At 67.2% G+C, this 217619-nt stretch carries 235 protein-coding genes, 1 tRNA gene and 2 pseudogenes (2 of these 238 only partly in view); 102 read left to right on the top strand and 136 right to left on the bottom strand.

The window, feature by feature from the left end; all coding sequences use genetic code 11:
* Window positions 1-196, top strand: the 3' portion of a protein-coding gene (locus tag ACSQ9A_RS02870; protein ID WP_093105053.1) for a hypothetical protein. It extends 26 nt beyond the left edge of the window; 196 of the gene's 222 nt are visible here — the last part of the coding sequence; the start codon falls outside the window, past its left edge; it ends in the stop codon at window positions 194-196.
* 121 nt (window positions 197-317) lie between these two features.
* On the opposite strand, the gene ACSQ9A_RS02865 is transcribed toward ACSQ9A_RS02870, so the two are convergent.
* Window positions 318-1079, bottom strand: coding sequence for a GntR family transcriptional regulator (locus tag ACSQ9A_RS02865; protein ID WP_436302617.1), 762 nt, complete (start codon window positions 1077-1079; stop codon window positions 318-320).
* A gap of 170 nt (window positions 1080-1249) precedes the next feature.
* On the opposite strand from ACSQ9A_RS02865, the gene ACSQ9A_RS02860 reads away from it, so the two are divergent.
* Genes ACSQ9A_RS02860 through ACSQ9A_RS02840 form a run of 5 tightly spaced genes read left to right on the top strand, consistent with a single transcriptional unit; the run spans window position 1250 to window position 8005 of the window.
* Entirely contained in the window at window positions 1250-2728 is a 1479-nt protein-coding gene (locus ACSQ9A_RS02860) for a mannitol dehydrogenase family protein (RefSeq protein WP_436302616.1), read from the top strand.
* A gap of 49 nt (window positions 2729-2777) precedes the next feature.
* Window positions 2778-3797 (top strand): TRAP transporter substrate-binding protein, encoded by a 1020-nt coding sequence (locus tag ACSQ9A_RS02855; RefSeq protein WP_436302615.1) that lies wholly within the window; start codon window positions 2778-2780, stop codon window positions 3795-3797.
* Window positions 3798-3834: 37 nt separating this feature from the next.
* Entirely contained in the window at window positions 3835-5694 is a 1860-nt protein-coding gene (locus ACSQ9A_RS02850; RefSeq protein ID WP_436302614.1) for a TRAP transporter large permease, read from the top strand.
* A gap of 27 nt (window positions 5695-5721) precedes the next feature.
* A complete protein-coding gene (manD, locus tag ACSQ9A_RS02845; protein ID WP_093105041.1) occupies window positions 5722-6930 on the top strand; it encodes a D-mannonate dehydratase ManD in 1209 nt (402 codons plus the stop codon).
* Window positions 6931-6970: 40 nt separating this feature from the next.
* The gene (locus ACSQ9A_RS02840; RefSeq protein ID WP_436302613.1) at window positions 6971-8005 is read left to right on the top strand and encodes a Zn-dependent oxidoreductase; all 1035 of its coding nucleotides are present in this window, start codon (window positions 6971-6973) and stop codon (window positions 8003-8005) included.
* A 40-nt stretch (window positions 8006-8045) separates the two neighbouring features.
* On the opposite strand, the gene ACSQ9A_RS02835 is transcribed toward ACSQ9A_RS02840, so the two are convergent.
* From ACSQ9A_RS02835 to ACSQ9A_RS02815, 5 genes are all read right to left on the bottom strand, one after another.
* Entirely contained in the window at window positions 8046-8219 is a 174-nt protein-coding gene (locus tag ACSQ9A_RS02835) for a hypothetical protein (RefSeq protein ID WP_436302612.1), read from the bottom strand.
* Window positions 8220-8559: 340 nt separating this feature from the next.
* Window positions 8560-8991, bottom strand: a complete 432-nt coding sequence (locus ACSQ9A_RS02830; RefSeq protein WP_436302611.1) for a class I SAM-dependent methyltransferase — start codon at window positions 8989-8991, stop codon at window positions 8560-8562.
* A gap of 5 nt (window positions 8992-8996) precedes the next feature.
* Window positions 8997-9194: a hypothetical protein gene (locus tag ACSQ9A_RS02825; RefSeq protein ID WP_436302610.1), complete on the bottom strand. Its 198-nt coding sequence runs from the start codon at window positions 9192-9194 to the stop codon at window positions 8997-8999.
* Window positions 9191-9400 carry a hypothetical protein gene (locus ACSQ9A_RS02820; protein WP_436302608.1) on the bottom strand — a complete coding sequence of 70 codons (210 nt, stop codon included), beginning with the start codon at window positions 9398-9400 and terminating at the stop codon, window positions 9191-9193. The genes ACSQ9A_RS02825 and ACSQ9A_RS02820 overlap by 4 nt, the downstream gene beginning before the upstream one ends.
* A gap of 84 nt (window positions 9401-9484) precedes the next feature.
* Window positions 9485-10648 (bottom strand): citrate/2-methylcitrate synthase, encoded by a 1164-nt coding sequence (locus ACSQ9A_RS02815; RefSeq protein WP_436302607.1) that lies wholly within the window; start codon window positions 10646-10648, stop codon window positions 9485-9487.
* A 138-nt stretch (window positions 10649-10786) separates the two neighbouring features.
* On the opposite strand from ACSQ9A_RS02815, the gene ACSQ9A_RS02810 reads away from it, so the two are divergent.
* The 8 genes from ACSQ9A_RS02810 (at window position 10787) to ACSQ9A_RS02775 (ending at window position 17959) form a co-directional block, all read left to right on the top strand.
* Entirely contained in the window at window positions 10787-11740 is a 954-nt protein-coding gene (locus ACSQ9A_RS02810; RefSeq protein ID WP_436302606.1) for a 2-hydroxyacid dehydrogenase, read from the top strand.
* A gap of 49 nt (window positions 11741-11789) precedes the next feature.
* Window positions 11790-12764: a Bug family tripartite tricarboxylate transporter substrate binding protein gene (locus ACSQ9A_RS02805; RefSeq protein WP_436302605.1), complete on the top strand. Its 975-nt coding sequence runs from the start codon at window positions 11790-11792 to the stop codon at window positions 12762-12764.
* A gap of 32 nt (window positions 12765-12796) precedes the next feature.
* Window positions 12797-13396 carry a TetR/AcrR family transcriptional regulator gene (locus ACSQ9A_RS02800; protein WP_436302604.1) on the top strand — a complete coding sequence of 200 codons (600 nt, stop codon included), beginning with the start codon at window positions 12797-12799 and terminating at the stop codon, window positions 13394-13396.
* Window positions 13397-13434: 38 nt separating this feature from the next.
* A complete protein-coding gene (locus ACSQ9A_RS02795) occupies window positions 13435-13950 on the top strand; it encodes a DUF2147 domain-containing protein (protein WP_436302603.1) in 516 nt (171 codons plus the stop codon).
* Between the two features lie 9 nt (window positions 13951-13959).
* Entirely contained in the window at window positions 13960-14961 is a 1002-nt protein-coding gene (locus tag ACSQ9A_RS02790; protein ID WP_436302602.1) for an NADP-dependent oxidoreductase, read from the top strand.
* Window positions 14962-15085: 124 nt separating this feature from the next.
* Window positions 15086-15790 (top strand): SDR family oxidoreductase, encoded by a 705-nt coding sequence (locus ACSQ9A_RS02785; RefSeq protein ID WP_436302601.1) that lies wholly within the window; start codon window positions 15086-15088, stop codon window positions 15788-15790.
* A 70-nt stretch (window positions 15791-15860) separates the two neighbouring features.
* Window positions 15861-16955, top strand: coding sequence for an alkene reductase (locus ACSQ9A_RS02780; protein WP_436302600.1), 1095 nt, complete (start codon window positions 15861-15863; stop codon window positions 16953-16955).
* A 152-nt stretch (window positions 16956-17107) separates the two neighbouring features.
* Window positions 17108-17959, top strand: a complete 852-nt coding sequence (locus tag ACSQ9A_RS02775) for an alpha/beta fold hydrolase (RefSeq protein ID WP_436306246.1) — start codon at window positions 17108-17110, stop codon at window positions 17957-17959.
* Between the two features lie 56 nt (window positions 17960-18015).
* Here the strand turns inward: ACSQ9A_RS02775 and ACSQ9A_RS02770 are convergent, their stop codons facing one another.
* Window positions 18016-18303: a hypothetical protein gene (locus ACSQ9A_RS02770; RefSeq protein WP_436302599.1), complete on the bottom strand. Its 288-nt coding sequence runs from the start codon at window positions 18301-18303 to the stop codon at window positions 18016-18018.
* Between the two features lie 192 nt (window positions 18304-18495).
* Window positions 18496-18852, bottom strand: coding sequence for a hypothetical protein (locus ACSQ9A_RS02765; RefSeq protein WP_436302598.1), 357 nt, complete (start codon window positions 18850-18852; stop codon window positions 18496-18498).
* Window positions 18853-19234: 382 nt separating this feature from the next.
* Between ACSQ9A_RS02765 and ACSQ9A_RS02760 the strand changes: the two genes are divergently transcribed.
* Window positions 19235-19456: a hypothetical protein gene (locus tag ACSQ9A_RS02760; protein ID WP_436302597.1), complete on the top strand. Its 222-nt coding sequence runs from the start codon at window positions 19235-19237 to the stop codon at window positions 19454-19456.
* Between the two features lie 220 nt (window positions 19457-19676).
* Here the strand turns inward: ACSQ9A_RS02760 and ACSQ9A_RS02755 are convergent, their stop codons facing one another.
* From ACSQ9A_RS02755 to ACSQ9A_RS02735, 5 genes are all read right to left on the bottom strand, one after another.
* Window positions 19677-20729: a serine hydrolase gene (locus ACSQ9A_RS02755; RefSeq protein WP_436302596.1), complete on the bottom strand. Its 1053-nt coding sequence runs from the start codon at window positions 20727-20729 to the stop codon at window positions 19677-19679.
* Between the two features lie 93 nt (window positions 20730-20822).
* Window positions 20823-21980: a hypothetical protein gene (locus ACSQ9A_RS02750; protein ID WP_436306245.1), complete on the bottom strand. Its 1158-nt coding sequence runs from the start codon at window positions 21978-21980 to the stop codon at window positions 20823-20825.
* 198 nt (window positions 21981-22178) lie between these two features.
* A complete protein-coding gene (locus tag ACSQ9A_RS02745) occupies window positions 22179-22985 on the bottom strand; it encodes a creatininase family protein (protein ID WP_436302595.1) in 807 nt (268 codons plus the stop codon).
* A 281-nt stretch (window positions 22986-23266) separates the two neighbouring features.
* Window positions 23267-23908, bottom strand: a complete 642-nt coding sequence (locus ACSQ9A_RS02740; protein ID WP_436302594.1) for a hypothetical protein — start codon at window positions 23906-23908, stop codon at window positions 23267-23269.
* 483 nt (window positions 23909-24391) lie between these two features.
* The gene (locus ACSQ9A_RS02735; protein WP_436302593.1) at window positions 24392-24562 is read right to left on the bottom strand and encodes a hypothetical protein; all 171 of its coding nucleotides are present in this window, start codon (window positions 24560-24562) and stop codon (window positions 24392-24394) included.
* A gap of 151 nt (window positions 24563-24713) precedes the next feature.
* Here ACSQ9A_RS02735 and ACSQ9A_RS02730 point away from each other — a divergent pair, with 151 nt between their 5' ends.
* The 6 genes from ACSQ9A_RS02730 (at window position 24714) to ACSQ9A_RS02705 (ending at window position 30551) form a co-directional block, all read left to right on the top strand.
* Window positions 24714-25160 (top strand): universal stress protein, encoded by a 447-nt coding sequence (locus ACSQ9A_RS02730; protein WP_436302592.1) that lies wholly within the window; start codon window positions 24714-24716, stop codon window positions 25158-25160.
* Window positions 25161-25780: 620 nt separating this feature from the next.
* Window positions 25781-27019, top strand: coding sequence for an amino acid ABC transporter substrate-binding protein (locus tag ACSQ9A_RS02725; RefSeq protein ID WP_436302591.1), 1239 nt, complete (start codon window positions 25781-25783; stop codon window positions 27017-27019).
* 58 nt (window positions 27020-27077) lie between these two features.
* Complete coding sequence (locus ACSQ9A_RS02720; RefSeq protein ID WP_436302590.1) at window positions 27078-27977, top strand: branched-chain amino acid ABC transporter permease; 900 nt, start codon at window positions 27078-27080, stop codon at window positions 27975-27977.
* Window positions 27974-28954: a branched-chain amino acid ABC transporter permease gene (locus ACSQ9A_RS02715; protein ID WP_436302589.1), complete on the top strand. Its 981-nt coding sequence runs from the start codon at window positions 27974-27976 to the stop codon at window positions 28952-28954. The genes ACSQ9A_RS02720 and ACSQ9A_RS02715 overlap by 4 nt, the downstream gene beginning before the upstream one ends.
* Complete coding sequence (locus ACSQ9A_RS02710) at window positions 28951-29694, top strand: ABC transporter ATP-binding protein (protein ID WP_436302588.1); 744 nt, start codon at window positions 28951-28953, stop codon at window positions 29692-29694. Before ACSQ9A_RS02715 ends, ACSQ9A_RS02710 begins: the two co-directional genes overlap by 4 nt.
* Window positions 29694-30551, top strand: a complete 858-nt coding sequence (locus tag ACSQ9A_RS02705) for an ABC transporter ATP-binding protein (RefSeq protein ID WP_436302587.1) — start codon at window positions 29694-29696, stop codon at window positions 30549-30551. The genes ACSQ9A_RS02710 and ACSQ9A_RS02705 overlap by 1 nt, the downstream gene beginning before the upstream one ends.
* 22 nt (window positions 30552-30573) lie before the next feature.
* On the opposite strand, the pseudogene ACSQ9A_RS02700 reads toward ACSQ9A_RS02705, so the two are convergent.
* Both ACSQ9A_RS02700 and ACSQ9A_RS02695 read right to left on the bottom strand, forming a co-directional pair.
* Window positions 30574-30705: pseudogene (locus ACSQ9A_RS02700) on the bottom strand (hypothetical protein); the annotation flags it as partial.
* A 54-nt stretch (window positions 30706-30759) separates the two neighbouring features.
* Window positions 30760-31380, bottom strand: coding sequence for a helix-turn-helix domain-containing protein (locus ACSQ9A_RS02695; protein WP_436306244.1), 621 nt, complete (start codon window positions 31378-31380; stop codon window positions 30760-30762).
* A gap of 253 nt (window positions 31381-31633) precedes the next feature.
* Here ACSQ9A_RS02695 and ACSQ9A_RS02690 point away from each other — a divergent pair, with 253 nt between their 5' ends.
* Window positions 31634-32020 (top strand): helix-turn-helix domain-containing protein, encoded by a 387-nt coding sequence (locus ACSQ9A_RS02690; RefSeq protein WP_436302586.1) that lies wholly within the window; start codon window positions 31634-31636, stop codon window positions 32018-32020.
* A gap of 224 nt (window positions 32021-32244) precedes the next feature.
* Here the strand turns inward: ACSQ9A_RS02690 and ACSQ9A_RS02685 are convergent.
* Window positions 32245-32319, bottom strand: a tRNA-Arg gene (locus ACSQ9A_RS02685).
* A gap of 42 nt (window positions 32320-32361) precedes the next feature.
* A complete protein-coding gene (locus ACSQ9A_RS02680; protein ID WP_436302585.1) occupies window positions 32362-33018 on the bottom strand; it encodes a TetR family transcriptional regulator in 657 nt (218 codons plus the stop codon).
* A 146-nt stretch (window positions 33019-33164) separates the two neighbouring features.
* On the opposite strand from ACSQ9A_RS02680, the gene ACSQ9A_RS02675 reads away from it, so the two are divergent.
* The 4 genes from ACSQ9A_RS02675 (at window position 33165) to ACSQ9A_RS02660 (ending at window position 39742) form a co-directional block, all read left to right on the top strand.
* On the top strand, window positions 33165-34439 hold the full coding sequence (locus ACSQ9A_RS02675) for an efflux RND transporter periplasmic adaptor subunit (RefSeq protein WP_436302584.1): 1275 nt from the start codon (window positions 33165-33167) through the stop codon (window positions 34437-34439).
* Window positions 34440-34456: 17 nt separating this feature from the next.
* The gene (locus ACSQ9A_RS02670; protein ID WP_436302583.1) at window positions 34457-37621 is read left to right on the top strand and encodes an efflux RND transporter permease subunit; all 3165 of its coding nucleotides are present in this window, start codon (window positions 34457-34459) and stop codon (window positions 37619-37621) included.
* Complete coding sequence (locus ACSQ9A_RS02665; protein WP_436302581.1) at window positions 37614-39032, top strand: efflux transporter outer membrane subunit; 1419 nt, start codon at window positions 37614-37616, stop codon at window positions 39030-39032. Before ACSQ9A_RS02670 ends, ACSQ9A_RS02665 begins: the two co-directional genes overlap by 8 nt.
* A 92-nt stretch (window positions 39033-39124) precedes the next feature.
* Entirely contained in the window at window positions 39125-39742 is a 618-nt protein-coding gene (locus tag ACSQ9A_RS02660) for a c-type cytochrome (RefSeq protein WP_436295063.1), read from the top strand.
* A 66-nt stretch (window positions 39743-39808) separates the two neighbouring features.
* Here the strand turns inward: ACSQ9A_RS02660 and ACSQ9A_RS02655 are convergent, their stop codons facing one another.
* The 3 genes from ACSQ9A_RS02655 to ACSQ9A_RS02645 are packed head-to-tail and all read right to left on the bottom strand — an operon-like array spanning window position 39809 to window position 41820.
* Window positions 39809-40351 (bottom strand): DUF2946 family protein, encoded by a 543-nt coding sequence (locus ACSQ9A_RS02655; RefSeq protein WP_093104966.1) that lies wholly within the window; start codon window positions 40349-40351, stop codon window positions 39809-39811.
* A 40-nt stretch (window positions 40352-40391) separates the two neighbouring features.
* Window positions 40392-41366, bottom strand: coding sequence for a YheT family hydrolase (locus ACSQ9A_RS02650; RefSeq protein WP_093104963.1), 975 nt, complete (start codon window positions 41364-41366; stop codon window positions 40392-40394).
* Between the two features lies 1 nt (window position 41367).
* Window positions 41368-41820: a YybH family protein gene (locus ACSQ9A_RS02645; RefSeq protein ID WP_093104961.1), complete on the bottom strand. Its 453-nt coding sequence runs from the start codon at window positions 41818-41820 to the stop codon at window positions 41368-41370.
* A 244-nt stretch (window positions 41821-42064) separates the two neighbouring features.
* Between ACSQ9A_RS02645 and rutA the strand changes: the two genes are divergently transcribed.
* The 6 genes from rutA to rutF are packed head-to-tail and all read left to right on the top strand — an operon-like array spanning window position 42065 to window position 46297.
* Window positions 42065-43177 carry a pyrimidine utilization protein A gene (rutA, locus tag ACSQ9A_RS02640; RefSeq protein WP_436295061.1) on the top strand — a complete coding sequence of 371 codons (1113 nt, stop codon included), beginning with the start codon at window positions 42065-42067 and terminating at the stop codon, window positions 43175-43177.
* 17 nt (window positions 43178-43194) lie between these two features.
* The gene (rutB, locus tag ACSQ9A_RS02635) at window positions 43195-43974 is read left to right on the top strand and encodes a pyrimidine utilization protein B (protein ID WP_436302580.1); all 780 of its coding nucleotides are present in this window, start codon (window positions 43195-43197) and stop codon (window positions 43972-43974) included.
* 29 nt (window positions 43975-44003) lie between these two features.
* Entirely contained in the window at window positions 44004-44396 is a 393-nt protein-coding gene (rutC, locus tag ACSQ9A_RS02630; RefSeq protein WP_436302579.1) for a pyrimidine utilization protein C, read from the top strand.
* Between the two features lie 2 nt (window positions 44397-44398).
* Entirely contained in the window at window positions 44399-45199 is an 801-nt protein-coding gene (rutD, locus tag ACSQ9A_RS02625) for a pyrimidine utilization protein D (protein ID WP_436302578.1), read from the top strand.
* Entirely contained in the window at window positions 45196-45786 is a 591-nt protein-coding gene (locus ACSQ9A_RS02620; RefSeq protein ID WP_436302577.1) for a malonic semialdehyde reductase, read from the top strand. The genes rutD and ACSQ9A_RS02620 overlap by 4 nt, the downstream gene beginning before the upstream one ends.
* 16 nt (window positions 45787-45802) lie before the next feature.
* Window positions 45803-46297: an NADH-dependent FMN reductase RutF gene (gene rutF, locus ACSQ9A_RS02615; protein ID WP_093104945.1), complete on the top strand. Its 495-nt coding sequence runs from the start codon at window positions 45803-45805 to the stop codon at window positions 46295-46297.
* A gap of 13 nt (window positions 46298-46310) precedes the next feature.
* Here rutF and rutR read toward each other — a convergent pair whose 3' ends face one another.
* Window positions 46311-47036 (bottom strand): HTH-type transcriptional regulator RutR, encoded by a 726-nt coding sequence (gene rutR, locus ACSQ9A_RS02610; RefSeq protein WP_436302576.1) that lies wholly within the window; start codon window positions 47034-47036, stop codon window positions 46311-46313.
* Window positions 47037-47272: 236 nt separating this feature from the next.
* Between rutR and ACSQ9A_RS02605 the strand changes: the two genes are divergently transcribed.
* From ACSQ9A_RS02605 to ACSQ9A_RS02550, 12 genes are read left to right on the top strand one after another with little or no spacing between them, the layout of a single operon-like run.
* Window positions 47273-48274 carry an isopenicillin N synthase family dioxygenase gene (locus ACSQ9A_RS02605; RefSeq protein ID WP_436302575.1) on the top strand — a complete coding sequence of 334 codons (1002 nt, stop codon included), beginning with the start codon at window positions 47273-47275 and terminating at the stop codon, window positions 48272-48274.
* A gap of 2 nt (window positions 48275-48276) precedes the next feature.
* Window positions 48277-48684 (top strand): VOC family protein, encoded by a 408-nt coding sequence (locus ACSQ9A_RS02600; RefSeq protein WP_436302574.1) that lies wholly within the window; start codon window positions 48277-48279, stop codon window positions 48682-48684.
* On the top strand, window positions 48674-49765 hold the full coding sequence (locus ACSQ9A_RS02595) for a BMP family ABC transporter substrate-binding protein (protein WP_093104933.1): 1092 nt from the start codon (window positions 48674-48676) through the stop codon (window positions 49763-49765). Before ACSQ9A_RS02600 ends, ACSQ9A_RS02595 begins: the two co-directional genes overlap by 11 nt.
* A complete protein-coding gene (locus ACSQ9A_RS02590) occupies window positions 49762-51282 on the top strand; it encodes an ABC transporter ATP-binding protein (protein ID WP_436302573.1) in 1521 nt (506 codons plus the stop codon). The genes ACSQ9A_RS02595 and ACSQ9A_RS02590 overlap by 4 nt, the downstream gene beginning before the upstream one ends.
* A complete protein-coding gene (locus tag ACSQ9A_RS02585; RefSeq protein WP_436302572.1) occupies window positions 51275-52417 on the top strand; it encodes an ABC transporter permease in 1143 nt (380 codons plus the stop codon). The genes ACSQ9A_RS02590 and ACSQ9A_RS02585 overlap by 8 nt, the downstream gene beginning before the upstream one ends.
* Window positions 52417-53343, top strand: a complete 927-nt coding sequence (locus ACSQ9A_RS02580; protein ID WP_436302571.1) for an ABC transporter permease — start codon at window positions 52417-52419, stop codon at window positions 53341-53343. The genes ACSQ9A_RS02585 and ACSQ9A_RS02580 overlap by 1 nt, the downstream gene beginning before the upstream one ends.
* Entirely contained in the window at window positions 53340-54035 is a 696-nt protein-coding gene (locus tag ACSQ9A_RS02575; protein ID WP_436302570.1) for a cysteine hydrolase family protein, read from the top strand. The genes ACSQ9A_RS02580 and ACSQ9A_RS02575 overlap by 4 nt, the downstream gene beginning before the upstream one ends.
* Window positions 54032-55018, top strand: coding sequence for an isopenicillin N synthase family dioxygenase (locus tag ACSQ9A_RS02570; protein WP_436302569.1), 987 nt, complete (start codon window positions 54032-54034; stop codon window positions 55016-55018). Before ACSQ9A_RS02575 ends, ACSQ9A_RS02570 begins: the two co-directional genes overlap by 4 nt.
* A gap of 29 nt (window positions 55019-55047) precedes the next feature.
* The gene (locus ACSQ9A_RS02565; RefSeq protein ID WP_436302568.1) at window positions 55048-56094 is read left to right on the top strand and encodes an ABC transporter substrate-binding protein; all 1047 of its coding nucleotides are present in this window, start codon (window positions 55048-55050) and stop codon (window positions 56092-56094) included.
* Window positions 56091-57230 (top strand): ABC transporter ATP-binding protein, encoded by a 1140-nt coding sequence (locus tag ACSQ9A_RS02560; RefSeq protein ID WP_436302567.1) that lies wholly within the window; start codon window positions 56091-56093, stop codon window positions 57228-57230. Before ACSQ9A_RS02565 ends, ACSQ9A_RS02560 begins: the two co-directional genes overlap by 4 nt.
* Window positions 57227-58126 (top strand): ABC transporter permease, encoded by a 900-nt coding sequence (locus tag ACSQ9A_RS02555; protein ID WP_436295050.1) that lies wholly within the window; start codon window positions 57227-57229, stop codon window positions 58124-58126. Before ACSQ9A_RS02560 ends, ACSQ9A_RS02555 begins: the two co-directional genes overlap by 4 nt.
* Window positions 58123-58938 (top strand): ABC transporter permease, encoded by an 816-nt coding sequence (locus tag ACSQ9A_RS02550; protein ID WP_436302566.1) that lies wholly within the window; start codon window positions 58123-58125, stop codon window positions 58936-58938. Before ACSQ9A_RS02555 ends, ACSQ9A_RS02550 begins: the two co-directional genes overlap by 4 nt.
* Here ACSQ9A_RS02550 and ACSQ9A_RS02545 read toward each other — a convergent pair.
* Entirely contained in the window at window positions 58935-59687 is a 753-nt protein-coding gene (locus ACSQ9A_RS02545; RefSeq protein ID WP_436302565.1) for a hypothetical protein, read from the bottom strand. The two genes, ACSQ9A_RS02550 and ACSQ9A_RS02545, sit on opposite strands and share 4 nt — an antisense overlap.
* Window positions 59688-59732: 45 nt before the next feature.
* On the opposite strand from ACSQ9A_RS02545, the gene ACSQ9A_RS02540 reads away from it, so the two are divergent.
* From ACSQ9A_RS02540 to ACSQ9A_RS02530, 3 genes are read left to right on the top strand one after another with little or no spacing between them, the layout of a single operon-like run.
* Window positions 59733-60329 (top strand): LemA family protein, encoded by a 597-nt coding sequence (locus tag ACSQ9A_RS02540; protein ID WP_244503816.1) that lies wholly within the window; start codon window positions 59733-59735, stop codon window positions 60327-60329.
* A gap of 8 nt (window positions 60330-60337) precedes the next feature.
* Window positions 60338-61267 carry a TPM domain-containing protein gene (locus ACSQ9A_RS02535; RefSeq protein ID WP_436302564.1) on the top strand — a complete coding sequence of 310 codons (930 nt, stop codon included), beginning with the start codon at window positions 60338-60340 and terminating at the stop codon, window positions 61265-61267.
* Between the two features lie 2 nt (window positions 61268-61269).
* Window positions 61270-61797, top strand: a complete 528-nt coding sequence (locus ACSQ9A_RS02530; protein ID WP_436302563.1) for a TPM domain-containing protein — start codon at window positions 61270-61272, stop codon at window positions 61795-61797.
* Window positions 61798-61800: 3 nt separating this feature from the next.
* Here ACSQ9A_RS02530 and ACSQ9A_RS02525 read toward each other — a convergent pair whose 3' ends face one another.
* From ACSQ9A_RS02525 to ACSQ9A_RS02510, 4 genes are all read right to left on the bottom strand, one after another.
* Window positions 61801-62379: a cyclic nucleotide-binding domain-containing protein gene (locus ACSQ9A_RS02525; RefSeq protein ID WP_436302562.1), complete on the bottom strand. Its 579-nt coding sequence runs from the start codon at window positions 62377-62379 to the stop codon at window positions 61801-61803.
* A 112-nt stretch (window positions 62380-62491) separates the two neighbouring features.
* Window positions 62492-64138 carry an ATP-dependent DNA ligase gene (locus ACSQ9A_RS02520; protein WP_436302561.1) on the bottom strand — a complete coding sequence of 549 codons (1647 nt, stop codon included), beginning with the start codon at window positions 64136-64138 and terminating at the stop codon, window positions 62492-62494.
* A complete protein-coding gene (locus ACSQ9A_RS02515) occupies window positions 64135-65202 on the bottom strand; it encodes a ligase-associated DNA damage response exonuclease (RefSeq protein ID WP_436302560.1) in 1068 nt (355 codons plus the stop codon). Before ACSQ9A_RS02515 ends, ACSQ9A_RS02520 begins: the two co-directional genes overlap by 4 nt.
* Before the next feature lie 70 nt (window positions 65203-65272).
* Window positions 65273-65797, bottom strand: a complete 525-nt coding sequence (locus ACSQ9A_RS02510; protein ID WP_436302559.1) for a DUF3617 domain-containing protein — start codon at window positions 65795-65797, stop codon at window positions 65273-65275.
* A 200-nt stretch (window positions 65798-65997) separates the two neighbouring features.
* On the opposite strand from ACSQ9A_RS02510, the gene ACSQ9A_RS02505 reads away from it, so the two are divergent.
* The gene (locus ACSQ9A_RS02505) at window positions 65998-66216 is read left to right on the top strand and encodes a DUF3606 domain-containing protein (protein WP_093104892.1); all 219 of its coding nucleotides are present in this window, start codon (window positions 65998-66000) and stop codon (window positions 66214-66216) included.
* Window positions 66217-66225: 9 nt separating this feature from the next.
* On the opposite strand, the gene ACSQ9A_RS02500 is transcribed toward ACSQ9A_RS02505, so the two are convergent.
* The 17 genes from ACSQ9A_RS02500 to ACSQ9A_RS02420 all read right to left on the bottom strand — a co-directional run bounded on the left by ACSQ9A_RS02500 (window position 66226) and on the right by ACSQ9A_RS02420 (window position 82847).
* Window positions 66226-68304 (bottom strand): NAD(+) synthase, encoded by a 2079-nt coding sequence (locus ACSQ9A_RS02500; RefSeq protein WP_436302558.1) that lies wholly within the window; start codon window positions 68302-68304, stop codon window positions 66226-66228.
* 97 nt (window positions 68305-68401) lie between these two features.
* Complete coding sequence (locus ACSQ9A_RS02495) at window positions 68402-68821, bottom strand: hypothetical protein (protein ID WP_436302557.1); 420 nt, start codon at window positions 68819-68821, stop codon at window positions 68402-68404.
* Window positions 68818-69417, bottom strand: a complete 600-nt coding sequence (locus tag ACSQ9A_RS02490; RefSeq protein ID WP_436302556.1) for a hypothetical protein — start codon at window positions 69415-69417, stop codon at window positions 68818-68820. The genes ACSQ9A_RS02495 and ACSQ9A_RS02490 overlap by 4 nt, the downstream gene beginning before the upstream one ends.
* 175 nt (window positions 69418-69592) lie before the next feature.
* Window positions 69593-70756, bottom strand: a complete 1164-nt coding sequence (locus ACSQ9A_RS02485) for a Gfo/Idh/MocA family protein (protein WP_436302555.1) — start codon at window positions 70754-70756, stop codon at window positions 69593-69595.
* Between the two features lie 5 nt (window positions 70757-70761).
* On the bottom strand, window positions 70762-71724 hold the full coding sequence (locus ACSQ9A_RS02480; RefSeq protein ID WP_436302554.1) for a substrate-binding domain-containing protein: 963 nt from the start codon (window positions 71722-71724) through the stop codon (window positions 70762-70764).
* A gap of 46 nt (window positions 71725-71770) precedes the next feature.
* Window positions 71771-72805: an ABC transporter permease gene (locus ACSQ9A_RS02475; protein WP_093104879.1), complete on the bottom strand. Its 1035-nt coding sequence runs from the start codon at window positions 72803-72805 to the stop codon at window positions 71771-71773.
* Window positions 72774-74291, bottom strand: a complete 1518-nt coding sequence (locus ACSQ9A_RS02470) for a sugar ABC transporter ATP-binding protein (protein WP_436295038.1) — start codon at window positions 74289-74291, stop codon at window positions 72774-72776. The genes ACSQ9A_RS02475 and ACSQ9A_RS02470 overlap by 32 nt, the downstream gene beginning before the upstream one ends.
* Window positions 74288-75457: an ROK family protein gene (locus ACSQ9A_RS02465; protein WP_436306243.1), complete on the bottom strand. Its 1170-nt coding sequence runs from the start codon at window positions 75455-75457 to the stop codon at window positions 74288-74290. The genes ACSQ9A_RS02470 and ACSQ9A_RS02465 overlap by 4 nt, the downstream gene beginning before the upstream one ends.
* A 207-nt stretch (window positions 75458-75664) precedes the next feature.
* The gene (locus ACSQ9A_RS02460; protein ID WP_093104875.1) at window positions 75665-76084 is read right to left on the bottom strand and encodes a F0F1 ATP synthase subunit epsilon; all 420 of its coding nucleotides are present in this window, start codon (window positions 76082-76084) and stop codon (window positions 75665-75667) included.
* 18 nt (window positions 76085-76102) lie between these two features.
* On the bottom strand, window positions 76103-77518 hold the full coding sequence (gene atpD, locus ACSQ9A_RS02455; RefSeq protein WP_093105441.1) for a F0F1 ATP synthase subunit beta: 1416 nt from the start codon (window positions 77516-77518) through the stop codon (window positions 76103-76105).
* 52 nt (window positions 77519-77570) lie between these two features.
* Window positions 77571-78446: a F0F1 ATP synthase subunit gamma gene (gene atpG / locus ACSQ9A_RS02450; RefSeq protein WP_093104873.1), complete on the bottom strand. Its 876-nt coding sequence runs from the start codon at window positions 78444-78446 to the stop codon at window positions 77571-77573.
* A 21-nt stretch (window positions 78447-78467) separates the two neighbouring features.
* The gene (gene atpA, locus ACSQ9A_RS02445) at window positions 78468-80021 is read right to left on the bottom strand and encodes a F0F1 ATP synthase subunit alpha (protein WP_214696543.1); all 1554 of its coding nucleotides are present in this window, start codon (window positions 80019-80021) and stop codon (window positions 78468-78470) included.
* Window positions 80022-80058: 37 nt separating this feature from the next.
* Window positions 80059-80589, bottom strand: coding sequence for a F0F1 ATP synthase subunit delta (locus ACSQ9A_RS02440; protein ID WP_436302553.1), 531 nt, complete (start codon window positions 80587-80589; stop codon window positions 80059-80061).
* Between the two features lie 8 nt (window positions 80590-80597).
* Window positions 80598-81068 (bottom strand): F0F1 ATP synthase subunit B, encoded by a 471-nt coding sequence (locus ACSQ9A_RS02435; protein ID WP_093104866.1) that lies wholly within the window; start codon window positions 81066-81068, stop codon window positions 80598-80600.
* A gap of 80 nt (window positions 81069-81148) precedes the next feature.
* On the bottom strand, window positions 81149-81412 hold the full coding sequence (atpE, locus tag ACSQ9A_RS02430; RefSeq protein ID WP_019657641.1) for a F0F1 ATP synthase subunit C: 264 nt from the start codon (window positions 81410-81412) through the stop codon (window positions 81149-81151).
* A 61-nt stretch (window positions 81413-81473) separates the two neighbouring features.
* A complete protein-coding gene (atpB, locus tag ACSQ9A_RS02425; RefSeq protein ID WP_436302552.1) occupies window positions 81474-82343 on the bottom strand; it encodes a F0F1 ATP synthase subunit A in 870 nt (289 codons plus the stop codon).
* A 3-nt stretch (window positions 82344-82346) separates the two neighbouring features.
* Window positions 82347-82847: an ATP synthase subunit I gene (locus ACSQ9A_RS02420; RefSeq protein WP_436302551.1), complete on the bottom strand. Its 501-nt coding sequence runs from the start codon at window positions 82845-82847 to the stop codon at window positions 82347-82349.
* 171 nt (window positions 82848-83018) lie between these two features.
* Between ACSQ9A_RS02420 and ACSQ9A_RS02415 the strand changes: the two genes are divergently transcribed.
* The 14 genes from ACSQ9A_RS02415 (at window position 83019) to ACSQ9A_RS02350 (ending at window position 98723) form a co-directional block, all read left to right on the top strand.
* Entirely contained in the window at window positions 83019-83924 is a 906-nt protein-coding gene (locus ACSQ9A_RS02415; protein WP_436302550.1) for an aminotransferase class IV, read from the top strand.
* Window positions 83921-84217, top strand: coding sequence for a YbeD family protein (locus ACSQ9A_RS02410; RefSeq protein ID WP_093104854.1), 297 nt, complete (start codon window positions 83921-83923; stop codon window positions 84215-84217). The genes ACSQ9A_RS02415 and ACSQ9A_RS02410 overlap by 4 nt, the downstream gene beginning before the upstream one ends.
* Window positions 84214-84894: a lipoyl(octanoyl) transferase LipB gene (gene lipB, locus ACSQ9A_RS02405; RefSeq protein ID WP_436306242.1), complete on the top strand. Its 681-nt coding sequence runs from the start codon at window positions 84214-84216 to the stop codon at window positions 84892-84894. The genes ACSQ9A_RS02410 and lipB overlap by 4 nt, the downstream gene beginning before the upstream one ends.
* Window positions 84895-84913: 19 nt before the next feature.
* Window positions 84914-85897, top strand: a complete 984-nt coding sequence (gene lipA / locus ACSQ9A_RS02400; RefSeq protein ID WP_436302549.1) for a lipoyl synthase — start codon at window positions 84914-84916, stop codon at window positions 85895-85897.
* Between the two features lie 343 nt (window positions 85898-86240).
* Window positions 86241-86723 carry a type IV pilin protein gene (locus ACSQ9A_RS02395; RefSeq protein WP_436302548.1) on the top strand — a complete coding sequence of 161 codons (483 nt, stop codon included), beginning with the start codon at window positions 86241-86243 and terminating at the stop codon, window positions 86721-86723.
* Window positions 86714-87196 (top strand): GspH/FimT family pseudopilin, encoded by a 483-nt coding sequence (locus ACSQ9A_RS02390; RefSeq protein ID WP_436302547.1) that lies wholly within the window; start codon window positions 86714-86716, stop codon window positions 87194-87196. Before ACSQ9A_RS02395 ends, ACSQ9A_RS02390 begins: the two co-directional genes overlap by 10 nt.
* 33 nt (window positions 87197-87229) lie before the next feature.
* Window positions 87230-87805 carry a type IV pilus modification protein PilV gene (pilV, locus tag ACSQ9A_RS02385; protein ID WP_436302546.1) on the top strand — a complete coding sequence of 192 codons (576 nt, stop codon included), beginning with the start codon at window positions 87230-87232 and terminating at the stop codon, window positions 87803-87805.
* Entirely contained in the window at window positions 87802-88872 is a 1071-nt protein-coding gene (locus ACSQ9A_RS02380; protein ID WP_436302545.1) for a PilW family protein, read from the top strand. Before pilV ends, ACSQ9A_RS02380 begins: the two co-directional genes overlap by 4 nt.
* Complete coding sequence (locus tag ACSQ9A_RS02375; protein ID WP_436302544.1) at window positions 88869-89420, top strand: pilus assembly PilX family protein; 552 nt, start codon at window positions 88869-88871, stop codon at window positions 89418-89420. Before ACSQ9A_RS02380 ends, ACSQ9A_RS02375 begins: the two co-directional genes overlap by 4 nt.
* 19 nt (window positions 89421-89439) lie before the next feature.
* Window positions 89440-92748 (top strand): pilus assembly protein, encoded by a 3309-nt coding sequence (locus ACSQ9A_RS02370; protein ID WP_436302543.1) that lies wholly within the window; start codon window positions 89440-89442, stop codon window positions 92746-92748.
* Between the two features lie 123 nt (window positions 92749-92871).
* The gene (locus tag ACSQ9A_RS02365; protein ID WP_436306241.1) at window positions 92872-94395 is read left to right on the top strand and encodes a class I adenylate-forming enzyme family protein; all 1524 of its coding nucleotides are present in this window, start codon (window positions 92872-92874) and stop codon (window positions 94393-94395) included.
* Window positions 94373-95494 carry an SLC13 family permease gene (locus ACSQ9A_RS02360; RefSeq protein ID WP_436302542.1) on the top strand — a complete coding sequence of 374 codons (1122 nt, stop codon included), beginning with the start codon at window positions 94373-94375 and terminating at the stop codon, window positions 95492-95494. Before ACSQ9A_RS02365 ends, ACSQ9A_RS02360 begins: the two co-directional genes overlap by 23 nt.
* A gap of 325 nt (window positions 95495-95819) precedes the next feature.
* Complete coding sequence (locus ACSQ9A_RS02355) at window positions 95820-97556, top strand: IS1634 family transposase (protein ID WP_436302541.1); 1737 nt, start codon at window positions 95820-95822, stop codon at window positions 97554-97556.
* A gap of 48 nt (window positions 97557-97604) precedes the next feature.
* A complete protein-coding gene (locus ACSQ9A_RS02350; RefSeq protein ID WP_436306240.1) occupies window positions 97605-98723 on the top strand; it encodes an IS110 family transposase in 1119 nt (372 codons plus the stop codon).
* A gap of 320 nt (window positions 98724-99043) precedes the next feature.
* Here the strand turns inward: ACSQ9A_RS02350 and ACSQ9A_RS02345 are convergent, their stop codons facing one another.
* The 3 genes from ACSQ9A_RS02345 to ACSQ9A_RS02335 are packed head-to-tail and all read right to left on the bottom strand — an operon-like array spanning window position 99044 to window position 102863.
* The gene (locus tag ACSQ9A_RS02345) at window positions 99044-100459 is read right to left on the bottom strand and encodes a class II fumarate hydratase (RefSeq protein ID WP_436302540.1); all 1416 of its coding nucleotides are present in this window, start codon (window positions 100457-100459) and stop codon (window positions 99044-99046) included.
* 5 nt (window positions 100460-100464) lie between these two features.
* Window positions 100465-101442, bottom strand: coding sequence for a tripartite tricarboxylate transporter substrate binding protein BugD (locus tag ACSQ9A_RS02340; protein ID WP_436302539.1), 978 nt, complete (start codon window positions 101440-101442; stop codon window positions 100465-100467).
* 44 nt (window positions 101443-101486) lie between these two features.
* Window positions 101487-102863 carry a class-II fumarase/aspartase family protein gene (locus ACSQ9A_RS02335; protein WP_436302538.1) on the bottom strand — a complete coding sequence of 459 codons (1377 nt, stop codon included), beginning with the start codon at window positions 102861-102863 and terminating at the stop codon, window positions 101487-101489.
* A 94-nt stretch (window positions 102864-102957) separates the two neighbouring features.
* Here ACSQ9A_RS02335 and ACSQ9A_RS02330 point away from each other — a divergent pair, with 94 nt between their 5' ends.
* From ACSQ9A_RS02330 to ACSQ9A_RS02320, 3 genes are all read left to right on the top strand, one after another.
* Window positions 102958-103689, top strand: a complete 732-nt coding sequence (locus tag ACSQ9A_RS02330) for a GntR family transcriptional regulator (protein ID WP_436302537.1) — start codon at window positions 102958-102960, stop codon at window positions 103687-103689.
* Between the two features lie 26 nt (window positions 103690-103715).
* The gene (locus tag ACSQ9A_RS02325; RefSeq protein WP_436302536.1) at window positions 103716-104414 is read left to right on the top strand and encodes an AraC family transcriptional regulator; all 699 of its coding nucleotides are present in this window, start codon (window positions 103716-103718) and stop codon (window positions 104412-104414) included.
* 65 nt (window positions 104415-104479) lie between these two features.
* On the top strand, window positions 104480-105325 hold the full coding sequence (locus ACSQ9A_RS02320) for a DMT family transporter (RefSeq protein WP_436302535.1): 846 nt from the start codon (window positions 104480-104482) through the stop codon (window positions 105323-105325).
* An 88-nt stretch (window positions 105326-105413) separates the two neighbouring features.
* On the opposite strand, the gene ACSQ9A_RS02315 is transcribed toward ACSQ9A_RS02320, so the two are convergent.
* The 7 genes from ACSQ9A_RS02315 to ACSQ9A_RS02285 form a co-directional block, all read right to left on the bottom strand.
* Window positions 105414-106457 (bottom strand): NADP-dependent oxidoreductase, encoded by a 1044-nt coding sequence (locus tag ACSQ9A_RS02315; protein WP_436302534.1) that lies wholly within the window; start codon window positions 106455-106457, stop codon window positions 105414-105416.
* Between the two features lie 88 nt (window positions 106458-106545).
* Window positions 106546-108000 (bottom strand): aldehyde dehydrogenase, encoded by a 1455-nt coding sequence (locus ACSQ9A_RS02310; RefSeq protein WP_436302533.1) that lies wholly within the window; start codon window positions 107998-108000, stop codon window positions 106546-106548.
* A gap of 28 nt (window positions 108001-108028) precedes the next feature.
* On the bottom strand, window positions 108029-108748 hold the full coding sequence (locus ACSQ9A_RS02305; RefSeq protein WP_436306239.1) for an ABC transporter ATP-binding protein: 720 nt from the start codon (window positions 108746-108748) through the stop codon (window positions 108029-108031).
* A gap of 68 nt (window positions 108749-108816) precedes the next feature.
* Window positions 108817-109569, bottom strand: a complete 753-nt coding sequence (locus tag ACSQ9A_RS02300; RefSeq protein WP_436302532.1) for an ABC transporter ATP-binding protein — start codon at window positions 109567-109569, stop codon at window positions 108817-108819.
* On the bottom strand, window positions 109562-110476 hold the full coding sequence (locus ACSQ9A_RS02295) for a branched-chain amino acid ABC transporter permease (protein ID WP_436302531.1): 915 nt from the start codon (window positions 110474-110476) through the stop codon (window positions 109562-109564). The genes ACSQ9A_RS02300 and ACSQ9A_RS02295 overlap by 8 nt, the downstream gene beginning before the upstream one ends.
* Window positions 110473-111348, bottom strand: a complete 876-nt coding sequence (locus ACSQ9A_RS02290) for a branched-chain amino acid ABC transporter permease (protein ID WP_436302530.1) — start codon at window positions 111346-111348, stop codon at window positions 110473-110475. The genes ACSQ9A_RS02295 and ACSQ9A_RS02290 overlap by 4 nt, the downstream gene beginning before the upstream one ends.
* A gap of 1 nt (window position 111349) precedes the next feature.
* Window positions 111350-112540 carry an amino acid ABC transporter substrate-binding protein gene (locus tag ACSQ9A_RS02285; RefSeq protein WP_436302529.1) on the bottom strand — a complete coding sequence of 397 codons (1191 nt, stop codon included), beginning with the start codon at window positions 112538-112540 and terminating at the stop codon, window positions 111350-111352.
* A 165-nt stretch (window positions 112541-112705) separates the two neighbouring features.
* Here ACSQ9A_RS02285 and ACSQ9A_RS02280 point away from each other — a divergent pair, with 165 nt between their 5' ends.
* A complete protein-coding gene (locus tag ACSQ9A_RS02280) occupies window positions 112706-113662 on the top strand; it encodes a helix-turn-helix domain-containing protein (RefSeq protein ID WP_436302528.1) in 957 nt (318 codons plus the stop codon).
* Here the strand turns inward: ACSQ9A_RS02280 and ACSQ9A_RS02275 are convergent.
* The 10 genes from ACSQ9A_RS02275 to ACSQ9A_RS02230 form a co-directional block, all read right to left on the bottom strand.
* Entirely contained in the window at window positions 113637-114932 is a 1296-nt protein-coding gene (locus ACSQ9A_RS02275) for a HAMP domain-containing sensor histidine kinase (RefSeq protein ID WP_244503815.1), read from the bottom strand. The two genes, ACSQ9A_RS02280 and ACSQ9A_RS02275, sit on opposite strands and share 26 nt — an antisense overlap.
* Window positions 114929-115615, bottom strand: a complete 687-nt coding sequence (locus tag ACSQ9A_RS02270; RefSeq protein ID WP_093105423.1) for a response regulator transcription factor — start codon at window positions 115613-115615, stop codon at window positions 114929-114931. Before ACSQ9A_RS02270 ends, ACSQ9A_RS02275 begins: the two co-directional genes overlap by 4 nt.
* A 67-nt stretch (window positions 115616-115682) precedes the next feature.
* Window positions 115683-116153 carry a DUF4260 domain-containing protein gene (locus ACSQ9A_RS02265; RefSeq protein ID WP_436302527.1) on the bottom strand — a complete coding sequence of 157 codons (471 nt, stop codon included), beginning with the start codon at window positions 116151-116153 and terminating at the stop codon, window positions 115683-115685.
* On the bottom strand, window positions 116146-116607 hold the full coding sequence (locus ACSQ9A_RS02260; RefSeq protein ID WP_093104796.1) for a Spy/CpxP family protein refolding chaperone: 462 nt from the start codon (window positions 116605-116607) through the stop codon (window positions 116146-116148). The genes ACSQ9A_RS02265 and ACSQ9A_RS02260 overlap by 8 nt, the downstream gene beginning before the upstream one ends.
* A 102-nt stretch (window positions 116608-116709) precedes the next feature.
* Window positions 116710-118518 (bottom strand): phosphoenolpyruvate--protein phosphotransferase, encoded by a 1809-nt coding sequence (gene ptsP, locus ACSQ9A_RS02255; RefSeq protein ID WP_436302526.1) that lies wholly within the window; start codon window positions 118516-118518, stop codon window positions 116710-116712.
* The gene (locus ACSQ9A_RS02250; protein WP_436302525.1) at window positions 118515-118784 is read right to left on the bottom strand and encodes an HPr family phosphocarrier protein; all 270 of its coding nucleotides are present in this window, start codon (window positions 118782-118784) and stop codon (window positions 118515-118517) included. The genes ptsP and ACSQ9A_RS02250 overlap by 4 nt, the downstream gene beginning before the upstream one ends.
* A complete protein-coding gene (locus ACSQ9A_RS02245) occupies window positions 118753-119208 on the bottom strand; it encodes a PTS sugar transporter subunit IIA (RefSeq protein ID WP_093104787.1) in 456 nt (151 codons plus the stop codon). The genes ACSQ9A_RS02250 and ACSQ9A_RS02245 overlap by 32 nt, the downstream gene beginning before the upstream one ends.
* Window positions 119205-120464, bottom strand: coding sequence for an MFS transporter (locus ACSQ9A_RS02240; RefSeq protein ID WP_244503814.1), 1260 nt, complete (start codon window positions 120462-120464; stop codon window positions 119205-119207). The genes ACSQ9A_RS02245 and ACSQ9A_RS02240 overlap by 4 nt, the downstream gene beginning before the upstream one ends.
* Window positions 120461-120991 carry a hypothetical protein gene (locus ACSQ9A_RS02235; RefSeq protein ID WP_436295018.1) on the bottom strand — a complete coding sequence of 177 codons (531 nt, stop codon included), beginning with the start codon at window positions 120989-120991 and terminating at the stop codon, window positions 120461-120463. The genes ACSQ9A_RS02240 and ACSQ9A_RS02235 overlap by 4 nt, the downstream gene beginning before the upstream one ends.
* On the bottom strand, window positions 120991-121695 hold the full coding sequence (locus ACSQ9A_RS02230; RefSeq protein WP_436302524.1) for a DUF4197 domain-containing protein: 705 nt from the start codon (window positions 121693-121695) through the stop codon (window positions 120991-120993). The genes ACSQ9A_RS02235 and ACSQ9A_RS02230 overlap by 1 nt, the downstream gene beginning before the upstream one ends.
* A 13-nt stretch (window positions 121696-121708) precedes the next feature.
* Between ACSQ9A_RS02230 and ACSQ9A_RS02225 the strand changes: the two genes are divergently transcribed.
* The gene (locus ACSQ9A_RS02225) at window positions 121709-122206 is read left to right on the top strand and encodes a TlpA disulfide reductase family protein (protein ID WP_093104779.1); all 498 of its coding nucleotides are present in this window, start codon (window positions 121709-121711) and stop codon (window positions 122204-122206) included.
* A 9-nt stretch (window positions 122207-122215) separates the two neighbouring features.
* Here the strand turns inward: ACSQ9A_RS02225 and ACSQ9A_RS02220 are convergent, their stop codons facing one another.
* Complete coding sequence (locus tag ACSQ9A_RS02220) at window positions 122216-122656, bottom strand: c-type cytochrome (RefSeq protein WP_436302522.1); 441 nt, start codon at window positions 122654-122656, stop codon at window positions 122216-122218.
* Window positions 122657-122808: 152 nt separating this feature from the next.
* Here ACSQ9A_RS02220 and ACSQ9A_RS02215 point away from each other — a divergent pair, with 152 nt between their 5' ends.
* The gene (locus ACSQ9A_RS02215; protein ID WP_436302521.1) at window positions 122809-123522 is read left to right on the top strand and encodes a cytochrome b/b6 domain-containing protein; all 714 of its coding nucleotides are present in this window, start codon (window positions 122809-122811) and stop codon (window positions 123520-123522) included.
* Entirely contained in the window at window positions 123519-124100 is a 582-nt protein-coding gene (locus ACSQ9A_RS02210; protein WP_093104771.1) for a GNAT family N-acetyltransferase, read from the top strand. The genes ACSQ9A_RS02215 and ACSQ9A_RS02210 overlap by 4 nt, the downstream gene beginning before the upstream one ends.
* Window positions 124101-124112: 12 nt before the next feature.
* On the opposite strand, the gene ACSQ9A_RS02205 is transcribed toward ACSQ9A_RS02210, so the two are convergent.
* The 23 genes from ACSQ9A_RS02205 to ACSQ9A_RS02095 form a co-directional block, all read right to left on the bottom strand.
* Complete coding sequence (locus ACSQ9A_RS02205; protein WP_093104760.1) at window positions 124113-124619, bottom strand: peroxiredoxin; 507 nt, start codon at window positions 124617-124619, stop codon at window positions 124113-124115.
* A 72-nt stretch (window positions 124620-124691) separates the two neighbouring features.
* Entirely contained in the window at window positions 124692-124961 is a 270-nt protein-coding gene (gene rpsQ / locus ACSQ9A_RS02200; RefSeq protein ID WP_093104757.1) for a 30S ribosomal protein S17, read from the bottom strand.
* A 9-nt stretch (window positions 124962-124970) separates the two neighbouring features.
* Entirely contained in the window at window positions 124971-125228 is a 258-nt protein-coding gene (gene rpmC / locus ACSQ9A_RS02195; RefSeq protein ID WP_436295015.1) for a 50S ribosomal protein L29, read from the bottom strand.
* Window positions 125229-125243: 15 nt separating this feature from the next.
* Window positions 125244-125660, bottom strand: coding sequence for a 50S ribosomal protein L16 (gene rplP / locus ACSQ9A_RS02190; protein ID WP_028250943.1), 417 nt, complete (start codon window positions 125658-125660; stop codon window positions 125244-125246).
* Between the two features lie 28 nt (window positions 125661-125688).
* Window positions 125689-126615 carry a 30S ribosomal protein S3 gene (gene rpsC, locus ACSQ9A_RS02185; RefSeq protein WP_093104748.1) on the bottom strand — a complete coding sequence of 309 codons (927 nt, stop codon included), beginning with the start codon at window positions 126613-126615 and terminating at the stop codon, window positions 125689-125691.
* Between the two features lie 15 nt (window positions 126616-126630).
* Complete coding sequence (gene rplV / locus ACSQ9A_RS02180; protein WP_019657678.1) at window positions 126631-126963, bottom strand: 50S ribosomal protein L22; 333 nt, start codon at window positions 126961-126963, stop codon at window positions 126631-126633.
* 9 nt (window positions 126964-126972) lie between these two features.
* A complete protein-coding gene (gene rpsS / locus ACSQ9A_RS02175; RefSeq protein WP_007838132.1) occupies window positions 126973-127251 on the bottom strand; it encodes a 30S ribosomal protein S19 in 279 nt (92 codons plus the stop codon).
* An 11-nt stretch (window positions 127252-127262) separates the two neighbouring features.
* The gene (gene rplB / locus ACSQ9A_RS02170; protein ID WP_093104747.1) at window positions 127263-128087 is read right to left on the bottom strand and encodes a 50S ribosomal protein L2; all 825 of its coding nucleotides are present in this window, start codon (window positions 128085-128087) and stop codon (window positions 127263-127265) included.
* A gap of 2 nt (window positions 128088-128089) precedes the next feature.
* Window positions 128090-128416: a 50S ribosomal protein L23 gene (gene rplW / locus ACSQ9A_RS02165; RefSeq protein WP_170855568.1), complete on the bottom strand. Its 327-nt coding sequence runs from the start codon at window positions 128414-128416 to the stop codon at window positions 128090-128092.
* 5 nt (window positions 128417-128421) lie between these two features.
* Window positions 128422-129042, bottom strand: coding sequence for a 50S ribosomal protein L4 (gene rplD / locus ACSQ9A_RS02160; RefSeq protein ID WP_093104745.1), 621 nt, complete (start codon window positions 129040-129042; stop codon window positions 128422-128424).
* Window positions 129043-129723 carry a 50S ribosomal protein L3 gene (gene rplC / locus ACSQ9A_RS02155; RefSeq protein ID WP_126838203.1) on the bottom strand — a complete coding sequence of 227 codons (681 nt, stop codon included), beginning with the start codon at window positions 129721-129723 and terminating at the stop codon, window positions 129043-129045.
* A 182-nt stretch (window positions 129724-129905) separates the two neighbouring features.
* Window positions 129906-130415 carry a hypothetical protein gene (locus tag ACSQ9A_RS02150; protein ID WP_436302520.1) on the bottom strand — a complete coding sequence of 170 codons (510 nt, stop codon included), beginning with the start codon at window positions 130413-130415 and terminating at the stop codon, window positions 129906-129908.
* A gap of 11 nt (window positions 130416-130426) precedes the next feature.
* The gene (locus tag ACSQ9A_RS02145) at window positions 130427-132019 is read right to left on the bottom strand and encodes a carboxypeptidase-like regulatory domain-containing protein (RefSeq protein ID WP_436302519.1); all 1593 of its coding nucleotides are present in this window, start codon (window positions 132017-132019) and stop codon (window positions 130427-130429) included.
* Between the two features lie 127 nt (window positions 132020-132146).
* Window positions 132147-132461, bottom strand: coding sequence for a 30S ribosomal protein S10 (gene rpsJ, locus ACSQ9A_RS02140; protein ID WP_028250951.1), 315 nt, complete (start codon window positions 132459-132461; stop codon window positions 132147-132149).
* A 23-nt stretch (window positions 132462-132484) separates the two neighbouring features.
* A complete protein-coding gene (tuf, locus tag ACSQ9A_RS02135) occupies window positions 132485-133678 on the bottom strand; it encodes an elongation factor Tu (RefSeq protein ID WP_436296069.1) in 1194 nt (397 codons plus the stop codon).
* Between the two features lie 107 nt (window positions 133679-133785).
* Window positions 133786-135885, bottom strand: coding sequence for an elongation factor G (fusA, locus tag ACSQ9A_RS02130; RefSeq protein ID WP_436302518.1), 2100 nt, complete (start codon window positions 135883-135885; stop codon window positions 133786-133788).
* Window positions 135886-135969: 84 nt separating this feature from the next.
* Window positions 135970-136443 carry a 30S ribosomal protein S7 gene (gene rpsG, locus ACSQ9A_RS02125; RefSeq protein ID WP_093104188.1) on the bottom strand — a complete coding sequence of 158 codons (474 nt, stop codon included), beginning with the start codon at window positions 136441-136443 and terminating at the stop codon, window positions 135970-135972.
* A 144-nt stretch (window positions 136444-136587) separates the two neighbouring features.
* On the bottom strand, window positions 136588-136965 hold the full coding sequence (gene rpsL, locus ACSQ9A_RS02120; RefSeq protein WP_028249584.1) for a 30S ribosomal protein S12: 378 nt from the start codon (window positions 136963-136965) through the stop codon (window positions 136588-136590).
* A 160-nt stretch (window positions 136966-137125) separates the two neighbouring features.
* Entirely contained in the window at window positions 137126-138295 is a 1170-nt protein-coding gene (locus ACSQ9A_RS02115) for a D-alanyl-D-alanine carboxypeptidase family protein (protein ID WP_436302517.1), read from the bottom strand.
* Between the two features lie 22 nt (window positions 138296-138317).
* On the bottom strand, window positions 138318-138950 hold the full coding sequence (locus ACSQ9A_RS02110; protein ID WP_093104192.1) for an alpha/beta hydrolase: 633 nt from the start codon (window positions 138948-138950) through the stop codon (window positions 138318-138320).
* Complete coding sequence (locus ACSQ9A_RS02105; protein ID WP_436302516.1) at window positions 138950-139303, bottom strand: (2Fe-2S) ferredoxin domain-containing protein; 354 nt, start codon at window positions 139301-139303, stop codon at window positions 138950-138952. The genes ACSQ9A_RS02110 and ACSQ9A_RS02105 overlap by 1 nt, the downstream gene beginning before the upstream one ends.
* Before the next feature lie 51 nt (window positions 139304-139354).
* The gene (locus ACSQ9A_RS02100) at window positions 139355-140467 is read right to left on the bottom strand and encodes a VanZ family protein (RefSeq protein WP_093104195.1); all 1113 of its coding nucleotides are present in this window, start codon (window positions 140465-140467) and stop codon (window positions 139355-139357) included.
* A 5-nt stretch (window positions 140468-140472) separates the two neighbouring features.
* Window positions 140473-140901, bottom strand: a complete 429-nt coding sequence (locus ACSQ9A_RS02095) for a CopD family protein (RefSeq protein ID WP_093104196.1) — start codon at window positions 140899-140901, stop codon at window positions 140473-140475.
* Between the two features lie 321 nt (window positions 140902-141222).
* On the opposite strand from ACSQ9A_RS02095, the gene hemB reads away from it, so the two are divergent.
* Both hemB and ACSQ9A_RS02085 read left to right on the top strand, forming a co-directional pair.
* A complete protein-coding gene (hemB, locus tag ACSQ9A_RS02090) occupies window positions 141223-142227 on the top strand; it encodes a porphobilinogen synthase (protein ID WP_436302515.1) in 1005 nt (334 codons plus the stop codon).
* 17 nt (window positions 142228-142244) lie between these two features.
* On the top strand, window positions 142245-143381 hold the full coding sequence (locus ACSQ9A_RS02085; RefSeq protein ID WP_436302514.1) for a magnesium transporter CorA family protein: 1137 nt from the start codon (window positions 142245-142247) through the stop codon (window positions 143379-143381).
* A gap of 56 nt (window positions 143382-143437) precedes the next feature.
* Here ACSQ9A_RS02085 and ACSQ9A_RS02080 read toward each other — a convergent pair whose 3' ends face one another.
* Window positions 143438-143806, bottom strand: a complete 369-nt coding sequence (locus ACSQ9A_RS02080) for a DUF4148 domain-containing protein (protein WP_093104201.1) — start codon at window positions 143804-143806, stop codon at window positions 143438-143440.
* A 200-nt stretch (window positions 143807-144006) separates the two neighbouring features.
* Window positions 144007-144360 carry an alpha/beta hydrolase gene (locus ACSQ9A_RS02075; protein WP_436302513.1) on the bottom strand — a complete coding sequence of 118 codons (354 nt, stop codon included), beginning with the start codon at window positions 144358-144360 and terminating at the stop codon, window positions 144007-144009.
* A 107-nt stretch (window positions 144361-144467) separates the two neighbouring features.
* Here ACSQ9A_RS02075 and ACSQ9A_RS02070 point away from each other — a divergent pair, with 107 nt between their 5' ends.
* Window positions 144468-145427 carry a LysR family transcriptional regulator gene (locus ACSQ9A_RS02070; RefSeq protein WP_436302512.1) on the top strand — a complete coding sequence of 320 codons (960 nt, stop codon included), beginning with the start codon at window positions 144468-144470 and terminating at the stop codon, window positions 145425-145427.
* Between the two features lie 9 nt (window positions 145428-145436).
* On the opposite strand, the gene ACSQ9A_RS02065 is transcribed toward ACSQ9A_RS02070, so the two are convergent.
* The 3 genes from ACSQ9A_RS02065 to ACSQ9A_RS02055 are packed head-to-tail and all read right to left on the bottom strand — an operon-like array spanning window position 145437 to window position 147641.
* Window positions 145437-146306 carry an amidohydrolase family protein gene (locus ACSQ9A_RS02065; RefSeq protein ID WP_436306238.1) on the bottom strand — a complete coding sequence of 290 codons (870 nt, stop codon included), beginning with the start codon at window positions 146304-146306 and terminating at the stop codon, window positions 145437-145439.
* Window positions 146307-146334: 28 nt separating this feature from the next.
* The gene (locus tag ACSQ9A_RS02060; protein ID WP_436302511.1) at window positions 146335-147018 is read right to left on the bottom strand and encodes a dienelactone hydrolase family protein; all 684 of its coding nucleotides are present in this window, start codon (window positions 147016-147018) and stop codon (window positions 146335-146337) included.
* A 2-nt stretch (window positions 147019-147020) separates the two neighbouring features.
* Window positions 147021-147641, bottom strand: coding sequence for a 2-hydroxychromene-2-carboxylate isomerase (locus ACSQ9A_RS02055; protein WP_093104209.1), 621 nt, complete (start codon window positions 147639-147641; stop codon window positions 147021-147023).
* 71 nt (window positions 147642-147712) lie between these two features.
* On the opposite strand from ACSQ9A_RS02055, the gene ACSQ9A_RS02050 reads away from it, so the two are divergent.
* Both ACSQ9A_RS02050 and ACSQ9A_RS02045 read left to right on the top strand, forming a co-directional pair.
* Entirely contained in the window at window positions 147713-148459 is a 747-nt protein-coding gene (locus ACSQ9A_RS02050) for an SDR family oxidoreductase (RefSeq protein ID WP_093104211.1), read from the top strand.
* Window positions 148459-149115, top strand: a complete 657-nt coding sequence (locus ACSQ9A_RS02045; protein ID WP_093104212.1) for a MarC family protein — start codon at window positions 148459-148461, stop codon at window positions 149113-149115. The genes ACSQ9A_RS02050 and ACSQ9A_RS02045 overlap by 1 nt, the downstream gene beginning before the upstream one ends.
* Here the strand turns inward: ACSQ9A_RS02045 and ACSQ9A_RS02040 are convergent.
* The 5 genes from ACSQ9A_RS02040 to ACSQ9A_RS02020 are packed head-to-tail and all read right to left on the bottom strand — an operon-like array spanning window position 149112 to window position 153346.
* Window positions 149112-149576, bottom strand: coding sequence for a metallophosphoesterase family protein (locus ACSQ9A_RS02040; protein ID WP_436302510.1), 465 nt, complete (start codon window positions 149574-149576; stop codon window positions 149112-149114). The genes ACSQ9A_RS02045 and ACSQ9A_RS02040 overlap by 4 nt on opposite strands.
* Before the next feature lie 15 nt (window positions 149577-149591).
* Entirely contained in the window at window positions 149592-150272 is a 681-nt protein-coding gene (locus ACSQ9A_RS02035; RefSeq protein ID WP_436302509.1) for an ABC-type transport auxiliary lipoprotein family protein, read from the bottom strand.
* A gap of 11 nt (window positions 150273-150283) precedes the next feature.
* Window positions 150284-151270 (bottom strand): MlaD family protein, encoded by a 987-nt coding sequence (locus tag ACSQ9A_RS02030; protein WP_436292399.1) that lies wholly within the window; start codon window positions 151268-151270, stop codon window positions 150284-150286.
* A gap of 5 nt (window positions 151271-151275) precedes the next feature.
* Window positions 151276-152121, bottom strand: coding sequence for an ABC transporter ATP-binding protein (locus ACSQ9A_RS02025; RefSeq protein WP_436302508.1), 846 nt, complete (start codon window positions 152119-152121; stop codon window positions 151276-151278).
* Between the two features lie 55 nt (window positions 152122-152176).
* Complete coding sequence (locus ACSQ9A_RS02020; protein WP_093104217.1) at window positions 152177-153346, bottom strand: MlaE family ABC transporter permease; 1170 nt, start codon at window positions 153344-153346, stop codon at window positions 152177-152179.
* 197 nt (window positions 153347-153543) lie between these two features.
* On the opposite strand from ACSQ9A_RS02020, the gene ACSQ9A_RS02015 reads away from it, so the two are divergent.
* Window positions 153544-155169: a GMC family oxidoreductase gene (locus ACSQ9A_RS02015; protein WP_436302507.1), complete on the top strand. Its 1626-nt coding sequence runs from the start codon at window positions 153544-153546 to the stop codon at window positions 155167-155169.
* Window positions 155170-155298: 129 nt separating this feature from the next.
* Here the strand turns inward: ACSQ9A_RS02015 and ACSQ9A_RS02010 are convergent, their stop codons facing one another.
* The 7 genes from ACSQ9A_RS02010 to ACSQ9A_RS01980 are packed head-to-tail and all read right to left on the bottom strand — an operon-like array spanning window position 155299 to window position 161959.
* Entirely contained in the window at window positions 155299-156366 is a 1068-nt protein-coding gene (locus ACSQ9A_RS02010; RefSeq protein ID WP_436302506.1) for an ABC transporter substrate-binding protein, read from the bottom strand.
* Window positions 156367-156400: 34 nt separating this feature from the next.
* Window positions 156401-157543, bottom strand: a complete 1143-nt coding sequence (locus ACSQ9A_RS02005) for an NAD(P)/FAD-dependent oxidoreductase (RefSeq protein WP_436302505.1) — start codon at window positions 157541-157543, stop codon at window positions 156401-156403.
* Window positions 157540-158937: an FAD-dependent oxidoreductase gene (locus ACSQ9A_RS02000; protein ID WP_436302504.1), complete on the bottom strand. Its 1398-nt coding sequence runs from the start codon at window positions 158935-158937 to the stop codon at window positions 157540-157542. The genes ACSQ9A_RS02005 and ACSQ9A_RS02000 overlap by 4 nt, the downstream gene beginning before the upstream one ends.
* Entirely contained in the window at window positions 158934-159236 is a 303-nt protein-coding gene (locus ACSQ9A_RS01995) for a (2Fe-2S)-binding protein (protein WP_093104224.1), read from the bottom strand. Before ACSQ9A_RS01995 ends, ACSQ9A_RS02000 begins: the two co-directional genes overlap by 4 nt.
* On the bottom strand, window positions 159233-160027 hold the full coding sequence (locus ACSQ9A_RS01990) for an ABC transporter permease (protein WP_093104226.1): 795 nt from the start codon (window positions 160025-160027) through the stop codon (window positions 159233-159235). Before ACSQ9A_RS01990 ends, ACSQ9A_RS01995 begins: the two co-directional genes overlap by 4 nt.
* A 4-nt stretch (window positions 160028-160031) precedes the next feature.
* Complete coding sequence (locus ACSQ9A_RS01985; RefSeq protein WP_093104227.1) at window positions 160032-160880, bottom strand: ABC transporter permease; 849 nt, start codon at window positions 160878-160880, stop codon at window positions 160032-160034.
* Complete coding sequence (locus ACSQ9A_RS01980; protein WP_436302503.1) at window positions 160877-161959, bottom strand: ABC transporter ATP-binding protein; 1083 nt, start codon at window positions 161957-161959, stop codon at window positions 160877-160879. Before ACSQ9A_RS01980 ends, ACSQ9A_RS01985 begins: the two co-directional genes overlap by 4 nt.
* 191 nt (window positions 161960-162150) lie before the next feature.
* Between ACSQ9A_RS01980 and ACSQ9A_RS01975 the strand changes: the two genes are divergently transcribed.
* Window positions 162151-162999, top strand: coding sequence for an IclR family transcriptional regulator (locus ACSQ9A_RS01975; RefSeq protein WP_436302502.1), 849 nt, complete (start codon window positions 162151-162153; stop codon window positions 162997-162999).
* A 135-nt stretch (window positions 163000-163134) separates the two neighbouring features.
* Window positions 163135-164673 (top strand): L-piperidine-6-carboxylate dehydrogenase, encoded by a 1539-nt coding sequence (gene amaB, locus ACSQ9A_RS01970; protein WP_436302501.1) that lies wholly within the window; start codon window positions 163135-163137, stop codon window positions 164671-164673.
* 250 nt (window positions 164674-164923) lie between these two features.
* On the opposite strand, the gene ACSQ9A_RS01965 is transcribed toward amaB, so the two are convergent.
* The 5 genes from ACSQ9A_RS01965 to ACSQ9A_RS01945 form a co-directional block, all read right to left on the bottom strand.
* Window positions 164924-166075, bottom strand: coding sequence for an ABC transporter substrate-binding protein (locus ACSQ9A_RS01965; RefSeq protein WP_436302500.1), 1152 nt, complete (start codon window positions 166073-166075; stop codon window positions 164924-164926).
* 123 nt (window positions 166076-166198) lie between these two features.
* Complete coding sequence (gene mrdA / locus ACSQ9A_RS01960) at window positions 166199-168172, bottom strand: penicillin-binding protein 2 (protein WP_436302499.1); 1974 nt, start codon at window positions 168170-168172, stop codon at window positions 166199-166201.
* Window positions 168173-168228: 56 nt separating this feature from the next.
* Window positions 168229-168750 (bottom strand): rod shape-determining protein MreD, encoded by a 522-nt coding sequence (mreD, locus tag ACSQ9A_RS01955; RefSeq protein ID WP_093104235.1) that lies wholly within the window; start codon window positions 168748-168750, stop codon window positions 168229-168231.
* The gene (gene mreC / locus ACSQ9A_RS01950; RefSeq protein ID WP_436302498.1) at window positions 168747-169709 is read right to left on the bottom strand and encodes a rod shape-determining protein MreC; all 963 of its coding nucleotides are present in this window, start codon (window positions 169707-169709) and stop codon (window positions 168747-168749) included. Before mreC ends, mreD begins: the two co-directional genes overlap by 4 nt.
* Before the next feature lie 74 nt (window positions 169710-169783).
* Window positions 169784-170827 carry a rod shape-determining protein gene (locus ACSQ9A_RS01945; protein WP_028249609.1) on the bottom strand — a complete coding sequence of 348 codons (1044 nt, stop codon included), beginning with the start codon at window positions 170825-170827 and terminating at the stop codon, window positions 169784-169786.
* Window positions 170828-171031: 204 nt separating this feature from the next.
* Here ACSQ9A_RS01945 and gatC point away from each other — a divergent pair, with 204 nt between their 5' ends.
* From gatC to gatB, 3 genes are read left to right on the top strand one after another with little or no spacing between them, the layout of a single operon-like run.
* Window positions 171032-171331, top strand: coding sequence for an Asp-tRNA(Asn)/Glu-tRNA(Gln) amidotransferase subunit GatC (gatC, locus tag ACSQ9A_RS01940; RefSeq protein WP_093104238.1), 300 nt, complete (start codon window positions 171032-171034; stop codon window positions 171329-171331).
* Window positions 171328-172818 (top strand): Asp-tRNA(Asn)/Glu-tRNA(Gln) amidotransferase subunit GatA, encoded by a 1491-nt coding sequence (gene gatA, locus ACSQ9A_RS01935; RefSeq protein ID WP_436302497.1) that lies wholly within the window; start codon window positions 171328-171330, stop codon window positions 172816-172818. Before gatC ends, gatA begins: the two co-directional genes overlap by 4 nt.
* Before the next feature lies 1 nt (window position 172819).
* Window positions 172820-174298: an Asp-tRNA(Asn)/Glu-tRNA(Gln) amidotransferase subunit GatB gene (gene gatB, locus ACSQ9A_RS01930; RefSeq protein WP_436302496.1), complete on the top strand. Its 1479-nt coding sequence runs from the start codon at window positions 172820-172822 to the stop codon at window positions 174296-174298.
* Window positions 174299-174345: 47 nt separating this feature from the next.
* On the opposite strand, the gene ACSQ9A_RS01925 is transcribed toward gatB, so the two are convergent.
* The 4 genes and pseudogenes from ACSQ9A_RS01925 to pyrE all read right to left on the bottom strand — a co-directional run bounded on the left by ACSQ9A_RS01925 (window position 174346) and on the right by pyrE (window position 176579).
* A complete protein-coding gene (locus ACSQ9A_RS01925; protein ID WP_093104243.1) occupies window positions 174346-174546 on the bottom strand; it encodes a hypothetical protein in 201 nt (66 codons plus the stop codon).
* A 190-nt stretch (window positions 174547-174736) separates the two neighbouring features.
* Window positions 174737-175138 (bottom strand): annotated as a pseudogene (locus tag ACSQ9A_RS01920) (shikimate kinase); the annotation flags it as partial.
* Window positions 175139-175200: 62 nt separating this feature from the next.
* Window positions 175201-175863, bottom strand: a complete 663-nt coding sequence (locus ACSQ9A_RS01915) for a DUF4124 domain-containing protein (protein ID WP_436292385.1) — start codon at window positions 175861-175863, stop codon at window positions 175201-175203.
* A gap of 23 nt (window positions 175864-175886) precedes the next feature.
* Window positions 175887-176579, bottom strand: a complete 693-nt coding sequence (pyrE, locus tag ACSQ9A_RS01910; protein WP_093104248.1) for an orotate phosphoribosyltransferase — start codon at window positions 176577-176579, stop codon at window positions 175887-175889.
* A gap of 13 nt (window positions 176580-176592) precedes the next feature.
* Between pyrE and ACSQ9A_RS01905 the strand changes: the two genes are divergently transcribed.
* The gene (locus ACSQ9A_RS01905) at window positions 176593-177396 is read left to right on the top strand and encodes an exodeoxyribonuclease III (RefSeq protein ID WP_436302495.1); all 804 of its coding nucleotides are present in this window, start codon (window positions 176593-176595) and stop codon (window positions 177394-177396) included.
* Between the two features lie 113 nt (window positions 177397-177509).
* Here the strand turns inward: ACSQ9A_RS01905 and ACSQ9A_RS01900 are convergent, their stop codons facing one another.
* The 15 genes from ACSQ9A_RS01900 to atzF form a co-directional block, all read right to left on the bottom strand.
* Window positions 177510-178244 carry a GntR family transcriptional regulator gene (locus ACSQ9A_RS01900; RefSeq protein ID WP_093104251.1) on the bottom strand — a complete coding sequence of 245 codons (735 nt, stop codon included), beginning with the start codon at window positions 178242-178244 and terminating at the stop codon, window positions 177510-177512.
* A 9-nt stretch (window positions 178245-178253) separates the two neighbouring features.
* On the bottom strand, window positions 178254-178919 hold the full coding sequence (locus ACSQ9A_RS01895) for a cysteine hydrolase family protein (RefSeq protein ID WP_436302494.1): 666 nt from the start codon (window positions 178917-178919) through the stop codon (window positions 178254-178256).
* A 345-nt stretch (window positions 178920-179264) separates the two neighbouring features.
* Window positions 179265-180863 (bottom strand): ABC transporter ATP-binding protein, encoded by a 1599-nt coding sequence (locus ACSQ9A_RS01890; protein ID WP_436302493.1) that lies wholly within the window; start codon window positions 180861-180863, stop codon window positions 179265-179267.
* 8 nt (window positions 180864-180871) lie between these two features.
* On the bottom strand, window positions 180872-181570 hold the full coding sequence (biuH, locus tag ACSQ9A_RS01885) for a biuret amidohydrolase (protein ID WP_436302492.1): 699 nt from the start codon (window positions 181568-181570) through the stop codon (window positions 180872-180874).
* The gene (locus ACSQ9A_RS01880) at window positions 181567-182571 is read right to left on the bottom strand and encodes a formamidase (RefSeq protein WP_093104257.1); all 1005 of its coding nucleotides are present in this window, start codon (window positions 182569-182571) and stop codon (window positions 181567-181569) included. Before ACSQ9A_RS01880 ends, biuH begins: the two co-directional genes overlap by 4 nt.
* A gap of 15 nt (window positions 182572-182586) precedes the next feature.
* On the bottom strand, window positions 182587-183507 hold the full coding sequence (locus ACSQ9A_RS01875) for an ABC transporter permease (protein WP_436302491.1): 921 nt from the start codon (window positions 183505-183507) through the stop codon (window positions 182587-182589).
* Window positions 183504-184583, bottom strand: coding sequence for an ABC transporter permease (locus tag ACSQ9A_RS01870; protein ID WP_436306237.1), 1080 nt, complete (start codon window positions 184581-184583; stop codon window positions 183504-183506). Before ACSQ9A_RS01870 ends, ACSQ9A_RS01875 begins: the two co-directional genes overlap by 4 nt.
* Window positions 184584-184697: 114 nt before the next feature.
* Window positions 184698-185813, bottom strand: coding sequence for a BMP family ABC transporter substrate-binding protein (locus ACSQ9A_RS01865; protein ID WP_436302490.1), 1116 nt, complete (start codon window positions 185811-185813; stop codon window positions 184698-184700).
* Between the two features lie 39 nt (window positions 185814-185852).
* Complete coding sequence (gene hpxZ / locus ACSQ9A_RS01860; RefSeq protein ID WP_436306236.1) at window positions 185853-186233, bottom strand: oxalurate catabolism protein HpxZ; 381 nt, start codon at window positions 186231-186233, stop codon at window positions 185853-185855.
* Window positions 186234-186244: 11 nt separating this feature from the next.
* Window positions 186245-187672: an AtzE family amidohydrolase gene (locus tag ACSQ9A_RS01855; RefSeq protein WP_436302489.1), complete on the bottom strand. Its 1428-nt coding sequence runs from the start codon at window positions 187670-187672 to the stop codon at window positions 186245-186247.
* Window positions 187669-187875, bottom strand: coding sequence for an AtzG-like protein (locus ACSQ9A_RS01850; protein ID WP_436292376.1), 207 nt, complete (start codon window positions 187873-187875; stop codon window positions 187669-187671). Before ACSQ9A_RS01850 ends, ACSQ9A_RS01855 begins: the two co-directional genes overlap by 4 nt.
* Window positions 187872-188705 carry an ABC transporter ATP-binding protein gene (locus ACSQ9A_RS01845; protein ID WP_436302488.1) on the bottom strand — a complete coding sequence of 278 codons (834 nt, stop codon included), beginning with the start codon at window positions 188703-188705 and terminating at the stop codon, window positions 187872-187874. Before ACSQ9A_RS01845 ends, ACSQ9A_RS01850 begins: the two co-directional genes overlap by 4 nt.
* Window positions 188702-189538 carry an ABC transporter permease gene (locus tag ACSQ9A_RS01840; protein ID WP_436302486.1) on the bottom strand — a complete coding sequence of 279 codons (837 nt, stop codon included), beginning with the start codon at window positions 189536-189538 and terminating at the stop codon, window positions 188702-188704. Before ACSQ9A_RS01840 ends, ACSQ9A_RS01845 begins: the two co-directional genes overlap by 4 nt.
* Before the next feature lie 2 nt (window positions 189539-189540).
* On the bottom strand, window positions 189541-190542 hold the full coding sequence (locus tag ACSQ9A_RS01835) for an ABC transporter substrate-binding protein (protein WP_436302485.1): 1002 nt from the start codon (window positions 190540-190542) through the stop codon (window positions 189541-189543).
* A complete protein-coding gene (gene atzF / locus ACSQ9A_RS01830) occupies window positions 190539-192272 on the bottom strand; it encodes an allophanate hydrolase (RefSeq protein ID WP_436302484.1) in 1734 nt (577 codons plus the stop codon). Before atzF ends, ACSQ9A_RS01835 begins: the two co-directional genes overlap by 4 nt.
* A 212-nt stretch (window positions 192273-192484) precedes the next feature.
* On the opposite strand from atzF, the gene ACSQ9A_RS01825 reads away from it, so the two are divergent.
* On the top strand, window positions 192485-193621 hold the full coding sequence (locus ACSQ9A_RS01825) for an IS110 family transposase (protein ID WP_436302483.1): 1137 nt from the start codon (window positions 192485-192487) through the stop codon (window positions 193619-193621).
* 331 nt (window positions 193622-193952) lie between these two features.
* Here the strand turns inward: ACSQ9A_RS01825 and ACSQ9A_RS01820 are convergent, their stop codons facing one another.
* From ACSQ9A_RS01820 to ACSQ9A_RS01810, 3 genes are all read right to left on the bottom strand, one after another.
* A complete protein-coding gene (locus tag ACSQ9A_RS01820) occupies window positions 193953-194324 on the bottom strand; it encodes an Atu4866 domain-containing protein (protein WP_436302482.1) in 372 nt (123 codons plus the stop codon).
* A gap of 14 nt (window positions 194325-194338) precedes the next feature.
* A complete protein-coding gene (locus tag ACSQ9A_RS01815; protein WP_436292373.1) occupies window positions 194339-194929 on the bottom strand; it encodes an SDR family oxidoreductase in 591 nt (196 codons plus the stop codon).
* Between the two features lie 107 nt (window positions 194930-195036).
* Window positions 195037-195480, bottom strand: a complete 444-nt coding sequence (locus ACSQ9A_RS01810; RefSeq protein WP_436302481.1) for a nuclear transport factor 2 family protein — start codon at window positions 195478-195480, stop codon at window positions 195037-195039.
* Window positions 195481-195591: 111 nt separating this feature from the next.
* Here ACSQ9A_RS01810 and ACSQ9A_RS01805 point away from each other — a divergent pair, with 111 nt between their 5' ends.
* Complete coding sequence (locus ACSQ9A_RS01805) at window positions 195592-196575, top strand: NAD-dependent epimerase/dehydratase family protein (RefSeq protein WP_436302480.1); 984 nt, start codon at window positions 195592-195594, stop codon at window positions 196573-196575.
* A 12-nt stretch (window positions 196576-196587) separates the two neighbouring features.
* Here ACSQ9A_RS01805 and ACSQ9A_RS01800 read toward each other — a convergent pair whose 3' ends face one another.
* Window positions 196588-197421 (bottom strand): M48 family metallopeptidase, encoded by an 834-nt coding sequence (locus ACSQ9A_RS01800; RefSeq protein WP_436302479.1) that lies wholly within the window; start codon window positions 197419-197421, stop codon window positions 196588-196590.
* Between the two features lie 36 nt (window positions 197422-197457).
* On the opposite strand from ACSQ9A_RS01800, the gene ACSQ9A_RS01795 reads away from it, so the two are divergent.
* The 9 genes from ACSQ9A_RS01795 (at window position 197458) to ACSQ9A_RS01755 (ending at window position 206650) form a co-directional block, all read left to right on the top strand.
* A complete protein-coding gene (locus tag ACSQ9A_RS01795) occupies window positions 197458-198789 on the top strand; it encodes an AmpG family muropeptide MFS transporter (RefSeq protein ID WP_436302478.1) in 1332 nt (443 codons plus the stop codon).
* 24 nt (window positions 198790-198813) lie between these two features.
* Complete coding sequence (locus ACSQ9A_RS01790; protein WP_436292369.1) at window positions 198814-199086, top strand: FitA-like ribbon-helix-helix domain-containing protein; 273 nt, start codon at window positions 198814-198816, stop codon at window positions 199084-199086.
* 46 nt (window positions 199087-199132) lie between these two features.
* Complete coding sequence (locus ACSQ9A_RS01785) at window positions 199133-199534, top strand: type II toxin-antitoxin system VapC family toxin (RefSeq protein WP_436302477.1); 402 nt, start codon at window positions 199133-199135, stop codon at window positions 199532-199534.
* An 82-nt stretch (window positions 199535-199616) separates the two neighbouring features.
* A complete protein-coding gene (locus tag ACSQ9A_RS01780; RefSeq protein ID WP_436302476.1) occupies window positions 199617-200810 on the top strand; it encodes a beta-ketoacyl-[acyl-carrier-protein] synthase family protein in 1194 nt (397 codons plus the stop codon).
* Window positions 200807-201610: a beta-ketoacyl synthase chain length factor gene (locus tag ACSQ9A_RS01775; protein ID WP_093104281.1), complete on the top strand. Its 804-nt coding sequence runs from the start codon at window positions 200807-200809 to the stop codon at window positions 201608-201610. Before ACSQ9A_RS01780 ends, ACSQ9A_RS01775 begins: the two co-directional genes overlap by 4 nt.
* Window positions 201611-201620: 10 nt before the next feature.
* Window positions 201621-203249 (top strand): NAD(P)/FAD-dependent oxidoreductase, encoded by a 1629-nt coding sequence (locus tag ACSQ9A_RS01770; RefSeq protein WP_436302475.1) that lies wholly within the window; start codon window positions 201621-201623, stop codon window positions 203247-203249.
* Between the two features lie 81 nt (window positions 203250-203330).
* Window positions 203331-204044 (top strand): response regulator, encoded by a 714-nt coding sequence (locus ACSQ9A_RS01765; protein ID WP_436302473.1) that lies wholly within the window; start codon window positions 203331-203333, stop codon window positions 204042-204044.
* Window positions 204045-204055: 11 nt separating this feature from the next.
* Entirely contained in the window at window positions 204056-205240 is a 1185-nt protein-coding gene (locus ACSQ9A_RS01760; protein WP_436292365.1) for an ATP-binding protein, read from the top strand.
* 150 nt (window positions 205241-205390) lie between these two features.
* Window positions 205391-206650 (top strand): O-antigen ligase family protein, encoded by a 1260-nt coding sequence (locus ACSQ9A_RS01755; RefSeq protein ID WP_436302472.1) that lies wholly within the window; start codon window positions 205391-205393, stop codon window positions 206648-206650.
* Here ACSQ9A_RS01755 and ACSQ9A_RS01750 read toward each other — a convergent pair.
* A complete protein-coding gene (locus ACSQ9A_RS01750; RefSeq protein WP_093104289.1) occupies window positions 206616-206822 on the bottom strand; it encodes a zinc-finger domain-containing protein in 207 nt (68 codons plus the stop codon). The genes ACSQ9A_RS01755 and ACSQ9A_RS01750 overlap by 35 nt on opposite strands.
* 5 nt (window positions 206823-206827) lie before the next feature.
* Window positions 206828-207763: a branched-chain amino acid transaminase gene (locus ACSQ9A_RS01745; protein ID WP_093104290.1), complete on the bottom strand. Its 936-nt coding sequence runs from the start codon at window positions 207761-207763 to the stop codon at window positions 206828-206830.
* 124 nt (window positions 207764-207887) lie between these two features.
* Here ACSQ9A_RS01745 and ACSQ9A_RS01740 point away from each other — a divergent pair, with 124 nt between their 5' ends.
* Entirely contained in the window at window positions 207888-208868 is a 981-nt protein-coding gene (locus ACSQ9A_RS01740; RefSeq protein ID WP_436302471.1) for a recombination-associated protein RdgC, read from the top strand.
* Between the two features lie 16 nt (window positions 208869-208884).
* On the opposite strand, the gene ACSQ9A_RS01735 is transcribed toward ACSQ9A_RS01740, so the two are convergent.
* Entirely contained in the window at window positions 208885-209355 is a 471-nt protein-coding gene (locus tag ACSQ9A_RS01735; RefSeq protein ID WP_436302470.1) for a glycerate kinase, read from the bottom strand.
* Window positions 209356-209378: 23 nt separating this feature from the next.
* On the bottom strand, window positions 209379-210770 hold the full coding sequence (gene radA / locus ACSQ9A_RS01730; RefSeq protein ID WP_436292361.1) for a DNA repair protein RadA: 1392 nt from the start codon (window positions 210768-210770) through the stop codon (window positions 209379-209381).
* A 106-nt stretch (window positions 210771-210876) separates the two neighbouring features.
* Here radA and hpaR point away from each other — a divergent pair, with 106 nt between their 5' ends.
* The 9 genes in view from hpaR to ACSQ9A_RS01685 are tightly spaced (at most 37 nt apart) and all read left to right on the top strand, a layout consistent with a single transcriptional unit that may run on beyond the window.
* Entirely contained in the window at window positions 210877-211308 is a 432-nt protein-coding gene (gene hpaR / locus ACSQ9A_RS01725) for a homoprotocatechuate degradation operon regulator HpaR (RefSeq protein ID WP_093104296.1), read from the top strand.
* On the top strand, window positions 211305-211928 hold the full coding sequence (locus tag ACSQ9A_RS01720; RefSeq protein ID WP_436302469.1) for a fumarylacetoacetate hydrolase family protein: 624 nt from the start codon (window positions 211305-211307) through the stop codon (window positions 211926-211928). The genes hpaR and ACSQ9A_RS01720 overlap by 4 nt, the downstream gene beginning before the upstream one ends.
* The gene (locus tag ACSQ9A_RS01715; RefSeq protein ID WP_436302468.1) at window positions 211925-212677 is read left to right on the top strand and encodes a fumarylacetoacetate hydrolase family protein; all 753 of its coding nucleotides are present in this window, start codon (window positions 211925-211927) and stop codon (window positions 212675-212677) included. The genes ACSQ9A_RS01720 and ACSQ9A_RS01715 overlap by 4 nt, the downstream gene beginning before the upstream one ends.
* A 37-nt stretch (window positions 212678-212714) precedes the next feature.
* On the top strand, window positions 212715-213692 hold the full coding sequence (locus ACSQ9A_RS01710; protein ID WP_436302467.1) for a Bug family tripartite tricarboxylate transporter substrate binding protein: 978 nt from the start codon (window positions 212715-212717) through the stop codon (window positions 213690-213692).
* 7 nt (window positions 213693-213699) lie between these two features.
* Window positions 213700-215157 (top strand): 5-carboxymethyl-2-hydroxymuconate semialdehyde dehydrogenase, encoded by a 1458-nt coding sequence (gene hpaE / locus ACSQ9A_RS01705; protein WP_436302466.1) that lies wholly within the window; start codon window positions 213700-213702, stop codon window positions 215155-215157.
* Window positions 215158-215159: 2 nt separating this feature from the next.
* The gene (gene hpaD / locus ACSQ9A_RS01700; RefSeq protein ID WP_170855536.1) at window positions 215160-216035 is read left to right on the top strand and encodes a 3,4-dihydroxyphenylacetate 2,3-dioxygenase; all 876 of its coding nucleotides are present in this window, start codon (window positions 215160-215162) and stop codon (window positions 216033-216035) included.
* A gap of 11 nt (window positions 216036-216046) precedes the next feature.
* Entirely contained in the window at window positions 216047-216451 is a 405-nt protein-coding gene (locus ACSQ9A_RS01695) for a 5-carboxymethyl-2-hydroxymuconate Delta-isomerase (RefSeq protein WP_436302465.1), read from the top strand.
* A 9-nt stretch (window positions 216452-216460) separates the two neighbouring features.
* Entirely contained in the window at window positions 216461-217264 is an 804-nt protein-coding gene (gene hpaH / locus ACSQ9A_RS01690) for a 2-oxo-hept-4-ene-1,7-dioate hydratase (RefSeq protein WP_436302464.1), read from the top strand.
* A 9-nt stretch (window positions 217265-217273) separates the two neighbouring features.
* A protein-coding gene (locus ACSQ9A_RS01685; RefSeq protein WP_436302463.1) for an aldolase/citrate lyase family protein crosses the window boundary here: on the top strand, window positions 217274-217619 show its 5' portion. The gene runs 464 nt beyond the window's last position; the window shows 346 of its 810 coding nt (coding positions 1-346); its start codon is at window positions 217274-217276; the stop codon falls past the right edge of the window.

Below are 217619 nucleotides of genomic sequence, written 5' to 3'. Positions count from 1 at the left end.
GCAGCGCGCAATGGGAAACACCGCGTTTTCCTTGGTCAACCAGATTTGGGGCCGTGCCGCCGCCGCGGTGCAGGATTTGGCGCGGCGCCGTGCCAGCGCCTTGGCCGACGAGCGCTTCCTGGAGCGCGCCACACACGATCCGCGCCTGCTCGCAGAACTGCAGGCAGCGATTGCGCGCCACCAATCCAGCTCCTGAAGGTCGGCCGCCGCAGCATCCAGTCGCCGAGGCTGAGGTTGCGGCGGAGCAGGTCCGTGGCGCACGAACCCAGGGAAGACTATCCACCTTTGCTGGACGCTGAGGTCAAGCCAAGGATCGGTCAGTCGGCGAAGTAGCTCGCGGGCGCATGTTCGCGCAGCGCCGTGAGGTGTGCGGTGATGTGATTGATGTGGGCGGCGACGCTCGCGCCCAGACCGGCCACGTCGCGCGACGCCATCTGCGCCAGCATCTGCTCGTGTTCCTTCAACGCGCGCTCGGCATGGCCGGCCACGTGGCCCAGCAGCAGCCAACGCACGCGGTCGAACTGGCGCTTGATAGGTTCCAGCATGGCCCAGACGTGTTCGCGACCTGCAAACTCGAACAGGCGCCGATGCATCAACTCGTCCAGCTCGGAAAAGCGATCGATCTCGCCGCTCGCGACAGCGTCGCGCTGGCGCGCGACGATCTGGCCGAATTCGTTGAGTTGCGCCGGTGTGATGGTCTGGGCGAGTTGCACATGGCTCGCGCATTCCAGCGTGCTGCGCACGAAGCGGCCTTCCTCGAGCAGCGACATGCGCACGGGTGCCACGATCGTGCCGACCTGACGGTAGATCAGCACCATCTGTTCATCAGCCAGTTGCGCCAGCGCTTCACGCACCGGCGTGCGGCTCACATCGATCAGCTTGGAGATCGTCGCTTCCGAGAGCGCCGTGCGCGGGGGCAAGACGCCGCGCACGATGGCTTCTTGCAGCTGGCTGTGCACCTGCGCGGTATAGGAGCGCGCGGGGTCGAGCTTGAAACCGGCCAGCGCCGCAACCAAAGGGTCTTCGACATGCTGCGCATTGGCATGGTGGGGGTTGCTGGCAAGGACTCGGGCGGTCATCGGATGGGTGCTTCTCTGGTGGGATGAGTCACTTTACACCATGGTAGTGCACGCCATGATCGCGACCCTATCCGGGTTTCTACCGGTACTTCACGCCCGGATTGATTCGTAGACTCCTCGCATCGTGCCATGCCACCATGGTACTGTGGTGAATGATCGGAGACGCCGAAGTGCCCTTGTCAGCAGATCAGAACTCGCGGCTCTCGCAGCGCGGCCTGCGCGATCTCGGCGACGGCATCGCGCGCCCGCACTACGACCGCGGAGACTTGGCGCGGGGCATCGTGCATCTCGGACTGGGCGCGTTTCACCGTGCCCATCAGGCGCTCTACACCGAGGCGGTCGTCGCGCGGGGCGACCTTCGCTGGGGCATCGTCGGGGTGAGCCTGCGCGACCCGCGCGTTTCCGAGGCGCTGGCAGCGCAAGACCACCTGTATTCGGTGACCGAGCGCCACGGCGACGATGCACGCACAAGGGTTGTCGGTGCGTTATGCGACGCCCTGTACGCACCCAGGCAACTTGAGCAGGTCATCGCGGCCATCTCCAGTCCGGCGACGGCCATCGTGACCAGCACCGTCACTGAAAAGGGCTACAGCCAGAACCCGGCCAGCGCCGACCTCGACATCGACGATGTCCTTGTGCGCCACGACATCGCGAATCCGCAGACGCCGCGAACGACGCTGGGCGTGTTGGCCGCAGGCATCCGCCGCCGCCCTGCCGGCGCCCCGTTGACGCTGGTGTGCTGCGACAACATGGCCAGCAATGGCGACACCTTGCGCAAGCTGCTGGTGCAGTACGCGGACCTGTTCGATGCGAAGCTTGCACGCCGCATCGAAGCCGAGATCGGCTGCCCCAACAGCATGGTCGACCGCATCGTGCCGGCGGCGACGCCCGTCTCGCTCGAATGGGCCGCCGCTCGGCTCGGCCTTCGTGACGAGGCGGCCATCGTCTGCGAGCCGTTCACCCAGTGGGTGATCGAAGACCGCTTCGCCGGCATTCGACCGGCCTGGGAGGACGCTGGCGCCCTGCTCACCAGTGACGTGCGTCCCTATCAGGCGATGAAGCTGCGCCTGCTCAATGGCACGCACTCTGCGCTCGCCTACGCCGGCCAGATGGGCGGACTGGAGACCGTGTCCGACGCCATGGCGCATCCTCTGGTCGGCGGCTTCGCGCGTCGGCTGATGCTGGAGGATCTGCGCGCGAGCGTGGCGGCCCCATCGGGTTATGACGTGCTGGCCTATTGCCACGAATTGCTCAGGCGTTTTGAGAATCCGGCGCTGGCCCACCGCACGCAGCAGATCGCCATGGACGGGACCCAGAAGATACCGGTGCGCTGGCTGCCAGCCTTGCGCGAGAGCCTGGCGGCGGATGTGGAGCGCCCGCAACTCGAGCGCGCATTGGCGATCTGGCTGCACTACCTGGCCGCCGGGCACAGCGACAACGGCGCAGCACTGGTCATCAGCGACCCGGGCGCCGAAGCGCTCGCTGCGCGCCTGCGGCGGGCCGCCAACGACACCGACGCGGCGAACGCCGCGTTGGCGCACAGCGCCGTCTTCGGCACGGGGCCTTGGCCGCCGGTCTTTGCCGGCCGTCTGGCGCGGCACCTGTCCACGCTGCGCCAAGGCGGCATGACGGCGTTGCTGTCCACCTGAATCGCGCATCCTGCACCACTGACCCAGAAGACCTAACGGAGACCTTGTCATGACCTTCGCGCCCACTCGCCGCCAGTTCGCCACCGCCGTCGCCGTCACCGGCGTGGCCGCCACGCTCCCAGCCCGCTTCGCTTTTGCGCAAAGCGAGATCAAGCTCAAGTACGGCACCGCCTTCCCGGCCGACCATCCCGGCACCTTGCGCATCAAGGAAGCGGCCGAAGCGATACGCAAGGACACCGGCGGCCGGGTCGACTTGCAGGTCTACCCGACCAGTCAGCTCGGCAGCGAGCCGGACATGATTTCGCAGACGCGCGCCGGCGCGATCGACATCATGTCCACCGCCGGCACCAATCTGCAGACGCTGGTGGCAACCGCTGGCATCAACGGCGTGGCCTTCGCGTTCAAGGACTATGACGCGGTGTGGGCCGCGATGGACGGCGATCTGGGCGCCCATGTCCGATCCGCGCTGGCCAAGGCGAACCTGCATGCCTACGAAAAGTGCCTCGACAACGGCTACCGCAATATCACGTCGGCCAGCAAGCCCATCGTCTCGCCGGCCGACCTGAAAGGTTTCAAGATCCGCGTGCCGGGCATCCCGCTGTGGATCTCGATGTTCAAGGCCATGGGCGCATCGCCGACCGCGATTCCGTTCGGCGAGCTCTACTCGTCGCTGCAGACCAAGGTGGTCGACGGGCAGGAGAATCCGCTCGCGCTGATCCAGAGTGCCAAGCTCTACGAAGTTCAGAAGTACTGTTCGCTGACGGCTCATACCTGGGACGGCCACTTCATCTTCGGCAACGCGAAGAAGCTGCAGGCCTTGCCGAAGGAGGTTCAGGAGTCGCTGTCGAAGAATCTCAACGCTGCCGCCCTCAAGCAGCGCGAGGACATCGCGAGGCTGAACGCCGACGCGCAGGCCCAACTGACCAAGCTGGGCGTGACCTTCAACAAACCCGATCCGGGACCGTTCCGCGACATGCTCAAGACCGCGGGCTTCTATACCGAGTGGAAGGGCAAGTACGGCGACGAGGCCTGGGCCAAGCTCGAGAAGTATTCGGGCAAGCTCGTCTGACTCCCGCGCGGCCAACCATCCCGATCAGGAGCGCCCCATGCAGTCCACTGTCGATCCGCTCGCTATTGCCACGCCTGCCACTTCGCGCTGGTTCGACCGGTTGCTGGCTTGGGTGACCGAGATTCCCGCTGCCGCCATCGTGGTGGCCGAAGTTCTGATCCTGGGTGGCGGCGCCTTCGCGCGCTACGCGTTGCATGACCCGATCACCTGGACCGACGAACTCGCCAGCATCCTGTTCCTGTGGCTGGCGGTGCTCGGGTCGTGCATTGCATTGCGGCGCACCGCCCACATGCACCTGACGACCTTCATCAAGGATCTGCCGCCCGCAAGGCGCGCCTGGCTCGATGCGCTCGGCATGTGCCTGGTGGTCGCGTTCCTGGTCATGTTGGTCGGTCCGGCCTGGGAGCATTGGCACGGAGAGATCGAGGTCTCGACGCCGGTGCTCGGGATCAGCGAGGGATGGCGCGCAGGGGCTGTGTTCGCAGGCACGGCGCTGATGCTGGTGACCGCCGTGACGCGGCTCTTCGAGCAGGCGAGCTGGAAGCAGATTGCGCTCACCGGTGGTGCTGTGGCGCTGGGCGGCGCGGCGCTGTGGCTGCTGTCGCCGACGCTGGCCGGTTTGGGAAACATCAACCTGGTGATCTTCTTTCTGGTCATGCTCGTCGGCGCGATCGTGATCGGCGTTCCCATCGCCTTCGCGTTCGGCCTGGCGACGATGTCGTACCTGGCGTTCTCCACCAGCACGCCGATGTCGATCATGCCCAACCGCATGCAGGAAGGCATGTCTCACCTGATCCTTCTGGCCGTGCCGCTCTTCGTCTTCCTGGGCTCGCTGATCGAGATGACCGGCCTGGCCCGCGCGATGATCAATTTCCTCGTGAGCCTGATCGGCCACGTACGCGGCGGCCTGCAGTACGTGCTGCTGGGCGCGATGTACATCGTGTCCGGTATCTCGGGTGCCAAGGCGGCCGACATGGCTGCGGTTGCCCCGGCGCTGTTCCCCGAGATGAAGAAACGCGGCAGCAAGGATGGCGACCTGATCGGCTTGCTGTCGGCCTCGGGCGCCATGTCGGAAACCATCCCGCCGAGCATCGTGCTCATCACGGTCGGCTCGGTGACCGGCGTGTCGATCACCTCACTGTTCATTGGCGGCCTGATGCCGGCCGTCGTCGGTCTGGTGCTGATGGCATGCGTCGTCTGGTGGCAGACGCGCCGCGAAGACATGTCGGGCGTCACCAAGGCGACACGCCAGCAGGTCGGCACACTGCTGCTGGTGGCGCTGCCGGCGCTCGCGCTGCCTGTGATCATCCGCACCGCGGTGGTCGAGGGCGTGGCCACCGCGACCGAGGTGTCGACGATCGGCATCTTCTACACCGTGCTCGCGGGCATCTGCATCTACCGTCAGTTCGACTGGCGCCGAATCTACCCCATGCTGCTCGACACGGCGTGCCTGTCGGGGGCGATCCTGCTGATCGTCGGTTGCGCCACCGCCATGGCGTGGGCGCTGACGCAGTCGGGCTTTGCGCAGGAGCTGGTCAAGATCATGACCGCGGTGCCGGGCGGCAAGGTGGGCTTCCTGCTGGTGTCCGCTCTGGCGTTCGTGGTGCTGGGCAGCCTGCTCGAGGGCATCCCCGCGATCGTGCTGTTCGGGCCGCTGCTGTTCCCCATCGCCAAGCTCGTCGGCGTCAACGAGGTGCACTACGCGATGGTCGTGATCTTCGCGATGGGCCTCGGCCTCTTCGCGCCACCGTTCGGGGTCGGCTTCTATGCGGCCTGTGCGATCGGCCGGGTGCCGCCGGACGTCGCGATGCCGCGTGTCTGGCCCCACATGGCGGCGCTGTTCCTCGCGCTCCTGCTGCTGGTGTTCGTGCCCTGGTTCTCGGTCGGATTCCTCTGAGCATCGTCGTACTTCCTGGAGACTGAATTGAAGATCGAACGCATCCAGACGATCGTTACCTGCCCCGGCCGCAATTTCGTGACGGTGAAGATCGTCACGGACGAGGGCATTCACGGCCTGGGCGACGCAACGCTCAATGGCCGCGAGTTGGCCGTCAAGTCCTACCTGGACGAACACGTGTTTCCCTGCCTGATCGGGCGCGACCCCCGCAACATCGAGGACATCTGGCAGTACCTCTACCGCGGCGCCTACTGGCGGCGCGGGCCGGTCACGATGACGGCGATCGCCGCCATCGACATGGCGCTGTGGGACATCAAGGGCAAGCTCGCGGGCATGCCGGTGTACCAGCTGCTCGGCGGCAAGAGCCGGCACGGCCTGATGGTGTACGGCCACGCCAATGGCCGCGACCACGCCGAAGCGATCGAGGCGGTGCACAAGCACGCGCAAGAGGGCTTCAAGGCGATCCGCGTGCAGTCCGGTGTGCCGGGTCTGGCGAAGACCTATGGCGTTGGCAAGACCAAGGGCTTCTACGAGCCGGCCGAAAAAGGCCTGCCGCCGGAAGAGCCGTGGGACACCTCGCTCTACCTGCGTCACACGCCCGAGCTGTTTCGCAAGGTGCGCGAGGCGGTGGGCTTCGAGACGCATCTGCTGCATGACGCCCACCATCGCCTGACGCCGATCGAGGCCGGCCGGCTCGGCAAGGAACTCGAGCCCTATGGCCTGTTCTGGATCGAGGACGCAACGCCGGCCGAGAACCAGGAGGCCTTCCGCCTGATCCGCCAGCACACCACCACCCCGCTGGCCGTGGGCGAGGTCTTCAACTCGATCTGGGACTGCAAGAACCTGATCAGCGAGCAGCTGATCGACTACATCCGCTCGACCATCACCCATGCCGGTGGCATCACGCATGTGCGCCGCATCGCGGACTATGCGGCGATGTATCAGGTGCGCACCGGGTTTCACGGTGCGACCGACCTGTCGCCGGTGTGCATGGCGGCAGCCGTCAACTTCGGCCTGTGGGTTCCCAATTTCGGCATCCAGGAGTTGATGCCGCACACGGCGCTCACCGACGAAGTCTTTCCGCACAACTATCGCTTCGAGGATGGCTACCTGGTGATGGACGAAGTGCCCGGACTGGGCGTCGACATCGACGAGGCGCTGGCGGCCAGGTATCCCTACGAGCGCGCTTATCTGCCCGTGGCGCGGCTCGCCGATGGCTCGATGTGGAACTGGTGACCACGCCCCACGGCATCTCAAACCAACAGGAAATCTCATCATGCTGAGCGTCGTCGTCGATCAACCCAACAGCATGGCCGTGCGCGAGCGGCCCATGCCCGAGCCCCAGGCCGGCGAGGTGCGCGTGCGCGTGCGCTACGCGGGCATCTGCGGCTCTGACCTGCACATCTTTCACGGCCACAACCCGTTCGTCTCCTACCCGCGCGTCATCGGCCACGAGTTCGTCGGTCGCATCGAATCGGTGGGCGCCGGCGTCAGCGCCGCGCGCATCGGCGAGACGGTGGTCGTGGACCCGGTCATCAGTTGTGGGGAGTGCCATGCCTGCCTGATCGGGCGGCAGAACGTTTGCAGCCGCCTGCAGGTGATCGGCGTGCATCGCGACGGCGGCTTCAGCCAGTACGCCTGCGTGCCGGAGAAGAATGCCTACGTGGTGCCCAAGGGCTTGGCCGATGCCAGCGCATCGGTGATCGAGCCCTTTGCCGTGGCCGCGAACGTCACCCAACGTACTGGCGTCTTTCCCAGCGATGTCGCGCTGATCTACGGTGCCGGGCCGATCGGCCTCAACCTGATGCAGGTGCTCAAGCGCGTCTACGGCATTCGCGCGCTCATCACAGATCACTTCGACGAGCGGCTCGCCTTGGCGCTCGACTGCGGCGCGGCGGAGGACGAGATCATCAATACCGCGCGTGAATCGCTGCCGGAGGCACTGTCCAAACGCGGTGTCGTTGGCGGACCGACCCTCATCTACGATGCTGTATGCCATCCGACGATTGTCGAAGAGGCGGTGCGCATTGCGGCGCCTGCGGGCCGAATCGGTGTGCTGGGCTTCTCCGCCACGCCTTCTGCCATTCCGCAGCAGGAACTGACAAAGAAGGAGCTCTCGCTTTACGCCTCGCGCCTGAACTGCGCGATGTTCCCGACCGTGATCGACTGGATCCAGCGTGGGCTGGTCGACCCCGGACGCATCATCAGTCACAAGGTGGACTTCCGTGACGTGGCCGGAGCGTTCGACATTGCCGAGCGCAATCCACGCTACAGCTGCAAGGTGCTGCTGGACTTTGGCGAGAACGCGTGATCGCCCGCAGGTACTCGGCCTCGACTGACAAAGACATCCCTCAGCTCGCAGCGCGAGCGGCCCAGTCGAGCAGTTGCTGCAGTTCGGCCAATGTTTCTCGTAGCTTGCCAAGCGCCTTGAGCGCCGCCGCGAACTCGCCTACTTCGACGCCTTGGTCGCTCAGGAGCTGAAGCACGAAGCGCTCGAAGGCGTCCGCTACTTCTCCTTCGAGCAATTGGTGGTCTTCGAGGATCACATTGCCGAGCAGCAGGAGCTCGGGCGAGCGCGCGTAGGCCGACGATGCGATCGTTCGAAGTCAGCCCTCAGGGCGGCGATAGTGGCCGCAGTTCGTCGCCTGGGGTCTTGGCGTGGCACAGTATTCACGACGACGCAGCTTCCTGGATGTCGTTCTCGTTGGGTACGCTCGACACGCCATTTACCCCATTGAAGCAGCAGCATATTCACCTGGCGTCCAAGGCTCCTTGGCACGAAGCTGATGATGTGTTGTCACGGAGAAAATGACCGAGGTCGGCCCATCCCCGGACGCTCGGGAGTGGCTTCTTTCAAGCGGTCTATCAGCGGTTGATCAGTTCAAACGACAGTTTTCTCCGCAGCCGGTACCACTTCTCGTCGGGCCTCAGGACCACTTCCAGCAGGATCGGCAAACTGAAATGCGAAGGCTCCACGTCGGTGATCTCCCAGGCGGGAAACGCGGCTTCGACGTCGCTGCGGTAGGCGCCACGAATCAAGGGCCGAATCCGTCTTGGCCACACGAACAGCAGCACCGTTGCGTCAGGTGCGGAGACGGCTGTGACTTCCTGCCCCATCGCGATCTGCTCTTCCGGTTGAAGGCCATGGAATGCTCCCGTATCGAGGATCAACCGGAAACCGTCACCGATGCCTGCGCGGCCCAGCGCAGTCACGTCACCCCGGACGAGCTTCATCTCCACGCTTGCGCTGCGCACTCGATCATGTGCACGACGCAATGCTTTCTCGACGAGATCCACGCCAGTCACCTGCCAGCCACGCTTCGCGAGCTCGATGCCCAGATGCCGCTCCCGGTGCCGAGATCGAGCGCACGTCCGTAAGGCGGCTGGCGGCCCAGCTCTTCGCGATCGAACATCTGCGCCGCCTTTGCGACGAATGGCGGATCGGCGGCGGCATCCTCCCACGGATGGAAGCCGATGGCGTAAGCCAGCCGGTAGTTCATGAGGCGCCGCCCCGTTGCAGGTTCGACATCACGACCTTGATCGTCTCCTGCAGGACGTCGGTCGGGCTGAATTCCACGATCTCGGTCTCCGTGTAATGCACCGGAATATGACCCGAAGGAACGTAGTACGCGTCCCCGGCCTCGAAGGTTTCCTTGTGGTGGGGAAAGACGAAGCTCACCTTGCCTTTGAGCACGACGACAGTCATGCAACACGCCGGCACCATTCGGTGGATCCGATACACGCTCGAAGGGCCCTGGTCGCCGGCAGAAGCTCGAACGGCAGAGGCCGCCTAAGTTCGGGCGCCCTGCGGCATGTTGGGTATCGGGCCCACATAGCGCCCGCGTGGGCGGATGACTTGCGCCACGCCCAGTTGTTCCAAGCTGTGCGCCAGCAACCCGACACTGCGCGCCGTTGCAAACAGGCCAAATGCCGCATCGGCGGGCAGTCGATGGTGCGCAACCAGGGCGGCCAGGGCCACGTCGATGTTGGGCTGCAAACCGGTCAGGTTCGTCACCTTCTGGATGAAGCGCGCGATCACCTCCGGGGGCTCGAACAACGCCAGCAAGGCGGCTGCGCGCGGATCGCCATCGGGATAGAGGTGGTGACCAAATCCTGCCAAGGGCAAACCGGTCGACAGGTAGTGGGCCACCACCTGGTCCTCTCCAAGTCGTTCCACTTCGCTGAACAGCGCCTGGACGCGGCCTGAGGCATCACCATGCAACGGGCCCGACAGCGTGGTCAATCCGGCCAGAAGGCATGCCGGCAACGAGGCGCCTGTCGAAGCCGCAATGCGCGCGACAAAGGCTGAACTTGTCAACTCATGGTCGACCAGCAACACCATGACAGTTCGCAGCAAATCAGCCACCTGGGTCGATTGTTTCCACCCTTGCGCAAAGCGCAGGTGCAGCGGCTGGCGCCCCGGCTGGGCACCGAATGCATTGGCCAACTGACCCACCAAACTCTGGCCCTCGTTGTGCAGCACCCGTGTCAGACGTCCACGGGTGGAATGCCCGGCGGCTGCCAGACCGGCCAAGGCAGTGAAAGCAGCGACTCGGCCAGGCTTGCCCGAGCGCATCAGCGCAGCGGACGAAAAGTCGGCGGGTTGCTCGGCGCCCCACAACAGTTGAGCCACGTCTTCCAGGGTGGCCGACCGGGCCAGGCTCACGGCATCCTGGCCGCGGTAATACGGGCGCCCGCGAAAGAACGCGCACAGGGCCGTCGGGATGCTGGGCTCCGAGCCGAACAGCGTGTTGGCGGCCAGGGTCTCGTGTTTGCGGCCGGCCTGTTTGCGCTTGGCCAAGCTTGCTACGTCCTCGGCGCGGTACAGGCTACGGCGCGTATCGGCCGGATCGGGCATGACTTCGAGCTTACCGCGGCTCACGTAGGCGTAAACCGTCTGGGGTCGCACCCCGAGGAGGTGGCACACCTCGTCCATCGAAATCCAGGAAACCATGGTCGGGTGCGAGAAAGTTTATATGTTGATTTTATACATCAATATTGACTTAGCAATCAATCATTAACAACATGCTCCCATCCTGAAGAAGTCGTCTTGGACACATGGGACACGTCTGTCCCCGTTGAACGAATTCACATGAAACCCCAGGTCCTCCAACTCAATCCGATCCTGATCCCCGCGATCAACGACAAGCTCGCATCGCTCTACACGGTTCACAAATACTTCGAGGCAACCGGCCGCGAGGCCTGGCTGCGTGAACATGGCGCATCCGTCGACGCCGTGATCACCGGCGGGCACACCGGCATTTCGCGACCGATGCTGGAGCAGTTGCCTGGCCTCAAGGTCGTGGCCGTCAACGGAGTCGGCACCGACGCTGTGGATCTGGCGTACTGCCGAGGCCGTGGCCTGCCCGTCACCGCAACCCTGGGCGCGCTGACCGAAGACGTGGCCGATCTGGCCATCGGGTTGCTGATCGCTGTTTGCCGAAACCTGTGTGCCGGCGACCGCTTCGTGCGCGGCGGCCAGTGGGAACTTAGCCCCCAACCCAGCGCCATCCCTCTCGCGCGCCGGTTCAGCGGCATGCGCGTTGGAATCGTCGGAATGGGAAGGGTGGGCCGCGCCGTCGCGGCTCGGGCGGCGGCCTTCGGCTGCCCGATCAGCTATACCGATCTGCACCCCATGGACGACATCCCCCACCGGTTTGTGCCGTACCTGGTGGACCTCGCGCGTGACTCCGACGCGCTGGTACTGTGCGCGGCGGCGGACACGGCCGAAGGCATCGTCAACGCGGCCGTGCTCGAAGCGCTCGGCCCAAGCGGCTTCCTGGTCAACGTCGCCCGTGGCCGCCTAGTCAATGAGGCTGACCTGACAGAGGCGCTGGCCGCCGGTCGCATTGCTGGTGCGGGCTTGGACGTGTTCGTCGACGAACCCCGCGTTCCCCTGACGCTGCGCCAGTCCGACAGCGTGACCCTCCAGGCCCACCGCGCCAGTGCCACCTGGGAGACCCGAACCGCCATGGGCGAGATGGTGCTTGACAGCCTCGCTCAGGCCCTGGCAGGCGAACGCCCGACGATGAGCCTGACCACCTGAGCCCGCCGGCGCTTCATGACGATTTACCCACCCACAAGAGGAGACTCCTATGCAACTCACAGCCCTGTTCAAGATCCTTGCCGCCTCGGCGTCCCTGGCCGTGGTGCCGACCTTGGCATCGGCCCAGGCCTACCCGACCCGCGCTATCAAGATCATCGTGCCCGCCCCGCCGGGCGGCGCTATCGACACCATTGCGCGCGTCGTCGGAGACAAGCTCGCGGTGTCGATGGGTCAGCCGGTGGTCGTCGACAACAGGCCTGGCGCATCTAACAACCTCGGCACGGATGTCCTCGCCAAAGCAGCGCCCGATGGCTACACGATCGGCATCGTGGGCGGCAGCCACAACATCAACAAGTTCCTGTTCAAGAACCTGGGCTGGGATCCGGAGAAAAGCTTCGAGCCCATCGTCTACACCCACGAGGTTCCGCTGGTGTTCGCGATCTACCCGCAGATTCCCGCCAAAACACTGCCCGAGTTCGTGGCCTGGATGAAGGCCAATCCGGACCAGTCCAAGGTCGCCACCTCGGGCCGCGGCAGTGCTCAGGAAATGGCGGCAGAGATGTTCCGCATGGCGAGCGGCGCGCAGATGCTGCTGGTCCCTTACAAGGGATCTGCCGCTGCCCACCCGGATCTGCTGGCCGGGCGCACTGCGCTCTACATCGACACGATCAGTGCCATCCAGTCGCAGGTGAAGGCCGGCAACGTACGCGCCATTGCGGTGTCGACCCGCAAGCGAACAACGTCTCTGCCGGACGTGCCGACCGCGGACGAACAGGGGCTCAAGGGCTACGACGCCAACACGAATGGCGGGTTCCTGGCGCCTGCCGGCACGCCCAAGGCGATTGTCACCAAGCTCAATGCCGAGATCAACGCGGCGCTGAAGCTGCCTGACGTGCGGGCCAAGCTGGAGGCCGCGGGCATCGAGATCCAGGGCGGGACGCCGCAGGAGTACGCCGCGCTGATCAAGTCCGACCTTGCAAAGTGGGGCAAGGTCGTCAAGGAGGCGGGCATCCCGTCGGAGTGAGTCCGAGGGCTACGTGCTTTGCGAAAGCATGTATGATGTGCATCATGCGAAATGCAAAGCACAACGTCAGAACGGCAGCCAAGGAAGCTTCACACGAGCGCATCGTGTGCGCAGCTGCACGGGCGATCCGTCGTAGCGGCTACGACGGCACCGGGGTCGCCGACATCATGAAGGAGGCCGGCCTGACCCATGGCGCTTTCTACGCCCATTTCGAGTCGCGCGAGGCCATGCTGGCGGAAGCAGCGAATCGGGCGTGCGCCGAGTCAGCCGCCGTAGCGGCGGACGTTGTCGCCAGCGTGCCCCCCGAGCAGGCTTTGGCATCCATGCTTCGCACCTATCTCTCGCGGGAGCACCTGGAGCAGGTTGAAATGGGATGTCCTCTGGCCGCGCTGGGCTCGGAGACGCCGCGCCAGGCATCCGAAGTACGCCGAGTGACCACCCGGCACATCAAGGAAATGATCGATCTTGTCGCCCGTCAGTCGCCTAACTGGGGGCAGCCCGGTGCTCACGAACGAGCACTCGTGACCGTCGCCACCATGGTGGGCACATTGCTGTTGGCTCGTGCAGTCGACGAGCCCGCACTATCGGCCAGCCTGTGCGAGGCCGCACTGAAGCACCTGCCCCCCGTCTAAATCCACCGAGAAACGACGCTTTTCGTTCGACCACAAATATGATGAGCATCATGCGACATAAATATAAATCCTCTGGCAACCCTCGCTCTCTTGCCCTCCCGCTCCTGCCCGCGCTCGCGTTCAAAGCCTTCACCGCGGCCGCAGCCCTCACGATGCCGCCAGTCTGGGCAAACGAGGCGTCGCCCATTGGCCTGTGGAAGAACGTCGACGACGTCAGCGGCAAGCCGAGGGCACTGGTCCGAATCACGGAATCGAATGGAGCCCTGCTGGGCAAGATCGAGAAAGTGTTCCCGGCTCCGAATGAAGACCTGAATCCGAGGTGCGACAAGTGCGAAGGCGCAAACAAGAACGCACCAGTCATCGGGCTGGTGATTCTGAATGGCCTGACGAAGGACGGCGACGAATATGTCGGCGGCCAGATTCTCGATCCGGACAACGGCAAGGTCTATCGCAGCAATGTGCGCCTGATCGACAGCGGCAAGAAGCTCAGCGTGCGCGGCTACATCGGTGTGCCAATGCTGGGCCGTTCGCAAACCTGGTTGCGCCAGGAATAAGGAAGAACCGTGAAGGCATTTGTTCTCGAGCGATATGGAAAGAAGCGCGCGTTGCGGTTGGCAGACATGCCGGATCCGGAGCTGCGCGATGACGAGGTCCTGGTCCAGGTCCACGCCGCTGGCGTGAACCTGCTGGATTCCAAGATCAGGGATGGTGAGTTCAAGCTCATCCTGCCCTATCGCCTGCCCCTCGTCCTGGGCCACGACGTAGCTGGGGTGGTCGTCAAGGTCGGCCCGCGCGTGCGGCAGTTCAAGCTGGGCGATGAGGTCTATGCGCGGGCGGATGATTTTCGGATCGGCACGTTCGCTGAACTCGTGCCGGTCAAGGAGGCTTCCCTCGCACTCAAGCCCCAGGGCCTCACGATGGAAGAAGCCGCTTCCATCCCCTTGGTGGCCCTGACGGTCTGGCAGGCACTGATCGAGAAGGCCGATCTGAAGAGGGGCCAGAAGGTCTTCATTCAGGCGGGCTCCGGCGGCGTAGGCACTTTTGCCATCCAGTTGGCCAAGCATCTGGGCGCAACCGTTGCCACGACGACGAGCACGACCAATGTCGCGCTCGTGAAGAGTCTGGGCGCAGACGTCGTCATCGACTACAAGACGCAGGACTTTGAGGATGTCTTGCGCGACTACGACGTGGTCCTGAACAGCCAGGACGGCAAGACGCTCGAAAAATCCCTTCGCGTGCTCAAGCGCGGCGGAAAGCTCATCACCATCTCCGGACCGCCTGATCCCAATTTCGGCAAGGAAATCGGGGCACCGGGGTTCGTGAAACTGGTCATGCGGCTGCTGAGCTCTGGAATCAGACGAAAGGCAAAGAGCCGCGGGGTCAGCTTCTCGTTCCTCTTCATGAAGGCGAACGGAAGCCAACTGCGCGAGATCACCCGTCTCTTCGATGCTGGCGTCATCCGCCCCGTGATGGACCGGGTGTTCCCGTTCGCATCAACCAATGAAGCCCTGGCCTACGTCGAAGCCGGCCGCGCAAAGGGCAAGGTCGTCGTCAAGGTGAGATAGAGGCAAGTCCCGCCAAGGGAAATGCCGTCGCCAAGTTCAAGTGCGTTTTGTTCATTTCGGTGTTGCTGGAAGACCTGAAAGCCGGCAGCTGAATCTGTTTGTCCCCCCCTCTTTGGAGATTCCCATGAAGATTGAGAATGCAGTTGCCCTCGTCACAGGTGCCAATCGCGGCATCGGCCTGGCGTTCGCGCGCGAACTGCTCGCCCGCGGCGCCCGCAAGGTCTATGTGGGCGCACGCGACCCCGCGGCCGTCACCCAATCCGGTGTTCAGGCCCTGCGACTCGACGTCACCAAGTCGGAAGACGTGTCGTCCGCCGCAGCGCTGGCGTCGGATGTCACGCTGGTGATCAACAACGCCGGCATTGCCCAGCCGGGAGGCTTTCTCGCAGCCGATAGCGAAGACGCCGCACGGCGCATCTTCGAGACCAATTTCTTCGCCGTGTTGCGCATGAGCAAGGCCTTCGCGCCGATTCTCAAGGCCAACGGCGGCGGCGCGTTGCTCAACGTCCTGTCGGTCGCCTCGTGGGTGAACGGCGGCGAGTTGGCAGCCTATTCGGCGAGCAAGTCCGCAGCCTGGTCGCTCACCAATGCCCTGCGCAACGAGCTATCGACACAGAAGACTCAAGTGCTGGCACTGCACATGGCCTACGTCGATACCGATCTCACGCGCGGGTTCGATGTCCCGAAGTCCAGCCCTGAGGAGATCGTCAAGCGTGCGCTCGACGGACTCGAGTCGGGCTTCGACGAGGTGCTGGCCGATGAGCTCACGCTGCAGGTCAAGCGCGGGATGACGGCGCCGAGGCCCAGCTACCTCCCGCAGGCGTCCTGAACCCGAAACCTGACTGGATCACCAGCCAACAACAAGGGCTCGAGCGCCCCGCATTCAACCAAGGATCACAATGCTCTTCGAACCTCTCGTCGCACCTTCAATTCAATTCGCCAACCGCGCCGTCATGGCACCAATGACGCGCAGTCGCGCCGTCGATGCGAACACACCCAACGCACTGATCGCCGAGTACTACGGCCAGCGTGCAACGGCCGGCCTGATCATCACCGAGGGTACCTCGCCGTCGCCCAACGGCCTGGGCTACGCACGCATCCCGGGGCTCTTCAATGATGCGCAGGTGCGCGGATGGAAGGCAGTCACAGATGTGGTCCATGCCAAGGGAGGCAAGATCTTCGTGCAACTCATGCACACCGGTCGCGTGACCCATGCGGCCAACCTGCCCGCAGGCGCGGAGGTGGTCGCGCCGATGGCCAATGTCTGCCCCGGCGAGATGTACACCGACTCACAGGGCATGCAGCCGCACAGCGCCCCTCGGGCGATGACCGCGACCGACATCGCCCACGCCGTGGAGGAGTACGCCAAGTCGGCGCAGCTCGCCATCGAAGCGGGATTCGACGGCGTTGAGTTGCATGCCGCGAACGGCTATCTGATCGAGCAGTTCCTGAACGCCAATGTGAACCAGCGCACCGACGCCTACGGCGGCAGCATCAATGGCCGCAATCGCTTTGCGCTCGAGGTCGCCCGCGCCACGGCAGCCGCCATCGGCGCCGATCGCGTCGGGATCCGGCTGTCGCCTTACGGCGTGTTCAACAGCACGGGAGCCTACCCCGACGTCGAGGCTCAGTACTTGGCGCTCACCCAGGAGCTCTCGCAGCTGGGCATGCTGTACGTCCACCTGCTCGATCACTCGGCGATGGGCGCGCCGCCGATGCCTGCCGAGTTGAAGTTTCGGCTTCGCGCTGCGTTCCAGGGCTTGTTCATCCTTGCCGGCGGCTTCGATCGTGCCGGTGCAGAAAGTGCGCTCAAGACAGGCCAAGCAGATCTCATCGCCTTCGCCCGCCCGTTCCTCGCCAATCCCGACCTGATGGAGCGCATGCGGACCGAAGCGGCGCTGAATGCCGTGGACATGGCGACCTTCTACACCCCAGGCCCAAGGGGCTACACCGACTACCCGACCCTTGCGCAGCAATCCAGTGTGCCGGCATGAGCTGACCGACTGTTTCCAACACTGGAGATCATGCAATGCGTCGTTTACCCAAAGCAGGCGTCCTGGCTATCGCCCTGGCTGCACCATTTATTTCACCGGCGGCAGGGGCAAGCGATGGTCCGCCCGACGGCGCGAAGACCAGTCCACCGCCAATGGACCAGGCGGTGAGCATCCACTGGACAAACGTTCCAACGAAATCCATCTCCGCAGGCGGAGTCAATTTCGCATACCGCGAGTTGGGAAAGCAAAATGGCGGAACGCCGGTGGTGTTTCTCATCCATCTGGCCGCCGTGCTGGACAACTGGGACCCCCGGATCATGGACGGTATTGCGGCGAAGCATCACGTGATCGCCTTCGACAACCGCGGCGTCGGGGCATCCAGCGGCTCGCCGTCCAGTTCGATGGAGCAGATGGCCGACGATGCCATCACCTTCATCAAAGCGAAGGGGTTCGAGCAGGTTGACCTCTTCGGCCTCTCGATGGGTGGAATGATCGCCCAGGAAATCGTGCTGAAGGAGCCGCAACTCGTCCGCAAGATAATTCTCGCGGGCACAGGTCCCGCTGGTGGCGAGGGCATCAGCACCGTAGCCAGAGTCGCGAACTACGACCTTCTCCGGGGTTTCTTCACCGGCCAAGATCCGAAGCAATTCCTGTTCTTCACTCGCACGCCCAATGGCATCGAGGCTGGCAAGGCGTTTCTGCAGCGTTTGAAGGAACGTTCGGAGAACCGTGACAAGGAGATCTCCATCACCGCGTACGTGGCGCAGTTGCGGGCGCTGAGCGCTTGGGGCCAGAAAGAACCTGCCGATCTTTCAGTGGTCAAGCATCCCGTGCTCATCGTCAACGGTGACGATGACCGGATGGTCCCCACGTCGAACTCGCGCGACCTGGCGCGGCGGCTTCCGAACAGCACCCTGATCATCTACCCCGATGCCGGGCATGGCGGAGTATTCCAGTTCCATGCCGTCTTTGTGCCCAAGGCGCTCGAATTCCTTGCTCGATAGAGATCTGAGGACAGCTGTTATTCAGGGGCCTGGTCGCCGCAGACAACATTGATGCCTTAGGCTCCCACAAAGGTGAGCCGCACCTCGTGCGCCAGCCCATCGCGAACGATGTTTCGGGCATCGTCGTCTGCGAATTCGAAGAGTGCATCGGGGATATCGTCCTCCTCGAGCGCGAAGAGGATCTCGATGGCCCCTTGCTGGGCTTCGGAGAAGGTGCCGACCTGGGTCAAGCGGTTGAACTTCGCAGCCGTCTCCTGCGGCGCCAGCTGGCGCAACTCGAGCAACTCGAGCACGAGCTCGATCTGCGACGGGGTGAGGGGCTTGGGGGCAGCGGAAGACTTCATGGCGTTCGATCCTTTTCGGTGGGGCTCGGGACTGTTCCCTTGCTGAGAATCAGTCTCTTCGTCGATCCTTAAGCGTCGCTGAAAAGTGCTCGCTTCCCGGCTCGGCAGCGATCAAGAGCACGCAGCGTTTGACTCAGGCCCAAATGTGGGGCGCGTACAGAGGTACTGACGTCCTCTCCGGGCGCACCCGGATCAATCGTCCCAATCCCGACGGTGGTGATGGCGATGGCGCCAACGCTCGCCCGGCCCGTCATAGACCTGCGCCGGCGGCCCGTAGTACACCGGTGCCGGGCGGTAATAAGCTGGCGGCGGCGGCCGGTAGTACACGGGAGGAGCCGGCTGATAGTAGGTTGGTGCAGGACGCGAATAGACAGGTGCCGGCTCGTAGTACACGGGGCCAGGCTCGGCAACGCCGATCGCCACGCCCGGAGCACTGATGCCGACGGACCAGTTCACCTGGGCATTCGCTGACGCGGCGGCGAAAAGTGCACCAACTGCCACAGCACCGGCCGCGGACCACTTGAAGAAGGCTGAACGATTGAGGTTCACAGAGACTCCTGAAGGGGCGAAAACTGCCCCCTGCAGTACACAACGCGCGCCCCGGGAGCGAAGTCACGTCTGCTCTGTGAAGATGGTTGCCGAACGTGACCGATCCGCGCTTGTGCCTTCGCTGCGAGATCCTGTCGCTTGCCGCCAGCGGTGGCGGCCTACGATAGGGGATGCTCGGATTGATCGCATCGATCATCCTGTGTGTCGGTACTTCGATTTCCGGCCCCTATCAGATACCTGCAGAAGTACCGACAAAGTACCGACATGAGATGCTACGCGGCGAGATGGTGTGAGGCAAAAAAAAACCCGCCACGCCAGGGAGCGTGCGGGTTTTTGATGCTTAGTGGGACGCTGTGAAACAGGTGTCGGTGGGAGGAACACGATGACTTCTTTCGTCGACCAGCGTCCGCAGCGCGCAATGGGGAACACCGCGTTTTCCTTGATCAGCCAGATTTTGGGCCGTGCCGCCGCTGCGGTGCGTAGTTTGGCGCAGCGCCGTGCCAACGCCTTGGCCGACGAGCGCTTCCTGGAGCGCGCCACGCACGATCCGCGCCTGCTCGCAGAACTGCAGGCAGCGATTGCGCGCCATCAATCCAGCTCCTGAAGGTCGGCCGCCGCAGCATCCAGTCGCCGAGGCTGTGCGGAAACGGGGCGAGCCGAATCACGCCAAGATTCCACCAAGGGCGCAGGTTCAGACCCGGGCGCCGGCGGTCGACATTAGGCCGACTCCGGCGCGACTCCACCCGCTGCGCGCGCATCATCCTCGCCGGCATCGAGACCATCCACACGATCCGCAAAGGCCGGCTTGCGACCCGAAGGGCGCGTTACGCCCGCGGCCAGGCAGTTCTACGCACTCGCCCTCTCATTTGCTCCCGGCTTTGCCGCTTCCTTCCCTTGGCCTCCTCCGCATACTGCGACGGAGCAGCCATTGGCACTGCCTGGCCGCCGGATTCGACGATTGGCGTAGTGGCTTCTGGCGTGCTTCCTGCGGCAGGCCATGGCGGGGGCCCAGGTGTGACGACGCGCGGGCGCTGGGCCGCCAACCGCACGCGCGCTCCTGCCGAACGCGCCACCGGGGCAGGCGTTGCGTCGACGAACCGACGGCGGATGGTGATTGCATCGCGGGCGCGCTGCGAGGGCATCGCTGCACCCAGCAAGACGACGGTCACCGTCCGTCCACCGGCTTCGGCACGCATGGCCAAGCAGCGACCTGCATCGTTGGTAAAGCCCGTCTTCGACAAGAGCACATGCCACCCCGGTGCGCCGACGAGCCGGTTAGTGTTGCGCACGGTCCAGCGCCGACCGCCGACCAGCACGGTATGGCTGCGCTGGCTCGTGATATGCGAGATTGCGGGATAACGCGCGGCTGCGCGCAGCACCTTGACCATGTCCTGCGCGCTCGACACGTTGTTCGGCGACAACCCCGTCGGCTCCTCGATCAACGTGCTGGTCAGGCCGAGTGAGTGAATCTTCCGCCGCGTGGCCGCAGCGAACGCCGCCAACCCTCCGGGATAGTGGCGAACCAGTGCCGAGGTCGCGCGGTTGTCAGAGGCGAGGAGCGCCAGTTCGAGCAAGTTGCCACGCGGCACCACGGATCCGACCGGGATACCCCCGCGGCTGTGCCTGAAGCGGTCCGTGTCCGTCGCCTCGATCCGCAGACTCTCGTGCGGGTCCTGCTGCGCATCGAGCACCACCATCGCCGTGATCAGCTTCGTCAGCGACGCAATCGGCGCGGCGCTCGAGGCGTCCTTGCTCAGCAGCACCTCGCCGCTGGCGTCGTCTACGACCATGACATGCGCCGAGGCAAAATCGGTGCCTGCCCGCCCGGCGGAACAGACCAACAGCAGGCTCCAGGCGAGGGCGTAACGCAGGAGCATGATCGGGTACTCCTCGGCCGGAATAAGGCCGATGTCCTATTAACGCGAGGGTGGCGAATTGGACTACAACGGCGGCGTGGCAGCCATCGCCGATCAGCGCAAATTCCCAGTATGTCCCAGCGAGTATCTGCCAGGCTGCGGCCACACCGTCAGCCCGTGCGGTTCGCGACCGACCTTAATCTTGTCGACGCTGCCCGTCGTGGTGTCAAAGCGGTACACCACATCGTCGTACCGGCCGGAGAGCCACAGGTGTTTTCCGTCGGCGCTGACGTTGCCCATGTCAGGGCTGCCGCCTCCCGGCACGGGCCAGGTCTTGGTGACGGTACGGGTCGCGAAATCAATGACCGAGACGCTGCCCTTGCCGCCCGGCGTGCCGTGGATCTTGTTGGTGCCACGGTTGGCCACGTACAGGCTTGTGCCGTCGCGGCTGGGGTACAGGCCATGCGCGCCGATACCGGTGGCTATGAAGCCGATCTGCTTGAACGATTCGCCATCGACCACATGGACACCGTCGTCCATCATGTCGGCCACGAAAAAAACCTTGCCGTCCGGCGATACCCGTATGTCTTGCGGCATGCCATGGGTAGTACGGATTTCGCCACCAACCTGGCCCGGGTCGGGTATCTTGGCGGGCTTCTTGCCGGGTGTCGCGATCCGCGCGAGGACATCCGGCCGATCGAAGTATTTGCTCAGCTTGAGGGTGCCCACGATGCTGCGATTCACTAGGTCGATCTTGGTGACCGCCCCGTCAAACTCGCAGGTGAACAGCGCGAACCTGCCGTCGATCGAGAAGTCGGCGTGATTGATGCCGTCGCACTTCGGCGTGGCAATCGAATACTGCAACTTCATGCTGCGTGGGTCACGAAAGTCCAGACGCTTGTACGCCTCGGCCACCACGATGGCCGATTGACCGTCTGGAGACCAGTACATGTTGTACGGGTCTTCCACCGGGATCGGTTGACCCGGTTTGCCGGTATTGGGATCGATCGGCGTCAGGCTGCCATCGCGCCGACCTTCTGCATTGTTGGCTACCCACAGCGTGCGCAAATTCCACGCAGGCACCACGTGCTGCGGGTTGACGCCCACCTTGAACGTATCGACCACTTTCAGCGTGGCCGGATCGATCACCGACACGGTATTAGACGTGTGGTTGGGCACATACACCCGCTCCAGGGCCCCAGCGACCGCCGGGCTCATGCGGTTGGCACCCGTCTCGCTGTAAAGATTGTTCCGGTCGGGTACAGCCGGCATGCCCGGCACCGTCGCCACGGGGCTCTTCTGCGTGGAAGCGCCGGATGGCGGCGCGTTCGCCGGGGTCGCGACGGCCTGGTTTGTGACCCACCAAGCGGCCGCCGACACGGCGACCATCCCGGAAACGACGACAACGGGATTCTTGCGCATGCTCAAGCCCTCCACCGGTTCACACATCATGGAATGAAAGTGGCGCGCTCAACGCGAAGCACCCCGCGCGGTGCGAATGGCGGCCACCGTTTTCGCCACAATCAAATCGACGCCCAACTGACCCAGCGCCGCGCTGGAGGCGCGCGGATCGCCAGCGACGCCATTGGCCGCGCCTTCGAGCGGGTCACGTGCCATTTGATCTGGCCTGACCAACGTGGCGTCGATGGCCATCATGAGCGAAGTATCGGCCGTGCCCGCATGCATGCCGATCTGCGCATCGCTCAATCCTTTGGCTTTGAGTGCCTGCACGTAGTCGGTTTGCGTGATCCGGTAGTAGTCCCCGATGAAGTGGGCACGGGCAGGCGTCGCTGCCCAATCGTGATTCAGGCGCGTCGCCACCGCCTTGAGCTGGGCCTGATAGCCGCCGTGATCACCGATCAGCACCATGTCGACGAAGCCATGCTGCTTGAAGCTGCGCGCGGCGCCATCCAGTACGCTCTTGAAGGCGTCTTCCGGCACCGAAATCGTGCCGGCAAAGCGCATGTGTCCAGCAGGCGGGGATATGCTGCCTTCGGGCACATAGGTCAGCACCGGCGCGACCAAGGTATGACCCAACGATGTGGCAATCCTGCCTGCCAGCACCTTGACCCGCACATTGTGCTTGCCCAGCGCCATGTGTGGTCCGCTCTGCTCGGTGCCGCCGACCGGAATGATGATCGTGGTCGTGCCGGCGTGGATGGCATCGCGGATCTCGGTCGAGGTCATCTCCTCGAGATAGACGCTGCTGGAGGCGGACCACGCAGCGGGGCTGAAAACGGCCACCCAAAGAGTGAGCAAGGCAAACAACGTACGCATCAATAGTTGGTGTCTAGTGGTTGATGAAGGGATCTCCACTCCCACTGTGGCACAAGAGAAGCCTTGTGCTTGCTCGACCGCAACAGGGAAAGTGTGGATAGCTTCCGCGCGAAAAGGCTCATTGTGAAGCGGCGATAAACTCTGCGAACGCTGCCTGAGTGCTCGCGTTCCGCGAAAGCCAAAAGTGATTCGCGCCGGCAATCTCCAGGTACCTCCCCTTTGGCCAAGCCTCTGCAAGGCGTGGACCGCACCTCAAGATCGATCCCTTTCGTCGCTGACGATCAGGACTGGCGCTTTCCAGCCCTCAAGGCTGAGGTGTGGGAGCATTCAACGCGTCGACATAGTGGCCGCAGCCCACCTACGACCAGCGCGGGCAACGTAGGCTTCCTCGGTGGGAAGGGTGCAGTCAGAGCCGGCTCATCGGGCATCAGGCCGACCCAGCGCTGAAGCGCAAGCTTCGCGGCGTTCTGCTGCCGGACTTCGGCCGACTCATCCTCCGAACTGCCTCGGGCGCCGGTGAGGGAAAGCACCTCCTGGCTGCTGCCGGTCGCGGAGGAAAGCCGGGCGCGGGCGGCTTCAAGTTCCTCATCGTCGTGGTGCTCCATGAGGGTGGTGAGCTTGAGCGCCTCGCCGGCATAGAAGGCATCGAGGTACGCGAGCGCGGTCTGCAGGCGGGTGTCGGCGAGAGCGGCCTGCGTCTGCAACCGCTTTCCGTTCGATCGCCGCTTCCGCAGCGGCCTGGCGCGCAGCGCGTTTTGCCGGCGACGCCACTCCTGGCTGATGCCGATGCGCTTCATCGTCATCGCGTCACGGCTGGTACTGAAGCGGTCCGCGCCGGTGACGGGCAGGTTGTCGACGCCGACACGCAGCGCTGGATCCGGCAGCTCGCCGGCCGCCCGGGAGGCCTCGGTGGCACTTGGCACGCCGGCTCGCCGTCCAGCGCCCCTCTGAGCGCTGGACGGCGAGCCGTTGGGCCGACACTCGAGGGACAGGGGCGCGGCGTCTACCAGGTAGGGCAGCAGCCCAAGCATCGCTCCTTTCAGCACCATTCCTGGATGAGGCGTCTGCTCATTTTGTTCCTTGAGCGCCTAGTACCATTTGTTGCCTCTTGCTCAGAGGCCACGGCATCTCATCAACCATTCGCTTCGTTGCCCACAGAAATTCCGTACTGCAACAGCCACCAACTCCACTTTGCGACGGCATGCAACGGTGGCGTGAGATCGCTCGCCTCGGTGATTGGCCGACCGCGGACCATCTCATGTGGGACGTGACGAGGTGCGTCTGCCGTGGGCTTACAGCTTCAGTTGCGTCCGTCCCGGACCACACAGTTCGAGATCTTGCCGGAGGGCTCAGCGGCGCCACTCTCAAAAAAAGAACTTCGCGGCGCGCCTTGAGCGCCCGGAACCTCAGCCGGTCGGCGGCAACGAGTGCCCGTTGCAGTGCTGGCCCTGCCAACCTCCTTGCCGACATTCGACCGTGTAGACAGTCCACTCCCCCTGCAACGTGACGGTGTCGCTCGCCCACGCCATCGCCGCGAGCGCGGCCAGAGTTGCAATCACAAAGAGCCATGTGCGCATCCCTGCATCATTAGGCTTGGCTCGCTGCGAAGCACCGTCGGTACCACGGCACTGGCACTTCTGCGTCGATCCTTTAGGGCCTTTTCCCAGACTCCTCCTTTTCCTGCCCGGGTCGATCGGGAGTAGTCTCTGCTACCCAAGGAGAAGCACCATGTTCAGACGCATTCTTGTCGCTACCGATGGTTCTGCGCTGTCCGAACAAGCCGTCGCCAAGGCGATCGACCTGAGCTTGCTGACCGGGGCTGAACTGTTGGCTGTCACTGTGGCGCACCTCGAACCGTCCAGCCACTTCGATGGCTCCACCGTGCTGGACCAGCGGGAGAGCGGGGAGGCGCGTCATCGAGCGGTGGTTGCTGCACAGAAGTTGGTCGATGCGGTCCAAGGCGCCGCGCACGCCAAGGGGGTTCGCAGTGCAGAGGCTGTCGTCATGAGGTCGAACATGGTGGCCGAGTCCATTGTCGAGCTCGCCAAAAGCCGCGAATGCGATCTGATTGTGATGGCTTCGCATGGGCGTCGGGGTCTCGCGCGGTTGCTGATGGGTAGCGAGACGCTGCACGTCCTGACCCACTCGCACACGCCCGTCCTGGTGCTGCGCTAAGGGCCTGAACAGATCCCGAGTCTTTGGCGCGTGGATCAGGTGCTGGGTGCTGAGGGGACCCACCCCGAGCGCCAACTGGTCGGTGTGGGTCGGGACGCGTTCGGCGGAGGCGATGGTCATGTGGTCCTTCGAGTGGGCCAGGAAGCCGAAGTCTGCGCGACCCACTCACACAACCGAACGCCCTCTTCTGTTCTTTGCCCATGAGGGCAGCGCGCTCAACCGACAGTGCCCACTCTGCGAGCGCAGCCAGCACCACGACGACCACGGGCGAGACCTTGGCGTAGAGCAACAGGCCGAACGCCGCCAGTGCCAAGCCGAAATCGGCTTTGGAGCTAATGGCGCTGGTCCAGACCGGGTCGTAGAGCGCCGAGCCGAGGATGCCGACCACACCCGTCGACTGGATGTCATCGCGGCGCGTCGGTTCCGCTCCGACAGCTCGCGCCGCCGCAGCCCCTTCGATTGCACCGGTCAGGACTCTATCGAACCACTACCCCCTTGGGTATATCGAAGAGCTATATTGAGCGAGCCGTCCCCGCGGGCGCCAAGATCAACTCCTGATAGAGGAGCGGGGGTCGTCGCGCGCCGACACTCCATCGGGATGGATGCAGAAGGAGAGAATCATGCTGAAAACGTCCACCATGACACTCCTGCCGACCGCGGGCGCCTGCGCCCTGCTATTGATGACATCAGCGAAGGGCGCCGATAACGTCGAAGTCGATTCCATCGTTCTCGGAGCGGCGGTGTCGCTCACCGGCAAGTACTCCGTCAACGGCAAGAACACGAAGGACGGCTACGATCTTGCGGTCAAGCGCGCCAACGAAAAGGGCGGCGTCAAGATCGGCGGCAAGAGCTACAAATTCAAGATCGTCTACTACGACGATGAATCCACGCCGGCGCGCGGGGCGCAGCTCGCCGAACGCCTGATTGCCCAGGACGGAGTGAAGTTCGTGCTCGGCGCCTACAGCTCGGGATTGACCAAGGCGATCGCGCCGGTGACCGAGAAGTACAAAGTTCCTCACGTTGAAGGCAATGGCGCAGCGCGCGAATTGTTCACCCAAGGGTATCGCTACCTCTTCGCCGTCCTCTCTACCTCGGACTACTACTTGCGCGATGCAGTGAATCTGGCGGCCGAAGTCGCCAAGCAGAACGGTCGCGACCCGAAGACGCTCAAGGTCGCGATGGCTTTTGAGAACGATCCGTTCAGCCTGGACGTACGCGATGGCGTCGTGGAGGACGCCACGCGTCACGGCATGAAGATCGTCATTGACGACAAGCTGCCGCCCGAACTGAACGACATGGCGGCGACGCTCACCAAGGTCAGGGCCGTCAAACCCGATCTGCTCATCGTGTCCGGCCACGAGAAGGGCGCGACCCTCGTGGTGCGACAGACGGCGGAGATGAAGGTGGACGTCCCGATGATCGCCACGACGCACTGCGACTCGGCCCAGGTTGCGGAAACGCTGGGTAAGCTCGCCGAGTCGGTCTTGTGCGCTTCGCAGTGGGACCGCAGTTTGAACTATCGGGATCGGTGGTTCGGTAGTGCCGAGCAGTATGCGCAGCTGTTCAAGAAGGAGTTCGGCTACGAAGCGCCCTACCAGGCGGCCGAGTCGACGGCGTCGGTATTGGTCTTTGTGGACGCCTTCGAACGCGCCCAGTCCTTCGATCCCGAGAAAGTGCGCAATGCCATCGCCAGCACCGACATCATGACCTTTTACGGGCCGATCAAGTTCGACCCGAGCGGGAAGAACACCGCCAAGCCCATGGTGCTCTACCAGGTGCAGAACGGACACTACAGGGTGGTAGCCCCGACCCAATGGGCCGAGGCCAAGCTGGTCTGGCCGCGAAAGGTCGCGCCGTAGCGACGTCGTCCCGTTCCTCAGTCCGGGCGGCCCGGGACTGGGAGGGGTGCATGGCGAGATGAACAACCTCCAGTTGCTGTTCGACGCGCCCGTGCTGTCGGTGCAGTTGCTGCTCGACGGCATTTTGATCGGAGCGATCTATGTGCTTCCGGCCTACGGCATGGCGCTCGTCTGGGGCGTGATGAACCTGATCAATATCGCCCAGGGTGAGTTGGTCATGCTCGGGGGTTACACCGCGTTCTTCCTCTATGCCGCCGGCATCCACCCATTGTTCGGCATTCCGCTGGCCGCGCTGCTGATGTTCCTTTTCGGCTGGGTGCTGTACCGCAGCGTCATCTTCCGCATCGTGGACAAGGATCTGTTCATTTCCATCCTCGCCACCTTTGGCCTGAGCATTCTGTTGCAGCAACTCGCCAATGGCCTGTTCGGCGCGAATGTGCGCACGGCCGAGTCCGGTTTCGGAACCTTGTTTCTGTTCGGCGGGCGGGTCACGGTCGCCGAGATCAAGCTCGTCTCATTCGTGGCGGCCCTGGTGGTCGGCGCTGCGCTGATGTGGTTTCTCAAGCGTTCGCGCATGGGACGGGCGATCCGGGCCACGGCTCAGAACGCGCGCGCCGCGCGCATCATGGGAGTTGATACGGACGCGGTGTACGCCTGGACCTTCGGCATCAACGCGGCGATCTGCGGGGCGGCCGGGGCCCTGGTTGCCATGACCTGGGTCGTGCATCCGTACCTGGGCCTGCCGTACACGGTGCGCTCGTTCATGATCGTGATCCTCGCCGGACTCGGCAATGTGATTGCCGTGTTCGTCGCAGCGCTCGGGCTCGGCGCGGCCGAAAATTTCGCCGGATTCATCCTCGGCGCGGAATACCAGGCGGCATTTGTGTATGGGCTCCTGGTCGTTATTCTCGTGTGGCGGCGATTCTCACTCGGTCGCAAGCGGAAAGTCCTGCGATGAACTCGGCGTTCACGCGCCCGTCCCTCTACGCCGGCGTCGCGATCTTGGCGCTGCTGGCGCCGATCCTTGTGCCCGACTACCGCACGCAGCTGGCGTTCCTGTGGGTGATGATCGTGTTCGCGCTTACCTGGGACCTGCAAGGCGGTCAGATGGGCTACAACTCCTTCGGCAACATCCTGTTCTTCGGAATCGGCACATACGCCTGTGCCGTGGTGCAGCGGGACTCGGGTCTCGGTTATTTCCCGGCGCTGTTCCTTGGCTTGGGTGTGGGCGCCCTGCTCGCAGTCGTCGCTGCCGCGCTGCTCGGGTCCGGCATGCTGGGCTTGCGCGGACACTACTTCGCCATCGGCACGCTCGGTCTTGGCATTGCCGCGGGCGAACTTGCCAGCGGCTGGGAGTTCATCGGCGCCGGCGCGGGCATGGTCCCGCCGTTGTTCCCCGGCGCGATCGGCGGGCGCGAGAGCTTTTTCTACTACCTTTGCTTCGCACTTGTGGCCATCACCTTTGCGTTCCTGCGCTGGTTGTATGCCGGACGCTTTGGTCTTGCGCTCAACGCCATCCGCGACGATGAAGACAAGGCCGAAGCGATGGGCCTGCGCACGACGCGGTACAAGACCACGGCGTGGTGCATCTCGGCGTTGTTTCTGGCACTTTCCGGCGGTGCCGTGGGCAACATGATCGGCTTCATCGATTCGCGCGAGGTCGCGTTTGCTGGCGCGACCTTCGGTGTGTGGATGGTGTTGATGGCGATCCTGGGCGGCAAGGGAACGCTTTGGGGTCCCGTGATCGGTGCGGTGATCTTCCACCTGACCAAGGAGGTGTTCTGGACCTACCTGCTCGGCTGGCAGCGCGTGGCGCTCGGCTTGTTGATCGTGATCATCGTTGTGTTCTTCCCGCGCGGGATTCTCGGGTGGGTGCACGAGCGCTGGCCGGAGCTGTTCGGCCACCGGGTCGAAGGATCGGAGGTCAATCAGTGACGGCGATCCTCAGCATCCAGGGCGTGCGCAAGACATTCGGCGGCGTGGTCGCCAACAACGGGATCAGTCTCGACGTGCCCGAGGGCAAGATCGTCGGCTTGATCGGCCCCAATGGCTCCGGCAAAACCACGCTGTTCAATTCGATCGTCGGCTATCACCCCATCGACGCCGGCTCGATCCGCTTTCAGGCGCGCGAGATCTCGAGTTTGCGCGTGCTTGAGATCGCCCGTCTCGGTCTGTTGCGCACATTTCAGCAAACGCGCATCTACGGCAGGATGACCTGCATGCAAAACATGATCATCAGCGTGCCGCAGGCCGGCGATCGATGGCGCTCGATGTTTCGCCGCGTTTCGCCCGCCGAGACCGGCAAGGCCGAGGATCTCCTCAAGTTCGTCGGCCTGTACGCCAAACGCCAGCTTCAGGCGGGTGAACTTTCCTTCGGGCAGCAGAAGCTGCTCGAGTTCGCCATGGCGCTCATGAACGAACCCAGGATGCTGCTGCTCGATGAGCCTACGGCCGGCATCAATCCGACACTGATCAACGGCCTGATCAGCCGGCTGCAGCGAGTGAACCGCGAGTTCGGGATCACGCTGTTCGTCATCGAACACAACATGCGGGTGATCATGCGGCTGGCTGAATACATCTACTGCCTCGCGCATGGCGAGCTGCTCGCGGAGGGGGAGCCCGACGCCATCCAGAATGATCCGCGTGTGATCAATGCCTATCTGGGGGCGCGCTGATGGCGAATGAGAAACACCGGCGGCGCGACGACGCCGATCTGGACGAAGACCTGCTCTCGGTCGATGACGTCGCGCGCGAGGCCGCGCTCCTGATCAGCGAGGGGCCTTCGCGCGAGCGCATCGCCGAGCTTGCCGGCGGCAGGCCACAGCTGTCCATCGAGAGCCTCCGTGCAGGCTACGGCAAGATGGAGATTCTCCACGGCGTGAACCTGCAGGTGGCCGCCGGTCAGTCGCTGTGCATGATCGGCCCCAACGGTGCCGGCAAATCCACGGTGCTGCATTCCATCTACGGCTTCACCCGTATCATCGGAGGCAGCATCCGTGTCAACGGCGAGGACATCACGCGCTTGTCGCCGAACCAAAAGCTCGAGCATTCCGGAATCGCCTACGTCCTGCAGGACAACTCGGTGTTCCCCGACATGACGGTGGAGGAAAACCTCCTGATGGGGGGCTACCTGCTGGAGCAGCCTGACCAGGCCAGGAACGCCGCCGAGCGTGTGTTCGCAAGGTATCAAAGCCTGGCCCATCGCCGTCACCAGCCGGCGCGCGTGCTATCAGGCGGAGAGCGGCGCCTGCTCGAAATCTCGCGTGCGCTGGTGATGAATCCGCGCATCTTGTTGGTGGACGAGCCTTCGATCGGACTCGAGCCACGCTTCATCGATATGGTGTTTGAAATCCTGTCCGACCTGCAACGCGACGGCAAAACCATCATCATGGTCGAGCAGAACGCGAAGAAGGGTCTCCAATTCGCCGACATCGGCTACGCGCTGGTTTCGGGGGCGGTCGCAATAGCGGGCACGGGCACCGAACTGCTTGAAAATCCGGACGTTGGACGGCTGTTTCTCGGCGTGCGATGAGATCGGGAAACGTCTTGGGCTTGCCGTCGATGCGGTAGTCCAAACGCCAATACTTGCCGGCCGCCTTCGCCCGAAGGTACATGCCCCCGCCATCGGCGTAGCGTTCGAAGTCGGGGGTCAACGGAGTCGCCGGCTGCGCCCGCCGTGTGCGGATACGGGTCGCTTGCGCCCACGCGCGTGGGGGTTCCTCGCCCTTGTCCAGTTCCTCTCACTCCCGCATCGTGTACACGATGACCAGGTAGCTGACCGGGACCTCCTGGACTTGCTCGATGCCATGCAACGCGCTCGCTTCGAACAGAAGGGAGTCTCCGGGGTTCAAGTCCATCGCCTTGGTGCCATACCGGTAACGCACCCTGCCTGAAGTCAGGTGGAGGAACTTCATTCCCGGGTGCTGGAAGTCGACATAGGGCTTGGCATCAGGCAACAGCCGGACAAGATAGGGCTCCACGAACAGATTGCCCGACAGCAGGTGCCCCAGCAGCTCATACCGGTAGTTCTCCACCGCGCCGATGCGATCCACAACGATGCCATGGCCGGCGCGCACCAGCGACAGATCCGACCTGCTGCGCTGATCTGAGAAGAAGCGCGACAGCGAGACATCCAGGCCCTCGGCGATTCGGCTGAGCGTCTCCACCGAAGGGGACACCAACCCGCGCTCGACGCGCGAGAGCAGCGAACTCGAGACTCCGCACTGCGCGGCAAGCTCGCCGCCCGTTTTGCCTGCCGCAATGCGAAGCGCCTTGATCTGCTCTCCAAGTCGCGATAGCGGTTCGCTTTTCGCGGGTGCGAACCGAGCACGCGGACGCAACAGACTGGCAGGAAGCCTCAGCTTTTCGGCCGTCGGGAAGGGTGACGCCTGTGCTCTAACCATAAGCGCGACCTTCTGGAACTCGGTACTGCTCGAGCTCAGCAGTGTCACCCGGCGCTGGAGCAATCACGTGTGCTCGTTCGGGCGCCTTCCCACGCTCGCCGAGGGTGCGAGATGACGGAGCCGCAAACGGCCCCAGTGAACGCGAGGTACCAATCGCCCGCATACAGCATCAATTTCTATGCAGTGTATATGCCGTCGATTCTAACTCGTCATGTCGACATTGTTGAGCCCCATGCCAACGGCTCCATTGAGAAACGACAAGTCGCCCCGACCACGCGTAGAGCCGATTTCGGTGGCACTTGGCAAGAAGATCAAGCAGCTGAGAATTGAGGCGAACCGGTCGCAAGGCGAACTGGCCTTTGATTGCGAACTCGACCGAACCTACATCTCCTTGATTGAGCGAGGACTCGCAAACCCCTCGCTCTGGACATTAGGAACGTTGGCCTACGCCCTGAAGACGACTGTTTCAAACCTGATGGAGGGCAACCAATACGTCGTCAAGCCGTCGCTAGGCGCAACAGACCGAAAGAGACGGGTTAATCAGGCATCGCATGAAACGAGTCGGCCCGCTGGTACTAGACGGTCGCAACTCCGCTGAAAATGTCGGGCAGTCGCTCTCGCGGGGGGCACGTCCGAACCGCTTTTTCTTAGCAAGATCAGATAGGTATCGGCTTTTTGCGAATCGACGGATACCAACAAAAATGATGGTATTTATCTGCGATGTGATGGTACGTGGTGCGACGGCGCGAGGCAAAGAAAAACCCGCAATGCTAGGAAGCATGCGGGTTCTGAGCTGTTTTGAGACTGTACGAAACGATGTTCTGGTCCCGCCGCCAGGAATCGAACCTGGATCTCAGCCTTCGGAGGGCCGAATTCTATCCGTTGAAATACAGCGAGATGGGGCTCCGGCCAGCGACCGGAGCCGGTCATTATCGCCCATCAGGCGGCGGCCTTGCAGGCTGCGTCGACAACCATCGACGGGCGCTCGAACCCCAGGCCAGCCAGGTAGACGCGGAAGATGTGGCGGCCGGCCGGCACGAGATCGAAGGCCTCGGGCTCCAGCAGCCAGTCCTGGATCAGCCCGCTGATCACTGCATGCAGGCCGTAGGCCGCGGTCTTGACCGGAATCGGCAGCTGAATGTCCGCCTGGCGCGCCGCGTGCTGCAGCGCATTGCCGAAATCGACCACGCATTCGTTGCGCGCGCTGCGATGGCGCTGCAGCACCGCGTCCATGTCGCTGGTGTATTCGACCTTGAGCGTGGCGACCTCGAACACGCGCCGCACCTGCGGATTGCTGACCATCAGGCTCAGGGCCTGGACCATCACCCGCTCGATCGCCGCCAGCGGATCCTCGCCTGTCGTGCTCGCCTCACGCGTCGCCGCCTCCAGCGGCAGCGTGACGCGTTCCATCATCGCGTTGAAGAGATCCGCCTTGTCCTTGAAGTGCCAGTAGATCGCGCCACGCGTGGCGCCGGCCTGCTGCGCGATCTGCTGCAGCGAGGTCTGCGAAACGCCTTGGCTTTGAAACAGCACTTCGGCAGCATCGAGCAGCCGGTGCCGTGTCGCCTGCGCCTCTTCCTTGGTACGTCGGACCACTATGCCCCCTTATGGATATGAGGTTAATGACTATACATGCATGAATGTATGTAAACTAGAGGGCCTCCCGATGGCCTGACTCGCCGTGATGCTTTAGGCACCCGCGCCGCGACGTACCGTCCCCCTTCTTTGCTCAAAGGAATCGCATGCCTGTACTGCATGTCTCGCGTCATTCGTTGTTTTCGCCGCGCGGCGCGGCCGTCACGGCCGCGGTCGCTGCGGTGCTTGCGCTCGCGGCCTGCGGCAAGAGCGGAGCACCGGCCGCCGCCGCCCAGGGTGGCGGCGGCGCACCGCCGCCGCCCGAAGTCGGCGTGGTGGTCGCCACGCCGACCGATGTCGGACTGGTGACCGAGCTGCCCGGCCGGCTCGAAGCTTCGCGCGTGGCTGAAGTGCGCGCCCGTGCCGCCGGCATCCTGCAGCAGCGGCAGTTCCGCGAAGGCAGCGACGTGAAGGCGGGCCAGCCGCTGTTCCGCATCGACCCCGCGCCCTACGCCGCTGCCGCGCAGAGCGCCGAGGCGAGCCTGGCGCGCGCCGAAGCCAATGCGGTGCAGGCCAAGGCACTGGCCGAGCGCTACAAGCCGCTGGTGGAAGCCAACGCGGTCAGCAAGCAGGAATATCTCAATGCCGTGGCCGCGGCCAAGACCGCCGAAGCGGATGTTGCGGTGGGCCGCGCCTCGGTGCAGACCGCCAAGATCAATCTCGGCTACGCGAGCGTGACGGCGCCGATTTCCGGCCGCATCGGCCGCGCGCTGGTGACCGAAGGCGCACTGGTGGGCCAGGGCGATGCGACCGCGCTGGCCGTGGTCCAGCAGATCGACCCGATGTACGTGAACTTCACCCAATCGGCCAGCGACGTGCTCAGACTGCGCCGCGCGATGGAGGCCGGCCAGTTCAAACGCGCCAGCGGCGCCGACGCGGCCAGCGTGCGCATCCTGCTGGAAGACGGCAGCGAGTACGCGCTGCCGGGCAAGCTGCTGTTCTCTGACCTGACGGTCGATTCCACCACCGGCCAGGTCACGCTGCGCGCCGAAGTCCCGAATCCGAAGGGCGAGCTGCTGCCCGGCCTTTACGTGCGCGTGAAGGTGGAGCAGGCCCAGGTCAGCAACGCGATCACCGTGCCGCAGCAAGCGGTCACGCGCACCCAGCAGGGCGACACGCTGACGGTGGTCGATGCCGAGGGCAAGATGCACAAGCGCACGGTGAAGATCAGCGCGGCCCAGAACAACCAGTGGATCGTGCTCGATGGCCTGAAGGCCGGCGAGCAGGTCATGGTCGACGGCTTCCAGAAGCTGATGATGATGCCGCCCGGCGCGCCGGTGAAGGCAGTGCCCTGGAAGGCGCCGACGCCGGCTTCCGCCGGCTCTGCGAACGCTGCTCCTGCTGCCGCGGCAGCCGCTTCGGCTCCCGCCGCGAAGCAGTAAGTAAGGAGCGTCCCCGCATGGCCAAGTTCTTCATCGACCGCCCGATCTTCGCGTGGGTGATCGCGCTGTTCGTCATCGTGGTGGGCGCCGTGTCCATCACGCAGCTGCCGATCGCGCAGTACCCGCCGGTGGCACCGCCGGCCATCGTCGTCAACGTCGCCTATCCCGGCGCCTCGGCCCAGACGCTGGAGGACAGCGTGCTCTCGGTCATCGAGCGCGAGATGAACGGCTCGCCGGGCCTCATCTACATGGAATCGGTGGCGCAGGCGGACGGCACCGGCACCATCACCATCACCTTCGAGACTGGCACCAACGCCGATCTCGCCCAGGTGGACGTGCAGAACCGGCTGTCGCGCGCCACGCCGCGGCTGCCGGCGGCCGTGACGCAGCAGGGCGTGCGCGTCGACAAGTCGCGCAACAACTTCCTGCTGTTCACGATGCTGTCCTCCGACAACCCGGCGATCGACACCACGGCGCTGGGCGACTACGCATCGCGCAACGTGGTGCCCGAGCTGCAGCGCGTGGCCGGGGTAGGCCAGGCCCAGCTCTTCGGCACCGAGCGCGCGATGCGCATCTGGATCGACCCGGCCAGGCTGCAGGGCTACAACCTGTCGGCGGCCGAGGTCAACGCGGCGATCCGCGCGCAGAACGCGCAGGTGTCCTCCGGCACCATCGGCGACTTGCCCAACGTGGCGGGCCAGGCGATCGCGGCCACCGTGGTGGTCAACGGCCAGCTCACCACGACCTCGCAGTTCGGCGACATCGTGCTGCGCGCCAACACCGACGGCTCCGCCGTCCGGCTCAAGGACGTGGCGCGCATCGAGCTCGGCGGCCAGGGCTATGCCACCTCAGCACGCCTCAACGGCGAGCAGGCGGTGGGCATCGGCGTGCAGCTCGCTCCCGGCGGCAACGCGCTGCAGTCGGCCAAGGCGATCCGCGCCAAGATGACCGAGCTCGCGCGCTACTTCCCGCAGGGCGTGAAGTGGACCATCCCCTACGACAGCTCTCGCTTCGTTAACATCTCCATCACCGAGGTGGTGAAGACGCTGTTCGAGGCGGTGGCGCTGGTGTTCCTGGTGATGTTCCTGTTCCTGCAGAACTGGCGCTACACGCTCATCCCGACAGTGGTGGTGCCGATCGCGCTGCTGGGCACCTTCGGCATCCTGCTGGCGCTGGGCTTCTCGATCAACGTGCTGACCATGTTCGGCATGGTGCTGGTGATCGGCATCGTGGTGGACGACGCGATCGTGGTGGTGGAGAACGTCGAGCGCATCATGAGCGAGGAAGGCCTCTCGCCGCTGGAAGCCACGCGCAAGGCGATGCGCCAGATCTCCGGCGCCATCATCGGCGTGACGGTGGTGCTGATCTCGGTGTTCGTGCCGCTGGCCTTCTTCGCCGGCTCCACCGGCAACATCTATCGCCAGTTCTCGGCGGTGATGGTGGCCTCGATCGGCTTCTCGGCCTTCATGGCGCTGTCGCTCACGCCGGCCCTGTGCGCCACGCTGCTGAAGCCGGTGGAGGCCGGCCACCACCACGAGAAGCGCGGCTTCTTCGGCTGGTTCAACCGCAGCTTCGCCCGCACCGCCAAGGGCTATGAGAGCCTGGTGGCGCGCATACTCAAGCGCGCGGCGCGCTACCTGGTGATCTACGTGGCCATCATCGGCGCGGTGGTGCTGGTGTACCGGCAGCTGCCCACCTCCTTCCTGCCGCAGGAAGACCAGGGCTACATCATCGTCAACGTGCAGCTGCCGCCGGGTGCGACGAAGGAGCGCATGCTGTCGGTGATGCAGGATGTCGAGAAGTACATCCTGAAGCAGCCCGAGGTGGAGAGCATGGTCGGGGTGCTGGGCTTCAGCTTCTCGGGCCAGGGCCAGAACGCCGGCCTCGCCTTCGTGACCCTGAAGGACTGGGAGCAACGGCACGACCCGAGCCATTCGGCCGAGGCGGTGGCCGGCCGCGCCTTCGGAGCGCTGTCGGGCATCCGCGATGCCTTCATCTACCCGCTGTCGCCGCCGCCCATCCCCGAGCTCGGCAACGCCAGCGGCTTCAGCTTCCGCCTGCAGGACCGTGGCGGCGCGGGCCACGAGGCGCTGGTCAACGCGCGCAACCAGCTGCTCGGCATGGCCGGCAAGAGCCCGATCCTGACGCAGGTGCGCCCGGACGGCCTGGAAGACGCGCCGCAACTGCAGATCGACATCGACCGCGACAAGGCGAACGCGCTGGGCGTGAGCTTCGACGCCATCAACAGCACGATGTCGACGGCGCTGGGCTCGACCTACGTGAACGACTTCCCGAACCAGGGGCGCCTGCAGCGGGTGGTGGTGCAGGCCGACGCGCCGGCGCGCATGCAACCTGACGACCTGCTCAGGCTCAACGCCAGCAACACCAAGGGCGAGCCGGTGCCGCTGTCGGCCTTCGCGAGCACGCGCTGGATCACCGGCGCGCAGCAGACGGTGCGCTACAACGGCTACCCCGCGGTCCGCATCTCGGGCTCGGCGGCGCCGGGCTACAGCTCGGGCGCCGCGATGGCCGAGATCGAAAAGCTCGCCGCGCAGCTGCCGCCGGGCTTCGGCTACGAATGGACCGGCCAGTCGCGCGAAGAGAAGCTCGCCGGCGCGCAGGCGATCATCCTCTACGCCTTCTCGATCCTGGCCGTGTTCCTGTGCCTTGCCGCGCTCTACGAGAGCTGGACGATTCCGCTGTCCGTGATCATGGTGGTGCCGCTGGGCGTGCTGGGCGTGCTGCTCGCGACCTTGCTGCGCGCCTATTCGAACGACGTGTACTTCCAGGTCGGCCTGATCACCATCATCGGCCTGTCGGCGAAGAACGCGATTCTGATCATCGAGTTCGCCAAGGACCTGCAGGCGCAGGGCAAGGGCGTGGTCGAGTCGGCGCTGGCCGCCGCCCATCTGCGGTTCCGCCCGATCATCATGACCTCGCTGGCCTTCGGCCTCGGCGTGCTGCCGCTGGTGCTGGCCACGGGCGCAGGCTCGGCGAGCCAGCGCGCGATCGGCACCGGCGTGATCGGCGGCATGGTGACCGGCACCGCGCTCGCGGTGATTTTCGTGCCGGTGTTCTTCGTGGTCGTGCGCAGCCTGTTCAAGGGCAGCGAGCGCCAGCACGAGGTCGACAAGCGCCACGCGCAAGCCGCGGGCATCGAGGAAGCCCCAGCCCATGACTAAAAAGAAATTCGTCTCCACCGCGCTGGCCGGCGCCGCAGCCATGGTGCTGGCCGGCTGCTCGCTCATCCCGGCGTACGAGCGCCCTGCCGCGCCCGTGCCGGCTGTCTACCCGGGCGCGCAGCCCGCCAGCAGCGCGCAATCGCCCGCCTCCACGCTCGCCTGGCAGGACTTCTTCACCGACCCGCGCCTCGCCAAGCTGATCGAGACCGCGCTGGCCAACAACCGCGACCTGCGCGTGTCCGTGCTCAACATCGAGCAGGCGCGCGCGCAGTTCCAGATCCAGCGCGCGGCCCAGTTTCCCGCGCTCGATCTCACGGCCAGCGGCTCGCGTTCGAGCCCGAACGCGCTCCAGGCGATAGGCGTGGGCGGCAGCGTGGCATCGAGCTATTCGGTCAACCTCGGCATCACCGCCTGGGAACTCGACTTCTTCGGCCGCGTCGCCAGCCTCAAGGAGCAGGCGCTGGCGCAGTACCTCGCCACCGAGGAATCGCGCAAGGCGGCGCAGATCAGCCTGATCGGTGCGGTCGCCAGCGGCTGGCTCACGCTGATCGCGGATGACCAGCTGCTCGAGCTCACGCGCCAGACCCTGGTAACGCGCGAGGAGTCGCAGAAGCTCACGCGCATGCGCTTCGACAGCGGCGTGGTCTCGGAGATCGACCTCCGCTTGGCCGACACGCTGGCCGAGTCCGCGCGTGCGTCCTACGCCGAGCAGCAGCGCCTGCGCATGCAGGACGAGAACGCACTGGCCCTGCTGCTCGGCGCGCCGGTGCCGGCTGCGGCCACCGAAGGCGGCCGCGGTCTCGATGCGATCGCGCCGATGCCGGACCTGCCGGCCGGCCTGCCCTCCGACCTGCTGGGCGAGCGGCCCGACATCCGTGCCGCCGAACAGCAGCTGATCGCGGCCAATGCCAACATCGGCGCGGCGCGCGCGGCCTTCTTCCCGCGCGTCACGCTGACCTCGTCGATCGGCACCGCGAGCAGCGAGTTCTCGGGCCTCTTCGACAAGGGCTCCAAGGCGTGGTCCTTCGCACCGCAGATCACGTTGCCGATCTTCGATGCGGGCCGCAACCAGGCCGGGCTGGATTCGGCACGGGCCGGGCGCGAGATCGCGGTGGCGCAGTACGAGAAGTCGATCCAGACGGCCTTCCGCGAGGTCGCCGATGCGCTCGCCGGCCGCGCCACGCTCGGCGAGCAGCTGCGGGCCCTGCGCGCGCAATCGAACGCCGAGGAGGTCCGCTTCAAGCTCTCCGATTTGCGCTACCGCAACGGCATCGCAAGCGCACTCGACCTGCTCGATTCGCAGCGCTCGCTCTACAGCGTGCAGCAGGCGGCGGTGCAGACCCGGCTGCTGCAGTTGCAGAGCCAGGTTGCGCTCTACAAGACACTGGGCGGCGGCTGGGCTACACGATGAGAGGGTCAGAGAGGCGCCCCCGGGGCGCCTCTCTATAATCGCCGGTTGATTTCGAAAACGCCCCCGAAGAGCCCCCGATATTGAGGACGCCAATGAGCGACGACCCGCACTACCAGGCCACAGAAGACGCCCACACCGGCCCGATCAAGAACCCGAAACAGCTGCTCCTCGCGGTCTTCTTCTCGTTCATCGCTCCCATCCTGATCATCGCGGGCCTCGTCTCCTACGTGGTCTCCGGCACCCATCCCTCGGGCGATGCGCAAGGCGACAACATGTCGCTCTACGGCGTGTCGAAGGAAGCGCGCGATCGCGAGATCGCCGAACGCCTCAAGAAGGTCGGCTCGATCGAGATCCGCGATGCCAACCGGCCGCTCGCCGCCGGCGAAGCCGTGTTCAAGGCGCAATGCGTGGCCTGCCACGGCGCGCCCGGCATCCCCACTGCTCCGCACCTCAACGATGCCGCGGCCTGGGGCCCGCGCATCGGCCAGGGCTACGCCACGCTGCTCGAGCATGCGCTCAAGGGCAAGGGCGCCATGCCCCCGCAGGGCGGCGGCGACTTCGAGGATGTCGAGATCGGCCGTGCGGTGGCCTACCTGGCCAATTCGGGCGGCGCCAAGTTCCCGGTGCCGGACCGTCCCGCGGCAGCGGCACCCGAGGGCGCGGCGTCCAATGCCGCGGCCGCACCGGCGGCTGCAACAGCGGCCAAGTAAGAAAGTCCATCTCCTCGAACAAAGAGCCCGCATGCGGGCTCTTTTTCATTGGCGCGCGAGATGGATTCAGCGCGCCGGCTGCTTGACCGGCTGGCCCGCGGCCGGGCTCATGACATGGCCGAAGCGCGCAGGCAGTTCCGCGGCGCGCACGTTCTCCGGCGCCCAGCGCCCCGCTTCGACCGCCTCGGCCGCCACGCCCACGTCCTGCGTATGGACCAGCCCGAGGCCGAGCGGCGCCACCAGGTAGAGCTTGCCCTCCTCGTCGAGCAGGCAGGCCGAGGGCTCTACGCCCAAGCCGCTGTGCGAACGGACCGAGAAGTCCTCGGCCACGCGCCAGATCCACGGCGCGGCTTCGAGCTCGACGTACACGCGCTGCGGGCCGTTCTGGAAGAACCACTGGCCGCGCTCGTCGTGTTCATAGTTGCGCTGGATGAAATCGATCAGCTTGTCGTGCTTGAGCAGCGAGCCCTTGGCCACCGGAAAAGGCCCCATGGCCTGCGTGCGGTCGTCGCGCATGTACCAGTTGCCGCGCGCGTCCAGGCCGAGCCAGCCGTAGCAGTGCGGCACGTTGGGCCACTTGGCGAGCGCCTGTTTGACGATGTCGTCCATGGCGCTCATTCTGGCGCGGATCGGGCCGCGCGGCTGTAGTTCAAGCGCTCAAATGCTGTGCAAGCCAGCCGCCGACGCGCTCCGGCATGCCGCGCACATGGCCGGGCGGCGCGCCCAGCGGAAAACCCACATGGCCGCCATGGGCCGGCTGCCACAACGTGACGTGGCGGCCGACCTCGTCCTGGCGCGGCAGGCTGGCCGCCGGCACGAAGGGGTCGTTGGTGGCATTCACCGCCAGCGCGGGAATGCGGATCGCGTGCAGATGCGGCTTGGCCGAGCCCCGCGTCCAGTAGTCGTCGGTGTCGCGAAAGCCGTGCAGCGGCGCGGTGAACACGTTGTCGAAGGCGTAGAGATCCTGGGCCTCGAGGAGCTTGTCGCGGTCGAACAGGCCCGGATGCTGGGCCAGCTTGGCCAGCGCCTTGGGCTTCATGGTCGACAGGAACATGCGCGTGTAGACCAGCCGGTTGAAGCCGCGGCCGATCGCCATGCCGCCGGCGGCCAGATCGAGCGGCGCCGAGATCGAGGCCACGGCGCTGACCAGCTTCGAGGCCTCGTCACCCGCCTCTTCGGTCCAGCGCAAGAGCGCATTGCCGCCAAGCGAGACACCTGCCGCCAGCATCGGCCCGCCATGCTGCGCGTGCAAGCGCCCGAGGATCCAGCCGATCTCCTCATAGTCGCCCGAGTGGTAGGCGCGCGGCGCGAGATTGAGTTCGCCGCTGCAGCCGCGGAAATGCGGCACCGCATAGTCCCATCCGCGGACCATCGCAAAGGCCGCGAAAGCCTCGGCGTAGTGGCTCTTCGACGAGCCCTCGAGGCCGTGGAACAGGATCAGCAGCGGCTTCGGCCCGGAACCGGCCGCATCGAGAAAATCCACGTCGATGAAGTCGCCGTCCGGCGTGCCCCAGCGCTCGCGCCGATAGGCCGGCAAAGGGGCCTCCACGCGCCGTGCATAGAGCGCGGGCCAGATGGTTTGGAGGTTGCCGCCCGGCAGCCAGAGGGGTGCGACGTATTGCATGTCAGTGAAGCGTCTGGGGGGCAGCGTCGTCCTCGTCTTCGGGCGCGTGCACGCTGCCCGGGCTTGCATGGTGCGCCACCATGCGCCAGCCCTGGGCGGTCTTGTGATAGACGTTGGTGGCCAGCACGAAGGCATGGCGCGGCCCCTCGGCGGTAAGCACCTCGATGCGCTCCAGCACGTTGTGCACCGCGCTCGCGAGCGATTCGACCCGGCGCACGCGTGCCGGCGTGGCGTGGATCGCGCCGTTGGCGAACATGTGCTCGAAGGCGGCGCGGATCGCCTCGGTGCCCACCAGCCGCGGGCCGCCGGGATGGACGCAGAACACCTCGTCCTCGTCGGCCCAGCAGACCATCAATGCATCGATATCGCCGCGCTGCAGCGCTTCGTAGAAGGCGGCCTCGACGTCGTCGGCGGTGCCGCCGACGGCAGCGGCGCGGAGTTTGGTCTTGGGCATGGCAGAGGAAACAGGCAACTGACGGTGATTGTGCGGGGTCCTTGCACCAAGGCCGGCCACGACCGCACAGACCAAACGCTCCATTTTGGACCATTTGGTCCAACTTCTACCGACGGAAACCTGCAAGTGGTTGATTTTAAAAGACTTAGCCAAATGGCACGGCCTATGCATAAGACCGTCGGCGCGCGTCCTTCGGCGTTGCGCCCACAGCCCATCCCTCACCTTCGGTCCAGGAGCGCAACGCATGAACGTCGGCATCTTCATCCCCATCGGCAACAACGGCTGGCTGATCTCGGAGAACGCTCCGCAGTACAAGCCGAGCTTCGAACTCAACAAGCAGATCACGCAGAAGGCCGAGCACTACGGCGTGGACTTCGCGCTCTCGATGATCAAGCTGCGCGGCTTCGGTGGCAAGACCGAGTTTTGGGATCACAACCTAGAAAGCTTCACGCTGATGGCCGGGCTGGCCGCCGTCACCTCGAAGATCAAGCTCTTCGCCACGGCGGCCTCGCTGGTCATGCCGCCGGCCATCGTGGCGCGCATGACCTCCACCATCGACTCGATCTCCAACGGCCGCTTCGGGCTCAACCTCATCACCGGCTGGCAGAAGCCCGAGTACTCGCAGATGGGCATGTGGCCCGGCGACGAATTCTTCGCGACCCGCTACCGGTACCTGTCGGAATACGTGCAGGTGCTGCGCGAGCTGTGGACCACCGGGCAGTCCGACTTCAAGGGCGAGCACTTCAAGATGGACGACTGCCGCGTGAGCCCGAAGCCGCAGGCCGACATGAAGGTGATCTGCGCCGGCCAGAGCGACGCCGGCATGGACTTCTCCGCGAAGTACGCCGACTACAACTTCTGCTTCGGCAAGGGCGTCAACACGCCCAAGGCCTTTGCGCCGGCGGCCGAGAAGCTCATCGAGGCGACGAAGAAGACCGGCCGCCACGTGACCTCCTACGTGCTCTTCATGGTGATCGCCGATGCCACCGACGAAGCCGCGCGCGCCAAGTGGGAGCATTACAAGGCCGGCGCCGACCAGGAAGCGCTGGCCTGGCTCACGCAGCAGAGCGCGGCCGACACCAAGTCGGGCGCCGACACCAACGTGCGCCAGATGGCCGACCCGACCTCGGCGGTCAATATCAACATGGGCACCCTCGTCGGCTCCTATGCGACGGTGGCGCGCCTGCTCGACGAAGTCGCCGAGGTGCCCGGCACCGAAGGCGTGCTGCTGACCTTCGACGACTTCGTGCTCGGCGTGGAGGCTTTCGGCGAGCACATCCAGCCGCTGATGAAAAGCCGCACGCACATCGCGAGCCCCGTGCCTTCGCGCGTCGCCGTCGAGCGCCTGGCCGCCTGATTCGAAGTGACCCCGCCATGAAGAACACCACCATCGCCTCCAGCACGCCGGTGGGCGTGCCGAACGCACCGGGCGCGCCCGCGCCGCTGGTGCTGCCCGCCCGGCCCGAACCGCTGGCGCTGCATGCCGCCAACTCGGCGCTGATCGTCGTCGACATGCAGAACGCCTACGCCTCGATCGGCGGCTATGTGGATACCGCCGGCTTCGACATCTCGGGCGCGCAGGGCGTGATCGCCAACATCGCGCGCACCATTGCCGCCGCGCGCGCGGCCGGCATGCTGGTCGTGTTCCTGCAGAACGGCTGGGACGCCGATTACGTGGAAGCCGGCGGCCCCGGCTCGCCCAACTGGTACAAGTCCAACGCGCTCAAGACCATGCGCAAGAAGCCCGAGCTGCAAGGCAAGTTCCTCGCCAAGGGCGGCTGGGACTACGCGCTCGTCGATTCGCTCCGGCCGCAGGCCCGCGACATCGTCATTCCCAAGACCCGCTACAGCGGCTTCTTCAACAGCACGCTCGACAGCAGCTTGCGCGCGCGCGGCATCCGCAACCTGGTCTTCACCGGCATTGCCACCAACGTGTGCGTGGAGTCCACGCTGCGCGACGCCTTCCACCTCGAGTACTTCGCCGTGATGCTCGAAGACGCAACGCACGAGCTCGGCGGGCCCGCTATCCAGCAGGCCGCGGTCTACAACGTCGAGACCTTCTTCGGCTGGATCTCGAAGGTCGACGATTTCTGCAGCACCTTCGCGCCCGAGGCCGCCACCCAACCCGCAGCGGCCGAAGCGGCCACTGCCTGATTTCACTTTCCCGAAAGGAGCAACGAACCATGCCCAAGCAAGCCATCATCCCGCCCGGCACCGGCGTGCCGCTCGCACCCTACGTTCCCGGCACGCTCGCCGACGGCGTGCTCTACGTGTCGGGCACCCTGCCCTTCGACAAGGACAACAACGTGGTCCATGTCGGCGACGCGAGCGCGCAGGCGCGCCATGTGCTCACCACCATCCAGGGCGTGGTCGAGGCCGCCGGCGGCACCATGGACGACGTGACCTTCAACATGATCATGATCAAGGACTGGGCCGACTACGTGAAGATCAACGCGGTCTATGCCGAGTTCTTCCCCGGCACCAAGCCGGCGCGCTACTGCATCCAGTGCGGCCTGGTGAAGCCCGACGCCTTGATCGAGATCGCCTCGATCGCGCACGTGGGCAAGAAGGCCTGAGCATGCCGCTGCACTACGAGGTGCACGGGCCGGCCGAGGGCGAGGCCGTGCTGCTGTCCTCGGGCCTCGGCGGCTCGGCGGGCTTCTGGCTGCCGCAGCTCGCTGCACTGATCGGGGCCGGCCACCGCGTGATCGCCTACGACCAGCGCGGCACCGGCCGCAGCCCCGCCGACCTGCAGGCCGACTATGCGATCGCCGACATGGCGCGCGACCTGATCGAGATCCTCGACGCCACCTCGACGGCGCGCTGCCACCTGGTGGGCCACGCGCTCGGCGGCCTGGTCGGCCTGCAGCTCGCGCTCGACGCACCCTCGCGCGTGGCCAGCCTCGTGCTCGTCAACGCGTGGTCGAAGCCCAATCCGCATTCGGCCCGCTGCTTCGACGCGCGCCTGGCGCTGCTCGGCGCCTGCGGCCCACGCGCCTATGTCGAGGCGCAGCCCATCTTTCTCTACCCCGCCGCCTGGTGCGCCGCCCACGCGCAGCGCGTGGCCGACGAAGTCGAGCATGCGCTCGCGCATTTCCCCGGCGAGGCCAACATGCGCGCGCGCATCGGTGCGCTGCGCGCCTTCGATGTCGACGCGCGGCTGGTCGAGATCGCCGCGCCCGCGCTGGTGGCAGCCGCCACCGACGACGTGCTGGTCCCCTGGACCTGCTCGCAGCGCCTCGCCGAGGGCCTGCCTCACGCGAGCCTCGAGTGCGTGCCCCATGGCGGCCATGCACACAGCGTGACCGAGGCCGAGCTCTTCAACCGCAGCCTGCTCGCCTTCCTGGCGCGCGTGGGCGCACCTGGAGTCCCCGCATGAAACCCTCCCTGGACGACGCCGCCCTGGCACTTCTTTTCACCGAGGCCCGTTCGCACAACGGCTGGCGCCCCGAGCCGGTCTCCGATGCCTTGCTCGAACAGGTCTACGCGCTGGCGCGCACCGGGCCGACCTCGGCCAACTGTTCACCGGGCCGCTTCGTCTTCGTGCGCACGCCCGAGGGCAAGGCGCGCCTGGCGCCGGCCTTGTCGAAGGGCAATCTGGCGAAGACGATGAGCGCGCCGGTCACCGTGATCGCGGCCTGGGACAGCGCCTTCTACGACAAGCTGCCCACGCTGTTCCCGCATGCCGACGCCAGAAGCTGGTTCACCGGCAGCGTCGAGGCCGCCCGCGAAACCGCCTTTCGCAATGCCACGCTGCAAGCCGCCTACCTGCTGCTCGCCGCGCGCGCGCTGGGGCTGGATGCGGGGCCGCTGTCCGGCTTCGACAGGGCGAAGATCGACGCCGCCTTCTTCACCGGCACGCCCTGGACCACCAACTTCCTGATCAACCTGGGCCACGGCGACCCCTCGAAGCTGTTCGGCCGCCTGCCGCGCCTGGACTTCGCAGAAGCCTGCGCGCTCGCCTGAGGAAAGCACCGCCGCCATGAACGCCTTGCCCAAGAGCGACTACCGCGATGCGATGGCCCGCCTCGGCGCGGCCGTGCATGTCATCACCACCGACGGCCCCGGCGGCCGCGCCGGCTTCACCGCATCGGCCGTGTGCAGCGTGACCGACGAGCCGCCGACGCTGCTGGTCTGCCTCAATCGCTCGGCCTCGGTCTACCCGGCCTTCCAGGCCAACGGCGTGCTCTGCGTGAACGCGCTGGCCGCGGGGCAGCAGGCGCTGTCGGGCCTGTTCGGCGGCAAGACGCCGATGGACGAGCGCTTCGCCGCGGGCCGCTGGAGCCGCAAGCGCACCGGTGCGCCGGTGCTCGAGGACGCGGCCGTGTCCTTCGACTGCCGCGTGTCGCAGGTGACGCGGGTGGGCACCCACGACGTGCTGTTCTGCGAGGCCGTTGCGATCGCGATCGGCGGCACCGCGCACGGCCTGATCTACTTCGACCGCCGCTACCACGACATCGTCGCCGCGCCGCACTGAGCGCGCGGCGCGCTCAGCGCGTGGTGATGCCGCTCAAGACGATGCGCTGCACGTTGTCCACCGTCTCTTCGAAGAACTCCGGGTCATCCAGCGTACGACCCGTGATGGCCTGCACCTGCACGCCGAAGTCGGCGTAGTGCTGCGTGGTGGCCCACAAGGCGAAGATCAGGTGATGCGGATCGACCGGCGCGAGCTTGCCGGCGGCCACCCAGGCGCGGATCACTTCGGATTTGCGCGTCACCAGGTCGCGCAGCTCGCGATCGAGTTCGTCGCGCAAGAGCGGCGCGCCCTGGATCATCTCGAGGCAGAACAGGCGCGAGGCATCGGGCTGGTCGCGCGAGATCACCAGCTTGCGCCGGATGTAGTCGCCGATCGCCTGCCGCGGGTCCTGCTCGGCGCTGAAGCCGCGCAGCGGCTCCAGCCACACGGCGAGCAACTCGCGCAGCACCGAGACGTAGAGCTCCTCCTTGTTGGCGAAGTAGTAGAGCAGGTTGCTTTTCGAGACATCCGCACGCGCTGCGACCTGGTCGACGCTGGTGCCGTGCAGGCCGAAGCGCGAGAAGAGCCCGAGCGCCGCGCGCAGGATCGCCGCGCGCTTGTCCTCGATCTGGCGCAGCCGCCGGTTCACCGACGTGACGCTGCGCGCCACGGGCGCGCGCTTCGGATGCACGCGCTTGGATGGCGGCGCTTCGACGGCCAGCACGGACGGCGGCTTGATGCTGCTGCGAGTTTTCGGCATGTGTTGCTTTGCTTCTTTCTCCACCCGGGATTCTCGTTGTCTGCGATGCAGCCCGCATGCACGAGCCATACCGCCCATGGTACGCACCATGGCAACACCCGGCGCACGCATTCGCCGCGCCGCACCGCTGCCCGCGCACCACGCCGATGCAGTAAAGCGCATTTGTCCATTTGGTCCAACTGGCATGGACGTTGCATGTCGAAGCGCCGCCACCGTCACACCGAAGGATTGAAAGCATGACCCTGCTGTCCGTACCGATCATCGATCTGGCGCCCTTCTTTTCCGGAACGCCCGAAGGCAAGGCCGAGGTGGCGCGCAAGGTCGACGAGGCCTGCCGCAGCATCGGCTTCCTGGTCATCACCAACCACGGCATCGCCCCCGAACTCATCGCGCGCGTCTCCGCGGTCTCGCGTGAATTCTTCGCCTTGCCGCTGGCCGACAAGCGCAAGGTCGATCGCCCGCGCGACGACGCGGTGCGCGGCTACAGCGCGGTGGGCGAGGAAGGGTTGTCGTACAGCCTCGAAGAAGCGGCGCCGGGCGACCTGAAGGAGTCCTTCTCCATCGGTCCCTCCAATGTGCCGGCCGACGACTACCACCGGGGCGCTGCGGCCGGCCCGCACTTCGAGCCCAATGTCTGGCCCGATCTGCCGGGCTTCCAGCCGGCCTTCGACGAATACTTCGAGGCGATGAGCGATCTCTCGCGTTCGCTGATGCGCATCTTCGCGCTCGCGCTGGAACTTCCCGAGACCTTCTTCGACGACAAGATCGACAAGCACATCAGCATGTTCCGCGTGCTGAGCTACCCGCCGCAGACCGAGGCTGCATTGCCCGGCCAGCTGCGCGCCGGCGCGCACAGCGACTACGGCAGCCTCACCGTCGTGCTGCCTGACGACAAGGGGCTGCAGGTCTTCAACAAGGCCGGCCAATGGGTCGACGTGCCGATGGTCGAGGGCGGCCTGGTGGTGAACATCGCCGACCTCATGATGCAGTGGACCAACGACCTGTGGGTCTCGACCCTGCACCGCGTGGTCAACCCGCCGCCGGATGCGGCCGCCACCAACCGCCGGCAGTCGCTGGTGTTCTTCCACCAGCCCAACTACGACGCGATGGTCGAGTGCCTGCCGAGCTGCCTCGCGCCGGGCGAGGCGCCGAAGTACGCGCCGATCTCTTCCGGCGACCACTTGAAGTCGAAGTTCCTGAAACAGACGACCTTCGGCGGCACCAAAGTGACAGCCTGAACATGCCTCATCTTTCCTACGTCAACGTCTTCGCGAAAGACGTCGTCGCGCTCAGCGGCTTCTACCAGCGCGTATTCGGCTTCCCCGAGATCGAGGCCATCCGCTCGCCGATCTTCCGCGGCATCGACGCGGGCAAGGCCAAGCTGGGCTTCAACGCCTTCGATGCCTACGAGCTCTTGCAGCTGGCCGAGTTCTCCGACACGCGCGGGGTCAAGTTCCTGCTGAACATCGATGTCGATTCGCAAGAGGAAGTCGACCGCATGGTGCCGGTCGCCGTCGCCGCCGGCGCCACGCTCGTCAAGGCGCCCTATGTCACCTACTACCACTGGTACCAGTCGGTGCTGCTCGACCCCGAGGGCAATGTGTTCCGTATCAATTTCATGATGAAAGGTCCGAGTGATGTTGCGTAAATCGATTCCTTGCGCGGTCGCAGCGCTTGTCGCGGGCGCCGCGCTGATCGGCCCGGCGGTGGCCGCCGACGGCTTCACCCTGAAGGGCAAGCCGAAGATCGCGATGCTGTACTTCGGCCCCAAGAACGACGGCGGCTGGACGCAGGCCTTCGACGAGGCGCGCATCAAGGTCGAGAAGGAAACCGGCGAGAAGATCCAGTTCGTCGAGAACGTGCCGGAAGACGCATCCGCCATCAAGCCCGCGGCCGAGAAGTTCATCCAGCGCGGCGCCAACATCATCATCGGCACCGCCTTCGGCTATTCCGACAGCTTCAAGGAGCTCGCGGCCAAGTACCCCGAGGTGGCCTTCCTCAACGGCTCGGGCACCAGCAACGGCGCCAACCTCGAATCCTTCTACGGCCGCACCTACGAGAGCCAGTACCTCTGCGGCATGGCTGCAGGCGCAGCCTCGAAGACCGGCAAGCTCGGCTTCGTCGCGGCCAACCCCTTCGGCGTCGTCAACTGGACCATCAACGCCTTCGCGCTCGGCGCGCAGAAGATGAACCCGAATGCCACGGTGAACGTGATCTACACCGGCTCGTGGAACGACCCGGTCAAGGAACGCGCCGCCGCGGCCGCGCTGATCGACCAGGGCGCCGACGTGATCGGCCAGCACGTCGACAGCCCGACGCCGCAGATCGTGGCGCAGGAGCGCGGCGTCTACGGCACCGGCCATCACCGCGACCTGCGGCAGTTCGCGCCCAAGGCCACGCTGTGCTCCTCGGTCTGGGTGTGGGACAAGTTCCTCACGCCGGAGCTGAAGAAGATCATGGCCGGCAACTGGAAGCCGGCGCAATACGGCGCCTTCATTCCGATGAGCGCGGGCGGCACCGACATCGCGGGCTTCGGCCCCGGGGTGCCGAAGGACAAGGCCGCCGCGATCACAGCAGAACGCGACGCGCTGCTCAAGGGCAAGCAGATCTATGCCGGCCCGCTGGCCGACCGCGACGGCAAGGAACGCGTCGCCAAGGGCGCCGTGCTGTCCGATGCCGATCTCTGGAAGATGGACTGGTTCGTCAAGGGCGTCGTCACGCAGAAATGACCACGGCGCTGCAGCTCCAGGGCATCCACAAGTCCTTCGACGGATTTGCGGCGCTGACCGACGCGCACTTCTCGGCGCGCTGGGGCGAGGTGCATGCGCTCTTGGGCGAGAACGGCGCGGGCAAGTCCTCGCTGATGAACATCGCGGCCGGCCTTTATGCGGCCGAGGCCGGCACGATGTCGGTCGACGACAACCCGGTGCGCTTCAGCGGGCCGCGCGATGCGGCGAAGGCGCGCATCGGCATGGTCCACCAGCACTTCCGGCTGGTGCAGCCCTTCACGGTGGCGCAGAACATCCTCCTGACCGCGCCGCGGTCCGAGCGCTTCGAAAGCCATGGCACGCGCCTGCGCCGCGTCGAAGAGGCGATCCGCGACAAGGCGCGAGAACTCGGCTTCGACATCGACCCGGCGCAGCGCGTGGACCGGCTGTCGGTGGCCGAGCAGCAGCGCGTCGAGATCCTCAAGGTGCTCTTGGCCGGCACGCGCATCCTGATCCTCGACGAGCCCACCGCCGTGCTGACCGACCAGGAGGCCGAGCGCCTGCTCTCGACCGTGCATGGGCTCGCGCGCCGCGGCGCGGCGGTGGTGCTGGTCACGCACAAGATGGCCGACGTCAAGCGCCATGCCGACCGCGTGACCGTGATGCGCGGCGGCCGCACGGTCGCGACGGTCGACCCGCAGCAGATGCCGGTGGGCGAGCTGGTCCGGCTCACGGTCGGCGAATCGATCACCGCGCCCGCCGCCGAGTCGACGCGCGCGAGGCCGGGCCCGGTGCGGCTCACGGTGCGCGGATTGCGTTCGCCCGAAGTGCAAGGCCGCCGCGTGCTCGACGGCATCGACCTCGACCTGCGCGCGGGCGAGATCTACGGGCTGGCCGGCGTCGGCGGCAACGGCCAGGGGGAACTGGCGGGCGCGATCATGGGTCTGCCGGGCCGGACCGAAGGCGAGATCGCGCTTGATCGCCATGGCGATCTCAAGGCGACGCCGACGACGGCGCGCCGTGCACTGGGGCTGGCGACCATTCCCGCCGACCGCTACGGCCTCGCGCTCGCAGGCGGCCTCTCGGTTTCCGAGAACTACGGCATCGGACAGGTCCACAGCGGGCGCTACGGCTCGGCCTGGCGCCTGAAGCGCCGCGAGATGGATCAGGACGCGCAAGCCGCCGTCGCCGCCTTCGACGTGCAAGGCGTGCGCTCGATCGCGCAGAAGGCTGCGCTGCTGTCGGGCGGCAATGCGCAGAAGCTGGTGCTGGCGCGCGAGTTCAGCAAGTCGCCGCGGCTGGTGCTGGCCCACAGCCCGAGCCGCGGGCTGGACGTGCGCGCCGGCGCCGAAGTGCATGCGCGGCTGCGCGCCGCGCGCGATGCCGGCGCGGCCGTGCTCCTGATCAGCGAAGACCTCGACGAGGTGCTCGCACTGGCCGACCGCGTGGGCGTGATGACGCGCGGCCGCATCGTGGCCGAGTTCGCGCAGCCGGCGGACCGGCAGGCCATCGGCCAGGCGATGGTGGACCATGGCTGAGCCCTCGCTCGCGATGCCCATTACGCACCTCGCGGACACACCGGCGGCGGCATCCGCGCGCCAGCCCTGGGGCGCGCGCCGCTATGCGCTCGAGATCCGCCAGCACATGGCCTGGCATTGGCAGGCGCTGATCCTCGCCGCCGCCATCGGCGTGGGGCTCCTGCTCTCGGCCGCCATCCTGGTGGCCGCGGGCGTGCCGGCCGGCGAGTTGCTCAACGAGTTCATCGTCCAGACTTTCCTCGATGGCCAGAACTTTTGCGCCGTGCTGTTCCAGGCGGCGCCGATGATCCTGGTCGGGCTGGCCGGTGCGATGGCCTTTCGCGCACGCTTCTGGAACCTCGGCCTCGAGGGCCAGATGATCTGGGGTGCGATCGGCGCCACGGCCGTTTCCCTCTTCGAGATCGGCCCGCCTTCCTTACGCCTGCCGCTGATGTTCCTTGCCGCGTTGGCCGCCGGATTGCTGTGGGTACTGGGCCCGGCGCTGCTCAAGCTCAGGCTGGGCGTCAACGAGATCATCTCGACCTTGATGCTCAACTACATGGCGGCCAACTTCCTGCTGCACCTGGTGTACGGCAGCTGGAAGGACCCGAAGGACAACTTCCCCTATTCGCCGCAGTTCCGCGCCTTCGAGCGCTTGCCCGATCTCTTCTCGGGCGTGAACAGCGCGATTCTGCTGGCCGCCGTCGTTGCGTTGCTGGGATGGTGGCTGGTCGGCGTGAGCCGCGCCGGCCTGTACCTGCGCTTCGTCGACGCCAACCCGCGCATGGCGCATGCAGCCGGCGTACCGGTGGCGCGCGTCATCTACGGCGCGGTGCTGCTCTCCGGCGCGATGGCCGGCCTCGCGGGCTTCGCCGTCGCCGCGGGGCAGGAGGGCCGGCTCACGCAGGCCTTCTACCAGGGCTATGGCTTCTCCGGCATCCTGATCGCCTTCCTCGCGCGCAACAACCCGCTGGCCGCCAGCGTGGTCGCGCTGATGGTCGCGGCGCTGTTCGTGACCGGGCGCAGCCTGCAGGTGTTCTACCAGGTGCCCTTCTCGATGGTGCAGCTGATCCAGGCCGTGATCGTGGTGTGCGTGGCATCGAGCGACTTCTTCATCAGGCATCGCCTGCGCCGCGTGGGCACCGGAGCAGCGTGATGGACATCGTCCTCAACTGGCTCGCCAACACGCCGGATTTCGCAGTGCCCTATGCGCTGGCCGCGCTGGGCCTGATCGTCTGCGAACGCGCGGGCGTGCTCTCGCTAGGCGCCGAAGGGCTGATGCTGGTCGGCGCGCTGGCCGGCATCGGCGCGCAGCTGGCCTTCGGCGAGCCGGCGGTGTCGCTGCTGCTGGCCATGCTCGCGGCTGCCGTCGTCTCGCTGCTGTTCGCGGTGATGGTGATCTGGCTGCGCGTCAACCAGGTGATCGCGGGTCTCGCGCTCGTGTTCTTTTGCCAGGGGCTCACGGCACTGGTCGGCACGCTGGCCCAATGGACCAACCAGGCCACGCCCGGCATCGGCACGATGGCGCTGTGGCCCTTCTCCTCGCTGCCCGTCGTCGGGCGCCTGTTCCAGCAGAACGCGATGGTCTGGCTCACGCTGCCGGTCTTCGCCGCCGTCACCTGGTTCCTGCTGCGCACCGATGCGGGCCTCAGGCTGCGCGCCGTGGGCGAGAACCCGCAGGCCGCCGATGCGGCCGGCCTCTCGGTTTCGGCCTGGCGCTTCGCGGCGGTGCTGGCCGGCTCCGCGCTGGTCGGCCTGGCCGGCGCCTACATCTCGGTGGTCAGCACCAAGCTGTGGATCGCCGGCATGACCGGCGGGCGCGGCTGGATCGCAGTGGGCCTGGTGATCTTCGCGCGCTGGTCGCCGTGGAAGGCGCTGGCCGGCGCGCTGCTCTTCGGCTGCATCGAGGCGCTGATCCCGCAGCTGGCCGCGGCCGGCGTGCAGCTGCCGCAGTACTTCGTGCTGATGACGCCCTATGCAGTGACGCTCGGCGTGATGGTCTGGGTGGCGCTCGCCCGGCGCGGCGGCGACGGCGAACCGGGCGCCCTGGGCGTGCCCTATGTGCGGGAGGAAAGACGATGAAGGCCTACGTCTACGAGCAGCCGCGCGAGCTGGGCGAGGGCTTCGAGGACTATCTCGACGCGGCGGCCACCGCCGTGATCTCGATCGACATGCACCGCGGCCATCTGGATGACGGGCCCGACTGCCCCTGCCCGGCGCCGCGTGCACGCGAGTTGGTGGCGCCGATCGACGCCTTCCACGACCTAGCCCGCGCGCTGGGCATACCCATCGTGCACGTCAAGTCGGTGCTCCGGCCCGGCGGCGCCGACGACCTGCGCGGCATCCCGGCCGCATGGCGGCGCACCTTCCCGCTGCATGTCGGGGAAATTCCGAATGCCGATGCGCACGCGATCGAGGGCAGCCGCTGGACCGAGTGGGTCACGCGCGTCGATCCCGGCGACCTGCGGGTGGAGAACAAGCGCCGGCTCTCGGCCTTCTATCCGACCGACCTCGACTTCCTGCTGCGCAACCAGGGCATCCGCACCGTGGTGCTCAACGGCGGCTTCACCGACTGTTGCGTGCTCAACACCGCCTTCGACGCCAACAACCACAACTACCGCGTGATCGTGCTGCGCGACCTGGTGCGCGGCACCGACGCGCACCTGGAGGCCGCGGCGCTCAGCATGGTGTCGCTGCACCTGGGGCTGGTGGTGGAGGCGGCGGACCTGCTGGCGCACTGGCAGCAGTACTCCTCGTTCGAAGTTCATCCATGACATCCATTCCCCTCATCGATCTACACGGCAACATCGACTCCGAGGCGCCTCTTGCGCGCGAGACTGCGGCGCGTCTGTACGAGGCGCTCAGCACCATCGGCTTCGCCTACATCGCGGGCCACAACGTCGCGCCCGCCTCGCGCGACGCGGCCTTCGCGGCCTCGCGCGAGTTCCATGCCTCGCCGCTCGAACGCAAGCAGTCGATCGCGATCAACGGTTTCCATCGCGGCTACATGGGCATGGCCACTTCCACCATCGTCACCTCCTCGGTGGCGAAGGTGACGCGGCCGAACATGAGCGAGTCGCTGATGCTCATGCACGAGCTGCCGCCGGACGACCCGCGGCTGCTCGCCGGCCTGCCGCTGCAGGGCCCCAACCAGTGGCCCGGCTGGGTGCCGGACTTCCAGGTGCGCATCGAGCGCTACATCGCCGAAGTCGACGCGCTCTCCCGCTACCTCGTGCAGCTGATCGCCATGAGCCTGGGGCTGCCGGCGCATGCGCTGGATCATCACTTCGAGAAGCCCACCACCTTCCTGCGCCTCTTGCACTACCCGCCGCAGCCGCCGCTGGAAGACGAGCAGATCGGCTCGGCCCCGCACACCGACTACGGCGTCATCACGCTGCTGGCGCAGGACGACGCGGGCGGCCTGCAGGTACGCCCGCGCGGCGGCGACTGGATCGAGGCGCCGCCGATTGCGAACACCTACGTGCTCAACGTCGGCGACATGCTCGCGCGCTGGACCAACATGCGCTTCGTCTCGACGCCGCACCGCGTCATCAACCGCTCCGGCGGCGACCGCTATTCGCTGCCCTACTTCTTCGACCCGGGCATGGACGCGCTGATCGAATGCCTGCCGACCTGCACCGGCGAGGCGAACCCGCCGAAGCATGCGCCGGTGCGCTACGGCGACTACCTGCTCGACCGCCTGAACCGCAACTACGACTACCGCCGCACATCGGCCGGCGATTCCGTCACCGCCTGATCCTTCCACTGCCGCCCGAAAGTCTTCCCATGCTCGCTCTTCAAAATCGCCGCGACCTCCTCCTGCGCAGCCTCGGCGCCGCCGCCGGCTTCGCGCTGCCCGCCCTGCCCTCCTTCGCCGCCGCGCCGCTGGTGGTCAACACCTACGGCGGCCGCTGGGAGAAGTTCTGGCGCAGCGACCTGCTGCCGATGCTCGACAAGACGAGCGGCGTGCAGCCCACGCTCGACGTCGGCCTGGGCAAGAACTTCATCGCCAACCTGCGCGCCGCCGGCATCGAGAAGCCGCCCTACAGCGTGCTGATGGTCAACGAGAACATCGCGAGCGTGGTGCGCGGCGAGGGCTACTTCGAGCCCATCCCCGCGGCCAAGGTGCCCAACCTTGCGAACGTCTACCCCAACCTGCGCAACCCGGGCGACAACGGCGTGCGCGGCATCGTCTCGACCATCGGCATCGGCTACCGCAAGGACCTGGTGAAGACGCCGCCCAAGTCCTGGACCGACCTCTGGAGCAACCCCGAGTTCAAGGGCAAGATCGGCCTCTACCAGATCGGCAACACGGCCGCGATGCTGTTCCTCCTGATGACCGCCAAGATCTACGGCGGCTCGCAGGACGCGATCGACCGCGCCTTCGTCGAGATCAAGAAGCTGCTGCCCTTTACGCAGGCCGACTGGAGCGGCACGCTCTCGACCATGCTCACGCGCGGCGACGTGACGGTGGCGGTGATCGACTTTCCCGAGATCGTCGCGCTCAAGAAGAAGGGCGTGCCGGTCGAGATGGTGGTGCCGAGCGAGGGCGTGGTGGCCTTCGAGCAGTCCTTCAACATCCTCAAGAACGCGCCCAACAAGGAGGATGCCTACAAGTACCTGAACTTCATCCTGCAGCCCGAGGTGCAGGAGATGATGGCCAAGGAATTCTTCACCTCGCCCACCAACACCAAGGTGCAGCTGGCATCGGCGATGGCGGCCGACGTGCCGGTCAGCGGCCAGGCCATGGCCTCGATCGTCGGTTTCGACTGGAGCAAGGTCAATCCGCAGCTGCCGGCCATCACCGACCGCTGGAACCGGGAGATCAAGTGAGCGCGGTGCTGCCTGCCGGCACGCGGCCGGCGGATTCGGACGCGGCCGCCGCGGTGCGCGCGCGCCGCATGACGCGGCTCACGCTGCAAGGGCTCTGCAAGAGCTTCCAGGCCACGACGGCGCTGCACGCGCTGGAGCTTCACACCGAGCCCGGCGAGTTCATCTCGCTCCTGGGCCCGAGCGGCTGCGGCAAGACCACCACGCTGCGCTGCGTGGCCGGCTTCGAGTACCCCGACGAGGGCGCAGTGCTGCTCGACGGCGAAGATATCACCGGCCTGCCGCCCGAGCGCCGCGACATCGGCATGGTGTTCCAGAACTACGCGCTGTTCCCGCATCTCACGGTGCGGCGCAACCTCGCCTTCGGCCTGGAGATGCGCAACGTGCCCAAGGCCGAGATGGCGCGCCGCATCGACGCGGTGCTGGCGATGGTGCAGCTAACGAGCATGGCCGAGCGCTATCCGCGCCAGCTCTCGGGCGGCCAGCAGCAGCGCGTGGCGCTGGCCCGCGCGCTGGTGATCGAGCCGCGCCTGCTGCTGCTCGACGAACCGCTGGCCAACCTCGACGCGGTGCTGCGCGAGGACATGCGCGTCTTCATCCGCGAGCTACAGAAGCGCGTGGGCATCACCACGCTCTACGTCACGCACGACCAGGCCGAGGCGATGGTGATGTCCGACCGCGTGGCGGTGATGCTGGGCGGCCGGCTGCAGCAGTTCGACGTGCCCGAGGCGATCTACCTGCGCCCGCGCAGCGTCGATGTCGCGCGCTTCATCGGCCGCTCGAACCTGATCGAAGGCCGCGTCGAGTCGAAGCTGCCCGACGAAGGCGCGTGGCTGCGCTTTCGCATCGAGACTGCGCTCGGCACCGTGGAGGCCGACCATGACCAGCCGCTCGCGCCCGGCCAGGTCGTGCACGTCACGATCCGGCCCGAGGCGATCCACTTCGACGGCCGCGGCCCCTACCAGGGCCTGGTGGCCACCAGCTACTTCCTCGGCAGCAGCGTGGAGCACACGGTGCAATGCGCGGGCGGCCAGACGCTGCTGGTGCAGACCGCGCCGGGCCAGCGCGTCGCGGCCGGCGCCTCGAGCGGCATGCGTTTCGAGCCGGGGCACGCCTGGACCATCGCGGGGCCGGAATGAGCGCCATCGCCTCCGCCGCACCGGTGCCACGCGCGATGCAGGCCGTGCCGCTCGCGCGCCGCGCCTTCTGGCTGATCGCGCCGGCGCTGCTGCTGATCGGCGTCTTCCTGGTTCTGCCCTACCTCAACATCGTGCTGATGAGCCTGCGCCCGCCGGCCGTCGGCGCACCCTACGGCGCGGGCCTCACGCTCGCCAACTACGGCCGCGCGCTCTCCGACGGCTACCTGCTCGGCGTGCTGGGCGACACGCTGCTCCTGGGCCTCACCGTCACGCCGATCTGCCTGCTGCTGGGCTACCCGGTGGCCTACCACCTCGCGCGCACGACTTCGCGCTGGGGCAGCGCGCTCTACGTGCTGGTGCTCTCGCCGCTGCTGGTGGGCGTGGTGGTGCGCAGCTTCGGCTGGCTGATCCTGCTGTCGGGCAACGGCGTGGTCAACCGCGTGCTGCTCGACCTCGGCCTGGTCGAGACCGGCCTGCAGCTGATGAACAACCGGCTCGGCGTGACCATCGCGCTGGTGCACGTGTTCCTGCCCTTCATGATCCTGCCGCTGGTCGGCGTCATTCAAAGCATCGACCCGTCGCTCGAAGCGGCCGCGCGCTCGCTCGGCGCTTCGCGGCTCAAGGTGTTCTGGCGGCTCGTGCTGCCCTTGTCGTGGCCCGGCATTCAGGCCGGCACGATCCTGGTCTTCGTGCTGGCGCTGAGCGCCTACGTGACGCCGGTGATGCTCGGCGGCGCGCAGGTCAAGACCATGTCGGTGCTGGTGGTGCAGAACCTGATCGACAACTTCCAGTGGCCCTCCGGCGCGGCACAGGCGCTGGTGCTCACGGCATGCGGCATGGCGGCGGTGGCGCTCTATGGGAAGCTGACTGGCCGCTTCATGAAGGGCCTGGCATGACGCGCCGCGCACCGCTGTCGTATCGCATCGCCGACGGCTTCGGCCTCTTCTACGTCGGCGCCGTCTACGCCTTTTTGCTGCTGCCGATCGCGATCATCGTACTGATGTCGCTCAACGCCGGCGAGTTCATGACTTTCCCGCCGCAGGGCATCTCGCTGCGCTGGTTCGGCGCGCTGTTCGTCAACGAGGCCTTCATGCGCGCCATCCGCAGCTCGCTGCTGCTGGCGGCGATCGCGACGCTGATCTCCTCGGTCATCGGCATCGCCGGCGCGCTCTACGTGGTGAGGTATGCGCAGCGGCTGCGCGAGCCGCTGCGCATGCTGCTGATGATGCCGCTCATGCTGCCCGAGATCCTGACCGCCATCGCGCTGCTGTTCTTCCTCTATGCGAGCGGCATCGGCACGCGCACGATGTTCGGTCTGGTGGTCGGCCACGTGCTGGTGACCCTGCCCTACGTGTTCACCAACGTCGCGTCGGCGCTCTACAACCAGGACGCCTCGCTCGAGCAGGCGGCGCGCAGCCTCGGCGCCTCGCCCTGGCGTGCCTTCCGGCGCGTGACGCTGCCGCTGATCAAGCCCGGCATCATCACCGGCGCGCTGTTCGCCTTCGTGATCTCCTTCGACCTCTTCAACATGTCGCTGCTGTTGAAGGGCATCGGCATGACGACGCTGCCGCTGCAGCTCTTCGACTACCTGCGCTGGGACTTCGACCCGACCGCGGCCGCCGTGTCCACGGTCAGCATCGTGCTCACGCTGGCGGTGGTGGTGTGGGTGGACCGGACGGTGGGGCTGCGCTCGCTGCGCTTCGGCTAGCGCGCACGCAGCCAGCCCTCCGCCACCGCGCGCAGCTCGCCCTGCGCCGCCTGCCACACCAGCTCGGGCGCGGCCACGTGCACGCCCGGCGGCGCGATGCGCAGCGCGACGTCGACCAGCTCCGCCACCTTGGTCGCGCGCACCGGCTGCTCGCTGGTCGGCACCATGAAGCGCGCGATGGACAGCATCCAGGCCGCCAGCCGCTCGGCCGGATTCGCGAAGCGCGCCGCGGCGGGCTTCTGCGCCGAGCGCACGATGATCACGCGCTCGAAGCCCAGAGCGACCACCGCCTCTTCGTCGAGGCTGGCGAGGCCGCGCTTCAGCGCCTCCGGCAGTCGGCCCTGGTCGTGCGGCTGCACGATGGCCAGCGTGCGCACGCCGCAGGCCCGCAGCCAACGGGCGAGCGCGGGCAGCTGCGCCGGCTCGGGCGTCCACAGCGCGCGTTCGCGGTCGTAGTAGAGACGCGGCGGCTCGAACAGGACCAGCGCCGTATCGGCCGCGACGAGCGGCCACTGCGCGATCTCCGCAACCGGTGCGAGCAGCGTCTCGACGCCGCGCAGGCCGTCGCGAATGGGTTCGCGTGCGAGCACGCGCGTGTGGTCGAAGCGATGCCGGCCCGCCAGGCGCCGCACCAGTTCCTGCCCCAGCGCGCCGGTGGCGCCGGCGATCAGCAGCGTGCCCTCGCCCGATGCGATGGGCTGCGCTCCACGGCTCGCGGCCTGCAGGGCTTGAAGAGGGTCGGCCGACATGCATCTATGCTAACTTCGCCTACTTCGCACCTCAGAGAGTTCGACATGGTGAAACGCTGGCTCTTGATCATCCTCACGGCGCTGTCGCTCGCAGGCTGCGGCTACAACGACTTCCAGCGCCTCGACGAGGCCAGCAAGTCGGCCTGGAGCGAGGTGCTCAACCAGTACCAGCGCCGCGCGGACCTGGTGCCGAACATCGTGGCCACGGTCAAGGGCGAAGCCAACTTCGAGCAGGAAACGCTGACCAAGGTGATCGAGGCGCGCGCCAAGGCGACCTCGATCCAGGTCACGCCCGAGACTCTCAACAACCCCGAGGCCTTCAACAAGTTCCAGCAGGCACAGGGCGAGCTCTCCAGCGCACTGTCGCGCCTGATGGTGGTGGCCGAGCAATACCCCAACCTCAAGGCCAACCAGGCCTTTCGCGACCTGCGCGTGACGCTGGAAGGCACCGAGAACCGCATCACCGTGGCGCGCAACCGCTACATCCAGACGGTGCAGGAGTACAACGTGCTCGCGCGCAGCTTCCCCACCAACATCACGGCCAAGGTGTTCAGCTACGACGCGAAGCCCAACTTCAGCGTCCAGAACGAAGCCCAGATCTCGACGCCGCCGACGGTGGATTTCGGCGCACCCAAGAAGTAACTTCCTAGATGACGGCCGCCCGCATCCGGCGCGCGCTGACAGCCCTCTTCCTGGTGGCCGTCGGACTCGCCGGCGCACAGGCCCAGGACCTGTTGCCGGTGCCGGCGCTCAGCGCGCGGGTGATCGACCAGACCGGTACGCTCGATGCCTCGCAGCGCCAGACGCTCGAAGCCAAGCTCCAGGCCTTCGAGCAGCAGAAGGGTTCGCAGATCGTGATGCTGATGGTCGCGACCACGGCGCCCGAAGACATCGCGAGCTACGCCAACCGCGTCGGCAATGCCTGGAAGATCGGCCGCAAGGAGGTGGGCGACGGCATCCTAGTCATCGTCGCCAAGAACGACCGCAAGATGCGCATCGAGGTCGCGAAGACGCTCGAAGGGGCGGTGCCCGACATCGCGGCGGCGCGCATCATCGACCATGCGATGAAGCCGCGCTTTCGCGAGAACGATTTCGCGGGCGGACTCGACGCGGCGGCCGACCAGCTGATCGCGCGCGTCAAGGGCGAGGCGCTCCCCGAAGTCGACAACAAGAGCGGCGACTTCGGCAACGATGCGCGCGACGACACCGGATTCGACTGGCAGGACCTCGCCATCTTCCTGTTCTTCGGCGTGCTGATCGGCGGACCGATCGCGCGCGCCATCCTCGGCAAGGTGCTGGGCCCGCTGGCGCTGGGCGGCGCGACGGGCGTGCTCGTGATGGTGCTGACCTCGAGCCTGGTGGTCGCGGTGCTCGCTGGCCTTGGCGCGCTGCTTTTCACGCTGCTGTCGACGGCCTTCGGTGCCGGCGCCGGCCGGCGCGGCGGTGGCTTGGGCGGAGGCGGCCTCGGCGGCTGGGGCACGGGTGGCGGCGGCTGGAGCGGCGGCTCCTCGGGCGGCGGGGGCTTCAGCTCCGGTGGCGGCGGCGATTTCGGGGGCGGCGGCGCCTCGGGGGACTGGTAGCGATGGCCGGCCCATCCTTCTTCCCGAAGCTCGCGCGCCTCTGGCGCCATCGCTGGATCGACGCGGCCGACGTGCGGCGCGCACTGCCGCCGGAAGCACTCGAGCGCCTGAGCCGACGGGTCGCGGCCAGCGAGCGCCGGCACAGCGGCGAGGTGCGCATCTGCGTCGAGGCAGGCCTGCCGATGTCCTACCTGTGGCGCGGCGCGCCGGCACGCGAGCGCGCGATCATGATGTTCGGCAAGCTGCGCGTGTGGGACACCGCGGACAACAACGGCGTGCTGATCTACCTGCTGATGGCCGAGCACGCGATCGAGATCGTGGCCGACCGCGGCATCGATGCGCACGTGAGCGCCGAGGAATGGGCTGCGATGGCGCGGCGCATGACAGCCGCTTTTCGCGAGGGCCGTTTCGAGGACGGGCTCACGCAGGCGTTGGAAGAGATGTCGGCGCTCTTGGTCGCGCACTTTCCGCTGGCCGAGGGCCAGGCCGACCGCAACGAGCTGCCCGACGAGCCGGTCATCCTGATCTGAGGCTCAGCGACGGCCCTGCGCATCGAGCAGGCGGCGGTTCACCGCATGCGCTGCATCCAGCTCCGACTGCAGCGCACGCGTGACCCGCGACAGCGTGCGCAGCCGCCGGTTGCCCTCGCGCAGCCGCTCGGCCAGGCCCTTGGCAACGCCCAGCATCAGGCGGGCCGCGGCGCCGGGGTGCGTCTCGATCAGCTCCAGCAGCGAGGTACGCGACAGCACGCCGAGCTTGACGTCGGTCAGCGCCGTGCAGCTCGCGGAGCGCGGCCCGCCGTCGATCACGCCCATTTCACCGACCAGGCTGCCCGGGCCGATGACCGAGATCACGACCTCGTCGCCGGGGACGCCGTTGCTGCTGACCACACGCAGCTGGCCATCGAGCACCAGGACCATGTAGTCGTTGTCGACCGCATCGCCTTCCTCGAACAGCAGGGTGTCGGCCAGCAGGTGCAGCGGCCGCATCGCATCGACCACGACCCGCGCCTCGTGCAGCCCCATACCGGCCAGCGGTGCGGCCTGCATCAGCAGATGAACGGCGTGCTCGCGCAGGTCGACGCTGGGACGAGGGTTACGGTGATCGTGCATGGATGAGAGTGCCGAGTTTCTCAGAACTGCGTCATTGGGTCCTGCAGTTTGCCGCGGTGCGCTCAGGTAGCGGCCGAGGCCGAGAACTTCTTCTCTTCTGCGCGATGCGTCTTCATGCCGGCAGCAGCGCTGCCAGCGTCTGCAAGGTATCGGCCTCCTGCACCGGCTTGTCCTCGCGCCAGCGCAGCATGCGGGGAAAGCGCACCGCGATGCCGCTTTTGTGGCGCGTGCTCTTCGCGATGCCTTCGAAGCCGAGCTCGAACACCAGCGTGGGCTCGACGCTGCGCACCGGCCCGAAGCTCTCGATGGTGGTCTTCTTGATGACCGCATCGACGCGCGCCATCTCGGCATCGGTCAGGCCCGAGTAGGCCTTGGCGAAGGGCACGAGCTTGCGTTCTGGCGCTTCGGGCGGCCCGTCCCAGACGGCAAAGGTGTAGTCGCTGTAGAGGCTGGCGCGGCGGCCATGGCCGCGCTGCGCATAGACCAGCACCGCATCGACGGAGAGCGGATCGATCTTCCACTTCCACCACAGGCCCACGTCCTTGGTGCGGCCGACGCCGTAGTGCGCCTCGCGCTGCTTGAGCATCATTCCTTCGACGCCCATCGAGCGCGCGGCTTCGCGCTGGCGCGCCAGGTCCTGCCAGCTCTCGCCGTGCAGCATGGGACTGGCAACGAGCGAAGGGTGCTGCGCGGCGGTCAGCAGATCGTCGAGCAGCACGCGGCGCTCGGCCTGCGGCAACGCGCGCAGGTCGCGGCCCTCCCATTCGAGCAGGTCGTAGGCCAGCAGCACCGCGGGGATCTCGCGCAGCAGCTTCGGACTGAGCGTCTTGCGGCCGATGCGCTTCTGCAGTTCGGCAAAGGGCTGCACGCGACCCTCGCGCCAGACCACGATCTCACCGTCGAGCACGCATCCGTCGGGCAGCGTCTCGCCCATCTGCGCGAGCTCGGGGAAGCGCTCGGTCACCAGCTCTTCGCCGCGCGACCACAGCCAGACCCGGCCGGCGCGCTTGACCAGCTGGGCGCGAATGCCGTCCCACTTCCACTCGACGAGCCATTGCGAAGGCGGCCCGAGCGCCGCATCGAACTGTTCGAGCGGCAGGTTGAAGGGATGCGCGAGGAAGAAGGGATAGGGCTGGCCGCTCGTCTGCTGGTCGAGCTCGCCGCTGCTCTCGGGCGCGATCAGCGCGGCGTAGTCGGCCGCGGTGGGCTGGCCGGCGATGTGCGTGTAGCCCATCAGCCGCTGCGCGACGCGCTTGGGGTCGAGCGCACCGACCGCGGACAGCGCCTGCGTGACCTGCAGGCGCGAGACGCCGACGCGAAAGCCGCCGGTGATGAGCTTGAAATAGACCAGCCGCTCCTCCGGCGCGAGGCGGCGCCATTGCGCACGCAGCGCGTCGGAGAGCTGCTCGGGCGCCATGCCGCGCAAGGGCAGCAGGTGCTTTTCGACCCATACCGCGAGCCCCAGGTCGTGCGCATCGGTCGGCGACGGCAGCAGCAGCGAAATGGTTTCGGCCAGGTCGCCGACCGCCTCGTAGCTTTCGACGAACAGCCATTCCGGCAGGCCGGCGGCCTCCTGCGCGAGCAGCCGCAGCAGCTTGGTGGGCACCAGCTGCCGCGGTTTGCCGCCAGCCAGGAAGTACACGGCCCAGGCCGCGTCGGCCGGCGCGGCGCTTAGCAGATAGCGCTGCAGCGCGGCCTGCTTGGCCAGGCTCGAGGTGCTCGCATCGAGCTCGCGGTAGAGCGCGGCGAACTGCTTCATGGGAGAGCTGTTTCTCCTTCCCCTTCCGGGGGAAGGCCGGGATGGGGGCCCGCGGCCGTCGGAGCACCCTCCATGTCCTCATCTCCGTATTCGGTCTTGAAGCCCTGCGCCTGCAGCCCGTTCTCCGAGAGCCAGCGCACCATCACCGCCACGCTTCCGTGCGTGACGAACACGCGCTCGGCCCCGGTGCCGGCGATGGCCTGCTGCAGCCCCGGCCAGTCGGCATGGTCGGACATCACGAAGCCGCGATCGACACCGCGCCGCCGGCGCGTGCCGCGCAGCTGCATCCAGCCGCTCGCGAAGCCATCCGAGTAGTTGCCGAGGCGCCGCATCCACGGCGTGCCATGGGCCGAGGGCGGCGCGAGCACCAGCGCGCGCTGGAGCAGCGCGGCATCGACGCCGGGATCGGTCACGCGCAAAGTCGGCGGCAGCGCCACGCCGGCCGCGCGGTAGACCGCATTCAAAGGTTCGACCGCGCCGTGGACCACGATCGGCCCGATGCCCGCATCCACGCCGTGCAAGATGCGCTGCGCCTTGCCGAAGGCATAGCACAGCAGCACCGAGGCGCGGCCCTGTTCGGCGTTGGCGCGCCACCAGACGTTGATCTCGGCGAACAGCTCGGCTTGCGACGGCCAGCGGTAGATCGGCAGGCCGAAGGTGGATTCGGTGATGAAGGTGTCGCAGGGCACCGGCTCGAAGGCCGTGCAGGTGCCGTCGGGCTCGGTCTTGTAGTCGCCCGAGGCGACCCAGACGCGGCCGCCGTGCTCGAGCCGCACCTGCGCCGAGCCCAGCACGTGGCCGGCCGGATGCAGCGAAAGCTTCACGCCCTGGTGGGCGATGGCCTCGCCGTAGTCCAGCGTCTGCAGCGTGATCTCGCCCAACCGCGCGCGCAGCGTGCCGGCGCTGTCGCGGTGCGCGAGGTAGTGGCCGTGGCCGGCGCGCGCATGGTCCGAGTGCGCATGCGTGATGACGGCGCGGTCGACCGGCTTCCACGGATCGACGTAGAAATCGCCCGGCGGGCAGTAGAGGCCTTCGGGGCGGGCGATGACCAGGTCGTCGGGCATGGCGCAGATCGTAGGCCGATGCCCGGCCCATCATGCAGACGGGCCGACGCGAAGCGCTGTCGGCGGCAGCCTACTTCTTCTTTTGAGCGCCCATCATGTCCAGCACGTTCATCTTCATGCCGTTCGACATCACCATGTCACCCGGCTTCTGGCCCGCCTTGCAGGGCCCGACCCACTTGGCCTCGATGATGGCCGTGCCCTCCTTGCGGCCCGCGAGCGGCGGGTTGTAGCTGGAGCGGCTTTCCATGCGGTAGCCGGTGCCCATGTCGCCCGAGACGACCGAATGCGTGGTGGCGGTGCTGGTGCCGATCTTGCACACCGAGTCGACCACCATCTTGCCGCCCTCGGTGCGCATGTCCTGCTTCGAACAGGCTTGCTGGCCTGTGCTGCTGCCCATCTCGCGCATGGCCTTGTCGGTGGCGGCGTCGATGCATTGCTGGGTCTGCATCGGGGGCGCCTTGGAGGCACCGTCGTCCGACTGGATCGTCATTTCCCACAGGCCGGGCTTGCGCGGCGGATAGTCGAGTGCGCTCGCCGCGCCGGCGTACAGAAGGCAGATCGCAGCGGCGACGCTCAAGCGGGTGGGAATTCTCATCGTGTGCTCCAGCAAAGACGGATTGGAAATGAAGGCCAGCCGCTTTCTAACCCACACGCCGGAACGGCGGAATAGAGCAATCGGCCGGCAGCCCCCAGCCTTCAGCGAGGTTGACGCGGCGGGCAGTCCCGTGGCCTGATTTCCTACAAGCGGGAGATGGTGCATCTCCTAGGGTGCGACAACCGACAGGAGCAAACGAGATGAAAAAAGCAGCCATAGCAGGCGGCGGCATTCACTCCGACCGCATCGACATCAGCACCGCCCGCGAGCTCGACAAATGGTCCAGGAAACTGGACGTCACACACGATCGCCTGCGCGAAGCCGTCCGCGCGGTGGGCAGTCGCGCCTCGGACATCGAGTGGCATCTGCGCGGAAGCCGCCAGGCCGGCGCCGGACGGCATTCCAGCGCATCGCACTGACATCCGCCCTCAACCGGACTCGGGAACCCGCCTTAGATCCTCCAACCAGACCTCCGCTTCCGAATCACTGGGCGCGCGCCAGTCGCCGCGCGGCGAGAGCGATCCGCCCGAACCGACCTTGGGCGCGTTCGGCACGCACGAGCGCTTGAACTGGCTGATCTTGAAAAAGCGGTAGAGGAAGGTGCCGAGGTGGCGCTTGATGTCGGCCAGCGCGTACTCGTTGCGCGCCGGCTGAAGCTCGTCCTCGGGCCAGCGGCCGCGCGTGCGGTCGCCCCAGGCCGCATGCGCGAGGAAAGCGACCTTGGTCGGCCTGAAGCCGTAGCGCAGCGTGTAGTAGAGGTGGAAGTCCTGCAGCTCGTAGGGGCCGATGACGTCCTCGGTCCGCTGGCCGGGCTGCGCCGACGCCTCCGCGCCGTCGGCGGCAGCGGTTGGAATCAGCTCGGGGCTGACCTCGGTCTCGAGGATGTCGCGCAGCACCGCGCTGCCCTCGGCGCCCAGCACCTGGGTTACAGCAACCCAGTGCACCAGGTGCTTGATCAGCGTCTTGGGCACGCTCGCATTCACGTTGTAGTGCGACATGTGGTCGCCGACGCCGTAGGTGCACCAGCCCAGCGCCAATTCGCTCAGGTCGCCGGTGCCGACGACGATGCCGTTGTGGTGGTTGGCCAGGCGGAACAGGTGGCTGGTGCGTTCACCGGCCTGCACGTTCTCGAAGGTGATGTCGTACTGCGGGACGCCCTGGTCGAAGGGATGGCCCAGGTCTTCCAGCATCTGGCGGCAGCTCGGACGGATGTCGATCTCGCGCGCCGTACAGCCGATGCTGGCCATGAGCCGGTGCGCCTGCGCCAGCGTGCGCCCGCTGGTCGCGAAGCCGGGCATGGTGAAGCCGAGGATGTTGGCGCGCGGCAGGCCGAGCCGGTCCATCGCCTGCGCACAGACCAGCAAGGCATGGGTCGAATCGAGCCCGCCCGAGACGCCGATCACGAGCTTGTCGATGCGGCTGGCCTCCAGCCGCTGCACCAGCGACTGCACCTGGATATTGAACACCTCGCTGCAGCGCTCGTCGCGCCGCGCCGGATCGGCGGGCACGTAGGGAAAGCGCTCCACCGTGCGCAGCAGGCCGCGCGGCACTTGAGGCGGCGGCGCGAGGTCAAATTCGACGGTGCGCCAGTTCGCCAGCGCGCTCTTGTGCTTCTGGACCGAGGTGCCGAAGCTGTTCTGCCGCATGCGCTCGCGCGACAGGCGCTCGAGGTCGACGTCGGCCGCGATGAAGTGCGAGCGGTTGCTGAAGCGTTCGCTCTCGGCCAGCATGTCGCCGCTCTCGCAGATCAGCGCCTGCCCGTCCCAGGCCAGGTCGGTGGTCGATTCGCCGATGCCCGCCGACGAATAGAGGTAGGCCGCGAGGCAGCGCGCCGACTGCAGGCTGACCAGCCGATGCCGGTAGTCCGACTTGCCGATCGTGATGTTGGAGGCCGAAAGATTGACCAGCACCGTCGCACCGGCCAGCGCCGCGTAGCTCGACGGGGGAATGGGCACCCACACGTCTTCGCAGATCTCCACGTGCAGCTTGAAGAGCGGCATCTGCCGCGACCGGAACAAGAGCTCGGTGCCGAAGGGCACGCGTTCGCCGCCGAGCTCGACCTCGGTGGAGAGCGCGCTGTCGGCGCCGTTGAACTGCCGGCCTTCGTAGAACTCGCCGTAGTTCGGCAGGTAGGTCTTCGGCAGCACGCCCAGCACCCGGCCGCCTGCGACGACGGCGGCACAGTTGAAGAGGCGGTGGTCCACGCGCAGCGGCAGGCCGACGACGGCGACGGCGCCGATGTCGCGCGAGGCCGCGGCGACCTCCAGCAGCGCGCGCTCGCAGGCATCGAGCAGGGCCGCCTGGTGGAACAGGTCGTCGCAGGTATAGGCCGAGAGGCCCAGCTCGGGGAAGGCGACCAGCACTGCGCCGTCGGCCGCCGTCTCGCGGTACATGCGGATGGTCTCGGCCACGTTGAACACCGGATCGGCCACGCGATTGCGCGGCACCGCCACGGCGAGGCGCGCGAAACCGTGGGTGTAGGGATTGAGGAACTCGTGTTCGGTCATGGGCCGGATTGTGGGCCTTGTGCCAGCGCCTGCCCGGCAGGCTCGGCAAAAGCCTTGGCCTTGGCCCGAATGCCGGCGCTCTTGCGACGAGGCCGCGCTAGAGCGAAAGCAGGCGCTGCAGGAAGGCGCGATAGCGCCGCAGCGCCATGCGCAGCTGCTCCGTCGACGCCTGCTCCACCTGGTCCGTCTGCCCCTCGAGCGCGCCGCGCTGCTTGGAGAAGGTCTGGCTCAGGTTGTCGAGGACCTGGCGTACCAGCTCGTCGGCCTTGCGCACTGCCTGCTGGGGGTCGTCGACGAAGCCGATCTGGACCGCATCCCAGCTGGCGCGAAAGTCGCGCGCCGCGTCGGGAGAGAAAAGCGGATCCAGCGACTCGTCGCTGCTCCCGGCGGGCGCCTGCTTCTCGGCCGCGGGCTGCTGCAGGTCGTCCGGCGCGATGCCTCGCTGCCCGTTGCGCTCCTCCACCGCCGCGGCTGCGTCTGCCGTGCCGCGGCCTTCCTGGGTCACATCGCGATTCATGATCGTGCCTCGACCGGCGTCGCCGGCATGCGCTCACGCGGGTCGGCTTCCGGCCTCACCTCGAGCAACTCGTCGAACAGCGCCCGGTAGTGCACCACCGCCTTGCGCAGTTCCTCGGTATCGGCTTCGCCGCGCAGGTTGCGCGCGCGGATCTCCTGCGCCGCGCGGTAGTTTCTCACCACGTCGGGATGGTCGACCGAGATGTCGGCGGCGCGGTGCTCGAAGTCGCCCATCGGATAGCCGCGCTGTTGCATCAGCTCCCGCACCAGTTGATCCGCCTGGCCGACCACCCCCGCCGGGTTGTCGACGAACTCGGCCTGCAAGCGCTTCCAGTCCCGGCTGAACCTGGCGGCTTCGCCCGGCGCGAGCGCCACGATGTCCAGGGCTTCGACGCGCGCTTCGCGCCGCCTGAGCTCGGCCTCGGCCTTGCTGCGGCTGCCGAGCTCCTCGACGGCATGACCGTACTCCGAGCCGAAGCGGTCCGCGAGCCGGCGCGACTGTCGTCTTCGATAGGAAAAATAAGCGGCCAGCGCGGCCAAGACGAGGATCACGACGATCCCGAGGGCCAGCCATGCCTGCGTGTTCGTGGCATCCATACGCATCTCCCTTCGCATCGGGACACTCGCGGTCCACCGCGATCGGCGGTCATCGCGGGCGTCTCCTTGGGGATGCTGTCCCGGCGGCCGCGCCAAGTCAGCAGCGCAGCGGACATTCAACTGTGGGCGGGTACCTCCAGCGGCAGCGCGGCATGCGGGGCGCGCGCATGCAGGCTCACCAGGCCGTCCACTTCGCCTCGCTCTTCGCGGAAGCCACCGTGCGCTCGATGAAACGCACGCCGCGCGCGCCGTCCTCGACGCGCGGGTAGTCGGCTTCCAGCGGATCGGCCGCAAGGCCCGCGAGCCGCGCGCGGATGTCGGCCACGACGCCGCCGTACACGTTCGCGAAGGCTTCGATGAAGCCCTCGGGGTGGCCGCTGGGCAATCGGCTCGCGCGCTTCGCCGCCTCGCCGAGCCAGGGCGATCCGCGTGTCAGGATGCGGCGCGGTCCGTCGTGCGGCAGGTGCAGCAGTTCGCTCGGCTGCTCCTGCCGCCACACCAGCGTGCCCAGCGTGCCGGAGACGCGCAGGCGCAGGTCGTTCTCCAGGCCGGTGTTGACCTGCGAGGCGATCAGCACGCCGCGCGCGCCGCCCTGGAAGCGCAGCAGCAGGCTGCCGTCGTCGTCGAGCGTACGGCCCGGCACCAGCGCGCTCAGGTCGGCGCAGAGGCTCTCGATCTCGAGGCCGGTCACGGTCGCGACCAGGTTCTCGGCGTGCGAGCCGATGTCGCCGACGGCGCCGGCCGCACCGCTCATGGCCGGGTCGCTGCGCCAGGCGGCCTGCTTGTTGCCTTCGCTCTCGAGCTGGGTCGAAAGCCAGCCCTGGTTGTATTCGACCACCACCTTGCGGATCTCGCCGAGCCGGCCCGAGCGCACGATCTCGCGCGCCTCGCGCACCATCGGGTAGCCGGTGTAGTTGTAGGTGACCGCGAACATCGTGCCCTTGCGCGCCACCGCGGCGACCAGGGCATCGGCCTGCGCGCGCGTGTGGACCAGCGGCTTGTCGCACACCACGTGGAAGCCGGCTTCGACGAAGGCCTGCGCGACCGGGAAGTGCACGTGGTTGGGCGTGACGATCGAGACGAAATCGATGCGCTCGTGTTCCGGGCGCTTCAGTTCGTCGTCGAGCAGGCTTTGCCAGTCGCCATGGTTGCGGTCGTCCGCCAGCAGCAGGTCGCGGCCCGAAGCCCGGGCCTTCTCGGCGCTCGACGACAGCGCACCGGCCACCAGCTCGGCCTGGCCGTCGAGCGCGATCGCCTTGCGGTGCACCGCACCGATGAAGGCGTCGCGCCCGCCGCCGACCATGGCGTAGCGCAGCTTGCGAGAAGGGATCTCGGTCATCGGCCTCAGAACGGTGAATTCGGGTGGTAGAAGTCCTTGGCGTTCTCCTTGGTGATCAGCACCGAGGGAATGATCGTCGTCGCCGGCAGCTTCTCGCCCTTCAGGCGCGCTTCGGTCGTGAGCTTGATCGCGTCGTAGATGAACTTGGGCGAGTAGCTCACGTCGGCGTCGATGCGCTTGTCCTTGCCGTCGAGGATGGTCTTGACCATGCCCTTGGCGCCGGCGCCGCCGAAGATGATCTTGATGTCGTCGCGCTTGGCCTGCTCGATGGCCTTGAGCACGCCCACCGCCATGTCGTCGTCGGCGGCCCAGATGGCATCGATGTTCTTGAAGCGCGTGAGGTAGTCCTGCGTGACCTTGAAGGCATCGTCGCGATTCCAGTTGGCGTACTTGGCGTCGAGCAGCTTGATGTCGGGGTAGTTCTTCATCACGCCGTTGAAGGCGTCCATGCGCTCGTTGTCCAGCGTGGTCGCGATGCCGCGCAGCGCGACGACGTTGCCCTTGCCATTGAGCTTCTTCGCGATGTACTCGGCCGGAATCTTGCCGAAGGCGGTGTTGTCGCCGGCGACATACGCGTCCTGTGCGCTGGTGTCGGTCAGGCCGCGGTCGACCACGGTGACATAGGTGCCCTTGGCCTTGACCTGGGCCACCGGCTTGGTGAGCGCGGCCGATTCGAAGGGGAAGATCACCAGCGCGTTGATCTTGGTCACCGTCGACAGGTCCTGCAGCTGGTTGGCCTGCTCGGGCGCGTTGGCCGCCGTCTTGATCGTGATCTTGAGGTCCTTGTGCTGCTTCTCGAGATCCTTCTTCGCCTGGTTGGCCCAGTAGTTGATGCCGCCCATGAAGCTGTGCGTGGCGGCGGGGATCGAGACGCCGAGGTTGACCTTCTCGGCGGCGAAGGCCGGGAAGGCCGCAAAGCTCGCGGCTGCGACGGCAGTGAGTGCGATGCGTCGGGTGATGAGAGTCATGCTTGTTGTCTCCGTGGTTGAAAAAGGGAAATGAAAAGCCGGGGGCTCACCTTCTGCCTCGCTGAAGAAAGGCGACGACGATGATCACGATGCCCTGCACCGCGGCGTTCAGGTACACGCTGATGATGCTGGTGAGGTTCAGGATGTTGCTGATGACCGAGAGCAGGATGGCGCCGATCACGGTGCCGGTGATGCTGCCCGCGCCGCCCTTGAGCGCGGTGCCGCCGACGATCACCGCGGCGATGGCTTCGAGCTCCCACAACAGGCCGGTGGTCGGCGACGCAGAGCCGAGGCGCGGCACGTAGAGCAGCGTCGCGATGCCGACGCAGACGCCGAGCAGCACGTAGGTGAGGATCTTCACGCCGTCGACGCCGACCGCGGCATAGCGCGCGACCTGCTCGTTGGAGCCGATGGCCTGCACGTAGCGGCCGTAGGCGGTGCGGTTCAGGATCAGGCCGCCGATGACGGCGACGATGAGGAACACCCACACCGGCACCGGGATGCCCAGCAGGCTCGCGTAATAGACCGGCGCGTAGAGGTCCGACAGATCGTTGTCGAGCGTGAGCGCGCCGCCGTCGGCGAAGTAGGTCAGGTAGGCCCGGAAGATGCCGAGCGTGCCCAGCGTCACGATGAAGGGCTCGATGCGCCCCTTGGTGATGAGCAGGCCGTGCGCGAGCCCGAACGCCGCGCCCAGCGCCACGGCGAGCACGGCGCCGAGCACCACCGCGAGGAGCGGCGAGCCGAACATGGGTCCCATCGCGTTGATGAACATGATCACGCAACCCGCGATCAGCGCCGCCATCGAGCCCACCGAGAGGTCGATGCCGCCCGAGATGATCACGAAGCACATGCCGACCGCGATGATGCCGATGAAGGCGGTGCGCGTGAGCACGTTCATCGCGTTGTCAAGCGTGGCGAAGTCGCCGTTGAGCAGCGTGCCGGCGATGCACAGCAGCACCAGGCCGATGACCGGGCCGAGGCCGTGCAGGCGCTCGGTCCAGCGCGGCTTGCTTTCGCTGCGGTGCGCTGCGGCGGCGGCCGTAGCGGCTTCAGGCGTGGCTTGTTGCGGTTCCGGTGGCATGAGCGATGAGCTCCTCTTCGGTCAATTGATCGGCATCGAGCGTCGTGACGAGCCGGCCCGCGCGCATCACCGCGACGCGATGGCACAGGCCGATCAGCTCCATCAGCTCCGACGAGACGACGATCACGGCCAGCCCCTCGCGGGCCAGGCGCTGGATCAGGAAATAGATATCGCGCTTGGCGCCGACGTCGACGCCGCGCGTCGGCTCGTCGAGCACCACCACCTTGGGCTGCGGCTGAAGCACCTTGGCGAGCGCGAGCTTCTGCTGGTTGCCGCCCGAGAGCGAGGAGGCGCGCGCGTCGAGGTCGCCGGTCCGGATGCCATAGTCCTTCACGGCCGTGGCCAGCGCGCTGCGCTCGGCCTCGGGGTGCAGCCAGGGCGTGGCATAGCGCTCGAGCGCCATCAGCGTGAGGTTCTGGCGCAGGCCGAGGTGCACGTGCAGGCCCTTGCCCTTGCGGTCTTCGCTCAAGTAGGTGAAGCCGTGCTTGGCGGCATCGCGCGGGTTGCGCAGCTGCACGGGCTTGCCGCCGATCTCGACACTGCCGCTCGCCGGCCGCAGCCCCATCAGGCCTTCGAAGAGCTCGGTGCGGCCGGCGCCGACCAGGCCGGCGAAGCCGAGGATCTCGCCGGGGCGCACCTCGAAGCTCGCATCCTCGGCCCAGCCGGGCACGCTGAAGTGGCGCACCTGCATCGCAGGCGCCGCGTCCGCGACCACGGCATCGCGCGGCGGATACAGGTCGGCGAGTTCGCGGCCTACCATCAGGTTGGCCATCTGGTGGCGCGTGAGTTCGGAGGTCGGCGCGCGCGTCACGAAGCGGCCGTCGCGCATCACGATCACTTCGTCGGTGATGCGCTCGACCTCGTCGAGCTTGTGCGAGATGTAGACGACGGTCACGCCGTCGGCGCGCAGCTGCGCGATCAGCTTGAACAGACGCTCGGTCTCGCCGGGCGTGAGCGTGGCGGTCGGCTCGTCCATGACGAGCAGGCGCGCGTGGCGCGAGACCGCCTTGGCAATCTCGACCAACTGCTTCTCGGCGACGATCAGGCGGCGCACCTTGGTGCGCGGGTCGACCTGGAGGCCCACTGCGGTGAGCGCAGTCGCCGCTTCGCGCTCCATCGCAACGTCGTCGAGCAACCAGCCTTTTCTCTTTTCGTGGCCGAGGAAGATGTTCTGCGCCACGCTCAGGTCTTCGGCCAGGTTGAACTCCTGGTGGATCAGCACGATGCCGAGCGCTTCCGCATCGCGCGAACTGCCGAAGTGCTGCGGCTCGCCGTTCACGCGCACGACGCCGCCGGTGATCGATTCGTAGCCGGCGAGGATCTTCATCAGCGTGGACTTGCCCGCACCGTTCTCGCCGAGCAGGCCGTAGACGCGGCCCGGTTCGATGGCGAAGCTCACGCCGTGCAGCACCTGCACCGGGCCGAAGGCCTTCACGACCTTGTCGAATTCGACGGCGACGCTGCGCTTGGGCTGCTGCTGCGTCATGGCGCGACCCCGCGAACCTTCAGCGTCTCGTGCATGGCCAGCACGCCGGCGCCGATCAGCCCGGCCTGCGTGCCCAGCGGCGTGTACTGGATCTCGAGATGCCGTGTCGAGAGCGCGAGCGAGCGCTGGTACACGCTCTGGCGCAGGGCCGCGAGGAACAGCGGTCCGATGTGCGTGATGCCGCCGCCGATGAACACGTGCGAGGGATTGAAGAAGTTCACGATCGACGCCAGCATCTGGCCGATCAGGTTGCCGGCGCGCTGCACGATCGCGTTGGCCGCCGCATCGCCGGCACGGCTGGCCTGGCCGACATCGATGGCATCGATGCGGCCCTGCGCGCGCAGCCGCTCGGCCAGCGCGGCGCTCTCGCCGGCTTCCGCAGCCTGTACCGCCATGCGCGTGATGGCCGGGCCGGCCGCCATCGCCTCGACGCAACCGACATTGCCGCAATGGCAGCGCGGGCCTTCCTGGTCGACGCAGATGTGGCCCACGTCGCCGGCTGAGCCCGCGGCACCACGGTACACCTCGCCGTGGCACACGATGCCGCAGCCGATGCCGGTGCCGATCTTGATGACGAGGAAGTTGGAGAGCGAGCGCTTCAGGCGCCAGAGTTCGCCGAGCGCCATCAGGTTCACGTCGTTGTCGACGAAGACCGGCGCCGCGTAGTCCTCGCGCAGGTAGTCGCGGATCGAGAAGCTGTCCCAGGCCGGCATCAGCGGCGGGTTCACGAGCTGGCCGATCTCGAAGTTGACCGGGCCCGGCACGCCGATGCCGATGCCGATCACCTGCTTCGCGTCGAAGCCGCATCGGCCCAGCAGCTCGCGCATCAGCACGCGCACGCGGGCCAGCACCACGCCGGGGCCTTCGCGCACGTCGGCCGGCTCCGCATGCTGGGCCAGCACCGTGAGGTCGGGCCGCAGCACCGCGACGTCGAGGCTGGTGGCGCCGATGTCCACCCCGACCAGCACGCCGAGGCCCGCATGGAGCTGGAGGTTCTCGGCCCGGCGGCCACCGGAGGAGCGCTGCAGGCCGGCCTCGGCCAAGAGGCCCTGCTCGACCAGGCCGGCGATCAGCGCGTTGGCCTTGCTCTTGGAGAAGCCCAGCTTTTCGGCCATGCCATGGCGCGAGCCGCCGGCCGACCAGAAGGTCGTCTCCAGCAGCCGCATCTCGTCGGCAGTGAGGCCGCTCCAGGTGCCCAAGCTTTGTCTCCAGTGTTCGTTCTTCGTTACCCTGCGGCCTCTACGGACCGGGGCGAAGGCGAATACTAGGCGCTGGGCTTCAGCCGAACAAGATTGAACTTCGACCTGATTAAGACCGAAGGACGTGAAAAAAGCCGCCCGAAGGCGGCTCTTTCGAAGGACAGCACTGCTGCCTTACTTTTTTTGGCGGTATTTGCGGAGTGCGGCGATCTGCGCGGCCATCACGGCCAGTTCCGATTGCGCCATCGCGATGTCGATGTCGCTCCTGGCATTCTTGAGCGCTTCCTCGGCGGCGGCCTTGGCCACGTTGGCCTTCTCGTCGTCGAGGTCCTTGCCGCGGATGGCGGTGTCGGACAGCACGGTCACCGTGCTGGGCTGCACTTCCAGGATGCCGCCGGCCACGAAGACGAATTCCTCGCCGCCGTCGGCCGTCTCGATGCGCACCGCACCCGGACGGATGCGCGTGATCAGCGGCGTGTGGCGCGGATAGATGCCGAGCTCGCCGGCTTCGCCGGGCAGCGCGACGAACTTGGCCTCGCCCGAGAAGATGGACTCCTCGGCACTGACCACGTCGACGTGAATGGTGTTTGCCATCTGGATTCCTATGCCGCCTTAGGCGACCTTCTTGGCCTTTTCGAACGCCTCGTCGATCCCGCCCACCATGTAGAACGCTTGTTCCGGCAGGTGGTCGGCTTCGCCGTTCACGATCATCTTGAAGCCGCGGATGGTTTCGGCCAGCGGCACGTACTTGCCCGGCGAGCCGGTGAACACTTCGGCCACGTGGAAGGGCTGCGACAGGAAACGCTGAATCTTGCGGGCGCGGGCCACGGCCAGCTTGTCGTCCGGAGCCAGTTCGTCCATGCCCAGAATCGCGATGATGTCGCGCAGTTCCTTGTAGCGCTGCAGCGTGCCTTGCACGGCGCGGGCCACGTTGTAGTGCTCTTCGCCGACCACGTGCGGGTCGAGCTGGCGCGAGGTCGAATCGAGCGGATCCACGGCGGGGTAGATACCGAGCGAAGCGATGTCGCGCGACAGCACCACGGTGGAGTCCAGGTGGGCGAAGGTGGTGGCGGGCGAGGGGTCGGTCAAGTCGTCGGCCGGCACGTACACGGCCTGGATGGAAGTGATCGAGCCGACCTTGGTCGAGGTGATGCGTTCCTGCAGGCGGCCCATTTCCTCGGCCAGCGTCGGCTGGTAGCCCACGGCGGAAGGCATGCGGCCCAGCAGAGCCGACACTTCGGTACCGGCCAGCGTGTAGCGGTAGATGTTGTCGACGAAGAAGAGCACGTCGCGGCCCTCGTCGCGGAAGGATTCGGCGATGGTCAGGCCGGTCAGCGCCACGCGCAGGCGGTTGCCCGGGGGCTCGTTCATCTGGCCGTAGACCATGGCCACTTTCGACTCACCGAGGTTCTCGAGGTTGACCACGCCCGAGTCGGACATCTCGTGATAGAAGTCGTTGCCTTCGCGGGTACGCTCACCCACGCCGGCGAACACCGACAGACCCGAGTGGGCCTTGGCGATGTTGTTGATGAGTTCCATCATGTTCACGGTCTTGCCGACGCCGGCGCCGCCGAACAGGCCCACCTTGCCGCCCTTGGCGAAGGGGCAGACCAGGTCGATCACCTTGATGCCGGTTTCCAGCAGGTCAGTCGACGGCGAGAGCTCGTCGTAGGCCGGCGCCTTGCGGTGGATCGAAGCGGTGACTTCCTGGCCGACCGGCCCGCGCTCGTCGATCGGGCGACCGAGCACGTCCATGATGCGGCCGAGCGTCGCCTTGCCGACGGGCACGGTGATCGGCGCGCCGGTGTTGGTCACGACGAGGCCGCGGCGCAGGCCGTCGGACGAGCCGAGCGCAATGGTGCGCACCACGCCGTCGCCGAGCTGCTGCTGCACCTCGAGGGTCAGCGTGCCGCCTTCGTATTGCAGCGCGTCGTACACCTTGGGCATCTGGTCGCGCGGGAATTCCACGTCGACCACGGCCCCGATACATTGAACGATCTTGCCTTGCGCTGTATTTGCTTGAGCCATCATCTGCTCCGGTAAAAATTAAATCTGGTTGAGGTCGAAGGACCGAAGGTCTTCAGACGCCTGCGGCCGCCGCAGCGCCCGAAACGATCTCCGACAGCTCTTTGGTGATGCCGGCCTGGCGGGTCTTGTTGTAGACCAGCTTGAGCTCGTCGATCACGTTGCCGGCGTTGTCGGTGGCGGACTTCATGGCGACCATGCGCGCCGACTGTTCCGACGCCATGTTCTCGGCCACGGCCTGGTACACCAGCGACTCGACGTAGCGCACCAGCAGTTCGTCGATCACGCTCTGGGCATCGGGCTCGTAGATGTAGTCCCACGAGTGCTGGCCCTTTTCCATCTTCATCGACTCGGCGGCCAGCGGCAGCAGCTGCTCGACCACCGACTCCTGGCGCATCGTGTTGATGAACTTGGTGTAGCAGAGGTAGACCGCGCTGAGCTTGCCCTCGGCGTACGCGTCGAGCAGCACCTTGACCGGGCCGATCAGCTTGTCGAGGTGCGGCGTGTCGCCCAGCTGGGTGACATGCGAGACCACGCGGGCGCCGATGCGGTTCAGAAAGCCCAGGCCCTTGTTGCCGATCGCCACCGCCTCGACGGCGACGCCGGCCGACTGCTGCTCGCGCAGCTTGGTCGTCACGACGCGCAGCACGTTGGTGTTCATGCCGCCGCACAGGCCCTTGTCGGTCGTCACGACGATGAAGCCAGCGGCCTTCACGTCGTTGACCTTCATGAAGGCGTGCGTGTACTCCGGGTTCGCCTGGCCGAGGTTGGCCGCGATGCTGCGGATCTTCTCGCTGTAGGGGCGGGCGGCGCGCATGCGTTCCTGCGCCTTGCGCATCTTCGACGCGGCCACCATTTCCATGGCCTTGGTGATCTTCTTGGTGTTCTCCACCGATTTGATCTTGCCGCGGATTTCCTTACCAGCTGCCATTGGGGCTCCTTGCGTGGTCGATCAGGCGAACGACTTCTTGAACGCCGTGACGGCGGCCGTCAGCTCGGCCTCGGTGTCCTTGTCGATCGCCTTGGCCTGCTCGATCTTGTCGAGCAAGGGGGCGTGGCTGGACTTGAGGAACTGGTGCAGGCCGTGTTCGAACGACAGCAGCTTCTTCACGTCGATGTCGTCCAGGAAGCCCTTGTTCACCGCGAACAGCGAGGCACCCATCAGCGAGATGGGCAGCGGGCTGTACTGGGCCTGCTTCAGCAGTTCGGTCACGCGGGCGCCGCGGTCGAGCTGCTTGCGGGTGGCTTCGTCGAGGTCGGAAGCGAACTGCGCGAAGGCCGCGAGTTCACGGTACTGCGCGAGGTCGGTACGGATACCGCCGGACTGGGCCTTGATGACCTTGGTCTGCGCTGCCGAACCCACGCGCGACACCGAGATACCGGCATTGATGGCGGGACGGATGCCGGCGTTGAACAGGTTGGTTTCCAGGAAGATCTGGCCGTCGGTGATCGAGATCACGTTGGTCGGAACGAAAGCGGACACGTCGCCGGCCTGGGTTTCGATGATCGGCAGCGCGGTCAGCGAACCGGTCTTGCCCTTGACTTCACCTTTGGTGAAATCTTCAACGTACTTTTCGTTCACGCGAGCGGCACGTTCGAGCAGACGGCTGTGGAGATAGAACACGTCGCCGGGGTAGGCTTCGCGGCCCGGCGGGCGGCGCAGCAGCAGCGAGACCTGGCGGTAGGCCACGGCCTGCTTGGACAGGTCGTCATAGACGATCAGCGCGTCCTGGCCGCGGTCGCGGAAGTACTCGCCCATCGTGCAGCCCGAATACGCGCTCACGTACTGCATGGCGGCCGATTCGGAAGCCGAGGCGGCCACGACGATGGTGTAGTCCATCGCACCGGCCTGTTCCAGCGCGCGCACCACGTTCTTGATCGAAGAAGCCTTCTGGCCGATCGCGACGTAGACGCAGGTCATGTTCTGACCCTTCTGATTGATGATCGCGTCGATCGCCACCGCGGTCTTGCCGGTCTGGCGGTCGCCGATGATCAGCTCGCGCTGGCCGCGGCCGATCGGCACCATCGAGTCGATGGACTTCAGGCCGGTCTGCATCGGCTGGTCGACCGACTTGCGGGCGATCACGCCCGGGGCGACCTTCTCGATCACGTCGGTCATCTTGGCATTGATCGGACCCTTGCCGTCGATCGGCTGGCCCAGCGCGTTGACCACGCGGCCAATGAGCTCGGGGCCGACCGGCACTTCCAGGATGCGGCCCGTGCACTTGACGGTGTCGCCTTCCGAGATGTGCTCGTACTCGCCCAGAATCACGGCGCCGACCGAGTCGCGCTCGAGGTTCAGCGCCAGGCCGAAGGACGGCGTGCCGTCCGCCGTGGGCGGGAACTCGAGCATTTCGCCCTGCATCGCGTCCGACAGGCCGTGCACGCGCACGATGCCGTCGGTCACCGACACCACGGTGCCCTCGTTGCGGATGTTCGCGCTGACGCCGAGGCCTTCGATGCGGCTCTTGATCAGTTCGGAAATTTCTGCGGGATTGAGTTGCATGACTCTTTCCTTCTTTCTTTGTAAGGGGCTGACGGCCTCAGGCTGCCAGCGCAACTTTCATTTGTTCGAGGCGCGCCTTGACGGAGGTGTCGAGCACCTCGTCACCCACCACCACACGAATGCCGCCGATGAGGGCCGGCTCCTGCTGGACCGTGACCTGCAGCTTGCGGCCGAAGCGCTTCTCGAGCGCCGCAGCAACGCCATTCAACGCTGCCGCATCGATCGGGAAGGCGCTGTACACCACGGCGTCGGACGAACCGCTTTGCGCATTCGCCAGGGCCCGGAACTGCTTTGCGATTTCCGGCAGCGCCGAAAAGCGCCCGTTCTCGAGCAGGGCCGTCAGGAAGTTGTTGGCGGCAGCCGGCAACTCAGCGCCGTAAGCGCCGGCGATGACGCCGAGCACCTGCTCGGGCGTGACCTTGGGGTTGTCCGCGAACTGCTGGAGTTCGGGGCTGGCGGCGATGGCGGCGACTTTTTCGAGCCAGGCGCCGGCGCCTGCCAGGTCCGACGACGACGCCTTGAAAAGCGCTTCGGCGTAGGGACGTGCAATGGTGGCGAGTTCTGCCATGGCTTTGATCAGAGTTCGGTCTGCAGGCGGGCGAGCAAATCGGCGTGCACGGCCGGATTCACTTCCTTGCGCAGGATCTGCTCGGCGCCCTTGACGGCCAGCGCGGCCACCTGCTCGCGCAGCACCTCGCGCGCCTTCACGGCCTGCTGCTCGGCTTCGGCGCGAGCGGCGACGACGATCTTGTTGCCTTCTTCCGTGGCGCGGGCCTTGGCCTCTTCAACGATGGCCTGCGCACGACGTTCGGCATCGGCAAGACGTTGCGCGGACTCGTTGCGCGCCTTGCCCAGTTCGACTTCCACCCGCTTGTCCGCATCGGACAGCGCGGCCTTGGCCTTGTCGGCAGCGGCCAGGCCATCGGCGATCTTCTGGGCACGCTCATCCAGCGCCTTGGCGATCGGCGGCCACACGAACTTCATCGTGAACCCGACAAGAATCAGGAACACGATCATCTGGACGATCAGGGTACCGGTAATGCTCACTTTTTACCCTCTCTGTGGGATTGAATCCGAAGCCGCTCCCCGAGGAACGACAGGGGTTCGATGAGAAAGCCTGGACCCGATTACTTCGGCAGGTTGGCGATTTGCGAGAGGAACGGGTTGGCCGTTGCGAACCACAGCGCGATACCGGTACCGATAATGAACGCGGCGTCGATCAGACCGGCCAGCAGGAACATCTTGGTTTGGAGTTCGCCCATGAGCTCGGGTTGGCGTGCGGCCGACTCGAGGTACTTGCTGCCCATGATGCCGATGCCGATACATGCGCCCACAGCGCCCAGACCGATGATCAGGCCGGCGGCCAGTGCAACAAAGCTAATAACTTCCATGATGACTCCTAGAGGACTTTGGTTGAAGAGAAAAGAAAAAACGAAAAACTAAAAGAGCGGATCAGTGGTGATCGTGCGCCTGGCCCACGTACACCAGCGCCAGCATCATGAACACGAAGGCCTGCAGCGTGATGATCAGGATGTGGAAGATGGCCCACGCGGTGCCCGCGATGATGTGGCCGAGCGCCAGGAACACGCCCGTGGCCGACAGCGTCCAGGCGCCGCCCATCAGTGCGATGAGCAGGAAGATCAGTTCGCCGGCGTACATGTTGCCGAACAGACGCATGCCGTGCGACACGGTCTTGGCGATGAACTCGATCAGCTGCATCGCGAAGTTGAAGGGATAGAGCGCCCAGTGATTGCCGAAGGGCGCCGTGAACAGCTCGTGGACCCAGCCGCCGAGGCCCTTGATCTTGATGTTGTAGTAAAGGCAGATCAGCAGCACCGAGAGGGACAGGCCCATGGTGACCGACAGGTCGGCGGTGGGAACGACGCGCAGGTAGGCATGGTGCGGGTCGCCGCCGGCCACGCCGAAGATCCAGCCCCAGATCGCCGGGAACAGATCGACCGGGAACAGGTCCATCGCATTGAGCATGAAGATCCACACGAAGATCGTGAGCGCCAGCGGTGCCACGAACTTGCGGCTTTGCGCGTTGTGGACGATGCCCTTGGCCTGCTGGTCGACCACTTCGATCAGTATCTCGACCGCCGCCTGGAAACGACCCGGCACACCCGAAGTGGCCTTGCGGGCGGCCAGCCAGAGCACCCAGCAGCCCAGCACACCCAGCGCAATCGAGAAGAAAAGCGAGTCGAGGTTGAAGACCGAGAAGTCGGCGACGCCGTTCGGCTTCGAGCTCTGAAGATGCGTCAAGTGGTGAACGATGTATTCACCAGCGGTCTGACCATGTTCCGCAGCGTTTTCAGCAGCCATCCGTTACTCGTCTTTAAGTTTCAAGCGCCGGGGAGCCAGCATCACTGCCACCCACGCCGCCTTCATTGTCACCACCAGTCCGACCAGCATCGCCGGCCAGCTCAGCGCCGTTACCAGCCTTGGCGCGGCGATCAGCATCGCCACCGTCAAGGCCATCTTGACCATTTCCCACAAGAAGAATCCGAACACCGCAGTGCCCGGATTCAGGGAAGAGAACCTTCCGGTGAGCCCCCGCGCGAACACCGCAGCGGGAATGACCACTGCCAGTGCGCCGTATCCGGCGGACCACCCCAGATTTTGCCTCCCTGTCAGGCCCCAGGCGGCCAACGCCACCAGCAGCCCCGCTCCGACCTGAACCGCGATCACGCGCCAGGGCGAGATCGACGGCTTCTTTTCGCGCAGCCGCTGGGCCTCTTCGGCGGTCAACGGCTTGAAGTCAGCATCCGGGTCTTGAGCGTCCTCTCGGACTTCCCTCTCTCTCACATCGCGGGCGATTGTTTTCATTTCGAATGAAGCCCGGATGACGACCCAGAATTTCTACAAAGCCATTGATTATAAGTAAAAACCCATGGCTCTCCGCCATGTTCCGGGCCGAGCTCGCAAAACATCCTTGCCCCGCGCTGCGGCAAGCGCGAGACGTTGGAAAGCACAGGAGTGCCCCCACCATAATCTCTTATGCACCCGATCACCGACGCCCTCCCCGACTCGCTCTGCTACCTCGACGGCAGCTACGCGCCGCTGCGCGACACCAAGGTCAGCGTGCTCGACCGCGGCTTCATCTTCGGCGACGGCGTCTATGAAGTGGTGCCGGTCTATGGCGGCGTGCCTTTCTGCTTCGAGGAACACATGGCGCGGCTGGACCGCTCGCTGGGCGAGCTGCGCATCGCCAATCCGTTGACGCATGGGCAGTGGCACGCGATTGCGATGCGTCTCGTCGAGGCCAGCCCGCCTTCCGAGCGCGCGGCCGTGCAGGCCATCTACATCCAGGTCACGCGCGGCGTGGCCCCGCGCGAGCATGCGATGGTGCAGGGTCTCGTGCCCACCGTCTTCGTCATGCTGAACCCGATGAAGCCGGTGTCCGACGCGATGCGCGCCAGGGGCGTTGCCTGCGTGAGCGCGCACGACTTCCGCTGGCAGAAGGCGCACATCAAGAGCACCAGCCTGCTGGGCGCGGTGCTGGCGCGGCAGATCAGCGTCGAGGCCGGCGCGGCCGAGACCATCATGTTCCGCGGCGACTGGCTCAGCGAGGCCTCGTCGAGCAACGTCTGGGTGGTGAAGGACGGCACGGTCTACGGACCGCCCAAGGACGAGCTGGTGCTGGCCGGCATCCGCTACGGGCTGATCGAGCACATCTGCGCCGAGGCGGACATCCCCTTCTCGCTGCGCCGCATTGCACGCGACGAAGTCTTCGGCGCCGACGAACTGCTGCTGTCCTCGGCCAGCAAGGAAGTGCTGCCGGTGGTCACGCTCGACGGCCAGACGATCGGATCGGGGCGTCCCGGCCCGGTCTTCCAGGCGCTGCATGCGGGCTACCAGCGAGCCATCGAACGCAGCGCGCAAGAGCAAGGAGTTCCCGCATGAGCACAGCCCCCGACACCCCACCGATCGACGCACGCAAGGAATCGCTGATCGAGTACCCCTCGCAGTTCCCGATCAAGGTCATGGGCGTCAAGGCCGATGGCTTCGTGCATGCGGTCACGCTGATCGCCGAGCAGTTCGATCCGAACTTCGACGCCAGCACCATCGAACTGCGCAACAGCAAGGCCGGCAACTACCTCGGCGTGACCATCACCGTCACTGCCACCAGCCGCGAGCAGCTCGACGCCATCTACATGGCGCTGTCCGCGCATCCGATGGTCAAGGTGGTGCTCTGAGCAAAGCGCTCGAGGCCGTGTGGCTCGGCCGCGTCGCCTACGCGCCGACCTACGCGGCGATGCAGCAGGCGACGCGGGAGCGCACGCCCGACACCGCCGATACGCTCTGGATCTGCGAGCACCCGCCGGTCTACACCCAGGGCCTGGCCGGCAAGGCCGACCATGTGCTGAACCCCGGCGACATCCCCATCGTGCAGACCGACCGCGGCGGCCAGGTGACCTACCACGGCCCCGGCCAGGTGGTGGCCTATCCGCTCGTCGACCTGCGGCGCGCCGGCTACTACGTGAAGGAATACGTCTTTCGCATCGAGGAGTCGGTGATCCGCACGCTGGCGCACTTCGGCGTCACCGGCCACCGCGTGGGCGGCGCGCCGGGTATCTATGTGCGGCTTGACGACCCGTTCTCGCATGCCGCACTGACCGGCCCGACGCAACCCGCCGACCCCTTCCGCGGCCTGGGCAAGATCGCCGCGCTGGGCATCAAGGTCAGCCGTCATTGCACCTACCACGGCGTCGCGCTCAACGTCGCGATGGACCTGGAACCCTTCTCGCGCATCAACCCCTGCGGCTACGCAGGGCTCGAAACCGTCGATCTTTCTACAATCGGCGTTCAAACAACCTGGGACGAAGCCGCGCAGGTGCTGGCCAACAAGCTGGCCGCCTACCTCGCGCCTTGAGCCCCACTCAAGAGAAGCCATGAGCACCCTCGAAGTCGTCCGCGATGCCCAAGGTCCCGACAGCTACAACCCCCTGGCCAAGCAGAAGGCCGCGGCCAAGCTGTCGCGCATCCCCGTCAAGGTGATCCAGCAGGGCGAAGTGCTCAAGAAGCCCGACTGGATCCGCGTCAGGGCCGGCAGCCCGACCACCCGCTTCTACGAGATCAAGCAGATCCTGCGCGAGAGCAACCTGCACACGGTCTGCGAGGAAGCCTCCTGCCCCAACATCGGCGAGTGCTTCGGCAACGGCACGGCCACCTTCATGATCATGGGCGACAAGTGCACGCGGCGCTGCCCCTTCTGCGACGTCGGCCACGGCCGGCCCGATCCGCTGGACAAGGACGAGCCGCTGAACCTCGCGAAGACCATCGCCAAGCTGCGCCTCAAGTACGTGGTGATCACCAGCGTCGACCGCGACGACCTGCGCGACGGCGGCAGCCAGCACTTCGTCGACTGCATCCGCAACATCCGCGAGCTCTCGCCGCAAACGCAGATCGAGATCCTGGTGCCCGACTTCCGCGGCCGCGACGACCGCGCGCTGGCAATCCTCAAGGCCGCGCCGCCCGACGTGATGAACCACAACCTGGAGACCGCGCCGCGCCTCTACAAGGAAGCGCGCCCGGGCAGCGACTACCAGTTCAGCCTCAACCTATTGAAGAAGTTCAAGGCCCTGCATCCCGAGGTGCCGACCAAGAGCGGCATCATGGTCGGCCTCGGAGAAACCGACGAAGAGATCCTGCAGGTCATGCGCGACATGCGCGCGCACGACATCGACATGCTGACCATCGGCCAGTACCTCGCGCCCAGCAGCAGCCACCTGCCGGTGCGCCGGTACGTGCACCCGGACACCTTCAAGATGTTCGAGGAAGAGGCCTACAAGATGGGCTTCAGCCATGCGGCGGTCGGCGCGATGGTGCGCAGCAGCTACCACGCCGACCAGCAGGCGCACGCGGCCGGGGTCTAGGCCTCGAGCGCAAGCCTCTGCCCGGGGGCTTCAGCGCGCGAGCGCACACGCCTCACACGCCAGTGCCAGCAAGTGCCCGCAAGTGCCTTGCGCACTCGGCCTGCTCAACGTAAAAAACCCACTGCGGATTCTCGAGGCGCGAGCAGATCGCGTGCGCCGTGGCCTGTGCGTGCGCGCCTCGTTTTTCGTCCATCTCGCAGGCCTCGAAGGCTGCGCCATTTCACTCGCCCCGCCCAGGCGTGAACTTGTGCGCGAAAAGCCTGATCGCCGAATGTGAATTTTTCACATTGTTACCATACAGTCACCGTTTTGACTTTCTGGGCGCTCGAAGGGATTGGCCTCCATGCATCAGTTTCTGGAACTGCCGTCGACTGCATTCACGCTGCCAAGCCGGCGTGCGCGCTGCAATGGGCAAATGCAATCGCGTGGCTTCACCCTGATCGAGTTGATGGTGACGGTGGCGATCGTCGCCATCCTGGCAGCGATCGCCTATCCCTCGTACACCAATTACATCGTTCGTTCTAATCGATCGGCCGCCCAGGGCTACATGCTCGAGCTCAGCAACCTGCAGCAGCGCTACCTTTTGGACGCGCGGATCTACGCCCCGAATCTGGCTGCGTTGAACTATCCACCTCCGTCGAATGTGTCGTCCAACTACACCATCGCGACGGCCCCCAAGGCCGGCACGACACCGCCGGGATTCACGATCACCGCCACGCCGATCGGCGGTCAGCTCGCCAGGGACTCCGCCTGCGCGAATCTGAGCATCGACGAAGCGGGAGCGAAGGGCGCGTCTGGCACCAGCGGAGCTCCGGGATGCTGGTAAGCCGTCGCCGCACGCGCCGCCACGTGCGCGGCTTCACCCTGATCGAACTGGTCACCGTGATCACGGTGATGGGCGTCCTCGCTGCTCTTGCGCTGCCCTCGTTTCGCGCCTTCGTTGCGAACCAGCGCATCCGCAACGTTTCCTTCGACTTGATGGCGGCGCTCACGCTCGCTCGCAGCGAAGCCGTGACCCGCAATCGCAGCGTCGATCTGGCAAAGAAAGTCAGCGCCTGGGACGAAGGCTGGGAAGTGAAGGACAGCGCCAACGTCTTCCACAGCCAGCTGGCCTACAAGAACCTCGCCATCAGCGACTCGAGCGACCTTGACGTCATCACCTATGGCAAGGACGGCCGCACCGTGACCACGAGCACCAAGTTCACCATCGCGCCGTCGCCCGCCATGGCAGGCGTCAATTCGCGCTGCATCTCCATCGGGCTGAGTGGCCTTCCAAGCAGCAGCATGGGGGCTTGCTAGATGCCGCCACGCATTCCGGCTCGCGCGTGCCGCATGGCCGCCCCCCAGCATGGGGTCGCACTGATCGAAGTCCTGATCACGCTCGTGATCCTGCTCTTCGGGTTGCTCGGCCTGGCAGGCGTGAGCAGCCGCGCCAACGTTGCCGAGATGGAGGCCTACCAGCGGATCAAGGCCTTGCAGCTCGTGCAGGACATGGCCGATCGCCTCAATGCGAACCGGAAGGTCGCGAGCTGCTATTCGAATGGCGCCACCGGCGTGCAGTTGAGCGCGACCAGCACCACCGTGCCGGCCTGCACCGCCGGCAACGTGCAGCAGCAAACCCAGGTTGCGGCCGATCTCACGGCCTGGAAAGACTTGATCAACGGCCAGGCCGAAACCCAGTCGGGCGCCAAGCTCGGCGCCATGATCGGCGCCGTCGGCTGCGTGACCCTCGACGACGCCGCCAACAACATCTATCTGATCGCCGTGTCGTGGCAAGGTCTGGCCAAGACGGCCGCGCCGACCCTGGCCGATGGCAGCACCGCCTTTCCCTGCGGCAATGGAGCCTACGGCGACGAAAAATTGCACCGAGTGGTCACGACCAAGGTGCGGATCGGGGCGTTGTCGTGAGAGCGCGCATGCATTGCGGCTACCGGCGGCACAACCGCGGCTTCACGCTGGTCGAGCTGATGGTGGCCATCACGCTCGGCCTGTTCCTGATGATCGGCCTGATCAGCCTGCTGGTCTCCACCGTGGGCTCGCGCTCCGAGCTCGACAAGACCGGGCGCCAGATCGAAAACGGCCGCTACGCACTCCAGGTGCTCAGTGAAGACATCCAGATGGCCGGTTTCGTCGGCGCTTCCTCGAGCACCGCTTTCGCGACCGTGGCGCCGGTGGCCTGCCCCACGAACATCGCCGCCCTCGGCTACTTTGCAATGACGAGCCCGGGCACCTCCACCGTTCCCTTGCCGATCCAGGGACTGAGCAGCACGCCGAGCTGCATCAGCAATGTCATGGCGGGCACCGCGATGTTGATCGTCACGCGCGTCAGCACCACCGCCGTGACTCCCGCATCGGCAGTCGCGGCCGAGGCCTATCTGCAGGTTTCGAGCTGCGCGAACGACACGCTGCCCTTTGCGGCCGCAGCGGGCGCCTCCGCGGCCAGCTTCCCGCTGATGCAGAAGGACTGCCTGCCGAGCAAGCTTGCGCCGCTGCGCAAGATCGTGCAGCACGTGTACTTCGTGAGCACCTGCAATGTGTGCGGCACCGACACCATTCCCACCCTCAAGATGGCCGAGTACCTGGACGGCGAGATGAAGATCACCCCGCTGGTGGAAGGCATCGAGAACCTGCAGCTCGACTACGGGGTCGACATGGACGCCAACGGCTCCCCGGACTGCTACACCAGCAATCCGGCCAGCCCGCCGGCGGCGGAAATTGCCGTCGCGGTGTGCCCGCAAACCACGCCGGCCTACGACTGGACCGTGGCGCTGACCAACTGGGCCAACGTGATGGCCATTCGCATCCACGTGCTGGCGCGCAACACCGAGCCCAGCGGCGGCTGGACCGACGCCAGAACCTACGACATGGGCCTGGCCGTGCCGGCCGCAGGCCCCTTCAACGACCGCATCAAGCGCCACGTCTACAGCACGGTCGCGCGCCTGTACAACAGCTCGGGCCAGAGGGAAACACCATGAACCGCTCCAGGCGCAGCGCCGCGCCGCGCATGCAGGCAGGCGCCACCTTGCTGGTCTCGATGATCTTTCTGACGGTGATCACGCTGATCGTCGTTTCGTCCATCAAGGCCGTTAACGTCAACACCAAGCTGGTCGGCAACATGCAGACCCAGAAGGAGGCCGGCGCGGCCGCGCAGCAGGCGATCGAAAGCACGATCAGCGCTGACTTCACTTCGCTGCCGGTGGACAGCACGTCGGTGATCGACATCAACAACAGCGGCCAGGCCGGCTCGGCCTACACCGTTGTCGTGCCGGCACCGCTTTGCACCGGCGTCAAGGCGATCAAGCTGAGCGAGCTGGACGCCACCAACACGGACGACCAGCCCTGCTATGCCAGCGGCGCTGCGCAGAACACGGGCATCGTCGGCTCGGGCGCGGGCGGCAATTCGCTGTGCTCGCACTCGAACTGGGAAGTCAATGCCACCGCCACGCCGCCCGGGAGCACGGAGCCGGCCCCGACCGTGCACCAGGGCATCGCCGTGCGCGTGGCCGTTGGCGCCGCATGCTGATCAATCAGGAGTAGGACCGATGCGCCCCTCGCAATTTTCACAACTGGGTGCCTTGGCCCTGCTGACGCTGGCCAGCGCCGCGGTGCGGGCCGAGGACATCGACATCTACCAGGGCACGTCCGGCGGTGGCGCCCCGAACATGCTGATCATTCTCGACAACGCGGCGGCGGCGAGTGCCAGCTCGAGCTTCACCTGCCCATCCCTGACGGTCAACGACCCGAACAAGAACCTCGGCTTCGAACAATGCGGCCTGCACAGCGCGGTCTCCAAGATCGGGACCAACGCCGCACTCAACGGCAACATCAATCTGGGCCTGATGTACTTCCCGGGGGGCCCCACCGACGGCGGCACCTTCGTCCAGCCCCCCGCATCGCCGGCGCCCGGCTCGCTGCTTCTCATGGACGGCGCCAGCTCCGACAACAGCAAGGGCGTCGGCAAGATGCTGCGGCGCATCGAGGCGCTGAGTCTCAGCGACGACAAGGGCAACAACAACCAGATCGCGCAGGCGATGCAGGAAGCGTGGGCCTTCTACCAGGGCAAGACCGGCCTCTCGGGCACCAGCTACCCGGGGCTGGCGAACCAGCAAGCCTGCGGCAGGAACTTCGTTCTCTACATCACGCTCGCCACCAGCAACCAGAAGCCGCAGGACGGCGGCAACCTGGGCGGCACGGCCTTGCAGGCCGCAGCAGGCCTGAGCGCACTGCCTGCGCAATTGGCGCTGCCGGGCTGGAAGTCGCAGCTTTCCTCCAAGACGGCCTCCGGCAAGTACCGCAGCGACTATGCGGACGAATGGGCGAACTTCATGTACACGGGCAGCTCGCCCAATCTTGCGACGACGTACCCGGGGATCACGACCTACACCATCATCCTCAGCGATGGCAGCAATCCCGACTACGAACAGCTCATGGTCAGCATGGCCAACCAGGGCGGCGGAAAGTATTTCCTGGTCGAGCTCGGAAACGTCCAGGCCCTGATCGACGCCATCGGCCAGGTCTTCAACGAGGTGCAGGCCGTCAACAGCGTGTTCGCGGCGCCGGTGCTGCCGGTGAGCGCCAACACGCAAGGCACCTACCTCAACCAGATCTACATGGGCATGTTCCGCCCCGACGGCGACGTCAACCCGCGCTGGCAGGGCAACCTCAAGCAATACCAGTTCGGCGTCGACATCAGCGACCCGACGGCGCCGCAGTTGTTCCTCGCCGACGCCTCCTGGGGCACGTACTCGATCGGCACCAACGCCAACCGGGCACTGAGCGCGGCGGGCACGGGCTTCATCTCGCCCTCGGCAGTGAGCTTCTGGACCTCCAAGTCCATCGCTTCCCTGCCCGACTCCCAGGGCGGCTTCTGGCTCAACGCCTTCAAGGAGCAAGGCGCCAAGGACGGGTACGACTGGGAGGATGGGCAGGTCGTCGAGAAGGGTGGCGTCGGGCAACAGATTCGGCTCAAGTACCTGACAGACAGCTATTCGGCCACCGCGGCCGTCACGACGCCCACCACCGCGCGCAACGTATTTACCTGCATCGGCACCGGTTGCGGCACCAATGCGGCCCTGAGCACGATGCCCTTCAAGGCCGACAACACGAATCTCAGCTCGACGGCCCTGGGCATCACGGACAGCAAGGTGACCCCGGCCAACCTGATCAACTGGGTCCGCGGCGAAGACACCTACGCGGCCGGCGACGCCGCAGCGGGCCGGGAATCGAGCAGCCCGCCCGACGCCAGCATCAAGATCCGCGGCTCCGTCCACGGCGACGTCCTGCATTCCCGCCCCGCGGTGATCAACTACGGCGGCACGACCGGCGTGGTGGTGTTCTACGGCGCCAACGACGGCATGTTCCGCGCCATCAACGGCAACCAGCCGAACAACCCCACCGACACCAGCAAGCCCAAGGGCAACTGCACGGTGTCGTCGACCTGCGCCCTCACCATGAAGGACGCGACCGGCGCCACCACCAGCATCCCGCCGGGCGGCGAGCTGTGGAGCTTCGTGCCCTCGGAGTTCTACCCGGGCCTGCAGCGGCTCTACCAAAACGGTCCGACCCTGAAGCTGGGCACCTTGACCACCGGCACCCCGAAGAACTACTTCTTCGACGGCGCACCCAGCGTCTACCAGAACAGCGCCACCGGGAAGGCCTACATCTTCCTCTCGGCGCGCCGTGGCGGCCGCCTGCTCTATGCGCTCGACGTGAGCGATCCCACGAACCCCAAGTTCATGTGGAAGCGCAGCAATGCCGACACAGGCTTCGCGGAACTCGGGCAGACATGGTCGCAGCCGAAGGTGGCCATGATCAAGGGCCATGCCAACCCCGTGCTGATCTTCGGTGCGGGCTACGACACCAACGAGGATGTCGAGCCGCCCAACGCCGACACCATGGGGCGCGGGATCTTCATCGTCGACGCGGTGACCGGCAACGTGTTGTGGCAGGCCGGCCCGGGCGGCGCCGGCAGCAGCTGCACGGGCAACCCTTGCAAGCTGGCCGAGATGACCTACTCGATCCCCGCCGACGTCACGCTGGTGGATCGCGACTTCGATGGCCTCATCGACCGGCTCTATGCGGCCGATACCGGCGGCAACATCTGGCGCGTGGACCTTCAGCCCACCGGCAGCGGCGACATGAGCACCTGGCAGGCCACCCACCTCGCCGCCCTGGGCGGAAGCGGCGCCACCAAGCGCAAGTTCTTCTTTCCCCCGGACGTGGTGCTGACGAAGACCTACGACGTGGTGCTCGACATCACCGGTGACCGGGAGCACCCGCTGCTGTCCCACAAGGCCATCGGCATCGTGAACCGCTTCTACATGATCAAGGACACCAAGGTCGGCATGAGCGCGAGCGGCTGGACACCGGTGCGCGACGACACCAGCAGCAGCGCCGACATCGCGCCGACGACGCTGTTCAAGGCCACCAACACGACCGCGTACGACGGCTCGCTGAACGGTTTCTACGTCACCCTGGCCGGGGCTGGAGAAAAAGGCGTGAACGCGCCGACGACCGTCGGCGGCCTGGTCTACTTCGGCACCAACCAGCCCATCGTTCCCAGCGCCACCACCTGCCAGGCCAATCTCGGCACGGCACGCAGCTATTCGGTGAACTTCCTCACCGGCGCGTCGAGCTTCCGTGTGCTCGATGGCGGCGGGCTGGCGCCGTCGCCCGTGTTCGGCATCGTCACGGTCAACGTCGGCGGCACGGACCGCCAGCTGCCCTTCCTGATCGGCGGCGGCGGCGGCTCCGGCGCCGACGGCAAGTCCGGCCTGGGGGCGCAAAAGCCGGTCATCCCGATCAAGAACGTACGCAAACGGACCTACTGGTATCGAGAGACGGACCGCTGAGGCGGCGGATGCCGAAGCCGGCGTCCGATCACCTCCTGCCGTTGGCATCCTTGGCCGCCAGGACTTCGGTATCCTGTGCGTGCCACATCCTTCTCTCCACGTATGACCGACTTCCAGGCGGCGATGGACCGCGACTTCGGCGTCATCGCCGAGCTGATCCGGCTCCACGCGCATGAATCACCCGCGCGGCCCGCGCTGATCGACGGCACGCGCACGCTGAGCTACGGCGCGCTCGACGCGCTGATGGACCGCATCGCGGCCGGCCTTCAACGCGACGGCCTGCGCGCAGGCGATGCGATCGCGATCTGCGCCGCATCGAGCGTGAACTATGCGGCGGTGTTCCTGGGCGCCCTGCGCGCGGGCATCGCGGTCGCGCCGCTGGCGCCCGGCTCCACACCCGCCAGCCTGGCGCGCATGATCGAGGACGCCGAGGCGCGCATCCTGTTCGTCGATGCGGCCGCGGCCGAGGTGATCGGCGACGCGGCAGCAGACGTTCCGCGCATCGCACTCGACGGCTGCGCGGCCGCTCGCGCGCTCGAGGCCTGGCTCGCGCCGGCCGGTACGCGGCCCGCGGCCGTCGAGCCGCAGCCCGCCTGGGCCTTCAACATCATCTATTCCTCGGGCACCACCGGCGAACCCAAGGGCATCGTGCAGGGCCACGGCATGCGCTGGGCCCATGTGCGGCGCGGCGCGAAGTACGCATACGGCCCCGACACGGTGACGCTGTTGTCGACGCCGCTCTACTCCAACACCACGCTGGTGGTGTTCTTTCCGACCATCGCGTACGGCGGCTGCGTGATCCTGATGCCGAAGTTCGACGCGCCCGGCTACCTGTTGCTGGCCGAGGCGCATCGCGTGACGCACACGATGCTGGTGCCGGTGCAGTACCAGCGCCTCATGGCGCATCCGGCCTTCGATGCGCACGATCTCTCGAGCTTCCGCTTCAAATTCAGCACCAGCGCGCCCTTCAACGCGGCGCTGAAGGCCGACGTGCTGAAGCGCTGGCCCGGCGGCCTGATCGAGTTCTACGGCATGACCGAGGGCGGCGGCACCTGCATCCTCGAGGCGCACCTGCATCCGGACAAGCTGCACACCGTCGGCCAGCCGGCCGAGGGCAGCGACATCCGCTTGATCGACGAAAGCGGCCGTGAAGTTGCACTCGGCGAGGCCGGCGAGGTGGTGGGCCATTCGGCCGGCATGATGGTCGGCTACCACCGCCAGCCGGAGAAGACGCGCGAAGCCGAATGGTTCGACCCCGCGGGCAAGCGCTTCATCCGCACCGGCGACGTCGGACGCTTCGACGACGAAGGCTTCCTCACGCTCTTCGACCGCAAGAAGGACATGATCATCAGCGGCGGCTTCAACATCTACCCGAGCGACCTCGAGGCGGTGCTGCGCGGCCATGCGGCGGTGGCCGATGTCGCAGTGGTCGGCGTGCCTTCCGAGCAATGGGGCGAGACGCCGGTGGCCTTCGTGGTGCGGCGCGCGGGCGACGACACCGACGCCGATGCGCTGCTGCAATGGGCCAATGCCCAGCTCGGCAAGACGCAGCGGCTCGCGCGCCTGCAGCTCATTGACGAGCTTCCGCGCAGCGCGATCGGCAAGGTGCTCAAGCGCGAGCTGCGTGAGCGCGATACCGCGCGCTGAAGCCGCGCCCGTGCACGGCGGCGGCAACACGCTGCTGTGGGTGCTGGCGCTGGTCGCCATCGGGTTCGCGGTCGCACGCCCGCGCGCGCCGCTCGACTATGTGCGCCTGGTCGACTGGCAAACCATCGGCGCACTGGCCGGCCTGCTGGTCATCACCCAGGGCGTGGAGAAGAGCGGAATGCTGCAGGCCGCCGCCGCGCGGCTGCTCGCGCGCACCACCGAGCTGCGAAGCCTGGTCTTTCTGCTCACCGCGAGCGCGGCACTGCTCTCGGCGCTGGTCACCAACGACGTGAGCCTGTTCCTCCTGGTGCCGCTCACGCGCGTGCTGGCGGCCCAGGCGCATCTGCCGCTGGCGCGGCTGGTGGTGCTGGAAGCGCTGGCCGTCAACGCGGGCTCCGCGCTCACGCCGATCGGCAATCCGCAGAACCTCTTTCTCTGGCATCGCTCGGGCGAGAGCTTCGTCGGCTTCATGGGCATGATGGCGCCGACCGTGGCGCTGATGCTGTTCTGGCTCTTCCTCGCCATCCGATTCCTGGTGCCGCGCGCGCCGATCCTACTCAAGCCGGCCGGCGATGCGGCGCCCATGCAGCCTCGGCTGCTTGTGTTGTCTGCCCTGCTCTTCATCGGCTTCGTGATCGCGCTCGATCGCCATTGGCTCACGGCCGGGCTGGCCGTGGTGTTCGGCGCCTTCCTGCTGCTGCGCCCGCGCGTGCTGCTGGGCGTCGACTGGGCGCTGCTCGCGATCATCGCGCTGATGTTCGTCGATTTGCGGCAGCTGGCCGAGCTGCCCGCCGTCGCATCGCTGCTGGGCCAATGGACCATCGGCGAAGGCGGGCGCGCCTACCTCGCCGCGGTCGTTACGTCGCAGTTCATCAGCAACGTGCCGGCGGCCATCCTGCTGGAGCGCTACGTGCACGACCTGCCGGCGCTGGCGGCCGGCGTCAGCGTGGGTGGCTTCGGCTGCGTGCTGGGATCGCTGGCCAACCTGATCGCGCTCAGGCTGGCCAAGGTGCCGCACGGGCTGCGCGAGTTCCATCGCATCAGCATTCCCTTTCTGCTGGTGTGCGCGGCCTCGGCGCTGCTGCTCAGGCTCGGCTAGACAGAATGGCTTGAGCCGTTGAGGTGGCCCGTCTCCAGGACTACCGTGGGTTGCGCACCGTGGGTGCGCCGAGCCACAACGCTGCACCCCGAGGGGCGGACAGCGTGTCAACGAGCAAGGAGACGGGCCATGAGTCAATCTACCACCACTGCGGCCACCGTTTACGTTGGCCTAGACCGAAGTTCCCCGCCTCTGTAGTCACTCCATCGACGGCAAGTACTTGTCGCCGCTGATGAATCCTCCTCTCTGGAGGATTTTTTTGGGCGATACATGTAGTCACTAAATTGCATTGCAAATTTCACGTTAGTGGACTAGATTGATTTCCATGGCATCCCGCACCGGTACCGCTCATGTCGTCACTACGACGCGCACCTACAAGGACCAGGTCTATCGCACCCACCTGCTGCGGCGCAGCTACCGCGAGGACGGCAAAGTCAAGAACGAAACTCTGGGCAACCTGTCGCACCTGCCCGATGAACTCATCGAGATCATCCGGCGCTCGCTGCAGGGCGAGACCTTCGTGCCCGTGGCCTCGGCGTTCCAGATCACGCGCTCGCGCCCCCACGGCCATGTGCAGGCGGCAAGCGCCGCGATGGCCAGCCTGGAGATGGCCTCGCTGCTGGCCTCCAAGCCGTGCCGCGAACGCGACCTGGTGCTGGCGATGGTGGTCGCGCGCATCGTCGCCCCGCACACGAAGCTCGCCACCACCCGCTGGTGGCACACCACGACACTGGCCGAGGACTTCGGCATCGCAGAGGCCGACGAGGACGACCTGTATGCGGCGATGGACTGGCTGCTCGAGCGCCAGGATCGCATCCAGAAGAAGCTCGCCTCGCGCCATCTGAGCGCTGGCGCCCTGGTGCTGTACGACCTGTCCTCCAGCTATTTCGAGGGCAGCTGCTGCCCGCTGGCCAAGCTCGGCTACAGCCGCGACGGCAAGAAGGGCATGCTGCAGGTCAACTACGGCCTGCTCACCGATGCGCGCGGCTGCCCGGTAGCCGTGTCGGTGCACGAGGGCAATGTCGCCGACAGCCTGACTTTGCTGCCCGAGGTCCAGCGGCTGCGCGAGGACTTCGGCGTCGAGCAACTGGTGATGGTGGGCGACCGCGGCATGATCTCCAACAAGGCGATCCAGGAGCTGCGCGAGACCGAAGGCGTGGGATGGATCAGTGCATTGAAGAGCGTCTCGATTCGCGCGCTGGTCGAGCAGGGCCACCTGCAGCTTGGTTTGTTCGACGAGCGCAATCTGCTTGAACTGAGCTCGCCGGACTACCCGGGCGAGCGCCTGGTGGCGTGCCGCAATCCCGAACTCGCCAAGCTGCGCACGCACAAGCGTGAGGAACTGCTCGTGGCCACCGAGGCCAACCTCCAGAAGATCAAGGCCCGGGTGGATGGCGGCAAGCTCGCCGGCCAGGACGAGATCGGCTTGCGCGTGGGCAAGGTCGTCAACCAGTACAAGGTCGCCAAGCACTTCGAGCTGGTGATCGGCGACAACGCCTTCACCTTCGCACGCAAGACAGACGCCATCGCTGCCGAGGCGGCACTGGACGATATTTACATCATCCGCACCTCGGTGCCGCCGGCGCAGATGGACGCGTCCCAGTGCGTGCGCAACTACAAGGCGCTCGCCAACGTCGAGCGCGCGTTCCGCTCGCTCAAGACGATCGACCTGAAGGTGCGCCCGATCCACCACCGCACCGCCGATCGGGTGCGCGCGCACATCTTCCTGTGCATGCTGGCCTACTACGTCGAGTGGCACATGCGCGAGGCCTGGCGCGAGCTGATGTTCGCCGACACCGACCAGCAGGCCAAGGCCACGCGCGACCCCGTGGCACCGGCCACGCGTTCCAAGACGGCACTGACCAAGGCAGCCCGCCACACGCTGGATGACGGCACGCCGGCGCACAGCTTCTCGACCCTCATGGCCGAGCTCGCCACCATCGTGCGCAATACCTGCCGCACCCCACAGGCCGGTCCCGAGGCACCCACCTTCGAGCTCCTCACCAACGCGCAGCCACTGCACCTGCGCGCCCTCGCGCTCGTGCAAAACATCAAGCTGTAGACAGAAAACTTCCTCGCCAACTCAAGCAAGTGCTTGAGTCACAAAGGGATCTCGTCAACTGCATCGGGGAACTTCGGCCTAGACGTCCACAAGGACAGTATCGACATCGCCCTGGCCGAGGCCGGCCGTGACGGCGAAGTGCGCCATCTGGGCGCGGTTGCCGGCGGCGTCGTTGCCGTCACCAAGGCCCTGCGCCGCCTGGTCAGCCGGGGCCATTGCCTACATGTCGTCTACGAAGCGGGCCCCTGCGGCTTCGTGCTGCAGCGCCACCTCGCCGCGCTGGGCTATCACTGCGAGGTAGTGGCGCCCTCGTCCATCCCCAAGCGCTCGGGTGATCGGGTGAAGACCGACCGCCGCGATGCCTTGATGCTGGCGCGCCTGGCGCGCGCGGGTGAACTCAATGCGGTGCGCGTGCCCGACGCCGTGGACGAGGCGCTACGCGACCTGGTGCGGGCCCGCGAGGACGCGGTGCGGGAACAGCGCAACGCGCGCCACCGGCTGAAGGCGCTGCTGCTGCGCAGCGGCGTGGTGTACTCGGGCAAGAGCGCCTGGACGGCGGCGCATCTGCGCTGGCTGGCCAGCCTGGCGCTGCCGCACGCCGCGCAGCAGATCGCCTTCCAGGAGTACCTGCACGCGGTGAGCGAATCGGGAGCACGCATCGCAAGGCTGGAGCAGTCGCTGCGCGATGCGTTGGCGGGTTGGTCGCTGGCACCGGTGGTGGCCGCGCTTCAAGCACTGCGCGGTGTGCAACTCATTGCCGCGGTCACGCTGGTGGCCGAGATCCAGGACTTCCACCGCTTCGCCAACCCTCGCCAGTTGATGGCCTACCTGGGCCTGGTACCCAGCGAAGCCTCCAGCGGCCAGCGCCGCCGCCAGGGCGCCATCACCAAGGCCGGCAACTCGGCGGCGCGGCGCATGCTGGTGGAAGTGGCGCACCAGTACCGCTACCCGGCGCGGGTCAGTGCGGTCATCGCCAGGCGCCAGTCGGAGTTGCCCAAGGCCGTGACCGACATCGCCTGGACGGCGCAGTTGCGGCTGTGCGCGCGCTTCAAGCGGCTGGCCGCGCGGCGCATGCCGCACAACAAGATCGTGGTGGCCATCGCGCGCGAACTCTCGGGCTTCGTGTGGGCCATTGCGCGCGAGGTGACGCCGCCTGCCTCGACGTGAACCCGCGATGACATGGCAAGCAACGCGAAGGAGGCGCCTATCGAACAACCTCTTTGAGGCCGGATCGGGAACGCGGCGCAGCCACGGCCACAGGGGAATCCTCGGCGCGGCTATTGCGCAGCCACGCAAGTGACCAACCGCAGACCCTAGAAAGCAGGCAGCCCCGCGACGAATACATGAACTGTCGGTAGCCAATCCACGCATATCAGCATGATCAACCGTCGCTCACGCACCCGGCTCCGTCGCGTTCCCCATCCGGCATTCGCGAACGAATTCTGCAATCCGGAACCCGGAGAGATGGGCTTGCGCTCTTGACAGGATCAAGCCATATCAGCCGCCGGCTTGCCTGGAAGCCCGGCCATCGCCGACGGATCGACCAGCCGGTCGTAGTCCGCGGCACTCAGGAAGCCCAGCGCAACAGCCGCATCACGCGGGCTCATGTTCCGTTCCAGCGCGGTCACCGTGATCTGCGCGACCCGGTCGTAGCCCAGCACGGGATTGAGCGCGGTCGCCAGCAGCAGCGCGTTGTCGACGTAGCCGGCCAGGCGTTGCCTGTCCACCTCGATGTCCTTCACCATACGCTCGGAGAACACGCGGGCGCTGTCGGCCAGCACGCGGATCGACTGCAGCAGGTTGTGGATCAGCACCGGCTTGGCAACGTTGAGCTCGAAGTTCCCCGACGCACCAGCCATCGTGATGGTGACGTGGTTGCCCATCACCTGCAGGCTCGCTTGCACCACCACTTCAGCGATCGTCGGATTGCGCTTGCCCGGCATGATCGAACTGGTCAGCCCGTCGTCCGGAATCACGAGTTCGCCCAGTCCGCAGCGCGGCCCCGAGCCGAGCAGGCGGATGTCGTTGGCGATCTTGACCAGCGAAGCCGCGACGACGTTGAGCGCGCCCGAGACCTCGACCAGCGCGTCGTGCGCCGCCATGCCTTCGAACTTGCTGGGATTGGGCGCGAAGGCCATGCCGGTCAACGCGTTCAGCTCCTCGCAGAAGGCGGCATCGAAGCCCAGCGGTGCATTGAGCCCGGTGCCGGCCGCGGTGCCGCCCTGCGGCAGCAGGCACAGGCGCGGCAAGGTGGCATCGATGCGGTCGATGCCGTGGCCGACCTGGCGCGCGAAGGCATCGAAGGCCTGTCCCATGGTCATCGGCACGGCATCCATCAGGTGCGTGCGCGCGATCTTCAGCACATCGGCGAAGGCCGCGGCGCGTTCGTCCAGCCGTCGACGCAAGAGCGCCAGCGCGGGCCGCAGGCGCTGCGCGAGCTCCAGCAGCGCCGCCATGTGCATCACGGTCGGGAAGCTGTCGTTGGACGACTGCGATGCGTTGACGTGGTCGTTGGGATGCACCGGCGCGCGCGTGCCCAGCGGCTGGCCCAACAGCTCGTTGGCGCGGTTGGCGATCACCTCGTTCGCGTTCATGTTGGTCTGCGTGCCCGACCCGGTTTGCCAGACGGTGAGCGGGAAGTGATCGTCGAAGCGGCCGGCGCTCAGCTCCTCGGCGGCGGCGGCGATCTTCTGCGCCAGCGCCGCATCGAGCGCACCGCAGCGCAGGTTGGCGCGCGCGGCCGCCATCTTCTGCAAGCCGAAGGCGTGGACCAGGCAGGCCGGGAAGCGCTCCTCGCCGATCTCGAAGACGCCCAGCGCGCGCTGGGTCTGTGCGCCCCAGTAGCGGTCGGCCGCAATCTCGACCGCACCGAAGGCATCGTGCTCCACCCGCAGGGCCGGCATGGGGTTCAGTCCAGCGAGATGTTGGTCTTGGCCGCGACCGCTTTCCAGCGCGCCACCTCCGCCTCGGTGTGCTTGCCCAGCGCGGCGCCGGTGTACTGCTCGGTCGGCAGCATCTGGATCGCCTGCGCGCTCATCTTGTCGGTGAAGGCCTTGTCCGTCATGACCTTCAGATAGGCCTGCTGGACCTTGTCGAGCGCGGCCTTGGGCGTTCCCTTGGGCGCGTAGATGCCGTACCAGGTCGACGCCTCGAAGCCGGGCAACACGGTCTCGGCCAGCGTGGGCACGTCCTTCAACTGCGGCAGGCGCACCTTCGAGGTGACGGCGAGCGCACGCACCTTGGACTCGGTGATCTGCGGCAGCGCCGTGTTGGTCTGGTCGAAGATGCCGTCGACCTGGCCACCGATCACGTCCACCAATGCCGGGCCCGCGCCCTTGTATGGCACCAGCGTGACCTTGACGCCGGCCGCGCTCGCGACCAGCGCCGCGATCAGGTGCGAGCTGGAACCCACGCCGGCATTGCTGATGAATAGCTTGTCAGGATTCTTCTTGCCAAAGTCGATCAGCCCCTCGATGTTCCTGGCCGGATGCTCCTTGCGCACCATCAGCACCAGCGGCGTATCGGGAAAGCGGAACACGGGCTCGAAGTCCTTCACCGGGTCGTAGTTCAGCTTCTTGTAGAGCGCGGGCGCGGCGCCCATGTAGCCCATGTGGCCGACCAGCATGGTGTAGCCGTCGGGCGCGGCGCGCGCGGCCTTGGCTGCGCCGATGGTGCCGCCTGCGCCGGGCGCGTTGTCGATCACGATCGGCTGGCCCACCTCGCGCGCCACGCGCTCGGCGATGCTGCGCGCCAGCGCGTCGGTCGGGCCGCCCGCGGCGAAAGGCACGATCCACGTGATCGGCTTGGCGGGGTAGGCCTGGGCGTGCGCGGCAGCCACGGCGGCGGCGGCCGCGAGCGCGCACAGAAGAGTCTTGATGAAACGCATGCTCATGTCTCCTGGAATGGAATGAAGGGTGGGGTCGGGAGAATTCAGTGCTGCGCCTTCGCCGACAGCGCAAGCGCGCGGTCCACCATCTGCGGCGCGAGGCCGAGGTAGTTGGCGGGGTCGGTCAGGCGGTCGATCGCGGCGCGGTCGAGGTGCTTCGTGACTTCGGGTAGCGCGGCCAGCGCGTCGGCCAGCGTGCCGCCCTTCTCGTTCACCGTGCGGCAGGCGTCGTAGACGAGGTCATGCGCCTGCTGGCGGCCGGTGCGGGGCGCGAGGCCCATCATCACCGCCTCGGCCACGATCAGGCCGCGGCTGATGCCGAGGTTGTGCTTCATGCGCTCGGCATCGACGACCAGGCCGCCGAGCGCGAACTTGGCCTGGTGCAGCGCACCCGCCGTGAGGATGAAGCTCTCGGGAATCGCGATCCACTCGGCATGCCATGGGCCGGTGGCGCGCTCGAAGTCCTGCACCATCGCGTCGACCATCAGCCCGGCGTGCTGCCGCACGGCTTTCGACGCGGCCAGCATCAGTTCGCTGGAGATCGGGTTGCGCTTCTGCGGCATCGTGCTGCTGGCGCCGCGCCCCTTCACGAAGGGCTCGTAGACCTCGGCGAACTCGGTCGAGGCCATGATCATGATGTCGAGCGCAATCTTGCCGAGCGAGCCGGTCACGAGCGCCAGCAGGTTCACTGCCTCGGCGAAGCCGTCGCGTGCCACATGCCAGGTGGTGGCGGGCACGCCCAGGCCGAGCTCTTCGGCCATCGCCCGCTGGACCTCGAAACCCTTGTCACCGAGCGAGGCCAGCGTGCCCGCGGCGCCGGCGAACTCGACGAGCGCGACGCGCGGGCGCAGCTCGGCCAGGCGCTGCTGGTGGCGATCGAACATCGCGAGCCAGATCGCGACCTTGTAGCCGAAGGTCACAGGCAGGGCCTGCTGCAGGTGGGTGCGGCCGGCCATCGGCGTGTCGCGGTGCTTCTTCGCGAGCCCGCCCAGGATGGCGCGCAATTCGCAAATGTCGGCGTCGATGCTGTCGAGCGCATCGCGCACCTGCAGCGCCACCGCGGTGTCCATGATGTCCTGCGTGGTCGCGCCCCAGTGCACATAGCGGCCGGCCTCGCCGCACATTGCCACCAGTTGATGCACCAGCGGCAGGATCGGGTAGCCGACGATGTCGGTCTCCTCCCGCATGTGGTCGAAGTCGATGCGCTCGATGGTGGATTCGCGCGCGATCGTTTCGGCCGCCTCCTGCGGGATCACGCCGACGCGTGCCTCGGCCTTCGCGAGCGCGACCTCGGCATCGATGTAGCGCTGGATCAATGCGCGGTCGGAAAAAAGCGCTCGCATCTTCGCGGTGCCGAAGGCGTCGCGGAACAGGATCGAATCGACGACGGTGCTGGCCATCGGCATGGATGAAGAGGACATGTGGACCTTCATATGTTCGGACATATTTAACTTTAATATGTCCGAACATAATCGCAACTCGGTGTTAACCCTGAGCCTCAGAATCACGCCCACGATGAACAAGCCCCGCTTCTCCGATATCGCGCGACACCTCAAGGAAGGCATCACTTCGGGCCACTACCCCGTAGGCACGCTGCTGCCGACCGAACTGGAGCTGCGCGACCACTACAAGACCAGCCGGCACACGGTGCGCGCCGCGTTGCAGGAACTGCAGCAACTGGGCCTGGTGTCGCGCCGCAAGAACGTCGGCACGCGCGTGGAGTCGGCAACGCCGCAGGTCGGCTTCCAGCAGTCGCTGGCCTCGGTCGAGGACGTGGTGCAGTTCGGAGCGACGCACGTGCGGGTGGTACGCGAGGTCGAGACGGTCGAGGCCAAGGGCGCCTTGGCGCGCCTGCTCGGCTGCGCGGAAGGAACGGCGTGGCTGCGCATCTCCAGCCTGCGGATGGACGAAGAGCAGCCCGAGCTGCCGATCTGCTGGACCGACCTGTACATGGACCCGGCCTACACCGACCTGGTGGAGCGGGTTCGCGATTCGCCGGAGACGCTGGTCAGCACCTTGATCGAGCAGCAGTACGGCCGGCGCGTGGTCGAGATCGTGCAGCAGCTGCAGGCACTGGAAGTGCCCGCGGCGATGGCACGGCAGTTGGGCGTGGAAACCGGCTCGGCGGCCATGCAGATCGTGCGCCGCTACCTCGATGCCAACGGCGAAACGATCGACGTCACGGTCACCCTCCATCCGGCGGACCGCTTCTCGCTCACCATGCGGCTGCAGCGCTCGGCCGGCTGAACGGGAGGACAATCGGCGCCCCGTCCATGCAGTTCAACAGCACGTCCTCATCGCCTCCGCACGGTCTCTCGCTGCGGCGCTACGGCGCCTCGCGCGGCAGCCATGCGCACGACCATTTCCAGGTGCTGGTCGGGCTCGATGGCGTGCTGGACCTGGAGATCGAGGGACGCGGCCGACGCATCGGCGCGGGCGAAGGCTGGGTGGTGACGCCGGGCGACCGGCACGACTTCGAATCGCGCGCCGGCAGCCGCTGCCTCGTGCTCGACACCACGCAGGACCTGTGGGCGCAGTGCGCGGGACGCTCGCCGATGACACCGCAGCTGCTCTCCCTGGCGCGCTACCTGGCGCTGTGCGTGACGCAGGCTTCGCCGCCCGCGGCCGCGCTGCACCATGCGCCGGCGCTGCTGCTGGAGGCCTGGGGGCCCGTGGTGCCGAACGGCCGCAGGCGCGCCATCGACTGGCCGGCTCTCGCCGCGTGGGCGCAGTCGCGCTGGCATCGGCCTCTGAGCGTCGCCGATCTCGCGGCGGTCGCGTGCCTGAGCCCCAGTCAGTTCGCCCAGCGCTGCCGCGACGAGCAGGGTGTAGCTGCGATGCAATGGCTGCGAAGCCAGCGCCTGCTGCAGGCGCGGCAGTTGCGCAGCGGTGGCATGAGCGTCGCGGAGACCGCGCGGCGCACGGGCTACCGTTCGCCTTCGGCGCTCACTGCCGCCCTGCGAAAGAGCTGAAACGCCGTCATTGCTCGACGACGAACCGTCGTTGCGAGACGATCGCGCCGCTTAAGCTCGGGCGCATGTCCGCCACGCTGTACGCACTCGCCGCCATCGCCCTCTGGGGCACGCTCGCCTCGTTGGGCACTTCGCTCTCGCACCTGCCGCCCTTCCTCCTGACCGGGCTCGCGCTGATGATCGGCAGCGTGATGAGCTGGCCCGCCGTGCTGCGCGACCGCCGGGCCTGGACAGTCCCGCCGCGCACGCTGGCGCTGGGCGTCTACGGGCTGTTCGGCTTCCACTTCCTGCTCTTCATCGCGCTGCGGCACGCGCCGCCGGTGGAGGCCAACCTGGTCAACTACCTGTGGCCGCTCTTCATGGTCGTGCTGGCGCCGGCGCTGCTGCCGGGCGTGTGGCTGCGGCCGCTGCATGTGGTCGCGGCCCTGCTGGGCTTCGCGGGCGCCGCCATCGCGATCCTCGGCACGCGCGGCGCTGGCGCGGCCTCGGCCGGCAGCGCCTACTGGGGCTTTGCGCCGGCCCTGGGCTCGGCCTTCATCTGGGCCAGCTATTCGCTGTGGACCCGGCGCGTGCCCGCGTTCCCGACCGCGGCCATCGGGCTCTTCGGCCTGGTGTCGGGCGCGCTTTCGCTCTTGTGCCACGCCCTGCTGGAGCCGGCCGCGGCGCTCACTTCGCGCGACTGGCTGCTGGTCGCGCTGTGTGGCCTCGGCCCGCTGGGCGCGGCCTTCTTCCTCTGGGACATGGCGCTCAAGCGCGGCGACGTGCGCCAGATCGGCATCCTGAGCTACATCACGCCGCTGGCGTCGACGGCGCTGCTGCTGGTGGTCATGGCGCGGCCACTGAGCTGGACCATCGCGCTCGCGGCGGCCCTGATCATCTCCGCGGCGGTCATGGGGTCGCGCGCCCGCTGAGCTCAGCCCGGCGCCGGGCCGCCCCAAGGCGGGCTGCGGCCCCCTCGGGGGGCAGCGAGTACACGCAGTGACAGAGCGTGGGGGCCATTTACTCTGCGACCTGGAGCACCAGCTTGCCGAAATTCTGGCCCGTGAACAGGCGCGTCAACGCTTCCGGGAAAGTGTCGATGCCTTCGACCACGTCCTCGCGGCTCTTCATGCGGCCGTCCTTCAGGTAGACCGCCATCTCGGCCACGGCCAGGTGGTAGCGGTCGGCATAGTCGAACACCACCATGCCCTGCATGCGCGCCCGGTTCACCAGCAGGCTCAGGTAGTTCTTCGGGCCCTGCGCAGGTGCGCTGTTGGCGTTGTTGTACTGGCTAATCGCGCCGCAGATGATGATGCGCGCGCCGCGCGCGAGCCGCGCCAGCGCGGCGTCGAGGATCTCGCCGCCGACGTTGTCGAAGTAGATGTCGATGCCCTTGGGGCAATGGGCCTTCAGGCCGTCGCGCACGGCCGAGGGGCCGGCCTTGTAGTCGATGCAGGCATCGAAGCCGAGCTCCTTCACCACCCAGTCGCACTTCTCCTGGCCACCGGCGATGCCGACCGCGCGGCAGCCCTTGATCTTCGCGAGCTGGCCCACCGTCTGGCCGACCGCGCCGGCGGCGCCCGAGACGACGACCGTCTCGCCGGGCTTCGGCTGGCCGATGTCCATCAGGCCGAAGTAACCGGTCATGCCCGGCATGCCGAGCACGTTGAGCCACTGGGTGATCGAACCCGCACGCAGGTCGATCTTGGTGAGCCCGCTGCGCTTGATGTCCTCCTGCGGAATCAGGATGTATTCCTGCACGCCGAGCGTGCCGTAGACCGTGTCGCCGACCGCGAAGGCCGGGTTGCGCGAGGCCGTCACGCGGCCGATGCCGCCGGCGCGCATGACGGCGCCGATCTCGACCGGCGGGATGTAGCTCTTGCCCTCGTTCATCCAGCCGCGCATCGCGGGGTCGAGCGAGAGCGACAGGGTCTTGACGAGGACGCCGCCTTCGGCCGGCTCGCCGACCGGCTCGGTGGTGAACTGCCAGTTGTCGCGCGTGGCCGCGCCTTCGGGGCGCTTGGCGAGGCGGACCTGGCGGTTGGTGAGGGTGCTGCTGCTCATGGGCGTGTCTCCTGCTGCTTGTCTGCGGGAGCGCATCGTAGCCCCGCCCCCCGCGCAAGCCGGTAGCGCAGGCGACACGACGCGTAGCCTAGAACGGGTAATGCCGCGGCGTGGTCTGTACTGTGAGCCAGCGCAGCTCGGTGAAAGCCTCCACGCCGGCCTTGCCGCCGAAGCGCCCGTAGCCCGAGGCCTTGACGCCGCCGAAGGGCATCTGCGCCTCGTCGTGCACCGTGGGGCCGTTCACATGGCAGATGCCGGCCTCGATGCGGCGCGCCACGTTCCAGGCCCGCGCGACGTCGCGCCCGAACACGGCCGATGAGAGGCCGAACTCGTTGTCGTTGGCGGTGGCGACCGCCTCCTCGACGCCGCGCACGCGCACGACCGCCTTCACCGGCCCGAAGGATTCCTCGCGGTAGATCAGCATCTCGCGCGTCACATGGTCGAGCACCGTGGCCGGCATCAGCGTGCTGTCGGCGCGGCCGCCGCACACCAGCGTGGCGCCCTTGGCCAGTGCGTCGTCGATGAGCGCGTTGCAGCGCGCCACCGTGCTCTTGTCGACCACCGAGCCGAGCACCACCGGCCCCTCGCGCGGATCGCCCAGCGGCAGGCTCTGCGCCTTGGCCGCGAACTTGGCGACGAATTCGTCGGCGACGGCCGCGTCGACCACGATGCGTTCGGTCGACATGCAGATCTGGCCCGAGTTGGCGAAAGCGCCGAAGGCGGCCGCGTTCACCGCCGCATCGATGTCGGCATCGTCCAGCACCACCAGCGGCGCCTTGCCGCCGAGTTCGAGCACCGCCGGCTTCAGGTATTTGGCGCAGGTCTGCGCAATGATCCGGCCGACCTTGGTCGACCCGGTGAAGTTGACGCGGCGCACCGCCGGGTGCGCGACCATGGCCTCGACCACGGCGCCCGCATCGGCCGGCGCGTTGGTGATGAAGTTCAGCACGCCGGGCGGCAGCGCGGCCTCGTTGAGCGCTTCCACAATCAGCGCATGCGTCTGCGGGCACAGCTCCGAGCCCTTCAGCACCACCGTGTTGCCGCAGGCCAGCGGCGTCGCGATGGCGCGCACGCCGAGAATCACCGGCGCATTCCACGGCGCGATGCCGATCACCACGCCGGCCGCCTGCCGCACGCCCATCGCCAGGCTGCCCGGTACGTCCGAGGGAATGACCTCGCCGCCAATCTGCGTGGTCAATGCGGCGGCCTCGACCAGGATGCCGGCCGCGAGATGGACATTGAAGCCGGCCCACATCGCCGAGGCGCCGGTCTCGCGCGCCATGGCCTGCACGAAGGCATCGGTGCGCGCCTCGAGCGCCTGCGCGGCCTTCAGCAGCAATGCGCGACGCTCGCCGGGGCCGGTCTGCGACCAGCTTGCAAAGGCCTGCGCCGCGGCATCGACCGCGGCGATCGCATCGGCGGGCGTGGCCGCGGGCGCGACGGTGGCGACGCTGTCGTCCAGCGGATTGCGGCGCTCGAAAGTGGCGCCGCGCGCGGCCGAGCGGCGTTCGCCATCGACGAGCATCGAAATGGTGACGGTCATGCGAAGGTCCTCCAGAAAGGAAAGGGGTTCAGGCCACGCCGAGGTAGGCCTGGCGAATCACGTCGGAATGGAGCAGCGTCTTCGCGTCGCCCGAAGCGACGACGCGACCGCGTTCGAGCACGTAGCCGCGGTCGGCGGCCATGAGCGCCTTGCGCACGTTCTGCTCGACCATCAGCACCGTCACGCCCTGGGCCGCGATGCGGCGCACGATGGCCAGCAGCTCGTCGACCATGCGCGGCGCGAGGCCGAGCGAGGGCTCGTCGAGCATCAAGAGGCGCGGGCCGCTCATCATCGCGCGCGCCACCGCCACCATCTGCTGCTCGCCGCCGCTCATGGTGCCGGCCAGCTGCGTGGCGCGTTCCGCGAGGCGCGGGAAGTCCTCGAAGGCACGCGCCAGGCGCTCGCTGCGCAGCCGCGCGGGCGCGAGCCAGGCACCGAGTTCGAGGTTCTCGGTCACGCTCATCTGCGGGAAGAGCTGCCGGCCTTCGGCGACCAGCGCGAGGCCCTGGCGCACGCAGGTCGTGGCATCGTTCGAAGGCAGTGCCGCGCCATCGAGCAGGACTTCCCCCGCGCGCGGCAGCAGCCCGGCGAGCGCCTTGAGCAGCGTGGTCTTGCCGGCGCCGTTGGGGCCCAGCACGACGGTGATCCCGGGCAGCACATCGAGATCGAGGCCCTGGATGACCTGGAAGCCGTGGTAGCCGGCCGCCAGCCCACGCACGCGCAGTTCAGCGGTGCATGTCGCCCCCACGCTCGGCACTCGCGTGTCCTCGCTGCCCCCCGAGGGGGCCTTCGCGCCTTGGGGCGGCCCGGCGGCGCTCACTGCGCCTCCATCTCGTCGCCCAGATAGGCCTCGACCACTTCGGCATTGCGCACCACATCGGCCGGCGATCCGTCGGCGATCTTGCGGCCCTGGTGCAGCACCAGCACGCGCTCGACGTAGCGCAGCAGCGTGGTCACCGCATGCTCGATCCAGACGACGGTGAGCCCGTGCGCGTCGCGCAGGCTGCGGATGCGCCGCGCCATCGCATCGACCTCGGCTTCGGTGAGCCCGGCTGCCACTTCGTCGAGCAACAAAACACGCGGCCGCGTGCCGAGCGCCATGCCGATCTCGAGCAAGCGTTGCTGCGAAGGCGTGACGTCCGCCGCCATGCGACCGGCCAGCGCACCGAGGCCCAGCATGTCGAGAATGTCGCCCTCGCTCTGCAAACCTGCGAGCGGCGTGCGATGGCGCCCCGCGAACTGCATGCCGAAGCGCACGTTGTCGGCCAGCGTCATCTCGGCCATGACACGCGGCGTCTGGAAGGTGCGCGCGATGCCGTGCGCCGCGTAGTGGTGCGGGCCGCGGCCGGTGAGATCGACGGTGCCCTGCACCAGCAGCTTGCCGGAGGTCGGCGCGATGACGCCCGAGATGGCATTGAAAAAAGTGGTCTTGCCCGCGCCGTTGGGCCCGATGATGCCGACCAGCTCGCCCGCATGCAGCCGCGCGCTGACCGCGTCGACGGCCGTCAGTCCACCGAAGCGCACGGTGAGCTCGCGGGCTTCGAGCAGGGGAATCACCGCGTCATTCATTTCTCTGCCTTTGCCACAGCGTCGCGAGGCCGTTGGGCAGGTACATCACGCACAGGATCAGCAAGAGCCCCAGCACCATCATGTAGCCGTAGGGCAGTTGCAGCCGCAGCGTCTCGGCCAGCAGGCTGAAGACGATGGCCGCGACGATCGGCCCGCCGATGCTGGCCGCGCCGCCGATCAGTGCGATCAGCACGGTCTGGAAACCGATGAAGGGGCTGAACACCGCGGCCGGCTCGATGTAGGTCCAGCGCACCGCCATCGCGGCGCCGGCCGCGCCCGCGAAGGCGGCGGTGAGTGCGAAGCCCGCGATCTTGATGCGCCGCGTGTCCACGCCCAGCGTCTGTGCACGCTGCTCGTCGGCGCCGATGCCCGCGAGCGCAAGGCCGAAGCGGCTGCGCTTGACGAGGATCGCCGCCGCGATCGCGGCGCCGGCGATCGCGAGCACCGTGAGGTACACCGTCTCGTTCGACGGCACCACCGTCAGCACGCGGCCCACGGTGCCCGAGACCTGCTTCTCGACGAAGGTGACGGCATGGCGGATCAGCTCGGTCATGCCGAAGGTCAGCACCGCGAAGTAGGTGCCGCGCAGGTGCAGCACGGCCGTGCCCATCGCCACCGCGACCACGCTGGCGAGCGCAGCGCCGCAGAGGATCACCAGGGGCCAGGGCAGCACGCCCAGCAGCGTCGCGCTGGCGTACGCGCCGAGCCCGAAGAAGGCGGAGGTCGCCAGCGACAGGTAGCGCGTCGCCCCGCAGAACAGCGACCAGCTGCAGGCGAGTGCGATGTACATGAGGCAGCTCAGTGCGACCGCGCTCACGAAGTCCGAAGCCACCCGCGGCACGCCGGCCGCGAGCAGCAGCCCGATGGAGAGCCAAAGCCAGGGCCTGTTGGCGAATGCGGCCTTCATCGCGAGAACAACCCGTTGGGGCGCCAGATCAGGACGCCGATGAACACCGCATAGGACAGCAGCATCTTGAACGAGGGGCTCGTGAAGTGCATGCCCAGCGCCTCGACCACACCCAGCAGCAGGCCGCCGACCAGGCTGCCCGCGATGCTGCCGAAGCCGCCGAGCGTGATGACGATCAGCGCGGTCACGGTGTAAGGCTCGCCCATCGAGGGCGAGATCTCGTAGGTCATCGACAGCAGTGCGCCGGCCACGCCCGAGAGCCCGAGGCCGATGCCGAACATCAGCGGATGCAGCCGCTTCGTGTTGATGCCCACCAGCTGCGCGCCGACGGGCGACTGCATCAGCGCGCGCACCGCCTTGCCCAGCAAGGTGAGCCTGAGCAGCGCGATGAGCACGAGGCTCAGGGCGAGCGCGATGCCGAAGAGCACCAGCTTGTTGACGGTGAAACGCATGTCCGCCACCTGCACAGGCTCGGCCAGGTAGTCGTAGCCGCGCAGGTCGCCGCCCCAGATCAGGAGCGCCGTGTTCTGCACGAAGAACATCAGGCCGAAGCCGACCATCAGGCTGCGCGCCTCGAACACTTCGACGCTGGGCGCGCGCGCCGCGACCTGGCGAAAGCACAGCCGGTGCACCGCCATGCCGATCCCCATCAGCACCACGAAGGCGACCGGCAGGAACACCAGCGGCGAGATGCCCCAGGCGGTATGCGCCCACCAGGTCAGGAAGGCGCCGAGCATCAGGAACTCGCCGTGCGAGATGTTCATGATGCGCATCAGGCCGTACTGCAGGTTCAGGCCGATCGCGACCAGCGCATAGATGCCGCCCGTGATCAAGCCGCCGGCCAGGAGCTCGGCCCATCCAGTGAGGGACACGCTATTTCCAGGCCGGCTTCGGCATCAGTTGCGCGGTGGCGCGGTTCTTCGGCCATACCACCTCGAACTCGCCGCTCTGCCATTGCGCCACGGTGCCGGGGATCGAGGCGTTCTCGCTGCCCTCGAAGCGCATCGACCCCAAGATGGTCTTGAACTCGTTCTTCGCGATCTGCTCGCGCAGCGCCTTGCGCTCCAGGCCCACCTTGGCCACTGCCTGCTGCAGGATCTCGAGCCCGGCCCAGCAATGGCCACTGGCCCAGCGGTCCGGCTCCTTGCCGAACTTCTTGGTGTGCGCGTCGAAATACGCCTTCGCCTCCGGGCTGGTCTTGGCGTTCCACGAACCCATGCCGATCACGCCCTCGGTGTTGGCCGCCATCACGTTCTTGTAGAGCTGGAAGGCGGTGCCGACCGAGGCGTAGAAGTACTTCGGATTGAAGCCGACCTCGCGCGCCTGCCGGCTCGCGAGGATGGTGTCGGGCGGGTAGGTGATGCCGATGAAGGCATCGGGGTTCAGGTCCTTCATCGTGCGCAGCACCGGCGCCAGGTCCTTCACGCCGAGTGGGTAGCTCTTGCGCTCCAGCACCTGGATGCCCGTCTTCTTGAGCGCGGCATTGAGGGCGGCGAAGTTCTCCAGCCCGAACAGGTCGTCCATGTAGACGATGGCGATGCTCTTCACGCCGTTCGCGACCAGCATGTCGACCAGCGCGCCCATCATCTTGTCGGGCTGCTGCAGCAGCGAGAAGAAGTACGGCAGCTGCATGTCGATCAGCTTGCGCGAGAGCGCGGTGGGCGCCAGCATCGGATAGCCGAAGCGGTTGGCGAGCGGCGCGACGGCGAAGTTGGCGCCCGAGCCCCAGGGCGGCAGGATGAGGTCGACCTTGTCGCTGCCCATCAGCTTCTCGAAGGTGCGCACGCAGGTCTCGGTCTCGCTGCGGTCGTCGTAGCCGACGAGCTCGATGGGCCGCTTCGCGCCCTTCACCGACAACCCGCCGGCCGCATTGACCTGCTCGGCCCACAGCAGGTAGTTGGGCTCCTGGCTGACCTGCGCGCCGGCCGCCCAGGGGCCGGTGCGGGCGATAGCATAGCCGATCTTCACCGGCGCGCCCTGCGCGAACAGGTGCGGCGCGACGGCGGCGGCGCCGACGGCGGTGGCGGCTTGCTGGATCCAGCGGCGGCGATGGGCGTCTGTCATGGCGAGTCTCCTTGCGGGCGTCGAGCTGCGTCCGATGCCCCGATCGTAGGAAGCGCGACTCTGCGCCGCTGTGCCGCCTGCGCACAAAGCATTTGACGCAGCGCGCACGCCGCTAGTGGTTAACCCGCAAAGCCCGCCAGCCGCAGCCCGCCAGACAATAGGCGCATGACCGCCTCCCTGCAGCTGTCGACCGACGAAGTTCCGCCGCGCGAGCGTGCGCCGGTCTGGCGCGAATGGGTCTGGCGCCATTTCGGCGGCCTCGATTCCGAGCTCTACGGCGACAGCGAGTTCGACGGCCACATCGCAGCGTCGCATGCCGGCGACGTGATCCTCACGCGGCTGGAAGCCAATCGCCACCGCGTGCTGCGCACCCCGCAGATGGCGCGCAGCAGCGAGGCCGCGTACCTGAAGATCGTCGCGCCCTGGCAGGGGTCAGCGGCGGTGACGCAGCGCGGCCGCGAGGCCTCGGTGCGCACCGGCGGCTGGACGCTCTACGACACCACCGCCGACTACACGGTGGCCAACCCAGAGCGCAGCGACCACCTGATCGTGATGCTGCCCAAGGACCAGCTGGCGGTGCCCGACCTGCCGCTGGGCGAGCTGGTGGCGCGCCGCGTGGGCGGCGCAAGCGGCATCTCGCGCGTGGCGCTGGAGACCATGCGCAACACCTACCTCGAGCTGCCCTACATGAGCGAGGCGGCGGCGCGCGGCGCGGGCGAGCTGATCATCCAGCTGGTGCGGCTGTCGCTGATGGAGCTGGCCGGCCAGGAAACGCCGCGCACCCAGCGCGAGGCGCTGAAGGACCGCATCCGCCAGCACGTGGCGCAGCATCTGCGCGATCCTTCTTTGTCGATCGACGGCATTGCGCAGGCGCTGCGCTGCAGCAAGCGCCATCTGCACAACGCCTTTGCCGGCGACGAGGACACGCTGGCCGGCTACATCCTCCACCAGCGCCTGGCCTGCTGCATCCGCGACCTGGTGGATCCGGCGAATGCGGCACGGCCGATCACCGACATCGCACTGGCCTCGGGCTTTTCCAACCTCTCGCATTTCAGCCGCGTGTTCCGCGAACACACCGGCGGCAGCCCGAGCGAGTTCAGGCGCCAGGCAGCACGACGCTGACCGCGAGGCCCGGCTGCGCGTTGCGCACGCGCAGCGTGCCGCCGTGCGCTTCGGCCACCAGCCGGCACAGGTACATGCCGAGCCCGACGCCGCCGGTCGCGCGCTGGCGTGCGCTGTCGGTGCGGTAGAAGGGCTCGGTCAGGCGCTCGAGCTGCGCGGGCTCGACGCCGGGCCCGAAATCGCGCACTTCCAGTTCGATGCCGCCCTGCCCCGCCGCGCGCAGCGCGATGTGCGGCGGCTCGGCGGCTTCGGCACCGTAGCGCAGCGCGTTGTCGAGCAGGTTGCGCACCAGCAGACGGATGCGCAGGCGGTCCAGCGCCAGTGTCGGCAGCTTGGAGGCCAGGTCGAGCACGACGCGCTCGCCTTCCGGGTGTTCGCCCGCCACCTCGCGCACCAGCGCCGCCAAGTCCACCGGCTCGCGCTGCAGCGCCGCATGCGGGCTGGCCAGGCGCTCGCTTTCGAGCAGGTCGCTGATCAGGTCGCGCATCTCGGCCAGGTCGCGCAAGAGCGCGGCGCGTTCGGTCTCGCCTTCGGGCGTGGCCGGCAGCAGCTCGGCGTTGAGCCGGGCGCGCGTCAGCGGCGAGCGCAGCTCGTGGCTCAGCGCCAGCAGCAGCGCGCGCTTGGCATCGAGCATGGCCTGGATGTCGTGCGCCATGGTGTTGATGCGCTGCGCCAGGTCGCCCAGCTCGTCGCGCCGGCGCAGCGGGATCGGCTGGTCGAAGGCGCCGCGGCCGAAACGCTCGGCGCCGGCACGGATGTCGTCGAGCGGCCGCAGCAGCCGGCGCACATAGACGTAGGCGAGCACGATCAGGCCCAGCAGCAGCGCCAGCGTGATCCAGCCGATGCCGTGCGGCTCGCGCTGCCACGGCAGGGTGCCGAGGCCGAAGCTCACGCGGTGGCCATCGGCGGTGCTGCGCGTGAGCCAGTCGCCGCTGCGCGGGCCGAAGCCGCGCCAGCGGCGCTGGGGATGCGAATCCCAGTTGACCTTGGGGCCTTCGATGCGGATCGAGATCGGCAGCCGCACGACCATCGCCTCGGCGCGCGCGACATCGGGCGGCGTGCCGAGCTCGGCCACCAGCCGGTCCATGTAGTCGGCGACCAGCGGCTGGGCCGCCTCGCGCCAGCCGCTGGAGAACGCACGCTGCATGCCGCTCAGGAACACGGCCGCCATCGCCATCGCGAGCAGCACGAACACCGTGATCAGCCGCAGCCGCAGCGAATGGCGCCACCGATGGCCCCACTGGCGCGGCGTGCCGTGCTTGCGCCTCACGGCGGGCCCTTGCCGACGGCGAGCGTGTAGCCCGCGTTGCGCAGGGTCTTGATGCAGTCCAGCGGCTCCAGCTTCTTGCGCAACCGGCTCACGACGATGTCGACCGCGCGCGTGTAGAGCTCGGCCTCGTGGCCGCGCAGGCGGTTGAGGATGTCGTCGCGGCTCCAGACCTTGCCGGGCTGGTCGGCCAGCAGCGCCAGCAGTTCGAACTCGGTGCCGGTCAGTTCCACGCGCTCGCCCTGGCGCAGCACCTCGCGCTTGTCGAGGTCGATGGACAAACCCTCGAACACGCGACGCTGCGTGGCCGCGGCCGGCGCCGGCGCGCGCTGGCGGCGCAGGATGGTCTGCACGCGCGCCACCAGCTCGCGCGGCTCGAAGGGCTTGGGCAGATAGTCGTCGGCGCCGAGCTCGAGGCCCACCACGCGGTCCATCACGTCGCCGCGCGCGGTCAGCATCACGATAGGGATGTCGCTCTCCTTGCGGATCTCGCGGCACAGCGCGAAGCCGTCCATCTCGGGCAGCATCACGTCGAGGATGGCGGCGTCGTAGTGGCCGGCGCGCAGCTTCGCGAGGCCTTCGCTCGGGCGCGTGACGCTCTCGAGCGCGCAGTCAAAACGCGCGAAGTAACTGGCCAGCGGCGCCGCGAGGTGCTCGTCGTCGTCGATCAGCAGGATGCGGGGCATTCCGCGATTGTGCATACCGGCAAACACATAGCTCGGGATCAGCCCCGCCGGCATCGGATCGCCGTGCTCACCATGGGTCGGCGCGCCCGATGCGGCCAAGGTGCGTGGCACCGAACTCGTTGCCGTACTTGAGCCCATAACCGAGCGAACGGTCGAGGCCGATGTGTGCGCACCAGATCAGCCCGAGGGCCAGTGCGGCAGGCACGTCGCCGACGAAGCCCAGCACCAGCAGCGCGACCGGCCCGATGTACGAGTGCGCAGCGTTGTAGGCGATGGCGCCCACGCGCGGACCGCCGAGGTAGCCGAGGAAAGACAGATCGGGCAGCAGGAACAGCATCGCGAAGGCGCCCCAGCCCGCGCCCAGGTGCATGTAGGCGGCCACAGCCGCCGCGAGCACAACGAGGCCTTCGAGGCGCAGCACGATGCGCACGCCGCCCAGCGTGGCGCCGGACGACGAGCCTTCGATCGGGGCTTGCCGGGCCCAGGGCGCGCTCGGCGCCCGCGGCGCGACGAAACGCGGCGCAGATGCTTCAGCCATGGCGCCCCCAGCGACCGCGACGCTCCATGAACTCGCGCACCTTCTGCTGCTGTGCCGGGTTCAGGTTGTCGAAGAAGTCGGCCGCGGCCGCGATCACCTCGGGGCTGCCGACCTGGATGGCGGCGGTCTTGTCTTCCACCAGCTTCTTCGCTCGCTCCTGGTCGAGCTTGGCGCCGGCGAACAGGGCGCGGAACTCGGCGCGCGGATCGCCGCCGCCGCGCAGCGCGGCACGCTGGGCCTGCAGCTTCTCGGTCAGCACCGTGAGCTTCTGCTTCTGCGCGGCATCGAGATCGAGCTTGCTGCCCACGCGCTCGACCATCCTGGCGCGGAACTCGGCGCGGTCCTGCTCGGAAGCGCCGCTCCAGCCATGGCGATGACCGCAGCCGACCAGGCTGCCCGCGACGAGTGCCGCACCGGCGAAACCGAAAAGTGAACGTTTGAACCAGGGTTTCATGAGAGTCTTCCTTGAGAACTGATCGGACGTCGATCAGGAAGACTCGATGGTGCGATTCAGGCGCCGCGAAGTCCTTTCGCGGCGGTTTCGCCGTGTTTCGTTTTATTGCGGCGCAGCGGCCGGCGTGAGCGCGGCGGCCGGCTCTTCGGCCTCGAGCACCTGCTGCGCCCAGGCTTCGAGCTTGCTCGTGTCGGCGCGCAGCACCTCCTGCTTGACGGCCAGGATCTGCGAGGGGTGCATCGAGAAGCTGCGCAACCCCATGCCCAGCAGGAGCCGCGTGAACATGACGTCGCCCGCCATTTCGCCGCACACGCTCACGCCCTTGCCCTGGCGCCGGCACTCGGCGATGGTCTCGGCCACCAGGCGCAGCACCGCGGGATGGGCCGGGTCGTAGAGGTGCGCCACCGACTCGTCGGCGCGGTCGATGGCCAGCGTGTACTGGATCAGGTCGTTGGTGCCGATCGACAGGAAGTCGAAGTACTTCAGGAAGGTCTTGAGCGTGAGCGCCGCGGCCGGGATCTCGATCATCGCGCCGAGCTTCACGTTGCCGTGCACCACGCCGCGGTTGTCCAGCTCGGCACGCGCGAAGTCGATCAGCGAGAGCGTCTGGCGAATCTCGCTCGCATGCGCGAGCATCGGGATCAGCAAATGGATCTCGCCGTGCGCGGCGGCGCGCAGGATGGCGCGCAGCTGCGTGAGGAACATGGCCGGATCGGCCAGGCTCCAGCGGATCGCGCGCAGGCCCAGTGCCGGGTTCAGATGCCCGTCGTCGCGCACCGACTTGCCGTCGAGCGGCTTGTCGGCGCCGACGTCGATGGTGCGGATCGTGACCGGCATGCCTTGCATGCCCTCGACCGCGCGCTTGTAGGCCTGGTACTGCTCTTCCTCGTCGGGCAGGCGCGTGAGGCGCTGCGCTTCGCGGCCCATGAACAGGAACTCGCTGCGGAACAGGCCGACGCCGACCGCACCGGCCTTGACCGCGCCGATGGTGTCCTCGGGCATCTCGATGTTGGCCAGCAGGTCGACGCGCTGGCCGTCCAGCGTGACGGCCGGCTTGTGGCGCAGGCGCGAAAGCCGCCCGCGCTCGAGGTCGTTCTGGCGCTGCTTGAAGCCGTACTCGGCCAGGATGATCGGTGAGGGGTCGACGATCACCACGCCGCCGTCGCCATCGATGATGACCCAGTCGTCCTGCCGAACCAGCTGGCTCGCGCTGCGCGCGCCGACCACGGCCGGGATGTCCATGCTGCGCGCGACGATCGCGGTGTGCGAGGTGCGGCCGCCGACATCGGTTACGAAGCCGGCGAACACGCTCTTCTTGAACTGCAGCATGTCGGCCGGCGAGAGGTCGTGCGCGATCAGCACCAGCGGCGCGTCGATGGCGTCGTTGGCGGTCGGATCGGCGTCGTCGTCCTCGGCCCTGCGCTTGCGCCGCGGCGGGGTCGGGGCCAGCACGGCGGCCGTGCCTTTCATGCGGTGCAGCAGGCGTTCGACCACCTGCTCGAGGTCGGCCTTGCGCTCGCGCAGGTACTCGTCCTCCATTTCGTCGAACTGGCGCGCGATCACCTCGAGCTGCGTGGTGAGCGCCCATTCGGCGTTGTAGAGGCGCTCGACGATCCAGTGCTTGACGCCGCCGGTCAGCACCTCGTCCTGCAGCAGCATCTGGTGCACTTCGAGCAGCGCCGCGAGTTCGTGCGGCGCGTCGTTCGGCCCCATCAGCGCGACGCTGGCTTGCAGCTTCTGCAGTTCCTCGGCCACCGCGTTGCGCGCCGTGCGCACGCGGTCGATCTCGGTCTCGATCTGCTCGGGCTTGATGAAGTAGTGAGCCACATCGATGCGGCTCGAGACCACGAGCACGGCACGTCCGATCGCAATGCCACGGGCGACCGGCAGCCCATGGACGGCAAAGGTCATTCGCCTTCTCCGAATTTGTCGTTCATGAGGGCAACGATGGCGTCCAGCGCCTCCTGTTCCCGTTCCCCGTTGGTTTCGATATCGACCGTCACGCCGATGCCCGCGGCCAGCATCATCACGCCCATGATGCTCTTGGCATTGACGCGGCGGTCGCCGCGCGCGAGCCAGACCTCGCACGGATAGCTGCCGGCGAGCTTGGTGAGTTTGGCCGAGGCGCGCGCATGCAGCCCCAGCTTATTGCTGATGGTCACGGATGTCTTCGTCACTGTGCTTTCTTCTTGCCTGATTCTGGGGTGCCGCCACCGCCACCTGCATCACGCCCGCGGTGCCGCCGGTGAGCGCGCGCTGCACCAGGGTTTCGAGCGGCTCGTTGCGGTAGCTCACCGCGCGCAGCAGCATCGGCAGGTTGACGCCGGCCACGAGGCGCGAGCGTACGCCGTCGACCAGCTTCTGCGCCACGTTGCAGGGCGTGGCGCCGAACACGTCGGCCAGCACCAGCACCTGCGAGCGCGGCGTGCGCTGCAGCTGGGCCAGCGTGATGCGCGCCGCCGCCAGGGTTTCGTCCGGCGACACATTGGGCAGCACGTCGAGCGCGACGACCGAGGCCTCGCTGTCGGGGAACACATGCAGCGCGCACTGCCGCAGCGCCTGGGCGAGCGGCGAGTGGGCGATGATGAAGATGCTGTTCATGCGGGTCGGAGGGCAGTCCGTCGATTATGCGGGGGCGCCCACAGGAAGTAGAAATAAGACAACAGACAGCATCCCAGAAACAGGCCCAGCGCGCCACGGAAGGCGCCCACGGTGTCGAGGCCGGCGCGACCGAACAGGTCGACCAAGAGGCCGACGCCCCACTGAACCACGAAAACGCCGAGAAACACCACCAGGTTGTACGCCGAGAGGGCGCGCCCCGCCAGCGAGGCGGGCAGCGCCATCGCGACCGCGGGCTGGGCCAGCGCCACGACGGTCGAGCTGCAGAGGAAAATCGCCCAGGCCACGGTGCCCGCCGCGGGGCCGAGCACCAGAATGGCGGCCAGGGCCGCCATGGCGAGCGGCAGGCCCCAGCCGATCAGCCGGGCAGCGGCGATGCCGCGGCGCACCAGCCACGGGTTGGCGGCACCCCAGAGCCAGTAGGTGACGAGCATCGCGATGCTGATCCAGAACAGTGCATCCGCGGCCTGGGCCGACGCATAGCCGGCGACACGCGTGAGCCACGGGACGACCCAGAGCGTCAGCATGGCGACGAAGCCGCCGTAATTGAAGAAACCGATCGGCATGAGCTTGCGGAAAAAGGGATCGCGCCACACGGCGGCGTAGCCGGCGTCCTGGCGAGGCGTCGCAACTTCCTGAACGTTCGCGGCGTGGGCGGCGTTGTCCCAGGTCGGCGCCGCCCAGGCGATCACCAGCATCGAAACCAGCACGCCGGCCGCGAGCAGCCAGAAAAGCGGCCGCCAGCCCACCAGCGGCATCAGCCATTGCACCGGCAGCGTGGCGGCGACCAGGCCGAGCGAGCCGATCATGAGCATCCAGGAGTTGCTGCGCAGCTGCAGCGCCGGGTCGAACCAGCGGCGGTAGCCGGTCAACGGCGCCATGAGGCAGGCGCTGACGCCTACGCCGGTGAGCACGCGCGCCGCCAGCAGCAGCCAGAACTGCGTCGCCACCGAAAACAGCAGGCAGCCGGCGACCGCCACCGCCAGGAAGCAGAGGATCACGCGCTTGGGGCCGTGGCGATCGAGCCAGTTGCCCATCGGCAGTTGCGTGAACGCGAAGCCGAGGAAATAGCCCCCCGCGAGCAAGCCGAGGTCGCGCGAATGGAGCTCGAAGTCCGCCGTCAGCGTGGGCGACAGCGTGGCGGTGATGGCACGCACCAGCGTCGAGAGAAAGTAGGCGAAAGCAAAGGCCAGGAAGACCGCGGCGATCCGGCCGCGGCCTGCAAGAACGCCGCTCACGGAAGACGCAATCCCTCGAAAAAGATGGCGCGCGCCTCGGGCGAAGAAGGCTTGCCGAGCACGGTCGCCTGGTAGAGCGCCATCTTTCCGGCGCGCTGCTGGGCGAACCAGAGCACGTGGGTCGGCGCGCTGGCGCCGGCCTGGGTTTCGAGCCGCATGGGCCCGGGCGAGTCGGTGGCCCGGGGCAGCACGGCCGGCGCCTCGGCCATCGGGGCACCGGCCAGCTGCGTGCGCGTTGCCGCACGCCAGGCGTGCATCCAGGACTCGGCCTGCGCCGCATCGCTGGCCGCGGCATGCGCGACGGCGAATGTGGCGCCGCCGGCCTCGCAACCGGTCACGTCGACGCTGATCAGCTCGGCGCCGAGCGGCAGCATGCGCGTCGCGCGGTCGGCCTTGCAAGGCAGGAGCGCGATCAAGCCGTCGTCCCCGATCGGGACTTCGCGCCAATTGAAGACCGGGCTGCAGGCGCCGAGGGCGGCAGCGGCCAGGGCGAGCGCCGCGAATCGGGGACGGAACGAAAAGAGCATCAACGCAATGCGCCGAACACCTTCTGCAGAATGGCGCTGCCGCTGCCGACCGGGTCCTGGCGGATCTTGCGTTCTTCCTCGCCGATCATGAGGTAGAGCCCGTCGAGCGACTTGCCGGTCACGTAGCGCTGGATGTTGGCGTCTTCCTTTTTCACCAGGCCGTAGCCGGCCGCCTTGCCGGCGATGTGGTTGTATTTCTCGGCCAGCTTGACCTTGACCGTGGCGTAGGTCACGACGGGCAGAAATTTCTCCGTGAGCGGCGCGCGGGTCTTGTTGGCGAAGAACTGGGTGACCGAGGTGTCGCCGCCGACCAGGATGCCCTTGGCATCGGCCACGCTCATGGTGCGCACCGCATTCACCAGCAGGTCCTTGGCGGCCGGGACCGCCTGCTCGGCAGCGCGGTTCATCGCGGTCACGAGTTCGTCGATGCGGCCGCCCTGGCCCACCACGCGCAGCATCTTGGCCGCGTCTTCGAGGTAGCCGGGCAGCGGAATGCGGACCTTGGGATTGCCCAGAAAGCCGTCCTGCCGCCCCAACAGACTGACCGCCGCGGTGGCGCCCTTCTCGAGCGCGGCCTTGAGCCCCTTCGAGGCGTCGCCGGCGCTGAGATCGTCGATCGCCAGCGCATGAGCGTGCCGCATGGCCAGCAATGCCAGGGCGGCGGGCGCGGCCAGGAAGGCGGAACTAAAATCTCGGCGGTCCATCCATCGTTCTCCCATGAAAAAAATCATCTACGCCGCCGCCATCGCGATCGCCCTGGCCATCGGCGTGGGCGTGTACCTGAGTACGGGAGTGTCGGCGGCGCCGGCATCGACCTTCGTGCTGCTCGACGGCAGCAAGAAGAGCACGGACGATCTTAAGGGCAAGGTCACGCTGGTCAATTTCTGGGCCACCAGCTGCGTCACCTGCGTGGCCGAGATGCCCAAGGTGATCGCCACCTACGACAAGTACAAGGGCCGGGGCTACGACACGCTGGCGGTGGCCATGAGCTACGACCCGCCGAGCTATGTGGTCAACTTCGTCGAAACCCGCAAGCTGCCGTTCAAGGTGGCGATCGACAACACCGGCGCGGTGGCGCAGGCCTGGGGCGACGTGAAGCTCACGCCCACCACCTACATCGTCAACAAGCGCGGCGAGATCGTGAAGCGCTATGTGGGCGAACCCGACTTTGCCGAGCTGCACAAGCTGATCGAGAAGCTGCTGGCCGAGGCCTGACCGGCCTGATCAGTCCTTACGGAAAGTATCGTGGCACGACTTGCACGTGTCACCCACCGATGCCATCGCGGCCTTGAGCGTATCCAGGTTGCCGGCAGCGGCCGGGAGCTTGCTGGTCTCGGCCATCAGCTTCTCGTTGAACTCCTTGAATTTCGGCTGTTCCTTCCAGATTTCCGGCTTGGCCTTGCCGCCCTCGGTCCCGGGGCCGAAGCCGGCCCAGGGCAGCTTGGAGATCTCGGCCACCACCTGGGCATTGGCGACCGCTGCCGCCGCGTCATAGGGTGCGCGACCGCTGGCCATGGCGCCAAGGCGGGTCACGTGCTGGCTCTGGATGAACATCGCACTCTGGCGATACTTGATGGCGTCTTCTTTCTTGGCAAACTGGGCGATCGCAGGCAGGCAGAGCGCGGCACCGGCCGCAGCCAGGGTGAACGAGGCAAGGCGATTCATCGTGTTTCCTTGTTAGAAAGCGCCATAGGGCTGGCGCCGCGACAAGTGTCCAGGGGCTGGGCGAGCGCCGTGCATAGAGACAACCCGAAGGCGCGACGGCCGCGACTTTGCTAATCTGCGTTTCCCGCAGCCTCGCGCACCCCATCCTCCCGATGTCCGACACCTTCGAGCCCAGCACGCGCCGCGCGAGCCTGGGTGACGCCAGCGCGACCCGTACGCGGGTCTGGGACCTGCCGACGCGCGTGTTTCACTGGGCGCTCACGGCGGCGGTGATCAGCCAGGTCGTGACCGGCTTTGCCGGCATCATGGAGTGGCACTTTCGCGGGGGCTACACGGTGCTTTCGCTCCTGCTGTTTCGCCTCGTCTGGGGCTTCATCGGCGGGCGCTGGTCGCGCTTCGCTGCCTTCATCTATTCGCCCGGCTCGGTCATGAACTACCTGCGCGGGCGTGCTCACCCGGACCACCTCATCGGCCATTCGCCGCTCGGCGCATTCTCGGTTTTCGCGCTGCTTGCGATCCTGGCGCTGCAGGTCGCGAGCGGCCTGGTGGCCGACGACGAAATCACCGCGTCCGGCCCGCTCACACGCTTCGTCTCCGGCGCGACGGTGAGCCTGGCCACAGGGTGGCACACCACGCAGGGCAAATGGATCGTGATTGCACTGGTCGGCCTGCATGTGCTGGCGGTGCTCTATTACGTGCTCATCAGGCGCCGCCGCCTGGTGCGGCCGATGATCTCGGGTGACAAGCTGCTGGTGGACGGCAGCGCCGCACCGAGCCGCGACGATGCCGCCTCGCGGCTGCTGGCCCTGGTGGTGTTCGCGGTGTGCGCGGCCTTTGCGGCGTGGATCGCGTCGCTCAGAGCATGAGCTTCTCTGCTTCACGCCCCCTGCCCCTGGCGGACACGCCGGACATCGTGCTGATCACGCCCGACGAAAGGCAGGAAATCGAGGCGACGCGCGCGATCTTCAAGGACTACGCGGCCTCGCTGGGCATCGATCTGTGCTTCCAGAACTTCGACGAGGAGCTCGCCAATCTGCCCGGCGATTACGAGGAGCCGCGCGGCGCGCTGCTGCTGGCGCTGGTCGACATCAAGGACGCGGCCGCGATGGCCGATGTGCCTCTGATTCAACGGGCGCAGGGCGGCCTGGCCCATGTCGCCGGTTGCTGCGCGCTGCGCCCCCTGGACACGTCCGACTATCCGAACGCGGCCGAAATGAAGCGGCTCTACGTGCGGCCCGCCTTCCGTGGCCTGGGGCTCGGCCGCCAGTTGGCCGAAGCCATGCTGGACGCGGCACGCGGCGCTGGCTACGCCTGCGTGCTGCTGGACACGCTCGACGACATGGAATCGGCGCGGGCCCTCTACGAAGATCTGGGCTTCGAAGAGGTGCCGCCGTACTATCACAACCCCATCGCGGGGTCGCACTACCTCAAGGTGGATCTTTAAGCTCGCGAGCGCTCAGCCGCGTGCTTGTGCGAGCAGCGTGTCGGCGTCGCTGACCTCGAACTTGCCGGGCGCTTCGACGTTGAGCGTCGCCACCTTGCCGTCCTTCACCAGCATCGAATAACGGTTGCTGCGCACGCCCATGCCGCGCGCCGTCAGGTCCAGCGTCAGGCCAGTCGCATTCGCGAAGGCGGCGCTGCCGTCGGCCAGCATGCGCACCTTGGCGCCGGTCTTCTGGTCGCGCGCCCAGGCGCCCATGACGAAGGCGTCGTTGACGCTCACGCACCAGATCTCGTCGACGCCGGCGGCCTTGAAGTCCTCGAAGTGCTGCACGTAGCCCGGCACGTGCTTGGCCGAGCAGGTCGGCGTGAAGGCGCCGGGCAGCGCGAACAGCGCGATGGTCTTGCCTGCGGCCGCCTTGGCCACGTCGACCGGATTCGGCCCGATGCTGCAACCCTCGCCTTCGACTTCGGAATACTCCTGCAGGGTCGCGGGAGGAAGGGTGTCGCCGACTTTGATCATCTGAACTGCTCCTGAAAAAGAAAAACGGCCCACATTGTGGGCCGCTTTTGCTTTGGCTGTATCGCCGGGGGATCAGACCAGCACGGCCTTTTCGACCAGGCGGGTCACGACCCAGTTCTTCGACTTCGAGATCGGCCGGCTTTCGGTGATCTCGATGGTGTCGCCCATCTTGTACTCGCCCTTTTCGTCGTGGGCGTGGTACTTGCTCGTCTTGGCCACGATCTTGCCGTAGAGCTCGTGCTTCACACGACGCTCGACCAGCACGGTCACGGTCTTCTCGCGCTTGTCGCTGACCACCTTGCCGATCAAGGTGCGCTTGAGGGATTTTTTAGCTTCCGTCATGTTCACTCCTTACTTGGCGGCTTGAGTTTCTTGCTGCTGCTTCTGCGCAAGAATGGTCTTGGCACGAGCGATGTCGCGGCGCGTGACGCGCAGCGTCGACGTGTTCGACAGTTGTTGCGTAGCCTTCTGCATGCGCAGGCCGAAATGGGCCTTCTGCAGATCCTTGATTTCGGTCTGCAGGCCGGCGACGTCCTTGTCGCGCAGCGCTTGCGCCTTCGACACCTTGGCCGGCGTGGCCGCGGCGTCCTTCTTCTTACGTGTTGCCATCAGTGTTCTCCTCGATCAGGCGCCGAGCTGGCGCGCGACGAAGGTGGTGCGCAGCGGCAGCTTGGCGGCAGCCAGGCGGAACGCTTCGCGGGCGAGTTCTTCGGGCACGCCGACGATCTCGTAGATCACCTTGCCAGGCTGGATTTCGGCGACGTAGTACTCGGGGTTGCCCTTGCCGTTACCCATCCGCACTTCGGCGGGCTTGTGGGAGATCGGCTTGTCGGGGAACACGCGAATCCAGATGCGGCCACCGCGCTTGACGTGGCGCGAGATCGCGCGACGAGCGGCTTCGATCTGGCGCGCCGTCAGGCGGCCGCGGTCGATCGACTTCAGGCCGAAGTCACCGAAGGACACCGCGTTGCCGCGGGTCGCGATGCCGGTGTTGCGGCCTTTTTGTTCCTTGCGGAACTTTCTGCGTGCAGGTTGCAGCATGTTTGTTACTCCGTGGATCTAAGAACGATCACTCGTTCTTGGCACCGTCAGCTGCTGCAGCTGGCGCGGGCTTGCGCACGCGCTTAACGGCGGGTTTCGAGTCTGCACCCGGTGCTGCCGGGGCACCACCAGTGGCTTCTGCGGGCTTGTCGCTGCCGTCGGCCGGAGCGACGTTGCCGCCGATCGGACCACGGGCACCGGCGCGCGGGCCGGGGCCGCGGCGGTCGGAACCGGGACGGTCGCCACCGGGGCGGCCATCGCGGCGCGGGCCACGCGGGCGGCGCTCTTCTTCGGGACGCGGCGTTTCGACGGCCGGCAGGTCGTTACGACCCAGCGTATCGCCCTTGTAGACCCAGACCTTGACGCCGATGACGCCGTAGGTGGTCTTGGCTTCCGAGGTGCCGTAGTCGATGTCGGCGCGCAGCGTGTGAAGCGGCACGCGGCCTTCGCGGTACCACTCGGTGCGGGCGATTTCGATGCCGTTCAGGCGGCCGGCCGACATGATCTTGATGCCCTGGGCACCCAGACGCATGGCGTTCTGCATGGCGCGCTTCATGGCGCGGCGGAACATGATCCGCTTCTCGAGCTGCTGCGTGATGCTGTCGGCGATCAGCTGCGCATCGATTTCGGGCTTGCGCACTTCTTCGATGTTCACTGCGACCGGCACGCCCAGCTGCTTGCCGAGTTCGCGCTTGAGGTTTTCGATGTCCTCGCCCTTCTTGCCGATCACGACGCCCGGACGTGCCGAGTAGATCGTGATGCGTGCGTTCTTGGCGGGACGCTCGATCAGCACGCGCGACACGGACGCGTTCTTGAGCTTCTTTTTCAGGTACTCGCGCACCTTGATGTCTTCGGCCAGCATGCCCGCGAAGTCGCGGTTGCTTGCGTACCAGCGGCTGGACCAGTTACGGCTGACCGCGAGGCGGAAGCCGGTGGGGTGGATTTTCTGTCCCATATTTCTTCCAGCCTCTTAGTTGCCGACCGTCACGTACACATGGCACGTCGGCTTGCTGATGCGATTGCCGCGACCCTTGGCGCGCGCGGTGAAGCGCTTGAGCGTGGCGCCCTGTTCGACGTAGATGGTCTTGACCTTCAGTTCGTCGATGTCGGCACCGTCGTTGTGCTCGGCGTTGGCGATGGCCGACTCGAGCACCTTCTTGACGATCACAGCGGCCTTCTTCTGCGTGAACTGCAGGATGTTGAGCGCTTGATCGACCTTCTTGCCGCGGATCAGGTCGGCGACCAGACGGCCCTTGTCGACCGAAAGGCGGACGCCGCGGAGGACTGCACGTGTTTCAGACATGGTCGTTCCTTACTTCTTCTGGACTTTCTTGTCCGCGGGGTGCCCCTTGAACGTGCGCGTGAGCGCAAATTCGCCGAGCTTGTGGCCGACCATCTGGTCGGTGATATAGACAGGCACGTGCTGCTTGCCGTTGTGCACGGCAATGGTCAGGCCGATGAACTCGGGCAAGACCATCGAGCGGCGCGACCAGGTCTTGATCGGCTTCTTGTCCTTGGTCGTCACGGCCTTGTCGGCCTTGGCCACCAGGTGGTGGTCGACGAACGGACCCTTTTTGAGAGAGCGAGTCATTGTGCTGTCCCTTATTTCTTGCGACGCGACACGATGAAGACCTGCGTGCGCTTGTTGTTGCGGGTGCGATAACCCTTGGTGAGATTGCCCCACGGATCGACAGGATGACGGCCTTCGCCGGTCTTGCCTTCGCCGCCGCCGTGCGGGTGGTCGACCGGGTTCATCACCACGCCGCGAACGGTCGGGCGGATACCCATCCAGCGCTTCACACCGGCCTTGCCGAGCTGGCGCAGGCTGTGTTCTTCGTTGGCGACTTCACCGATGGTCGCGCGGCACTCGACGTGCACGCGGCGAACTTCACCCGAGCGCATGCGGACCTGGGCGTAGACGCCTTCGCGGGCCAGCAGCGTGGCCGAGGTACCGGCCGAACGGGCGATCTGCGCGCCCTTGCCGGGCTGCAGTTCGATGCAGTGGATCGTCGAACCCACGGGAATGTTGCGGATCGGCAGCGTGTTGCCGGCGCGGATCGGGGCTTCCGCCCCGCTCAACAGCGTTGCACCGGCTTCCAGGCCGCGCGGGGCGATGATGTAGCGGCGCTCGCCATCGGCGTAGCACACGAGCGCGATGTGGGCGGTGCGGTTCGGGTCGTACTCGATGCGTTCGACCTTGGCCGGGATGCCGTCCTTGTTGCGCACGAAGTCCACCACGCGGTAGTGGTGCTTGTGGCCACCACCCTTGTGACGGGTCGTGATGTGACCGTTGTTGTTGCGGCCGGCCTTCTGGAACTGGGGTTCCAGCAGGGCAGCGTGCGGCGCACCCTTGTAGAGGTGGTCCCGCGAGATCTTCACCGCGCCGCGCTGGCCCGGCGAAGTGGGTTTCATCTTGATGACGGCCATGATTAAGCGCCTTCCCCAACGAGATTGAGCTCTTGACCGGCCTTCAGCGTCACATAGGCCTTGCGAACGTTGTCGCGGCGGCCGACGGACTTGCCGAAGCGCTTGGTCTTGCCCTTGGTGTTGAGCACCGACACGCCCTGGACTTGGACCTTGAACATCAGTTCGACGGCGGCCTTGATCTCGGGCTTGGTGGCGTCCTGCAACACCTTGAAAGTGACTGCGTTCGACTTCTCGCCGACCATCGTGGCCTTTTCGGACACGATCGGGGCGACCAGAACGCTCATCAGACGACCTTCGTCGAACTGACGCTGCTGCGGAGTCGGGTTCATGCGGCTCATGCGAACATCTCCTTGAGCTTGTCGACGGCGCCCTTGGTGACCAGCACCTTCTTGTAGTGGACCAGCGACACCGGATCGGCGTAACGCGGCTCGACGACGAGCACGTTCACCAGGTTGCGCGAGGCCAGGTACAGGTTCTCGTCGACTTCCTCGGCGATCACGAGCACGGACTCGAGATTCATCGCCTTGAACTTGGCGGCCAGCGCCTTGGTCTTGGGCGAGTCGACCTTGATCGAATCGACCACGGCCAGACGGCCTTCGCGAGCGAGCTGCGAGAAGATGGAGGCCATGCCGGCGCGGTACATCTTCTTGTTGATCTTCTGCGAGAAGTTTTCGTCGGGCATGTTCGGGAAAATGCGGCCGCCCCCGCGCCACAGCGGCGAGGAAGTCATACCGGCACGGGCACGGCCCGTTCCCTTTTGCTTGAAAGGCTTCTTGGTCGAGTGCTTGACCTGTTCGCGGTCCTTCTGGGCGCGCGTGCCTTGGCGTGCGTTGGCCTGGAATGCGACGACGATCTGGTGAACCAGGTCTTCGTTGTAGTCACGGCCGAACACGGTCTCGGGGGCGTCGTACTTCGACGCGGCCTGGCCTTGTTCGTTCAGGAGTTCGAGTTGCATTTACTTCGCTCCTTCAGCCGCTTGCGGCTTGGCCTTGACGGCCGGACGCACGGTGACGAAGCCACCCTTGGAGCCCGGGATCGCGCCCTTGATCAGAAGCAGCTGGCGTGCTTCGTCGATACGGATGACGTCGAGGTTCTGGGTCGTCACGGTGACGTCGCCGAGATGGCCCGTCATGCGCTTGCCCGGGAACACGCGGCCCGGATCCTGCGCCATGCCGATGGAGCCGGGGACGTTGTGCGAACGGCTGTTGCCGTGCGACGCCCGCTGCGAGCTCATGTTGTGGCGCTTGATGGTGCCGGCGTAGCCCTTGCCAATCGAGGTGCCTTGCACGTCGACCTTCTGGCCCACCGCGAACACGCTGGCCGCGGCAATCACGCCGCCGGCCTTGTGCTGACCTGCCGTATCGGCCGTCACGCGGAATTCCTGAATGATTTCGCCGGCTTCGACGCCAGCCTTGGCGAGGTGACCTGCTTCGGGCTTGGTGACGCGCGATGCCTTGCGCGAGCCGAACGTCACTTGCAGTGCGACGTAGCCATCGGTCTCTTGGGTTTTGATCTGGGTCACACGGTTGTTGGACACATCCACCACCGTGACAGGAACTGCATCCCCGTCATCGGTGAAGAGACGCATCATCCCCACCTTGCGGCCCAGCAACCCGAGGGAGTTGCTCAGACTCATTGGTTTTTCTCCAAAACTCCCGCCGCTGCCACTTCAATTGGCGACAGCGTTTGGTATGCGGAAGAAGGTTAATAAAGCTCTGCGCAACGAACACCAAAAAGGCGCAAGTTAGGCAGAGCCAAATATTATAGCCCGCGGACGGCCGCAAGAGCAAGCGGCCGAAAGGAATCGCGCAGCGGGCCCTATTTCACCGGCATCGACCGGATCTTGTCGCCGTCCGGCGTCTGCTTGAGCGTGTCGCTCGCGGGCATGGCGGAAGCGGCCTTGCCCACCTGCACGGGGACCGAGGTGGCGCTGGTGGCGCCGCGCTGGGTCGTGAACACATGGAGATAGCCGACGCCTTCGGCGCTGGGCACGACCTGGACCGTCAATGTCGTCGCCTGGCCGGCCGGCAGCGCCTGCGTTCCTCCGGCGCCGACCAGCGAGAGCCCCCCTTCGGCCGTCAGGCGGACCGAGGCGCCGGCGGGATCGGTGATGCCGTCGAAGCTCAGCACGACGGAAACCGCACTCCCGGCCTGCGGCGTGCCGTCGACGCGGTACTGGACGGAAACGCCGGAGCCGTTCGACTTTGCCGGCGCCGCGGTCATCTTGGGCGCACTGCGCTCCGGCTTGCTGTCGGCGCAGGCTTGCAAGGACACGCCCATCGCCAGCGACGCGACGACGATGGCTGCCAAGCTGCGATATGCACGCATGGATGCGCTCCTCAATTGATGGTGACGGTGAAGCATGTGTTCGACGACGAGTTGTTGAAGTCGTTCAAGACCAGAACGGCCTCGCCACCGGGGAGGCTGACAGTGGCGGTTTCGCTCGCACCTAGGCCGTCGGCCTCGGCGATTTGGCGTCCCGCGTAAACGACGAAATCCGGATCCGCGGCGGGAGGCCCTGTAACCGTGATCGGGTGATTGCCCGCCGGGGCGGTAAACCGCAGGTAGACGTAGCTGCCCAGCTTGTTGCCCGCCCCCGCCTGGTTGGTCACGCAAGCAGACGTGGCGCCCCCAACAGTGGCCGCTTTGTACATAGGCAAGGCAAAACTCTGGAGTCCAACGACGGTGCTGCCGTTCGTTTCCTGCACCCCGAAAGGATCGTTCGAGGCTGCATTGATACTCTGACCGGCGAGCAATGCGTTCAAGGCTCCGACGCTGCCTGGCGCCGCAGAATTGAAGGCGCCAGTGAACGGATGAATAGAGGTAACCGCGACGCCGTTCTTGAACGATGTGGCGGTCAGGGTGTCATGAATCGGCTTGAAGCCGACCTGGTTGTTCAGGTTCCAAAGGATCGAATGAATCGACGCCTCCCGGAACCAGCCAGGATTGGTCGGCGTGCCCGCGGTCAGGTTGAGGTTGCCCCCCTGCGCCTGGCCCGGGCCGGTGGAATCGGTGTAGTTGCTGCGTCCCAGCGCGATACCCGACCAAGCATTGCCCCAGCCCTCCGAAAACGCCAGCCGCCGGTCGAGCAGCTCGCTCAAGGAATGGCTGCCGCCTGGCGAGTCGTCGCGGCTGAAGGCCGACTGGTAGTAGTGCCCCCACTCGTGCGCCACGACGGGGGCGTCGTATTCGTCGGTATCGACATTCTCCTTGCCCAGCACGTAGATGGCGCGGCCCGTGCTCCTGTTGGTGAAGAAGGTCGTTCCGATCTGCCCCAGCGCCAGATTGCCCGTCGCCGGTACGTTGTTGACGCTCCAGAACACGCGCAGCAGCGGGAAGGCAGTGCCCGGCGCCACCGAGAGAACTTTGGCCTGAGTCGTATAGATCGTGTCGAGCAGCGCGAACGGCCCGCCGACGCGGGTCGAGGCATAGCTCGTGCCGTCCCAGCCGGAGGGTGCGTGGACGTCGCGCGTGAGCGTGGCCACCACGCCGGTGGGAAACGCGGGCGTTTCCATCGCGTAGATCGCGTCGGACTGGGTGTTGTCGCGGACTGTGACGTCCCAGCTCGCGCCCGAGCCGGTTTGCAGCATCTGGGCCTTGACCCGCACCACGACGGTTGTGTTGGAAGGCACGGAAACGGAATAGGCGCCGCTGGCGTCGGTGCTCGCCGTCGCCACTACCGCCGATGCGCCGTTGACGACTTCGACCACAGCGCCACGAACCGGCTTGATCGCGATGGCCGAATAGTTCAGCGTCCCTGTCGCATTCGGCACCGAATCGAAAGTAACAGTGCCGTTCAGCGTGACGGTCGTCGCGCCCGGCAGTCCCGCGATCGGAAAACCGCCGCCGCCCCCGCCTCCGCCGCCACATGCGCCAAGCACCACCGCGACAGCCACCGCAAAGGCCCGCAAGAGCCATGTTCTAGTCTTCATCTTCGCCCTCTGAGCGTTCACGTCCCGGCCAATCGCCGCCCCCCCGGAGAATGCCACAGCCAAGTGTCAAAAAACAAAGCCCGCCGGCATTTCTGCGGGCGGGCTCTTGTGAAGTAACCGAAGTTTCTTATTGAAGCTTGATCTCGACGTCCACGCCGGCCGGCAGGTCGAGCTTCATCAGCGCGTCCACGGTCTTGTCGGTCGGGTCGACGATGTCCATCAGGCGCTGGTGCGTGCGGATCTCGAACTGGTCGCGGCTCGTCTTGTTGACGTGCGGCGAACGCAGGATGTCGAAACGCTTCATGCGGGTCGGCAGGGGCACGGGGCCCTTGACGATCGCGCCGGTGCGCTTGGCGGTGTCCACGATCTCGGCGGCCGACTGGTCGATCAGCTTGTAGTCGAACGCCTTCAGGCGGATGCGGATTTTTTGCTTGGTGGCCATGGTGATTCCTTTGTGCGCTCGAATCAGATATCGAGGATCTTCGCCACCACGCCCGAGCCCACGGTGCGGCCGCCTTCGCGGATCGCGAAGCGCAGGCCTTCTTCCATGGCGATCGGGTTGATCAGCTTCACGGTGATGCTGACGTTGTCGCCGGGCATGACCATTTCCTTGTCCTTGGGCAGCTCGATCGCGCCGGTCACGTCCGTCGTGCGGAAGTAGAACTGCGGGCGATAGTTGTTGAAGAACGGCGTGTGACGCCCGCCTTCGTCCTTGCTCAGCACATACACCTCGGCGGTGAAGTGCGTGTGCGGCTTGATCGAGCCGGGCTTGCACAGCACCTGGCCGCGCTCGACTTCTTCGCGCTTGGTGCCGCGCAGCAGCACGCCGACGTTGTCGCCGGCCTGGCCCTGGTCCAGCAGCTTGCGGAACATTTCCACGCCGGTACAGGTGGTCTTCACCGTCGGGCGGATGCCCACGATCTCGATTTCCTCGCCGACCTTGATGACGCCGCGCTCCACAGCGCCGGTCACCACCGTGCCGCGGCCGGAGATGGAGAACACGTCTTCCACGGGCATCAGGAAGGTGCCATCGACCGCGCGCTCGGGCGTGGGGATGTAGGTGTCCAGCGCGTCAGCCAGCTTCATGATGGCTTCCTCGCCCAGCTTGCCCTTGTCGCCTTCCAGGGCGAGCTTGGCCGAGCCATGGATGATGGGGGTGTCGTCGCCGGGGAATTCGTACTTGTCCAGCAGCTCGCGCACTTCCATTTCGACGAGCTCCAGCAGCTCGGCGTCGTCCACCATGTCGCACTTGTTCAGGAAGACGATGATGTAGCCCACACCGACCTGACGGGCCAGCAGGATGTGCTCGCGGGTCTGGGGCATGGGGCCGTCGGCGGCCGAGCACACGAGGATGGCGCCGTCCATCTGGGCGGCACCGGTGATCATGTTCTTGACGTAGTCGGCGTGGCCGGGGCAGTCGACGTGGGCGTAGTGGCGGTTGGCCGTTTCGTATTCGACGTGGGCGGTGTTGATGGTGATGCCGCGCGCTTTTTCTTCAGGCGCCGCGTCGATCTGGTCGTAGGCCTTGGCTTCGCCGCCGAACTTCGTCGACAGCACCGTCGCAATCGCCGCCGTCAGCGTGGTCTTGCCATGGTCCACGTGACCGATCGTGCCCACGTTCACGTGCGGCTTCGTGCGGGTGAATTTTCCTTTTGCCATTTTCTATCCTTGAAAGAGCAGTGCCCGTGTATGGTTTAACGTCTGCACCATGTTGCTGGTTCTCTCGCCACGGGCAACGAGAGGCACACGGTCGCAGACAGAACTTCTTACTTGGTGCGGGAAGCGACAATGGCTTCGGCCACGTTGCGCGGAGCTTCGGCGTAGTGCTTGAACTCCATCGTGTAAGTGGCGCGGCCTTGCGACATCGAACGCAGCGTGGTCGAGTAGCCGAACATTTCCGACAGCGGGACCTCGGCCTTGATGGCCTTGCCGCCGCCCATCATGTCTTCCATGCCCTGCACCATGCCGCGACGTGAAGACAGGTCGCCCATCACGTTGCCGGCGTAGTCTTCAGGCGTCTCGACTTCCACGGCCATCATCGGCTCGAGAATGACCGGGCTGGCCTTGCGGCAGCCTTCCTTGAAGCCGAAGATCGCGGCCATCTTGAAGGCCATTTCGTTCGAGTCCACGTCGTGGTACGAACCGAAGTGCAGCGTGACCTTGACATCGACCACCGGATAACCGGCGAGCACGCCTTGGCCCAGCGCTTCGATCACGCCCTTTTCGACCGCCGGGATGTATTCGCGAGGAACCACGCCGCCCTTGATCGCGTCGACGAACTCGAAGCCCTTGCCGGCTTCCTGCGGCTCGATCTTGAGCACGACGTGGCCGTACTGGCCCTTGCCGCCCGACTGGCGCACGAACTTGCCTTCGGCATCTTCGACCGTCTTGCGGATGGTTTCGCGATAAGCCACCTGCGGCTTGCCGACGTTGGCTTCCACGCCGAACTCGCGCTTCATGCGGTCCACGATGATTTCGAGGTGCAACTCGCCCATGCCGGCGATGATGGTCTGACCCGACTCCTCGTCGGTCTTGACGCGGAAAGACGGATCTTCCTGCGCAAGACGCTGCAGCGCGATGCCCATCTTTTCCTGGTCGACCTTGGTCTTCGGCTCGACGGCCTGCGAAATCACCGACTCCGGGAACACCATGCGCTCGAGCGTCAGGATGGCAGCGGGGTCGCACAGGGTTTCGCCCGTGGTCACTTCCTTCAGGCCAATGCACGCGGCAATGTCGCCGGCGCGGATTTCGCTGACTTCCACGCGGTTGTTGGCGTGCATCTGCACGATCCGGCCGATGCGCTCCTTCTTGCCGCGCACCGGGTTGTAGACGCTGTCGCCCTTGGTCAGCACGCCCGAGTAGACGCGCACGAAGGTCAATTGGCCCACGAACGGGTCGGTCATGAGCTTGAAGGCCAACGCCGAGAACTTTTCGCTGTCGTCGGCTTTGCGGGTCGTCGGCGTTTCGTCTTCGTCCATGCCTTTGACCGGCGGAATGTCGGTCGGCGCTGGCATGTATTCGACGACGGCGTCGAGCATCGCCTGCACGCCCTTGTTCTTGAACGCGGAGCCGCACAGCATCGGCTGGATTTCGCCGGCGATGGTGCGCTGGCGGATGCCGGCCTTGATTTCGACCTCGGTCAGCGCGGTGCCTTCGAGGTACTTGTTCATGAGCTCTTCGCTCGATTCGGCGGCGGCCTCGACCAGCTTCTCGTGGTACTCGGCGCAGACGGCGGCCAGGTCGGCGGGGATCTCGCCATACTTGAAGGTCACGCCCTTCTCTTCGTCCCAGATGATCGACTTCATCTTGACGAGGTCGACGACGCCCTGGAAGCGGTCTTCGGCGCCGATCGGGATCTGGATCACGACGGGATTGGCCTTCAGGCGGTCCACCATCATCTGGCGCACGCGCAGGAAGTCGGCGCCCGTGCGGTCCATCTTGTTGACGAACGCGAGGCGCGGCACCTTGTACTTGTTGGCCTGGCGCCAGACGGTTTCGGATTGGGGCTGCACGCCGCCGACGGCGTCGTACACCATCACGGCGCCGTCGAGCACGCGCATCGAGCGCTCGACTTCGATCGTGAAGTCCACGTGGCCCGGGGTGTCGATGATGTTGATGCGGTGTTCGTCGAAGTTGGCGCCCATGCCCTTCCAGAAGCAGGTGGTGGCAGCGGACGTGATCGTGATGCCGCGCTCCTGCTCCTGCTCCATCCAGTCCATCGTGGCGGCGCCATCGTGCACTTCACCGATCTTGTGATTCACACCGGTGTAGAACAGGATGCGCTCGGTGGTGGTGGTCTTGCCGGCGTCGATGTGCGCAGAAATACCGATGTTGCGGTAGCGCTCGATGGGGGTCTTGCGGGACATGAAAATTACTCCGTTAACGGATGAAAGCCCGCCCACCGCATTCGGTGGGTCGGGCTTCCAGCCTGTCTGACTAGTGGGCTGTTGTTAGAAGCGGAAGTGGCTGAAGGCCTTGTTGGCTTCGGCCATGCGGTGCACTTCATCGCGCTTCTTCATGGCACCGCCACGGCCTTCCGTGGCTTCCATGAGTTCGTTGGCCAGACGCAGGGCCATCGACTTCTCGCCGCGCTTGCGGGCGGCTTCCTTGATCCAGCGCATCGACAGCGCCAGGCGACGCACCGGGCGCACCTCGACCGGAACCTGATAGTTCGCACCGCCGACGCGGCGCGACTTCACTTCGACCATCGGCTTGACGTTGTTGATGGCCATGGTGAAGGCTTCGACCGGGTCCTTGCCCGGGTTCTTCTTCTCGATCTGGTCGAGCGCGCCATAGATGATGCGCTCGGCGATCGCCTTCTTGCCGCCTTCCATGATCACGTTCATGAATTTGGACAGCTCGACATTGCCGTACTTGGGATCCGGCAGGATTTCACGTTTGGGGACTTCGCGACGACGTGGCATTTTTCTAACCTCTTTGCTTCAGTTGGCACCGTTTCCGGCACCGCGAGAGCCAACAAGAACTCTCACTTACTCGACCCAACAGCGGGTCACTTCGTCCGATGCGCCTGCCAGGGCACGCCGAACACCGTTGAACGACAGAAAGCCTTAAGCCTTCTTGGGGCGCTTCGCGCCGTACTTGGAACGCGACTGCTTGCGATCCTTCACGCCTTGCAGGTCCAGCGAACCGCGCACGATGTGGTAGCGCACACCGGGCAAGTCCTTGACACGACCGCCGCGAACCAGCACGACGCTGTGTTCCTGCAGATTGTGGCCTTCGCCGCCGATGTAGGAAATGACCTCGAAGCCGTTGGTCAGGCGCACCTTGGCGACTTTCCGCAGCGCCGAGTTCGGCTTTTTCGGGGTCGTGGTGTAGACCCGGGTGCAGACGCCGCGACGCTGCGGCGAGTTCTGCATGGCAGGGCTCTTCGACTTGATCTTTTCGACCTCGCGACCCTGACGCACCAGTTGATTGATGGTTGGCATGAATGAATAAGTCCCAAAACACCCCGGCAAGAATCCTTGTCGTGACACAAGGGGCCGGGAGATGACGAAAACGTGAATCCCTTCGGATTTTTCCGAAAAGCCCACGAGTATAGCAGTGCGGCCGTGACGCCGCAATTTCAGCTGCGCAGGGGCGCCGACCTCACTTGATCCAGAGCCGGACGGCGTCCCAGGCGCGGCCCAGCACGCCAGCTTGCTCGACCGGCTCCAGCGCCACGAGCGGCACTTCGGCGACCGGTTGGTCGGCCAGCGTGATCTTGAGCGAGCCGATCGGCTGGAAGCGGGAGAACGGCGCGACCAACGGGTCTGGCCGTGCCACTTGCGTCTTGATCTTGCTCGCCGAGCCGGCCGGGACCGCTACCACGATCGCCTCGGGACGGCCCAGCTTGACGGTGTTTTCCTTGCCCTTCCAGACCGCCGGCGTCGCCACCGCCTGGTTGGCGTCGAACAGGCGAACCGCGTCGTAAGCGGTGTAGCCCCAGTTCAGCAACTTCTGCGACTCGTTGGCCCGTGCGTTCTCGCTCGCCGCGCCCAGAACGATCGACAGCAGGCGCCGGCCGCCGCCGAGGTTCGGGAAATCGCGCTTCGAGGTCACGATCATGCAGTAGCCGGCCGCATCGGTGTGGCCGGTCTTGAGGCCGTCGACGGTCGGGTCGCGGAACAGCAGCAGATTGCGGTTGGTGTCGTTGGTCGAGGGAGTGCCGGGATAGCGGTACTTCTTGATGGCGTAGTAGTGCACATACTCCGGAAAGTCGCGCATCAGGCGCGTCGCCAGGATGCTGAGGTCGCGCGCCGTGGTGCTATGGCCCGGCGCCGTGAGGCCTTCGGGATTCTTGTAGCTGGTGTTCTTCATGCCGAGCGCCTTGGCTTGCTCGTTCATGAGTTCGACGAAATGCTCGACCGTGCCGCCCACGCCTTCGGCCAGCGCGACGGTGGCGTCGTTGCCCGACTGGACGATCAAGCCCTTGACCAGGTCTTCGACCGGCACCTGCATCTTGGGGTCGATGAACATGCGCGAGCCGGGCATCTTCCAGGCGCGCGGGCTGACCGGCAAGGTCTGCTGCAGGCTGATCTTCTTGGCCTTGAGCGCGTCGAACACCAGATAAGCCGACATCAGCTTGGTGAGCGAGGCCGGTTCGACCGGGCTGTCGATGTCCTTTTGCGCGAGCAGCTGGTTGGCCGTGATGTCGAGCAGCAGGTAGCTGCGCGCCGCGACTTCGGGCGGCGCCGGCACCTGGGCGTGGACGACCATGCAGAAGGATGCGGCAGCGGCCACCGCGAGCGCGCGCAGCGCGTCGAGAAAACAATTCATGGGGATGCGAAGAGACGAAAAACTAGCCCGCGCGCAGGTGGCGGACGACCAGACTTTTGAGCAGCGGCAATTGTCCGTGAAAGAAATGACCGCCTCCGGGAACGACTGTGACAGGAAGTGACTGCGGCCGCGCCCAGTCCATCACGGCAGCGAGCGGCACGGTGTCGTCGTGCTCGCCGTGCACGACCAGCGTGCGTTCGTGCGCCTCCGCCGGCAACGTAGCAACGGAAAAGCGCGAGGCGGCCGTGCCGACCAGCACCAGGTGCCGGATGTCCCTCGTCGCCCAGAGCTTCTCGGCCGTGCAGCTCGCCACGAAGGCGCCGAACGAGAAGCCGGCGATGGCCAGCGGCCCCTCGGGCGCCAACTGCTCGACGACGGCCAGCATGTCGTCGCGCTCGCCGCGCCCTTCGTCGTGCGCCCCTTCGCTGGCGCCGACACCGCGGAAGTTGAAGCGCACGGCGGTCCATCCGCACGAAACGAAGGCGCGCGCCAGCGTCTGCACCACCTTGTTGTCCATGGTGCCGCCGAAGAGCGGATGGGGATGGGCGATCACCGCCACGCCGAGCGCCGGCGAGCCCGCGGCCGCCGCGTCGCGCAGCACTTCGATGGCGCCCGCGGCGCCTTTCAGCTGGATTTTTTCGGTTCTGGAATTCATCAGCGCCCCACCCCGGGCGGCAACAGCAGCCGCTCGACCACTTTGCCGTTCTTCAGATGCGATTCGACGATCTCGTCGATGTCGTCCTCGTCGACGAAGGTGTACCAGACGGCTTCCGGATAGACCACCGCCACCGGCCCGCCCGCGCAGCGGTCGAGACAGCCCGCCTTGTTGACGCGCACCTTGCCGGGCCCGGCCAGTCCGGCCTCCCTGATGCGGGCCTTGCAGCGATCGAAGCCCGCCTGGGCGTTGTGCTTCGAGCAGGAGTCCTCTTCGTTCTTGCGTTCGTTCAGGCAGAAGAAGATGTGCCGAGCGTAGTAGCCGCGCGGCGGCGGGATGCTGGAATTGGACATCAAACCATTCTATTGAGCGTGCGACGCGAACACTGGGCGCCGGGGTATGGACTACGCCGGCCGCGTCCGGCGCGACAGCGCGGCCAGCACGTAGGCCAGCGTGGCGAAGGGCCAAAGCCAGCCCAGCCACTGCGCGAGCCCGTGGAAACGGATGAAGCGCCCCTGCTCCCAGGTCGCCAAGGTTTGTGCGAAATAAGCGCTCTCGGGCGCCTGGTTGAGCAGGCTCAGGTGAACCACGAGCGCGATCAGCAGCAAGCCTGCACAGAACCGGCGCGGCGCGGGCAGCAGCAGCACGCCCAGAACCAGCGCGGCCACGATGCCGACCTGCACCGGCAGGCTCAGCCAGGCCCAGGCGTGCTCGGGGCCGTAGCTCAGCGCGGCCGACAAGGCAGTGGCCGCCATCCCGGCCACAAGCACCAGCGGCAGCAGGACGGCCCGGCGAGAGATCGAGCGCGTGACCAGGAAGGCCAGCAGGCAGGGCACCAGCGCTCCCAGCATGACGCACAGCAGTTCGACGCCGGGCACCAGCGGCTCGAGCTCGAACTGGCGCACCGGCATCCAGTCGATGAATGGGGTGTCGAGGAGCCATTCCGAGATCGCCGCCTCGAGCCGTTCGAACACCTGGCCCAGCCCGAAAGTGACCGCTGCCGGAAACAGCAGTGCCAGCGGCCACAGCGCCAGCAGCACCAGCGCGCCGCGCGACTCCTCGACGAACCAGTTGGAACGGGTCCGGTGCCAATGCGCCACGGCACCGAAGCGCTCGAGCGCCGCCGCGAGCACGGCGCCCGCCAGCGCACCCGCACTGTTCAGTCCGAGGTCGACATTGGAGGGAATGCGCGAGGGCAGGTAGCTTTGCAAGGTCTCCATGGCGAAAGCGATCGCGGCGCCGGCCGCCGTGGCGCGCAGCACCGCGCCCGCCACGCCGACGCCCGGCCGAGTTCGCAGTACCGCGATCGCCGCCAGGAAACCGAAGGGCATGTAGCCCGCGACGTTGACCCCGAAGTCGAAGCCGGTCCAGTACTTGGGCCACGGCGCCGCCAGATAGGCCCAGGGCGCGATGCCCTGGTCGCGCCAGTCGGCGAAGGGATAGAGACTCGCGTAGACGATCAGCGCCGCATAGGCGAGCGCGAGAGGCAGTGCGGCGGACTTGTGCTGGGTTCCCACCGTGCTCAGAACGGCTTGACCACGACCAGCACCACGATCCCGAGCAGCAGCAGCACCGGCACTTCGTTGAACCAGCGGTACCAGCGCTCGCCGCGCCGGTCTGCGCCCGAGACGAACTTGCGCAGCAGCACCCCGCAGGCATGGTGATACCCGATCGCGAGCAGCACCAGGGCCAGCTTGGCATGCATCCAGCCGTTGCCCGGACCGCGTCCGATGCCATAGCCGAGCCAGAGCCAGAGCCCGAAGCCGAGCGCCGGCACGGCCAGGAAAGTGGTGAACCGGAACAGCTTGCGCGCCATGAGAACCAGCCGCGCGCGTTCGGCCACGGATTCGGGCGCCACCATCGCCAGGTTCACGAAGATGCGCGGCAGATAGAACAGTCCCGCGAACCAGCTCGCAATGAACACGATGTGCAGTGATTTGACCCAGAGCATGGCGGCAGTTTAGTGGCGCGCCCCATTGGCGCAGGGCGATTGAAAGGGGCAAAAAAAAAGCCCGGCGTCAAAACGCCGGGCTGGGAAGCCCTTTTGCTGTCACACATCAAGGCACCCGCTCAGGGAGGAAAAGCGGGGGGCGGCAAGCCGCCCAACGCGGAATTTAGCAAAGGCATTACAACCTATCAAGCGAGTTCTAATCTTTTTCCCCGAATTGGTAGAGCACATAGTTCCAACGTATTACTGCACCGAAGCCGCGGAAAGACCGCTCGAGGGGCTGTATCAGAGGGCAATCCCGGCACTTCAGGCACAATTTTCCGCATGACCCTCCACGCTCCTTTTCCTGCGGGCCGACCGCGCCGGCTGCGCCGCGATGCCTTCACACGCAATCTCGTACGTGAGCACACGCTCAGCGTTCACGACCTGATTTACCCGGTGTTCGTGCAGGAAGGCCAGAGGCGGCGCGACGCCGTGCCCTCGATGCCCGGCGTCGACCGGCTCAGCCTGGATCTGTTGCTGCCGGTCGCCGAACAGTGCGCGGCGGCAGGCATCCCGGTGATGGCGCTGTTTCCGGTGATCGATGCCGGCCTCAAGACGCCGGCCGGGGACGAGGCTTTCAACCCCGAGGGCCTGATCCCGCGCGTGGTGGCCGCCCTCAAGTCACGCTTCCCGGAACTGGGCGTGATGACCGACGTGGCGCTGGACCCCTACACCAGCCATGGCCAGGACGGCCTGCTCGACGACACCGGCTACATCCTGAACGACCCGACCGTCGAGGTGCTGGTCAAGCAGGCGCTCGTGCAGTCGCAAGCCGGCGTGGACATCGTGGCGCCTAGCGACATGATGGACGGCCGCATCGGCGCGATCCGCAGCGCCCTCGAGTCCGCCGGCCAGATCCACACGCGGATCATGGCCTACAGCGCCAAGTACGCGAGCGCCTTCTACGGCCCCTTCCGCGACGCCGTCGGCTCGGCAGCCAACCTCGGCAAGAGCAACAAGAAGGTCTACCAGATGGACCCCGGCAACAGCGACGAGGCGCTGCGCGAGGTGGCGATCGACATCGCCGAGGGCGCCGACATGGTGATGGTGAAGCCCGGCATGCCCTACCTCGACATCGTGCGCAGGGTGAAGGACGCGTTCCAGGTCCCGACCTTCGCCTACCAGGTCAGCGGCGAGTACGCGATGCTCAAGGCCGCGGCGCAGAACGGCTGGCTCGACCACGATGCCGTGATGCTCGAAAGCCTGCTGGCCTTCAAGCGCGCCGGCGCCGACGGCGTGCTCACCTACTTCGCGCTCGATACCGCCCGGCTGCTGCAGCAACAGTAGCGGACCGGTCGGGCACCATGCGCGTCTTCGAAATCAGCGGCTCGCGAATCACCGAACACGAGGCGCTCGCGCCGATGGCCGTGCCCGGCGCCTGCGCCAGCGGCTATCTGTGGATTTCGCTCACGCGGGACGAATTCCGCAGCTCGCTCGCCGAGGTGCAGGGCATCCTGCAGTCGCTCTGCGGCACCCAGCTGGTCGACCTCCATGTGGCCGACCTGGTCAACGACCAGTTGCCCTCGCACTACGACTACACCTCGCAGTACGACGTGCTGGTCTTTCGCCGGCTCGCGGCTGCCAACGGCACGGCGCCGAAGAGCGCCGAGCCGACGCTGGCGCGCGGCGGCCCGCCGGTGCTGCGGCGCGTCGATACGCGGCCGGTCGGCTTTGCGGTCTTCGACCGCGTGCTGCTGTCCGTCCATCCGGAAGACGGCGCGGTGCGCGATGCCTTTGCCGCCCGCCTGCTGGCCGCTGCGGCCTCGGAGGGGCGCGGCGGTGCGGCTGCCCCGGCGCTCGACGTCCGCGCCGTTTCCACGCGCGTGCCGCCGAATCCTGCCGACCTGATGCTGCGCGTGGTGAACCTGATCGTCGACGCCTACCTCGACCTGCGGCGCGAGCTGACGCGGCAGCTGGACCACTGGCAGGCCGAGCTGATCGACCCCCGCAGCCGCTTCACGAACTGGAGCGCGCTGATGGATGCGCGCCAATCGCTGCACCACCTGGACGAGATTTGCGAAGACCAGCGCGCAGCCATCCAGGACTGGATCGATGCGCTCGAAACCCTGCCGCCGCCCGAAGGAGCGGCCGCGTTGCGCGAACGCGAACTGATCATGGTGCGCAGCCGCGACGTGCTCGAGCACATCCAGCGCGTGGTGCACCACGTGCGGCGGCTCGAACAGAACGCCGAGACCGCCGTGCAGATGCACTTCAGCGTGCAGAGCCACCGCGCCAACGACATCATGCGGGTGCTCACGGCGCTCACGGCGATCTTTCTTCCGCTCAACCTGATTGCCGGCATCTTCGGCATGAACTTCGAGTTCATCCCGCTCGTGCACAAGGCCGACGGCTTCTGGATCGCCATGGCCTCGATGGCCGTGATCGCGCTGCTGCTGGTGGTCGTGTTCTGGCGCAAGCGCTACCTGGCCCGAAGCAGATAAACAAAAAACCGGGCAGCGCACTAGCGCTGCCCGGTCCTTCTGTGGGGTCGGCGAATTTACTTGGCCGCGGGGGTGCCTTCCTTCTGCGCTTGCTGGAGCGTGGCGGCGCGGTTGGGCATGGTCGAGATCACGCGGCTGTTGACGCGCGAGCCGCTGGTCACGTTCTGGTCGGGCGCATTCGCCGTGGCGACGGCTTGGGCACGCACAGCCGCCGAATCAGCCACCGAGGTGAAGGGATCGGCGCCACGCGAACCGCGCGTCACGTTCTGGTTGGGAGCGGCAGCCGCACGGACGGCTTCGGCTTCGACGTCGGCGCGGTTCATGCCCGACACCGACTTTTGAACGCCTTCGTAGCTTTCGGCCTGGGCGCCGGCAGCGGCCAGAAGGGAGAGAGCGGCGGCGGCGATGATTTGCGAGGTCTTCATTTCAGGTCCTTTGGAATTCGTCGGAGTGGTTGCTGACCAGGCTCGCGGGATGGCTGGCCTGTGCGACGAAGTTTCCGGTGGAATGACCTCGGGAAATTACCTAGAAAAGAGACACCGCGTTTCCGGGATCGAAACAATAAAAAACCGAGCCCATGCTTTCGCATGGCCCGGCTTTGTCGCTCGTCGCGCGAGCTGGCGAATTACAGCCCGGCTTGGCGCGTCGTCACGAAACGCGGGTTCGAGAACTGCGACGGAATCACGCTGCCGGCGAAGGATTCGCGGCGCACGTTCTGGTTCGGCCTATGGGCATGGGCCACGGCTTCGGCGCGAACCTCGGCACGGTCACGAGCGCTCACCAGAACCGTCGTGGGACCCGCGACGTAGCCTTCGGCATACGGGTTTGCGCTGCGGGCAGCGACGACCGCCTGGGCATTCACTTCGGCGCGGCTGTTGGCCGATACCAGCGAGTGCACGCCGTCATAGGTTTCGGCCTGTGCGCCGGCAGCGGCGAGAATCGAGAGAGCGGCGGCGGCGATGATCTTCGAGGTCTTCATTTCAATCTCCTTTGGTTGGTGTGGGATGAAGTTTGCGCCTGAATCTAGGTAAAAACCCTTGGCTTTCTGAACCACCGCATTCACGAAATTGAAACAATGGAAGCCCGATGGACGGCCTGGACCTGCTGAAAGCCTTTCGTGAAGTTGCCGAACGCGGCAGCTTCTCCCGCGCTGCCAAGGTGTTGGGCACCTCGAAGGCCACCGTCAGCAAATACGTCGCGCAGCTCGAAGAGCGCTTCGGGGTGCGCCTGCTCAACCGCTCCACGCGCTCGGTCAGCCTGACCGATGCCGGTCAACTGCTGCTCGAGCGCAGCAAGCCGCTGATGGAGATGGTCGAGCTCACGCAGAGCGAGCTGCAGGAACATGCGGGCCATCCGCGCGGGCGGCTTCGCATCACGGCGCCGCACGGGTTCGCCCAGAGCGCCTTTCCGGACATCCTGAGCGAGTTCATCAAGACCTATCCCGACGTTCATGTGAGCCTGCACCTGAGCAACCGCGTGATCGATCTGGTGGAGGAAGGCGTGGACATCGCGCTGCGCCTCGGGCGTATCCGCGACGAGAACCTGATCGTGCGGCGCCTGCGCCAGATGGACCTGGTGCTGTGCGCCGCGCCTTCCTACTGGGCCCGGCGCGGCCTGCCCAAGAAACCCGACGACATGCGCAGTCACGACGTGCTGACCTACTCGCTCGCCGAGGGCGCGCCGCACCTGCCCTTCGAGGTCGACGGCAAGCCCTACATCGTGCCGGTGCAAAGCCGCATGGATGCCAACGATGCCGCGCCGCTGATCGGCGCCGCGCTCGCCGGACTCGGCGCCGTCTGCGTGCCGGCGATGATGGCGCAGTCGCATGTCGAGCGCGGCGCGCTGGTGCCGGTGCTGAAGGAATACATGCCGCGCGACCTGTGGCTCTACGCGGCCTATTCGCAGCGCCGCCACAACAGCGCGGCGCTGCGCGCCCTGCTGGATTTCCTCGAGGACCGCGTGCGGAAATCGGCAGCGGCGCTGGCTCCTCCCGAGGCCGCCGCCGTCAAGCCTGCCAGGCGGGTGCGTCAGCCGGTGAGCGCCTGACGACAGGGTTCAGCGCAGACCGAACAGCGCCGCCGCGTTGCCCCACGCGATGCGCTGCGCCACCTCGGGCGGCACGTCACCCAGCCATCGGCGATAGCCGCCCATGATCTCGTCGTAGGCGCTCCAGCGCTGGTTGACCCAGGTGTCGGAGCCGACCAGGAAACGCTCCGGATACTTGAGGATCAACGCGCGCCACTCGGGGCACAGCGTGCCGCCCTCGCAGGTGAGGCCCGGCCGGTAGGAGAGCTCGCCCATCAGCAGCGGATAGCGCTCCAGCAGGGCCTGCACGCGCGCCACCGGCGCGCCGCCGATGCCGGTGTGGGCCCAGATGAGCCGCAGCGCCTTTCCCTTGGATGGCGCGTGCGCCATCAGCAGATCGATCGCGACGTCGTCGACATGCGCCAGCACCGCGAGCTTCTTTTCTTCCGCCAGAACGATCAGCTTCCTGGCGACCGGCCCGTTGGCGTTGGCGCTGTCGTAGAGATGGAACTCCCCCAGCCCCCGGTAGGGCCCGCTCGCCGTGCCGCGCGCCAGTTCGGCCTGCACCATCTCGTAGATGCTCTCGTCGCGGAACCAGTTGCCGTAGTCGTCGCGATTCCGGTAGAGCCGCACGAAGGGCACCACGGTCACGCCGGCCTCGCGCGTCTCGCGCGCCGCGGCCAGCGTCTGCGTGCCGGCGTTGGGCCGCGAGTTGGCGATGATGGCTTTCACGCCGTTGCGCTGCATGCGCGCCAGGGCTTCGGAGGGCGGGTACGGGCCGGTGTCGCCGTCCCAGGCTTCCTGGTTGTAGTGCAGGTGGGTGTCGAACAGCGGGCCGCCGTAATCGGCCGCCTGCGCGCCGAACGCGGCAGCCGCCAGCAAGGCCGGCACCCAACGCATCAGATGCCGCGTCACGCCATACCCCCGCTCAGCCGACGTGCTTCGCAAAAAAGGCCAGCGTGCGCTCGCGCGCCAGCTTGGCGGCCTCGGCGTTGTACGAGCCCCGCTGGTCGCAATTGAAGCCGTGGCCGGATTCGTAGACATGCACCTCGACCTCCGGGTGGGCCTTCTTGAAGGCCTCGATGGTGTCGAGCGGAATCCAGTGGTCGTTGTTGCCGAAATGGGCGAGCACCGGCACCTTGGGCTGGATCGCGCTCTCCTCCGGCGCCGTCATCCCGCCGCCGTAGTAAGGCGCCGCCGCCGCAAGGCCGGAGACCTTCGCCGATGCGCGCCACGTGAGCAGGCCGCCCCAGCAGTAGCCGACGATGCCGACCTTGCCGGCACGGGCCGCGTATTCCACCGCCGCCTGGATGTCCTGCAGCACGCCCGGTGCCGGCAGCGCCTCGACGGCGGTCTTGAGCTCGAAGCCGGCCTTCATGTCCTCGTCGCTGTAGCCCAGTTCGACGCCCGGCTTGACGCGATGGAAGGTCGAGGGCGAGACCGCGAGATAGCCGTCGGCCGCATAGCCGTCGGCCACCGATCGGATGTGCGAGTTGACGCCGAAGATTTCCGGCACCACGACGATCGCGCCCTTCGGCTTGCCCGCGGGTTCCGCCACGTAGGCCGGAAAGCCAAAGCCGTCTTTGGCGGTGAGATCGATGAACTGGCCCATGGTCATGCTCCTGAGGTGGATGGTTGTTGAATCAATGCGCGTTCGACGAAATCCAGCCGGTCCTGGCCCCAGAAGATCTCGCCGTCGATCACGTAGCTCGGCGCACCGAACACCTTGGCGTCGATGGCCTGCTGCGTGTAGTCCTCGTAGCGCTCCTGGACCGTCTGGCTTTGCGACTGCTCGCATCGTTTGGCCGGCAAGGCGCATTCGCCGACCAGCACTTCGAGCACCTTGGGATCGGCGATGTTGCGCTCCTGCACCCAGACCGCGGCGAACACGGCGCCGCAGAGCTTCATCGCGGCCTCGGTGCCGTCGTGCAGGTCGACCGCGATGATGAGCTTCGCCGCGTCGTCGGCAGCGACCGGAAAGAACTTGGGCTTGGGGTTCAACGGAATGTCGAGGTGGCGCGAGAAGCGCGCCAGCTCCAGCAGCCGGTAGGCCTGGCGCTGCGGTGCGCGCTTGCCGAGCGGCAGGCCGCCCGAGACCGGATACACGGCGCCGAGATCGACCGGCCGCACCCGCACCGTGGCGCCGTTGGACTTGGCGAGCGCAGCGAAGCGCGCATGCCCCAGGTAGGCCCAGGGGCTCTGGGGCGTGAAGTAGTAGTCGATGGTGTGGGTCACAAGCCGCTCCCGATGATGTAATCGTGCGCACGGTTTTAACTGAGGCACGGCTTTCGTGCAGGAGGTGGGATTTGGACCAGGTGCTCTTGATCACCGGCGGCAGCCGCGGCATCGGTGCCGCGACGGCACTGCTGGCCGCGCAGCGCGGTTTCGCGGTGGCCGTCAACTATGCCAGCAACTCGCTGGCCGCCGACGAGGTGGTGCGCACGATCCGCGACGGCGGCGGCCGCGCGATCAGCGTGCAGGCCGACGTCGGCGACGAGGCGCAGGTGCTCGCGATGTTCGAGAAAGTCGATGCGAAGTTCGGCCGCCTCACGGCGCTGGTCAACAACGCCGGCGTGGTCGACGTGCAGGCGCGCGTCGACCAGATGAGCGTGGCGCGGCTCGACCGCATGCTGCGCATCAACGTGATCGGCAGCTTCCTCTGCGCACGCGAGGCGGTGCGGCGCATGAGCACGAAGCACGGCGGCAGCGGCGGCGCCATCGTCAATCTCTCCAGCGCCGCCGCGCGCCTGGGCTCGCCGGGCCAGTACGTCGACTACGCGGCCAGCAAGGGTGCCATCGACAGCTTCACGATCGGGCTGGCCAAGGAGGTCGCCGACGAAGGCATCCGCGTCAACGCGGTGCGACCGGGCCTGATCGACACCGAGATCCATGCCTCGGGCGGCCTGCCCGACCGCGCCGCCCAGCTCGCCCCCACCGTGCCGATGAAGCGCACCGGCAGCGCCCAGGAGGTCGCCAACGGCATCGTGTGGCTGCTGTCGGAAGAAGCGAGCTACGTGACGGCCACCTTTCTCGACGTGACAGGCGGAAGGTGATGGCAACACCGACGATGGACCTGGTCAAGCCGATGATCACGCTGCTGGCCATCGTGAATCCGCTGGCGATCGTGCCTTTCTTCATCCACTACACGCAGGGCTATACCGAGGCCCAGCGCAAACGCACCGCGTGGGTGTCGGCCTTCAGCGCCTTCGTGGTCATCGCGGTCTGCGCGCTGCTCGGGCTTCAGTTGCTGTCCTTCTTCGGCATCTCGATCGCGAGCTTCCAGGTCGGCGGCGGCATGCTGCTCCTGATCAGCTCGCTCAGCATGCTCAACGCGCAGCCGGCCGAATCCAAGACCAACAAGGAGGAGATCCGGGCCACGGAAGTGAAGGCCTCGCTGGGCGCCTCGATCGCGGTGGTGCCGCTCGCCATTCCGCTCCTGACCGGGCCGGCCACCATGTCGACCGTGGTCATCTATGCCGAGAAGACGCAGCACCTCTGGGAGCTCGCGGTGCTGGTCGGCTACGGCATGGTGATCGGGCTGGCGACCGGCCTCACCTTCTCGCTGGCCGAGCCGATCGCACGCGTGCTCGGCAAGACCGGCATCAACGTGATGACGCGCTTGATGGGCCTGATCCTTGCGGCGCTGGCGGTCGAGGTGATGGCCGACGGGCTCGGCACGCTGTTTCCGGCGCTCGCGCGCGCGCCCTAGCCCTTCACCAGTTCGACGATGCGCGGCGTGACCACGCCGTCATCGATCTTCAGCTCCGCCGCCGAAATCGGCAGCCTGAAGCGGCGCGGGCCGGCGCTGCCGGGATTGACGTAGAGAACCCCATCGCGCTCTTCGGTCCGCGGCCGATGCGAGTGCCCGGACACCACCACCCGGACGCCCGCGGCGGCCGGGTCGATGTCGAGCTGCGCGAGATCGTGGATCGCATAGAGACGCAGGCCGCCGAACTCGACCAGCGCCGTGTCGGGCACCGCCTCGGCCCACGCCCCCCGGTCGTTGTTGCCGCGCACCGCCGTCAGCGGCGCGATGGCGGCCAGCGCTTCGAGAATGCTCGCATCGCCGATATCACCGCCATGCACGATGTGCTCGCAACCGCGCAGGAACGCGAGCGCCTCGGGCCGCAGCAGGCCATGCGTGTCGGAGATGAGACCGATGCGGTGCATGCGGCCGGCCTCTGCTCAGCGGGGCTGGTCCACCCATGTCACCAGTTCCGCCACCGCCGCATCGCTCGCCGCTGCCAGCCCCTTCACGCCGCCGGGCGCGTCGGCGCTCGGCGCGGGCCGCTGCACCATGAAGCTCTGCTGCGCGAGCACGCGGTCGCCGCCGGCATTGCTGCGGATCAGGGTCGCGCGCAGGCGCACCAGGCCCACGCTCCGGGTCGGCGATTCGAAGTAGTGGCTGAATTCCTCGAGCGACACCCTGAGCGTGTCGGGCACCTTGCCCTCGCTGCGCGCGATGGTGGCGCTCTCTTCCGGACCGAGCACGGTGCGGCGCGCGGCCAGCGCGTCGCGCAGGCGCTGGTGCAACAGCTGCGCCGGCGCCAGGCTCCAGCGCGATTGGCCATAGGGCCGCAGCTGGTTGGCATCGGCATAGCCCAGGCGGTAGAGCAGCTGCGTGCCCTCGAGCCGCGTGCCGGCCTCGATCTCGGCCAGCGCGATGAGCGGCAGCGCGTGCGGATTGACAGGTGCCGGCGCCGTGGATGCGGCGAGGTTGGGGCCGAAGTCGTACAGCGTGGCGCGAGCGGGCTTGTCGGGCAAGGCGCCGCAGCCCGCCGTCAGCAGCACGGCGGCGATGCCTGCGACGGCCGAGAGGCGCGCCCGCGCTGCGCGAGCGGCCATGTTCTGGAGTACGTCGTTCATGGTCGTCACTTTCAAGGCCGCGCCGGCGCGGCGGCCGGCGCGGAAAATCCGGGCTCGCCCGGCCCGGCGACCACGCCGCCGCTGCCGAACAGCAGCGATTGCGGGTTGTCGTTGATGCCGTCGGCCGCGCGGCCGAGGCGGCGCACCGCGCGCGAGGTGTCCTCGGCGACGCGGTTCACGCGCGGCAGCGTGGCGCTGTTGAAGGAGTCGACCGCCTGCGCCAGGGACTTGGTGCCGTCGCCCAACCGGTCGATCGGGCCGTCCTTCGCATTCAGCCGGTTCACGGTGCCGTTGAAGTTGTTGGCCACGCGCGAGACGTCGCCGGCGGCCGTCTTGAGCGAAGCCATGGTATCCCTCGTGCGGTCCACCAGCGGCGGCAAGGTGGCCAGCGTCGGGTTGAGCCCGTTCTTCACCGTGTTGTCGAGCGAGCGCGTGAGCTGGTTGGCGCTGGCCGAAGCCTGCGCGATGTTTTCCAGCGCGTCGGCGATGCGTTTCTGGTTGTCGTCGCCCAGCAGCGTGTTGGCCTTCTTCGTCACCTCGTCGATCTGGTTGATGATGGCCTCACCGCGGTCCTGCAGCTGCGCCAGCACCGAGGGCTTGAGCGGGATGCGCGGTGGATCGTCGTTGTTCGGCGTGAGCGCCACCTGCGATTCGCCCTTGTCGTCGATCGCAATGAAGGCCAGGCCGGTCACGCCCTGGTAACTCAGCGTGGCATAGCTCGAGGTCGTGAGCGGCACGCGCTCGTCGACCGTGATGCGCACGCGCACATTGCCCTTCACCTTGGGATCGAAGTCGATCGAGGCGACCTTGCCGACGGCGATGCCGCGGTAGCGCACCGTCGCCTGCGGCTGCAGCCCGCTCACCGGGTCGCGGGTCGAGAGTTCGTAGATGTTGCGCACCGTGTTGTCGCGCGTGAACCAGACCACCAGCGCGATGATCGCGGCGATCAGGCCGAGCACGAAGGCGCCGGCGGCGATGGCATGGGCCTTATTTTCCATGGCAGCTACCTTTCAGTGAGTGGGGTCCGGCCGGCGCCGGCAAGCCCCGAGACGGTCGAGGGCGGCACGCCTTCGTGGAGCGCCTCCATGGCGCGCTGGCCGCGGCCGCCGAGAAAGTATTCGTGGATGAAGGGATGCGGGTAGGCGATGACGTCGCGTGCCGTGCCGGCGACGATCACGCGCTGATCGGCCAGCACCGCGATGCGGGTGCTGAGGTCGAACAGCGTGTCCAGGTCGTGCGTGACCATCACCACCGTGAGCCCCAGTTCGCGATGCAGCCCGCGCAACAGGTCGCAGAAGCCGTCGGCGCTTTCGGGGTCCAGGCCGGCGGTGGGCTCGTCGAGCAGGAGCAGCGGCGGATCCATGATCAGCGCGCGCGCCAGTGCCACCCGCTTGATCATGCCGCCCGACAAATCGGCCGGGCTCTTGGTCGCCTGCTGCGGCTCGAGCCCGACCATCTGCAGCTTGACCAGTGCGGCATCGCGGATCAGGTCGTCGGGCAGGAGCTTGAGTTCGCGCAGCGGGAACGCGACGTTGTCGAGCACGCTGAAGGCCGAGAACAGCGCGCCGTGCTGGAACAGCATGCCGACGTTGGCGGCGCCGGTGGCGCTGAGCCGGCCCGGCGGATGACCGAGCACGGAGACCTCGCCCCTCGAAGGCCGCTCGAGTCCCAGGATCTGGCGCAGCAGCACGGTCTTGCCGGTGCCCGAGCCGCCCACCAGCGACAGCACCTCGCCTTTGCGGATCGTGAGGTCGAGGTCGCGGTGCACCACCTGGTCGCCCTCGGGCGACTCGAAGACGGTCCACAGCTTGCGGATTTCGACCATGTTGGTCTTCTGATCTTCGCTCATTGGACAACCTCCGCGCTGCGCGCTGCGGTATTCGCCTTGGGAGCGGCCCGGCGGCTCATGCCCTGAACCCCACGCCCTTGAAGAGCACAGCGAAGAGCGCGTCGACCAGGATCACGACCGTGATCGAGGCCACCACCGAGGAGGTGGTGCCGCGCCCGAGGCTTTCGGTGTTGGGCTTCACCTTCATGCCGTAGTAGCAGCCGATCAGCGCGATCAGGACGCCGAACACGGCCGACTTGGACATCGCGAGCCAGATGTTGGTCATCGGCACCGCGCGCGGCAGCGCCGACAGGAAATAGGCCGGCGAGATGTCCAGCGTGAGATCGGCCGCGACCATGCCGCCTAACAGGGCCGCCGCCGAAGTCCACATGCTGATCAGCGGCATCGCGATCGCCAGCGCCAGCACGCGCGGCATCACGAGCCGGAAGCCATGCGGAATGCCCATCACGCGCATGGCATCGAGTTCCTCGGTCACGCGCATGACGCCGATCTGCGCGGTGATGGCCGAGCCCGAACGGCCCGCAATCAGCACCGCCGCGAGCACCGGGCCGAGTTCGCGGATCAGCGACAGGCCGAGGATGTTGACGATGAAGGCTTCGCCGCCGTACTGGCGCAATTGCTGCGAGGTCAGGTAGGCCAGCACCACGCCGATCAAGAGGCCCACCAGCGCGGTGATGGGCAGCGCGGTGGCGCCGAAATGGTAGAGATGGCCCGAGAAGTCGCGCCAGGGCGCACGGTGCGGCGCGCGCAGCAGCGTGCCGACGTCGAGCGTGAGCTGGCCGACGAGCGCCAGGAAATCGCGCGCCACCATCATGATGCGCGCGCCGTTGTGGGCGAAATCGTGGAAATGCTCGGCCAGCGTCTTGCCGGGCTCCGCCGGCGCGCTGCAGGTGTACTGCGCCACCTGGTCCAGCACGGCCTTGTGCTGCGAGTCCATTTCGAGCCGCGCCGGCCAGGCCTGGCGCCAGTGGTTCCAGAGCAGCTGGGCGCCGATGTGGTCGAGCTGCTCGACGGGGCGCAGGTCCCAGGCCCGGTCGTCCTGCGGCGGCACGGCATCGAGATTCTTCGCCAGGGCCTCCCAGGTGCGCCGCGACGACATCGAGAGCGCGGTCCAGCAGCCGCTGGCGACGGCCCATTTGCCGCCCTCCCCGTCGCGTTGCTCGACGCGCGGACGCAAGCGGTCTGCGTTTTGCGCGTCGGCGGTCGGCAACGATGCGATCGACATGGATGGAGCGGGCGGGCGGTCTGCGAGATGGAGGACGCAACATCGTAACCGTGTGCGTCTGCAGCAAACCGCCCGATCGGCGCCCGTTCGCGTAGGCCATCGGCGCAAGGCACGGGCGTTTGCCACAATCGACCGTTCGGTGCCGCATTGCAGCACCCCTTCACAAGAACGACCAGAGACAGACAAACAAGGCGCGAATGAGCGACACCACCTTCGACTACATCGTCATCGGCGCCGGCACCGCCGGCGCGCTGATGGCTAATCGCCTCTCAGCCGACAAGCAATGCCGCGTGCTCCTGATCGAGGCCGGCCGCAAGGACGACTACCACTGGATCCACATTCCGGTCGGCTACCTCTACTGCATCGGCAATCCGCGCACCGACTGGCTCTACAGCACCGAGCCCGACGCCGGCCTCAACGGCCGCACGCTGCGCTATCCGCGCGGCAAGACGCTGGGCGGATCGTCTTCCATCAACGGGATGATCTACATGCGCGGCCAGTCGCGCGACTACGAGCAGTGGGCCGCGCTCACCGGCGACGACACCTGGCGCTGGGACCAGGTCCTGCCCGCCTTCAAGAAGCACGAGGACCACTACCTCGGCGCCGACGAGATGCACGGCGCCGGCGGCGAATGGCGGGTCGAGAAGCAGCGCCTGCGCTGGGACATCCTCGATGCCTTCGCCGAGGCCGCGGTGCAGGCCGGCGTGCCGCACAGCACCGACTTCAACCGCGGCAGCAACGAGGGCGTGGGCTATTTCCAGGTCAACCAGAAGAACGGCTGGCGCTGGAACACGGCCAAGGCCTTCCTGCGCCCGACCTGCTACGGCCGCCCCAACTTCGAGCTGTGGACCGGCGCCCAGGTCTCGCGCCTCGTCGTCGAAACCCGGCCCGACGGCAGCCGGCGCTGCACCGGCGCCCAGGTGTGGGACGGCCACGAGATGGTGCTGGCGCATGCGACACGCGAAGTGATCCTCTGCGCGGGCAGCATCGGCTCGCCGCAGATCCTGCAGCTCTCGGGCGTCGGGCCGGCCGAGCTGCTGCGCCAGCATGGCATCGACGTCGTGCTCGATGCGCCGGGCGTCGGCGCCAACCTGCAGGACCATCTGCAGATCCGCGCGGTCTACAAGATCAAGGACGCGCCCACGCTCAACGTGCTCGCCTCCTCCTATTACGGCAAGGCGAAGATCGGCCTCGAATACCTGTGGAAACGCAGCGGCCCGATGAGCATGGCGCCCTCGCAGCTCGGCGCCTTCACGCGCAGCTCGCCCGAGCACGAATGGCCGAACCTCGAATACCACGTGCAGCCGCTCTCGCTCGATGCCTTCGGCGAGCCGCTGCACGCCTTTCCGGCCTTCACCGCCAGCGTGTGCAACCTGAACCCGACCAGCCGCGGCACGGTGCACATCAAGAGCCACCGCTTCCAGGACGCGCCCGCGATCGCGCCGCACTACTTGAGCACCGACGAAGACCGCAAGGTGGCGGCCGATTCGCTGCGCGTCACGCGCCGCATCGCGGCCCAGCCGGCGCTCGCGAAGTACGCGCCTGAAGAATGGAAGCCGGGCCTTCAGTACCAGAGCGACGAGGAGCTCGCGCGCCTGGCCGGCGACATCGCGACCACCATCTTCCATCCGGTCGGCACCACGAAGATGGGCGCCGACGGCGACCCGATGGCGGTGCTCGATTCGAAGCTCCGCGTGCGCGGCATCGACGGCCTGCGCGTGGTCGATGCCGGCGCGATGCCCACCATCACGAGCGGCAACACCAACAGCCCGACCTTGATGATGGCGGAGAAGGCAGCCGGCTGGATTCGGGATCAGCCCTGAAAACTGGAGATACGCGCAGCGCGGCCTGTTCGGGAAACACCGCGGAACCGGCTTTGCCGGGCCGCTGGTGTTGCCCCCGGTGAGGGGGTTGGCGAAGCGACACGAAGTGCGCGAAGCCTGGGGGAGCGCCTATTTCTCGATGGTCTTGTTCCAGCGCGCGTTCCAGGCGGGCCGGTTGGCGTTGATGCTGTCCCAGTCGATGGTCACGGCGTTCTTCATCCACTTGTTGATCTCGGCCACCTGCGCCGCGCTCTCGCCCACCGCCGGCGCCTTGGGGTTGGTCGGGATCTGGCTGCCGAACTGAAGCACGTTGGCCTGCGCCAGCGGGCTCAGCAGGAACTCGGCCAGCTTTTGCGCCAGCTCGGGTTCGCTGTTGTTGGCGATCACGCACTGCCCCACCATCAGTACCACCGAGCCCTCCTTGGGCTGCGCGTACTCCACCGGGATGCCCTTGGTCTTCAACGCGGCCACCGCGGTGGGCGTGAGCGGGAACAGCGCGGCCTCGCCGGTCTGCACCATCTCGGAAATCTTGGCCGAGCTGGGGATGTACTCGAGCACGTTGGGGCCGATGGTGGTGGGCCAGGCCTTGAAGCCGGGCTCGACGTTCTTGTCGTTGCCGCCCTGGATGCGGTTGAACATCAAAAAGCCGTGCAGGCCGAAGGACGAGGAGGACATCGACTGGAACACCACCTTGCCCTTGAACTTCGGGTCGGCCAGGTCCATCCACGAGGTGGGCGCGGCCCAGCCCTTCTCCGCGAACATCTTCTTGTTGTAGGCCAGCCCGGTCATGCCCAGGCTGACGCCGCTCGCCATGTCGTCCTTGAAACGGGCCGCCGGATAGATGTCGTTGAGCGCCGCGCTCGGGCGCTGCTTCTGGCACAAGCCCATGCCGATGGCGCGCACCATGATGCCGTCGTCGAGGAACATCACGTGCATCTGCGGCCGGTCCTTGTTGGCCTGCGCCTTGGCCAGGATGTCCGACGAGGTGCCGGGCACCACCACCACCTTCACGTTGTTCGCCTTCTCGAAGGCCGGGAACACGTACTGCGTGTACGCCTTCTCCATGGTGCCGCCGTTCATGCCGATGTACAGCGTCTTGGTCTGGGCGCTGGCCGCGCCGCCGCCGGCCAGCGCCGCGGCGGCAGCCACGGCGAGGAGTGCACGGCGGATCGATTGGGGTTGGCGAGAACGGGACATGGTGGGTTCCTTTGAGAGTGGGGTCAGGGAGACTTCAGTGAGCCGTTGCGGGCACGGCGGCTTCGACGGAAAGAAAACGTTCGATGGCAAAGGCTTCGATGGGCGTGCTGCTGTGCCCGTCGCGCGCCAGTTCGGCCAGCACCTCGCCCACGGCCGGGCCGATCTGGAAGCCGGCGCCGGCAAAACCGAAGCCGTGGATCAGGCCCGGCGTGGTCGCGCTCAGGCCCAACACCGGCTGGCGGTCGGGCAGGTAGCCCTCGGTACCGCTCCAGGTGCGGATGAAGCTGGCGTGGCGCAGCGCGGGCAGCAGCTCGATCGCCTGCACCGACAGCGCGGCGATGGCCTCGCGCCCGGAGCGCGCGCGGTCGGCGTCGAGCGCGATGCCGGCGCCGCCGCCCAGCACCAGGTTGCCGCGCTTCACCTGGCGGCAGTAGACGCCGCCGCCTTCCACGCCGAGGCTCCAGTCCATGAAATAGGGCAGCGGCTCGGTGACCGCCATCGCCGGATGGCTGGACTGCAGCGGCACCGTCTCGCCGAAGCGGCTGGCGATGGCACCGGCCCAGGCGCCGGCGCAGTTGAGCATCACCGGCGCGCGCACTTCCAGCGCGTTTCCCGAACGCAGCATGAAGGCCTCGCCGTCATGCGCCACCTCGTCGAGCGGCGTGCGTTCGAAGATTTGCGCGCCCGCGCGCCGGGCCGCCAGCGCGAAGGCCGGCGACACCAGGCGCGGATTGGCCTGCCCATCCTCCGCGCACAGCGAGCCGCCGACCGCGCGGCTGCCCAGCCACGGGCAGCGCTCGCGCAGCCGCTGGCCCGACAGCAGTTCGAGGCCGAGATCGAAGTCACGGCTGGCCTCGCGGTAGTGCTCCAGCGAGGCCAGGTCTGCCTCGCTGCGCGCGATCTTGAAATGGCCGGAGCGGAGGTACTCGCCGTCGGTGCCGATCAGTTCCGGCAGCCGGCCCCAGATGCGATGCGCGCGCTGCGCCAGCGGCAGCTGGTTGAGCGGCCGGCCCTGGCGCCGCACGCCGCCATAGTTGACGCCGCTGGAGCGCGAGCCGCAGAAGTCGCGCTCCAGCAGCGCCACCTGCAGCCCCATGCGCCGCAGCGCCAGCGCGGCGGAGGCGCCGACGATGCCGCCGCCGACGATGGCCACGTCGGTCTTCAGCGTTTGCTTCATGCGGCCGCTCCTTCGGCCGGCGCGCTCGCCAGCTGGATCGGGATCGGCTTGATCGGCGCCTGTCCGCGCAGCCGGCCCACCTGCGCGAGCGGCCGGCCGCTCGCGTGCGCGAGGATTTCGGCCGCCGCCGCGCCGCACATGCGGCCCTGGCAGCGGCCCATGCCGACGCGGGACAAGGCCTTGAGGCGGTTCATCTCGTCGGCGCCGCAGGTCCGCACGGTATCGCGCAGCTCGCCGGCCGTGATGTTCTCGCAGCGGCACACCACCAGCGCGTCGGGCGCATGGGAGGCCCAGTCCTGCGGAAAGGGAAAGGCGCGTTCCAAACCGGCGCGGAAACTCTTGAGCTTGTCGAGCTTGCGCTCCAACACTTGCGCACGCGCGGCATCCACCTTCACACCGCGGTCGGCCAGGAGGGCCAGCGCAGCGCGCTCGCCGGCCCATTCGGCCGCATCGGCGCCCATGATGCCGGCGCCATCGCCGGCCAGGTAGACGCCGGCCACGCTGGAACGGCCGGCCGTATCGCGCTCGGGCAGATGCGCGCGCTGCATCGGCGCAAAGGCGAAGCGGCAGCCCAGCAGGTCGGCCAGCTGCGTTTCGGAGCGCAAGGCATAGCCGAAGCCGACGGCGTCGCATTCGAGCGTTTGCTCGCGCGTGCCGTCGTGCCAGGAGATGGCGCTCACGCGCGCATCGCCCAGCACCCGCAGCGGCCGGACGCCGCCATGCAGCGCCACGCCGCGGGCGCGCAACCAGGCGACGTAATAGAGGCCCTTGAGAAACACGGCCGGCTGCGAAAGCATCGCGGGCACGGCCGCGAACTGGTCGGCGAAGCGGGCGGTGTCGAGCACGGCCGCGACCTCGACGCCGGCCTTCGCGTATTGGTAGGCCACCAGGTAGAGCAGCGGGCCGGTGCCCATGAAGACCACGCGCCGGCCGATCGCGCAGCCCTGGAACTTGAGCGCCACCTGCGCGCCGCCCAAGGTGTACACGCCGGGCAGCGTCCAGCCGGGCACGGGCAGCACGCGGTCGGTCGCGCCGGTCGCCACGATGAGCTGGCGGTAGGGCACGCTGCGCGTCGTGCGGCTCGGGCCGTGCAGCACGTCGAGCAGGCCGCCCTGGGCGTTCCACACCAGGTTGTCGGGCCGGTAGTCGATGCGGTCCTGCAGCCCGTCCAGCGCGGCGTGCACGGCGGTGGCGCGCGCTGCTTCGAAACCGTACAGGGTCTCGGGGGAACGCTGAAAGTTCGCCGGCGGCCGGCGGTAGATCTGGCCGCCGGCACGGCCGGCTTCGTCGATCAGCACCGGCCGCAGGCCGTGCGCGACCAGGGCCTGGGCCGCGCGCACGCCGGCCGGGCCGGCGCCGACGATCACGGGTTGCGGCAAGGCCTCTGCCGTCATGCAGGCTCCCCGCCGGTGAGCAATGCCATGCCGGCCTCGATGAAGGTGGAGCAGGCGCGCAGCCGACCGCCATCCGCCGTCAGGATCCAGCAGTCCTGGCAGGCGCCCATCATGCAGAAGCCGGCGCGCGGCGTGCCGCTGAACTCGTTGCGGCGCAGCTGGCCGCACTGGGTCAGCACCGCGGTGAGCACGGTGTCGCCGGCCAGGGCCCGGGCCGGCTGGCCGTCGAGCGTGAAGGCCACGGCAGCGCGGCCAGCCTCGGCCACGCGGTGCAGAAGTGCTTTGCTGGTGCTGCTCATCGGCGCCCCACCAGCACGCGGTCCAGCCCGTAGACGCGGTCGAGCAGCACCATGGCGCAGGCCGTCACCGCCACCATCAGCGCCGACACCGCGGCCATCAGCGGATCGATGGATTCGGTGGCGTACATGTACATGCGCACCGGCAGCGTCACGGTGCTGGGCGCGGTCACGAAGATCGACATCGTCACCTCGTCGAAGCTGTTGATGAAGGCCAGCATCCAGCCGCCGGTCACGCCCGGCAGGATCATCGGCAAGGTGATGCGCCTGAACATCGTGGCCTGGCTCGCGCCGAGCGACAACGCAGCCTGCTCGGCGCTGCGGTCGAAGCCGACCAGCGCGGCGATCACCAGGCGCAGCGTGTAGGGCGTGACGATCAGCGCATGCGCCAGCACCAGCCAGCCGAAGCTGCCGGTGCCGCCGACCAGCGCGAACAGGCGCAGCAGCGCCACGCCGAGCACCAGGTGCGGAATGATCAGCGGCGAGAGGAACAGGCCGTTCAGGAAGTCGCGCCCCGCGAAGTCGTAGCGCGTGATCGCCATGCCGGCCGGCACCGCCAGCAGCGTGGCCAGCGTCGCCGAGGCGAGCGCCAGCCACAGGCTGTTCCAGAACGACTGCATGAAGTCGGGGTGCGCGAACACCGCCTCGAACCAGCGCAGCGAGAAGCGCGTGGTCGGGATGGTGAGCGTGTTCTCGGGCGTGAAGGCGACGATGCACACCACCAGCAGCGGCGCCAGCATGAAGGCGATGACGAGCGCGTTGAACGCGAGGGCGAGGGGGCCGTTCTTGCTCATGGCCCTACCCCAGCGCCTTCTTGTAGCGGCCTTCGACCAGCCGGTTGTAGCTCAGCATCACCACCAGGTTGGCCGCCAGCAGCGTCAGCGCGATCGCCGCGCCGAGCGGCCAGTTGAGCTCGTGCAGGTACTCGTCGTAGACCACCGTCGCCACCATCTTGAGGCGCCGCCCGCCGAGCAGGCCCGGAATGGCGAAGGAACTGGCCGAGAGGCCGAACACGATCAGGCTGCCCGACAACACGCCCGGCATCACCTGCGGCAGCACGACGCGGCGCAGCGTGGTGAAGTGCGAGGCCTTGAGCGAGAGCGCAGCGTTCTCGACGCCCGGGTCCAGCTTCTGCAGCGAGGTCCAGACCGGGATCACCATGAAGGGCAGCATCACGTGCACCAGCGCGATCACCACCGCGGTCTCGGTGTAGAGCATCTTCACCGGGCCGAGGCCGATCATTCGCAGCGTGCCGTTGACCAGCCCTTCCGGCCCGAGCAGCATGCTCCAGCCGAAGGCCCGTACCACCACCGATACCAAGAGCGGCGCCAGCACCACCAGCAGCAGCACCGAGCGCCACGGGTTGCGCATGCGGCTCAGCACATAGGCCTCGGGGGTGCCGACGAGCACGCAGATCAGCGCCACCAGGCCGGAGATCCAGAAGGTGCGCCAGAAGATGCCGTGGTAGTAGGCGTCGGTGAAGACGTGGGTGTAGTGCTCCAGCGTGAACTCGCCGGCCCGGGGCCCGGTGGCCGGGTCGTAGACGTTGAAGGACAGCACCGCGGTCAGCACCAGCGGCACCAGCAGCAACGCGGCGAACAGCAGCAGCGCCGGCCCGGACAGCCACCAGGGCGATGCCTTCTTCATGCGGCCACCCGTTCGGCAGCCGCGCCCTCTTCGGCGGGCAGCAGGCGCGTGCAGTGGTCGGGCCAGGCGATGCCGGCGGCGTGGCCTTCGTCCAGCGCGGGCCGGCCGTCGTTGGGCGACAGCACCATCAGTTCGCCGACCGGCGTCGTCATCGCGTAGAGCCACTGGCTGCCGAGGAAGAAGCGCTCGCGCACCGTGGCGTCGAAGCGGCCGCGGCCCGCGTCCACCAGTTGCAGCTTTTCCGGCCGCACGCTGAGCAGCACCTGTGCGCCGGCCTGGAAGCCGACGTCGTCCACGTCGACAGCGAGCGGCCCCAGGTCAACGCGGCTGCGGGTCCCGTTCGCCACCACGCGCCCGGCGAGCAGGTTGGCCTTGCCCACGAAGGTGGAGATGAAGCGGGTGCGCGGGTGTTCGTAGACCCGGTGCGGATGGTCGATCTGCGTCGCGCAGCCGCCTTCCATCACGACCACGCGGTCGCTGATCGACATGGCCTCGCTCTGGTCGTGCGTGACCATCACCGTGGTGGTGCCCACCTTGCGCTGGATCTGGCGCAGCTCGAACTGCATCTCCTCGCGCAGCTTGGCGTCGAGGTTGGACAACGGCTCGTCCAAGAGCAGCACCGGCGGCTCGATCACCAGGGCGCGCGCCAATGCCACGCGCTGGCGCTGGCCGCCCGAAAGCTCGCGCGGGTAGCGGTTGGCATGTGCCTCCAGGTGCACCAGGGCCAGCGCCTGCGCCACGCGCTCGCGCCGCTCGGCCTTCGGCATCTTGCGCATTTCGAGGCCGAAGCTCACGTTGTCGGCCACCGTCATGTGCGGAAACAGCGCATAGGTCTGGAACACGATGCCCAGGCCGCGCGTGTTGGCCTTGACGTGCGTGATGTCGCGCCCGGCCAGCTCGACGCGGCCGCTGCTCACCGCCTCGAAGCCGGCCACCATCTGCAGGGTGGTGGTCTTGCCGCAGCCCGAAGGCCCCAGCAGCGAAACGAATTCGCCTTTCTCCACCGAGAGGCTCATGGCCGACACCGCGCAGGTGCCGCCGTAGAACTTGGTCAGTTCGGTGAGCTTGAGAAATGACATGAACAGGCCTTTCGTGGGGCGCACCCCGATGGGGCAGCAACTGAAGTCTTTCGTTGGAGTCGATTCACTCTATTGCAACGAACGCGCCAGACCACACAGGGTATTTCACTAATCAGAATCTTTTTCTTATTTATTCCGTTCAATGGAATTTATGGCGTAGACTGGCCGGACAACATTCCACCCGGCACGGCATGAGCACCCCTTCCCCATCCACCAGCGGCGTGCCGCGCGTCTTCGCCGTGATCCGGGCCCTCGCCGCGGTGCAGGCCGAAGGCGGCCGCGTGACAGAGATTGCACGCGCCGTGGGCCTGACCCAGGCCACCACGCACCGTTTGCTGCAGTCGCTGCTGGCCGAAGGCATGGTCGAACAGGACGCGCGCAGCAAGCTGTACCGCCTCGGCATCGACTTCTTTGCGCTGGCGGCGCACGCCGGCAACCCGGGAGACCTGCGCTCCCTGTGCCGCCCGGTGCTGCTGCGCCTGTGTGCCAGCCTGGGCGACAGCATTTTTCTGCTGGCGCGCAGCGGCTTCGATGCGGTGTGCCTCGACCGCAGCGAGGGGCCTTTTCCGATCCGCTCTTTCACCGGCGACGTCGGCGGGCGCATCGCGCTGGGCGTGGGCCAGGGTGCGCTCGCGATCCTGGCCTTCCTGCCAGAGGCCGAGCGCGAAGAGGTGATCCGCTTCAACCTGTCGCGCGTGCGCGAGTACGGCGTCTACGACGAGGTCTATCTGCGAACCGAGATCGAACGCGTGCGCCAGGCCGGCTATGCGGGCCGCAGCACCGGCCTGCTCGAAGGCATGGCCGGCGTGGCCGTGCCCATCTGCGACCGCGAGGGCCGCGCCGTGGCCGCGCTGAGCGTGGGCACCATCGCCGACCGGCTCAACGCCGACCGCATGCCCACGGTGGTGGAGCTGCTCAAGCGCGAAGCCGCGGCCATCGGCCCGAAGATCAATCCCTTCGACGCGACACTGCGCCGGCCTTTGCAAAGCCTGGCGAGCTCGCCCGCGGCGCAGCGGATCGGTCATGCACCGGAGGAATGACCTGACGCCCCCTGAACGCCATACCCTGGACCGCATGCCATTCCAGTTGCGCATCAAGTCTTTCCGTTTTTTTGCTATGCAACCGGCCCTGCGTGGCGGATATTGATGCCCCTCCTGTCTTCGAACCTGCAACCCATGCCGCAAGCCCCCGCCCCCTCCCCCGTCGCCACCGAAGTCGATCAGCTGCTGCAGCGCCTGGGTGTGCCGCGCAGCGCCTACACCGGCGGCGATCTGCCGGTGCGCTCCCCGATCACCGGCGAATCGATCGGCACCGTGCCGCAGACCACGCCAGCCGAAGCCACGCAGGCCATCGGTCGCGCGCATGCGGCCTATCTGGCCTGGCGCAGCGTGCCGGCGCCGCGCCGCGGCGAGCTGGTGCGCCTCCTGGGCGAGGAGCTGCGCGCGGCCAAGGCCGACCTGGGCCGGCTGGTCACGCTGGAGGCCGGCAAGATCCCGTCCGAAGGCGCGGGCGAGGTGCAGGAGATGATCGACATCTGCGACTTCGCGGTCGGCCTGTCGCGCCAGCTCTACGGCCTGACGCTGGCCACCGAGCGCGCCGAGCACCGCATGATGGAAAGCTGGCATTCGCTGGGCGTCTGCGGCGTGATCTCGGCCTTCAACTTTCCGGTGGCCGTGTGGTCCTGGAACGCCACGCTGGCCCTGGTCTGCGGCGATGCGGTGGTGTGGAAGCCGTCCGAGAAGACCCCGCTCACCGCGCTGGCCACGCATGCGATCGCCCAGCGCGCGCTGGCGCGCTTCGGCGACGCGCCCGAGGGCCTGCTGGAACTGCTGATCGGTCAGCGCGCCGTCGGCGAGGTGCTGGTGGACGACCACCGCGTGGCGGTGCTGTCGGCCACCGGATCCACCGCCATGGGGCGCCAGGTGGCGCCGCGGCTGGCGGCGCGTTTCGCGCGCGCGATCCTGGAGCTGGGCGGCAACAACGCCGCCATCGTCGCCCCCTCGGCCGACCTCGACCTGACGCTGCGCGCCATCGCCTTCGCCGCGATGGGCACGGCCGGACAGCGCTGCACCACGCTGCGCCGCCTTTTCGTGCACGCCAGCGTATACGACGCGCTGGTGCCGCGGCTGGCCAAGGTCTACGCCGGCGTGCAGGTGGGCGACCCGCGCACGCCGGGCACGCTGGTGGGACCGCTGATCGACGGCGCCGCCTTCGAGGGCATGCAGAAGGCGCTGCATGAAAGCCGCGCCGCGGGCGCCACGGTGCACGGCGGCGGTCGCGTCGACGGGATCGCCGGCGACGGCGCCTTCTACGTGCGTCCGGCCCTGGTGGAACTGGCCGCGCACGCCGGCCCGGTGCTGCGCGAGACCTTCGCGCCCATCTTGTATGTGCTGCGTTACGAGGCGCTCGACGAAGCGATCCGCTGGCACAACGAAGTCGGCGCCGGCCTGTCGTCCTCCATCTTCACCCTGAACGTGCGCGAGGCCGAGCGCTTCATCTCGAGCGCGGGCTCGGACTGCGGCATCGCCAACGTCAACATCGGCCCGAGCGGCGCCGAGATCGGCGGCGCCTTCGGCGGCGAGAAGGAGACCGGCGGCGGGCGCGAGGCCGGCTCCGACAGCTGGAAGGCCTACATGCGCCGAGCGACCAACACCATCAACTACTCCACCACCCTGCCGCTGGCCCAGGGCGTGACCTTCGACATCGAAGGCTGAACGCCTGGGCCCGGGCGTGATCGAATTCCGCGAATGTTTCCTTTTGTTTCAGGGTGACGGGTAATCCCCGATGCACTGGCACGGTGCGCACCCTAAAGTCTCGCCACTCGCAAACGGGCCTGCCCGCAGCGCGGGGGACCGAGGAGACATTTCGAAGAATCAAAACATGCTTGCTACACAAGGCATCCGAACGAGATGCCGTTTTTTTGAACAAGGCGCCGCTGGTCGGCGCCTTTTCTTTGGGCGCTCGTCACTGGACCAGCTTGCCGCCGGCGCCGAACATCGCGAAATCCACGTAGCGCGATGCGGTCTGGCCTCTTGCACTGAAGTCGAGCGTATAGCCGCCGACGTCGATCGCCTTCGCTGAGGCCAGCGCGGCGCCCACACCGGCCGCGTTGAGGGTGCTGGCGCTCTCCATCACCTTGACCAGCGCCTTGGCGGCGATGAAGCCTTCCATCGAGCGCGCCGAAATATCCGGATCCTTCGATGCCTGGCGCAGCTGCAGGTACTCGCGCACCACGGCACGGTCGCCCTGCTGCGGCAGAACGACCGAGAAGGCGTAGCCGCGCGCACGCTGCGGCCCGAGCGCCTTGAGCAGCGCGTCGGTGTCGATGATCGACATGCCGTAGAGCATGCTGCCGGCACCGCCGGCGGCCGCATACTGCTTGACGAACTCGATCCCTGCGGCCGTGGTCGCGCCTAGAAAGACGACCTGGACCTTGGCCTTGGCGATCTCGGCCACGGCCTTCTCCACGGCCACCGTGTTGCGCGGGTAGCCGGCGCGCACCACGAGCTGGATGCCGTGGGCCTTGGCAGCCGCTTCGGCGCCGGCCAGCACATCCTGACCCAAGCCGTCGTCCTGGTAGAGCAGACCCACGCGTTGCACGCCGACGGTGGCCAGCTGGCTGAACAGCCGCGCGACCTCGTCGTGGTAGCTGGCCTTGACCACATAAATGCCCGGCGCCTGCGCCACGCTGCTCGCGCCCGAGACGGCGCCGATCATCGCGACCCCCTTTTGCGCCAGCACGCCGTCCTTGGCGATGGCCTCGAGGTTGGTCGTGCCCACCGTTCCCATCAAGGCCACCGGCGATTCGGCCGCGATGATCTCCCGGGTCAGGCGCACGCTTTCCTCCGCTTTTTGCGCGTCGTCGCGCGTCACGAGCTTGATCGGCCGGCCACGCACCCCGCCCTTGGCGTTGACGGCGTCGAAATACAGCTTGGCGCCGGCATGGATGGCTCGGCCGGTGACCGCCTGCGGACCGGTGAATGGCGCAACCTGGCCGACGACGATGGGCTCACCAGGGGCAGCAGCACTCCAGTGAGCGCTCGCCAACAAAAGTACAGCCGTGCAGGCATTGCGCCAACGCGCGAAACGGCGCCCGCCCTGATTCCCGATGCTCATGAGACCTTTCCGGCGTAGCCGCCGATACCGTTTAGTAACGATTGTTTACAAAGGTCTAGAGCGTACAGGAGGGGCGAATCACCCTCGAAAACCTAGGGTTAACCCGCAAATCGATCGAGACCGTCAGGGCGCCGTCGCGGCAGCCGGACCGGAGACGATGGGCCAGGCCATCTCGCTCGCCACGCGCGGCTTGCCCATCGGTGGGCCGGCCTTGCCGGCCTGCACCGCGACCAGGTCCTGCTCGTTGGGATACTGGTCGGCCAGCCAGTAGTCGAACACGCGGCGCACGATCGGGGCCGCTGCCGCTGCACCGAAGCCGGCGTTCTCGACGATGATCGCGACCGCGATCCTGGGCGCCTCCGCCGGCGCGTAGGCCGCGAACAGCGAGTGGTCACGCTGGTGCTCCTCGAGCGCCTTGGCGTTGTACTTCACGTTCTGGCCCATGCTCACGGCCTGCGCCGTGCCGGTCTTGCCGGCCGAGCTGTAGGGCGCCCCGGCGAACACGCGCGTACCGGTGCCGCCCTTGTTCACCGCGACCAGCGCGTTGCGCACGATCTCCACGTTCTTCGGCGCGTAGCCCAGGTCCACGCCCGGCGGCTGCGGCATCGGGACGGTCTCGCCGCTCACCGTGTTCTTGATGCCGAGCACCAGGTGCGGCTGGTGCTTGATGCCGCCGTTGGCCAGCGTGGCTTCGGCCGCCGCGAGCTGCAGCATCGTGAAGTTGTTGTAGCCCTGGCCGATGCCGAGCGAGACGGTTTCGCCGGGGTACCACTTCTTCATCTCGGGACGCTTGTAGGCGTCGCGCTTCCAGGTCGTGCTAGGCAAGAGGCCACGCACCTCGCCCTGGACGTCGATGCCGGTGATCTGGCCGAAGCCCAGCGGCTTCATGAAGTCGTGGATGGCGTCCACGCCCATGTCGACCGCGAGCGAATAGAAGTAGGTGTTGCTCGAGAACTGGATGGCGCGGTGCATGTCCATCCCGCCCAGGCCGCCCTCGTGGCTCTTGAAGGTGTGGCCGCCGAAGGTGTAGAAGCCCGGGTCGTTGATCACCACGCTCGGCGCGCGCTTGCCGAGCTGCAGCGCGGCCATCGCCATGAAGGGCTTGTAGGTCGAGCCCGGCGGGTAGGTGCCGCGCAGCGCGCGGTTCAGAAGCGGCTTGTCCAGCGACTCGTTGAGCGCCTGCCAGCTTTCGTTGTCGATGCCCTCGACGAACAGGTTCGGATCGAAGGTGGGCTTGCTCACGAAGGCCAGCACCTCGCCGCTGTTGGGATCGATCGCCACCAGCGCGCCGCGGCGCTCGCCGAACATGTCTTCCACCAGCTTCTGCAGCTTGATGTCCAGCGAGAGCTTCACCGTGTTGCCGGGCGTCGCCGGGTGGCTCGAGAGCCGGCGCACCGCGCGGCCGCCGGCCGAGGTTTCCATCTGCTCGACGCCGGTGTGGCCGTGCAGCGTCTTCTCGTAGCTCTGCTCGATGCCCAGCTTGCCGATGTAGTCGGTGCCCTTGTAGTTGGCCTGGTCTTCCTCGCTCCAGTCCTCCATCGCGGTCTTCTCGCGCTGGTTGATGCGGCCGATGTAGCCCAGCACATGGGAGGCGAGTTCGCCGTTGGGGTAGTTGCGGAACAGCCGGGCCTTGATTTCGACACCCGGGAAGCGGTAGCGCTGCGCCGCGAAGCGCGCGACCTCCTCGTCGCTCAGGCGCGTGCGGATCGGGATCGAATCGAAGCTGCGCGAGTCCTCGCGCAGGCGCTTGAAGCGGCGGCGGTCGCGCTGCGAGACTTCCACCACCTCGCCGAGGCTGTCGATGGTGCCTTCCAGGCTGCCGACCTTCGAGGGCGTGATCTCGAGGGTGTAGGCCGAGTAGTTGGAGGCCAGCACGATGCCGTTGCGGTCGAGGATCAGGCCGCGGTTCGGCACCACCGGCACGACGGCCGTGCGGTTGCTCTCGGCCTGCTCCGCGAGATCGTCGTGGCGCACCACCTGCAGGAAGAACAGGCGCGTGCACAGGAGGCTGAAGGCGGTGAGCACCACGAGGCCGATCACGATCACCCGGCGCTTGAAGCGCGCGAGGTCGGCGGCGACGTTGCGGAGTTCGGTCATGGCGCGCGCGAGCCTACGCTCGCCGGAGCTGCAGGACAAGCCGGATCAGCATGTCTTCACAGGGGGCGGTTGGCATCGGGCTCGGGCGTGCGGCGCTGCGGCGCAAGGAGCGCCAGGCTCACCAGCGGCCACAGGGCGGTCTCGATGGCCGGCGAGATCAGGATCGTCCAGCCCGGGAAGATGCCGCCGCCGATCATCCGGATCGCGACTTCGATCAGGTGCGAGAGCGCGAACAGCGGCAGCACCTGCAAGGCCTGCGAGACCACCGGGTACCAGAGCAGGCGCCGGTGGATCATGATCGCGAAGAAACCGAGCGTGGTGTAGGACAGCGCATGCTGGCCCAGCATGGCCGTCTGATGCACGTCCATCAGGAGACCGAACATGAAGGCCGCGCCGATGCCGATGCGCGCGGGCTGGTGCACGCTCCAGAACACGATCACCAGCGCCAGCAGGTCGGGCGTCCAGGCGGCGCGACCGATCGGAATCATGTTGACGAGCAGGGCCGCAATGAGGCTCGCCCACATGAAGAGGGGACTGACGGGCAGCAGGAGCTGCTGCTGGCCGGGACGCATGATCATCGGGTTCGGCCCTCCTTCTTGTCAGGCTTGGCGGCGGACTTGTCGCCCTTCTTCTTGCCCGCCGCGGCATCCGCCGGTGCGGCCGGCACCGGCTTCGGCGCCTGCACGCCCGTGGGCGCCAGCACCAGCACGTAGCGCGCGGCCGTCACATGGGCCAGCGGCACGCAGTGGATGCGCGCGAAAGCGGTGTCGGCGCGGCGCTCGATGCGGTCGATCCTGGCGACCGGCAGGCCCGGCGGGTAGACGCCGTCGACGCCGCTGGTGGTGAGCAGGTCCCCTTCCTGCAGGTCGGCATTGGCCGCCATGAAGCGCAGTTCGAGCCCGCCGCCGTGGGCGCTGGCATCGCCGAAGGCCACGCTGCGCGCGCCGGTGCGCACGTTCTGCACGGGAATCGACAGGTCGCGGTCGATCACCAGCGTGATCTCGCTGCTGAAAGGCTGGACCTGCGTGACCTGCCCGACCACGCCGTGCTCGTCGATCACCGGCGAGCCGGCTGCGATGCCGTTGGTGAGCCCCTGGTCGATGACCAGCTTGCGGGTGTAGGGATCGGCAGCGTCGTAGAGCACCTCGGCCGCGCGGCCCGGCGTCTGCGTGGCCTGGCGCAGTTCGAGCAGGGAGCGCAGCCGCGCGTTCTCCTGCGCCAGGGTGTCGGCCTGGCTCGCGCGTTCGGACTGCAGCGCGAGCGCCTTGCGGGCCTCCGCCTCCTTGCTTTGCGCGGTCTGCAGGTCTTCCAGGTAGCGGCCGCCGCCCATCGCGAGCTGCACCGGCTTGAGCGCCAGCCACTGGATGGGATAGAGCACCGCGCCGATGCCCGCGCGCAGCGGCTGCACGATGTTGAAGCGCGCGTCGGCCACCATCAGGAACAGCGCGAGCGCGCTGAAGAAGATCAGCTTGCTGAGCGCCGAAGGCCCCTGGTTGAACAGGGGTGGCGCGGTGCGATCCAGCGTGCCCAGGGGCATGGTGTGAGCTGCGCGTTAGATGGAAAAAAGCCGGCCGATGCTGACACGGGCCGGCCAAATGTGCAAAGTGTGCATCACTCGCTGGTGAAGATGCTTCCCAACCTGTCCATGCGCTCCAGGGCGATGCCGCAGCCGCGCACCACGCAGGTCAGAGGGTCTTCGGCCACCAGCACCGGCAGGCCGGTTTCCTCGGCCAGCAGGCGGTCGAGGTCGCGCAGCAGCGCGCCGCCGCCGGTCAGCATCATGCCGCGCTCGGCGATGTCGGCGCCCAGCTCGGGCGGGGTCTGCTCCAGCGCGTTCTTGACCGCCGAAACGATGTTGTTGAGCGGATCGGTCAGCGCCTCCAGCACTTCGTTGCTGCTGATGGTGAAGCTGCGCGGCACGCCTTCGCTGAGGTTGCGGCCCTTGACTTCCATTTCCTTGACTTCGGAACCGGGGAAGGCCGAGCCGATGCTCTTCTTGATGACTTCGGCCGTCGGCTCGCCGATCAGCATGCCGTAGTTGCGGCGGATGTAGTTGATGATGGCCTCGTCGAAGCGGTCGCCGCCGACGCGCACGCTGCCCTTGTAGACCATGCCGCCGAGCGAGATCACGCCGACCTCGGTGGTACCGCCGCCGATGTCGACCACCATCGAGCCGCTGGCTTCGGACACCGGCAGCCCGGCGCCGATCGCGGCGGCCATGGGTTCCTCGATCAGGTAGACCGAGGTGGCGCCGGCGGCTTCGGCGGCGTCCTTGATGGCGCGGCGCTCGACCTGGGTCGAGCCGCAGGGCACGCAGATGATGATGCGCGGGCTGGGCGTGAGCAGCGAGCGCGGGTGCACCATCTTGATGAACTGCTTGATCATCTGCTCGGTGATCACGAAGTCGGCGATCACGCCGTCCTTCATCGGGCGGATGGCCTCGATGTTGCCGGGCACCTTGCCGAGCATGGCCTTGGCTTCGCGGCCCACGGCCTGGATCACCTTCTTGCCGTGCGGGCCGCCTTCGTGGCGGATGGCCACGACCGAGGGCTCATCGAGCACGATGCCCTTGTTGCGCGCAAAGATCAGGGTGTTCGCGGTGCCGAGGTCGATCGCGAGGTCGGTAGAAAAGTACCGACGAAAAGCTCCAAACATTGTGGAATCCTCTGGAGCACGGCATGCGCGTCGGCATGTCGTCGCCCTCTTGCTGGGTCGTTTTTTGACGGGGTGGTTGGATCGTTTTTGCAGCAAATGCCGTCGCGTTCGCGGGGGTTGCGGCAAAGGCGGGATAATACCCGAATCCCCTCTGTATCCCAGCGCTGGCGCACCCTTCCGACGTGTGGCGGCCTTCTTTTTTCGATGTCACTCACTTCCTCCGATATTGCGCGCATCGCATCGCTCGCCAGGCTGGAGCTTGCCCCCGACGAGAGCGAGCGCATGCTGGGCCAGATCAATGGCTTCTTCGAACTGGTGGAGCGGATGCGCGCGGTCGACACCGCCGGCCTGGAGCCGCTGGCCCACCCCGTGGCCGCCTTCGAGGATGTGACGCTCCGGCTGGCCGAGGACGTGGCGAGCGAACCGAACCGGCGCGAGGCCAACCAGCGCAGCGCGCCGGCGGTCGAGAACGGCCTGTTCCTGGTGCCGAAGGTGATCGAATGAGCGCCGCCGACCTGCACCAGATGGGGGTGGCCGAATTGGCCGCGGCCCTGCGCGAGCGCAAGGTGTCGGCGGTCGAGGCCGCCGAACACCACTTGGCGCGCATCAAGCAGCACCAGGATCTTGGCAGCTTCGTCGCCCTCGACGAGGACGTGACGCTGGCCCAGGCCCGCGCCGCCGACGCCCTGCTCGCCGCCGGCAAGGCCCCGGCCCTGGCCGGCGTGCCGATCGCGCACAAGGACATCTTCGTCACCGCCGATTTCCCGACCACCGCGGGCTCGCGCATCCTGGCCGGCTACCGCTCGCCCTTCGATGCCACCGTGGTGCGCAAGCTGGCCGAAGCCGGCGCCGTCACGCTCGGCAAGCTGAGCTGCGACGAATTCGCGATGGGTTCGGCCAACGAGAACGTCGCGGTGCCGGCCGTCGGCTTCGACCGCGCGGTGCCTGTGCGCAACCCGTGGGACATGACGCGCATTCCCGGCGGCTCCTCGGGCGGCAGCGCTGCCGCGGTAGCCGCGCGCCTGGCGCCGGCCGCGACCGGCACCGACACCGGCGGCTCAATCCGCCAGCCGGCCTCCTTCTGCGGCGTGACCGGCATCAAGCCGACCTACGGCCGCGCCTCGCGCTACGGCATGGTCGCCTTCGCCTCCAGCCTCGACCAGGCCGGGCCGCTGGCGCGCTCGGCCGAAGACTGCGCGCTGCTGCTGTCGGCCCTGTGCGGACCCGACCCCGAGCGCGATTCGACCTCGCTGGACAAGCCAGCCGAGGATTTTTCGCGCACCCTCTCCGATTCGCTCGAAGGCCTGCGCATCGGTGTGCCGAAGGAGTTCCTGGGCGAAGGCGTCGCCCCCGGCGTGCGCGCGGCCATCGACGCCGCGCTGGCGGAATACGAGAAGCTCGGCGCCCGCCGCGTCGAGGTCACGCTGCCGCGCACCGAGCTGTCGATCCCGGTCTACTACATCATTGCGGCGGCCGAAGCGTCCAGCAACCTGAGCCGCTTCGACGGCGTCAAGTTCGGCCATCGCGCCAAGAACTACCGCGATCTGGCCGACATGTACGCCAAGACGCGCGAGGAAGGCTTCGGCGACGAGGTCAAGCGCCGCATCATGATCGGCACCTACGTGCTCTCGCACGGCTACTACGACGCCTACTACCTTCAGGCGCAGAAGGTGCGCCGCATGATCGCCGACGATTTCCAGCAGGCTTTCGCGCAGTGCGATGTGATCGCCGGCCCGGCCGCGCCCACGGTCGCCTGGAAGCTGGGCGAACACGGCGGCGACCCGGTGGCCGACTACCTGGCCGACATCTTCACGCTGCCGGGCTCGCTCGCCGGCCTGCCCGGCATGAGCCTGCCGGTGGGCTTCGACGGCGGCATGCCGGTCGGCCTGCAATTGATCGGCAACTATTTCGGCGAGGCGAAGCTGCTGAACGCGGCGCACCGTTTCCAGCAGGCGACCGACTGGCACCGCCGCACGCCGGAGGGCTTTTGACATGAACTCCTTCGAACAGATGCAGGAAGGCCGCCCGACCGGCCCGCTGGTGCAAGGCTACGAAGTCATCATCGGCTTCGAGACCCATGCCCAGCTCTCGACCGCGAGCAAGATCTTCAGCCGCGCCTCCACCGCCTTCGGCGCCGAGCCCAACACCCAGGCCTCGGCGGTCGACCTCGCGCTGCCCGGCACGCTGCCGGTGATGAACAAGGGCGCGGTCGAGCGCGCCATCAAGCTCGGGCTCGCGCTCGGCTCGCACATCGCACCGCGCAGCGTGTTCGCGCGCAAGAACTATTTCTATCCCGACCTGCCCAAGGGCTACCAGATCAGCCAGTACGAGATTCCGGTCGTGCAGGGCGGATCGGTGTCGTTTTTTCTCGGCGACGAGAAGAAAACCGTGCGCCTCGTGCGCGCCCATCTCGAAGAGGACGCCGGCAAGTCGCTGCACGAGGACTTCGTCGGCCAGTCGGGCATCGATTTGAACCGCGCCGGTACTCCTCTGCTGGAGATCGTGACCGAGCCCGACATGCGCTCCACCGCCGAGGCCGTGGCCTATGCGCGCGAGCTGCACAAGATCGTGACCTGGATCGGCATCTGCGACGGCAACATGCAGGAAGGCAGCTTCCGCTGCGATGCCAACGTCTCGGTGCGCCGGCCCGGGCAGCCGCTGGGCACGCGGCGCGAGATCAAGAACCTGAACAGCTTCAAGTTCATGCAGCAGGCGATCGACTACGAGATCCGCTGGCAGATCGGCGAGATCGAGGACGGCCGCGCGATCCAGCAGGCCACGGTGCTGTTCGATCCCGACACCGGCGAGACACGCGCCATGCGCACCAAGGAAGACGCGGCCGATTACCGCTACTTCCCCGACCCGGACCTGCCGCCGCTGGCGATCGCGGCCGAATGGATCGAGCGCGTGCGCGCCGACATGCCGGAGCTGCCGCGCGCGATGGCCGAGCGCTACGTGCGCGAGCACGGCCTGTCGGACTACGACGCCACGCAGCTCACCCAGAGCCCCGCGCAGGCCCGCTACTTCCAGAGCGCGGTGGCCGCCGGCGCCAACGCCAAGCTGGCGAGCAACTGGATCACCGGCGAGATCGCGCGCCGCCTCAACCTGCAGGACATCGCGATCGGCGAAGCACCGGTGACGGCCGCGCAACTCGCGAAGCTGATCGAGCGCATCAGCGACGGCACGGTGTCGAACAACGCCGCGCGCCAGGTCTTCGATGCGCTCTGGACCGGCGAAGGCGATGACGCAGACCGGATCATCGAGGCCAAGGGCCTGAAGCAGATGAGCGACACCGGCGAGCTCGAGAAGATCATCGACGGCGTGCTGGCCACCAACCAGAAGAACATCGACGAATACCGCGCCGGCAAGGACAAGGCTTTCAACGCGCTGGTCGGCCAGGTCATGAAGGCCAGCCAGGGCAAGGCCAATCCGGCGCAGGTCAATGCGCTGTTGAAGGCGAAGCTGGGCTGAACCAGGAAGCCGATGCCGGGCGGGCTCGACGGTCGCCTGCGGCCCCGCTACTCATCGAGGAAGCCTGCTCGGTAGAAGCTCCATGCAGTACCGTCGTGCAGGTAGAAGTGGCCGTCCGTGCAGAAGTCTTTGCCCGGGAAGAACTCCCGGTATGCGCGCGGGACCAGGCGCTCCAGCTGCTCGTCGGACAGTTCTTCGAATTGTTCTGGCGTGATGGGCTGGCCTACTTTGAGTCTGGTGGGTTCCATGATTGTGAATTGCGCTCAGACTTGAGTGATGGGTGGCGTGCGGCACGATCGGCCTGCGCGCCCACACGAAACGTTCGATTTGCGACGCAGTATGGTCCGGCTCCGCATCACTGCGAAAACGCGTGCATTGCAACGCCATGAATCTTGGAAACCGCGCGCGGATGCGCGACTCTTCATTCGCCCTGTTGCCGGACAAATACGGCCTCGACAGCTGTCTCTTCACGATGATGTCGACACACGTCTCCAAGTCGAACGCTGGTAGCAGAAGCGCGGTCAGCGCGTCGGATTCGATGGAACTGCGAAGCGCCGGGTATCGCGTATCGACATCCGCTGGATACGTCATGAAACCAGATGAAAGCGCACACACAGCGGGTGCTGCGAGGGCGCTCTTCGTCTGGAGGTAGGTAGATACGTTCCGCCTGGCATAGCCCGCGTAGCCGTGTGCCTCGATGCAGGCGGTGATGTCGCCTTCACATGCCATGATGCGCTGGTCGAGGTCGACAAAGTGCCAGCCCAGCCGCCCTGCCAGGGAGATCCCAACGGACGTCTTCCCGGCGCCCCAGGGGCCAACGAGGTGAACAACAGGTATCACTGCTTGTGCGCGGTGACGAAGGTCAATGCGCAGTCATCGTGCCCGCCCGGTTGCGCACCGGCTCAGCGCGCCGTGGTCGCAGGCGCATTGCCCGCCCACAGCGGCTTGAGGCGCCCGCGCTCCTCGTCGAAGCGCGCGTTGACGCGCCTCTTCTCGTCTTCCTGGTCGCCGATGAAGCGGTTCTGTACCGCGACGCTCTTGCCGTTGTCGTCGAGCTTGCGGCGCAGGGAATCCGGCGCCTTGCTGACATCCTTCTTGTAGAACTCCAGCTCGTCGTCGATCTTCTTGCGCTCCTCGGCCAGCTCGCCGAGGCGCTTCTTGGCGGCGTTGATCACTGCATCGATCTGGACCAGCGCCTCGGCGCGTTCGCGGTCGTGCGCGGTGGCGTTGGGATAGCGGATCAGGAGCGCGCGTTCGCGGCGGCGCTCTTCGATCAGACGCGCCGCCTGCAGCTGCGCCTGGCGCTCGCGGTCCTCGCGCTCGGCCAGCTCGCGTGCCGTGTAGGTGGGCTCGATCTTGCGCCGCACGGAGCCGCTCGGGCTCAGTTCGCGTTGTTCGCGATCGCTGCAGTCGGCGATCGGGCGGTCGGAGGTGAGGGTGCGCCCCCGGGCGTCGACGCAGCTGTAGATGCCGGAGCTCGCGGCCGGCGCCGGTTGCGCAGGGACCACACCGGCCCCCGCCAGCAAGAGGGCCAGAGAAGCGATGCGAGTGAGGATGCGCGCCAACGTCGGTCCTTCAAACAGTGGAATCAACCCGCGCCGTAGCGCGCCCTGTATGCCAGCACTCCCTCCCGGTGGGCGCGCAGCTCGTCGTCCGCGCGGCCCGAGAGGTAATGTAACAAGTCGTCAAGCGTCGCGATCGCCACCACCTGCAGCCCGAGCTGGTTGCGGACATATTGCACGGCGCTGTGCGCCACATCGATGCCGTTCTCGGTCGCCTTCTCCTGCCGGTCCAGCGCGATGGCCACCGCGTGCGGGGTGGCGCCGGCGCTCTGGATGGCGGCGATGGACTCGCGCACCGCAGTGCCGGCCGACATCACGTCGTCGACGATCAGCACCCGGCCCTTGAGCGGCGCGCCGACCAGCGTGCCGCCTTCGCCGTGGTCCTTGGCTTCCTTGCGGTTGTAGGCAAAGGGCACGTTGCGGCCGCGCCGGGCGAGTTCGGCAGCCACCGTGGCGCCGAGCGGGATGCCCTTGTAGGCCGGGCCGAAGATCATGTCGAAGTCCAGGCCGCTCGCGATCAGCCGGTCTGCATAGAATCCAGCGAGCCGCGCGAGCTTGGCGCCGTCGTCGAACAGGCCCGCGTTGAAGAAGTAGGGGCTCATGCGGCCGGCCTTGGTCTTGAACTGGCCGAAGCGCAGCACCCCCGATTCGAGCGCGAACTGCACGAAGGCCTGCGCCAGCGCACCGCCCTCTCCCACCTCTGTCACCTCTTCAGCCATCGGGAACGTCCTTGTGTTCAAACTGACCAGCCTCAACCTCAATGGCCTGCGCTCGGCCGCGACCAAAGGCGTCGCCGACTGGGTTGCCGAACTGGCGCCGGATTGTATTTGCATGCAGGAAATCCGCGTCCAGGCCAGCGATATCGAAGGCCGGTTCGAGGCCATGGCCGGTCTCAAGGGCCACTTCCATTTTGCGGAGAGGAAGGGCTACGCCGGCACTGCGGTTTACACCAAGCACGAGCCCAGCGAGGTCGTGGTGGGCTGGGGCGACAAGGAGTTCGATGCCGAAGGCCGCTACCTCGAACTGCGCTTCGATACGGCCAAGCGCAAGTTCTCGGTCATCAGCTGCTACTTTCCGAGCGGCTCCTCGGGGGAGGAGCGGCAGGCGGCGAAGTACCGTTTTCTCAAGGGCTTCTTCCCGCACCTGATCGCGCTCAAGGCCGAGCGCGAGTTCGTCCTCTGCGGCGACATCAACATCGCGCACAAGGAGATCGACCTCAAGAACTGGCGCGGCAACCAGAAGAACAGCGGCTTCCTGCCCGAGGAGCGCGCCTGGATGACGAAGCTGCTCGACGCCGGCGCGGAGGGCGCCGGCCTGGTCGACGTCTACCGCATGCTCAAGCCCGACACCACCGACGAGGCCTACACCTGGTGGAGCAACCGCGGCCAGGCCTATGCCAAGAACGTGGGCTGGCGGCTGGACTACCACCTGGCGACGCCGAAGACCGCCCAGCTCGCGCGCAGCGAGCAGATCTTCAAGACCATCAAGTTCAGCGACCACGCGCCGATCACGGTGGACTACGAGTTCACTCTGTAAAGGCTCTCCCCCAGGCTTCGCGCACTTCGTGTCGCTACGCCACCCCCCTCGCCGGGGGCGATACCAGCGGCCCGGCGAAGCCGGTTCCGCGGTATCCCTGGAATCAGGCATGCCTATCGGCGTCCGGCGTTCTTTGCCATATAGACCTGGTGCAGCGTAATCTTGCGCGCCTCGGCCTGGCTGGTCTCGATGTGGGCGCGCAGCAGCATCGCGGCCTGGTCGCCGCGGTTGGCGCGGATCGCCTTGAGGATCTTGCCGTGTTCCTCGTAAGTGGCGTCGATGCGCGGCTGCTTGGTGAAGTCGAGCCGGCGAATGATGCGGATGCGGTCGGTCACGTCGCGATGCACGCGCGCCATCTCCGCATTGCCCGCGGCCGCGACCAGCGCACAGTGAAAGGCCTCGTCCCATTGCGCGACCTGCACGCCGTCCGCGCTGCGCTGCGCCACCGGCACCAGCCAGATGTCGGCCAGCGCATCGAGCAGGCTGCGATCCACGCGCCGGTCGGTTTCGCAGAGCCGGTGCGCCGCGGTGGTTTCCAGCACCATGCGCAGGTCGTAGAGCTGTTCGAACTGGTCGAAGTCGAAGGGCAGCACGCGCCAGCCGCTCCTGAACAGCACCTCGACGAAGCCCTCCTGCTGCAGCCTGAAGAGCGCCTGGCGCACCGGCGTGCGCGAGACGCCGAGGCGCTCGCTGATCTCGTTCTCGGTGAAGCGGTCGCCCGGCACCAGGCTGAACTCGGCCACGTCGCGCTTGAGCTGCGCGTAGACCTCGTCGGCGCGGGTGCGGAACGCGGCCGTGCCCTCGGCTGCAGGCTGGGAAGGAAGGGAGCGGGATCGAACGGTGGACACGCAGGGATGTTAGTGGTTGCCGAGCGCACCGAGCAACGCGGTGCTCGGCGCGGTCCAGCCGACGATCGCACCCTGGGCGCGGATCATCTCGATGGCCGCCGTCTTGAAGGCGGGGAAGTAGCTCTCGGTGCAGTCTTCCAGCAGCATGCAGTCGTAGCCGCGGTCGTTGGCCTCGCGCATGCTGGTCTGCACGCAGACTTCGGTGGTGACGCCCATGAAGATCAGTTTGCGGATGCTGCGCTGCTGCAGCATGGACTGCAGGCCGGTGGCATAGAAGGCGCCCTTGCCGGGCTTGTCGATCACGATCTCGCCATCGACGGGTGCGAGCGCATCGATGATCTGGTTACCGGGTTCGCCGGCGACCAGGATGCGGCCCATGGGGCCCGTGTCGCCGATGCGGAGCACCGGGTTGCCGCGGTTGCGCTTGGCCGGCGGGCAGTCGGCGAGGTCGGGGCGGTGGGCTTCGCGCGTGTGAATGACGAGGCCGCCCTTTTTTCGCCATGCATGGAGGACCGACTGTGTCGCAGGGACGATGGCCTGGAGCAGCGAGACATCGTTGCCCAGGGTCTCGCCGAAGCCGCCGGGTTCGACGAAGTCGCGTTGCATGTCGATGATGACGAGGGCTGTCCTGTCCAGCTCGAACTCGTAGGCGAAGGGGTTGGCGTCTATCTGCATGGACTTGGCTTTACTCCCTCCCCCTCCGGGGGAGGGTTGGGGTGGGGGCGCTGGGCCCTTGTTTGAGCGTTGCGCTTGGTTGGGCACCAGAGCCTGAGGCATTCGCTTCGCTCGGCCGCCTGAAGCGAGCACCGCAGGTTGCCCCGGAGCGAAGCGCAGGGGACACGCACAGTGGGGTCGCCTTTTCTTTGCTTACTTTCTTTTGGCGAAGCAAAAGAAAGTGAGTCGCCCGCCGGGGCGAGACCCGGCTCCAGGCCCCAGCAAGGAACAGCGACGGTTCAAAGGCCCAAGGGCCCCCGCCCCAACCCTCCCCCAAAGGGGGAGGGAGCAAGAGCAAGACCGCACTCATGCGTGATGCCCCCCACCCATATGCGCTCCCAACACATGCCGCTCCGCAGAAGCCGCGGAGGTTTCGAACACGATCCGTCCTTCGCTCATCACGACGATCCGGTCTGCCAGTTCCAGCAGCTCGTCGAGGTCTTCGCTGATGAGCAGCACGCCGCCGCCCTTCTGCCGCACCTGCACGATGCGGCCGTGGATCTCCCGCACGGCGGCGAAGTCCAGCCCGAACACGGGATTGGCGGCAATCAGCACGTTGATGTCGCCGGCCAGCTCGCGGGCCAGTACGGCGCGCTGCACATTGCCGCCCGAGAGACTGCGGATCGGCGCGCCCTCGCCCTGGGTCTTCACACCGTACTCGGCAATCCACTCGCGCGCCCGGCTGCGCCAGGCCGGAAAATTCAACACGCCGCCGCGCGCCAGCGGCGGCTGGTCGAAGTCGCGCAGCGCCATGTTCTCCGCCACGCTGAGATCGCCGACGCAGGCGTTGCGCAAGGGCTCCTCGGGCAGGCTGCGCAGCTTCAGGCGCCGGTTCTCCTCGCGCCGTGCGGCGTAGGGCTCGCCCATCACGGTCACGCGGCCTGCGAGCCGCGGGCGCTGGCCGACCAGCGCCTCGACCAGCTCGCGCTGGCCGTTGCCCGAGACGCCGGCCACGCCGAGGATCTCGCCCGCGCGCACGGCGAGGCTCAGGTCGTGCACGGCCAGCGTGCCGCGGTCGCCCTGCGCCTGCAGGCCCTCGACCTGCAAGGCGATGGGCGCGTCCGCCGCCGTCTCCTTCATCGCATGCAGCGCCCGGCCGACCGGCGCTGCGGTGTCGCTCTCGGGCGGCGGAGCCTCGCCTTCGCCCATCATCGCGGCGGCCAGCCGGCGAGGGTCGGTGTCGGCCACGCGGCAGTGATGCACGGCTTTCCCGCGCCGCAGCACCGTCACGCTGTCGGCATAGGCCATCACCTCGCGGAACTTGTGCGTGATGATGAGCACGGTGCACAGGCCGCTCTGCGCGAAATCGCGCACATGGCCCAGCACCTCGTCGGCCTCCTGCGGGGTCAGTACCGAGGTCGGCTCGTCGAGGATCAGGAGGCGCGGCTTCAGGTAGAGCTGCTTCAGGAGCTCCAGCTTCTGCTTCTCGCCGGCCGCGAGCTCGGAGGGCCGCCGGTCGAGGTGGAGGCTGAAGGGCGTGGTGGCCAGAAAGGCCTCGAGCTCGGCGCGCTTGCGTTTCCAGTCGATCAAGGCCGGCGTCTTGCCGCCGGCCAGCAACAGGTTCTCGGCCACCGTCATGCCGGGCGCCAGCGTGAAGTGCTGGTAGACCATGCCGATGCCGAGCGCGCGCGCCACCACCGGGTTGGCGATCTCCTGCTCGCGCCCATCGATCAGGATGCTGCCCTCCTCTGCGCGCTGGTAGCCCGCCACGCACTTGACCAGCGTGCTCTTGCCGGCGCCGTTCTCGCCCAGCAGCGCATGCACCGTGCCGGGCTCGACCCGCATCGTGACGCTGTCCATCGCGGTGAAGCTGCCGAAGCGCTTGGTCAGCTGGTAGGTGTCGAGCGCGAGCGCGCCGGTGGCGGCCGGCAGCGCGCCGATGGGTTGAAGTGAGGCATCGGCCATGTTCTGCCTCACATCGAAGCCAACGCATCGAGCAGCGCGCCCGAATGCGCATGCGCGCCGAACACGCCGCCCTGCATCGTGATCATCTTCAAGGCTGCGAGATGGTTGCCATGGTCAGTCGCGGCCGTGCAGTCCGACAGCAGCAGGCATTCGAAGCCGCGGTCGTTGGCGTCGCGCATCGTCGTGTGCACGCACACGTCGGTCGTGATGCCGGCCAGGATCAGGTTCTCGATGCCGCGCGTGCGCAGCACCAGCTCGAGATCGGTGGCGTAGAAGGAACCCTTGCCGGGCTTGTCGATCACCACCTCGCCCTCGATCGGCGCAAGCGCGGGAATGATCTCCCAGCCCGGCTCGCCGCGCACCAGGATGCGGCCGCAGGGGCCGTCGTCGCCGATGCCCACGCCGCCGGCGCCGATCTGGCGCGAGCGCCAGCGCTTGTTGGCCGGCAGGTCGGCCAGGTCGGGGCGATGGCCTTCCCGCGTGTGGATGATGTGGAAGCCGAGTGGCCGCAGGCGCGCCAGCGTGCGCGCGATCGGCGCGATCGGCGCCTGCACGAGCGACAGGTCGTAGCCCATCACGTCGACGTATCCGCCCTCGCCGCAGAAATCGGTCTGCATGTCGATCACGATCAGCGCGGTGTTGTCGGGCCGCAGTGCGCCGTTGTAGGGCCAGCGATAGGGCTCGGCCGCGACGTAGCGTTCGTTCATAAGGCCTCCGGTCCCTTGTAGCTGCGCTCCGGCGGCTCGAAGCCGAAGCCGCTGCCGTCCTTCACTTTCACCTCATCGCTCCACGGCAGCTTGTAGCGGCCGGCCGCCATGTCCTGCATGTAGGTGTAGGGGCAGTCCTGTGCGCCGCCTTTCACCGCGACGTAGCCGCGGTGGTAGAGCTGGTAGATGTTGTTCTCCACGCCCCAGCCGGTGCGGGCCTCGCGCGCCAGGTCGGGCCGGAGCTCGGCGGTGATGATCTCGTCGGGCCGCCCGCCGCCCTCCACCAGCACGGTGCCGTCGAAGTTGCAGAACATGCCCTCGCCCATCGAGTCGAAGGTGCCGTCGCTGCCGCACATGCAGACGCTCGCGGTGTACGCGAGATTGCAAAAGGCGTTGGCCTGGTTGGTGATGCGCCAGGCATGGCGGATCGGCGCCGTGTAGCCCGCTGTGCGGACGATGATCTCGGCGCCCTTGTACGCGGCCTCGCGCGCCATCTCGGGCAGCATGCCGTCGTGGCAGATGATCAGGGCCAGCTTGCTGCCCTTGGGCCCGTCGCACACCGGCACGCCGATGTTGCCGGGCTCCCAGGGCTCGACCGGCACCCACGGATGCATCTTGCGGTAGTAGAGGCGCAGGGCGCCCTGGTCGTCGATGATCAGGCCGCTGTTGTAGGGATTGCCGCCGGGGTTGGCTTCCATGATCGAGAAGCAGCCCCAGATCCTGTTGTCGATGCAGGCCTTCTTGAAGGCCGCCACCTCGGGCCCGTCGAGCGAACACATGATCTCGGGCGCGGTGTCCATCGAAAGGCCGTGCAGCGCGTATTCCGGGAACACCACCAGGTCCATGGTCCCCTGGTTGCGCCGCGCCTTGGCCACCAGCTCGCAGATGCGCTGCGTCTGCGCCGCGAGATCGGCCTTGGTCTTGACGACCGGCAGCTGCAGCTGCACCAGCCCGAGCACGACGCCGTTCTCCGATTTGTTGAGACCACCCAGACCGCTCATCGCTTGGTTCCTTTCTCAGCGGGTCGACGACAGCTCGCCGGGACTGCCTGCCGCCACGCTGCCCGGCTTGCAGGTCAGCACCAGGATCACCAGCGTCAGCACATAGGGCACCGTGTTGAAGAGGTGGTAGCCCCAGCCCACGCCGATCGATTGCAGCGCCGGCCCGATGGCACCGGCACCGCCGAAGAGCAGCGCCGCGCCGATGCAGCGCAGCGGACTCCAGCGAGCGAAGATGACCAGCGCCACTGCGATCAGCCCCTGCCCGCTCGAGATGCCCTCGTTCCAGCTGCCCGGATAGAAGAGCGTGAGCGAGGCTCCACCGAGCCCGGCGATAAAGCCGCCCGCCGTGGTGGCCGCGATGCGCAGCCCCGCGACCGAATAGCCGAGCGCACGCGTTGCATTGGCCGAGTCGCCCGCCATGCGCACCAGCAAGCCGATGCGCGTGCGCGCAAAAGCCCACCACAGCAGCAGCGCGACCGCGATGCCGATCGGCACCAGAGCGTTGACCTGCAGCGCCGAGCGCACCACCGGGTTGTCGCTCCAGTCGCCGAGCGGAATCGCCGGCAGCTGCGGCGCCTGCGGCTGGATCAGCGGCTTGCCGAGGTAAAACGCGAGCCCGGTGCCGAACAGCATCAGCGCAATGCCGGTCGCAACGTCGTTGACGCGGTCGAGCGAGCACAAGAGGCCATGCAGCAGCGCCAGCAGCGCACCGGCCGCGGCGCCGATCAGCACGCCGAGCCAGGCCGAGCCGGTGAGCCAGGCGCCGCCGAAGGAGGCCATGGCCGACAGCACGAGCACGCCTTCGAGGCCGAGGTTGATGCGGCCCGATTTCTCGGTCAGGCATTCGCCGAGGCTCACGAAGAGAAAAGGTGCGCCGACGCGCAAGGCGCCGCCGACGATGCCGGCCACAAGTGCGATCCATTGGTCGGCGGTCATACCGGCTCCTTGCGCATCTGCGGCTCGGCGGGACGCGGCATGCGGTTCTTGAGCAGCGTCTTCCAGTCGACCATGCGCAGCCCCTCGCTCGCAAGAATCAGCACGAAGGCGATGCCCTGCAGCACCAGCACCGACGCATCGGGCAGGCCGAGCCGCCGCTGCAGCAGGCTGCCCGCGGCGCCGAAGCCGCCGAACAAGATCGCCACCGGAATCACGGCCACCGGGTTGTGGCGCGCAATGAAGGACACCAGGATGCCGGCATAGCCGTAGCCCGCGATCAGCGAGGCATTGGCGTTGGTGTGAACCGCCGCGACTTCGACCGCGCCGGCCACGCCGGCACAGGCGCCGCCGAGGCCGCAAGCGGCGAGGATCAGCCGGTTCGCGGGCAGCCCGACCAGCTGCGCGGTGCGCGGATTGCCGCCCACCACCCGAACCGCAAAGCCCGAGGCCGTGGCGCGCAGCCACAGCCCCGAGGCCAGGCAGGCCACGATGCCGATCGCGAGCCCCCAATGCACGTCCGAGCCGCCGATGCCGCCGATGGCCAGCCCCTCCGCGAGCGAGCGCGTGGCCGGCTTGTTGAGGCTGGCAGGATCGCGCAGCGCGCCCTCGACCCAATGCTTGAAAAGCCCGATGGCGACATAGGCCAAGAGCAGGCTGCTGATGGTTTCGTTGATGCCGCGGTACTGGCGCAACCAGCCGGCCAGCGCGATCCACAGCGCACCGGCCAGCGCGCCGGCGAGGCACAGGGCTACGGTGCCGATCGCATTGCCCGGCAGCGGCAGCGCATAAGGCAAGGCCGCGCAGGCCAGGCCGCCCAGCACCAGCGCGCCCTCGCCGCCGATCACGACCAGGCCGGCGCGCGCGGGGATCGCGACGCACAGCGCGGTGAGCATCAGCGGCGCGGCGCGCTGCAAGGTGTTCTGCCACGAGAACCAGTCGCCGAAGGCGCCCTTGAAGAGGATGACCCAGACCTCCAGCGGACTCACGCCGGCGAACCAGACGAAAACGCCGAACAGCAGCAGCGCCGCCGCGATGGCGAACGCCGGGAGGGCGGCTTCTTTCAAGGCGTTGGGCATGATCATTGATGCAGGTTGCCGGCCGCCGCCGGGCCGCCCCAGGGCGGCCGGGCCTCCCCCTCGGGGGGTGGAGTTACACGAGCGCAGCGAGTGAAAAGCCGGGGGGCAAACATTTCAGCCGATCGAGCCGACCACGCCTTCCACGAGGTAGTTCATCTTCTCGAGCTCGAGGTCGGTCTGCTTGAGCGCCTTGCCGGCGGGAATGACGACCACGCCCTTGTTGTCCTTCAACCCACCCTGGAAGATGTCGAAGCTGCCCGCGATCATCTTGCCCTTGATCTCGTCGGCATTCTTCTTCGCCGCGTCGCTCACCATCGGACCGTAGGTCGAGGTCTTCACGTAGCCCTCCTTCAAGCCGCCGCGCAGGAAGTTGGGATGCGGCTTGCCGGCCTGCGCCGCTTCGATGATGGTCTTGTAGGCCGTGAGCCAGTTCCACTCGGCGCCGGTGAGGTAGGCGTTGGGCGCCAGCTTGGCCTGGCTCGCGTGGTAGCCGCAGACCATCTTGCCGCGCTTGGCCGCGGTCTCGACCACCACCTTGGGGCCGTCGACGTGCATCGTGAAGACATCGCAGCCCTGGTCGGCCAGGCTGTTGGTGGCCTCGGCTTCCTTGACGGCCATCGACCAGTCGCCGGTGAAGATCACGCTGCAGGTGATGCCGGGCTTGACCGAGCGCGCGCCCATGGTGAAGGCATTGATGTTGCGCAGCACCTGCGGAATGGGCTTGGCCGCGACGAAGGCGATCTTGTTGCTCTTGGTCATGTGGCCGGCGATCACGCCGTTCAAGTACTGGCACTCGTCGATGTAGCCGAAGAAGCTGCCGGCGTTCTTCGGATGCTTGCCTTCGGACCAGAGGCCGCCGCAGTGCGAGAAGCGCACGTCGGGGTTCTTCGGTGCCACGGCCAGGATGTGCGGATCGAAGTAGCCGAAGGAGGTGGGGAACAGCAGCTTGGCGCCGTCCTGCGCGATCATGCCGGTCATGGTCTTCTGCACGGCCGCGGTCTCGGGCACGTTCTCTTCTTCCACCAGCTTGATGCCGGGCATCTTCTTGAGCTCGGCCGCGGCCTGCGCATGCGCCTGGTTGTAGCCGTAGTCGTCGCGCGGGCCGACGTAGATCACGCCCACGGTCAGCGGCTTCTGCGCGCTCGCCAGCGCGTTCCAGCCGCCGAGCGTGGTGGCGGAGGCAAGTGCGGCGAGGGACTTGAGGGAATCGCGGCGGTTGAACTGGCTCATGGTTGCTCCTGGAAGTGGGTGGGGACTGGGAGGGATTGATCAGGCAAGCAGGCTCACGTGCGCGGCCACCACGCGCCAGCCCTGGTCGGTGCGCATCCAGGTCTGGCTCTGGCGTCCCGTCTTCGCGCTGCCTTCGCGGCGGAACTCGATGTTGGCGGTGGCGAAGTCGCGGCCATAGGTGGTGATCGCGGTGCGCAGCACGTCGCGTGCCAAGCCCTGCGAGGGCCGCGCGGCGCGGAAGGCCTGGATTTCTTCGTAGCCGTAGAGGTTCTCGGTCGCGCCGTAGCGCAGCGTGTGCGGGCTGTTCCAGAACAGTTCGTCGAGCACCTCGACCTTGTTGTGGGCCAGCGCGTCTTCGTAGCGCGCGAAGGCGGCCGTCACTTCGGCCAGCACGTCGGGGAGGTTGATCTCGGGCGTCATCGTGTCGTTCTTCACGAGAGGGTGGCGACGGGCGACTGCACCACGCCGGCCGATTCGAGCGCGGCGGCCACGCGCAGCACCAGGTCTTCGCGCCAGGGCGCGGCGATCACCTGAACGCCGATCGGCAGGCTCGCGTGCGCACCCCACACCGGCACGGCGCACACCGGCAGGCCGATGCACGAGATGGGCTGGGTCAGCACGCCCATGTTGGGCCGCACCTGCACGCGCTGGCCGTTGAGCTCGAACCATTCGGCGCCGATGGGCGTGGCGGCGCAGGGCGTGGCCGCGGCGAGCAGGATGTCGAAGCGCTCGAAGACCCGCGCCGCCTGCTCGGCATAGAGGCGCCGCACGCGCTGCGCGCGCGCCACCCAGGCGGCCGGCAGCAGCGCGCCGGCCAGGAAACGGTCGCGCGAGAGCGGCTCGAAGTCCTGCGCGCGCGTGCGCAGATCGCTCAGGTGCAGCGCTGCGCCTTCCGAGTTGGTGATCAGGAAAGCGGCGGCGCGCCCGGCCTCGACCATCGGCAGCTCGACGGTGCGGCTCGCGCCCAGTGCCTGGGCCACGGCGTCGACCGCGGCGAGCGCCTCGGGCTGTGCGCGCTGCCGGAACCAGCCGCCGAGCACACCGACGCGCAGGCCCTGCACGCCGCGCGACAGCAGGTTGGCGACCGGCTCCACGGCGCGCTGGGCGCAGCCGGGGTCGCGCGGCGCCAGTCGTTCCGGTCCCTGCATGGCGTCGTAGGCCAGTGCCAGGTCGCGCACCGAACGTGCAAAGGGCCCGAGGTGGTCCAGGCTCGAGACGAAGGGATAGCTGCCGGTGCGCGGCAGCCGGCCGAATGTGGGCTTGAGCCCGAACACGCCGTTGAGCGAAGCGGGAACGCGGATCGAGCCGTTGGTGTCGGAGCCGAGCGCGAGCGCCACCTGGCCGGCCGCCACCGCGGCGCCGGAGCCGCCGGAGGAGCCGCCGGCGATGCGGTCGAGGTCATGCGGGTTGTGGGTCGCGCCGACATGGCTGTTCTCGGTCGTGAAGCCGTAGGCGTACTCGTCCATGTTGAGCGCGCCGACCAGCACCGCGCCGGCGCTTTCGAGGCGGCGCACCAGCGTCGCGTCGCTGCGAGCGGGCATGCGGTCGCGCTCGATCTTCGAGCCGGCCAGTGTCGGCAGGCCGGCGATGTCGAACAGGTTCTTGACCGCGAACGGCACGCCGAGCAGCGGCAGCTCGCGCGTGCGCACGCCGTGCGCGGAGGCCAGCGAGGCATCGACCTGGCCGGCGCGGCGCAGCGCGCGCTCGCGGACCACCTCGGTGAAGGCGTTGACGCGGCCGTCGGTCGCGGCGATGCGGTCCAGGCTGGCCTGCGCCAGCGCGACCGCGCTCACCGCGCCCGAGCGCACCGCCTGCGCCATCACGGCGGCATCCTGCAGCAGCAGGGCGGCGGGTGTCATGCGCCGGGCTCCGGGGGGACGACCGGCGAGAAGTGGACGGCCGGTTCTGCGTGCGGGTCCAGCGGCACGGCCTCCACCACCTCCGCGAATTCGGCCGCGAGCGCGAAGTAGCGCAGCACGCCGGCGCGATGGTCGGGCCGCAGCTTCAGATCGAGCGCGGCCGCCGCGGCATCGACGTAAGCCTCGATCTGCCTGGGCGTCATCGTCTCACCTCGCGTTGGAAGATCTCGAGGCTCAGCTTCTTGGTGCTGATGAAACTCGGCGCGCTCAGCGTCTCCAGCGTGCGCGGGCGCGCGTCCGCGTAGTCGAGGATCTCTGCCACTTTCGTCGGCCGCTTGGTCAGCAGCAGCACCTGGTCGGCCAGGTACACCGCCTCTTCCAGGTCGTGCGAGACCAGCAGCATCGTGGTGCCGGTCTGCATGAAGACTTCCTGCAGTTTCTCGCGGATGAAGAGCGTCATCTCGAAGTCGAGCGCGGAGAAGGGCTCGTCGAGGAACAGCACCTCGGGATTCGGCGCCAGCGCGCGCATGATCGAGGCCGTCTGCTGCTGGCCGCCCGAGAGCTCGTACGGATAGCGGTGCAGATCGAACTTGACGTCGAAGGAAGCGACCAGTTCCGCCATGCGCCGGTCGACCTCGGCCTTGGAGCGGCCTTCGAGCTTGAGCGGGTAGGCGATGTTGTCGATGGTGCGCATCCACGGGAACATCGCTTCGCGGTAGTTCTGGAACACGTAGCCAATCTTGGTGTCTTTCAGCGACTTGCCGTCGAACAGGATCTCGCCCGAATCGATCGGAATCAGCCCCGCGATCATGTTGATCAGGGTCGACTTGCCGCAGCCGTTGGGCCCGAAGACCGAGACGATCTTGTGTTTTGGAATGTCGAGGTCGAAGTTCTCGTACAGCGGCCAGCCTGCGAAGTACTTGGTGAGGCCGCGGATGGTGATGTGCGTGCCGGCGGGGCCGGGCGCGAAGACGGGCTTCGGCACATCGGCGTACACCGGGCCGTTGATGACGGTGTCGGTGGCAGCTCTCATCTTCCGCTCCAGTGCACGATGCGGCGCTCGGCCAAGAGGAAAAGGATGTTGAGCGCATAGCCCAGCGCGCCCGCCGCGAGGATCGCCGCGTACATGCTCTTGACGTTGAGCACCTGCTGCGCATCGATGATGCGGTGGCCCAGGCCGTTGTCGGAACCGATGAACATCTCGGCCACGATCACGATCACCAACGCCATCGAGACTGCCGAGCGCAGGCCGACGAAAGAAGGCTGCAGGCTCTCCCACACCAGCACGTCCTTGAAGATCTGCCAGCGCGAGGCGCCCATCACGCGCGCTGCCATCACGCGCTGCTTGCGCGCGTTGATCACGCCGTAGGCGCTGTTGAACACCACGATCAGCAGCGCGCCGAAGGCCGCGATGGCCACCTTGTTGACGTCGGACACGCCGAAAATCAGGAGGAACAGCGGGATCAGCGCAGACGACGGCGTGGAGCGGAAGAAGTCGATCAGGAACTCGACGCTGCGATAGGCCTTCTCGTTGCTGCCGAGCAAGACGCCCAGCGGCACGCCGATGGCCGCCGCGATCAGGAAGGCCTGCAGCGTGCGCCAGACCGTGACCGCGAAATCCATCAGCAGCGGGCCGCCCGCCAGGCCGGTAACCAGCGCCGCGATGGTGTCGGCCGGCGTCGGCAGCAGGATCGGCTTGATGAAGCCGAGCCGCACCACCAGGTCCCAGAGGATGAACAGCACGATGGGGCCGATGGCGGGCAGCCACTTGCTCCATGACGACTTCTTCGGCGCGGCAGCGGCCGCGGCGCCGGCGGCTGCGGTCCAAGGCGCGGCAGCCGCGGGGCTGGTGCTCGTGGTGGCCATGATCAGCCCTTGTAGAGCAAGCCGTCCACCGGCACCTTCTTCTCGAAGATGCCTTTCTCGGTGAACAGGTCGTAGAACTTCTGGAAGTAGGCGACGTCGCTGGGCTTGAACTCGTTGTAGAGCATGTACGAAGCCAGCGGCACCTCGGCCGTGAGCGCACCCTCGATCGCGGTGTAGCCCTTCATGTGTTGCCGCGCGTCCCCGGGCTTGGTGCGCACAAGCTCGACGCCGCGCGCGTAGGCGGCGATGAATTTCTTTGCTGCTTCGGGATTCTTCTTGATGAATTCGGTGGTCAGGCTGGCGGCGCCGCCATGCCACGGCGCCATCGGATCGCCGAGGATGTACTTGGCGACGACGCCGGCCTCGATCATGCGCGTGGTGCCGTTCATGCGGCCGACCGTGCCCGTGGGCTCCAGTGTGTAGCAGGCATCGACCTGGCCTGCGACCAGCGATGCGACGTGCTGGCCGATCGGCAGTTCGGAGACCATCGCGCCGGTGGCGCCGGCGCGCTCCAGCATCGTCTTGCACAAGGTCATGTTCTGGATGCCGGGACCGGAGGCGACCTTCTTGCCCTTGAGCTCGGCCATGGTCTTGATCGGGCTGTCCTTGGCGACGATGAACTCGTCGAGCACGAACTTGGCGTTGCTCGGGTTGGTGCAGAAGATCTTGAACAGGCCGGGCTGCGCGATCTCGCCGATGGCGAGGTTGGCCGAGCCGGTGCCGTTGGAGCTGCCGTCGGAGCGGCCCGAGAGCATCGCTTCCATCACCTGCTGCGCGCCGGCGAACTTGAGCGGCTCGACCTCGAGGCCGGCTTCCTTGAAGTAGCCGCGATCGATGGCCGCGAAGAAGGGCAGGCCCGCCGCCACCGGCCAATAGCCGATGCGGATCTTCGGCGCGGCCTGGGCCAGCACCAGCGAGGGTGCGGCGAGCGCGGCGATGCCCGCGGCGCCGGCTTGCAGCACACGTCGGCGCGACGCGGCGGGTATCGAGTTGACGATGCTCATGGAACACTCCTTGTCGTTGCCTTGCGGGACTCGATGTAGCGGCGCCAGCCGCCCAGATGCGTAATGTCTTCGGCGCCTTCGAGCGCCAGCCCTTCGCAGAGAAAGCCCTGCACGCTGCTGCCGTCGGCCAGCGCCAGGGTGCCGATGCCGAGCGGCGCCGGAATCAGCGACACGAAGGAGCCGTAGTGCGCGAGCGGCATCTGCCACACCTCGACCGCGATCGCCGCACCTTTCGTGCCCGGCACGCGCACCAGTCCGGGCTTGGGCGGCACCGTGCCGGGCAAGGCGTAGAGGCGGTAGTGCGGCGCGGTCGCCGTCTGCGCCACGAGCGTGGCGCCGCGCTCCGTCAGCTGGCCGTTCAGCGGCATGCCCGACAGGTGTGCGCCGACCACCGCGAGCCTGACCATGGGCTCGGCCGCGATCAGCGGCAGCGCCTCGGGCGCGGGCAGCGGCGCACCGGTCGCGCCCAGCGGCAGGCCGGTGGCGTGGTGGAAGCGCTGGCCCAGTTCGGCCAGCTGGAAGTCGCTGCCCGAGCGGCCGATCAGCGTGATGCCGAAGGGCAGGCCGTCCTCGCGCAGGCTGCTCGGCACCGAGATCGCCGCATAGTCGAGCAGGTTCACGAAGTTGGTGTATTCGCCCAGGTTGCGGTTGAGCGCCACCGGCGCGGCCTGCATCGCGTCGGTCGTGTAGTGCGCGGGCGCGGTGGGCACCAACAGCACGTCGATGTCGCGCCACATCGCGGCCGCGCGCTGGCCGAGTGCGTGCAGCTTCGCGCGCGCATCGACGAAGTCGGCCGCGCTGTAGCGCCGGCCCGCGGCCAGGATGCCGCGCACCGGCTCGATCACTTCGCTTTCATGCGCGTCGAAGAAGCCGCGGACGGCGGCATAGCGCTCGGCGACCAGCGCGCTGTCGTAGAGCAGCGCGGCGGCTTCGGCCAGCGGCGCGTAGTCGATCGCCACCGGCGTTCCGCCCAGGGCCTGCATCTGCGCGACGGCGCGTTCGAAGGCGACCGCCGACAGCGCATCGCCGAAGAAGCGCGGCGCCGAGGGCAGGCCGAAGCGCAAGCGCGCGGGCAAGGGTTCGGCGGCGAGCTTCAACTCGCGCGAATAGGGATCTTCGGCATCGAAGCCCATCGCCGCCTGCAGCACGCGCGCGGCCAGGCCCACGGTCCTTGCGAAGATCGACACGCAATCGACGCTCTGCGCCGCCGGCACCACACCGCGCGCGCTGATCAGGCCGCGCGAGGGCTTGATGCCGACGATGTTGTTGAGCCCGGCTGGCACCCGGCCCGAGCCCGCGGTGTCCGTGCCCAGGGCGAAGTCGACCTGGCCGGTGGCGACCACGTAGGCCGAGCCGGAGCTCGAGCCGCCCGACACGTAGCGCGCATCGAAGCTGTTGGGCACGGCGCCATAGGGCGAACGGGTGCCGTTCAGGCCGCAGGCGAACTGGTCGAGATTGGTCTTGCCGGCGAGGCTTGCACCGGCATCGAGCAGCCGCTGCACCACATGCGCGTGGGTGGCCGGCGTATAGGCGAAGGCCGGACAGGCCGCCGTGGTCGGCATGCCGGCGGCGTCGATGTTGTCCTTGGCGGCGAAGCTGAGGCCGGCGAGCGGGCCGGCGGGTGCGCCGGCCAGCGGCCGGTTGAGCCGCGCGATCCATGCCTGCGCGGCCCACTCGTTCACCGGCTCTGGCGCCTCGCCGCGAAGCGAGGCAATTTCATGCACCATCATCAAGCATCCTGTCTTGTGTACAAGACGAGATGCAAGTGGCGTGCCAGCGGAATGCGGCGCAAGGCCGCTGTCCCGGTTGGGCTAGACAGAATGGCTTGAGCCGTTAGGAGGCCCGTCTCCGGGACTATCGTGGGTTGCGCACCGTTGGTGCGCCGAGCCACAACGCTGGACCCCGAGGGGCGGACAGCGTGCAACGTGCAAGGAGACGGGCCATGAGTCAATCTACCACCACTGCGGCCACCGTTTACGTTGGCCTGGACGTCCACAAGGACAGCATCGACATCGCCCTGGCCGAGGCCGGCCGTGACGGCGAAGTGCGCCATCTGGGCGCGGTTGCCGGCGGCGTCGTTGCCGTCACCAAGGCCCTGCGCCGCCTGGTCAGCCGGGGCCATTGCCTACATGTCGTCTACGAAGCGGGCCCCTGCGGCTTCGTGCTGCAGCGCCACCTCGCCGCGCTGGGCTATCACTGCGAGGTAGTGGCGCCCTCGTCCATCCCCAAGCGCTCGGGTGATCGGGTGAAGACCGACCGCCGCGATGCCTTGATGCTGGCGCGCCTGGCGCGCGCGGGTGAACTCAATGCGGTGCGCGTGCCCGACGCCGTGGACGAGGCGCTACGCGACCTGGTGCGGGCCCGCGAGGACGCGGTGCGGGAACAGCGCAACGCGCGCCACCGGCTGAAGGCGCTGCTGCTGCGCAGCGGCGTGGTGTACTCGGGCAAGAGCGCCTGGACGGCGGCGCATCTGCGCTGGCTGGCCAGCCTGGCGCTGCCGCACGCCGCGCAGCAGATCGCCTTCCAGGAGTACCTGCACGCGGTGAGCGAATCGGGAGCACGCATCGCAAGGCTGGAGCAGTCGCTGCGCGATGCGTTGGCGGGTTGGTCGCTGGCACCGGTGGTGGCCGCGCTTCAAGCACTGCGCGGTGTGCAACTCATTGCCGCGGTCACGCTGGTGGCCGAGATCCAGGACTTCCACCGCTTCGCCAACCCTCGCCAGTTGATGGCCTACCTGGGCCTGGTACCCAGCGAAGCCTCCAGCGGCCAGCGCCGCCGCCAGGGCGCCATCACCAAGGCCGGCAACTCGGCGGCGCGGCGCATGCTGGTGGAGGTGGCGCATCTGTACCGCTATCCAGCAAGAGTCAGCGCAGACATCGCCAAGCGCCAGGCGGACCTGCCCAAGGCCGTGACCGACATCGCCTGGACTGCGCAACTGCGACTGTGCACGCGCTTCAAGAGGATGAGGGCGCGGCACATGCCGCACAACAAGGTCGTCGTGGCCATCGCGCGCGAACTCTCCGGGTTCGTATGGGCCATCGCGCGCGAGGTGACGCCGCCACCGGCGGCCTCAACCTGAACCAGCGATGGCCTGGCACACATCACCAAGGAGGCGCCCTATCGAACAACCATCTTGAGGCCGGATCGGGAACGCGGCGCAGCCACGGCCACAGGGGAATCCTCGGGAGCGCTATTGCACAGCCACGCCAGTGACCGACCGCAGACCCTAGAAAGCAGGCAGCCCCGCGACGAACACATGAACTGTCGGTAGCCAATCCACGCATATCAGCATGATCAACCGTCGCTTACGCACTCGGGCTCCGTCGCGTTCCCGATCCGGCATTCACGAAAGATTCTGCAATCCGGCACCCGGAGGGTTCGGTTCGCCCTCTTGACAGGATCAAGCCATATCAGCGCTTGTGCTCGCGGTACAGCAGCATGCCCGCGTGGTAGAGCACGCCGTCACGGAACTCGCCGTCGGCGGTGAAGCCGGTGTCGTCCACGTAGTCGATGTGATCGCCGGCGAGCACATAGCGGCCCTGATAGGCGCTCTTGCGATTGCCGCGCGCCTCGTCGTAGCGTCCGCCGGGCAGGAGCTCGTGGCGGATGTAGCCGTCCTTGGTCACCCACATGCCGGCGTAGGCGTTCTGGTCGTTCGATCGGTTGTTGGTGGTCGTCATTGCCTTGGGTCCTTGAATCGAGTCGGGGGCGCGTTGCGCGTCGGCGGGCGGCGCCGTCATGACGCCCATGGCGAGGCCGAGCAAAAGCAGATGGCTGTGCATGGTCGGGCTCCTTTTCAGTGGGGGCTCGCCGTCGGGCGCGCGATGATTTCGCTGGCGTCCACGTCCTCCGGCTGCTCGATCGCAAAGGCGATGGCACGCGCGATGGCCGTGGGCGACTCGGTCACGCCCGGCGAGATCACGGTGACGCGGATGTCGCCGCCCGCCTCCTGGCGCAGCCGTTCGGAGATCGCGTGCACCGCGAACCTGGAGGCGCAATAGACGAACTGCCCGCAGCCCTGCGCGCGCATGCGCGGCAGGCCGGCGGCGATGCCGTGCAGCACGCCGCGCACGTTGACGTCGAGCATGCGGTCCCACTCGTCGACCTTGAGTCCGGCGTTGTTGACGATCACGTCGACGCGGCCGAAAGCCTCGGTCGCCTCGTCGATGAAACACTGCATGCTGGCGCGCCGCGTGACGTCGAGCGCCTGGTAGCGCGCCGAACCGCCGGCTTCGACGATCTCATTGGCGAGCGCATTCAGCCGGCCGATGCGGCGGGCCCCGAGCAGCACGCGCGCGCCGCGCTGTGCCAGGAGCCTGGCGGTGGCTTCGCCGATGCCGCTGCTCGCGCCGGTGATGGCGACGACTTTTCCTTCGATTCCTGACATGTTGCGTTCCTTGGCTGCGGGGGAGTGGAACGAAGTCTAGGAACGAGGGAGCATGAGGCGGTAGCCGATTCGCCCGCGCTTCTTGCCTGATCCTGCAAGGCGCAGCTTCAGAGCACGGACAGCGGCTCGAACGCAACGCCCTGGCCGGCGGCCTGCCTGATCGGCTCCGGGTCGACGCCGGAGCGCAGCGCGCGCAGCAGCGCGGTGTCCATGTAGACGCGCTCCTCGGCGATCTTGCCGTCCCTCAGCCGAAACTTGTCGACACCGCGCCAGTCGAAGCGCTTGCCGCCGACTTGGCGCGTGCACTGCCATTCGATGATCACGATGTCGCCGCGCGAGCTCCAGTCCAGGAGCTGCCAGACGAGGTCGGGCGCGGCCTCCCGCTGCACGTCGTTCAGGCGCCCGAGCTCGTTGCCGGCAATGGGGCGATCGACCAGCGGCGTGCGCAGCACCCCGTCCGGATGCCAGAGCGCGAGAAAGGCCTCGCCATCCCTCGTGGCCCATGCGGCGGCGAATTGGGTGATGAAATCCTGGATCTCCGCGTCGGTCATGGATCGGCTCGCTTTCGTTGTAATGACGCAGCGATGATCGCGAAGCGCGGTGCACTTGCCCGGCCATATCCGGACATCATCATCCGAGCAAGCACTCATGAAAGGTCTACCGTGAAGATTCTCGTGACCGGCAGTTCCGGCCACCTCGGCGAGGCGCTGATGCGCAGCCTGCAGGCCACGACGCACGAGGCAGTCGGCATCGACGCGCTGGCGTCGCCGTACACACGCCATGTCGGTTCGATCGCGGACCGCGCCCTCGTGGCCCGCTGCATGCGGGGCGTCGATGCCGTGCTCCACACCGCGACACTGCACAAGCCCCACGTGGCCACGCACAGCCGCCAGGACTTCGTCGACACCAACATCACGGGCACGCTGAACCTGCTGGAAGAAGCGGTGGCCGCAGGCGTCGGCGCCTTCGTCTTCACCAGCACCACCAGCGCCTTCGGCCGTGCGCTGACGCCGCCGCCGGGGGCGCCGGCGGCCTGGGTCACCGAGGACGTGGCGCCGGTGCCGAAGAACATCTACGGCGCCACCAAGGTCGCGGCCGAGGACCTGTGCGAGCTGTTCCAGCGCCAGCAGGGGCTGCCCTGCATCGTGCTGCGGACCTCGCGCTTCTTTCCCGAGGAAGATGACCACCGGCATGTTCGCGAGCGCTACGAGGACGCGAACGCGAAGGTCAACGAGTTCCTGCATCGCCGGGTCGACGTCGAGGACGTGGTCGAGGCGCACCTTCTCGCCATCGACCGCGCGGCCGGGATCGGCTTCGGCCGCTACATCATCAGCGCGAGCTCGCCCTTCACGCGCGAGGACTTGCCGACGCTGCGCACCGACCTGCCCGCGGTGGTGGCACGCCACGTGCCGCAATTCGAGGCCGAGTACGCGCGGCGCGGGTGGCGCATGTTCCCGGAGATCGACCGCGTCTACGTCAACGATCGCGCACGCGCCGAGCTCGGCTGGCAACCGCGCCACGACTTCCAGGCGGTCATCGAACGCCTGCGCACCGGTGGCGACCATCGCAGCGCGCTGGCGCAGGCGATCGGCTCCAAGGGCTACCACGCGACCGTCTTCGCGGACGGCCCCTATCCGGTGGAATAGCTCGAAGACAGCTCAGCCGCGCTTCGCCGCGCGGTAGAGCCCTTCGACCTTGGGCACGTTGGCCTCGAGCTTGGCGATGCGGTCCGGCCCGCTCGGGTGCGTCGAGAGAAAGTTCAGCCCGCCCTGGTTCTTCGAGGCCTGCGCCATCTTGTTCCACAGCGAGATCGAAGCCTTCGGATCGTAGCCGGCGCGCGCGGCGAGTTCGAGCCCGACCAGGTCGGCATCGGTCTCGTCGCTGCGGCTGAACTTGAGCGTCAGCAGTTGCGTGCCGGCCCGCGCCGCAAGGTCGCCGGCCTGCCCGAGGCCCAGCAGCTGGGCCGTGATCGACAGCGCGGCGCCCGTGCCCGCGCTCTTGGCCAGGCGGGCGCGCGCATGCTCGCGCAGCGCATGCGCCATCTCGTGGCCCATCACGATCGCGACCTCGTCGTCGCTGAGCTTGAGCTGGTCGAGGATGCCAGTGAAGAAGGCGATCTTGCCGCCCGGCATGCAGAAGGCGTTGATCTGCTTGCTGCCGATCAGATTGAGCTCCCACTTCCAGCGCGCGGCGCGCTCGTTCCATTGCGCCGCGAACGGGATGATGCGTGCCGAGATGGCGTGCAGGCGCTGCAGCTGAGCATTGCCCTCGCCGGCCAGCGCGCCCTTGGCCCTGGCCTGCGCCATCAGCTCGCCGTATTGCTGCACGCCGGCCTGCTCGACGTTCTCGGCCGGTACCAGGTTGCGCGCCACCGAGGACTTGCCGACCTCGACCTGCGCGAGCGCCGGCGTCACCGCGGCCGCGCCCGCAACCAGCAGAAATGCGCGGCGGGCTTGCCAGGTTCCGGAGCGAGAAGTGCAGCGCAAACACATGCGGGAATAATAAGAGAGCCCCAAAGACCCTCATTCATGTCCGCACCCCCGGCTGACGAAGCCTCTCCTGCCCTGCCTTGGCGCGACGCGCTCAAGGTTTATCTCGAACCGGCCACGCTGCGCATGCTCGCGCTGGGCTTCTCCGCGGGCCTGCCTCTGCTGCTGGTGCTGGGCACGCTGAGCTTCCGGCTGCGCGAGGCGGGCATCGACCGCACCACCATCGGCTACCTGAGCTGGGTCGGCCTGGCCTATGGCTTCAAGTGGGTGTGGGCGCCGCTGGTGGACCGGCTGCCGATCCCGCCGCTGACCACGCTGCTCGGGCGCCGCCGCGGCTGGCTGCTGCTGGCGCAGGCGACGGTGATCGCCGGCATCGTCGGCATGGCTTTCAACGACCCGCGCGCCGGGCTCGCACCGCTCGTCTGGTGCGCGCTGCTGGTGGCTTTCGGCTCGGCCACGCAGGACATCGCGCTCGACGCCTTCCGCATCGAATCGGCCGCCACGCGCAAGCAGGCCGCGCTGGCGGCGGCCTACCAGACCGGCTACCGGCTCGCGATGATCTGGGCCGGCGCCGGCGTGCTGTGGATCGCGGCCTGGGCCGAGATCGCCGGCGCCGCGGGCTACCAGAACGGCGCCTGGAAGGCCGCCTACCTCGTGATGGCGGCTTCGATGGCGGTGGGCGTGATCACGGTGCTGCTGTCGCCCGAGCCGGTGCGCGTGGCGCTGCCGAAGGCGAAGAACGCGGCCGAGTGGCTGCAAAGCGTGCTGATCGAGCCCTTTGCCGACTTCATCCGCCGCTACAAGTGGCAGGCCGCGCTGATCCTCGCGCTGATCGCGGTCTACCGCATCAGCGACGTGGTGATGGGCATCATGGCCAACCCCTTCTACGTCGACATGGGTTTCACCAAGGACGAGGTGGCGACGGTCAGCAAGATCTACGGCGTGGTGATGACGCTGGCCGGCGCCTTCGTCGGCGGCGTGCTGTCGATGCGCTTCGGCGTGATGCGCGTGCTGATGCTGGGCGCGGTGCTGAGCGCCGCGAGCAACCTGCTGTTCGCCTGGCTGGGAACGCGCGGGCACGACCTCACCGGCCTGGTGCTGGTGGTCTCGGCCGACAACCTGGCCGGCGGCATCGCATCGGCCGCCTTCATCGCCTACCTGTCGAGCCTGACCAACATCAGCTACTCGGCCACGCAGTACGCGCTGTTCAGCTCGCTGATGCTGCTCTTGCCCAAGTTCATTGCCGGCTACTCGGGCGTCTTCGTCGACCACTACGGCTACAGCGCCTTCTTCATCGGCACCGCGGCGCTGGGTGCGCCGGTGCTGCTACTGGTGGCGCTGGCCTCTCGAGCCTTCAAATCGGCGCCATAATGACTCCATTTCGCAGGCATTCGAGTGGCCAATCTGTCGATCAAAGGCGTTCCTGACGATATCGCCGAGCGCCTGCGGCAACGCGCCGCACGCAACCACCGCTCGCTGCAAGGCGAGCTGATGGCCATCATCGAACAGGCCGCCGGGGAGCCGAAGCCCGTGCCCTCCCACGCCTTTCAGCGCGCGAGCAAGTCCATCGAACAGATCGCGGCCGAGCACCGCGCCCGCTTCCCGCAGCCCATCGCCCACGGCCCCGACGCGGTCGACATCATTCGCACCGAACGGGACGTCCGGTGAGGGCGCCGGCCCCCGCTCCCCGCGCCGCCGAACCGCCGAACCGCCGGTGCCCTACCTGATCCGGCCGCCGATGGTGGTCGACTGCAGCGCGCTCAGTGCCGTGCTGTTCGACGAGCCGATGCGCGATGCCGCGCTGGCGCGCCTGGTCGGCCACAGCCTGCACGCGCCGAATCTGCTCGATCACGAGATCGCGAGCGTCGCGCTCAAGAAGCTGCGGCAGGACTGGCCTGCGGACTCCGTCGCGCTCGCGCTGGGCGACTACCACGCCGACGACATCCAGTTGCACCCGGTCGACATCGCCGCGCAATATGCGCTGGCGCAGCGCTACCAGATCTCGGTCTATGACTCCGCCTACCTGTGGCTCGCGGCCGAGCTCCGGGCGCCGCTCGCCACCTTCGACCCGCAGCTTGCCGCCGCTGCCCAGGCGCACCTCAACGGCGCGCCTTGAGCCGGGGGATTGACCGACATCGCGATCCGGCAACCAACTGGTAGTCTTGCGCCACGTCCATCCCACCCCTTTCCCCAGCACCGTGCCCTCCTGCATTCCTCCTCTTCAGATCAGCGCCTACACCGCGACCTCGGCCGTCGGCATCGGCAAGGAAGCCCTCGTAGCCGCCCTCGAACAATCGAAGAGCGGCCTGCGCGCCAACGATTTCGGCGCCACGCCGCTTCCGACCTGGATCGGCCGCGTCGACGGGCTCGAATCGCTCCGGCTGCCCGAAGACCTGGCCGGCTGGGATTGCCGCAACAACCGCCTGGCCTGGCTCGGCTTGCAGGCCGACGGCTTTATCGAAGCGGTGGCGGCGGCGCGCGAGCGCTACGGCGCGGCGCGCATCGCGCTGGTGCTCGGCACCTCCACCTCGAGCATCGGCGAGACCGAACTGGCCTACACGCAGCTCGACGCCGACGGCGGCTTCCCGGCCGATCAACGGCGGCCCCTGGTCCACACGCCCCATTCGCTCGCGATGTTCGTGCAGCAGGCGCTCGGGCTCGAAGGCCCGGCCGAGACCATTTCGACCGCCTGTTCGTCGAGCGCCAAGGTCTTCGCTTCGGCCGAGCGGCTGATTCGCCTGGGCCTGGTCGACGCGGCCGTGGTCGGCGGCGTGGACACGCTGTGCGGCAGCGTGCTGTTCGGCTTCAATTCGCTCGAGCTGGTCTCGCCCGAGCCCTGCCGGCCCTTCGACGCCACTCGCAACGGCATCAGCCTGGGCGAGGCCGCGGGCTTCGCGCTGCTCGAGCGCGGCGCCGGCAGGCTCGAACTGCTGGGCTACGGCGAGGCGAGCGACGCCCACCACATGTCCACACCCCATCCCGAAGGCCTGGGCGCGGAGCGCGCGCTCGACGATGCGCTGGCGCGCGCCGGCCTCGCGCCCGACGCCATCGACTACATCAACATGCACGGCACGGCCAGCATGAAGAACGACGAGGTCGAGGGCGCGCTGGTGGCGCGCCGCTTTCCAGCAGGCACGCATGCGAGCTCGACCAAGGGCTTCACCGGCCACACGCTGGGCGCGGCCGGCATCGTCGAGGCGGTGATCAGCCTGCTGGCCATCGAACGCGGGCTGAAGCCGGGCACCGTCAACACCACCACGCTGGATGCCGAATGCGGCCCGCAGATCAGGCTGCAGCCCGCGCACGGCGAGGTGCGTTACGCGCTCTCCAATTCCTTCGGCTTCGGCGGCAACAACTGCTCGCTGGTGTTCGGCAAGGGGGCGCGCGCATGAAGACGCCGACCCTCTACATCGAAGGCCCGGCCTTCTGGGCGCCGACCCTGCCGGGCTGGGAGACCGCACGCGCCGTGTTCCGCGGCGAGGCGCAGCCGGCCGATCCGCTGGCCAAGCGGCCTTCGCCGCAGTTGCTGGCGCCGGCCGAGCGGCGGCGCGCGCCCGACACGGTGGCGCTCGCGCTCGAGGTTGCGGCGGCCGCGATCGCCGCCTCGGGCCGCGACGCCGCGCAGCTGCCCTGCGTGTTCGCCTCGGCGCACGGCGACCTCGGCATCAACGACTACATGTCCAGCACGCTCGCCAGCGACCCCAAGCTGCTGTCGCCGATCAAGTTCCACAACTCGGTGCACAACGCGGCGGTGGGCTACTGGACCATCGGCACCGGCTGCATGGCGGCGAGCAATTCGGTGTCGGCCTACGAAAGCAGCTTTGCGACCGCCCTGCTCGAGGCCGCGGCGCAGTGCGCGGCCGACCAGGAGGCGGTGCTTCTGGCCGGCTTCGACGTGCCCGCCGTGGGCGCGCTCGCCTCGGTGGTCACCAGCCGCGAGCTGCTGGCCGTGGCGCTGGTGCTCGCACCTGCGCGCACCGAACGCACGGTGGCCTCCTTCGAATGGTCGCTCGCGAGCGGCGCGCCGGCCGCGCCACGCCCGCCTTCCGATGCGGCGCGCGCGTTGAAGGCCAATGCGATGGCCGACGCGCTGCCCTTGTTCGAAACCCTGGCGCGCGGCAAGCCGGAGGCGCTCGCCCTGCCGCTGTCGGCCACGCTGTCGCTGCAACTGCGGCTCGAACCGCAGGGCTGAGGAAGCCGCCATGAACCCCATCCTTCGCCGGCACGATGTCGTGATCATGGGCGGGGGACTGGCGGGGCTCACGCTCGCGCTGCAGCTCAAGCGGCGCTTCGCCGACATCGACATCGTGGTGCTGGAGCGCCGCGCGCATCCGGTGCCGCATGCGGCGCACAAGGTGGGCGAATCCTCGGTCGAGATCGGCGCGCACTACTTCGACACGGTGCTGGGCCTCAAACCGCACATGCACGGCGCCCAGCTGCGCAAGTTCGGCTTCCGCTTCTTCTTCAGCGAGGGCCGGCGCGACATCGACCAGGTGACCGAGATCGGCGCCAGCCGCTACCTCGCGGTGCCGAGCTACCAGATCGACCGCGGCATCTTCGAGAACTACCTGGCCGAGGAAGCCACGCGCCGCGGCGTGCGCTTCGTCGACAGCGCACTGGTGCGCCGGATCGAGCTGGCCGACGACCCGCGCGAGCCGCACCGGCTCAACTGGACGCAGGACGGCGAAACCCACCTCGTCCACGCGCGCTGGCTCATCGACGCCTGCGGGCGCGCCGGCATGCTCAAGCGCAAGCTCGGGCTGGCCGAGCCCAATGCGCACGACTGCAATGCCGTGTGGTTCCGCATCGGCGAGCGCATCACCATCGACGACTGGTCCGACAACGCCGAGTGGCGAGCGCGCTGCGAGCCGCAGGCGCGGTGGCTCTCGACCAACCACCTGGTCGGCGCCGGCTACTGGGTCTGGCTGATTCCGCTGGCCTCGGGTTCGCACTCGGTCGGCATCGTGGCCGACCCGCGGCTGCATCCGATGGAAACCATCGACAGCTTCGACAAGGCGATGGAGTGGTTCCGGACCTGGCAGCCGCGCCTTTTCGACGAACTCGACGGCAAGCGCCACCTGCTGCAGGATTTCGCCTTCTTCCGCGACTTCTCGTACGGCTGCAAGCAGGTGTTCTCGGGCCGGCGCTGGGCGCTGACCGGCGAAGCGGGGCTCTTCCTCGACCCCTTCTATTCGCCGGGCAGCGATTTCATCGCGATGAGCAACACCTACATCACCGACCTGATCGCGCACGACCGCGCCGGGCGCTCGGTGGATGCGCGCGCCCAGCTCTACGACCAGATCTACCACTCCTTCTACGAAAGCACGCTCGCGCTCTACACCGACCAGTACCCGCTCTTCGGCGACCCCGAGGTGCTGCCGGTGAAGGTGATCTGGGACTACACCTACTACTGGGGCGTGCTTTCGCAGATCTTCTTCCAGCAGCGGCTGACCGACCTCGCGCTGCTGGGCAGCCTGCGCGACGAGCTCCAGCATTGCCAGCGGCTCAACTTCGCGGTGCAGGACTTCCTGCGCGCATGGTCGGCCGTGAGCGCGAAGCGCAATCCGGCCGTGATGCTGGACCAGGCCGCGCTGCCGTGGTTTGCCGAACTCAACCGCAGCCTCAACGATCGGCTCGACGACGAAGCCTTTCGGACACGCATGCGGGCCTCGGTCGAACAGCTGCGTGCGCTGGCCGGCGAGATCCTGCTGCGCGCCACCCGGGAGCACCCGGGCCTCGACGGCCTCACCCTGCGCGCCGTGCTATCCGAGAAAATGACGGCCGCCTCGCATGGCCCGGCGCCCGCCTCCATGCTCTTCGCGCCGAACTGATCGATACCAGTCGCTTCGAGGTTTACGCCAACTTTACGGAGCGTTCAAGCCTGCTTGGCGCCACAGGGAGAACCTACAACCATGAGCACCCCCCAACTCCTGATGATCGAAGATGACGCCCGCCTGGCGCAGATGGTGGGCGAATACCTCACCCAGTCGGGCTTCGGCTTCAGCCACGCCGCGGATGGCGCCAGCGGGCTCGAGCTGCTGCAGCAGCGCTCGCCCGATCTCGTGATCCTCGACCTGATGCTGCCGGACACCGACGGCCTCGAGGTCTGCCGCCGGATTCGGGCCCTGCCCAACGGGCTGGCCAAGGTGTCGGTGCTGATGCTGACCGCCAAGGGCGACCCGATGGACCGCATCATCGGCCTGGAGATCGGCGCCGACGACTACCTGCCCAAGCCCTTCGAGCCGCGCGAGCTGCTGGCGCGCATCCGCGCCGTGCTGCGCCGCCGCAGCGAAAGCACGAGCGCGGCGGCGGCCGCCACCGTGATGCGCTTCGGCACGCTGGAGATTGACCGCAACGCGCGCACGGTCACGGTCGCCGGGGCGCCGGCGGACCTCACCTCCTACCAGTTCGACCTGCTGGTCGCGATGGCCGAGCGCGCCGGCCGCGTGCTCACGCGCGACCAGATCATGGAAGCCGTGCGCGGCCGCGAGCTCGAGGCCTTCGACCGCTCGATCGACGTGCACATGGGCCGCATCCGTGCGGCGATCGAAGTCGACGCCAAGAATCCGAAGCGCATCCTGACCGTGCGCGGCGTAGGCTACGTGTTCGCGAAGCAGCAGGACTAGGACAGCCCCTGATGTTGCGCAATCTCTACCGGCGCCACCTCTACGTCCGCATCTGGCTGGCGGTGGTGGCCGGCGTCGTCATCCTCACCCTCACCGCCAACTGGATCGTGCGCGAGGCGGCCGAGAACGAGCGCGAGCGGCTGTCGGCCGTGCCGCGCGAGGTCGTGGTGCTCAACAACCAGGACCGCGCCATCGGCACCGGCAGCGCCGTGCGCGTGCCCGGCCAGGGGCTCGAATTCGACGTCACGCTCGAGGACGGCCGCGCGCTCTCGCTGCGCGTGGCGCCGCGCCCGCGCCCGAGCGGCACCAGCGGGCTGACGGCCTGGCGCACGCCTTTCGGGCTGGGCTGGATGGTCGCACTGGTCGGCGTCGCCGTGGCGCTGGGCGTCTACCCGATCGTGCGTCGGCTCACCAAGCGCCTCGAGGCGCTGCAACGCGGCGTGCAGCGCTGGGGCGAAGGAGACTTGTCGGTGCGCGTCGCCGAAGAAGGGCAGGACGAAGTGGCCGATCTTTCCAATCGATTCAACGGGGCGGCGGCCCGCATCGAGCAACTGGTGCGCTCGCACAAGTCGCTGTTGGCCAATGCCTCGCACGAGCTGCGCTCGCCGCTCACGCGCATCCGCATGGGACTGGAACTGATGGGCGAGCGGCCGAGCGAGGCCGCGCGCGAGGAAATTGCGCGCAACATCGCCGAGCTCGACCAGCTGATCGACGAGATCCTGCTCGCGAGCCGGCTCGACGCCAAGGAAGCCGACATGGGCACGGTCGAAACGGTCGACCTCACCGGCCTGGCTGCCGAAGAGTGCGCGCGCGTCGATGCCGAACTCGACGTGGCCGAAGACGCCAGCAGCGACGCGCTGACGGTGCGCGGCGTGCCCCGCCTGCTGCGGCGCGCGATCCGCAACCTGCTCGAGAACGCGCGGCGCTACGGGGCCGGCGAGATCAGCGTGCAGCTCGACAGCACCAGCAGCGCCGCCGAGATCCGCGTCAACGATCGCGGCCCCGGCGTGCCGGCCGCGCTGCGTGATCGCATCTTCGAACCCTTCTACCGGCTGCCGGGCGCCAGCGAGCGCAACGGCGGCGTGGGCCTCGGCCTGGCGCTGGTCAAATCGATCACCGAGCGCCATGGCGGCAGCGTGCGCTGCGAAGACCGCCCCGGCGGCGGCGCCAGCTTCGTCATCGCACTCCCGAACTAAGGCCTCCCGGCTTTTCACTGCGCTTCGCTTCGTGTAACTCCACCCCCGAGGGGGAGGCGCGCCCCGCCTTGGGGCGGCCCGGCGGCGGCCGCCGAAGCTGACCGCCCAGGTCAGGAAACGGTGCGGCGGCGGCACCTAAAATCCGCCCCCATGCAGAGATCGCAAATCGTCCGCCCCGCAGCCATGTTCTGGGGGCTGACGGTGTTCATGCCGGTCGGCGTCCCCTACCTCGCTTTCTTCCTGCTGCTCGTCGCGCTGCTGGCGGCCGGCGACTGGCGCGAACGCGCCGTCCGCCTGCGCAGCAACCCGATGTGGTGGCCGGTCATCGTCTACGTGGTGTGGACGCTGGTGGTGCTGGCGCTCGGGCCCTACTACCCGCAAACGCCGTCGAACCTGGTGCACGGGCTGCGCATCGCGGCCACGCTGCTGATGGCGCTCGCCCTCACGCGCGAGGAAGCCCTGTGGGCGCTGCGGGGCTTCTTGCTGATGGCGCTGGTGAACATCGCGATCATCGCGGCGCACCACGCGTTCGGCTTCCAGATCGTGGAAGCCTGGCGCGGCGTGGTGATGCCGGTTGGCAACAAGTCCATCAGCAACGCCCTGCTGTTCACCGTCGTGGGTGCGACGGCGGCCGTGTTCGGGCTCGCCGCACTGTCGGAACGCCATCGCTGGCAGGCCGTACCCGCATTCGCGATCACGCTGGCCGTGGTGATGATCATCTTTTTCAAGCTGGATTCCCGCACCTCGCTGCTGGCGATGCTGCTGGTCATTCCGGCCGCTTGCCTGCACCAGTGGCGGCGAAGGCTCGGCGTGCTCATGCTCGCGATGATCCTGGGCGGGGCCCTCGTGGCCGCAGGCCTGTGGAGTTCACCGGCGGTACAGCGCAAGTTCGAGCTCGGCGTGCACGAGATCGAAGCGGCGCAAGGCGGCGCGGTGTCCGAAGGCAGCTGGGTGGTGCGCTACTACATGTACCGCGACACGGGGCGCATGATCGTCGACCGCCCGTTCGCGGGCTGGGGCATCGGCGGCTGGACCGAGCAGTGGCACCTGCGCGGCCCCAAGCTCCTGGCCGACTACAACATGCCGCACAACGACTTCCTGTGGATGGGTTCGCAGACCGGCATTCCGGGCGCGCTGAGCCTGCTCCTCATCATCCTGACCGGCATCTGGCTGGCCTGGCGGCGCGACGACCTGATCGGGCGCTATGCCTTCGTCGCGCAGCTGATCCTCCTGATCGCCACCAACGCCAATTCGGCGCTGCGCGATGCGCAGATCGGACTCAGCCTGCTGTGGGTGGCGACGATCTACCTGCGGCTCGCGCAGGAGCCGGGGGATTCATGGCGCGGATTGATACCGCGCCGGAGCCCACCCGTCCTCAGTGGCGATGCGCCACAGCCTCGCCCGCTTTGAGCCGGTAGACCGTGCCGCAATAAGGGCACTTGGCCTCGCCGCTGCGCGCCACGTCGAGATACACCTTGGGGTGCGCGCTCCACAGCTTCATGTCGGCCTTGGGGTTCGGGCAGAACACGCCGCCCTGGTGGTTCAGGTCCGTGGCCAGCAGTTCGATCACAGCATTGGACATTGTCGTCAGACCTTCGTGAGCCAGTGGGCGTATTTGGGATTGCGGCCGTTCACGATGTCGAAGAAGGCGCTCTGGATCTTCTCGGTGACGGGACCGCGCGAGCCGATGCCGATCTCGATGCGGTCGAGCTCGCGGATCGGCGTCACCTCGGCCGCGGTGCCGGTGAAGAAGGCTTCCTCGGCGATGTAGACCTCATCGCGCGTGATGCGCTTCTGCACCACCTCGATGCCTAGATCCTTGCAGATGTGCAGGATGGTGTTGCGCGTGATGCCGTTGAGCGCGCCGGCCGACAGATCGGGCGTGTAGACCACGCCGCCCTTGACCACGAAGATGTTCTCGCCCGCGCCCTCGGAGACGAAGCCGCTCGCGTCGAGCAGCAGGGCCTCGTCGTAGCCGTCGTCCAGCGCCTCCATGTTGGCGAGGATCGAGTTGCTGTAGTTGCTGACCGCCTTGGCCTGCGTCATCGTGATGTTGACGTGGTGGCGCGTGTAGCTCGAGGTCTTGACGCGGATGCCGCGCTTCATGCCTTCGTCGCCGAGGTAGGCGCCCCAGGCCCAGGCCGCGACCATGGCGTGGATGCGGTTGCCCTTGGGGCTGACGCCGAGCTTCTCGGAGCCGATCCACACCAGCGGGCGCAGGTAGCAGCTCTCGAGCTTGTTCTCGCGCACCACCTGCTTTTGCGCCTCGTTCAGCTGCTCGGGCGAAAACGGGATCTTCATGCGCAGGATCTTGGCGCTGTTGAACAGGCGCTCGGTGTGCTCGGCCAGGCGAAAGATCGCGGTGCCGTTGACCGTCTTGTAGGCCCGTACCCCCTCGAAAGCGCCGCAGCCGTAGTGCAGCGTGTGGCTCAGCACGTGGATCTTGGCGTCGCGCCAGTCCACGAGATCACCGTCCATCCAGATCTTGCCGTCACGATCGTCCAGTGCGGGGAGCGCGCTCATGTTCTTTGTCCTTTGGGGAAGGGGGTATGTCGCAAAAGCTTGCGATTTTACGGCGACGACCGACTTCGTCCCGCCGACAATGCACGGCTTTGCCAATCAGTCAGCCAGAAAAGGGTTCGTTTCAGTGTCCGTCTTCAAAAACGTCATCGTCTACCGCATCGAAGCATCGTGGTCGCAGTCGCACGGCCAGGTCGAGCAGGCCCTCGACCCGCTGCGTTTCGTCCCCTGCAGCCCCTCGCAGGAAAAATCCGCCGGCTGGGTTGAGCCCCGCGGCGAAGAGCACGGCCCGCTGGTCGAATCCATCGGCGGCCAGTGGCTGCTCGAATACATGATCGAAAGCAAGGCGCTGCCGGCCTCGGTGGTGCGCCGCAAGGTCGAGGAGCGGGCCGCGCAGATCGAGGCCACCACCGGGCGCAAGCCGGGCAAGAAGGAAAAGAAGGAGCTCAAGGAAGACGTCACGCACGAGCTGCTGCCGCTGGCCTTCACACGCCACGCGCGCATCGCGGTGTGGATCGACCCGGCGGCCCGCCGGCTGGTGGTCAATGCGAGCAATGTCGCGCGCGCCGACGAGGTGGTGACCAGCCTGGTGAAGGCGCTGGAAGGCTTTGCCGTTGCGCAAATCAACACGCAGGTGGAGCCGGCTGCCGCCATGTCGGACTGGCTCTCGACCCAGGAGCCGCCGGCCGGCTTCACCATCGACCGCGAGTGCGAGCTCAAGGCCAGCGACGAGTCGAAGGCCGTGGTGCGCTATGCCAAGCACCCGCTGGACATCGAGGAGGTGCGCCAGCATATCGCCGACGGCAAGCGGCCGACCCGGCTCGCGATGACCTGGGACGACCGCGTGTCCTTCGAGCTGACCGAGGGGCTGCAGCTGCGCAAGATCGTGTTCCTCGAAGGCACGCTCGACGATGCGCCGGCCTCGGGCAAGGAAGACAACTTCGATGCCGACGCCGCGATCGCGACCGGCGAGCTCGGCCAGCTGGTGCCGGAGCTGATCGAGGCGCTGGGCGGGGAGATGAAGCTGGGCGGGGCGGCGGCCGATGCGGCGCCTGCGCCGGCAGAGTCCAAGGCCGAAGAGCTCGCCGACGAATCGGCGCCGTTTTAGGGCCTGTTAACAGGCCCTAAAACGGCGGCCGCAGCGCGCCGGGCTTGACGGCGTCGGCGCTCGGCGCGTCGGCCTGCTGCGACGCGTCTTCGTCCGGCACCTCGGGCCGCACCAGCTTCCACTCGCTCAGCTTGCCGTTCGCGAAGGTGGCATCGACCCAGGAGCCGCCGCCGTCGGTCCAGCGGAAAACTTCTGGCTGCGCGTCCTTGGGCGAACGCTGCTCGCCGAGCGCGCGCGTCATCGCGATCACGTGCAGCAGGGTCGCCTTGGGCTTGAGCTTGGCGTTGAGCATCACCGCGCTGGCGACCGTGCCGATGGGCCGGTCGGCGGCGCGTTTCAGGACCTGCATGGTGCGGTTGAAATGCATCAGCAGGAACATGACGATGGCGCCGCCCGCGAGCGCGACGCCGGCCCATCCATAGGCGCGATAGGCGAGGCCGAGCAGCACGAGGCCGGCGAGCGGAACGAGGACTTTGCCGAAATTCATGAGCGGTATTGTCACGCCCCGGGCTAGTGCAGCTGCCGCACCACGTCCATGGCTTCCTCGATGCGGTCCACCGGGTGGATGGTCAGCCCCTCGATCTCCTTCGCGCCCTTGCGCGGCGCGTTGGCCTTGGGCACCACCGCTACGCTGAAGCCCAGCTTGGCGGCCTCGCGCAGGCGCTCCTGGCCGCGCGGCGCCGGCCGCACCTCGCCGGCGAGGCCGACTTCGCCGAAGGCGATGAAGCCCTTGGGCAAGGGCTTGCCGCGCAGGCTGGAGGTGATGGCGAGCATCACGGCCAGGTCGGCCGCCGGCTCGCTGATGCGCACGCCGCCGACCGCATTGACGAACACGTCCTGGTCCATGCAAGCAACGCCCGCATGGCGGTGCAGCACCGCGAGCAGCATTGCGAGCCGGTCGCGGTCGAGCCCGACCGACAGGCGCCGCGGACTCGGCCCGCCGTTGTCGACCAGCGCCTGGATCTCGACCAGCATCGGCCGCGTGCCTTCGAGCGTGACCAGCACCACGCTGCCGGGCACCGGTTCGGCGTGCTGGCTCAGGAAGATCGCGCTCGGGTTGGTCACGCCTTTCAGGCCGCGCTCGGTCATCGCGAACACGCCGATCTCGTTGACCGCGCCGAAGCGGTTCTTGATGGCGCGCACCAGCCGAAAGCTCGAGTGCGTGTCGCCTTCGAAGTAGAGCACCGTGTCGACCATGTGCTCCAGCACGCGCGGGCCGGCCAGCGCGCCCTCCTTGGTCACGTGGCCCACCAGCACCACCGCCGTGCCGCTGGCCTTGGCGAAGCGCGTGAGGTGCGCCGCGCACTCGCGCACCTGCGCCACCGAACCCGGCGCCGAGGTCAGCTGGTCGGAGTAGACGGTCTGGATCGAGTCGATCACCGCGATCGCGGGCCGCGTGGCGTCGAGCGTGGCGAGGATCTTTTCGAGCTGGATCTCGGCCAGCACCTGCACCTGCGATTGCGGGAGGCCCAACCGCCGCGAGCGCAGCGCCACCTGCGCGCCGCTCTCCTCGCCGGTGACGTAGATCGCGTTGCGGCCGGCGCGCTGCAGCGCGTCGACCGCCTGCAGCAAGAGCGTCGACTTGCCGATGCCCGGGTCACCACCGATCAGCGTGACGCCGCCGTCGACGATGCCGCCGCCCAGCACGCGGTCGAGCTCGTCGAGCCCGGTGGGCGTGCGCTCGATGTCGGTGGCCTCGATTTCGGACAGCGTGGCCAGCTCGGCCGAGCCGGCGAGCGCCGCGAACTGCGCGCCGAAGCGGTTGTTGGCGCTGCCGCCCGCGGGGCCGGCCACCTGTTCGATCAGCGTGTTCCAGGCGCCGCAGCTGGGGCAGCGGCCGAGCCACTTGGGGCTGGTGCCGCCGCATTCGGAGCAGACGAAGAGGGTTTTTTCCTTGGCCATCGCCCGAGTGTAGGGAGGGCGCCAGCCCGGCTCAGGGAAAACCCCGCCGAAGCCCGCCCGGAAGGCACTTGCAATTAATTTAACATGTTAAATAATCAAGACCTTCATGAGCACCCCCTTTGTCCACCGCAATCTGCCGCGCCTGCTGCTTCAGGCGCGCGAAGCCGTCATGGCGCACACGCGGCCCAGCCTGCGCGAGCATGGCCTGAGCGATCAGCAATGGCGCGTGCTGCGCGTGCTTGGCGAGCTCGGCGTGGTCGAGACCGGCCGCGTCGCACGCGAGGCCTTCATCCTCGGCCCCAGCCTGACCGGCGTGCTCTCGCGCATGGAGCGCGACGGCCTGATCCGTCGCGAGCGCGATCCGGCGGACCAGCGCCGCACCGTGGTCGAGGCCACGGCCAAGGGCACGCGCATGGTGAGCAAGCTCTCGCGCGCGATCGAGGCGCACTACGACTGGATGGAAAAGTCCCTCGGCAAGCAGAAGCTGTCGCAGCTCTACGTGCTGCTGGACGAAGTGATCGAACTGGAGCAGCCATGAGCTTCATGCCCACCGGCACGGTCTACGGCGTGCTGCTCAACTTCCGCGCCGAAGTCGAGGCGCTGGCGCCGCAGATGAGCCAGCCGCCCTACAAGGCGCCGCCGCAAGCGCCCGTGCTCTACGTGAAGACGGCCAACACCTGGAGTCCGCATGGCAGCGCCATCACCGTGCCGGCCAAGGTGCCCGAGGTCGAAGTCGGCGCCACCATCGGCATGGTCATCGGCGCCGACAGCGACGTCGAAGGCTTCGTGCTGATGAACGACCTGTCGATCCCGCATGCGAGCTTCTTCCGCCCGCCCGTCAAGTTCAAGTGCGTGGACGGCTTCCTCGGTATCGGGCCTGCCATGCGCGATGCGCAGGAGGTCGCCGACCCGGCGCAGTTCAGTCTCGAAGTGCGCATCAACGGCGAACTGCGCCAGTCGGTGGATTTCTCGCAGACGGTGCGCAGCGCGGCGCAACTGCTGTCCGAGGTCGGCGCCTTCATGACGCTGGCACACGGCGACGTGCTGATGCTCGGCTGCGATGCCGGCCGTCCGCTGGCGCGCCTCGGCGACCGCATCGAGATCAGCGCGCCGGGTTTCGAAACCTTGGTCAACACGCTGGCGGGAGAACAGCCATGAAGCACGCGCGCGTCACCTTCGAAGGCGCGGAGCACGAGGCGACCGAGCGCGACGGCCGCCTGCTGCTCGTCGACGGCCGCGCGGTCGGCTTCGACGAGGTGATGTGGCTGCCGCCCCTCGCGCCCACGCCGCGGCCGCGCACCATCCTCGCGCTCGGCCTCAACTACGCCGACCATGCGAAGGAACTGGCGTTCAAGGCGCCCGAGGAGCCGCTGGTCTTCGTCAAGGGAGAGAGCACGCTCACGGGCCATCGCCAGGTCACCTACCGCCCGGCCGGCGTCTCGTTCATGCACTACGAATGCGAGCTGGTGATCGTGGTCGGCAAGACCGCGCGCAAGGTGCGGCAGGGCGACGCCTACGACTTCATCGGCGGCTACACGGTGGCCAACGACTATGCGATCCGCGACTACCTCGAGAACTGGTACCGCCCCAACCTGCGCGTGAAGAACCGCGACACCTGCACGCCGATCGGCCCCTGGCTCGTGGACGCGAAGGACGTGCCCGACCCGATGGCGCTCGCACTCAAGACCACCGTCAACGGCAAGCTCACGCAGTCGGGCAACACGAAGGACATGATCTTCGACGCGCCCTTCCTCATCGAATATTTCTCGAGCTTCATGACGCTCTCGCCCGGCGACCTGATCCTCACGGGCACGCCCGACGGCGTGGTCGACTGCCAGCCCGGCGACGTGGTCGTGACCGAGATCGAGCGCATCGGCGCGCTCTCCAACACCATCGGTGCGGCCTGAGCCCGCATCGCCCAGAACACATCACGAAGGAGACGACATGGTCAAGAAGTCCTGGCTGGCGACGGCCCTGGTGGCATTGGGCGCTTCCGTCTTCGCCGCCGGCGCTGCAGCGCAGCCCTATCCGAACAAGCCCGTGCGCTGGGTGGTCGGCTACCCGGCCGGCGGAGGCACCGATTTCCTCGCGCGCACCGCCGGCGCCCAGTTGTCGCAGCAGCTCGGCCAGCCAGTACTGGTCGACAACCGTCCGGGCGCCGGCGCCATCATCGCGTCCGAGCACGTGGCCCGCGCACCGGCCGACGGCTACACCGTGTTCTCGGCCGACAACGGCGTGCTGGTCTACAACCCCGCGCTCTACAAGAAGCTGCCCTACGACCCCGAGAAGGACTTTGCGCTGCTCGCCATGATGGGCCGCTCGGCGCTGATCATCACGGCCGGCCCCAATGCCGGCTTCGCCGACGCCAAGGCGCTGCTCGCCGAGCTCAAGCGCTCGCCGGGCAAGTACAGCATCGGAACGCCCGGCAACGGCAGCCCGCACCACCTCGCGCTCGAGCTGTTCCAGCGCGAGGCGGGCGTCTCCCTGCTCCACGTGCCCTACAAGGGCGGCGCGCCGGCCATGCAGGACCTGATGGCCGGGCAGGTGCCGCTGATCGTGCTCGACCTGCCCAGCGGCGTCAGCGCGGTCAAGGCCGGCAAGATCACGCCGCTGATCGCCCTGTCGGCCGAACGCATGCCGCAACTGCCCAACGTGCCGACGGCGAAAGAGCTCGGCTACGCGGGCGTCGAGGCCTATGCCTGGCAAGGCCTCGTCGCGCCGGCGGCCACGCCCAAGGACGTGCAGGCCCGGCTCGGCGCCGAGCTGCAGAAGGCGGTGAGCGACGCCGGCGTGCGGCAGAAGCTCTTCGACGCCGGATGGGATGCAACCCCCGCCGACGCGGCCGCGATGACCCGCTACACCGAGGCGGAGCGCAAGAAGTGGCACGCGCTGATCAAGGCACGCGACATCAAGCTGGACTAGGACCCTCATGAAGATCGACCACCTCATCGACGGCAAGCCGGTCGCCGGCCGCGACTACTTCCAGACCGTCAACCCGGCCACGCAGGAGGTGTTGGCCGAGGTCGCCGCGGGCGGCGAAGCCGAAGTGAACGCGGCCGTCGCGGCCGCCAAGGAAGCCTTTCCCAAATGGGCCGGCATGCCCGCGCCGCAGCGCGCCAAGCTGATCCGCAGGCTGGGCGACCTGATCGCCGCCCACGTGCCCGAGCTCGCGCGCACCGAGACCGACGACTGCGGCCAGGTCATCGCGCAGACCGGCAAGCAGCTGGTGCCGCGCGCGGCCGACAACTTCTACTACTTCGCCGAGATGTGCACGCGCGTCGACGGCCACACCTACCCGACCGAGACACACCTCAACTACACGCTGTTCCATCCGGTCGGCGTGTGCGCGCTGATATCGCCGTGGAACGTGCCCTTCATGACCGCCACCTGGAAGGTCGCACCCTGCCTGGCCTTCGGCAACACCGCGGTGTTGAAGATGAGCGAGCTCTCGCCGCTCACGGCCGCGCGGCTCGGCGAGCTGGCGCTCGAGGCCGGCATCCCGCCCGGTGTGCTGAACCTGGTGCACGGCTACGGCAAGGACGCGGGCGAGCCGCTGGTGGCGCATCCGGATGTGCGCGCCATCTCCTTCACCGGCTCCACGGCCACGGGCAACCGCATCGTCAAGAGTGCGGGCCTGAAGAAGTTCAGCATGGAGCTCGGCGGCAAGAGCCCCTTCGTGGTCTTCGAGGACGCGAACCTCGAGCGCGCGCTCGACGCGGCCGTGTTCATGATCTTCAGCAACAACGGCGAGCGCTGCACGGCCGGTTCGCGCATCCTGGTGCAGCAGTCGATCTATGCCGACTTCGCCGCCAGGTTCGCCGAGCGCGCGAAGCGCATCGCGGTCGGCGATCCGCTTCATGAAGCGACCATCGTCGGGCCGATGATCTCGCAGGCCCACCTGGCCAAGGTGCGCAGCTACATCGAGCTCGGCCCGAAGGAAGGTGCGACGCTTTTGTGCGGCGGGCTCGAAGCGCCGCAACTGCCGGACCGCGTGAAGAAAGGCAACTATGTGATGCCCACCGTCTTCGCCGACGTCGACAACCGCATGAAGATCGCGCAGGAAGAGATCTTCGGCCCCGTCGCCTGCCTCATTCCCTTCAAGGACGAGGCCGATGCGATCCGCCTGGCCAACGACATCCAATATGGATTGAGCAGCTACGTCTGGACCGAGAACATCGGCCGCGCGCACCGCGTCGCGGCCGCGGTCGAAGCCGGCATGTGCTTCGTCAACAGCCAGAACGTCAGAGACCTGCGCCAGCCCTTCGGCGGCACCAAGGCCTCGGGCACCGGGCGCGAAGGCGGCACCTGGAGCTACGAGGTCTTCTGCGAACCGAAGAATGTGGCCGTGTCGCTGGGTTCGCATCACATCCCTCACTGGGGAGTCTGACCATGGGCACGCTCGCACTCGCAGCCAAGATCACGCATGTGCCGTCGATGTACCTGTCGGAATTCCCCGGCCCGAACTTCGGCTGCCGCGAGGCGGCGATCAACGGCCACAAGGAAATCGACCGCCGCTGCCGCGAACTGGGCGTGGACACCATCGTGGTCTTCGACGTGCACTGGCAGGTCAACAGCGAATATCACATCAACTGCGGCCCGCAGTTCGGCGGCACCTACACCAGCAACGAGCTGCCGCACTTCATCAAGAACATGCCCTATGCCTACCCGGGCAACCCGGCGCTGGGCCATCTGATCGCCGACGTGGCCAACGAGATGGGCGTGAAGAGCCGCGCCCACAGCGACACCACGCTCGAACTCGAATACGGCACGCTGGTGCCGATGCGCTACATGAACGCCGACCAGCACTACAAGGTGATCAGCATCAGCGGCTGGTGCGACTGGCACGACCTGCACGAATCCGGCCGCTTCGGCCTCGCGGTGCGGCGCGCCATCGAGGAACGCTACGAGGGCACGGTGGCGGTGTTCGCCAGCGGCTCGCTGTCGCATCATTTCGCCGACAACGGCCGCGCGCCCGAGTTCATGCACAAGGTCTACGATCCTTTCCTCGAGCAGGTCGACCGCCGCGTGGTCCAGCTCTGGGAAGCCGGTGAATGGAAGACCTTCGTCGGCATGCTGCCGATGTATGCCGACAAGTGCTGGGGCGAAGGCGACATGCACGACACGGCCATGCTGCTCGGCCTGCTGGGCTGGGACCGCTACACGGCGCCGGTGGAGATCGTCACGCCTTATTTCGGCAGCTCGGGGACGGGGCAGATCAATGCGATCTTTCCGGTCACGCCGCTGCCTGCACCGGCCACCGCCTGAGGAAAATAAAGATGCCGCATCTGGTGATCCTCTACACCCCAAACATCGAGCGCGAGACCGACATGACGGCGCTGTGCCGCACGATGGCCGACGCCATGCTGGAGCAGCGCGACGACGAGGGCCGGCAGGTCTATCCGACCGGCGGCACGCGCGTGCTGGCCTTTCCGGCCGCGCACCATGCGGTGGCCGACGGCAAGGGCGACTACGCCTTCGTCTACCTCAACGTGCGCATGGCGGTGGGACGCAGCGAAGCAGTGAAGAAGCGCATCGGCGACGCCTTGCTGGAAAAGGTGAAGACGCATTTCGAGCCGCTGCTCGCGAAGCGGCACGTCGGCATCACGCTGCAGATCGACGAAGCGCCCGGCCAGGTCTACGACGGCAAGTGCGGCAACCTGCATCCTCTCTTCAACAAATAGCCGCCACGCATGCTCGACAAGAAGATCATCCAGCAGCTCGCCGCCGAGCTGCACGAAAGCGAGAAGTCGCGCGTGCAGCTGCGGCACTTCTCCCGGCGCTTTCCCGAGATGACGGTCGAGGACGGCTACGCGATCTCGCGCGAATGGGTGAAGACCAAGCTGACCGAAGGACGCGTGGTCAAGGGCCACAAGATCGGCCTCACCTCGCGCGCGATGCAGCTGTCCAGCCAGATCACCGAGCCCGACTACGGCACGCTCTTGGACGACATGTTCTTCGAGCAGGGCGGCGACATCCCGTTCACGCGCTTCATCGCGCCGCGCATCGAGGTCGAGCTGGCCTTCGTGCTCGGCAGGCGGCTGCAGGGGCCGCACGTGAGCATCTTCGACGTGCTCGCGGCCACCGACTACGTGGTGCCGGCGATCGAGATCATCGATGCGCGCATCGAGCAGTTCGACCGCGAGACCAAGGCGCCGCGCCGCGTCTTCGACACCATCGCCGACAACGCGGCCAACGCCGGCATCGTGACCGGCGGACGGCCGGTCAAGCCCGACGCGGTCGACCTGCGCTGGGTCAGCGCCCTGCTCTACAAGAACGGCGTGATCGAGGAATCGGGCGTGGCCGCCGCCGTGCTCAACCACCCGGCCACCGGCGTGGCCTGGCTCGCCAACAAGCTCGCGCCCTGGGGCGAATGCCTGGAGCCCGGCGAGGTGGTGCTCGGCGGCTCGTTCACGCGTCCGACCACCGGACTGCCCGGAGATACCTTCCATGCGGACTACGGCCCCCTGGGCTCGATCTCGTTCCGCTTCACCTGAAAGCCGACCATGCAAACCCCCACGAACCCCTTCAAGCAAGCCCTCGCCGAGAAGCGCGTGCAAATCGGCCTCTGGCTCGGCCTCGCCGATGCCTACTGCGCCGAGATCTGCGCCGGCGCCGGCTTCGACTGGCTCTTGATCGACGGCGAGCATTCGCCCAACGGCCTGCGCAGCGTGCTGCAGCAGGCGCAGGCGATCGCCGCCTACCCCGGCGCCAACGCGATCGCGCGCGTGCCGGTCGGCCATGGCGACGTCGGCACGGCGCTGATCAAGCAGTACCTGGACCTCGGCCTGCAAACCATCCTGGTGCCGATGGTCGACACGCCCGAGCAGGCGCAGGCGATCGCGCGCGCGA

The organism is Variovorax sp. LjRoot290 (assembly GCF_964253985.1).
Lineage (GTDB): Bacteria > Pseudomonadota > Gammaproteobacteria > Burkholderiales > Burkholderiaceae_C > Variovorax.
The sequence above is the reverse complement of the archived record's forward strand: the minus strand, read 5'-3'. Positions and strand labels throughout refer to the sequence as shown.

What these genes read in the sequence shown, in the direction of transcription:
- ACSQ9A_RS02865 (WP_436302617.1), bottom strand. Translation starts at nt 1,079, where the DNA reads ATGACCGCCCGAGTCCTTGCCAGCAACCCCCACCATGCCAATGCGCAG.
- ACSQ9A_RS02855 (WP_436302615.1), top strand. Translation starts at nt 2,778, where the DNA reads ATGACCTTCGCGCCCACTCGCCGCCAGTTCGCCACCGCCGTCGCCGTC.
- ACSQ9A_RS02850 (WP_436302614.1), top strand. Translation starts at nt 3,835, where the DNA reads ATGCAGTCCACTGTCGATCCGCTCGCTATTGCCACGCCTGCCACTTCG.
- ACSQ9A_RS02840 (WP_436302613.1), top strand. Translation starts at nt 6,971, where the DNA reads ATGCTGAGCGTCGTCGTCGATCAACCCAACAGCATGGCCGTGCGCGAG.
- ACSQ9A_RS02825 (WP_436302610.1), bottom strand. Translation starts at nt 9,194, where the DNA reads ATGAACTACCGGCTGGCTTACGCCATCGGCTTCCATCCGTGGGAGGAT.
- ACSQ9A_RS02820 (WP_436302608.1), bottom strand. Translation starts at nt 9,400, where the DNA reads ATGACTGTCGTCGTGCTCAAAGGCAAGGTGAGCTTCGTCTTTCCCCAC.
- ACSQ9A_RS02815 (WP_436302607.1), bottom strand. Translation starts at nt 10,648, where the DNA reads ATGGTTTCCTGGATTTCGATGGACGAGGTGTGCCACCTCCTCGGGGTG.
- ACSQ9A_RS02810 (WP_436302606.1), top strand. Translation starts at nt 10,787, where the DNA reads ATGAAACCCCAGGTCCTCCAACTCAATCCGATCCTGATCCCCGCGATC.
- ACSQ9A_RS02805 (WP_436302605.1), top strand. Translation starts at nt 11,790, where the DNA reads ATGCAACTCACAGCCCTGTTCAAGATCCTTGCCGCCTCGGCGTCCCTG.
- ACSQ9A_RS02800 (WP_436302604.1), top strand. Translation starts at nt 12,797, where the DNA reads ATGATGTGCATCATGCGAAATGCAAAGCACAACGTCAGAACGGCAGCC.
- ACSQ9A_RS02795 (WP_436302603.1), top strand. Translation starts at nt 13,435, where the DNA reads ATGATGAGCATCATGCGACATAAATATAAATCCTCTGGCAACCCTCGC.
- ACSQ9A_RS02785 (WP_436302601.1), top strand. Translation starts at nt 15,086, where the DNA reads ATGAAGATTGAGAATGCAGTTGCCCTCGTCACAGGTGCCAATCGCGGC.
- ACSQ9A_RS02780 (WP_436302600.1), top strand. Translation starts at nt 15,861, where the DNA reads ATGCTCTTCGAACCTCTCGTCGCACCTTCAATTCAATTCGCCAACCGC.
- ACSQ9A_RS02775 (WP_436306246.1), top strand. Translation starts at nt 17,108, where the DNA reads ATGGACCAGGCGGTGAGCATCCACTGGACAAACGTTCCAACGAAATCC.
- ACSQ9A_RS02770 (WP_436302599.1), bottom strand. Translation starts at nt 18,303, where the DNA reads ATGAAGTCTTCCGCTGCCCCCAAGCCCCTCACCCCGTCGCAGATCGAG.
- ACSQ9A_RS02760 (WP_436302597.1), top strand. Translation starts at nt 19,235, where the DNA reads ATGACTTCTTTCGTCGACCAGCGTCCGCAGCGCGCAATGGGGAACACC.
- ACSQ9A_RS02755 (WP_436302596.1), bottom strand. Translation starts at nt 20,729, where the DNA reads ATGCTCCTGCGTTACGCCCTCGCCTGGAGCCTGCTGTTGGTCTGTTCC.
- ACSQ9A_RS02750 (WP_436306245.1), bottom strand. Translation starts at nt 21,980, where the DNA reads ATGCCGGCTGTACCCGACCGGAACAATCTTTACAGCGAGACGGGTGCC.
- ACSQ9A_RS02745 (WP_436302595.1), bottom strand. Translation starts at nt 22,985, where the DNA reads ATGCGTACGTTGTTTGCCTTGCTCACTCTTTGGGTGGCCGTTTTCAGC.
- ACSQ9A_RS02735 (WP_436302593.1), bottom strand. Translation starts at nt 24,562, where the DNA reads ATGCGCACATGGCTCTTTGTGATTGCAACTCTGGCCGCGCTCGCGGCG.
- ACSQ9A_RS02730 (WP_436302592.1), top strand. Translation starts at nt 24,714, where the DNA reads ATGTTCAGACGCATTCTTGTCGCTACCGATGGTTCTGCGCTGTCCGAA.
- ACSQ9A_RS02725 (WP_436302591.1), top strand. Translation starts at nt 25,781, where the DNA reads ATGCTGAAAACGTCCACCATGACACTCCTGCCGACCGCGGGCGCCTGC.
- ACSQ9A_RS02720 (WP_436302590.1), top strand. Translation starts at nt 27,078, where the DNA reads ATGAACAACCTCCAGTTGCTGTTCGACGCGCCCGTGCTGTCGGTGCAG.
- ACSQ9A_RS02715 (WP_436302589.1), top strand. Translation starts at nt 27,974, where the DNA reads ATGAACTCGGCGTTCACGCGCCCGTCCCTCTACGCCGGCGTCGCGATC.
- ACSQ9A_RS02705 (WP_436302587.1), top strand. Translation starts at nt 29,694, where the DNA reads ATGGCGAATGAGAAACACCGGCGGCGCGACGACGCCGATCTGGACGAA.
- ACSQ9A_RS02690 (WP_436302586.1), top strand. Translation starts at nt 31,634, where the DNA reads ATGTCGACATTGTTGAGCCCCATGCCAACGGCTCCATTGAGAAACGAC.
- ACSQ9A_RS02675 (WP_436302584.1), top strand. Translation starts at nt 33,165, where the DNA reads ATGCCTGTACTGCATGTCTCGCGTCATTCGTTGTTTTCGCCGCGCGGC.
- ACSQ9A_RS02670 (WP_436302583.1), top strand. Translation starts at nt 34,457, where the DNA reads ATGGCCAAGTTCTTCATCGACCGCCCGATCTTCGCGTGGGTGATCGCG.
- ACSQ9A_RS02665 (WP_436302581.1), top strand. Translation starts at nt 37,614, where the DNA reads ATGACTAAAAAGAAATTCGTCTCCACCGCGCTGGCCGGCGCCGCAGCC.
- ACSQ9A_RS02660 (WP_436295063.1), top strand. Translation starts at nt 39,125, where the DNA reads ATGAGCGACGACCCGCACTACCAGGCCACAGAAGACGCCCACACCGGC.
- ACSQ9A_RS02655 (WP_093104966.1), bottom strand. Translation starts at nt 40,351, where the DNA reads ATGGACGACATCGTCAAACAGGCGCTCGCCAAGTGGCCCAACGTGCCG.
- ACSQ9A_RS02650 (WP_093104963.1), bottom strand. Translation starts at nt 41,366, where the DNA reads ATGCAATACGTCGCACCCCTCTGGCTGCCGGGCGGCAACCTCCAAACC.
- ACSQ9A_RS02645 (WP_093104961.1), bottom strand. Translation starts at nt 41,820, where the DNA reads ATGCCCAAGACCAAACTCCGCGCCGCTGCCGTCGGCGGCACCGCCGAC.
- rutA (WP_436295061.1), top strand. Translation starts at nt 42,065, where the DNA reads ATGAACGTCGGCATCTTCATCCCCATCGGCAACAACGGCTGGCTGATC.
- rutB (WP_436302580.1), top strand. Translation starts at nt 43,195, where the DNA reads ATGAAGAACACCACCATCGCCTCCAGCACGCCGGTGGGCGTGCCGAAC.
- rutC (WP_436302579.1), top strand. Translation starts at nt 44,004, where the DNA reads ATGCCCAAGCAAGCCATCATCCCGCCCGGCACCGGCGTGCCGCTCGCA.
- rutD (WP_436302578.1), top strand. Translation starts at nt 44,399, where the DNA reads ATGCCGCTGCACTACGAGGTGCACGGGCCGGCCGAGGGCGAGGCCGTG.
- ACSQ9A_RS02620 (WP_436302577.1), top strand. Translation starts at nt 45,196, where the DNA reads ATGAAACCCTCCCTGGACGACGCCGCCCTGGCACTTCTTTTCACCGAG.
- rutF (WP_093104945.1), top strand. Translation starts at nt 45,803, where the DNA reads ATGAACGCCTTGCCCAAGAGCGACTACCGCGATGCGATGGCCCGCCTC.
- rutR (WP_436302576.1), bottom strand. Translation starts at nt 47,036, where the DNA reads ATGCCGAAAACTCGCAGCAGCATCAAGCCGCCGTCCGTGCTGGCCGTC.
- ACSQ9A_RS02605 (WP_436302575.1), top strand. Translation starts at nt 47,273, where the DNA reads ATGACCCTGCTGTCCGTACCGATCATCGATCTGGCGCCCTTCTTTTCC.
- ACSQ9A_RS02600 (WP_436302574.1), top strand. Translation starts at nt 48,277, where the DNA reads ATGCCTCATCTTTCCTACGTCAACGTCTTCGCGAAAGACGTCGTCGCG.
- ACSQ9A_RS02595 (WP_093104933.1), top strand. Translation starts at nt 48,674, where the DNA reads ATGTTGCGTAAATCGATTCCTTGCGCGGTCGCAGCGCTTGTCGCGGGC.
- ACSQ9A_RS02590 (WP_436302573.1), top strand. Translation starts at nt 49,762, where the DNA reads ATGACCACGGCGCTGCAGCTCCAGGGCATCCACAAGTCCTTCGACGGA.
- ACSQ9A_RS02585 (WP_436302572.1), top strand. Translation starts at nt 51,275, where the DNA reads ATGGCTGAGCCCTCGCTCGCGATGCCCATTACGCACCTCGCGGACACA.
- ACSQ9A_RS02580 (WP_436302571.1), top strand. Translation starts at nt 52,417, where the DNA reads ATGGACATCGTCCTCAACTGGCTCGCCAACACGCCGGATTTCGCAGTG.
- ACSQ9A_RS02575 (WP_436302570.1), top strand. Translation starts at nt 53,340, where the DNA reads ATGAAGGCCTACGTCTACGAGCAGCCGCGCGAGCTGGGCGAGGGCTTC.
- ACSQ9A_RS02570 (WP_436302569.1), top strand. Translation starts at nt 54,032, where the DNA reads ATGACATCCATTCCCCTCATCGATCTACACGGCAACATCGACTCCGAG.
- ACSQ9A_RS02565 (WP_436302568.1), top strand. Translation starts at nt 55,048, where the DNA reads ATGCTCGCTCTTCAAAATCGCCGCGACCTCCTCCTGCGCAGCCTCGGC.
- ACSQ9A_RS02555 (WP_436295050.1), top strand. Translation starts at nt 57,227, where the DNA reads ATGAGCGCCATCGCCTCCGCCGCACCGGTGCCACGCGCGATGCAGGCC.
- ACSQ9A_RS02550 (WP_436302566.1), top strand. Translation starts at nt 58,123, where the DNA reads ATGACGCGCCGCGCACCGCTGTCGTATCGCATCGCCGACGGCTTCGGC.
- ACSQ9A_RS02545 (WP_436302565.1), bottom strand. Translation starts at nt 59,687, where the DNA reads ATGTCGGCCGACCCTCTTCAAGCCCTGCAGGCCGCGAGCCGTGGAGCG.
- ACSQ9A_RS02540 (WP_244503816.1), top strand. Translation starts at nt 59,733, where the DNA reads ATGGTGAAACGCTGGCTCTTGATCATCCTCACGGCGCTGTCGCTCGCA.
- ACSQ9A_RS02535 (WP_436302564.1), top strand. Translation starts at nt 60,338, where the DNA reads ATGACGGCCGCCCGCATCCGGCGCGCGCTGACAGCCCTCTTCCTGGTG.
- ACSQ9A_RS02530 (WP_436302563.1), top strand. Translation starts at nt 61,270, where the DNA reads ATGGCCGGCCCATCCTTCTTCCCGAAGCTCGCGCGCCTCTGGCGCCAT.
- ACSQ9A_RS02525 (WP_436302562.1), bottom strand. Translation starts at nt 62,379, where the DNA reads ATGCACGATCACCGTAACCCTCGTCCCAGCGTCGACCTGCGCGAGCAC.
- ACSQ9A_RS02520 (WP_436302561.1), bottom strand. Translation starts at nt 64,138, where the DNA reads ATGAAGCAGTTCGCCGCGCTCTACCGCGAGCTCGATGCGAGCACCTCG.
- ACSQ9A_RS02515 (WP_436302560.1), bottom strand. Translation starts at nt 65,202, where the DNA reads ATGCCCGACGACCTGGTCATCGCCCGCCCCGAAGGCCTCTACTGCCCG.
- ACSQ9A_RS02510 (WP_436302559.1), bottom strand. Translation starts at nt 65,797, where the DNA reads ATGAGAATTCCCACCCGCTTGAGCGTCGCCGCTGCGATCTGCCTTCTG.
- ACSQ9A_RS02505 (WP_093104892.1), top strand. Translation starts at nt 65,998, where the DNA reads ATGAAAAAAGCAGCCATAGCAGGCGGCGGCATTCACTCCGACCGCATC.
- ACSQ9A_RS02500 (WP_436302558.1), bottom strand. Translation starts at nt 68,304, where the DNA reads ATGACCGAACACGAGTTCCTCAATCCCTACACCCACGGTTTCGCGCGC.
- ACSQ9A_RS02495 (WP_436302557.1), bottom strand. Translation starts at nt 68,821, where the DNA reads ATGAATCGCGATGTGACCCAGGAAGGCCGCGGCACGGCAGACGCAGCC.
- ACSQ9A_RS02490 (WP_436302556.1), bottom strand. Translation starts at nt 69,417, where the DNA reads ATGGATGCCACGAACACGCAGGCATGGCTGGCCCTCGGGATCGTCGTG.
- ACSQ9A_RS02485 (WP_436302555.1), bottom strand. Translation starts at nt 70,756, where the DNA reads ATGACCGAGATCCCTTCTCGCAAGCTGCGCTACGCCATGGTCGGCGGC.
- ACSQ9A_RS02480 (WP_436302554.1), bottom strand. Translation starts at nt 71,724, where the DNA reads ATGACTCTCATCACCCGACGCATCGCACTCACTGCCGTCGCAGCCGCG.
- ACSQ9A_RS02475 (WP_093104879.1), bottom strand. Translation starts at nt 72,805, where the DNA reads ATGCCACCGGAACCGCAACAAGCCACGCCTGAAGCCGCTACGGCCGCC.
- ACSQ9A_RS02470 (WP_436295038.1), bottom strand. Translation starts at nt 74,291, where the DNA reads ATGACGCAGCAGCAGCCCAAGCGCAGCGTCGCCGTCGAATTCGACAAG.
- ACSQ9A_RS02465 (WP_436306243.1), bottom strand. Translation starts at nt 75,457, where the DNA reads ATGCGGCTGCTGGAGACGACCTTCTGGTCGGCCGGCGGCTCGCGCCAT.
- ACSQ9A_RS02460 (WP_093104875.1), bottom strand. Translation starts at nt 76,084, where the DNA reads ATGGCAAACACCATTCACGTCGACGTGGTCAGTGCCGAGGAGTCCATC.
- atpD (WP_093105441.1), bottom strand. Translation starts at nt 77,518, where the DNA reads ATGGCTCAAGCAAATACAGCGCAAGGCAAGATCGTTCAATGTATCGGG.
- atpG (WP_093104873.1), bottom strand. Translation starts at nt 78,446, where the DNA reads ATGGCAGCTGGTAAGGAAATCCGCGGCAAGATCAAATCGGTGGAGAAC.
- atpA (WP_214696543.1), bottom strand. Translation starts at nt 80,021, where the DNA reads ATGCAACTCAATCCCGCAGAAATTTCCGAACTGATCAAGAGCCGCATC.
- ACSQ9A_RS02440 (WP_436302553.1), bottom strand. Translation starts at nt 80,589, where the DNA reads ATGGCAGAACTCGCCACCATTGCACGTCCCTACGCCGAAGCGCTTTTC.
- atpE (WP_019657641.1), bottom strand. Translation starts at nt 81,412, where the DNA reads ATGGAAGTTATTAGCTTTGTTGCACTGGCCGCCGGCCTGATCATCGGT.
- atpB (WP_436302552.1), bottom strand. Translation starts at nt 82,343, where the DNA reads ATGGCTGCTGAAAACGCTGCGGAACATGGTCAGACCGCTGGTGAATAC.
- ACSQ9A_RS02420 (WP_436302551.1), bottom strand. Translation starts at nt 82,847, where the DNA reads ATGAAAACAATCGCCCGCGATGTGAGAGAGAGGGAAGTCCGAGAGGAC.
- ACSQ9A_RS02415 (WP_436302550.1), top strand. Translation starts at nt 83,019, where the DNA reads ATGCACCCGATCACCGACGCCCTCCCCGACTCGCTCTGCTACCTCGAC.
- ACSQ9A_RS02410 (WP_093104854.1), top strand. Translation starts at nt 83,921, where the DNA reads ATGAGCACAGCCCCCGACACCCCACCGATCGACGCACGCAAGGAATCG.
- lipA (WP_436302549.1), top strand. Translation starts at nt 84,914, where the DNA reads ATGAGCACCCTCGAAGTCGTCCGCGATGCCCAAGGTCCCGACAGCTAC.
- ACSQ9A_RS02395 (WP_436302548.1), top strand. Translation starts at nt 86,241, where the DNA reads ATGCATCAGTTTCTGGAACTGCCGTCGACTGCATTCACGCTGCCAAGC.
- ACSQ9A_RS02390 (WP_436302547.1), top strand. Translation starts at nt 86,714, where the DNA reads ATGCTGGTAAGCCGTCGCCGCACGCGCCGCCACGTGCGCGGCTTCACC.
- pilV (WP_436302546.1), top strand. Translation starts at nt 87,230, where the DNA reads ATGGCCGCCCCCCAGCATGGGGTCGCACTGATCGAAGTCCTGATCACG.
- ACSQ9A_RS02375 (WP_436302544.1), top strand. Translation starts at nt 88,869, where the DNA reads ATGAACCGCTCCAGGCGCAGCGCCGCGCCGCGCATGCAGGCAGGCGCC.
- ACSQ9A_RS02370 (WP_436302543.1), top strand. Translation starts at nt 89,440, where the DNA reads ATGCGCCCCTCGCAATTTTCACAACTGGGTGCCTTGGCCCTGCTGACG.
- ACSQ9A_RS02365 (WP_436306241.1), top strand. Translation starts at nt 92,872, where the DNA reads ATGGACCGCGACTTCGGCGTCATCGCCGAGCTGATCCGGCTCCACGCG.
- ACSQ9A_RS02355 (WP_436302541.1), top strand. Translation starts at nt 95,820, where the DNA reads ATGGCATCCCGCACCGGTACCGCTCATGTCGTCACTACGACGCGCACC.
- ACSQ9A_RS02345 (WP_436302540.1), bottom strand. Translation starts at nt 100,459, where the DNA reads ATGCCGGCCCTGCGGGTGGAGCACGATGCCTTCGGTGCGGTCGAGATT.
- ACSQ9A_RS02340 (WP_436302539.1), bottom strand. Translation starts at nt 101,442, where the DNA reads ATGCGTTTCATCAAGACTCTTCTGTGCGCGCTCGCGGCCGCCGCCGCC.
- ACSQ9A_RS02335 (WP_436302538.1), bottom strand. Translation starts at nt 102,863, where the DNA reads ATGTCCTCTTCATCCATGCCGATGGCCAGCACCGTCGTCGATTCGATC.
- ACSQ9A_RS02330 (WP_436302537.1), top strand. Translation starts at nt 102,958, where the DNA reads ATGAACAAGCCCCGCTTCTCCGATATCGCGCGACACCTCAAGGAAGGC.
- ACSQ9A_RS02325 (WP_436302536.1), top strand. Translation starts at nt 103,716, where the DNA reads ATGCAGTTCAACAGCACGTCCTCATCGCCTCCGCACGGTCTCTCGCTG.
- ACSQ9A_RS02320 (WP_436302535.1), top strand. Translation starts at nt 104,480, where the DNA reads ATGTCCGCCACGCTGTACGCACTCGCCGCCATCGCCCTCTGGGGCACG.
- ACSQ9A_RS02315 (WP_436302534.1), bottom strand. Translation starts at nt 106,457, where the DNA reads ATGAGCAGCAGCACCCTCACCAACCGCCAGGTCCGCCTCGCCAAGCGC.
- ACSQ9A_RS02310 (WP_436302533.1), bottom strand. Translation starts at nt 108,000, where the DNA reads ATGACCGTCACCATTTCGATGCTCGTCGATGGCGAACGCCGCTCGGCC.
- ACSQ9A_RS02300 (WP_436302532.1), bottom strand. Translation starts at nt 109,569, where the DNA reads ATGAATGACGCGGTGATTCCCCTGCTCGAAGCCCGCGAGCTCACCGTG.
- ACSQ9A_RS02295 (WP_436302531.1), bottom strand. Translation starts at nt 110,476, where the DNA reads ATGAAGGCCGCATTCGCCAACAGGCCCTGGCTTTGGCTCTCCATCGGG.
- ACSQ9A_RS02285 (WP_436302529.1), bottom strand. Translation starts at nt 112,540, where the DNA reads ATGACAGACGCCCATCGCCGCCGCTGGATCCAGCAAGCCGCCACCGCC.
- ACSQ9A_RS02280 (WP_436302528.1), top strand. Translation starts at nt 112,706, where the DNA reads ATGACCGCCTCCCTGCAGCTGTCGACCGACGAAGTTCCGCCGCGCGAG.
- ACSQ9A_RS02270 (WP_093105423.1), bottom strand. Translation starts at nt 115,615, where the DNA reads ATGCCCCGCATCCTGCTGATCGACGACGACGAGCACCTCGCGGCGCCG.
- ACSQ9A_RS02265 (WP_436302527.1), bottom strand. Translation starts at nt 116,153, where the DNA reads ATGGCTGAAGCATCTGCGCCGCGTTTCGTCGCGCCGCGGGCGCCGAGC.
- ACSQ9A_RS02260 (WP_093104796.1), bottom strand. Translation starts at nt 116,607, where the DNA reads ATGAAACCCTGGTTCAAACGTTCACTTTTCGGTTTCGCCGGTGCGGCA.
- ptsP (WP_436302526.1), bottom strand. Translation starts at nt 118,518, where the DNA reads ATGACCTTTGCCGTCCATGGGCTGCCGGTCGCCCGTGGCATTGCGATC.
- ACSQ9A_RS02245 (WP_093104787.1), bottom strand. Translation starts at nt 119,208, where the DNA reads ATGAACAGCATCTTCATCATCGCCCACTCGCCGCTCGCCCAGGCGCTG.
- ACSQ9A_RS02235 (WP_436295018.1), bottom strand. Translation starts at nt 120,991, where the DNA reads ATGCTCTTTTCGTTCCGTCCCCGATTCGCGGCGCTCGCCCTGGCCGCT.
- ACSQ9A_RS02230 (WP_436302524.1), bottom strand. Translation starts at nt 121,695, where the DNA reads ATGGACCGCCGAGATTTTAGTTCCGCCTTCCTGGCCGCGCCCGCCGCC.
- ACSQ9A_RS02225 (WP_093104779.1), top strand. Translation starts at nt 121,709, where the DNA reads ATGAAAAAAATCATCTACGCCGCCGCCATCGCGATCGCCCTGGCCATC.
- ACSQ9A_RS02220 (WP_436302522.1), bottom strand. Translation starts at nt 122,656, where the DNA reads ATGAATCGCCTTGCCTCGTTCACCCTGGCTGCGGCCGGTGCCGCGCTC.
- ACSQ9A_RS02215 (WP_436302521.1), top strand. Translation starts at nt 122,809, where the DNA reads ATGTCCGACACCTTCGAGCCCAGCACGCGCCGCGCGAGCCTGGGTGAC.
- ACSQ9A_RS02210 (WP_093104771.1), top strand. Translation starts at nt 123,519, where the DNA reads ATGAGCTTCTCTGCTTCACGCCCCCTGCCCCTGGCGGACACGCCGGAC.
- ACSQ9A_RS02205 (WP_093104760.1), bottom strand. Translation starts at nt 124,619, where the DNA reads ATGATCAAAGTCGGCGACACCCTTCCTCCCGCGACCCTGCAGGAGTAT.
- rpsQ (WP_093104757.1), bottom strand. Translation starts at nt 124,961, where the DNA reads ATGACGGAAGCTAAAAAATCCCTCAAGCGCACCTTGATCGGCAAGGTG.
- rpmC (WP_436295015.1), bottom strand. Translation starts at nt 125,228, where the DNA reads ATGGCAACACGTAAGAAGAAGGACGCCGCGGCCACGCCGGCCAAGGTG.
- rplP (WP_028250943.1), bottom strand. Translation starts at nt 125,660, where the DNA reads ATGCTGCAACCTGCACGCAGAAAGTTCCGCAAGGAACAAAAAGGCCGC.
- rpsC (WP_093104748.1), bottom strand. Translation starts at nt 126,615, where the DNA reads ATGGGACAGAAAATCCACCCCACCGGCTTCCGCCTCGCGGTCAGCCGT.
- rplV (WP_019657678.1), bottom strand. Translation starts at nt 126,963, where the DNA reads ATGTCTGAAACACGTGCAGTCCTCCGCGGCGTCCGCCTTTCGGTCGAC.
- rpsS (WP_007838132.1), bottom strand. Translation starts at nt 127,251, where the DNA reads ATGACTCGCTCTCTCAAAAAGGGTCCGTTCGTCGACCACCACCTGGTG.
- rplB (WP_093104747.1), bottom strand. Translation starts at nt 128,087, where the DNA reads ATGGCCGTCATCAAGATGAAACCCACTTCGCCGGGCCAGCGCGGCGCG.
- rplW (WP_170855568.1), bottom strand. Translation starts at nt 128,416, where the DNA reads ATGAACCCGACTCCGCAGCAGCGTCAGTTCGACGAAGGTCGTCTGATG.
- rplD (WP_093104745.1), bottom strand. Translation starts at nt 129,042, where the DNA reads ATGCAACTCGAACTCCTGAACGAACAAGGCCAGGCCGCGTCGAAGTAC.
- rplC (WP_126838203.1), bottom strand. Translation starts at nt 129,723, where the DNA reads ATGAGTCTGAGCAACTCCCTCGGGTTGCTGGGCCGCAAGGTGGGGATG.
- ACSQ9A_RS02150 (WP_436302520.1), bottom strand. Translation starts at nt 130,415, where the DNA reads ATGCGTGCATATCGCAGCTTGGCAGCCATCGTCGTCGCGTCGCTGGCG.
- ACSQ9A_RS02145 (WP_436302519.1), bottom strand. Translation starts at nt 132,019, where the DNA reads ATGAAGACTAGAACATGGCTCTTGCGGGCCTTTGCGGTGGCTGTCGCG.
- rpsJ (WP_028250951.1), bottom strand. Translation starts at nt 132,461, where the DNA reads ATGGCCACCAAGCAAAAAATCCGCATCCGCCTGAAGGCGTTCGACTAC.
- tuf (WP_436296069.1), bottom strand. Translation starts at nt 133,678, where the DNA reads ATGGCAAAAGGAAAATTCACCCGCACGAAGCCGCACGTGAACGTGGGC.
- fusA (WP_436302518.1), bottom strand. Translation starts at nt 135,885, where the DNA reads ATGTCCCGCAAGACCCCCATCGAGCGCTACCGCAACATCGGTATTTCT.
- rpsG (WP_093104188.1), bottom strand. Translation starts at nt 136,443, where the DNA reads ATGCCACGTCGTCGCGAAGTCCCCAAACGTGAAATCCTGCCGGATCCC.
- rpsL (WP_028249584.1), bottom strand. Translation starts at nt 136,965, where the DNA reads ATGCCAACCATCAATCAACTGGTGCGTCAGGGTCGCGAGGTCGAAAAG.
- ACSQ9A_RS02115 (WP_436302517.1), bottom strand. Translation starts at nt 138,295, where the DNA reads ATGAATTGTTTTCTCGACGCGCTGCGCGCGCTCGCGGTGGCCGCTGCC.
- ACSQ9A_RS02110 (WP_093104192.1), bottom strand. Translation starts at nt 138,950, where the DNA reads ATGAATTCCAGAACCGAAAAAATCCAGCTGAAAGGCGCCGCGGGCGCC.
- ACSQ9A_RS02105 (WP_436302516.1), bottom strand. Translation starts at nt 139,303, where the DNA reads ATGTCCAATTCCAGCATCCCGCCGCCGCGCGGCTACTACGCTCGGCAC.
- ACSQ9A_RS02095 (WP_093104196.1), bottom strand. Translation starts at nt 140,901, where the DNA reads ATGCTCTGGGTCAAATCACTGCACATCGTGTTCATTGCGAGCTGGTTC.
- hemB (WP_436302515.1), top strand. Translation starts at nt 141,223, where the DNA reads ATGACCCTCCACGCTCCTTTTCCTGCGGGCCGACCGCGCCGGCTGCGC.
- ACSQ9A_RS02085 (WP_436302514.1), top strand. Translation starts at nt 142,245, where the DNA reads ATGCGCGTCTTCGAAATCAGCGGCTCGCGAATCACCGAACACGAGGCG.
- ACSQ9A_RS02080 (WP_093104201.1), bottom strand. Translation starts at nt 143,806, where the DNA reads ATGAAGACCTCGCAAATCATCGCCGCCGCCGCTCTCTCCCTTCTGGCC.
- ACSQ9A_RS02075 (WP_436302513.1), bottom strand. Translation starts at nt 144,360, where the DNA reads ATGAAGACCTCGAAGATCATCGCCGCCGCCGCTCTCTCGATTCTCGCC.
- ACSQ9A_RS02070 (WP_436302512.1), top strand. Translation starts at nt 144,468, where the DNA reads ATGGACGGCCTGGACCTGCTGAAAGCCTTTCGTGAAGTTGCCGAACGC.
- ACSQ9A_RS02065 (WP_436306238.1), bottom strand. Translation starts at nt 146,306, where the DNA reads ATGCGTTGGGTGCCGGCCTTGCTGGCGGCTGCCGCGTTCGGCGCGCAG.
- ACSQ9A_RS02060 (WP_436302511.1), bottom strand. Translation starts at nt 147,018, where the DNA reads ATGGGCCAGTTCATCGATCTCACCGCCAAAGACGGCTTTGGCTTTCCG.
- ACSQ9A_RS02045 (WP_093104212.1), top strand. Translation starts at nt 148,459, where the DNA reads ATGGCAACACCGACGATGGACCTGGTCAAGCCGATGATCACGCTGCTG.
- ACSQ9A_RS02040 (WP_436302510.1), bottom strand. Translation starts at nt 149,576, where the DNA reads ATGCACCGCATCGGTCTCATCTCCGACACGCATGGCCTGCTGCGGCCC.
- ACSQ9A_RS02035 (WP_436302509.1), bottom strand. Translation starts at nt 150,272, where the DNA reads ATGAACGACGTACTCCAGAACATGGCCGCTCGCGCAGCGCGGGCGCGC.
- ACSQ9A_RS02030 (WP_436292399.1), bottom strand. Translation starts at nt 151,270, where the DNA reads ATGGAAAATAAGGCCCATGCCATCGCCGCCGGCGCCTTCGTGCTCGGC.
- ACSQ9A_RS02025 (WP_436302508.1), bottom strand. Translation starts at nt 152,121, where the DNA reads ATGAGCGAAGATCAGAAGACCAACATGGTCGAAATCCGCAAGCTGTGG.
- ACSQ9A_RS02020 (WP_093104217.1), bottom strand. Translation starts at nt 153,346, where the DNA reads ATGTCGATCGCATCGTTGCCGACCGCCGACGCGCAAAACGCAGACCGC.
- ACSQ9A_RS02015 (WP_436302507.1), top strand. Translation starts at nt 153,544, where the DNA reads ATGAGCGACACCACCTTCGACTACATCGTCATCGGCGCCGGCACCGCC.
- ACSQ9A_RS02010 (WP_436302506.1), bottom strand. Translation starts at nt 156,366, where the DNA reads ATGTCCCGTTCTCGCCAACCCCAATCGATCCGCCGTGCACTCCTCGCC.
- ACSQ9A_RS02005 (WP_436302505.1), bottom strand. Translation starts at nt 157,543, where the DNA reads ATGAAGCAAACGCTGAAGACCGACGTGGCCATCGTCGGCGGCGGCATC.
- ACSQ9A_RS02000 (WP_436302504.1), bottom strand. Translation starts at nt 158,937, where the DNA reads ATGACGGCAGAGGCCTTGCCGCAACCCGTGATCGTCGGCGCCGGCCCG.
- ACSQ9A_RS01995 (WP_093104224.1), bottom strand. Translation starts at nt 159,236, where the DNA reads ATGAGCAGCACCAGCAAAGCACTTCTGCACCGCGTGGCCGAGGCTGGC.
- ACSQ9A_RS01990 (WP_093104226.1), bottom strand. Translation starts at nt 160,027, where the DNA reads ATGAGCAAGAACGGCCCCCTCGCCCTCGCGTTCAACGCGCTCGTCATC.
- ACSQ9A_RS01985 (WP_093104227.1), bottom strand. Translation starts at nt 160,880, where the DNA reads ATGAAGAAGGCATCGCCCTGGTGGCTGTCCGGGCCGGCGCTGCTGCTG.
- ACSQ9A_RS01980 (WP_436302503.1), bottom strand. Translation starts at nt 161,959, where the DNA reads ATGTCATTTCTCAAGCTCACCGAACTGACCAAGTTCTACGGCGGCACC.
- ACSQ9A_RS01975 (WP_436302502.1), top strand. Translation starts at nt 162,151, where the DNA reads ATGAGCACCCCTTCCCCATCCACCAGCGGCGTGCCGCGCGTCTTCGCC.
- amaB (WP_436302501.1), top strand. Translation starts at nt 163,135, where the DNA reads ATGCCGCAAGCCCCCGCCCCCTCCCCCGTCGCCACCGAAGTCGATCAG.
- ACSQ9A_RS01965 (WP_436302500.1), bottom strand. Translation starts at nt 166,075, where the DNA reads ATGAGCATCGGGAATCAGGGCGGGCGCCGTTTCGCGCGTTGGCGCAAT.
- mrdA (WP_436302499.1), bottom strand. Translation starts at nt 168,172, where the DNA reads ATGACCGAACTCCGCAACGTCGCCGCCGACCTCGCGCGCTTCAAGCGC.
- mreD (WP_093104235.1), bottom strand. Translation starts at nt 168,750, where the DNA reads ATGATCATGCGTCCCGGCCAGCAGCAGCTCCTGCTGCCCGTCAGTCCC.
- mreC (WP_436302498.1), bottom strand. Translation starts at nt 169,709, where the DNA reads ATGCCCCTGGGCACGCTGGATCGCACCGCGCCACCCCTGTTCAACCAG.
- ACSQ9A_RS01945 (WP_028249609.1), bottom strand. Translation starts at nt 170,827, where the DNA reads ATGTTTGGAGCTTTTCGTCGGTACTTTTCTACCGACCTCGCGATCGAC.
- gatC (WP_093104238.1), top strand. Translation starts at nt 171,032, where the DNA reads ATGTCACTCACTTCCTCCGATATTGCGCGCATCGCATCGCTCGCCAGG.
- gatA (WP_436302497.1), top strand. Translation starts at nt 171,328, where the DNA reads ATGAGCGCCGCCGACCTGCACCAGATGGGGGTGGCCGAATTGGCCGCG.
- gatB (WP_436302496.1), top strand. Translation starts at nt 172,820, where the DNA reads ATGAACTCCTTCGAACAGATGCAGGAAGGCCGCCCGACCGGCCCGCTG.
- ACSQ9A_RS01925 (WP_093104243.1), bottom strand. Translation starts at nt 174,546, where the DNA reads ATGGAACCCACCAGACTCAAAGTAGGCCAGCCCATCACGCCAGAACAA.
- pyrE (WP_093104248.1), bottom strand. Translation starts at nt 176,579, where the DNA reads ATGGCTGAAGAGGTGACAGAGGTGGGAGAGGGCGGTGCGCTGGCGCAG.
- ACSQ9A_RS01895 (WP_436302494.1), bottom strand. Translation starts at nt 178,919, where the DNA reads ATGCAGATAGACGCCAACCCCTTCGCCTACGAGTTCGAGCTGGACAGG.
- ACSQ9A_RS01890 (WP_436302493.1), bottom strand. Translation starts at nt 180,863, where the DNA reads ATGGCCGATGCCTCACTTCAACCCATCGGCGCGCTGCCGGCCGCCACC.
- biuH (WP_436302492.1), bottom strand. Translation starts at nt 181,570, where the DNA reads ATGAACGAACGCTACGTCGCGGCCGAGCCCTATCGCTGGCCCTACAAC.
- ACSQ9A_RS01880 (WP_093104257.1), bottom strand. Translation starts at nt 182,571, where the DNA reads ATGAGCGGTCTGGGTGGTCTCAACAAATCGGAGAACGGCGTCGTGCTC.
- ACSQ9A_RS01875 (WP_436302491.1), bottom strand. Translation starts at nt 183,507, where the DNA reads ATGACCGCCGACCAATGGATCGCACTTGTGGCCGGCATCGTCGGCGGC.
- ACSQ9A_RS01870 (WP_436306237.1), bottom strand. Translation starts at nt 184,583, where the DNA reads ATGCCCAACGCCTTGAAAGAAGCCGCCCTCCCGGCGTTCGCCATCGCG.
- ACSQ9A_RS01865 (WP_436302490.1), bottom strand. Translation starts at nt 185,813, where the DNA reads ATGAGCCAGTTCAACCGCCGCGATTCCCTCAAGTCCCTCGCCGCACTT.
- hpxZ (WP_436306236.1), bottom strand. Translation starts at nt 186,233, where the DNA reads ATGACGCCCGAGATCAACCTCCCCGACGTGCTGGCCGAAGTGACGGCC.
- ACSQ9A_RS01855 (WP_436302489.1), bottom strand. Translation starts at nt 187,672, where the DNA reads ATGACACCCGCCGCCCTGCTGCTGCAGGATGCCGCCGTGATGGCGCAG.
- ACSQ9A_RS01850 (WP_436292376.1), bottom strand. Translation starts at nt 187,875, where the DNA reads ATGACGCCCAGGCAGATCGAGGCTTACGTCGATGCCGCGGCGGCCGCG.
- ACSQ9A_RS01845 (WP_436302488.1), bottom strand. Translation starts at nt 188,705, where the DNA reads ATGAGAGCTGCCACCGACACCGTCATCAACGGCCCGGTGTACGCCGAT.
- ACSQ9A_RS01840 (WP_436302486.1), bottom strand. Translation starts at nt 189,538, where the DNA reads ATGGCCACCACGAGCACCAGCCCCGCGGCTGCCGCGCCTTGGACCGCA.
- ACSQ9A_RS01835 (WP_436302485.1), bottom strand. Translation starts at nt 190,542, where the DNA reads ATGAGCATCGTCAACTCGATACCCGCCGCGTCGCGCCGACGTGTGCTG.
- atzF (WP_436302484.1), bottom strand. Translation starts at nt 192,272, where the DNA reads ATGATGGTGCATGAAATTGCCTCGCTTCGCGGCGAGGCGCCAGAGCCG.
- ACSQ9A_RS01825 (WP_436302483.1), top strand. Translation starts at nt 192,485, where the DNA reads ATGAGTCAATCTACCACCACTGCGGCCACCGTTTACGTTGGCCTGGAC.
- ACSQ9A_RS01820 (WP_436302482.1), bottom strand. Translation starts at nt 194,324, where the DNA reads ATGCACAGCCATCTGCTTTTGCTCGGCCTCGCCATGGGCGTCATGACG.
- ACSQ9A_RS01815 (WP_436292373.1), bottom strand. Translation starts at nt 194,929, where the DNA reads ATGTCAGGAATCGAAGGAAAAGTCGTCGCCATCACCGGCGCGAGCAGC.
- ACSQ9A_RS01810 (WP_436302481.1), bottom strand. Translation starts at nt 195,480, where the DNA reads ATGACCGACGCGGAGATCCAGGATTTCATCACCCAATTCGCCGCCGCA.
- ACSQ9A_RS01800 (WP_436302479.1), bottom strand. Translation starts at nt 197,421, where the DNA reads ATGTGTTTGCGCTGCACTTCTCGCTCCGGAACCTGGCAAGCCCGCCGC.
- ACSQ9A_RS01795 (WP_436302478.1), top strand. Translation starts at nt 197,458, where the DNA reads ATGTCCGCACCCCCGGCTGACGAAGCCTCTCCTGCCCTGCCTTGGCGC.
- ACSQ9A_RS01775 (WP_093104281.1), top strand. Translation starts at nt 200,807, where the DNA reads ATGAAGACGCCGACCCTCTACATCGAAGGCCCGGCCTTCTGGGCGCCG.
- ACSQ9A_RS01770 (WP_436302475.1), top strand. Translation starts at nt 201,621, where the DNA reads ATGAACCCCATCCTTCGCCGGCACGATGTCGTGATCATGGGCGGGGGA.
- ACSQ9A_RS01765 (WP_436302473.1), top strand. Translation starts at nt 203,331, where the DNA reads ATGAGCACCCCCCAACTCCTGATGATCGAAGATGACGCCCGCCTGGCG.
- ACSQ9A_RS01760 (WP_436292365.1), top strand. Translation starts at nt 204,056, where the DNA reads ATGTTGCGCAATCTCTACCGGCGCCACCTCTACGTCCGCATCTGGCTG.
- ACSQ9A_RS01755 (WP_436302472.1), top strand. Translation starts at nt 205,391, where the DNA reads ATGCAGAGATCGCAAATCGTCCGCCCCGCAGCCATGTTCTGGGGGCTG.
- ACSQ9A_RS01750 (WP_093104289.1), bottom strand. Translation starts at nt 206,822, where the DNA reads ATGTCCAATGCTGTGATCGAACTGCTGGCCACGGACCTGAACCACCAG.
- ACSQ9A_RS01745 (WP_093104290.1), bottom strand. Translation starts at nt 207,763, where the DNA reads ATGAGCGCGCTCCCCGCACTGGACGATCGTGACGGCAAGATCTGGATG.
- ACSQ9A_RS01735 (WP_436302470.1), bottom strand. Translation starts at nt 209,355, where the DNA reads ATGAATTTCGGCAAAGTCCTCGTTCCGCTCGCCGGCCTCGTGCTGCTC.
- radA (WP_436292361.1), bottom strand. Translation starts at nt 210,770, where the DNA reads ATGGCCAAGGAAAAAACCCTCTTCGTCTGCTCCGAATGCGGCGGCACC.
- hpaR (WP_093104296.1), top strand. Translation starts at nt 210,877, where the DNA reads ATGAGCACCCCCTTTGTCCACCGCAATCTGCCGCGCCTGCTGCTTCAG.
- ACSQ9A_RS01720 (WP_436302469.1), top strand. Translation starts at nt 211,305, where the DNA reads ATGAGCTTCATGCCCACCGGCACGGTCTACGGCGTGCTGCTCAACTTC.
- ACSQ9A_RS01715 (WP_436302468.1), top strand. Translation starts at nt 211,925, where the DNA reads ATGAAGCACGCGCGCGTCACCTTCGAAGGCGCGGAGCACGAGGCGACC.
- ACSQ9A_RS01710 (WP_436302467.1), top strand. Translation starts at nt 212,715, where the DNA reads ATGGTCAAGAAGTCCTGGCTGGCGACGGCCCTGGTGGCATTGGGCGCT.
- hpaE (WP_436302466.1), top strand. Translation starts at nt 213,700, where the DNA reads ATGAAGATCGACCACCTCATCGACGGCAAGCCGGTCGCCGGCCGCGAC.
- hpaD (WP_170855536.1), top strand. Translation starts at nt 215,160, where the DNA reads ATGGGCACGCTCGCACTCGCAGCCAAGATCACGCATGTGCCGTCGATG.
- ACSQ9A_RS01695 (WP_436302465.1), top strand. Translation starts at nt 216,047, where the DNA reads ATGCCGCATCTGGTGATCCTCTACACCCCAAACATCGAGCGCGAGACC.
- hpaH (WP_436302464.1), top strand. Translation starts at nt 216,461, where the DNA reads ATGCTCGACAAGAAGATCATCCAGCAGCTCGCCGCCGAGCTGCACGAA.